At 67.5% G+C, this 173927-nt stretch carries 133 protein-coding genes, 5 tRNA genes, 3 rRNA genes, 2 pseudogenes and 1 riboswitch; of the genes and pseudogenes, 79 read left to right on the top strand and 64 right to left on the bottom strand.

Annotated features, from left to right (window positions below):
- Positions 1-27: 27 nt before the first annotated feature.
- From rrf to AR539_RS05835, 6 genes are all read right to left on the bottom strand, one after another.
- Positions 28-144, bottom strand: a 5S ribosomal RNA gene (rrf, locus tag AR539_RS05860).
- 221 nt (positions 145-365) lie between these two features.
- Positions 366-3501, bottom strand: a 23S ribosomal RNA gene (locus AR539_RS05855).
- Between the two features lie 509 nt (positions 3502-4010).
- A 16S ribosomal RNA gene (locus tag AR539_RS05850) occupies positions 4011-5535 on the bottom strand.
- Together the 16S, 23S and 5S rRNA genes form the textbook arrangement of a ribosomal RNA operon.
- Before the next feature lie 649 nt (positions 5536-6184).
- The gene (locus AR539_RS05845) at positions 6185-9898 is read right to left on the bottom strand and encodes a 1,4-alpha-glucan branching enzyme (RefSeq protein ID WP_066433529.1); all 3714 of its coding nucleotides are present in this window, start codon (positions 9896-9898) and stop codon (positions 6185-6187) included.
- Between the two features lies 1 nt (position 9899).
- Positions 9900-11696: a maltose alpha-D-glucosyltransferase gene (gene treS / locus AR539_RS05840; protein ID WP_066433527.1), complete on the bottom strand. Its 1797-nt coding sequence runs from the start codon at positions 11694-11696 to the stop codon at positions 9900-9902.
- A 5-nt stretch (positions 11697-11701) separates the two neighbouring features.
- Entirely contained in the window at positions 11702-13774 is a 2073-nt protein-coding gene (locus AR539_RS05835) for an alpha-1,4-glucan--maltose-1-phosphate maltosyltransferase (RefSeq protein ID WP_269433679.1), read from the bottom strand.
- A 142-nt stretch (positions 13775-13916) separates the two neighbouring features.
- On the opposite strand from AR539_RS05835, the gene glgP reads away from it, so the two are divergent.
- Positions 13917-16535: an alpha-glucan family phosphorylase gene (gene glgP, locus AR539_RS05830; protein WP_066433521.1), complete on the top strand. Its 2619-nt coding sequence runs from the start codon at positions 13917-13919 to the stop codon at positions 16533-16535.
- A 78-nt stretch (positions 16536-16613) separates the two neighbouring features.
- Here the strand turns inward: glgP and AR539_RS05825 are convergent, their stop codons facing one another.
- Both AR539_RS05825 and glgX read right to left on the bottom strand, forming a co-directional pair.
- Positions 16614-16970, bottom strand: a complete 357-nt coding sequence (locus AR539_RS05825; RefSeq protein ID WP_066433519.1) for a barstar family protein — start codon at positions 16968-16970, stop codon at positions 16614-16616.
- 49 nt (positions 16971-17019) lie between these two features.
- Positions 17020-19134: a glycogen debranching protein GlgX gene (gene glgX / locus AR539_RS05820; protein ID WP_066433517.1), complete on the bottom strand. Its 2115-nt coding sequence runs from the start codon at positions 19132-19134 to the stop codon at positions 17020-17022.
- Between the two features lie 114 nt (positions 19135-19248).
- Between glgX and AR539_RS05815 the strand changes: the two genes are divergently transcribed.
- Positions 19249-20052 carry a carbon-nitrogen hydrolase family protein gene (locus tag AR539_RS05815; RefSeq protein WP_066436138.1) on the top strand — a complete coding sequence of 268 codons (804 nt, stop codon included), beginning with the start codon at positions 19249-19251 and terminating at the stop codon, positions 20050-20052.
- 665 nt (positions 20053-20717) lie between these two features.
- Here the strand turns inward: AR539_RS05815 and rlmB are convergent.
- The 6 genes from rlmB to AR539_RS05785 all read right to left on the bottom strand — a co-directional run bounded on the left by rlmB (position 20718) and on the right by AR539_RS05785 (position 25692).
- Positions 20718-21704 (bottom strand): 23S rRNA (guanosine(2251)-2'-O)-methyltransferase RlmB, encoded by a 987-nt coding sequence (gene rlmB / locus AR539_RS05810; protein ID WP_066436135.1) that lies wholly within the window; start codon positions 21702-21704, stop codon positions 20718-20720.
- A 123-nt stretch (positions 21705-21827) separates the two neighbouring features.
- On the bottom strand, positions 21828-23294 hold the full coding sequence (cysS, locus tag AR539_RS05805; RefSeq protein ID WP_066433514.1) for a cysteine--tRNA ligase: 1467 nt from the start codon (positions 23292-23294) through the stop codon (positions 21828-21830).
- Between the two features lie 56 nt (positions 23295-23350).
- Positions 23351-23680 (bottom strand): hypothetical protein, encoded by a 330-nt coding sequence (locus AR539_RS05800; protein ID WP_066433506.1) that lies wholly within the window; start codon positions 23678-23680, stop codon positions 23351-23353.
- A gap of 43 nt (positions 23681-23723) precedes the next feature.
- Positions 23724-24260, bottom strand: coding sequence for a 2-C-methyl-D-erythritol 2,4-cyclodiphosphate synthase (gene ispF, locus AR539_RS05795; protein ID WP_066433501.1), 537 nt, complete (start codon positions 24258-24260; stop codon positions 23724-23726).
- Between the two features lie 2 nt (positions 24261-24262).
- Positions 24263-25090 (bottom strand): 2-C-methyl-D-erythritol 4-phosphate cytidylyltransferase, encoded by an 828-nt coding sequence (ispD, locus tag AR539_RS05790; RefSeq protein WP_066436132.1) that lies wholly within the window; start codon positions 25088-25090, stop codon positions 24263-24265.
- Positions 25091-25209: 119 nt separating this feature from the next.
- Positions 25210-25692 carry a CarD family transcriptional regulator gene (locus AR539_RS05785; RefSeq protein ID WP_024367191.1) on the bottom strand — a complete coding sequence of 161 codons (483 nt, stop codon included), beginning with the start codon at positions 25690-25692 and terminating at the stop codon, positions 25210-25212.
- Positions 25693-26008: 316 nt separating this feature from the next.
- Between AR539_RS05785 and AR539_RS05780 the strand changes: the two genes are divergently transcribed.
- Positions 26009-26551, top strand: coding sequence for a hypothetical protein (locus tag AR539_RS05780; RefSeq protein ID WP_066433498.1), 543 nt, complete (start codon positions 26009-26011; stop codon positions 26549-26551).
- A 70-nt stretch (positions 26552-26621) separates the two neighbouring features.
- Here the strand turns inward: AR539_RS05780 and AR539_RS05775 are convergent, their stop codons facing one another.
- Together AR539_RS05775 and AR539_RS05770 are read right to left on the bottom strand one after the other, a co-directional pair.
- Positions 26622-27302, bottom strand: a complete 681-nt coding sequence (locus AR539_RS05775; protein WP_066433497.1) for a response regulator transcription factor — start codon at positions 27300-27302, stop codon at positions 26622-26624.
- On the bottom strand, positions 27299-28501 hold the full coding sequence (locus AR539_RS05770) for a sensor histidine kinase (RefSeq protein ID WP_066433494.1): 1203 nt from the start codon (positions 28499-28501) through the stop codon (positions 27299-27301). The genes AR539_RS05775 and AR539_RS05770 overlap by 4 nt, the downstream gene beginning before the upstream one ends.
- Before the next feature lie 207 nt (positions 28502-28708).
- Between AR539_RS05770 and phoU the strand changes: the two genes are divergently transcribed.
- On the top strand, positions 28709-29371 hold the full coding sequence (phoU, locus tag AR539_RS05765; protein WP_066433491.1) for a phosphate signaling complex protein PhoU: 663 nt from the start codon (positions 28709-28711) through the stop codon (positions 29369-29371).
- Positions 29372-29452: 81 nt separating this feature from the next.
- Here the strand turns inward: phoU and AR539_RS05760 are convergent, their stop codons facing one another.
- Entirely contained in the window at positions 29453-30199 is a 747-nt protein-coding gene (locus AR539_RS05760; protein WP_066433489.1) for a phosphoglyceromutase, read from the bottom strand.
- Between the two features lie 144 nt (positions 30200-30343).
- Here AR539_RS05760 and AR539_RS05755 point away from each other — a divergent pair, with 144 nt between their 5' ends.
- Positions 30344-31249: a class I SAM-dependent methyltransferase gene (locus AR539_RS05755; RefSeq protein ID WP_442854401.1), complete on the top strand. Its 906-nt coding sequence runs from the start codon at positions 30344-30346 to the stop codon at positions 31247-31249.
- A 146-nt stretch (positions 31250-31395) separates the two neighbouring features.
- Here the strand turns inward: AR539_RS05755 and AR539_RS05750 are convergent, their stop codons facing one another.
- Together AR539_RS05750 and AR539_RS05745 are read right to left on the bottom strand one after the other, a co-directional pair.
- Complete coding sequence (locus AR539_RS05750) at positions 31396-31749, bottom strand: DUF2516 family protein (protein WP_066433487.1); 354 nt, start codon at positions 31747-31749, stop codon at positions 31396-31398.
- Between the two features lie 9 nt (positions 31750-31758).
- The gene (locus tag AR539_RS05745) at positions 31759-32970 is read right to left on the bottom strand and encodes a trans-sulfuration enzyme family protein (RefSeq protein WP_066433484.1); all 1212 of its coding nucleotides are present in this window, start codon (positions 32968-32970) and stop codon (positions 31759-31761) included.
- An 87-nt stretch (positions 32971-33057) separates the two neighbouring features.
- Between AR539_RS05745 and tmk the strand changes: the two genes are divergently transcribed.
- The 6 genes from tmk (at position 33058) to AR539_RS05720 (ending at position 43389) form a co-directional block, all read left to right on the top strand.
- Entirely contained in the window at positions 33058-33714 is a 657-nt protein-coding gene (gene tmk, locus AR539_RS05740) for a dTMP kinase (protein ID WP_066433481.1), read from the top strand.
- A complete protein-coding gene (locus AR539_RS05735) occupies positions 33711-34853 on the top strand; it encodes a DNA polymerase III subunit delta' (protein WP_066433480.1) in 1143 nt (380 codons plus the stop codon). Before tmk ends, AR539_RS05735 begins: the two co-directional genes overlap by 4 nt.
- 104 nt (positions 34854-34957) lie before the next feature.
- The gene (locus AR539_RS05730; RefSeq protein WP_066433479.1) at positions 34958-36526 is read left to right on the top strand and encodes an alpha/beta hydrolase; all 1569 of its coding nucleotides are present in this window, start codon (positions 34958-34960) and stop codon (positions 36524-36526) included.
- A 94-nt stretch (positions 36527-36620) separates the two neighbouring features.
- Positions 36621-36693 (top strand) — tRNA-Thr (locus AR539_RS05725).
- Between the two features lie 557 nt (positions 36694-37250).
- Positions 37251-40160 (top strand): type ISP restriction/modification enzyme, encoded by a 2910-nt coding sequence (locus AR539_RS19305; RefSeq protein ID WP_197410569.1) that lies wholly within the window; start codon positions 37251-37253, stop codon positions 40158-40160.
- Between the two features lie 316 nt (positions 40161-40476).
- A complete protein-coding gene (locus AR539_RS05720; RefSeq protein WP_197410568.1) occupies positions 40477-43389 on the top strand; it encodes an NACHT domain-containing protein in 2913 nt (970 codons plus the stop codon).
- A gap of 5 nt (positions 43390-43394) precedes the next feature.
- Here AR539_RS05720 and AR539_RS05715 read toward each other — a convergent pair whose 3' ends face one another.
- A complete protein-coding gene (locus AR539_RS05715; RefSeq protein ID WP_066436126.1) occupies positions 43395-44003 on the bottom strand; it encodes a recombinase family protein in 609 nt (202 codons plus the stop codon).
- 282 nt (positions 44004-44285) lie between these two features.
- On the opposite strand from AR539_RS05715, the gene AR539_RS05710 reads away from it, so the two are divergent.
- Positions 44286-44945, top strand: a complete 660-nt coding sequence (locus AR539_RS05710) for a hypothetical protein (protein WP_197410567.1) — start codon at positions 44286-44288, stop codon at positions 44943-44945.
- Between the two features lie 920 nt (positions 44946-45865).
- On the opposite strand, the gene AR539_RS18925 is transcribed toward AR539_RS05710, so the two are convergent.
- Complete coding sequence (locus tag AR539_RS18925; protein ID WP_082699210.1) at positions 45866-46441, bottom strand: HNH endonuclease signature motif containing protein; 576 nt, start codon at positions 46439-46441, stop codon at positions 45866-45868.
- Positions 46438-46665, bottom strand: coding sequence for a helix-turn-helix transcriptional regulator (locus AR539_RS19300; RefSeq protein ID WP_157360934.1), 228 nt, complete (start codon positions 46663-46665; stop codon positions 46438-46440). The genes AR539_RS18925 and AR539_RS19300 overlap by 4 nt, the downstream gene beginning before the upstream one ends.
- Positions 46666-46805: 140 nt before the next feature.
- Here AR539_RS19300 and AR539_RS19295 point away from each other — a divergent pair, with 140 nt between their 5' ends.
- The 3 genes from AR539_RS19295 to AR539_RS05705 all read left to right on the top strand — a co-directional run bounded on the left by AR539_RS19295 (position 46806) and on the right by AR539_RS05705 (position 50986).
- A complete protein-coding gene (locus AR539_RS19295) occupies positions 46806-47459 on the top strand; it encodes a hypothetical protein (protein ID WP_157360933.1) in 654 nt (217 codons plus the stop codon).
- Positions 47459-48604, top strand: a complete 1146-nt coding sequence (locus AR539_RS18920) for a tyrosine-type recombinase/integrase (RefSeq protein WP_157360932.1) — start codon at positions 47459-47461, stop codon at positions 48602-48604. The genes AR539_RS19295 and AR539_RS18920 overlap by 1 nt, the downstream gene beginning before the upstream one ends.
- Before the next feature lie 1095 nt (positions 48605-49699).
- Positions 49700-50986, top strand: coding sequence for an MFS transporter (locus tag AR539_RS05705; RefSeq protein WP_082699208.1), 1287 nt, complete (start codon positions 49700-49702; stop codon positions 50984-50986).
- Between the two features lie 9 nt (positions 50987-50995).
- On the opposite strand, the gene AR539_RS05700 is transcribed toward AR539_RS05705, so the two are convergent.
- Complete coding sequence (locus AR539_RS05700; RefSeq protein WP_066433471.1) at positions 50996-53830, bottom strand: cation-translocating P-type ATPase; 2835 nt, start codon at positions 53828-53830, stop codon at positions 50996-50998.
- 15 nt (positions 53831-53845) lie between these two features.
- A complete protein-coding gene (locus tag AR539_RS05695; protein WP_066433468.1) occupies positions 53846-54319 on the bottom strand; it encodes a hypothetical protein in 474 nt (157 codons plus the stop codon).
- A gap of 70 nt (positions 54320-54389) precedes the next feature.
- On the opposite strand from AR539_RS05695, the gene AR539_RS05690 reads away from it, so the two are divergent.
- Together AR539_RS05690 and AR539_RS05685 are read left to right on the top strand one after the other, a co-directional pair.
- Complete coding sequence (locus tag AR539_RS05690) at positions 54390-55406, top strand: hypothetical protein (protein WP_066433465.1); 1017 nt, start codon at positions 54390-54392, stop codon at positions 55404-55406.
- 36 nt (positions 55407-55442) lie between these two features.
- Positions 55443-55622 (top strand): hypothetical protein, encoded by a 180-nt coding sequence (locus AR539_RS05685; protein WP_066433464.1) that lies wholly within the window; start codon positions 55443-55445, stop codon positions 55620-55622.
- Positions 55623-55724: 102 nt separating this feature from the next.
- Here AR539_RS05685 and AR539_RS05680 read toward each other — a convergent pair whose 3' ends face one another.
- The 7 genes from AR539_RS05680 to AR539_RS05650 form a co-directional block, all read right to left on the bottom strand.
- The gene (locus AR539_RS05680; RefSeq protein ID WP_066433463.1) at positions 55725-56570 is read right to left on the bottom strand and encodes an aldo/keto reductase; all 846 of its coding nucleotides are present in this window, start codon (positions 56568-56570) and stop codon (positions 55725-55727) included.
- A gap of 115 nt (positions 56571-56685) precedes the next feature.
- The gene (locus AR539_RS05675) at positions 56686-57141 is read right to left on the bottom strand and encodes a hypothetical protein (protein WP_066433462.1); all 456 of its coding nucleotides are present in this window, start codon (positions 57139-57141) and stop codon (positions 56686-56688) included.
- 7 nt (positions 57142-57148) lie between these two features.
- Entirely contained in the window at positions 57149-57850 is a 702-nt protein-coding gene (locus AR539_RS05670; protein WP_066433459.1) for a bacterial proteasome activator family protein, read from the bottom strand.
- 144 nt (positions 57851-57994) lie between these two features.
- Positions 57995-58186 (bottom strand): YbdD/YjiX family protein, encoded by a 192-nt coding sequence (locus AR539_RS05665; protein ID WP_066433456.1) that lies wholly within the window; start codon positions 58184-58186, stop codon positions 57995-57997.
- Positions 58187-58199: 13 nt separating this feature from the next.
- Entirely contained in the window at positions 58200-60497 is a 2298-nt protein-coding gene (locus tag AR539_RS05660; protein ID WP_066433453.1) for a carbon starvation CstA family protein, read from the bottom strand.
- Between the two features lie 151 nt (positions 60498-60648).
- Positions 60649-61182, bottom strand: a complete 534-nt coding sequence (locus tag AR539_RS05655; RefSeq protein WP_066433448.1) for a PadR family transcriptional regulator — start codon at positions 61180-61182, stop codon at positions 60649-60651.
- A gap of 132 nt (positions 61183-61314) precedes the next feature.
- Entirely contained in the window at positions 61315-62298 is a 984-nt protein-coding gene (locus AR539_RS05650; RefSeq protein ID WP_066436121.1) for an NAD(P)H-quinone oxidoreductase, read from the bottom strand.
- Positions 62299-62468: 170 nt separating this feature from the next.
- On the opposite strand from AR539_RS05650, the gene AR539_RS05645 reads away from it, so the two are divergent.
- The 4 genes from AR539_RS05645 (at position 62469) to AR539_RS05630 (ending at position 69490) form a co-directional block, all read left to right on the top strand.
- A tRNA-Ser gene (locus tag AR539_RS05645) sits at positions 62469-62556 on the top strand.
- Positions 62557-62794: 238 nt separating this feature from the next.
- Entirely contained in the window at positions 62795-63586 is a 792-nt protein-coding gene (locus AR539_RS05640; protein ID WP_066433446.1) for an EAL domain-containing protein, read from the top strand.
- 125 nt (positions 63587-63711) lie between these two features.
- Entirely contained in the window at positions 63712-64521 is an 810-nt protein-coding gene (locus AR539_RS05635) for a VOC family protein (RefSeq protein ID WP_066433443.1), read from the top strand.
- A gap of 397 nt (positions 64522-64918) precedes the next feature.
- Positions 64919-69490, top strand: coding sequence for an ExeM/NucH family extracellular endonuclease (locus tag AR539_RS05630; protein ID WP_197410566.1), 4572 nt, complete (start codon positions 64919-64921; stop codon positions 69488-69490).
- 177 nt (positions 69491-69667) lie between these two features.
- On the opposite strand, the gene AR539_RS05625 is transcribed toward AR539_RS05630, so the two are convergent.
- A complete protein-coding gene (locus AR539_RS05625) occupies positions 69668-71623 on the bottom strand; it encodes an FAD/NAD(P)-binding protein (RefSeq protein WP_066433440.1) in 1956 nt (651 codons plus the stop codon).
- Between the two features lie 118 nt (positions 71624-71741).
- On the opposite strand from AR539_RS05625, the gene AR539_RS05620 reads away from it, so the two are divergent.
- The 4 genes from AR539_RS05620 to AR539_RS05605 all read left to right on the top strand — a co-directional run bounded on the left by AR539_RS05620 (position 71742) and on the right by AR539_RS05605 (position 77485).
- Positions 71742-74012, top strand: coding sequence for a prolyl oligopeptidase family serine peptidase (locus AR539_RS05620; protein WP_066433438.1), 2271 nt, complete (start codon positions 71742-71744; stop codon positions 74010-74012).
- Between the two features lie 74 nt (positions 74013-74086).
- A tRNA-Ser gene (locus AR539_RS05615) sits at positions 74087-74174 on the top strand.
- 123 nt (positions 74175-74297) lie between these two features.
- Positions 74298-75968 carry a phytoene desaturase family protein gene (locus AR539_RS05610; RefSeq protein WP_066433434.1) on the top strand — a complete coding sequence of 557 codons (1671 nt, stop codon included), beginning with the start codon at positions 74298-74300 and terminating at the stop codon, positions 75966-75968.
- A gap of 44 nt (positions 75969-76012) precedes the next feature.
- Positions 76013-77485: an MFS transporter gene (locus AR539_RS05605; protein ID WP_066433432.1), complete on the top strand. Its 1473-nt coding sequence runs from the start codon at positions 76013-76015 to the stop codon at positions 77483-77485.
- Here AR539_RS05605 and AR539_RS05600 read toward each other — a convergent pair.
- Positions 77430-79619 carry a RecQ family ATP-dependent DNA helicase gene (locus AR539_RS05600; protein WP_066433427.1) on the bottom strand — a complete coding sequence of 730 codons (2190 nt, stop codon included), beginning with the start codon at positions 79617-79619 and terminating at the stop codon, positions 77430-77432. The two genes, AR539_RS05605 and AR539_RS05600, sit on opposite strands and share 56 nt — an antisense overlap.
- A gap of 142 nt (positions 79620-79761) precedes the next feature.
- On the opposite strand from AR539_RS05600, the gene AR539_RS05595 reads away from it, so the two are divergent.
- The 4 genes from AR539_RS05595 to AR539_RS05580 all read left to right on the top strand — a co-directional run bounded on the left by AR539_RS05595 (position 79762) and on the right by AR539_RS05580 (position 83445).
- Positions 79762-81180 carry a phosphomannomutase/phosphoglucomutase gene (locus AR539_RS05595; RefSeq protein WP_066433421.1) on the top strand — a complete coding sequence of 473 codons (1419 nt, stop codon included), beginning with the start codon at positions 79762-79764 and terminating at the stop codon, positions 81178-81180.
- A gap of 4 nt (positions 81181-81184) precedes the next feature.
- Positions 81185-81670 (top strand): hypothetical protein, encoded by a 486-nt coding sequence (locus tag AR539_RS05590; protein ID WP_066433417.1) that lies wholly within the window; start codon positions 81185-81187, stop codon positions 81668-81670.
- Between the two features lie 20 nt (positions 81671-81690).
- Positions 81691-82140, top strand: a complete 450-nt coding sequence (locus AR539_RS05585; RefSeq protein ID WP_066433415.1) for an RrF2 family transcriptional regulator — start codon at positions 81691-81693, stop codon at positions 82138-82140.
- Positions 82141-82284: 144 nt separating this feature from the next.
- Positions 82285-83445, top strand: a complete 1161-nt coding sequence (locus AR539_RS05580) for a globin domain-containing protein (RefSeq protein ID WP_066433413.1) — start codon at positions 82285-82287, stop codon at positions 83443-83445.
- 94 nt (positions 83446-83539) lie between these two features.
- On the opposite strand, the gene AR539_RS05575 is transcribed toward AR539_RS05580, so the two are convergent.
- Positions 83540-84925, bottom strand: coding sequence for an FAD-binding oxidoreductase (locus AR539_RS05575; RefSeq protein WP_066433410.1), 1386 nt, complete (start codon positions 84923-84925; stop codon positions 83540-83542).
- A 235-nt stretch (positions 84926-85160) separates the two neighbouring features.
- Positions 85161-86993, bottom strand: a complete 1833-nt coding sequence (locus AR539_RS05570; protein ID WP_066433408.1) for a phosphoenolpyruvate carboxykinase (GTP) — start codon at positions 86991-86993, stop codon at positions 85161-85163.
- A gap of 275 nt (positions 86994-87268) precedes the next feature.
- On the opposite strand from AR539_RS05570, the gene AR539_RS05565 reads away from it, so the two are divergent.
- A tRNA-Arg gene (locus AR539_RS05565) sits at positions 87269-87345 on the top strand.
- Positions 87346-87398: 53 nt separating this feature from the next.
- On the opposite strand, the gene AR539_RS05560 is transcribed toward AR539_RS05565, so the two are convergent.
- Positions 87399-88202: an FCD domain-containing protein gene (locus tag AR539_RS05560; protein ID WP_197410565.1), complete on the bottom strand. Its 804-nt coding sequence runs from the start codon at positions 88200-88202 to the stop codon at positions 87399-87401.
- Between the two features lie 106 nt (positions 88203-88308).
- Here AR539_RS05560 and AR539_RS05555 point away from each other — a divergent pair, with 106 nt between their 5' ends.
- The 5 genes from AR539_RS05555 (at position 88309) to AR539_RS05535 (ending at position 94045) form a co-directional block, all read left to right on the top strand.
- Entirely contained in the window at positions 88309-89766 is a 1458-nt protein-coding gene (locus AR539_RS05555) for a dihydrolipoyl dehydrogenase family protein (protein WP_066433405.1), read from the top strand.
- Positions 89767-89847: 81 nt separating this feature from the next.
- Positions 89848-90615, top strand: coding sequence for an ABC transporter ATP-binding protein (locus AR539_RS05550; RefSeq protein ID WP_066433402.1), 768 nt, complete (start codon positions 89848-89850; stop codon positions 90613-90615).
- Positions 90612-92648, top strand: a complete 2037-nt coding sequence (locus tag AR539_RS05545; protein WP_066433400.1) for a YhgE/Pip domain-containing protein — start codon at positions 90612-90614, stop codon at positions 92646-92648. Before AR539_RS05550 ends, AR539_RS05545 begins: the two co-directional genes overlap by 4 nt.
- On the top strand, positions 92645-93286 hold the full coding sequence (locus AR539_RS05540) for a TetR/AcrR family transcriptional regulator (RefSeq protein ID WP_066433398.1): 642 nt from the start codon (positions 92645-92647) through the stop codon (positions 93284-93286). The genes AR539_RS05545 and AR539_RS05540 overlap by 4 nt, the downstream gene beginning before the upstream one ends.
- A gap of 33 nt (positions 93287-93319) precedes the next feature.
- Positions 93320-94045: a hypothetical protein gene (locus tag AR539_RS05535; protein WP_157360931.1), complete on the top strand. Its 726-nt coding sequence runs from the start codon at positions 93320-93322 to the stop codon at positions 94043-94045.
- Here AR539_RS05535 and AR539_RS05530 read toward each other — a convergent pair.
- The 5 genes from AR539_RS05530 to AR539_RS05510 form a co-directional block, all read right to left on the bottom strand.
- On the bottom strand, positions 94015-94956 hold the full coding sequence (locus AR539_RS05530; protein WP_082699207.1) for an EamA family transporter: 942 nt from the start codon (positions 94954-94956) through the stop codon (positions 94015-94017). The genes AR539_RS05535 and AR539_RS05530 overlap by 31 nt on opposite strands.
- An 81-nt stretch (positions 94957-95037) precedes the next feature.
- Positions 95038-95640 carry a hypothetical protein gene (locus AR539_RS05525; protein ID WP_066433390.1) on the bottom strand — a complete coding sequence of 201 codons (603 nt, stop codon included), beginning with the start codon at positions 95638-95640 and terminating at the stop codon, positions 95038-95040.
- Between the two features lie 120 nt (positions 95641-95760).
- Entirely contained in the window at positions 95761-96288 is a 528-nt protein-coding gene (locus tag AR539_RS05520; protein WP_066433387.1) for a SixA phosphatase family protein, read from the bottom strand.
- 55 nt (positions 96289-96343) lie between these two features.
- The gene (locus AR539_RS05515) at positions 96344-96547 is read right to left on the bottom strand and encodes a dodecin family protein (RefSeq protein WP_066433385.1); all 204 of its coding nucleotides are present in this window, start codon (positions 96545-96547) and stop codon (positions 96344-96346) included.
- Between the two features lie 158 nt (positions 96548-96705).
- Positions 96706-97569, bottom strand: a complete 864-nt coding sequence (locus tag AR539_RS05510; protein ID WP_066433382.1) for a winged helix-turn-helix domain-containing protein — start codon at positions 97567-97569, stop codon at positions 96706-96708.
- Between the two features lie 624 nt (positions 97570-98193).
- Between AR539_RS05510 and AR539_RS05505 the strand changes: the two genes are divergently transcribed.
- The 3 genes from AR539_RS05505 to AR539_RS05495 all read left to right on the top strand — a co-directional run bounded on the left by AR539_RS05505 (position 98194) and on the right by AR539_RS05495 (position 101652).
- Entirely contained in the window at positions 98194-98934 is a 741-nt protein-coding gene (locus tag AR539_RS05505; RefSeq protein WP_066433379.1) for a response regulator transcription factor, read from the top strand.
- 3 nt (positions 98935-98937) lie between these two features.
- On the top strand, positions 98938-100590 hold the full coding sequence (locus tag AR539_RS05500) for a sensor histidine kinase (protein ID WP_066433377.1): 1653 nt from the start codon (positions 98938-98940) through the stop codon (positions 100588-100590).
- 144 nt (positions 100591-100734) lie between these two features.
- Positions 100735-100895, top strand: a riboswitch (cyclic di-AMP (ydaO/yuaA leader).
- Positions 100894-101652, top strand: a complete 759-nt coding sequence (locus AR539_RS05495) for a hypothetical protein (protein WP_066433374.1) — start codon at positions 100894-100896, stop codon at positions 101650-101652. (Overlaps the previous riboswitch by 2 nt.)
- Before the next feature lie 102 nt (positions 101653-101754).
- On the opposite strand, the gene AR539_RS05490 is transcribed toward AR539_RS05495, so the two are convergent.
- The 3 genes from AR539_RS05490 to AR539_RS05480 form a co-directional block, all read right to left on the bottom strand.
- Complete coding sequence (locus tag AR539_RS05490) at positions 101755-102132, bottom strand: VOC family protein (RefSeq protein WP_066433372.1); 378 nt, start codon at positions 102130-102132, stop codon at positions 101755-101757.
- A gap of 95 nt (positions 102133-102227) precedes the next feature.
- Positions 102228-102863, bottom strand: coding sequence for a uracil phosphoribosyltransferase (gene upp, locus AR539_RS05485; RefSeq protein ID WP_066433371.1), 636 nt, complete (start codon positions 102861-102863; stop codon positions 102228-102230).
- A gap of 12 nt (positions 102864-102875) precedes the next feature.
- Entirely contained in the window at positions 102876-103793 is a 918-nt protein-coding gene (locus AR539_RS05480; RefSeq protein ID WP_231728502.1) for a phosphatase PAP2 family protein, read from the bottom strand.
- A 62-nt stretch (positions 103794-103855) separates the two neighbouring features.
- Here AR539_RS05480 and AR539_RS05475 point away from each other — a divergent pair, with 62 nt between their 5' ends.
- Positions 103856-104359: a nucleoside deaminase gene (locus tag AR539_RS05475; RefSeq protein WP_066433370.1), complete on the top strand. Its 504-nt coding sequence runs from the start codon at positions 103856-103858 to the stop codon at positions 104357-104359.
- A gap of 4 nt (positions 104360-104363) precedes the next feature.
- On the opposite strand, the gene AR539_RS05470 is transcribed toward AR539_RS05475, so the two are convergent.
- Genes AR539_RS05470 through AR539_RS05455 form a run of 4 tightly spaced genes read right to left on the bottom strand, consistent with a single transcriptional unit; the run spans position 104364 to position 108232 of the window.
- Positions 104364-105662 carry a DNA glycosylase AlkZ-like family protein gene (locus AR539_RS05470; RefSeq protein WP_331457473.1) on the bottom strand — a complete coding sequence of 433 codons (1299 nt, stop codon included), beginning with the start codon at positions 105660-105662 and terminating at the stop codon, positions 104364-104366.
- Positions 105619-106800 (bottom strand): glycosyltransferase, encoded by a 1182-nt coding sequence (locus AR539_RS05465; protein ID WP_082699205.1) that lies wholly within the window; start codon positions 106798-106800, stop codon positions 105619-105621. The genes AR539_RS05470 and AR539_RS05465 overlap by 44 nt, the downstream gene beginning before the upstream one ends.
- 6 nt (positions 106801-106806) lie before the next feature.
- Entirely contained in the window at positions 106807-107205 is a 399-nt protein-coding gene (locus AR539_RS05460; protein ID WP_066433367.1) for a 6-pyruvoyl trahydropterin synthase family protein, read from the bottom strand.
- Between the two features lie 4 nt (positions 107206-107209).
- Positions 107210-108232: a zinc-dependent alcohol dehydrogenase gene (locus AR539_RS05455; protein ID WP_066433365.1), complete on the bottom strand. Its 1023-nt coding sequence runs from the start codon at positions 108230-108232 to the stop codon at positions 107210-107212.
- A 1114-nt stretch (positions 108233-109346) separates the two neighbouring features.
- On the opposite strand from AR539_RS05455, the gene AR539_RS05450 reads away from it, so the two are divergent.
- The 9 genes from AR539_RS05450 to AR539_RS05405 all read left to right on the top strand — a co-directional run bounded on the left by AR539_RS05450 (position 109347) and on the right by AR539_RS05405 (position 122196).
- Positions 109347-109436: transfer RNA gene (locus tag AR539_RS05450), tRNA-Ser, on the top strand.
- A 178-nt stretch (positions 109437-109614) separates the two neighbouring features.
- Positions 109615-109941, top strand: coding sequence for a DUF1905 domain-containing protein (locus AR539_RS05445; RefSeq protein WP_066436102.1), 327 nt, complete (start codon positions 109615-109617; stop codon positions 109939-109941).
- Positions 109942-110254: 313 nt separating this feature from the next.
- A complete protein-coding gene (locus AR539_RS05440; protein WP_066433363.1) occupies positions 110255-111073 on the top strand; it encodes a pyruvate, water dikinase regulatory protein in 819 nt (272 codons plus the stop codon).
- Between the two features lie 150 nt (positions 111074-111223).
- A complete protein-coding gene (ppsA, locus tag AR539_RS05435; protein ID WP_066433359.1) occupies positions 111224-113617 on the top strand; it encodes a phosphoenolpyruvate synthase in 2394 nt (797 codons plus the stop codon).
- 212 nt (positions 113618-113829) lie between these two features.
- Positions 113830-114510, top strand: a complete 681-nt coding sequence (locus AR539_RS05430) for a hypothetical protein (protein WP_066433357.1) — start codon at positions 113830-113832, stop codon at positions 114508-114510.
- A 225-nt stretch (positions 114511-114735) separates the two neighbouring features.
- Positions 114736-115470, top strand: coding sequence for a YcnI family copper-binding membrane protein (locus AR539_RS05425; protein WP_082699305.1), 735 nt, complete (start codon positions 114736-114738; stop codon positions 115468-115470).
- A gap of 102 nt (positions 115471-115572) precedes the next feature.
- Positions 115573-116214: a DUF4232 domain-containing protein gene (locus AR539_RS18910; RefSeq protein ID WP_082699203.1), complete on the top strand. Its 642-nt coding sequence runs from the start codon at positions 115573-115575 to the stop codon at positions 116212-116214.
- A gap of 41 nt (positions 116215-116255) precedes the next feature.
- Positions 116256-121340, top strand: coding sequence for a DNA glycosylase AlkZ-like family protein (locus AR539_RS05410; protein WP_066433350.1), 5085 nt, complete (start codon positions 116256-116258; stop codon positions 121338-121340).
- Positions 121333-122196: a DNA-formamidopyrimidine glycosylase family protein gene (locus AR539_RS05405; RefSeq protein WP_066433347.1), complete on the top strand. Its 864-nt coding sequence runs from the start codon at positions 121333-121335 to the stop codon at positions 122194-122196. Before AR539_RS05410 ends, AR539_RS05405 begins: the two co-directional genes overlap by 8 nt.
- A gap of 1 nt (position 122197) precedes the next feature.
- On the opposite strand, the gene yczE is transcribed toward AR539_RS05405, so the two are convergent.
- On the bottom strand, positions 122198-122824 hold the full coding sequence (gene yczE / locus AR539_RS05400) for a membrane protein YczE (RefSeq protein ID WP_066433345.1): 627 nt from the start codon (positions 122822-122824) through the stop codon (positions 122198-122200).
- Between the two features lie 61 nt (positions 122825-122885).
- On the opposite strand from yczE, the gene yczR reads away from it, so the two are divergent.
- Positions 122886-124379: a MocR-like transcription factor YczR gene (gene yczR, locus AR539_RS05395; protein ID WP_066433344.1), complete on the top strand. Its 1494-nt coding sequence runs from the start codon at positions 122886-122888 to the stop codon at positions 124377-124379.
- A gap of 305 nt (positions 124380-124684) precedes the next feature.
- On the opposite strand, the gene AR539_RS05390 is transcribed toward yczR, so the two are convergent.
- Together AR539_RS05390 and AR539_RS05385 are read right to left on the bottom strand one after the other, a co-directional pair.
- Positions 124685-125377, bottom strand: coding sequence for an SRPBCC family protein (locus tag AR539_RS05390; RefSeq protein WP_066433343.1), 693 nt, complete (start codon positions 125375-125377; stop codon positions 124685-124687).
- Complete coding sequence (locus AR539_RS05385; RefSeq protein ID WP_066433342.1) at positions 125370-126008, bottom strand: winged helix-turn-helix domain-containing protein; 639 nt, start codon at positions 126006-126008, stop codon at positions 125370-125372. The genes AR539_RS05390 and AR539_RS05385 overlap by 8 nt, the downstream gene beginning before the upstream one ends.
- Positions 126009-126126: 118 nt before the next feature.
- On the opposite strand from AR539_RS05385, the gene AR539_RS05380 reads away from it, so the two are divergent.
- The gene (locus tag AR539_RS05380; protein ID WP_066433338.1) at positions 126127-127098 is read left to right on the top strand and encodes an RluA family pseudouridine synthase; all 972 of its coding nucleotides are present in this window, start codon (positions 126127-126129) and stop codon (positions 127096-127098) included.
- 81 nt (positions 127099-127179) lie between these two features.
- Positions 127180-127806, top strand: coding sequence for a DedA family protein (locus AR539_RS05375; protein WP_066433336.1), 627 nt, complete (start codon positions 127180-127182; stop codon positions 127804-127806).
- A 23-nt stretch (positions 127807-127829) separates the two neighbouring features.
- Here AR539_RS05375 and AR539_RS05370 read toward each other — a convergent pair whose 3' ends face one another.
- The 3 genes from AR539_RS05370 to AR539_RS05360 form a co-directional block, all read right to left on the bottom strand.
- Positions 127830-128135, bottom strand: coding sequence for a hypothetical protein (locus AR539_RS05370; RefSeq protein WP_066433335.1), 306 nt, complete (start codon positions 128133-128135; stop codon positions 127830-127832).
- A gap of 122 nt (positions 128136-128257) precedes the next feature.
- The gene (ppc, locus tag AR539_RS05365; RefSeq protein ID WP_066433334.1) at positions 128258-131074 is read right to left on the bottom strand and encodes a phosphoenolpyruvate carboxylase; all 2817 of its coding nucleotides are present in this window, start codon (positions 131072-131074) and stop codon (positions 128258-128260) included.
- A 159-nt stretch (positions 131075-131233) separates the two neighbouring features.
- Positions 131234-131914, bottom strand: a complete 681-nt coding sequence (locus AR539_RS05360; RefSeq protein ID WP_066433333.1) for an NADPH-dependent F420 reductase — start codon at positions 131912-131914, stop codon at positions 131234-131236.
- Between the two features lie 140 nt (positions 131915-132054).
- Here AR539_RS05360 and AR539_RS05355 point away from each other — a divergent pair, with 140 nt between their 5' ends.
- Both AR539_RS05355 and AR539_RS05350 read left to right on the top strand, forming a co-directional pair.
- Positions 132055-132672 carry a TetR/AcrR family transcriptional regulator gene (locus AR539_RS05355; RefSeq protein WP_066433331.1) on the top strand — a complete coding sequence of 206 codons (618 nt, stop codon included), beginning with the start codon at positions 132055-132057 and terminating at the stop codon, positions 132670-132672.
- A 19-nt stretch (positions 132673-132691) separates the two neighbouring features.
- A complete protein-coding gene (locus AR539_RS05350; RefSeq protein ID WP_066433329.1) occupies positions 132692-133534 on the top strand; it encodes a DUF1684 domain-containing protein in 843 nt (280 codons plus the stop codon).
- On the opposite strand, the gene AR539_RS05345 is transcribed toward AR539_RS05350, so the two are convergent.
- Both AR539_RS05345 and AR539_RS05340 read right to left on the bottom strand, forming a co-directional pair.
- Positions 133531-134760 (bottom strand): acyl-CoA dehydrogenase family protein, encoded by a 1230-nt coding sequence (locus AR539_RS05345; RefSeq protein WP_231728501.1) that lies wholly within the window; start codon positions 134758-134760, stop codon positions 133531-133533. The two genes, AR539_RS05350 and AR539_RS05345, sit on opposite strands and share 4 nt — an antisense overlap.
- Entirely contained in the window at positions 134760-135572 is an 813-nt protein-coding gene (locus AR539_RS05340; RefSeq protein WP_066433327.1) for an SDR family NAD(P)-dependent oxidoreductase, read from the bottom strand. The genes AR539_RS05345 and AR539_RS05340 overlap by 1 nt, the downstream gene beginning before the upstream one ends.
- Positions 135573-135741: 169 nt before the next feature.
- On the opposite strand from AR539_RS05340, the gene AR539_RS05335 reads away from it, so the two are divergent.
- From AR539_RS05335 to AR539_RS05320, 4 genes are all read left to right on the top strand, one after another.
- A complete protein-coding gene (locus tag AR539_RS05335) occupies positions 135742-136965 on the top strand; it encodes a glycoside hydrolase family 76 protein (protein WP_066433324.1) in 1224 nt (407 codons plus the stop codon).
- Between the two features lie 166 nt (positions 136966-137131).
- Positions 137132-138187 (top strand): iron ABC transporter substrate-binding protein, encoded by a 1056-nt coding sequence (locus AR539_RS05330; RefSeq protein ID WP_066433322.1) that lies wholly within the window; start codon positions 137132-137134, stop codon positions 138185-138187.
- 4 nt (positions 138188-138191) lie between these two features.
- A complete protein-coding gene (locus tag AR539_RS05325; protein WP_197410564.1) occupies positions 138192-139784 on the top strand; it encodes an ABC transporter permease in 1593 nt (530 codons plus the stop codon).
- Positions 139781-140956: an ABC transporter ATP-binding protein gene (locus AR539_RS05320; RefSeq protein WP_197410563.1), complete on the top strand. Its 1176-nt coding sequence runs from the start codon at positions 139781-139783 to the stop codon at positions 140954-140956. Before AR539_RS05325 ends, AR539_RS05320 begins: the two co-directional genes overlap by 4 nt.
- A 34-nt stretch (positions 140957-140990) precedes the next feature.
- On the opposite strand, the gene AR539_RS19485 is transcribed toward AR539_RS05320, so the two are convergent.
- Positions 140991-141251 (bottom strand): hypothetical protein, encoded by a 261-nt coding sequence (locus tag AR539_RS19485; protein ID WP_066433321.1) that lies wholly within the window; start codon positions 141249-141251, stop codon positions 140991-140993.
- Between the two features lie 272 nt (positions 141252-141523).
- Here AR539_RS19485 and AR539_RS05310 point away from each other — a divergent pair, with 272 nt between their 5' ends.
- Positions 141524-143446 (top strand): glycogen debranching N-terminal domain-containing protein, encoded by a 1923-nt coding sequence (locus AR539_RS05310; protein WP_066433320.1) that lies wholly within the window; start codon positions 141524-141526, stop codon positions 143444-143446.
- 31 nt (positions 143447-143477) lie between these two features.
- Here the strand turns inward: AR539_RS05310 and AR539_RS05305 are convergent, their stop codons facing one another.
- The gene (locus AR539_RS05305; RefSeq protein WP_066433319.1) at positions 143478-144077 is read right to left on the bottom strand and encodes a YdeI/OmpD-associated family protein; all 600 of its coding nucleotides are present in this window, start codon (positions 144075-144077) and stop codon (positions 143478-143480) included.
- Positions 144078-144167: 90 nt separating this feature from the next.
- On the opposite strand from AR539_RS05305, the gene AR539_RS05300 reads away from it, so the two are divergent.
- The 7 genes and pseudogenes from AR539_RS05300 (at position 144168) to AR539_RS05270 (ending at position 150657) form a co-directional block, all read left to right on the top strand.
- Positions 144168-144938, top strand: a complete 771-nt coding sequence (locus AR539_RS05300; RefSeq protein WP_066433317.1) for a hypothetical protein — start codon at positions 144168-144170, stop codon at positions 144936-144938.
- A 43-nt stretch (positions 144939-144981) separates the two neighbouring features.
- Positions 144982-145521 (top strand): NUDIX hydrolase family protein, encoded by a 540-nt coding sequence (locus AR539_RS05295; RefSeq protein WP_066433315.1) that lies wholly within the window; start codon positions 144982-144984, stop codon positions 145519-145521.
- Positions 145522-145592: 71 nt separating this feature from the next.
- Positions 145593-146627: a DUF6707 family protein gene (locus AR539_RS05290; RefSeq protein ID WP_066433314.1), complete on the top strand. Its 1035-nt coding sequence runs from the start codon at positions 145593-145595 to the stop codon at positions 146625-146627.
- 49 nt (positions 146628-146676) lie between these two features.
- Complete coding sequence (locus AR539_RS05285; RefSeq protein WP_066433313.1) at positions 146677-147402, top strand: hypothetical protein; 726 nt, start codon at positions 146677-146679, stop codon at positions 147400-147402.
- Between the two features lie 33 nt (positions 147403-147435).
- A complete protein-coding gene (gene tgt / locus AR539_RS05280; protein WP_066433312.1) occupies positions 147436-148734 on the top strand; it encodes a tRNA guanosine(34) transglycosylase Tgt in 1299 nt (432 codons plus the stop codon).
- Between the two features lie 215 nt (positions 148735-148949).
- On the top strand, positions 148950-149465 hold the full coding sequence (locus AR539_RS05275; RefSeq protein WP_066433310.1) for a GNAT family N-acetyltransferase: 516 nt from the start codon (positions 148950-148952) through the stop codon (positions 149463-149465).
- Positions 149466-149716: 251 nt separating this feature from the next.
- Positions 149717-150657 (top strand): annotated as a pseudogene (locus AR539_RS05270) (type IV toxin-antitoxin system AbiEi family antitoxin domain-containing protein).
- A 99-nt stretch (positions 150658-150756) separates the two neighbouring features.
- Here AR539_RS05270 and AR539_RS05265 read toward each other — a convergent pair.
- The gene (locus AR539_RS05265) at positions 150757-151452 is read right to left on the bottom strand and encodes a queuosine precursor transporter (RefSeq protein ID WP_066433308.1); all 696 of its coding nucleotides are present in this window, start codon (positions 151450-151452) and stop codon (positions 150757-150759) included.
- A gap of 207 nt (positions 151453-151659) precedes the next feature.
- Between AR539_RS05265 and AR539_RS05260 the strand changes: the two genes are divergently transcribed.
- Positions 151660-152529, top strand: a complete 870-nt coding sequence (locus AR539_RS05260; RefSeq protein ID WP_066433307.1) for a hypothetical protein — start codon at positions 151660-151662, stop codon at positions 152527-152529.
- Positions 152530-152634: 105 nt separating this feature from the next.
- On the opposite strand, the gene AR539_RS05255 is transcribed toward AR539_RS05260, so the two are convergent.
- Positions 152635-154041, bottom strand: a complete 1407-nt coding sequence (locus tag AR539_RS05255) for an MFS transporter (protein WP_066436089.1) — start codon at positions 154039-154041, stop codon at positions 152635-152637.
- 142 nt (positions 154042-154183) lie between these two features.
- On the opposite strand from AR539_RS05255, the gene AR539_RS05250 reads away from it, so the two are divergent.
- Complete coding sequence (locus AR539_RS05250) at positions 154184-155059, top strand: hydroxymethylpyrimidine/phosphomethylpyrimidine kinase (protein ID WP_066433306.1); 876 nt, start codon at positions 154184-154186, stop codon at positions 155057-155059.
- Between the two features lie 127 nt (positions 155060-155186).
- On the opposite strand, the gene AR539_RS05245 is transcribed toward AR539_RS05250, so the two are convergent.
- Positions 155187-156935 carry a pyruvate dehydrogenase gene (locus AR539_RS05245; protein ID WP_066433301.1) on the bottom strand — a complete coding sequence of 583 codons (1749 nt, stop codon included), beginning with the start codon at positions 156933-156935 and terminating at the stop codon, positions 155187-155189.
- A 214-nt stretch (positions 156936-157149) separates the two neighbouring features.
- Here AR539_RS05245 and AR539_RS19290 point away from each other — a divergent pair, with 214 nt between their 5' ends.
- Positions 157150-157593 (top strand): hypothetical protein, encoded by a 444-nt coding sequence (locus AR539_RS19290; RefSeq protein ID WP_157360929.1) that lies wholly within the window; start codon positions 157150-157152, stop codon positions 157591-157593.
- A gap of 36 nt (positions 157594-157629) precedes the next feature.
- Here AR539_RS19290 and AR539_RS05240 read toward each other — a convergent pair whose 3' ends face one another.
- A complete protein-coding gene (locus tag AR539_RS05240; protein ID WP_066433300.1) occupies positions 157630-159138 on the bottom strand; it encodes a helix-turn-helix transcriptional regulator in 1509 nt (502 codons plus the stop codon).
- 142 nt (positions 159139-159280) lie between these two features.
- On the opposite strand from AR539_RS05240, the gene aceA reads away from it, so the two are divergent.
- A complete protein-coding gene (gene aceA, locus AR539_RS05235) occupies positions 159281-160597 on the top strand; it encodes an isocitrate lyase (protein WP_066433298.1) in 1317 nt (438 codons plus the stop codon).
- A gap of 207 nt (positions 160598-160804) precedes the next feature.
- Positions 160805-162469 (top strand): malate synthase A, encoded by a 1665-nt coding sequence (gene aceB, locus AR539_RS05230; protein ID WP_066433296.1) that lies wholly within the window; start codon positions 160805-160807, stop codon positions 162467-162469.
- A gap of 169 nt (positions 162470-162638) precedes the next feature.
- Here aceB and AR539_RS05225 read toward each other — a convergent pair whose 3' ends face one another.
- Together AR539_RS05225 and AR539_RS05220 are read right to left on the bottom strand one after the other, a co-directional pair.
- On the bottom strand, positions 162639-163829 hold the full coding sequence (locus tag AR539_RS05225) for an MFS transporter (protein WP_066433294.1): 1191 nt from the start codon (positions 163827-163829) through the stop codon (positions 162639-162641).
- Between the two features lie 111 nt (positions 163830-163940).
- A complete protein-coding gene (locus tag AR539_RS05220; protein WP_066433292.1) occupies positions 163941-165152 on the bottom strand; it encodes an ROK family transcriptional regulator in 1212 nt (403 codons plus the stop codon).
- A gap of 179 nt (positions 165153-165331) precedes the next feature.
- Here AR539_RS05220 and AR539_RS05215 point away from each other — a divergent pair, with 179 nt between their 5' ends.
- The 9 genes and pseudogenes from AR539_RS05215 to AR539_RS05175 all read left to right on the top strand — a co-directional run.
- On the top strand, positions 165332-166399 hold the full coding sequence (locus AR539_RS05215) for a Gfo/Idh/MocA family protein (protein WP_066433290.1): 1068 nt from the start codon (positions 165332-165334) through the stop codon (positions 166397-166399).
- Complete coding sequence (locus tag AR539_RS05210) at positions 166396-167214, top strand: hypothetical protein (protein WP_066433288.1); 819 nt, start codon at positions 166396-166398, stop codon at positions 167212-167214. Before AR539_RS05215 ends, AR539_RS05210 begins: the two co-directional genes overlap by 4 nt.
- 85 nt (positions 167215-167299) lie before the next feature.
- Positions 167300-168613: an ABC transporter substrate-binding protein gene (locus AR539_RS05205; protein WP_066433283.1), complete on the top strand. Its 1314-nt coding sequence runs from the start codon at positions 167300-167302 to the stop codon at positions 168611-168613.
- Positions 168614-168624: 11 nt separating this feature from the next.
- Positions 168625-169590 (top strand): carbohydrate ABC transporter permease, encoded by a 966-nt coding sequence (locus tag AR539_RS05200; protein WP_231728500.1) that lies wholly within the window; start codon positions 168625-168627, stop codon positions 169588-169590.
- Positions 169590-170483: a carbohydrate ABC transporter permease gene (locus AR539_RS05195; protein ID WP_066433282.1), complete on the top strand. Its 894-nt coding sequence runs from the start codon at positions 169590-169592 to the stop codon at positions 170481-170483. The genes AR539_RS05200 and AR539_RS05195 overlap by 1 nt, the downstream gene beginning before the upstream one ends.
- A 79-nt stretch (positions 170484-170562) precedes the next feature.
- Positions 170563-171318 carry a sugar phosphate isomerase/epimerase family protein gene (locus AR539_RS05190; protein ID WP_066433281.1) on the top strand — a complete coding sequence of 252 codons (756 nt, stop codon included), beginning with the start codon at positions 170563-170565 and terminating at the stop codon, positions 171316-171318.
- On the top strand, positions 171315-172433 hold the full coding sequence (locus AR539_RS05185; protein WP_066433280.1) for a Gfo/Idh/MocA family protein: 1119 nt from the start codon (positions 171315-171317) through the stop codon (positions 172431-172433). The genes AR539_RS05190 and AR539_RS05185 overlap by 4 nt, the downstream gene beginning before the upstream one ends.
- Before the next feature lie 10 nt (positions 172434-172443).
- Positions 172444-173646 (top strand): Gfo/Idh/MocA family protein, encoded by a 1203-nt coding sequence (locus AR539_RS05180; RefSeq protein WP_066433279.1) that lies wholly within the window; start codon positions 172444-172446, stop codon positions 173644-173646.
- A gap of 1 nt (position 173647) precedes the next feature.
- A pseudogene (locus AR539_RS05175) lies at positions 173648-173927 on the top strand (sugar phosphate isomerase/epimerase); the annotation flags it as partial.

Below are 173927 nucleotides of genomic sequence, written 5' to 3'. Positions count from 1 at the left end.
TGTTCGGGGGTCCTCGACCTAATGATGTTCCGGCGGTGACCTACTCTCCCACACCCTCCCGGGTGCAGTACCATCGGCGCTGTGGGTCTTAGCTTCCGGGTTCGGAATGGGACCGGGCGTTTCCCCCACGCTATGACCGCCGTAACCCTGTTACCCGGCCCCCTGGTGAGAGGGGGTGGGAAATCTTTGGTTACAACTTCCTGCACCGGTGATGCTGGTGCAGGTGTGGTGTTGTATTCAGTTGTTTTGGTTCCTAGTCAACGGGTTTGTTGGTTGGGAACCACATAGTGGACGCAAGCAGTCTTGTTTCTTTGTCTTCGCTCCTGGTTGTGAACGTCTTTTGAATGCCGTTCACGGAGGAAGGTGTGGTGTAAGTTATCGGCCTATTAGTACCGGTCAGCTTCACGAGTCGTTAGTCCTCGCTTCCACATCCGGCCTATCAACCCAGTGGTCTGGCTGGGGGCCTCTCACACACAAGGTGTATGGAAATCTCATCTCGAAGCGAGCTTCCCGCTTAGATGCTTTCAGCGGTTATCCCATCCGAACGTAGCTAATCAGCGGTGCACTTGGCAGTACAACTGACACACCAGAGGTTCGTCCGTCCCGGTCCTCTCGTACTAAGGACAGCCCTTCTCAAATTTCCTGCGCGCGCAGCGGATAGGGACCGAACTGTCTCACGACGTTCTAAACCCAGCTCGCGTACCGCTTTAATGGGCGAACAGCCCAACCCTTGGGACCTACTCCAGCCCCAGGATGCGACGAGCCGACATCGAGGTGCCAAACCATGCCGTCGATATGGACTCTTGGGCAAGATCAGCCTGTTATCCCCGAGGTACCTTTTATCCGTTGAGCGACGGCCATTCCACAATGTACCGCCGGATCACTAGTCCCGACTTTCGTCCCTGCTCGAGATGTCTCTCTCACAGTCAAGCTCCCTTGTGCACTTACACTCGCCACCTGATTGCCAACCAGGCTGAGGGAACCTTTGGGCGCCTCCGTTACTTTTTAGGAGGCAACCGCCCCAGTTAAACTACCCATCAGGCACTGTCCCTGACCCGGATTACGGGCCGAAGTTAGATGTCCAAAGTGACCAGAGTGGTATTTCAACGATGACTCCACCCGAACTGGCGTCCGGGCTTCAACGTCTCCCACCTATCCTACACAAGCCACTCCGAACACCAATACCAAACTATAGTAAAGGTCTCGGGGTCTTTCCGTCCTGCTGCGCGTAACGAGCATCTTTACTCGTACTGCAATTTCGCCGAGTTTATGGTTGAGACAGCGGGGAAGTCGTTACTCCATTCGTGCAGGTCGGAACTTACCCGACAAGGAATTTCGCTACCTTAGGATGGTTATAGTTACCACCGCCGTTTACTGGGGCTTAAATTCTCAGCTTCGCCTTGCGGCTAACCGGTCCTCTTAACCTTCCAGCACCGGGCAGGAGTCAGTCCGTATACATCGTCTTGCGACTTCGCACGGACCTGTGTTTTTAGTAAACAGTCGCTTCCCCCTGGTCTCTGCGGCCCTGATCCCCTCCGGACAGCGTGTGTCCATCAAGGTTGGGGCCCCCCTTCTCCCGAAGTTACGGGGGCATTTTGCCGAGTTCCTTAACCATAATTCTCTCGATCGCCTTAGTATTCTCTACCTGATCACCTGTGTCGGTTTGGGGTACGGGCGGCTAAAACCTCGCGTCGATGCTTTTCTCGGCAGCATAGGATCACCAAATCCCCCCATACGGGGGTCCCATCGGGTCTCAGGCATCATGAACGGCGGATTTGCCTACCGTTCGCCCTACATCCTTAGACCGGGACAACCATCGCCCGGCTTGGCTACCTTCCTGCGTCACACCTGTTAATACGCTTGCCTCCCAGGATCAGGTCCCGCGCTCCACCAAAACCCTTCACCCACAAGGGGTGTCGGGCAGGTCTCGGGCGGTTAGTATCCCCTGTTCAGCATGGGCGGTTTTTCGCCGGTACGGGAATATCAACCCGTTGTCCATCGACTACGCCTGTCGGCCTCGCCTTAGGTCCCGACTTACCCAGGGCAGATTAGCTTGACCCTGGAACCCTTGATCATTCGGCGGACGGGTTTCTCACCCGTCTTTCGCTACTCATGCCTGCATTCTCACTCGTGTAGGCTCCACCGCTGGTTTACACCGCGACTTCACTGCCCACACGACGCTCCCCTACCACTCCAGACGCCTGAACCACAAGGGCTTGGCACATGTCTGAAATCCACAACTTCGGCGGTGTACTTGAGCCCCGCTACATTGTCGGCGCGGAATCACTTGACCAGTGAGCTATTACGCACTCTTTTAAGGATGGCTGCTTCTAAGCCAACCTCCTGGTTGTCTTCGCAACTCCACATCCTTTCCCACTTAGCACACGCTTAGGGGCCTTAGTTGGTGGTCTGGGCTGTTTCCCTCTCGACTATGAAGCTTATCCCCCACAGTCTCACTGCTGCGCTCTCACTTACCGGCATTCGGAGTTTGGCTGACGTCAGTAACCTTGTAGGGCCCATTAGCCATCCAGTAGCTCTACCTCCGGTAAGAAACACGCAACGCTGCACCTAAATGCATTTCGGGGAGAACCAGCTATCACGAAGTTTGATTGGCCTTTCACCCCTACCCACAGCTCATCCCCTCCATTTTCAACTGAAGTGGGTTCGGTCCTCCACGACGTCTTACCGTCGCTTCAACCTGGCCATGGGTAGATCACTTCGCTTCGGGTCTAGATCACGCCACTGCAACGCCCTGTTCAGACTCGCTTTCGCTACGGCTTCCCCACACGGGTTAACCTCGCGACGTAACACTAACTCGCAGGCTCATTCTTCAAAAGGCACGCCGTCACCACAACACAGCAAGCTGTGATGGCTCCGACGGATTGTAAGCACACGGTTTCAGGTACTGTTTCACTCCCCTCCCGGGGTACTTTTCACCTTTCCCTCACGGTACTGGTCCGCTATCGGTCATTAGGGAGTATTTAGGCTTATCAGGTGGTCCTGACAGATTCGCACGGGATTTCTCGGGCCCCGTGCTACTTGGGATACTTCACCAGGCGGTACACAACATTTCGGTTACGGGGCTCACACCCTCTCTGGCCGGCCTTTCAAGACCGTTCACCTATGCCTGTACTACTCACCTTCCCAGCCCGGCAGAGCTGGAGTGGGAAGTCCCACAACCCCGACCATGCAACGCCCGCCGGCTATCACACATGGAACGGTTTAGCCTGATCCGCGTTCGCTCGCCACTACTGACGGAATCACTATTGTTTTCTCTTCCTGCGGGTACTGAGATGTTTCACTTCCCCGCGTTCCCTCCACGCACCCTATGTGTTCAGATGCGGGTCACCAGGTAACTCGCGCCCCTGGCGGGGTTTCCCCATTCGGACACCCTGGGATCACAGTCCGGTTATCGACTCCCCCAGGCTTATCGCAGATTCCTACGTCCTTCTTCGGCTCCTAATGCCAAGGCATCCACCGTGTGCTCTTAAAAACTTGACCACAAAAGATCAAGGAGTAATTTCGAGAGAACCACAGAAACCACCCCCACACCCAAAAGGTGCAAGGACAGATCCAGGTTCATATTCTTGGAAATTGCTTCTTATAAAAGATGCTCGCGTCCACTATGTAGTTCTCAAACAACAACCCCGTACCACACACCCCACACACATACCGTGCATGCTCCGTGCAGCCAGGAAACCAGAAACAAAAAGTCCCGCACCCACAACCCCGCCCCGCGAAGGAACAAGCTCATGGACTACGGTCCTGTTGTCTCAGGACCCAACAGTGTGCCAAACACTAAACCACGCAAACCCTTCCCCGCACCGGTCCAAAGCCCCACCCGAAGGCGGAACCCGTACTGGGCACCAGGAAAAACCACGCGGCCGCTATTTGCTGATATTCCACCCGTGAGCACCCGCCGCAGAACAAACGTCTGCGCAACGGGCGTACTCCTGACAACACCACCACACCCGCATACACGGGGCAGGGTTGTTGTAGGTGCTCCTTAGAAAGGAGGTGATCCAGCCGCACCTTCCGGTACGGCTACCTTGTTACGACTTAGTCCCAATCGCCAGTCCCACCTTCGACAGCTCCCTCCCACAAGGGGTTAGGCCACCGGCTTCGGGTGTTACCAACTTTCGTGACTTGACGGGCGGTGTGTACAAGGCCCGGGAACGTATTCACCGCAGCGTTGCTGATCTGCGATTACTAGCGACTCCGACTTCATGGGGTCGAGTTGCAGACCCCAATCCGAACTGAGACCGGCTTTTTGGGATTAGCTCCACCTCACAGTATCGCAACCCTTTGTACCGGCCATTGTAGCATGCGTGAAGCCCAAGACATAAGGGGCATGATGATTTGACGTCGTCCCCACCTTCCTCCGAGTTGACCCCGGCAGTCTCCTATGAGTCCCCACCATCACGTGCTGGCAACATAGAACGAGGGTTGCGCTCGTTGCGGGACTTAACCCAACATCTCACGACACGAGCTGACGACAACCATGCACCACCTGTAAACCGACCGCAAGCGGGGCACCTGTTTCCAGGTATTACCGGTTCATGTCAAGCCTTGGTAAGGTTCTTCGCGTTGCATCGAATTAATCCGCATGCTCCGCCGCTTGTGCGGGCCCCCGTCAATTCCTTTGAGTTTTAGCCTTGCGGCCGTACTCCCCAGGCGGGGCACTTAATGCGTTAGCTACGGCGCGGAAAACGTGGAATGTCCCCCACACCTAGTGCCCAACGTTTACGGCATGGACTACCAGGGTATCTAATCCTGTTCGCTCCCCATGCTTTCGCTCCTCAGCGTCAGTTAATGCCCAGAGACCTGCCTTCGCCATCGGTGTTCCTCCTGATATCTGCGCATTTCACCGCTACACCAGGAATTCCAGTCTCCCCTACATCACTCTAGTCTGCCCGTACCCACCGCAGATCCGGAGTTGAGCCCCGGACTTTCACGGCAGACGCGACAAACCGCCTACGAGCTCTTTACGCCCAATAATTCCGGATAACGCTTGCGCCCTACGTATTACCGCGGCTGCTGGCACGTAGTTAGCCGGCGCTTCTTCTGCAGGTACCGTCACTTTCGCTTCTTCCCTACTGAAAGAGGTTTACAACCCGAAGGCCGTCATCCCTCACGCGGCGTCGCTGCATCAGGCTTTCGCCCATTGTGCAATATTCCCCACTGCTGCCTCCCGTAGGAGTCTGGGCCGTGTCTCAGTCCCAGTGTGGCCGGTCACCCTCTCAGGCCGGCTACCCGTCGTCGCCTTGGTGAGCCATTACCTCACCAACAAGCTGATAGGCCGCGAGTCCATCCAAAACCACAAAAAGCTTTCCACCCCCCACCATGCGATGAGGAGTCATATCCGGTATTAGACCCAGTTTCCCAGGCTTATCCCAGAGTTAAGGGCAGGTTACTCACGTGTTACTCACCCGTTCGCCACTAATCCCCGGTGCAAGCACCGGATCATCGTTCGACTTGCATGTGTTAAGCACGCCGCCAGCGTTCATCCTGAGCCAGGATCAAACTCTCCGTTGAAGTAAAACAGACACAACCAACACCCCCGGGAAAACGGAAGAAGAAGGCTGCACAAAATTTGAAACCAGCTGTAAAAACCATGCCATCCACGGGGTGGACAACACAGCCAAAACAACCAATCAATAAAACAATTGGTATCAACAAACTTGGCACACTATTGAGTTCTCAAACAACAGACACAAAATTTGAAACCAGCTGTAAAAACCATGCCATCCACGGGGTGGACAACACAGCCAAAACAACCAATCAATAAAACAATTGGTATCAACAAACTTGGCACACTATTGAGTTCTCAAACAACAGACACACCCGGCACCACCACAACCAAAACCATGGTCACGGATCGCTCCGGAGCAACTTTTCTAACTTACCGGGCCGCTTCACCCTTGTCAATTCGGCTTCCTGACTCCGTCTTGCCGTGAGGCTTGGGGTCTTGGTGGCCGATCAACTCCGGGGAGCAGCGCGGAAATAAACTCTACCACCACTTTGCCGTGGTGACAAAAGCGCCCCCGGGCGTCCTGCTGCAGGGCACCAAAAAGCCCGGAATCACGGGGATTCCAGGCTTTTCGGCGGAACTCGTCAGGCCTAACCAACCGGGCTAACCAACCGCGCTAACCAGGGGCAGCGGGCGGGAACACCCGGGCAGGGATCATCCGACCGGTTTGAAGTACGCCGCGCCCAGCGGAGGAAGCGTGACGGTGAGCGTTGCCGGCTGGCCGTCGGTGTCGACGTCCGTCGCCGTCAGCGGCCCGCCGTTCAGAACCCCGGACCCGCCATACGCATCGGCGTCGGTGTTCAGCACTTCCGCCCACTCCCCCGCGGCGGGGACGCCGAGGCGGAAGTCCGCGTGCGGCGCGCCGGAGAAGTTGAAGGCGCACACCAGGGGGTTGCCCTCGGCATCCCGGCGGATGAAGGTCAGGACGTTCCGGTCGGCGTCGCCGCCGTTGATCCACTGGAAACCGGCGGGATCGTTGTCCCGTTCGTACAGCGCCGGGGTGGAGCTGTACAGCTCGTTGAGGTCCTTGGTCAGGAGCTGCATTCCGCGGTGCGCCGGAATGTCGGCCAGCCACCAGTCCAGGCCGTGCTGCTCGGACCATTCGGCCTCCTGGCCGAATTCGGTGCCCATGAAGATCAGCTGCTTGCCCGGGTGCGCCCACTGGTACCCCAAGAAAGCACGGAGGTTGGCCAGCTGCTGCCAGCGGTCCCCGGGCATCTTGCGGAGCATGGAGCCCTTGCCGTGCACCACTTCGTCATGGCTGATGGGCAGCAGGAAGTTCTCCGTGTAGGCGTACACCATGGAGAAGGTGATGGTGCCGTGGTGCCAGCGGCGGTTGAACGGGTCCTCAGCGATGTACTTGAGCGAGTCGTGCATCCAGCCCATGTTCCACTTGATTCCGAAGCCCAGCCCGCCCTGGCTGGTGGGCGCCGTGACACCCGGGAACGCCGTCGATTCCTCGGCGATCATGACCGCTCCGGGGTGGGTCTTGTAGACGGTGGCGTTGACTTCCTGCAGGAAGGAGATGGCTTCCAGGTTCTCCCGGCCGCCGAAACGGTTCGGCTGCCACTGCCCCTCCTCACGGGAGTAGTCCAGATACAGCATCGAGGCGACGGCGTCCACACGCAGACCGTCGATGTGGAACTCGTCCAGCCAGTACAGCGCGTTGGCGACGAGGAAGTTGCGGACTTCGCTGCGGCCGAAGTCGAAGATGAGCGTTCCCCAGTCCGGGTGTTCGCCCAGGTTCGGGTCGGCGTGCTCGTAGAGGGGCTCGCCGTCGAAGCGGGCCAGCGCCCACTCATCCTTGGGGAAGTGCGCCGGCACCCAGTCCAGCAGGACGCCGATGCCAGCCTGGTGGAGTTCGTCCACAAGGTAGCGGAACTCGTCAGGATGGCCGAAGCGTGACGTCGGGGCGAAGTAGGAGGTGACCTGGTAGCCCCAGGACCCGCCGAACGGGTGCTCCGCGACGGGCATAAACTCCACGTGCGTGAAGCCGAGCCACTTGACGTAGTCCACCAACTCCTTGGCCAGTTCCCGGTAGCTGAGGCCCACCCGCCAGGAGCCCAGGTGCACCTCGTACACACTCATCGGCGCGTTGTGCGGGTCCCGCGCGGCGCGGGCTTCCATCCACTCCGCGTCCTTGAACGCATAGGAGGGTTCCACCACACGCGACGCCGTCAGCGGCGGAACCTCCGTGCCGAAGGCCAGCGGGTCGGCTTTTTCCACCCAATGGCCGTGCCGGGTGCGGATCTCGAACTTGTAGCACGCCCCTGCTACAACACCCGGAATGAAGAGTTCCCAGACCCCGGAGGACCCCAGTGAACGCATCGAGGACTGCCGGCCGTCCCAGCCGTTGAAGTCGCCCTTGACCCGGACTGCCTGGGCGTTCGGGGCCCAGACGGCGAAGGACACGCCGTCGACGTCGCCGAGGACGGACTTGTAGTGCTGCACGTGGGCGCCGAGGACGTCCCACAAACGCTCATGCCGGCCCTCCCCGATGAGGTGCAGGTCCAGTTCACCGATGGTGGGCAGGTAGCGGTAGGGGTCATCGGCCGGCTGCGGCGCCTGGCCCTCGTAGGTCACTTCCAGCCGGTAGTCCGGCACGTGGCCCTCCGTCTCGGGTTCCAGGACCGCCACCCAGACCCCGGCGGATTCGTGCGTCATCGGGTAAGTCCCGGCGGCGGTCACGACCGAGACAGCCTCGGCGAGGTGCTTGACCGTGCGGATGGTCACGTGTCCGTGGTCATCGAGGTGGGCGCCCAGGACGGAGTGCGGCGCGTGGTGTTCGCCGGCGCCGACCCTCGCCAGGGTGTCCGCGTCCACCGGCAGTGGACTTCCGGGTCGATCGATACGTGCTGAGCCTGTCATTTTGATACCTTCCGCTGCGGTTTCGGCGGGGGCGCCGGAACCTGTACTGCCGAGGAGACGACGTGATGCCTGGACCGGAATGGAGAGCCAGTCCGGCCTGTTCCGTAGTTCATAGATGACTTCATAAAGTGCCTTGTCGAGCCACAGCGCCACGAAGAGCGGCGCGTTCCGGTCGATGCTGCCGGGGATGACTTCCGCGTAGCCGGCGAGGAAGGCCTCGGCGCAGTCGTCGACCCAGGTTTCCGGGACGGCGGCATCCGGCTGCTCGCGGACGGCCGCGCCGGCGGCGTAGTCGAAGGACCGCAGCATGCCCACCACGTCGCGCAGCGGGACGTCCGGGAAGTTCCGCTCCGAGATCGGCCGCAGCGGCTCCCCCTCGAAATCAAGGATGGCCCAGCGGGGCGCCGTCCCGGGCCCGCCCGGAACCTGCAGGATCTGGCCCAGGTGCAGGTCTCCGTGGATCCGCTGCAGGGGGCCGGCGCTGCTGCCTTCGAGGCGGCCGAGGAGGCTGTCCAGGGCTTCGCCGTACGGCCCGACGGCGGCGCCGGCCTGAGCCCAGGACTGCCGGACACGCTGGGCGACTCCGGGCGCGATGTCTCCCCCCGGCTCGGATTCAGAGGTTACGCCGAGAGCCTGGGCGAGGCGGCGGTGCACGGTAGCCGTAGCGGCGCCGAGGGCGTGCGCCTCGGCGGTGAACGCCTGGCCCCGGCTTGCCGCGTCGACGGCCAGCCGCCAGGCGTCAAGGCCGCCGGCAAGGAACTCGTGCGCCACGGCAAGTTCACCGTGCGCGGGGCGGGCCTGCTGCTCCGTGTCCGGGGCCAGCCACTCCCCGGTGACCCAGCCAAGGGTGGCCGGCACCTCATGGGTGCGCCCGGCGGTCAGGGCGGCCCCGATTTCGACTTCCGGGTTCTGTCCGGCCGAAAGCACCCGGAAGAACTTCAGGATCGCGGCCGACCCGCCGTCGTCGACGATCACCGAACTGTTGGACTGTTCGCCGGAAAGGACCTTGACGACGCCGGTGGCCCGCGGCAGGACGTAGCCTGACTCGACGAGGTGCCCGGCAGCGTTCCCGGCCGGGGTGGTGCCGCCGCTGCGCATCAGTTCCAGCCACGCCGCGATGAACGCAGGGTCGTGGACGCCGTCGTAGATCCAGCGGGCGCCGGGCGCTCCGGCGGCGTCCGTTCCCGCGGTTGCGTCGGGGACGGGCACGGACAGCTGCCCGATCAGCGCCGCGTCCGCCCCGGCCCGCGGCGCGTGGCGGATGCAGAGGGGGACCTGCACGACGTCGGTCCGGGAGCCGTCCGGCGTCGGGTAGCTGACGGCCAGCAGCAGCACCTGGAAGTCGGCCGCCGCGGCTGCATCCCCGGAACCGCCAGCCAGGCTCAGGGCGCCGGCCGGTTCAAAGCTGAAAGCGGCGCTCTTGACCGGGAACCAGCGCTGGTGCGGGAGCCAGCCGCCCAGCAGTCCGCTCAGGGCAGGGGTAAGGGTTGGTCGGGTCATCTCAGCCTTCGATGGACAGGATCGGCATGGCCTGTGTGTGGGGCGACGCCGGGTTGGAGCCGGCCGAGCGGATCCGCAGCCAGAAGAAGTCGTGGCTGCCCAGGGTCAGCGTCAGGGTTCCGTCGTCGGAGATCGCCGGGAACGCCTGCCCGCCGAACACGTCGCGGAGCCCGCGGCCGGCGAACCGCGGCACCCGCAGCGTGGTGGCCACCGGGTGCTGCGACAGGTTGAAGGCGCACAGGATGGTTTCGCTGTCCTCCCCCGCGGAATTGCCTTCCTTGAGTTCGCGCAGGTAGGCCAGGACGACGTCGTGGTCGGCCTCGACGTGTTCGAAGCTGCCGAGGCCGAAGGCGGGGTGGTTCTTCCGGACGCTGAGGATCTGCCGGGTCCAGCGCAGCAGCGAACCCGAGTGGGCCGCTTCCGCCTCGACGTTGGCCATGCTGTAGTTGTAAACCAGCGACTGGATCACCGGAAGGTACAGCTTGCCGGGGTCCGCATTGGAGAACCCGGCGTTGCGGTCCGGGTTCCACTGCATCGGGGTGCGGACGGCGTCGCGGTCCTCGAGCCAGATGTTGTCGCCCATGCCGATCTCGTCGCCGTAGTACAGGAACGGGCTGCCGGGCAGGGAGAGCAGCAGGGCGTTGATGAGTTCGATCTCGGAACGGGAGTTGTCCAGCAGCGGCGCCAGCCGGCGCCGGATGCCGATGTTGGCGCGCATGCGCGGGTCCGGTGCGTACCAGCCGAGCATGGCGGCGCGCTCGTCCGCGGTGACCATTTCGAGGGTCAGCTCGTCGTGGTTGCGCAGGAAGGTGCCCCACTGGGCGCCGTCGGGAATGTCCGGTGTGTCCTTCATCGTCTCGATGATGGGCGCCGCCTTCTGGTCCCGCAGCGCGTAGTAGAGCCGCGGCATGATCGGGAAGTGGAACGCCATATGGCACTCCGGCTCCTCCTCGCTGCCGAAGTACTCCACCACCTCGGCCGGCGGCTGGTTGGCCTCGGCAATGATCACACGGCCCGGGTAGCTCTCGTCCACCATCCTGCGCAGCTTGCGCAGGAACTCGTGGGTCTGCGGCAGGTTCTCGCAGTTGGTGCCCTCTTCCTCGTACAGGTACGGGATGGCGTCCGCGCGGAAACCGTCAATGCCCTGGTCCAGCCAGAACCGCACGACGTCGAAGAGGGCGTCGATGACCTTGGGGTTCTCGAAGTTGAGATCCGGCTGGTGGCTGAAGAAGCGGTGCCAGAAGAACTGCCGCCGGATGGGGTCGAAGGTCCAGTTGGATTCCTCGGTGTCCACGAAGATGATGCGCGCGTCTTCGTATTTCTCGTCCGTGTCGCTCCAGACGTAGAAGTCCCCGAACGGGCCGTCCGGGTCCTTGCGCGATTCCTGGAACCAGGGGTGCTGGTCCGAGGTGTGGTTCAGCGGCAGGTCGATGATCACGCGCACGCCGCGGGCGTGCGCCTCCGCCACGAGCCGCTTGAAGTCGCTGATGGTGCCGAATTCGTCCAGCACCGAGTTGTAGTCGGAGATGTCGTAGCCGCCATCCCGCAGCGGGGACTGGAAGAACGGCGGGAGCCAGAGGCAGTCGACGCCGAGCCACTGCAGGTAGTCCAGCTTCTCGATCAGGCCGTGGAAGTCGCCGGAACCGTCACCGTTTCCGTCCGCGAACCCCCGGACCAGCACCTCGTAGAACACCGCCTTGCGGTACCAGTGGGGGTCGTGCTGGAGGCCTGGCGCGTTCAGTTCAAAGGTCCCTTTCGGGCTGAAGTGCTGGTTGGGGTTCGTGGGACTGAAACTCACTCGTTCTACCTCCGGATGCTAAGAATGTGTGCGGGTTCCACGTGGGCGTCCAGTCGAACGTAGTTGTATTCGCCCCACTCCCAGCTCTCGCCGGACAGCAGGTCATCCACCATGAACCGGCCGTTGTGCGTCACGTCCGCCGGATCCAGCTCCAGGGCCGCCAGGTCCAGGGTCACGGCGCTTTCCCGGATGCCGTGCGGATCCACGTTGACCACAATGATCAGGGTGTCCTTGGTGCCGTCCGGGAGGGTCTTGTGCTTGGAGTAGACCACGGTGGCGTTGTCCGTGCTCTGGTGCACCGTCAGGTTCTGCAGGTCGCCCAGGGCGGGGTGGGCGCGCCGGATTTCGTTGAGCCGGGTCAGGTACGGCGCCAGCGTCCGGCCCGATTCGTTCGCGGCGTCCCAGTCCCGGGCCTTGTACTCGAACTTCTCGTTGTCGATGTACTCCTCGGCCCCGGGACGGGCCACGTGCTCGTACAGTTCGAAGCCGGCGTAGACACCCCAGATGGGGCTGGCTGTGGCGGCCAGCGCGGCCCGGATCTTGAACGCGGCCGGGCCGCCATACTGCAGGAACTCGGTGAGGATATCCGGGGTGTTGACGAAGAAGTTCGGCCGGAAATAGGCCGGGGACTCGTGGCTGACCTCCTGGAAGTACTCCTCCAGCTCCTCCTTGGTGTTCCGCCAGGTGAAGTACGTGTAGGACTGCTGGAACCCGGCGCGGCCCAGCGCGTGCATCATGGCCGGGCGGGTGAACGCTTCGGCGAGGAAGACGACGTCGGGGTGCTTCTTGTTGACCTTGGCAATCAGCCACTCCCAGAACCACACCGGCTTGGTGTGCGGGTTGTCCACGCGGAAGATCTTCACCCCGTGGCTGACCCAGAGGAGGACAATGCGCAGGATCTCGTTGGACAGGCCGGCGGGATCATTGTCGAAGTTGAGCGGGAAGATGTCCTGGTACTTCTTCGGCGGGTTCTCGGCGTAGGCGATGCTGCCGTCGACCCGGGTGGTGAACCATTCGGGGTGCTGTTCAACCCAGGGGTGGTCCGGCGCGGCCTGCAGCGCCAGGTCGAGGGCTACTTCGAGCCCCAGCTCCCCTGCCCGCGCGACGAACGCGTCGAAGTCTTCAAAGGTGCCCAGGTCCGGGTGGATGGCGTCATGGCCGCCCTCCTTGGCGCCGATGGCCCAGGGGGAACCCGGATCGTGCGGGCCAGCCAGCAGGGTGTTGTTCGGGCCCTTGCGGTGCTGGACGCCGATCGGGTGGATCGGCGGCATGTAGATGATGTCGAAGCCCATGGCCGCGACGGCGTCGAGCCGCTTGGCTGCCGTGCGGAAGGTGCCCGACGTCCACTCGCCGGTGGCGGCGTCGCGGACGGCGCCCTCGGACCGGGGGAAGAATTCGTACCAGGAGCCGCGGCCTGCGAGCTCGCGCTCCACCAGCAGGGGGTACTTCTCCGAGACGGTGACCAGTTCGCGGATCGGCTGGCGGGCGACGACGGCGGCGACCTCCGGGCTGAATCCGGCGGCGAGGCGCTCCTCGACGGTTTTGCCGGCGTTGTTGAGCCCGACGACGGCCATCCGCAGCGTCCGGCGGTCGGCGGAGGGGCGGGACGGGTCCTCGGAGGCTTCGGTGAGCAGGGCCGCGCCCTCGGCCAGCATCAGTTCGACGTCGATGCCGGCTTCGACCTTGACCTCGGCGTTGTGGTGCCAGGTGCCGTAGCGGTCGTGCCATGCCTCGATGACGAAGGACCAGTTGCCCGTGGCGGTGGGGGTCAGCGTCCCCTCCCAGCGGTCTGTTCCCTTGCCGCGGTTGCCGCGGGGCGGGGCGAGGCGGACGCGCTGGCGTTCCTTGCCGCGGGGATCGAGCAGGACGGCGCTCACGCCGAGCTGGTCATGGCCTTCGCGGAAGGCCGTGGCGCCCACCACCAGGGTCTCGCCCACCACGGCTTTGGCGGGGAATTTACCGCCTTCGACCGCGGGCTGCACGGCGGTGATCGGAAAACGGCCAAAGCGAAGGCCCTCCGTGATCAGGGCCTTCGGCTTTTGCTTGGACACGGCACTGGTTCGCGAGTTAGTCGTCACAGGCTCGACGTTATCGACAATTCGGCCAGATTGCTAAGACTGCTCACCTTTTCGGGACGTTTCCTGAAACGCCGTCCGTCATTTATCCAAAAGAAACTTAAACCAGTTCCGGGCCCCACACTTGTCGGTTAGTGTTTCGCAGGTGAAGGCAATCCGCAGATTTACCGTCCGAACCGTTCTTCCCGAACCGATCCGGCCGCTCGCCCGGCTGGCCACCAATCTCCGGTGGTCGTGGCACCTGCCCACGCGGCAGCTTTTCGAGGGCCTGAACCCGAAAGTGTGGGCGGACAGCTCCCACGATCCGGTGCGGTTCCTCGGGCTGGTCAGCCGGGAGGAGCTGCAGCGCCTCGCCGCGGACCAGGACGTGGTGCGCCGGGTCCATGCCGCCGCCGACGACCTGGACCGGTACCTCGAGCAGCCCCGCTGGTACCAGAGCCTCGGGGACGGCGCCCCTGCCTGCATCGCCTACTTCTCCCCCGAGTTCGGCATCACCGAGGTGCTGCCGCAGTACTCCGGCGGCCTCGGCATCCTGGCCGGCGACCACCTGAAGGCGGCCTCGGACCTGGGTGTGCCCCTGATCGGCGTCGGACTGCTGTACCAGGCCGGCTACTTCAAGCAGTCGCTGTCCCGCGATGCCTGGCAGCAGGAGACGTACCCCGTCCTGGACCCGGACGGGCTGCCGCTGACCCTGCTGCGCGAGGCCTCGCCCCACGGCAACGGCAAACCCCTCCAGATATCGCTCCCGCTCCCCCACGGCCGCAAGCTGCTGGCACACATCTGGCGCGCCGACGTCGGGCGTGTTCCGCTGCTGCTGCTGGACTCCAACGTCCCGGGGAACGACGAGGCCGCGCGCGGCATCACCGACCGCCTGTACGGCGGCGGCGGCGACCACCGCCTCCAGCAGGAACTCCTGCTCGGCATGGGCGGCGTCAAGGCCCTGCGCGCGTTCACGGAGCTCACCGGCTGCCCCGCGCCGGAAGTCTTCCACACCAACGAAGGCCACGCCGGTTTCCTGGGCGTGGAGCGCATCCAGGAAATGATGTCCGCCGCGGACCCCTTGAGCTGGGAGGAAGCGCTGGCCGCCGGACGCGCCTCGACGGTGTTCACCACCCACACGCCGGTCCCGGCCGGCATCGACCGCTTCGAGGTCTCGCAGATCCAGCACTTCTTCGACGCCGGGCTGGCGCCCGCAGTGCCGGTGGGCAGGATCCTGGACCTCGGCCGCGAGGACTACACCGACGGGAACCCGTTTGTGTTCAACATGGCGGTGATGGGGCTGCGGTTGGCCCAGCGCGCCAACGGTGTGGCCAAGCTGCACGGTGTGGTGTCCCGCGGCATGTTCTCCGCCCTGTGGCCGGGATTCGACCACGCCGAAGTGCCCATCACCTCGGTCACCAACGGTGTGCACGTCCCCACCTGGGTGGACCCGCGCGTCTCCGCCCTGGCCCGCGACCAGTTCGGCGCCGACGCGGACGAGCAGGGCCGCTGGGACCTCGCCTACAACGTCACCGACGAGCAGATCTGGGCGCTCCGCCGCGAGATGCGCGTGACACTCGTGGACGATGTCCGGCGCCGCCTCCGTGCCGCGTGGAAAAAGCGCGGTGCCGCCGACGCCGAACTGGCCTGGACGGATTCCGTGCTGGACCCGGACATCCTGACCATCGGTTTCGCCCGCCGCGTGCCGACGTACAAGCGGCTCACCCTCATGCTGCGCGAGCCCGAGCGGCTGAAGGCGCTGCTGCTGCACAAGACCCACCCGATCCAGCTGGTCATCGCCGGCAAGTCGCACCCGGCCGACGACGCGGGCAAGAAGATGATCCAGGACCTGGTCCGGTTCACCGACGACCCGGCCGTGCGGCACCGCATCGCGTTCCTGCCCAACTACGACATCGCCATGGCCCGCACCCTCTTCCCGGGCTGCGACGTGTGGCTGAACAACCCGCTGCGCCCGCTCGAGGCGTGCGGCACGTCCGGCATGAAAGCCGCCCTGAACGGCTCGCTCAACCTCTCTGTCCTGGACGGCTGGTGGGACGAGATGTACGACGGCGAAAACGGCTGGGCGATTCCGACCGCCAACAACGGGGCCTCCCCGGAGGAACGCGACGACATTGAGGCGGCCGCGCTGTACGAGCTGCTGGAGACGCAGGTGGCCCCGCGCTTTTACGGCCTCACCGTCTCCGACGGCGCGGGAGCTGCCGGGCCCTCGGAGTCCGGGCGGCAGGCTGTGCCCACGCACTGGGTCTCGATGATCAAGCACACCATGTCCCACCTGGGCCCGGCGGTGTCCGCGGAGCGGATGCTCAAGGACTACGTCAACATCCTGTACCGCCCGGCCGCCGTCGCCGGCCGCCGGGCCATGGCCAGCAACTTCGCCGAGGCCAAGGACCTGGCGGCGTGGACGTCCCGGATCCGTGCCGCCTGGCCGCAGATCCAGGTGGAGCACGTGGATTCGGTGGGCGTCTCCGAGGACCCGCAGATCGGCGACATGCTCCAGGTGAACGCGTACGTGTCCCTGCGGGACCTCACGCCGGATGATGTGGCCGTGGAGGTGGCCTACGGCAAGGCGGAGGACAGCGACGAGCTGGCCGACGTCACGGTGGCGGAGCTGAAGGCGATTGAGGACCTGGGCCGGGGCCGGCATCTGTTCAGCGGCACCGTGGTGATCGACCGGTCCGGTTCCTTCGGCTACACGGTGCGGGTGCTCCCGAAGCACCCGGGCCTCGCGTCCAAGGCGGAACTGGGCCTGATCGTCAACGCCTAATCCCTGCCCCCGCCCGCTGAACGACAACAGCGCCGCACCCCGGAAGCCCGGGGTGCGGCGCTGTTGTTTGTGGCGGGCTTAGAGGCAGACGGCGGTGACGGCCAGGTTCTTTCCGGCGTAGCGTTCGGCGTCCTGCAGGATCTCGCAGACGACGCCGAAGGAACGGTCGGCCCGGAACGCGGCCGGGACTTCCCAGATGACCGTGGCCGGGCCCTGCCCGTCGTCGGCAACCGCGTCGGCGAAATCGTGCAGTGCGTCATTGAGCGCGTCGAGGTCCACCTCGTCGTCCTCCGGGAAGTCCAGGACCTCGGCGAAGGTCTCAAGGACGGCCCGCCTGGTGTCGGCGGCGGGGACCAGCACGGTGCGCCGGCCAGCGTCGGCCGCGAGGGCCTGCAGCTCCTCGAGGGTCCAGGTGTCTGCGGAATAAATTTTCATGGGTTCCTTGTGGTTGCCGTTCCGCCGTGCCCGGATGGGCCCCGCCGGACTACGTGCGGTAGATGTTGATGGAGTTGGCCTGCACCACGTCCCGCTCGCCCGCGGCGACCCGGATGCCCTGGCGCCGGTCGTGGAGCTCGGAGGTGGTCAGGCGCAGCTCGAAGAGCCGGTGGCCGGTGCCGTCCTCGTTGCTGAGCGGCGGCAGGGTGACCTTGACGTCCCGGGGGCTGCCGTTGACCACCACCAGCCCGTCCACGTGGCCGTCGTCGGACCCCAGGAGCAGCTGCACCAGCCGGTGGCCGGGATCGTGCCACCGGTCGCCTCCCATGGGCTCGCCGTTCTCGTCGAACCAGTGGAAGTAGGACTGCTTTTCACGTGTGGGGTAGTCGTGCGGCTGCCCGGCCAGGAACTCCTTGCGGAGCCGGATCACGCGCTTGGTGCTGCGCAGCATCGCGTGCGACGCGGGCGTGCTGGTCCAGTCAATCCAGGTGATGGGGTTGTCCTGGCAGTAGGCATTGTTGTTGCCCTGCTGCGTGCGGCCGATCTCGTCCCCGGCGGTGATCATGGGCACGCCCTGGGACACCATAAGCGAGGCCATGAGGTTGCGGCTGGACTGCGCCCGGCGGCCGAGGACGTCCTCGTCCTCCGTGGGGCCCTCGAAGCCGTGGTTGTAGCTGCGGTTGTCGCCGTGGCCGTCCCGGTTCTGCTCCCCGTTGGCCTCGTTGTGCTTGCGGTCGTAGGACACGAGGTCGGCGAGCGTGAACCCGTCGTGGGCGGTGACCAGGTTGACGGAGGCCAGCCGCGACCGGCCGGACGGTTCGAAGAGGCTCGCGGAGCCGGAGAGCGCATCCGCGAGGCGGGCCACCGAACCGCCCTGCCCGCCGGCGTCGATCGCTGCGCGGTCGGCGAGCCAGAAGCTGCGCACGGCGTCGCGGAAGTGGTCGTTCCAGTCCACCCAGCCGGGCGGGAACCGGCCGGTCTGCCAGCCACCGTAGCCGACGTCCCAGGGCTCGGCGATGAGCTTCGTCGCGGACAGCACCGGGTCGGCACCGATTGCGACGAGGAACGGGTGCCGGGGGTCGAATTCGTTCGCTGCGTTGCGGGCCAGCGTGACCGCGAGGTCGAAGCGGAACCCGTCGATGTGGAATTCGTTCACCCAGTAGCGCAGGGAATCCAGGACCAGCTGGACCACGCGGGGCTCGCCGAAGTTCAGGCTGTTGCCGCAGCCGGTGGTGTCCACGTACTTGCCGTGGCCGTCGTTGCGGTAGTACGTCATCTCGCCTAGGCCGCGGAAGCTGAGCGTGCGGCCGTCCTGGCCGCCCTCCGCCGTGTGGTTGTAGACGACGTCGAGCACCACCTCGAGGCCCGCCGCGTGCAGCAGCTTGACCATGCCCTTGAACTCGTCCTGGACGGCCTGCGCCCCCGCGGCCTGTGCCGCCTCGGTGGCGTAGCCGGGGTGCGGGGCGAAGAACGCGGCGGTGTTGTAGCCCCAGTAGTTCGTCATACCGAGGTTCTGCAGGTGCGGTTCGTCCACGTGGAAGTGCACCGGGAGGAGCTGGACGGTGGTGACCCCCAGCGAGATCAGGTGCTCGATCATGGCGGGGTGCGCCAGTCCGGCGTAGGTGCCCTGGAGGTCCTCGGGGACGTCCGGGTGCAGCTTGGTCTGGCCGCGGACGTGGGCCTCGTAGATGATGGTGTTCCGCCACGGCACCCGGGGGCTGCGGTCGGCGCCCCAGTCGAAGCCGCTGTCCATCCGGACGCTGGTGATGAGATTCTCGCGCTCGTCCACGGCCCGGCCGTAAGGGTCCAGCAGGAGCGGCTGCGCGCCGTCGGCGTCGAAGTCCGTGGCGGGCATGGAGAGCGGCAGCGCCTCATGCTCCGGGGACGCCCGGAAACCGTAGCGCGACCCGACCGGGATGCCCTCGACGATGCCGTGGTGGACGCCGTCGGTCACATTGGGCAGCGTTTTCAGCTGCCACGCCCCGCCGGGCGCCTGGTAGGCGATCTCCAAAGTGGTCACACCGGGCGCGAAAACCGCCACGTTCGCGAAGGCACCCCGAGGATCGTCCATTACCGGCGAACCGGTGGCCGGAACGCTGATTCCCAGCGGAAACGCACGGGAGGCGTCTACGGTGGAAGCTGTGTCTACGTAGGGCATGACCATTGCTTAAAGTTTAGCGGGGCCGAACAAACGGCCCGTTCCGGTTTAACTGACGATAGGCAGTGTACGTAACAGGGGCACTGCATACTGGAATCAACGCCGAAAATGGAGGTAACAGTGCGGATTGCACTCGCTCAGATCATCACCGGACGCGACCTTGCCGAGAATCTGGCCCTTGTGGCGGACTACGCGGCGCGGGCCAAGGCCGGCGGTGCGGAGCTGGTGGTCTTCCCGGAAGCCACCATGCGGGCCTTCGGCAACTCGCTGCTGGACATCGCGGAGCCGCTGGACGGGCCGTGGGCCTCCCGGGTGCGGGCCATCGCCGCGGACCAGGACATCGTGATCGTCGCGGGGATGTTTACCCCAGGCCAGGGGAACGACGGCGGCAAGGTGCGCAACACGCTGCTGGTCACCGGCCGGGGCCTTGAGGCCAGCTACGACAAGATCCACCTGTTTGACGCCTTCGGCTTCGCGGAATCCGACACAGTCGACGCCGGCACCGAACCGGTCACCTTCGACTACAACGGCGCCACCTTTGGCCTGGCCACCTGCTACGACATCCGTTTCCCGGCACTGTTCACCGAGAACGCCGACCGCGGCGCCGAGGTCAACATCGTGTGCGCCTCCTGGGGTTCCGGCCCCGGCAAGGCCGACCAGTGGAAACTCCTGGCCCGCGCCCGCGCCGCCGACTCCACCACCTTCGTCCTCGCCTGCGGCCAGGGCGACCCCGCCAGCGTTGGTCTCGAGCCCAAGGGCACGGCACCCACCGGCGTCGGGCACTCCGCCGTCGTCTCCCCCTTCGGCGAAGTCCTCGAAGAGCTCGACGGCGCCCCCGGCCTGCTGTTCGCCGACCTGGACCCCGCAGCCGTCAAGGAAGCCCGCACCAAGCTCCCGGTCCTCGCCAACCGCCACAAGTTCTAACGCAGCCGCGGGTTCGCCCGAGGTCACCTTCCCTTTGGTCACCGTCCCCGGACACCGGCGCCTTGCCGTCGCCTAGACACCTCCCGCCGCTCTCTCCGGCCGCGGACGGCCTCCGAGAGCTCTGGTCGGCGATGCGCTCCTTAGCAAGCCCCCGGCGCCCGCACGCAGTCAGCACACCCTGACATGAGGTGCTTCGGACAAACGACGCTCCCTCACCTTTGGCTGTTCTACCGGCAACCCTCCCTCACCTTTCGCCGTTAAACGGAAAACGCTCCCTCACTAAATGTGAGAAAGCGTTTCCTTGGTTCTCGCCAAAGGTGAGAGAGCGTCCGACATCCGGCCGCCAAAGGTGAGAGAGCGTCCGACATCCGGCCGCCAAAGGTGAGGGAGCGTTTGGTCAATTCCCGCCAAAGGTGAGGGAGCGTCTGAGCTGGTACCGGAGTTTTGCAAGGAGCGCATCGCCGACCAGAGCGGAGCGAGGCCACCCGCGGCCGAGCGGAGCGTCGGGAGGAAGGGAAGCCCCGCGGGCCCCGAACTGAGCTTGCGAAGTTTGGGAAGGGGCTGACCGCTAAGCGACGGCAAAGCTCCGGTGACGGCGAAACCCGGCGACGGGAAAGCTCCGGTTCCGGCGGACCCAACCGCCGCAACCGGAACGCAACCGAAGCTTACTTGGCGGCTCGCTGGCGGGAGATTTCGTAGAGGGAGATACCGACGGCCATGGAGGCGTTGAGGGATTCCATGGCGGAGTCGATCGGGATGGAGACGATCTGGTCGCAGTTTTCGCGGACCAGGCGGCTGAGGCCCTTGCCTTCGGAGCCGACCACGATGCAGACCGGTTCGGTGGCGAGGGTGAGGTCGGGCAGCGAGACGTCGCCGTCGCCGTCGAGGCCCAGGACATAGATGCCCATGTTCTTGAAGGCCTTCAGGGTGTTGTTCAGGTTGGCGGCGCGTGCCACGGGGACGCGGACGGCGGCACCGGCGCTGGTCTTCCAGGCGGAGGCGGTGACGCCGACGGAGCGGCGTTCCGGGACAATGACGCCGTGGCCGCTGAACGCGGAGACCGAGCGGATAATCGCGCCGAGGTTGCGCGGATCGGTGATGCCGTCGAGGGCGACGAAGAGGGGCGCGTTGGCGACGTGGCCCTTCTTCCAGGCCTCGATGGTTTCTTCCGCGAGCTCGTAGGCGTCCTGGTATTCGTACGGCGGGATCTGCAGCACCAGGCCCTGGTGGATGGCGTCGTCGGTCATCCGGTCCAGCTCAGGCTTGCCGGTTTCGAGCAGCGGGATGCCGCGCTCGGCCGCGAGCTTGAGGGACTCCTTGACGCGGTCATCCATTTCGATGCGGATGGCGACGTGCAGGGCCTTGGCCGGGATGCCGGCGCGCAGCGCCTCGACGACGGAGTTGCGGCCGGTGACCACTTCTTCCGTGGCGCGGCCCTTGGGGCCGGAGCGTGCGCCGGCGTTGCGGGGAGCGCCGGGGCGCTTCGCGGCCGAACGCTCGGCGAGCTGCTTGTTCTTGTGGGCCTTGTGGTACGGGCGGTCCTCCGCCTTGGGCGTCGGCCCCTTGCCCTCGAGAGCCTTGCGGCCGTGACCGCCGGTTCCGACGGTGGGGCCCTTCTTCAGTTTGACCGACCGGCGACCGTTGTTGGCCATGATTTCCACCCTTTTAAATACGCGATTCGTTGATAAGTCTGAACTCCAGTCTACTGACTCGAGTTAAATCCTCGACCGCTTGGGATGGCGGGGCCGCGGTCCCGCACCGGGAAGGGCCCTGAATCAGCCGCGCTTGAGGCTCCAGCTGGCGCCGTCCGGGCCGTCCTCGACGACGACGCCGGCCGCGGCGAGGGTGTCGCGGATGGCGTCGGAGGCGGCCCAGTCCTTGCCGGCGCGGGCTTGGGCCCGGGCGGTGAGCTGGGCCTCGATCAGCACACCGAGGGCTTCAGAGCTTTGCTGGTCCACCGCGGGCCCGGCGGCGTCGTTGAGCCCCAGGACACGCAGCATGTCGGTGACGCCGGCGAGTGCCTGCCGGGCGTCGTCGAGCTCCCCCGCGGTGAGCGCCGTATTGCCGGCGCGGACGGTGTCGTGCAGGACCGCCAGTGCCTGCGGGACGTTGAGGTCGTCGTCCATCGCGGCAGCGAAAGCGTCCGGCACGGTGCCGTCGCTGGCGAAGCCAATGGCGGGAGATCCGCCGTCGGCGCCGGCAAGGGTCCGCAGGGCGCGGCTGATGAAGCCGTCGATGCGTTCGACGGCGGCCGCGGCCTCCTGCAGGGACGTCGGCTGGTAGTCCAGCACCGAACGGTAGTGCGCCTGGCCGAGGTAGTACCGGACCACGCGGGCCGGCGCGAGTTCCAGCATTTCGGCGGGGCTGATGGTGTTGCCGATGGACTTGGACATCTTCTCGCCGGCGTAGGTGACCATGCCGTTGTGCATCCAGAAGTTGGCGAAGCCGTGGCCGGCGGCCTGGGACTGGGCCATCTCGTTTTCGTGGTGCGGGAACCGGAGGTCCAGCCCGCCGCCGTGGATGTCGAACTCGGTGCCGAGGTACTTGGTGACCATCGCGGAGCATTCGAGGTGCCAGCCCGGACGGCCGGTGCCCCACGGCGACGCCCAGGCCGCCGTCGCCGGCTCCCCCTCCTTGTGGCCCTTCCAGAGCGCGAAGTCGCGGGGGTCCCGCTTTCCGCGGGGATCGGCGTCGGGGGCGCCCTGCATGTCGTCGATCTTCTGCCGGGTCAGCGATCCGTAGTTGGCCCAGGAGCGCACGTCGAAGTACACGTCGCCGGAATCGTCGAGGGCGGGGTAGGCGTGGCCGCGGTCGATCAGCTGCTGGATGAGGGCGTGCATTTCCGGGATGTGGCCGGTGGCCCGGGGTTCGTAGGTGGGGCGGGAGACGCCCAGGGTGTCGTAGGCCTTGAGGAATTCCTGCTCGTACCGGTAGGCCAGCGCCCACCATTCCTCCTCGCGGACAGAGCCGGGCTCGTCCGCGAAGTCAGGGGCGAAGGAATCCGCCGACTTCGCGAGGATCTTGTCGTCGATGTCGGTGACGTTGCGGACCGAGGTGACGCGGAATCCGCGGTACTGCAGCCAGCGGGTGAGCTGGTCGAAGGCGATCGCGGAGCGGATGTGCCCGACGTGCGGCATGCCCTGCACCGTGGCGCCGCAGTAGTAGAGGCTCACTTTGCCCGGAACCAGGGGGACGAAGTCGCGGACTTCGGCGGATGCAGTGTCATAGAAGCGCAGGGTCACCGCTCCAGATTAGCCGATCGGTTCCGACGCCCGGGGTGCGGACGGCCCGCGGGCGCCTACTTGCAGTATTCGCCGATCTTGTTCATCTGGTCGGCGAGCTGCTTGGTCTGTTCCTCGCTCTTGGCGCCGAGCGAGGAACCGGCGACGTCCTTCATGACGTCCGCCATTTTCTGGATGGGCGCCGCCACCTCGGGGGCCACCTTGTCCGCGACTTCCTGGTAGTGCTTGGAAATCTGGTCCGCCTGCTGCTGCTGGTTTCCCGTGGGGACGAAGGTGTCCTGGTTGAGGAACGCGCAACTGTCCTGGACGCTCATCTTCGGCGTCGCGGCGCAGCCGGTCAGCAGCAGTCCAGCCACAAGGACGACGGCGGGCAGCAGCTTGGTCACGGGGAGTCTCCTGGTGTCTCGCGGAAGGGAATCTGCGTTAAGCCTAGGCGACGGACTCCGGGGACGCCGAGCGGACGGGGTACACCAGGGCTGTGGCCGTGGCCGAGATACCCTCGCCGCGGCCAGTGAAACCGAGCCCGTCGCTGGTGGTGGCCGAGACGCTGACGGGGGCGCCGGCGGCCTCGCTCAGGACCCGCTGGGATTCCTCCCGGCGGGGGCCGAACTTGGGCCGGTTGGCCACGAACTGCACGGCGATGTTCCCGATCTCGAAGCCTTCCGCGCGGACGATCCGCGCGGCTTCGGCCAGCAGGGTCACACCGGAGGCCCCGGCATACTCGGGGCGGTCGGTGCCGAAATGCGTCCCGAGGTCCCCCACGCCGCAGGCGGAGAACAGGGCGTCGGCGGCGGCGTGCGCGACGGGGTCGCCGTCGGAATGGCCGGAGAGCCCCCGTTCCCCGTCCCAGAACAGGCCGCCCAGCCAGAGCGGCTGGGGCGCGTCCTCCGGGGCGTAGGCGTGGACGTCGATGCCGATTCCGGTCCGGGGGATTACGGGCAGCGGGGTGCTGTGGTGGGAGGACATGCTCAGCCTTCCACCCACCGCGCGCCCAGCGGGCCTTCGAGGAGGCCCTCGGCGATGATCAGGTCCAGCGGGGTGGTGATCTTCAGCGACTGGCTTGCGCCGCGCACCGCGTGGACGGGGACGCCGAGGAGTTCCACGAGCATGGCGTCGTCGGTCACGGCAGCTGCCTGCGCGGCGTCGAGCGACGCCGCTGCGGCGTGGGCACTGCGGAGGGTGGCCAGCTGGAATCCCTGCGGCGTCTGGACCGCCCGCAGGGTCTCCCGGGCAGCGGTGCCGGTGACCAGCTCGGGGGCGGGCGCATCGGCCGCGGCAGGTTCCACGGTCTTGACGGTGTCGACCACGGGCATGACGGGGATGACGGCCTGGGCGCCGGCGGCGAGTGCGCGGGACACCCGGTGGAAGACGGCCTCCGGGGTCAGTGCGCGAGCAGCATCATGGACCAGGACCGCCTCGATCTCCGGCTGGAGCGCCTGCAGCGCTGCGCGGACCGAGTCGGCGCGGCTGGCGCCGCCGTCGACGACGGTCACCACGGGAAGCTGCCCGGCAGCCCCCGGAACGGGCGCCTGCGGGCCTTCCACCGCGAGCTCCCGCTCGAACGTTTCACAGAGGCCCCGGAGCTCCGGGTCCCCGGGCGGGATGGCGACGCAGATATGCTGTGCGACGCCTGCCGCGGCGACGCCCCGCAGGGCGTGGATGAGGATGCTGTCCCCGCCGAGGGGGACCTTGGCTTTGGGCATGCCGTAACCCAGGCGTTCGCCGGAGCCGGCGGCCACGACGATGACCGCGGTGAGGGGGCCGGCCGGTGGGGTGTTGGTCGGTGCAGAGTCCATGGCCACAAGACTACGTCCCGGCGTCCCGCTGCGGGCTACCTTGGGGTATCAGGACAAAAAAGAAACCCCGGCGGCCTTGTCGCCACCGGGGTTTAATTCTTGTCTGTTCGACTCGTTGCTTAGGAAGCCAGAACCTCGTCGAGAACGCTTGCGGCCTTCTCTTCATCAGTCTTCTCAGCCAGCGCCAGTTCTGAAATCAGAATCTGGCGGGCCTTGGCCAGCATGCGCTTCTCTCCTGCGGAGAGACCCCGATCGTGATCGCGGCGCCACAGGTCGCGGACGACCTCTGCCACCTTGATGACGTCACCGGAAGCAAGCTTCTCCAGGTTTGCCTTGTATCGACGCGACCAGTTGGTGGGCTCTTCAGTGAACTCGGCCCGCAGCACTTCAAACACGTGCTCCAGTCCTTCTTTGCCCACTACGTCACGAACCCCAACAAGGTCAACGTTTTCTGCTGGAACTTCAATGGTCAGATCACCCTGGGCCACCTTGAGCTTGAGATACATCTTCTCTTCGCCCTTGACAGTGCGCATCTTGATTTCTTCAATTTTTGCTGCACCGTGGTGAGGGTAAACTACTGTCTCGCCGACCTCAAAAACCATGTAAACATTCCCCTTTCCCGCAGACCAGTTTATCACGGATAAGGCATACGACTGGCATGGAACGGGCCGAAGAACCGCATGAATACGCGGAAAATGGGCCAAATCGGCCCTGCTGGACCCCTTGACGAAAGCGGATATTAGTGCATTGGCATGCCTTTGCCAAGAGTCCGCGGCAACCCCCAGCGGGCGCCCCGCCGGCCTCTGACCCGGGGCAATGTGTCCGCCCCGAATCATCGTTTGGCGCGGTTTGCCGATAGGCTATGGCTGAAGAATGTTCCAAGACTCTCAAGGAGTGCGTGACGTGGGTTTCACTGCGATGAACCGGGGCCAGCGCGGCAAGCTGGCAATGGCAACGGCTGCTCTGGGCATCGGCCTGCTGTCCGTGACCGGCTGCGGCTACATCAACCCCCAGCAGACCACCGCGTCGTATGCGGCGTCAGACGGAACGCAGGCCAACGTCGGCCCGCTCCAGCTGCGCAACATGCTGATCGTCTCCGGCGGCGAGGACAAGCCGGGCCGCGTGCTCGGCGCCGTCTACAACTCCTCCTCCGAGGACGTCACGCTGGTGATCGCCGGCGCCGGCGGGTCGCAGACGCAGATCCCGGTCAAGCAGAACTCCTACACACTGCTCAACGAATCCGCAGACGAGGCGATCCTCAGCACCACGGGCGGGGCCCCGGGATCCCTGGTCGAGGTCCGCATCTCCGAGGACGGCACCAACCAGAACACCACGTTCAAGGTTCCGGTCGTTGACGGCACCATCACCGACTACAAGCAGTACCTGCCGGCCGGCAGCGAGCCCACGGGCTCGGCCACGCCGACGTCCACCCCGTCGCCGACGGGCGGCGCAGACCACTAGCGTCCGCAGACGCAAAAGGAGGGGCACCCGTGCGGGTGCCCCTCCTTTTGTGTCTGACGGCCGGACCGGTTTAGGGGTCGAACTTGTATCCCAGGCCGCGGACGGTGATCAGGTGCCTGGGCGCCGAGGGGTCCGGTTCGACCTTGCTGCGCAGCCGCTTCACGTGGACGTCCAGGGTCTTCGTGTCCCCCACGTAATCCGATCCCCAGACCCTGTCGATCAGCTGCCCCCGGGTCAGCACCCGGCCGGAGTTCCGCAGCAGCATCTCCAGGAGCTCGAATTCCTTCAGCGGCAGCGAAACCTGCTCGCCGCTGACGGTGACCACGTGCCGTTCAATGTCCATCCGGACCGGGCCAGCCTGGACGGTGCTGGACACCAGCTCCTCCGGCTCGCCCTGGCGGCGCAGCACGGCCCGGACGCGGGCCACCAGCTCCCGGGACGAGTAGGGCTTGGTGACGTAGTCGTCGGCGCCCAGCTCCAGGCCCACCACCTTGTCGATTTCGGCGTCCTTTGCCGTCAGCATGATCACCGGCACCGACGAGCGCTGCCGCAGCTGCCGGCAGACTTCCGTGCCCGACTGTCCGGGCAGCTGCAGGTCCAGCAGCACCAGGTCGGCGCCGTTGCGGTCGAATTCGGTGATGGCGTCAATGCCGTTGTCCACCACCTCCACTTCGAATCCTTCCTTGCCCAACAGGTAGGACAGGGGGTCGCTGAAGGACTCCTCGTCCTCCACAACTAGAATCCTGCTCAAGCGGTAGCTCCTTGTTCATGGGCGCCTGCGGCGTCACTTCGGATCGGTTTGGGGTTCTGGGCGTCGGCGCCGTCAGGTTCCTGGCCTTCCAGTTCCGGAAGCCGGATGGTGAACGTGCAGCCCTGGCCCGGCTGTGACCACAGGGTCACTTCGCCGCCGTGGTTGGCGATGACGTGCTTGACGATGCTGAGGCCAAGGCCGGTTCCTCCGGTGTGGCGCGACCGTGCGGCGTCCACGCGGTAGAAGCGTTCAAAGACCCGTTCCTGGTCCTCGGGGCTGAGCCCCTCGCCCTGGTCCGTCACGGACACGGCCACGAGGCCGTCCTTGGACCGGATGCCGATCCCCACCCGGGTGTTCTCCGGGGAGTACCGGATGGCGTTGTCGATCAGGTTGCGCAGCGCCGTCACCAGTTGGTCCTGGTCGCCGTAGACCATCGAGTCGGTCCGGCCGCCGACCACAAGTTCGATGTTTTTGCTTTCGGCCGGCAGCTGGGACCGGTCCACGGCTTCGGCGACCACCGTGTTGATGTCCACGGCCCGTCCCTGCTGGGCGACGTTGGCGCCCTGCAGCCGGGACAATTCGATGATGTCCTGCACCAAGGCGGCCAGCCGGGCGGATTCCTTGTGCGTGCGTTTGGCGAAGCGGCGCACGGCCTCCGGATCGTCCGCCGAGGACTCCAGGGCCTCGGCCAGCAGCGAGATGGCTCCGACCGGCGTCTTCAGCTCATGGGAGACGTTGGCGACGAAGTCGTTCCGGACCTCCTCGGTGCGGGTGACCTCTGTCCGGTCGTCGGCGAGCAGCAGGATGTACTCTTCGGCGATCACGGCGGCCCGGACCTGGACCACGATGGTCCCCTGCCCCAGCGGGCCGCGCGGGAGTTCAAGGAGCCGTTCGAGGATGACCCCGTCGCGCCGCACCTTGGCGGTCATTTCCAGCAGCTGCTCGTGGACCAGGGTGTGGCCGCGCACCAGGCCGTAAGCGTAGGCGGCGGGGCTGGCACGGACAACGCCGTCGATCGCGTCGACCACCACAAAGGCGCGGCCGACGGCGGCCAGCACCTCGGCGGCGCCCTCAGGCAGCGAGGGGTCCTCGAACTCGACGTCCACCAGCTTCCGCTGCTGCTCGCTGACCCTGAACGCGAGCACGCCGAAGACGCCGAGCGACAGGCCGACCAGGCCGGCAATCACGCCGATGAGCATTGGATCCACGGCTCCAGCTTATGCTCTGCCCCGTGCCGGAAACTGAAATCTCCCCCTATTCCCGCCCCGGTTCAGCTAACGTTCACCTATTGGGGCGTAACAGTTCACCCGGCGCTGGAAGACTTGACCGTTGGAGCGCCGAGAGGTGAATCGAAATGGGCCGGCCACTCCTGGTGGCGGCATTGTTTCCGAAGAAAGGACGCACACGTGCGCAAGGTTTTTCAGGAAGAGCTCGTCCAAGTGGGGGAACAGCTCGTCGAAATCTCGAAGCTGGTCAGTGAGGCCATCGAGAAAGCCACGACTGCCTTTGACGGCGCCGACATTGATCTGGCCGAGGACGTCATCGCTGCCGATGCGCGGATCGACTTCCTGCAGAACAGCCTGGACGAGCGTGCCATCGACATCCTTGCCCTGCAGGGCCCGGTGGCCAGCGACCTGCGGATGATCGTGGGTTCCCTCCGGATGAGTGCCTCGCTGGAGCGCATGGGCGACCTGGCCCGCCACCTCGCCCAGCTGGCGCGCCTCCGCTACCCCTCGACCGTGATCCCCGAGCAGCTGCGCGGTACCTTCAAGAGCTTCGCTGAGCAGGACCTGTTCATCGCGGAGAAGCTGACCGTGCTGCTGGAAACCCGTGACCTGGAAGTGGCCCGGGACATCATGAAGGCGAACACCGTGGTGAACGACCTGCACCTGAGCGTCTTCAAGGCGATCGCCCGCAGCGACTGGCACGAGTCCCCCGCCACGACCGTCGACGTCGCGCTGGCCAGCCGCTACTTCGAGCGGTTCGCGGACCATGGCGTGTCCGTGGCGCAGAAGGTCACCTACCTGGTGACCGGCGCCTGGCAGCCGAACGGCATCGAACACATCTGATACTTCCAGCAATACGTACGACGCCGGCCGGTCACCTTGAGGGGTGACCGGCCGGCGTCGTTGGTGCGGTGGACCGAAAGGCTACTTCTTGCCCTGGTTCGCCACGGCCTGGATGGCTTCGGCGGCGGCCGCGGGATCGAGGTAGGTGCCGCCCGGGTTCAGCGGCTTGAAGTCATCGTCCAGGTCGTAGACCAGCGGGATGCCGGTGGGGATGTTCAGCCCGGCGATGGCTTCGTCGCTGATGCCGTCGAGGTGCTTGACGAGGGCGCGCAGGGAGTTTCCATGGGCCGTGACCAGCACGGTCTTGCCGGCCTTGAGGTCTGCCTTGATGTCCGACTCCCAGTAGGGCAGCAGGCGGACCAGGACGTCCTTGAGGCACTCGGTGCGGGGCAGCGCGTCGCCGAGGTCCGCGTAGCGGGGGTCGTGCGCCTGGGAGAACTCGGAGTTGTCATCGAGGGGCGGCGGCGGCGTGTCGTAGGACCGGCGCCAGGTCATGAACTGCTCTTCACCGTATTCGGCGAGGGTCTGGGCCTTGTCCTTGCCCTGGAGGGCGCCGTAGTGGCGCTCGTTGAGCCGCCAGTCGCGCTTCACGGGGATCCAGCCGCGGTCGGCCTTGTCGAGGGTGATGTTCGCCGTGTTGATGGCCCGCTTCAGCAGGGAGGTGTAGAGGACGTCCGGGAGGATGTTGTTCTCCACGAGAAGCTCGCCGCCGCGGACCGCCTCGGCCCGGCCCTGGTCGTTGAGGTCGACGTCCACCCAGCCGGTGAACAGGTTCTTGGCGTTCCATTCGCTGTGGCCGTGGCGCAGCAGAATCAGCTTGTAAGTCATGGTTTTCATCCTAGCGGAGCGGCTCCGGGCAGTGCCGCGCGTTACATCGGCCCCCGCAGGGCAGCGCGGGGTCAGTCCCTGCCCGTCCTGGGGCGCCGCATGGGCCGGGGCTGACCCCGCGTTGGAGGATAGGGTTGCTGTGTGGTGCAGAAGGCTGAGCGGGTGGTTTCCCCGCGTTCCCATCCCCTGGGGAAATCCGGCACGGGACAAACCGGCGGCGGCAAGTACGGGACGCCGGGCGGCGGAACCCGCGCGGGCCGGCCGGTGGGCAACATTACCCGCGGCACCACCAACCCCAACCGGATGCGGCGGGTGGACCGCTGGCTGACCGGACCGCAGGCGTGGCGGCTGCGCGCGGCCGCCGATCCCCTGGCCGTGGACCTGGGCTACGGAGCGTCCCCGGCCACCGCCGTCGAACTCTTTGAACGGCTGTCCGGTATCCGGCCGGACGTCCGTGTGGTGGGCGTCGAAATCGAGCCGGAGCGGGTCCGGCTCGCCAAGGAACTGGAACGGCCCGGCCTGAGCTTCCAGCTGGGCGGCTTCGAACTGCCGGTGCCCGGCAGGCCCGTCCTGGTGCGGGCGTTCAACGTGCTGCGGCAGTACGAAGAGGCCGACGTCGCGGCCATCTGGCGGCTGGTCCAGGACCGGCTGGCGCCGGACGGACTGTTCATTGACGGCACCTGCGACGAGATCGGCCGCCGGGCGACGTGGGTGGCGCTGGACGCGGAGCGGCCGCTGAGCCTGAGCCTGTCCGTGCGGTTCGGCAGTTTTGCGCTGCCCTCGGACGTGGCCGAGCGACTGCCGAAGGCCCTCATCCACCGGAACGTGCCGGGCGAGCGGATCCACGACTTCCTGCAGGCCATGGACCGGGCCTGGCTGGAGGCGGCACCGCTGGCCTCATTCGGCAACCGGCAGCGCTGGACCGCGATGTGCCGAGCACTGCGCGACGGCGGCTGGCCGGTGATGGACGGGCCGGCCAGGTGGCGGCTGGGCGAACTAACGGTCGGCTGGGAGGCTGTAGCGGGTGCCCACGCCGGCAGGGTTCCCTGAGCGAGCTTGCGAGCTAAGGGTGCCGGTGGCGGGGCACACGCCGGCAGGGTTCCCTGAGCGAGCTTGCGAGCTAAGGGTGCCGGTGGCGGGGCCCACGCCGGCAGGGTTCCCTGAGCGAGCTTGCGAGCTTAGGGTGCCGGTGGGGATTACCAGGGGCCGTAGGGGCCCATGTTGCGGCTGCCGCCGCGGCCGGCGTCTTTGACGGCCGGGCGGACATCGGCGAGGTACACGGATGCCGCGGTCACGGCGACGAGGCCGAACAGTCCCAGCGGGCCGAGGAGACCCCCGCCGCCGCCCAGCAGGGAGAGCAGGCCCACTGCCATGGCGCCGCCGGTGACGGCCAGCCAGAAGGTCTTGGTGCGCTTGGACACGGCCTCGAAGGCGTTCGCTTTGTGCCGCAGGCAGTCGAAGAACGCCCACACCTCAAGGGCGAGGGCTACCAGGGCCAGGAGAAAATAGATCCCTGTTTCGACATAGTAAATAAGCGCTCTTCCGTCCATCCCCCCAGCCTAGCCGCCCAGAGTGCCCAAGGCTTGCTCCAAATCGGCCCAAAGGTCTTCCACGTTTTCGATCCCGACGCTCAGCCGGACCAGGTTCTCCGGCACGCTCAACGGCTCGGCCGTATGCCGGCGCCGCCGCTCAATCAGGGACTCCACTCCGCCGAGCGAGGTGGCCGGCAGCCAAAGCTTCAGGGCACGGATCATCCGGTCCGCAGCTTCGGCGCCGCTCATGGCCCCGGTGCCGTTGCTGCTTCCGCTGCCGGCGACTGGGGCCATCTCGATGCAGAGGATGGAGCCGAACCCCTTCATCTGGCTCTTGGCCCGTTCGTGTCCGGGATCCGAGGCCAGCCCCGGGTAGCGGATGCTGCCGACCCGGGGGTGGGCGCTCAGCCGTTCAGCGAGCACCGCGGCCGAGGCCTGCGACCGCTCAACGCGCAGCGCCAGGGTGCGCAGGCCGCGCAAGGCCAGCCACGCCTCCATGGGACCGGCGATGGCGCCGTGGATGGTCCGATGGTGCAGGAGTGTGGAGCGGAGCCCGGCGTCGGACGTCACCAAGGCGCCCAGCACAACGTCGGAATGGCCGGACAGGTACTTGGTCACCGAGTGGAGGACGACGTCGGAACCCAGCGCCAGCGGCTGCTGCACGAGCGGGGTGGAGAAGGTGTTGTCCGTGACCACGATGGCGCCGGCTGCGTGCGCGGCGGCCGTCAGCTCCCGGATGTCCGCGACGCCGAGCATCGGGTTGGTGGGACTTTCCAGCCACAGCATGTCGGCGGGCCGCCCGTCCGCCGGGGCGAGCAGCGCCTTCACGGCGTCGGTGTCCGCGATGTCCACCGTGCGGAGCTCCAGGAACCCCTTCTCGGCAAGCTCCGTGGCCATCACCAGGGAACCGGCGTAGCTGTGCGAGGGCATCACCAGCACTCCCTGCGCCGGGACGAGGGACAGGGCCGAGCTGGCGGCGGCGAGGCCGGAGGCGTACAGAAGGCCGGGAAGCTCAGCGCCTTCCAGCTGGCCGAGGGCTTCCTCGAACGGGTCCCAGGTGGCGTTGGAGTAGCGGCCATAGCCCCGGTCGCCGTCGCCCAGCGGGCCCGTGCCGAAATAGGTCGAGGACAGCACCACCGGCGGGTTGACGGGCTGGTCGCGTTCCCGCGGCGGGCGGCCCGCCGCCACCACGACTGTTTCCGCGCTGAGCGCGGCTGCCTGTTCTTCGGAAAGACTCATGGTGACAGGGTACTTGGGCGTCCGGCAGGGCGCCGAAGGCGTTACGCCGGGGGCATTCGTGTCAGGGATTGTCGGTAGGCTAGAGAAGTGACCACCCAGAATTCCGGACTGTTCATCGCGTTCGAAGGCGGCGACGGTGCCGGCAAGTCAACCCAGGCGGCGGAGCTGGCCGCGGCCCTCGAGTCGCGAGGCTTTGCCGTGCTGCGGACCCGGGAACCCGGGGGCACCCCCATCGGGGAGAAACTGCGGTCCCTTGTGCTGGACCACGGCCACGGCCACATCGATGCCCACACCGAGGCCCTGATCTTCGCCGCCTCCCGCGCCGCCCACGCCAGCCAGGTCATCCGCCCCGCCCTCGAGCGCGGGGAGATCGTCCTTACCGACCGCTACATCGATTCCTCCGTCGCCTACCAGGGCGCCGGCCGCGACCTCGGCACCGACGCCGTCCGGGACATCAACCAGTGGGCCACCTCCGGCCTGCAGCCGGACCTGACCGTGCTGCTCGACGTCGAGCCGGAGGTCGGCCGCCGGCGCCGGACGGCGGGAGACGCGGCTGAGGACCGGCTGGAATCCGAGGCCGATGAATTCCACGCCAGGATCCGCACCGCCTTCCTCGACCTCGCTGCGGCCCGGCCGGAGCATTACCTGGTACTGCCCGCCCGCCTCCCTGTCGATGAGCTGGCCGCGAAGATCCTTGCCCGGGTCGAGTCCCTGCTGCCCCTTTCCCGGACGGTGGAGGCATGACCGTCTGGGACGACCTGCAGGGCCAGCCCGCCGTCGTGGACCAGCTGCGCCAGGCCGCCCAAGGCGATGGCCTGACCCATGCATGGTTGTTCACCGGCCCGCCGGGTTCCGGCCGGTCCAACGCGGCGAAGGCCTTTGCCGCCGCCCTGAACTGCGACCAGGACGACGTCGGCCAGCGCGGCTGCGGCGAGTGCGCGGCCTGCCAGACCATTCTGGGCGAGACGCACTCCGACGTCGCGTTTGTGCGCACCGAAAAGGTGACCATCACCATCGACGAAGCCCGCGACCTGGTGGCCACCGCCGGTAACCGGCCCTCCTCGGCACGCTGGCGCATCATTGTGGTGGAGGATGCGGACCGGATGGCCGAACGCACCACCAACGTGCTGCTCAAAGCCATCGAGGAACCCACTCCCCGCACCGTGTGGATGCTCTGCGCGCCCTCGCCCGCCGACGTCCTCGTCACCATCCGCTCGCGATGCCGCCCGGTCGCCTTGCGGCTCCCGCCCGCGGCCGACGTCGCGGCCCTGCTGGTCAAGCGCGACGGCATCGACCCGGCCGTCGCGCAACGCGCGGCGCGGGCGGCGCAAAGCCATGTCGGCATTGCCCGGCGCCTGGCACGGGACCCTGAAGCCCGCGAGCGGCGGCTCGCGACGGTGCGGTTTCCCCTGGGCCTCAGGGGTGTGACCGCCGCGGTGCTTATGGCCGAGAAACTGGTCAAGATCGCCACCGAGGAAGCCAACAGCTCGAACGAGGAGCGCGACGCCGCCGAAAAGGCCGCCCTGCTCGCCACCCTCGGAGCGCCCGAAAGCGGCACGCTGCCGCCCGCCATGCGGAGCCAGGTCAAACAGCTCGAGGATGACCAGAAGCGCCGCGCCAAGCGGTCGGTGACGGACTCCCTGGACCGCACCCTGACGGACCTGCTGTCCTTCTACCGGGATGTCCTGATCATCCAGATGGGGAACGCCGTCGAGCTGGTCAACGTTGAGCTTCAGAGTGAACTCGTTGAGTTCGCCCGCCACTCATCGCCCGAAACCACCCTTGCCCGCATGGACGCCATCAACAAGGCCCGCATACGGATCACCACTTCCAACGTGGCACCGCTGCTGGCCGTCGAGTCCATGGCCGCCAGCCTCATCTGAGGGATCATTAAGAGACCTCTTCCCGGTGAACCGACCGGCTGCCCTCCGCATCCGGCGGGAAGCAGCCGTCCGTCGCTCCGTTCCGATCCACCAAGGAGAACAGTATGAAGTCCGCACGAGCCGTGCCCGCCAGATCCCGGTCCCTAGCGATCGGCGTGCGGGCTGCCGGCGCCATGGCACTGGCCCTGGTGCTGTCCTCGTGCACGCTCTTCGGTGGCAACGGCGGGCAGAACAACAGCAGCAGCACGCCCAAGCCCGAAATCGCTGACGCCGCGCCTGCCGAGCTCCGCAGCTACTACACCCAGAAGGTCGACTGGGCCCCGTGCGAGTCCGACTTCCAGTGCGCCACCATCAAGGTCCCGCTGGATTACAGCAAGCCCGACGGCGACACCATCGGGATCGCAGCGCTCAAACTCCCCACGAAGAGCAACAACAAAAAGGGCAGCCTGCTGGTCAACCCGGGCGGCCCGGGCGGCTCCGGCTACGACTTCGTCCGGGACGCGGGCGCCACCAACATCTCGGAGAAAGTGCGCGCCAATTACGACATCGTGGGTTTTGACCCGCGCGGCGTGAAGCGCTCCGCCCCGGTCACCTGCCTCACCGACCAGGAGCGCGACGCCTCCCGGGAGAAGACCTACAAACTCGACACCGACGCCGGGCTGGCCGAGGCACTCGCCGACAACAAGGCCATCGCGGCCAAGTGTGCGGAGAAGACCGGCCCCGTCCTCGGCCACCTGGACACCGCAAGCGCTGCCAAGGACCTCGACATCCTGCGCGGGGTGCTCAACGACGAGAAGCTGAACTACCTCGGCTACTCCTACGGCACCTTCCTGGGCTCCACCTACGCTTCCCTCTTTCCGGACACGGTGGGCCGCATGGTCCTGGACGGGGCGATGGACCCCTCTCTGAGCTACGAGGAACTGACCAGCGGGCAGGCCAAGGCGTTCGAGAAGGCCATCCTGGCTTACGCGACGCACTGCCTCGAACAGAGCGGCTGCCCGCTCAGCGGCACCCCGGATGACGCCGTCGGGCAGATCCGGGACATCATCAACGCGGTGGAAGCGGATCCGCGGGCAGCGAAGGACGGCCGGATGGTCAACGCCTCCATGTTCGTCAGCGGATTCATCCTCCCGTTCTACAACGACGACAACTGGCCCCTGCTGACGCAGGCCCTGGGCAGCGCGATGAAGGGCGACGTGTCGCCGATGCTGCGGCTCGCCGACTTCGGCGCCGACCGCGAACCGGACGGCAGTTACTCCGCGAATTCGACCTTCGCCTTTACGGCCATCAACTGCCTGGACTACCCCATGGTGACGGACACGGAGGGGATGCGCGCGGACGAACAGCAGCTGCGCAAGGACTCCCCCACCCTCGGTTCCTACTTCGCGTACGGGGGCACCAGCTGCAAGGAGTGGCCGTACAAGAACGTCCGCACCCCGGCACCGGTTGACTACAAGGGCTCCACCGACATCCTCGTGATCGGCACCACCGGCGACCCGGCGACCCCGGTGGAGTGGGCCAGCGAGCTGCGCAAGCAGCTGGGCACCGCCTCCCTGCTGACGTGGGAGGGCGAGGGCCACACGGCCTACGGCCGCTCCAACGACTGCGTCGGCAACGCCGTGGACGGCTACCTCGTGGACGGCAAGACGCCCGCTGACAACACCGTCTGCTGAGCCGCACGGCCGCCATTTTGACCCGGGCCGGAGGACTCAACTACAGTTATCTCTGGCATGAAGCGCCCGGGCCTCCCGGACCATTCAGCCGGTTGCTTCCTTAGCTCAGTTGGTAGAGCGTCTCACTCGTAATGAGAAGGTCGCCAGTTCGATTCTGGCAGGAAGCTCAAGAAAAACCCCCGGAGATCAACGATTTCCGGGGGTTTTGGCTTGCTTGTGGACAAGCAGAGAATCTTATGCGTTCCTCGCTTTTTTGTCTGATTCCCAGCTCATTCGTCACTTTTTCGTCACCTACAGACAGGGCCACCGCACAGCCACAAGACCCTTTGAGGTAACACCCGACGCCACGATCAGCGCGGTCAAATGATGTGCTTCCACTTTGTGGCAGAGTGATTCCATGACTCTTGGGGAAGCCGCAGCAAAATACGTTCAGTCAATCGGATCCGCCGAATTGTCGGGGGTCGCCGCAGAGCCCGAAGCCCAGTTAACTGTGCCGGTCCATGACTTGCTAGTGTCAGTGGCGAGCAGTGGGGGTCTGGGCCGACTGGACCTGTTGCGGGAGGCCCAGTTAACCGGACTCCGTCCCGACTTCGCGGCCCTCTTGGATGGACGGGCATGCGGCTGGGTAGAGCTTAAGGCTCCGGGTCATTCCGTTGACGGCGAGCAATGGCGCGGCCGTGAGAAAAAGCAGTGGGCGCTGTTGGCGGAACTAGATTCGCTCATCGTGACGGATGGCGAGGCAGTCGCTCTCTACAACACCGGCGAAAAGGTCGCCGAGGCCTCCATGCCTGTCACCGCGGGGACTTGGGATCCGCAAGGCCTCATAGATCTTCTACGGCTATTTACCAGCGCTCGTCCACGAACAATAAAGAGGGTATCCGAGTTGTCGTCGCGCTTGGCGCCCCTCGCGAAGCTGCTTCGGGAACGCCTGCTGGCGGGTCTTCAGCCCGAAACGCTCGTTGCCCCAATCGAGGCAGCGAAGAAGGCATGGGCGACGAATGTTCACGAGGGCGTATCGGACAAGGATTTCGCTTCCGATCTGGCTCAAGTTGTTTCATACTCGTTGGCTATCGCGGCTCTGCGAGGCAAAGCCGACGCCAATAAGGACAATTTCTTGTCTTTGTCTGAAGCGCGAGATTTCCTTCGAGGACCCAACGGTGTGCTGGCGGCCGCTTTGGGGCCTGCTCTCGAAGTACCCGGTCTTTATCGTTCGTTGGCACCGGAAATCGGAGCGATCGAACGACTTGCGTCCGTCGTCGATGCCTCGGCGATAGCCAAATCAAAGGATTCCAGGGGCGAGCCTTGGCTTTGGTTTTATGAAGACTTTCTTGAGAAGTATGACGCTAAAGCACGAAAGGAAGCTGGGGTTTACTACACCCCAACCAAGATCGTTGAGTGCCAGGTTAGGCTCGTGGATTACATCCTGACAGAGGAGCTAGGCAAACCACTGAGCTTCGGCGACCAAGAAGTGGTGACCCTAGATCCCGCCACTGGTTCGGGCACGTATCCACTTGCAGTGCTGGATCAAGCTGCCGCTGTCGCAAAGCGAGAGCGCGGCGATGCTGGGCCTCAGCAGGTAGCCAAGTCGCTCGCTTCCAACGTGATGGCCTTCGAACTACTGCCTGGGCCGTACGCGGTTTCTCATCTGCGGATCGGACAGCGTCTTGCCGAGATGGCGGGGAGCCTAACCCCACCCGAAGAAGTTCGCGTCTACCTTACCGACACCCTCGAAGACCCCGTAGCTGCTCCCCCAACCCTGGGACTTTGGGGTGACGTTGCAGTGCTCGCCGAAGAACGGGCTAAGGCCGCAGACGTAAAGCGCCTTCAGCCGGTGACGGTAGTAATGGGAAATCCTCCATACAAACGCCGGACGGCCAGGTCCGGAGGCGGCTGGGTCGTTCATCCTGCGAGCGGACGTGCCTTGTTTGCCGATATCACCGAGTCTGCTCAGAGGCACGGCGTTATCTTCAGCGCCATGCGAAGCATCTACGACGACTACGTATATTTTTGGCGTTGGGCGGTTTGGAAGGCTTTCGAGCAGAACCCCAAAGCTCCGGCAGTAGTTTCCTTCATAACAAGTTCCTCATGGCTTCGTGGCCCGGCCTTCGTAGGGCTGAGGGAACTCGTCCGTTCCTTCGGAGACGAAGTCTGGGTAATCGACCTAGGTGGAGAGGGACGAGGAGCCCAGCGAGAAGAGAACGTTTTTTCAATTCAAACGGCGGTTTCGATCGTTACCATCTTCAGACGCGGTGAAACCAGCGAAGAGCCCGCACTCGTCAAATACCGTCGCGTCACAGGCACCGCGTCAAAGAAACTAACAGCCCTCGATTCGGTGCAAGCACCAGCAGTAGACCCGGACGGCTGGCTGACCCTGAGCATTGACGCAGGCGGAATAATGCTCCCCCCATCGGAAGATGACATTTGGGACGCCATGCCCGCCGTAACTGACGTGTTCCCCTGGCAGCAGCCGGGGGTCATCTTCGGGCGGTCTTGGGCTACTGCCCCGTCAGCTTCCGTGTTGAAGGAACGTTGGAAGTCCCTCTTGGCGCGAGTCGATGCCACGGAGCGGGCCGAGGCATTCGTGACGGCAACAACTGGTCGCAATATCCACACCACAGTGGCTGGATTACCACGCCTTTCCGACCTACCCAGCGATGCACCACACAAAGCAATTGTGAGGCTCGCCTACAGGAGCTTTGACGCCCAGTGGACCTTTCAGGATCCCCGAGTGGCGCTCCTCGAAAGGCCCTCACTTTGGGCAAGCGCTTCAGACAAGCAGGTATTCCTCTCCACGCTTGCTACGACGCCTCTAGGTAGCGGTCCGGCTTTAACGGCAAGCGTCCATGTTCCCGATTTCCATCACTTCAGTGGGCGCGGAGGGAAGGACGTAATACCTCTCTATCGAGATGCTGCAGGAGAACAACCAAATGTCACGTCGGGTCTTCTGGACTATGTGGGAAACCGACTAAATACGAAAATTTCTGCAGAGGATCTCGCAGCGTATACCTACGCAGTCATGGCACACCCGGCTTACGAGCGGATCTTCCACGAACAGCTATCACGTCCCGGTCCCCATCTTCCGCTTACGGCCAACCGAGATCTCTTCGACCAGGCTGTCAATTTGGGCCAGCAGCTCCTTTGGCTTCAGACCGGAGCGCAGCGCTTTCGTTCGCAGGAGAACAATCGGGGTAACCGAATCCCCAACATCGACGGCATCGGCTGGGACAAACCAGTCACTAAGCTGCCTGACTCGCGTCTCGACATTAGTTACGACGAAAACACGAACAGGCTTGAGATCGGAGATGGCTCCGTTACGGGGGTCCGCAAGGAGGTGTGGGAGTTTTCGGTTTCGGGCTTTCCCGTGGTGGAACGGTGGATTGGATCCCGTACAAGAAAAGGGGTGGGCCGTGCATCTAATCCCAAGCTCGCTACCCCGCTCGATCTCATCCGTCCCACCGAATGGGAGGACGCTTGGAACGGTGAACTCCTCGATTTGCTCCGGATGCTGACACACACGCTGGATCTATATCCCCTGCAGGAGGTCTTGCTCGAAAAAATTCTTGCGGATGGTCAGATCTCTGCAGAGGAACTGCCCAGTCCCTCACCTAATGAACGTGTTGCTCCCCGGGCATGAGACAGAGCGGACATGACGAAAATTTTGAGGGATGCGCAGCCAACCCTGGCTGGCGAGACAGGAAAGCGAGATGACGTTCGACCTCACCCCTGATCAGGTCTCGTTTATGGTTCAGTACGTCTCCTCCGTGGCGGCTAACCTAACGCAGACCGGCATGGGCCGGCTGTCGGCCTCCATGAGGAGAAGCCGAACCAATTCTGACCCTCGCTCTCCACAACGCGAGCGAAATCTGCGAGCCCAAGCCATCCTAGAGAATGCTGGAATAAGTACTTCGACAGCGGAAAAGGTCGGACAATTTCTCGTTCACAATGGGTCAGTGTCCTACCTCATGTACCTAGCTCACGTTGCACATAGTAATGAAGTGCAAACTGAAGGGTCATCAAGCGAGGTCAGCAGCTACGCCCAGGCCTTCGAGAAAGAGCTGCGCGCTCATCTGGCCCTTGAAGCGCGTATTCCAGACTCGGAGCTTGAACAGGTAACGACAGTACTAACAGAAGTACTTCGATTGTCCGCAAGCGCGCAAGCGCGGCAAGAGAACCGCTCTTCAATTCCGCGATCGGCGGACAAGCCCCCAGCGCTGTTTCTGTTCTCCGAGGCTGAGGCGCGTTCGGAGTTGTTCCGAGCGCTCGGCCAACCTAGTTTGGCTACCTACAGGGACTACTCCGAGAGGTATCGGCGAGCAATGTCGTCGAAATACGGATACGTGTCTCTTCAGCACCTCGGCCAGGATGCTCCGCCCCTCGAACTGTCCAGCATCTACGTGGAGCCGACGTTGACGGAAGCGCCTAATCCAGCAACTGGCATCCCCCGTCGCATACACGACGCGCCCGTGCAGGGCGGCGAGCTAACCGTTCGTGGCGCCTTCACTAAGTCTTCCCGCACAGTGATTCTTGGCCCGGCAGGCGTCGGCAAATCCACATTGGTTAAGCATGCTGTACAGATGATCACGACCGATGAATCGGCGGATCCCCCTATCCCCTTTGTTTTGGAGCTTAAGCATTATCAGTCTCGGACCGCAAGCGATTCAGGCCTGTTCAAGGAACATATCGTCCGAGGTATAACGCAAATGATGCAGCACCCTCCCCCCGATGGCTGGATCGACTACATGCTCTTGACCGGCAGAGCCACGATCTTTTTTGACGGCTACGACGAGGTTCTCAATAGCGCCGACCGCGCGCTTATCAGAGATGCGATCATCAATTTTGCGCGGTTGTATCCGGCCTCGGCAGTAGTCGTAACGACGCGCATCATCGGTTATGCAGCCATAGCCTTTACGCCTCAAGAGTTTCTGCACGTTGCCGTCAACGACTTCCAGCCGGATCAGGTCGACCGATACGCCCACAAATGGTTTGCAAGTCGGAATCTGGTGGACGGGGCGGTGGACGCAGAAACAACATCTTCGTTCTTATCCGAGACGGAGAAGTATGCCCCCGACTTACGGGCCAATCCGTTGATGCTTAGCCTGCTGTGCAGTGTCTTTTACCATCAGGGCGATATTCCTCGCACCCTGGCCGAACTGTATGAACGATGCGCCACTCTGATGTTCCAGCAGTGGAGTGTAATGCGTGGGCTGGAAGACCCTGGTGTCTGGCGGACTGACCTCCGGCCAGCCCTGTTTCACATCGCATCACTCATCCTCGACGACGCCGAATACCGACGCGAGGGAATGCCACAGGGCCGATTGATTCAGGAGCTGCAGGACTTCTTCCAGGAGCAAACAACTATTGCCGTCGACGTCGCTCGCGAACAAGCCCAGGTGCTAGTAAATGCCTGGTCTGGCCGCGCTTGGGTAATCACAGAAGTGGGTCGAGATCGTTCAAATCAGCCTCGCTTCGGGTTCGTCCACCAGTCTTTCTTGGAATACTTCTCCGCGGTTCACTTGGCTCGGTCCAGCGATAATACTGAGGAGCTCTTTTCGAAGGTTAGGGATCGCCTCATTCACATGAATGGGTGGTCAGTTGCGCAAATAGCCGTTTCTTTGTGGAACACGTACAGGGCCGGAGGAGCATCCAAGTTCGGCGAAGTACTTCTTGCCAACGTCTCGGTGAGCTCTCCACGCGATGCTCTGCATTTGCTTATGTTTTGCACCAGTCTCCGGGATTTCGTTGACTTCACAAGGACGGTCGACGCCCTATTCGCAGATGCGGCGATAGCTCTGTATACGGATAGCATCGTCGAAGCCTTCCCGGGGGTTAACCTGAGCGACCTTCACACCGAATCTCGTCATGTTTCCGACTTGATAGACGAGGAAGCCTACGAAGCCCTCGATATTGGAGACTTCTCGCGGCGGATGAGACTGCAAGATGCCGCAGCAATGGAGGCAGACGCGCAACCGCCACGGACGCAGCTAACCACGCTCCAAGCCGAAGGAGTGCTGAACGCCTTGGTCAATTTTTCCATTCGCAGTCAGGCGCAGTTTGAGCTTCTACTGCACCATGCAGCGACTGTGTCTACTTGGCCCTCGAAACCCGCAGAAACCTTTGTTGCCGTAGCGTTCCTCTGTCACCTAATTATGGAGCGTCTCGTCAGCACGCAGGAGTGGACCTCAGAAAGAGAAGACGCCGTTTACGACGTGTTGGAAAAGCTCTACCCGCGAGTCGGTGAAGCGCCAACTGACTGGCCCGCGCACGCCGCTGCCTTCGCCTCTGGCTTGATTTCTCGAGATGCCGCACTGGCACTAATCCCTTGGAACTCAGCTCTCACTAGGGAGTCTGTAGTTTTGTCCTATATCTCTGACTTCGACATGGATAGCGCAGTCACAGGGGATCTGGTCGAAGACTTCGTCTACGGTCGTTCAGAGAGCCGGGACACCACCCTCTCTGCAATAGGTGGTTCGTTCTTAGGAGACTTGGAGCGAGCTGACGACAATCACAAGCAGCCGTGGTCAGGTATACCCGTAACAGACGCAGAGACGATGCTGGGGTTGCGGGTCCCGCCGGGCGCGCCGGAGCGACTGAGGCCGATCTACGATCGCGACTGGGAATCAGAGCATGTGGCGGGCTTCTTTGTGCTGCTTGCCATCGCCGGGGAGCTGAATGGGTCCTTCAGGTCCAGCTACTTCGACAGAACTGGTCTTAGCCCAAGAGTCCAGGCGGTCCTATGGCTAGCTGACACCAACGCCGCCATGACCTCCTCGACGGAAGCAAAATACCTCTCGCACATTGATTACGAGCCCCTGAGGCGAGCCATCTCATGGTGGCGCAGGCGCGACATCTCGTTCACCGTGTGACGAGGCTACGGAACAAGGGCGGCAGTACCGGGTCGAGAAGCTAGGTCCCTTATTCGGCGGTACAGAGTGGCGCGGGACATCCCAAGGTCGCGTGCAACCTGCGCGGCTGGTTGTCCATCCTGGATGAGCTTCGCTGCATTGCGTACTTGGCGATCTGTGAACTTGGCTTTTCGACCCCCCAAGTCGAGCCCCGCAGCTCGCCTCTTGTTCACACTGTCGGCGATCCGCTCCCGTTTGATTTCGAGCTCCATCTGTCCGAGAGCGGCCATCACCGTAAAGACCATCGCTCCCATTGGGGTACCAGTGTCCACATCTCCCCCGCCCAAGTTGAGCACACGGAGCCCTGCCCCCTTGCCTCTAATCTCATCCGCCAACGTCAGCATGTTCACGGTGGATCGTCCCAAACGATCCAGCGTTGTGACTACCAAAGTGTCGCCTTCATGCAAGGCCCCCAGCGCCTTTTCCAAGTGCAGCCTGGATGCCTTAGCTCCGCTCACACCGTGATCCACGTAAAGGTCATCCCTCCGCACGCCGGCCGCCAGTAGATCAATCTCCTGCCTGTCAGTCTCCTGAGCCTTGGTTGATACCCGGGCGTATCCAATCAGCTTTGTCATGTCTTGCTCCTCAAGGTGTCTCATAACAGTGATTCACTACAGCAAAATTAACAGCAGCTTGTAAGACACGCAAGCGAGACACATTTGGAGGCGTTTTCGACATGGAACCTGTCTCGCAACCAAAGCGTCTTAGATCTCTTGGGTTACGAGACGACAGGTTGCGGCGTCAGGGTTGCGTAAGCTGTGGGCGGGATTTCATTGAACGAGGGGACACACGGCATGTGCGCGGCGACCGACTGGAGCCAAAGGTTTTGGGCGGACTATGAGGACCTACCGACGGACGTGATCGGCTACCATGTCCGGTCTTATCCCGTCACATCGCTCCTTCAGCCCAATGTTTCGCCAGTATCCGATACGGTCGGGAAATTCTTGGACGGCATCGGCTTGAAAAATTCCGAAGCGACAGTGGTTCCCATCGGTGCTGCTGCGGGTGGGCCAGGCCTGTTCGAGGCCATCGATCCCTTTATGAAGGTCGTCGGCTACTTATCAACCCTCGTCAAATTTCTTCTGGCGTGGCGTGCCCGGGTGACAACCTTGGCACGTAGGCGACTCCGCCCGGCCGTAACTGTGACGCTGCTCGCGGACCATGTGCCCCCGCGCCCCCAAACAGCCACCGCGTCCTATGACACGGCCTCCCTCATAGCCACGTTCCTCCCTGAGCTTCTGGGCAACTTGCAGGACACCTACCCCTCCTTCAACATCACGATCAACGTCCGGGCTCGGGCGCTGAGCATAGGTCAGGTGGACATACAGGTTGGCAACGGCCTGGACCTGACTGACCAGCACGTCATGAAGATCATCAAATGGCTCCAGGCAGACTTGAGCTCCATGACTATTCGGCACAGGGAGAACTGGTTGTCACTGCCGACGGTGAAGAAGATCAGGGGAATGGCGTTATCTGCCCGCTCCTTTTCTGGGCGGCCGATGGTGGGTGGGGGGTAGTCCCCCTTTCACGCATCGTTCGCCCCCGGTGGTCATAGCACCTCTCCATGCGTACGGGTTAGAAAGTCGTGAGACAGCCGGATTCCGCCCCAATGCTGGATCTATGATTTTCGACTGCAAACCATTTCATCGACTGGCATGAGAGCAAGGCTGGCCTCCGTCCGCGTGCGACGTCGTCCGCTACTCCAGGGTGGGGTTTTGCTCCGGAGTCTCCTTCCGAAGGTTTTCCAAGAACAAATCAGGCACTTCGAGGCGGGCGCCCGCGGCGGGCGCATCACTAGTGATGGTACGTTGGCGGCGCCCGTCGCCTAGGCAGGGAGAGCCCGCCTTGGGGCGGTCTCCGGTGAAGGGGCCATCAGAACTTGGGAAAGCCAAGCACCTATGGATACAGCTAGGTCAAGGAATCCACCCTCGGGCGCGGTCGCCCGAGGGTGTGGGCGACGTCAACAGGGTTCACAAGCCTGGCCGGCTATGGTTCACCCTTATTTAGAGTGCGGTTTTTTAGAATGGTGGTGGGCCGCCTGACCAAGGTGGCGCCACGGGCGCCGCAACATCCAATCTCTCCCACCATGCTAGTTCTTCAGGTGTCCAGACATGGCCCCGCAGGGGCGTTCCTAGCGCAAGTTCATCCACATGGGCATCATCAATGCCCGGGATGGTGAACTTGTGGATTGAAGTGGCGTTGAACCGCTGTTTGCTGACCAGCAGCCCCTGGGATCGTGCCTGACGCCAGTGTGCAGTAATGGTCGCCTCGCGACGTCCGCCTGTCAGCTGGAGAAGCGTCGCCCGATCAATAGTTGAGTACTGAGCTGCCGCATGCTCAACCATTGCATGCAAGGTGTTTCGAACTTTCGGTTTCAGGGCGGACGTCTCTACGGCATCGACGTAACGCCGGACCGTCCAAATCGATGGCTCGAAGCTCAGCTGCGGAAGCGTGGGTCACACCACCCTTCATCTACCTGATCCCAGCCGACGCTGACCAGCGGCGGCAGCCAGGCTGATATCTCCGCGGGCGAAGGGGAATCAGACTCATATAGAAGCAGATCGGCGAGATCGACGGCGAGTCCGTCGTTGAGCGCATCTCGCCGTCCGTAGGTTGAAGGCTTCCCTGCTCGAATGCGGGCCAGGGCGAGATTCTGCTGTTGTGTGACGAGTTGTAAATGACCAGGGTTAACGCAGCAGGGTTTTCTGCAGATGTGGTCTACCTGCATCCCATCAGGGATGCAGGCCTTGGTTCGCTCGTACGCGAACCGGTGCGCCGCTACCACCCTGTCTCCGAGGCGAAACTTCCCGTAGCCCATCGGCCCCTGAGATCCAGTCCAAACATGACATCCAAGGAAATCGACCCGCACAAAGTCGTCGAACCGGGGGTTGGCTGTCGCCAGATAGCTGACCTTCAGAGAACGGCCCAGCAGAACCAACTCCCGATCCTCGAGATTGCTAACCCCGGCCGACACCGCATCCACCGTCAAGCGCAGACGCTCGGTCGTGATCACAGCTTCACCCGCTGCTGGCGTGCCCACTGGTGGATGTCGTCAAGGTGGTAGCGGCAGTGGTTGCCGAATTTGTGGAAGTGCGGGCCGGACGTGCGGCCCGACTGCGCCAACCACTTTTCGGAGACGTTGAGATACGCCGCAGTTTGGCGTCGCGTCAAATACGGGGATGGGGAGGTGGCACCAGAGGGGTGATCGACATGGCCGACCTGTACTAACGTGCTCAAGGAGCTCCTAACTCAGTAGTGAAAAGCACGGTTTTATTGACAAGCAAACCGTGTAATCAGCACAGTAGTATAGTTTCCTTGCCAACGCAACCGTGCCAAGCCCTGTTGCCTTGCCAAGCTAACAGTGCTACTGTCGGCGCATGGACATTTCGCAGTTACCTACACTCCCCCCGGGCGTCGAGTACCTCGGGAAGCATGCTGAAGCCGAGGAAGAAGTCACTCTCGAAGGGGGACTAACGCTGCCCATCCTGAGGGCGCGCTACAGAGTCCACGGCCTGACGGTCGTGATCGGCTGGATTGTGGGACACCCGATGGGAGACTTTCGGGAGCCCAACTCTCTTCATATCGAGTTTGACGCCTTTGATTACGGTATGGGGTACGACGCGTCATCGGAACGTGCTGAGCGTCCCGCCTTCGAAGGGATCACAACTTCCGTTCTGCGATCCATCCCAATGGCACATGCAAAAGCCTTGATGCAGGAGCGCTACGAGCAGATGTCTATTGCGGACATCCAGGGCGCACTTTCCCCTATGCCATCCCGCGTAGAAACAGACAACGACTATGTTCACATTGCAGCCGCCTATGAAGCCCTGGCGGGCGTGTCCATCGAACCTGTAAAAAGACTCGGCGAATGGACCGGTGAGAGTGTGGAGACATGGTCAGCACGACTTCGACGCGCCCGAGCCAAAGGCATCTTGGAAGGCAAGGGGCGGGCATCACGCATAGCCCCGGCTTATAGGGGCGCTGCCAATGCTCTGTGGACGGAAATGCGGGCCAGAAAGGATTCACTGTAGTGGCCGTCAAGAAACTTACAACCGGAGTGAAGCGCTGGCAGGCCGATTGGACCACGGCGGATGGCGTACGCCAGCGAAAGCGGTTTGCCACGAAGCGCGAGGCCGAAGATTTTCTTCATACCACGGTCAAGGCAATACGCGGCGGCACGTTCATAGATCCCCGCGCCGCCACTAAAGTCACTGTTTCCCGGCTCTATATTGAATGGATAGAGCGCATTGCCAACGTCGGTGCCAATGGCCGGAAGCCCGCCAGCCCCAAGACCGTAGACAATTACCGCCGATGCTACGAGAACTATGTAGCGCCTAGATGGGCACACACGCCGGTCAGCAACGTCCGCTACGATGATGTCGCCGAGTGGGTCACGACCTTGAAAGGACAGGACGGCCGTCCCGCGGGCGTAACCACCCGACGTGAGGTCGGGCTGTATTTCGGGCGACTAATGGGACATGCCGTGAAGAAGCGCTTGCTTCCCAATAACCCCGCAAAAGATCCACTTGGCCAGACCGACTACATACCCGCCAAGGAAAAGCAGCGCGAGCACGTCTATCTCACCATGCCACAGCTAACATCTTTGGCTCGTGAGTGTGATGGCTTCGAGCTCTTCGTGATGCTTGCTGGGACGTGTGGCTTGCGCTGGGGCGAGATAACGGCCCTATCATTTGAAGACTTAGAGCTGGGTTCCACGCCATCAGTGGCCGTCCGACGAGCATTTTCTGAAGTGGGCGGAAGATTAATATTGGGGCCAACCAAGGGCGGGGAGAGCCGAGTCGTCCCGCTTCCCCGCCTCATTGCCCAGCGGCTTGAGCGGCTGAACAGTGAGAGCACCGGCAGCGACAGAATTTTTACCGGCGGACGGGGGTCCGTCCTCAGGAATAATACGTGGACGCGCCGTCATTACGCCCCCGCTATTGCCAAGGCTTCCAGCACAAATCCGGCATTCCCTCGGCCCACCTTCCACGACCTCCGCCACACGGCTGTCAGCCTCGCAATCAGCCACGGGGCGAATGTCAAAGTGGTGCAACGCATCGCAGGGCACGCCAGTGCGACGATGACCCTGGACACCTATGCGGGTCTTTTCGATCACGATCTACACGACAGTGCAGGCCGACTCAACAGTGCCCTTGCCCGGCTGGATTGGCACTAGCATGTCACTTTTTCGTCACCGAGCAGGGGTTTACACCTTGTCAGATAGGCCTATCCATTCTGACTCGTAATGAGAAGGTCGCCAGTTCGATTCTGGCAGGAAGCTCAGATCTCAAACTCACGGCCCCGGCGCTCTTGCCGGGGCCGTTTGTTTTCTCCGTTAGTGCCCCGCCTATCCAGAGCGTCGCGGCAGGACCATGGCGAGGCGCTGAACCACGGACTCGGGCGCCTCACGTTTCGCCCGGCGGCAGCGGTGCGGGGGCACTTTGACACGGAAACGCCGCGAATGCCCGGTCCGAGGGCTAAAATCGCGTCCAAAGTCGCCCCGGACCGTGGAGTGTCGCCTGGACCAAGAGGCAATCCACCGCGGCGGTTTTCGGGTGGTCTCCGGCCGATGTGCCGTCAACGCTCAACACCGAGGTCCCGCCCATCGCCCTCCGCGGCCCTACGATGGATCGGGTGAAGACGCGAAAACGGGCCAGCTACACCATCATGGCCGGACTGATGCTGGCATCCGCGCCCCTGATCCTCGCTGTGCCAGCCACCGGCGCCCCGTGCGACTCCGTCGGAGGAATCGTTCCGGCGCTGATCTGCCCGTCGTCCCCGGACCGTCCAAAACCCAAGGCAACCCCCGTCCCGACCACCACCGCAACCAGTGGCCCAGCTTCCCCTAAAACCCCGCCGGGAAGGGCCCCAACTCCGAGCCTCCCGGTGGTTCCTGCTCCGACAGGCACCCTGGCGCCAACACCGACCGCGGCCCCTGTCGCCCCGCCGCCGGCCGGGATACCGTCCACCAGCGAATCCCCCGCCGGTGGCAGCACGGCCACCGCGGCTCCGACGTCGACGGCCCCGTCAGCGCCGGCCCCGTCCGAGACTGCATTTCCCCTGGCCGCACAGCCACCAGCCTCGAGAGAGCTGGATGGCCCCAGCGTCGCGGGCGCACTCCTGCTGGCGCTCGGCGGCCTGCTGGTCGTCGCGTCAGTCTTCCTGAACCTCCGGGCTTCCGCCTGACGGCAGACTGCCGCACCTTTGTCCTGCCGCACCCTTGCCCTGCCGCACTCTTGTCCTGCCACGCTATGTCCGCGAACCTTGGGGAATGAACCCGCCCCGCCGAAGCGTCCCAGCCCGCGGGCGGACCGGGCGGCCTGCACCTGCAGGGGCGCAGCGGCGTGTGCTGTGGGGCCCGGTGATCGGTCTGGGGCTCGTCAGCCTGGCCGCCGATGTCGTCTCCGACGGCGCCCGGCCGTTGGCTGGCCCCCTGCTCGCGCAGCTGGGTGCCTCCGCGCTGCTGGTCGGCCTCGTGACAGGTGCCGCCGAGGCAGCGGCGCAAGGGCTCCGGCTGGTGTTTGGGCCCTGGGCAGACCGCACCCGCAAATACTGGACGTTCACGCTGGCCGGCTATGGGCTTACCGCCGTCTGCGTGCCGTTGCTCGCCGTCGCACCGCTGGCCGGCACGTCGGGCCTGGTTCTGGCTTCGGTGCTGATCATCGGGGACCGGATCGGAAAGGCCGTCCGCAGCCCGGCGAAGACGGTGCTGCTGGCCGCGGCCGCCAAGCCGGTCGGACGGGGCCGCGGCTTCGCGGTACATAAGTCCCTCGACCTTATCGGCGCCCTGCTCGGACCGGTCTTGGTCGCCGCCGTCCTCACCGCCACCGGAAACCTCTCGGCCGCCTTCGCGGTGCTGTCCGTCCCTGCGGCGGCGGCCATGTTCCTGTTGTTCTGGCTGCGCCGACGGATGCCCGGCCTCGGCCCCACCGAGCAGGCGGTTCCTGCCGGCCGGATCCGGGAAACCGCCGTCGGTCCGGCCGCCCCGCACGTGGACGGTGGTCCGGCGTCGCTGTTCACCAGGAGCTTTGTCCTGTTCGCCGCCGCGGCGTTCTGCTGGAGTGCCGGGCTGGTTGCCTTCGGTGTCATCTCGTTCCACCTCACGACGACGGCGGGCGTGCCGGTGTCCGTGGTCGCTCTTCTCTACGCGGCCGCAATGGCGGCGGCTGCCCTGGGTGCACTTGCCAGCGGCGCCCTCTACGACCGTTCCGGCGCTTGGGTGCTCCTCTCGATTCCCGTACTGACGGCCGCCGTGCCTGTGCTGGCTCTGTCCCCGGTGACCGGACTCGCGGTCGCCGGGGTGCTTATCTGGGGCATCGCACTGGGCATCCAGGACTCCACCGTCAAGGCGTTGCTCGCGGACCTGGTGCCCGAACAGCGCCAAGGCGCGGCGTACGGCGTCTTCGCCGCGTTTCAAGGAGCCGGTGCGCTGGCAGGCGGGATCCTGTATGGCGTCCTCTATGACACCCGTCCGCCGCTGATCGCTTCCGTGGCGGTGCTGCAGCTGCTGGCGTCTGTGGTGCTGGTTGCCGCCCTGCGCGGGACGCGCAGTAACTAGACGCAGCCATCACGCCGGGATCCGGCGCCGTTCGCCCTTGCGGAGGACAACCTTGCGGAGCTCCGCGAACCACAGCACGGCCGAGGCCATCACCACGCAGACGGCCCACTGCCCAAGCTCCAGCGACGCCGTCCCGAAAGCCCGCTGCAGGAAGGGCACCTCCACCACCGCCACCTGGAGTGCCGCGGCGAGCAGCACCGAGCCCCAGAGCCACTTGTTCACGAAGAGCCTGCGAAAGGCGGAGGACGCCTCCGACCGGGAGTTGAAGGCGTTGAACAGCTGCGCGAACACCAGGGTGGTGAAGCCGGCGGTCCGGGCGACATCCAGCGAATCGCTGCCGCCGGGCACCAGCCCGCCGGGCAGGAAAATGTCGATGGTCAGCAGGGTAGCAACCGCCATGACCAGCCCGATGCCCAGGATGCCGCGCCACATCCGGGCGCCGAGGATGCGGTCGCCCCGCCGCCGGGGCCGGCGCGCCATCACGTCGTCGGTCTCCGGGTCAATGCCCATCGCCAGAGCGGGGCCCGAATCGGTGACCAGGTTGATCCACAGGATCTGGGTCGCCAGCAGGGGCACGGCGATCTCGCCGGCACCCGCGCCGGCAAGACCCATGGCGCCGGCGAACACCACGCCCAGGAAGACCGTGAACACCTCGCCCATGTTCGAGGACAGCAGGTAGCGGAGGAACTTCTCGATGTTCTCGAAAATGACCCGGCCCTGGCGCACCGCGGAGACAATCGTGGCGAAGTTGTCGTCCCCGAGGATCATGTTCGAGGCTTCCTTGGTGACCTCGGTGCCGGCCACGCCCATGGCGATGCCGATGTCCGCGGTCTTCAGCGCCGGGGCGTCGTTGACCCCGTCCCCGGTCATGGCCACCACGTTGCCCTGGGCCTGCAGGGCCGAGACGATCTGCAGCTTGTTCTGCGGCGCCACCCGGGCGTACACCGAGGCCGTGTGGGCCAGCGCCTGCAGCCCGCCGGCGTCGAGCGCATCGAGTTCGGCTCCGGTGACGGCCCGCTCCCCCGGCTGCGCTATCCCCAGATCGGCTGCGATCCGCGCTGCGCTCAGCGGGTGGTCGCCGGTGATCATCACAACCCGGATGCCCGCCCGCCGCGCCTCGGCCACCGCCGCGGCGGCTTCGGCCCTCGGCGGGTCCAGGATGCCGACGACGCCGAGGTACACCAGCGTGGCCTCATCGGCCTCGTCGAGGACCTCGGTTTCGTGGAGATCCTCCTCCGTGTAAGTGCGGTAGGCCACCCCCAGCGTACGGAACGCCTGGCCGGACAGCTCCTCGACGTCGCGCTGTGCCTTCGCCCGGCGGGCCGGATCCATCGTCACCACCTCTCCGCCGACCTGCAGTCCCGTGCACCGGTCCAGCAGGACGTCCGGAGCGCCCTTCGTCACCAGGGACACCGTGCCCACCTCCCGGTGGTGGGCCAGGGCCGACATGAGCTTCCGCTCCGACGTGAAGGGAATCTCGCCCTTCCGGTCGAACTCCCCGACGCGGTCGGCCACCCCTTCAAGTTTTCGGGCGGCGACGAGGAAAGACGCCTCCGTAGGGTCGCCCTGGATCTCCCACCCGCCGTCGTGCTCGCGCAACTGCGCGTTGTTCGCGAAGGAGCCCCCGGCCAGCACCATGCGTGCCTCCTGCAGCAGGGCCGGGTCCTGCACCTGCCGGCCCTGGTGGAGCACGGCACCCTCCGGCCGGTAGCCGGCGCCGGTGAGCTCGACCTGGCCGGATGCGGTGGTGATGCGGCAGATGGTCATCTCGTTCCGGGTCAGCGTCCCGGTCTTGTCCGAGGCGATCACCGAGGCGGAGCCTAGGGTCTCCACCGAGTGCAGCTGTTTGACGACGGCCTTGCGTTTGGCCATGTTCTGGACGCCGATGGCGAGGACCACGGACAGGATGGCCGGCAGCCCCTCGGGCACGGCCGCCACCGCGAGCGAGACGCCGAGCAGCAGGACGGAGACCAGCCCGCCGAGGGTATTCACGCCGTTCACGATGATGACCGTCGCCATCACGACGGCGGCGATCGCGACCACCGCGATACCGAGCCATCTGCTGACCCCCGCGATTTCCTGCTGGAGCGGGGTGGGCGCGTCCTCGGCGGAGGCCAGCATTCCCGCAATGGCCCCGACCTCCGTGTCCATCGCGGTCCCGGTGACCACCGCGCGGCCGACGCCCCGCACGACGGCGGTTCCCTTGTAGACCATGTTGAGCCGGTCGCCGAGCGGTACGTCGCCGCTGAGGATGCGCGGGTCCTTGAAAACGGGTGCGCTCTCGCCGGTGAGCGACGACTCGGCGACGCCGAGCGAGTGCGCCGTGATCAGCCTGGCGTCGGCGCCGACGGAGTCCCCCTCGGCGAGGACCAGGATGTCGCCGGGGACCAGCGCGGCGGCCGGCACCGTTGTCAGTTCCCCGTTCCGCAGCACCGTCGAGTTCGCCGCCGTCATCAGCCTCAGCGCGGCGACAGCGCTCTCCGCCTTGTTCTCCTGTACAAAACCGAGGGCGCCGTTGAACAGCACCACGGCCCCGATCACAACGGCATCCACCGGAAGGCCCTCAGCCCCTTCCACCGCCCAGGCCACCACCGGAATGGCGATCGCCGCCAGCAGCAGGTAGATCAGCGGGTCCTGGAACTGCCGAAGGATTTTCCGCCACAGCGGCACGGGCGGCGCTGCGCGCAGTTCGTTGGGCCCGTAGCGCGCCAGGCGCAGCTGCGCTTCCGCCGGGTCTAGCCCGGCCCCGGGGTCGACGCCGAACGCGTGCAGCGCTTCCCCGGCACGGCGGAGGTGCCACGGGAGGGCACCGGTTCCACCGGCGGAGGCTGGGCTGGTCGGCACGGCCGGTGGACCGGGTCAGCCAGCCCAGACGGACGCGGCGCCGGAATGGCCGGTGATGACGCTCTGGTAGATGAAATAGGCACCGGCTGCGGCGGCGAGGACCAGCAGTGCCGTCCGGACTGCACGGTGTGTCCGCAGGCTGCCAAGGAACGCGAAGCGCCGGCCGATCGGCTCATGGCTTGTTACCAGGGACGCCGCGACCACCACGAAGAATGCGACAGAGACGGCTTTAAGCACGTCACCCTGTTCGGCGTGTTCCCGGATGAGGGCCGAGGCGGGGCGGGTCTCCTCCAACTGCTCCCCGGCTTCCGCCGTCAGCAGGGACAGCGGGACAAGGAACAGGGACAGCACTCCGAGCGGCCAGGCCAGGTAGGGGCGCCACCGCGGCACGGCGGCATACACGACGGCGGCCAGGCCTGCGATGGGTGCCAGCACGACGACGGCGTGGATGAGCAGAATGTGGGCGGGGAGCCCGGCGATTTCGATCACGAGTGCCCTCTTCCTGGAGAACTCTCCGGTGGCGGCCGCATTGTCAGGGCCGGGATTCTATGATTCTTGCATGAGTGAGCAGACACTGGCGGACATTGCTGCCCAGCTCTATGCGCTCCCGTTCGACGAGTTTGTCGCTGCCCGGACTGCCGCCGCCAAGGCCGCGGCCGCGGCAAAGGAGCAGCAGGGCCTCGCCGGAGAAGTACGCTCCCTGCCCAAGCCGTCCGTGGCGGCGTGGACCGTGAACATGCTCGCTGCCCGGCGGCCGGAGACACTCCGCGAACTTGCCGGTTTGGGGCAGTCGATGCGCGCCGCGCAGTCCTCCCTGGACGCTACCGAACTCCGCCGGCTGGGACAGGAACGCCGCCAAGTGCTGAGCGGCGCGGTCAAGGCAGCCCAGGCCGCAGCGGAACAGCAGGGCCGGAAGATCAGCGGCGCAATCGCGACGGAAGTGGAAGAGACGCTGCGCGCCGCGACAGCGGATGCGGGGGCCGCGGCCGCCGTGCAGTCCGGCCGCCTGCTCCGGGCCCTGTCCGCAGACGGCGTCGACGTCGTGGATCTGTCAGGGGCCGTGGCGCTCCCCGGCCTGCTTCCCGCCACGGCAGAGCCTGCTCCGGCGCCGGTTCGATCTGGAAAACCGGCCCGTGCCGGGGACGCCGCCGGGGCCGCGACCGGGGCCAAGGCCGCCATCGGGGCCGCGACCGCGAAAACAGCAGCCCAGCCCCGGCTCAGGGCGGTCCGGCCGGAACCGCGGCGGTCCACGCCGTCCGCTGTGGAACGCGCCAGGGCCCTGCTCGAGGAGGCGGAATCAGCAGCCGCCGCCGCTGCCCGGGAGGCCAGCGAGCGGGAGGAGGAACTGGCTGGCGCCACCACTCGGGCCACCGGGCTCGAGGACGCTGTCCGGGAGCTGCGCAAGGAGCTCGCGCAGCGCGAGCTGGAGCTGAAGGCCGCCCGGAAGCACCGGGAAGTGGCGGCCGCCCGCGCCCAGCAGGCCGCACGGTACGTGGCGAAGGCGCGGCGCAGCGAGGACCTGGCCCGGGAACGTGTGCTGCGCCTCGGCGATACGGGCAACACGCCGGACCGGTGACCGAATAGTGTCGGAGGCCCGCGCCACACTTAATGCATGGATACCAACCAGTACTTTGAAGTCACGTACCTGGACCCGGACTGCGGCCGCATCTGCACCGAAACCTTCGACGACATCGCGGACGCCGAACGCTTCGCGAGCCGTAAGGTGCTGGACGAGCACGGCTGGGCTGTCGTTGATGCCGTGCCGGTCCAGGCAGGCCGGCAAGCCGCTTAGCCCCGGCTCCGTGGGGCCCCGGACAGCAGCAGGGCCCCCACCCTGTCTGGGTGAAGGCCCTGCTGCGGACTGAACCGGCCGGTGTACCGGCGGCGGATCCGCTTAGGCGAAGTCGGAGACAGCCGGATCGGGTCCGATGCGGCCGGCGCCCTCGGCGGACTTGTCCAGGCCGTTGATGGCCTGCACATCGGTCTCGTCCAGGGTGACGTCCAGCGCTGCGAAGTTCTCGCGGATGCGGGACTCGGTCACCGACTTCGGGATGACCACGTTGCCGACGGCCAGGTGCCAGGCGATGACGACCTGCGCCGGAGTGGCGTTGTGCTTGGCCGCGATCTGGCCGACGACCGGGCTTTCCAGCAGCTCGCCGCCCTGGCCCAGCGGCGACCAGGCCTGGGTGAGGATGCCCTTGGAGGCGTGGAACTCACGCAGTGCGGCCTGGTTGAAGAACGGGTGAAGTTCAACCTGGTTGATGGCCGGCACGACGCCGGTCTCATCGATCAGGCGCTGCAGGCCCTCCTGGGTGAAGTTGGAGACGCCAATGGTCTTGACCCGTCCCTGCTTCTGCAGCTCGATGAGGGCCTTCCACGTGTCGACGTATTTGTCCTGCTTGGGCTGCATCCAGTGGATCAGGTACAGGTCCAGGGTCTCCAGGCCCAGGCGCTCCATGGATTCCTCGAAGGCCTTCAGCGTGGATTCGTAGCCCTGGTCCGCATTCCACAGCTTGGTGGTGATGAAGATTTCCTCGGGCGTGAGGCCGGACCGCTCGATCGCGCGGCCCACTCCTGCTTCATTGCCGTAAATCTTGGCGGTGTCGATGTGGCGGAAGCCGGCTTCGAAGGCCTGCACCACCACCTTCTCGGCGACGTCGTCTTCAACCTGCCACACTCCGTAGCCAAGCTGGGGAATCGTGTTGCCGTCATTGAAAGTCAGTACCGGTGAGATTGTCATCCAGCTATCCTGCCAACGCTTTCGCCCGCACCGCCAGCCTGGAGGGTCCGGCTAAGCTAGGCGCTTAACCGGGAATTTTGGCTGCACCGTGCGGCTGCGGGAGGGGGCCGCCGCGTCAGTCCGCGGCGCCAGCCTCGGCGAGCCGGCGTTCGGCGTCGGCCACTTGCTCCAGCACCGAGGCTGCGCGGCGCCGCACCGACTCGGCGCCCGCGGGGACCGGGCCCACGGCGAGGCGGAGCATCGCCGCCGCCTCGGCCGTCGTCGCGAGGGAGTTACCGGCCGAGGACAGGGCACGATGGACTCCCGCGAGGCTCCCCGGGATGTCGAGCCCTTCGCTCGGCGATCGGCGCTGGGCTTCCACGCAGACCCGCCGGACCCGCCCGGAGAGCGCGGACAGCTCATCGGCGACCTCAAGCAGCTCGGCATAGAGGGCCTCGTCGTCCACCCCTTCGAGGACCTGGTGGTAGCGGTCCAGGCCCCGGGTGAAGCGGTCGTGGGCCCGCCGCCAGAGGCCCTTGCCGAGCTCGGCGTCGTCTTTCCGCCCCTGCCGGGCGGCGCTGAAGAATCCCAAGGGTGCCTTAGAGGTACTGGCCGGGGCCGTGGTCCGGGTCGGCGGGTTCGCGCGGCTGCGACGGATCTGCTCCGGGCCTGGGCGCGGCCGCCCGTTGCGGCTCCCCGTTCTCCCCGATGACGACACCGGGCGCGATCATGGTGCCGGGCGGCAGCTGGCGGAGCTGGGCCTGCGCGGCCGCGTGCTCGCGGGCGGCGTGCTGGGCGGCAAGGGCGGCCTGGATGCCGTGGAAGAGTCCTTCCAGCCAGCCCACCAGCTGGGCCTGCGCGATCCTGAGCTCGGCGTCCGAGGGTGTGCCGTCCGCGGGGAACGGCAGGCTGATCCGTTCCAGTTCGTCGACGAGTTCCGGCGCGAGGCCGTCTTCCAGTTCCTTGATGGAGCGCTCATGGATGCCGGCCAGGCGGACCCGGGCGGCGTCGTCGAGCGGGGCGGACTTCACTTCGTCGAGGAGCTGCTTCATCATGGTGCCGATCCGCATCACCTTGGCCGGCTGGTCCACCAGGTCCTGGAGCTGGCTGGGCCTGGGCCGTCCGTCCCCCTCGGGCGCCGCTGGCTGCGGCGGCTGCTCCGTAGCTGCCGGGCCGCCGCGGCGGTCCTGCGGCGGCGCCTGTCCTTCGCCGCCGGCTGGCTGGGCGGGAAGTGCGGCGCCCTCCAGCGGGTCGCCGTCGGGGACATCGCTGGCCGGCTGAGTATCGTGCGGATCGCTCATGGCTTCATACTCTCACGTGCCCGCAGCCAGGACGGGCGGCAGGCAGTCACGGGAGGCAACGCCCCGGACGCCGGAGGGCGCCGCCGGGTACTGGTGTACCCGGCGGCGCCCTCCGCGGCTGCCACTCCGCTCAGCCCGTGAAGCTCAGCAGCACCGGCCCTGCGGGTTGGCGTCCTGGCGGTCTGTCTGGTCCCGCCAGAACTCCCGTTCGGTCATCGGCGGGGAGCTGTGACCGGCTTCGGCATGATGGGCCAGATACTTCGCGTACGCGTCCGCCCCCATCACACCTCCCAGGTACCGGGCGAATCCCCGGAATCCTGCAACCACCGCATTCATTGTTGGCTCCGCATCAGTGGTGGGCGGCCTGTGTCCGCTTGTCCGCCGGCAGCTGGTTCCACTCGTTCATGAGCTCACGCTCGGAAGCAGTGGGCACCGGACCGGCCGGGGCGAACACGCGGGACGGCAGCGCCGGATCCTCGTTGTCCGCATTGGGCAGGCCGGCCTTGGAGTTGCGGAACGCCTTGTAGGTGGCCAGCAGCGCCGTCGTGATGACGATGATGCTGAGCACCACGAAGATGACCGAGAGCCAGCCCTGGATCGCGGTGTTGCGGATGACCGCTTCCATGGCCTGCACGGTCTTGGCCGAACCGAAGGAGGTCTGGCCATCCGCGAGTGCCTTGGAGAACGCCGCGTTGTTGGCGAAGTAGCCGACGGCCGGCGTCGAAGAGAAGATCTTCTGGTAGCTGGCCGTGATGGTGACGACGGCGGCGAAGGCCATCGGGATCGCCACGATCCAGAGGTACTTGAAGGATCCCTTCTTCGCCGCGATGGCGAGGCAGACGGACAGGGCGATGGCGGCCAGGAGCTGGTTGGCGATGCCGAACAGCGGGAACAGCGTGTTGATGCCGCCCAGGGGGTCGGTGACGCCCATCAGCAGCACAGCGCCCCAGGCACCGACCATAATGGCGGTGCAGAGCCAGGCACCGGGGCGCCAGGAGTGCTCCTTGAACTTCGGGACGAAGTTGCCGATCGAGTCCTGCAGCATAAAGCGGGCAACGCGCGTGCCGGCGTCGACGGCGGTCAGGATGAACAGGGCCTCGAACATGATGGCGAAGTGGTACCAGAAGCTCATCATGGCGGTGCCGCCGATGAACTGCTGCATGATGTGGGCCAGGCCCACGGCGAGGGTCGGGGCGCCGCCGGTGCGGGAGACGATGCTGGTCTCGCCGACGTTGGCGGCCGTCTCGGCCAGCATGTCCGGGCTGACGTTCACGCCGGACAGTCCCAGGCTGTTGACCCAGGCCGCCGCGGTTTCCACGGTGCCACCGGTGAGGGCTGCGGGGGCGTTCATCGCGAAGTAGAGACCGCGGTCGATGGAGATTGCCGCAACGAGGGCCATGATGGCCACGAAGGACTCCATGAGCATGCCGCCGTAGCCGATGTAACGGGTCTGGCGCTCCTTCTCGATCAGCTTCGGGGTGGTTCCGGAGGAGATGAGGGCGTGGAATCCGGAGAGGGCGCCACACGCGATGGTGACGAACAGGAACGGGAACAGCGCGCCCGGGAAGACGGGTCCGTTGTCGCGGCTGGCGAATTCGCTGAAGGCCGGGACGGAGATTTCCGGGCGGACCACAATGACGGCCAGGGCCAGCATCACGATCACGCCGATCTTCATGAAGGTGGAGAGGTAGTCGCGCGGCGCCAGGAGGAGCCAGACCGGCAGGATCGCGGCGATGAAGCCGTAGATGATGATGGCCCAGGCGAGGGTGACCTTGTCCAGGGTGAAGAGCGCGTCGCCCCACTCGGTCGCAGCGACCACGCCGCCGCCGATGATGGCCGCCATCAGCAGCACAAAACCGATCAGGGAGACTTCCATGATCTTGCCGGGGCGGATGAAGCGCAGGTAGACACCCATAAAGAGGGCGATCGGGATGGTCATGCCGACGGAGAACACACCCCACGGGCTTTCGGCGAGGGCGTTGACGACGACCAGGGCCAGGATGGCGACGATGATCACCATGATGAGCAGCGTGGCGATCAAGGCGGCGGTGCCGCCGATGACGCCGAGTTCCTCGCGGGCCATCTGGCCGAGGGAGCGTCCGCCGCGGCGCATGGAGAAGAACATCACGACGTAGTCCTGGACGGCGCCGGCGAACACGACACCGATAATGATCCAGATGGTGCCCGGCAGGTAGCCCATCTGGGCTGCGAGGATGGGGCCCACCAGGGGACCTGCGCCGGCGATCGCGGCGAAGTGGTGGCCGAAGAGGACGTTGCGGTCCGTGCGGACGTAGTCCTTGCCGTCTGCCTTGTACTCCGCGGGGGTGGCCCGGCGGTCGTTCGGCTTGAGCAGGTAGCGCTCAATGACCTTGGAGTAGAAGCGGTAGCCGATCAGGTAGGTGCTCACCGCGGCGAAGACGAACCAGATGGCGTTGACGGTTTCTCCGCGGACAATCGCCAGCATGAACCATGCCACGGCACCCAGCAGGGAAATTGCCACCCAGATCGCGATCTTGGTGGGCGTCCATTTGCGCTCTTCGGCCTCGCGCACGGACTCGTCCACGGCTGTGGGCGGCAGGGCCGGGTCCGGCGTGATGCCGTCGTCGACCAGTATGTTCTTTGGCGTGCCATCCGGCATTGTGCCCATGTCTCCTCCTTGAGAAACCTGACCGGGGCAGCCCAACTCGACAGACGTGCCCCAAGGCACCCTACCAACGGCGGCGAGTCATGGGTATGGCTTTGCGCCAGGCGGCCGGGGCCGGGCGACGAACGGTCGGACGGGAGGCCGGCCGCTGGGGTTACTGCGGGCCGGTCAGCTGCATCAGGCGGGCCTCGCAGAGGTCCAGCCAGCGCACCTCCGCCTCCGTCTGGAAGATGAGCGAATCGAGGACCAGCAGCCGGGCAGTATCTGTCGGCCGGTGCTGTGAGGCCGTCTCCCGGCGTGCTTTGGTGTAGTCCTGCAGGGCCCTGATGGACACCGCGCGCTGGGCGTGGATGGCGGCGCCGACGTCGACGCCGGGAAGCGTCAGTCCCAGCGCGAGCTTGATGGCCAGCTCGTTCCGCGGAGGGCTGGCGCGCGGGACGGGGGTGGTGAACCAGTCGCGGACCTCGGCGCGGCCCTCGGGGGTGATGCTGTAGATGACGTGGCCCTCGCCGTCGGCGCCGTCCTTGCGGACCAGGCCGTCGCGCTCAAGGCGGTCGAGAGTGGTGTAGACCTGCCCGATGTTGAGGGGCCAGGACGCTCCGGTGCGGTCCTCGAACTCGATCCTGAGCTGGTACCCGTAGCGCGGCCGGTCCTGCAGAAGGGCAAGGAGGCTGTGACGGATGGACATGTTGCTCCCGGAGGGTAGCGGAGGACGACAGCATACACGCGCCCCAAGACGCGTGTATACCGCGTATGGAATTACATTACAGTGATTCGCTGGGCGGGAGCAATTCCGGATATGTCGTATGTGGCATACGTCCTACATGACCAGCAGGATCTTTCCGACGTGGTCGCCGCTGTCGAAATACCGGTGCGCCTCCCGGACCTGCTCCAGCGGGAAGGTCTTGGCCACGAGGGGCCGGATCCGGCCGTCGGCCAGCAGCGGCCACACCGCGTCGCGGACAGCGTCCATGATCACGGACTTCTCCTCCACGGGGCGGGGGCGGAGGGCTGTGGCGATGATGGCGGCCCGCTTGGTCAGCAGTTTGCCAAGGTCCAGCTCGCCCTTGGTTCCGCCCTGCAGCCCGATCACCACCAGCCGGCCGTAGTCAGCCAGCGCATCCACGTTCTGCCCCAGGTACTTGGCCCCGACGACGTCGAGGATCACATCCGCGCCCTTGCCGCCGTTCTGCGCCCGGAGGCTCTCCGGGAAGCTTTCCTCGGCATAGTTGATGGCGATGTCCGCGCCCAGGAATGCCTTGGCGGTGCCGACTTTCTCCGCAGTGCCCGCGGTGGTGGCCACCACCGCGCCCAAGGCCTTGGCCAGCTGGATGGCCATGGTGCCGATCCCGCCGGTTGCGCCGTGGATCAGCACGGTCTCGCCCGGCTGCAGCTGCGCGGTCATCACCAGGTTGGAGTAGACCGTGGCCGCGACTTCAGGGAGGGAGGCAGCGGTCACCAGGTCCACGCCGTCGGGAATCCTCACCACCTGACCCGCCGGCACCGCCACCTGCTGGGCGTAGCCGCCCCCGGCCAGCAGCGCCACCACCTTGTCGCCCACGGAGAACGGCTTGGTCACCCCGGGCCCGAAGCCGGAGATCCGCCCCGAAACCTCCAGGCCGGGAATCTCGGACGCACCGGGCGGGGGCGGGTAGAAGCCCTTGCGCTGCTGCACGTCCGCGCGGTTCAGCCCGGCGGCGACGACGTCGATCAGCACCTCGCCCGTCCCGGGGACCGGCGCCGGAACCTCGCGGACCTCAAGGGCCTCGGGTCCGCCCGGCTCCGAGATATAGACAGCCTTCATGGACAACTCCCGATTTCTTCCAGACTCTTGCAGCCTTCTTCACCTTGATGCGCCTCCGGCACACCCCGGCCGAAGCGCTTCCTCCAGAGTAGGCGCAGGAGCTGCCCCCTGTCCGCGAGCGCAGCAGGGTTTTTGTGGCTGCCGACCGGCTATGAAACACTACTCGGTGAGGAAGGTTGTCCGAGCGGCCGATGGAGCTGGTCTTGAAAACCAGTGTGCGGTAACCCCGTACCAAGAGTTCGAATCTCTTACCTTCCGCGAATGCGCGGAGTTAGCGCTATGCAGAGGCCGGTTGAGGCAGTCGAAGGACTGCTGCAGCCGGCCTTTTGCTGTCTTCGCGCCCGTTCCCGCTCTCCAGCGTCGCCGCCCATGCACGGTCAAGGCATCCCATGCTGCGTTCATACTGGCCTGCGACTCGGATATTTCAATCCGGGGTGGTCAAGAAGACGGCGCCCGCTGTGGCTTACGGTGTACCTGACCTGAGAAAGGACCCCCTATGGCATGCGACGGCTGCTCCACATCTTCAAAACTCGACTTCGATTTCAGCATGGCCTTCCAACCGATCTATGACGCAGTCGACAGGCGAGTGTGGGGCTACGAGGCCTTGGTCAGAGGCCTCTCGGGCGAGGGTGCTTACGCGGTCTTGTCCAAGGTTGCCCCGGAGCAGAAGTACCGCTTCGACCAGGACTGCCGCGTCAAGGCAATCGAACTCGCTTCCCGGCTGTTTCCTGCCGGCGAGGATCTGATGCTGTCGATCAATTTCATGCCCAACGCGGTCTACGAACCGGCGGCATGCCTGCGCGCGACACTCCAGGCAGCTCGGCGATGCGAATTCCCGACGTCGGCGGTCATGTTCGAATTCACAGAAAACGAGGAGGTCTCGGACACCTCCCACCTGACGAACATCATCACCGAATACCGCAAGCACGGTTTCACCACCGCCATCGACGACTTTGGGGCGGGTCATGCCGGGCTGGGGCTGCTTGTTGATTTCCAGCCGGACCTGATCAAGATCGACATGAAGCTCATTCGAGGGATCGATTCCAGTCCCGCCCGCCAGGCCGTCGTTGCCGGAACCGTGGGCATTGCCAAGGAACTGGGTATCACGGTGCTCGCAGAAGGCATCGAGACTGAGGAGGAGTTCCTGGTACTGGAGAACGCCGGTATCCGGCTGTTCCAGGGATACTGGTTCGCGAAACCAGCCTTTGAGGAACTTCCTCAGGTTCGTGTGCTGAGCGGCCGGAGCCTGGTTTCCGCAGGTGCACCGGCTCCCGCCTCATCGAGGTGACCGAAGCCCCGGCATGATTGAAACCCTCCACGGCCAGCAGTAGTCTCACTGTGTCTTCGTCCACCACAGGTATCCGCCGGCCCTGCCGCACCGCACCAGGGCCGCAGAAAAGAGCAGGAGCCACCATGCCCACACCGGACCACAGCAACGGCGCCCCGTGCTGGATCGACCTGATGACGTCCGACACCGGAAAAGCCAAGGCGTTTTACGGCGAGCTCTTTGGCTGGACCTTTGAGACGGGCGACCAGGAGAAGTACGGCGGCTACATCATGGCCGCCAAGAACGGGAAGCCCGTTGCCGGGATGATGCAAAAGGACCTGACCATGGCCGGCATGCCGGACCTGTGGAGCACCTACCTGCGCTCGGACAACGCGGCGACCACCGTGCAGGCCGCCGCCGATCACGGCGGCCAGGTCTATCTGGCGCCGATGGACGTTCCGGACCAGGGCCGCATGGCCATGGTGGCCGATACCACCGGGGCTTCGATCGGCGTGTGGGAGCCCGGCGCCATGAAGGGGTACGGGCTCGCCGCCGAACCGGGCACCCCCGCCTGGCACGAGCTCCACACCAAGGACTACGGCGCCGCGGTGAAGTTCTACGAGGACGTTTTCGGCTGGAACACCGACGTTATGAGTGACACGCCTGATTTCCGCTACACCACCCTGGGAGCCGGCGATGCCGCGAAGGCGGGGATTATGGACGCCTCCGGCTACCTTCCCGCCGAGGTCCCGTCCAACTGGCAGGTGTACTTCGCGGTCGCGGACACGGACGCCGCGATCGGCACGGCGGTCGCCATGGGAGCCCGCGTGGTCGACGGGCCCGACGACACCCCGTTCGGGCGCGTGGCCACCCTCGCGGACCCCACCGGCGCCATGTTCAAGATCGTGGCGGAAACCGCGCCGGCCGGCGGGGGCGCCGCCGCGGACGGCTTGTGAGCCCCGCGCGAAACCTGCGGAAAAGCTGAGGAAAAACTTCGGAAAACCCTTCCGCAAAATTGCCGCAGGAATACCGGCCAGCCGCCTTTCGGGCGATTACTGGCCGGTATTCTTTGTGCCATGCCCGCCGGCTGCGCCGGGCAGGGCCGTCTGGCACCGGCCAGAAGCCGCACTGAATCCCGTCGCTGGGCGCACCGCTGGTGGCCCCGTGCCGGCTGTGACGCGTTCCGCTGGGGGACGTCTCGCCGAATGCACATGCAATACATGCCGTGTTCATTCACCCCTGTTTTGATGTGCCGGAAACTGCTTGACCAGGAGCAGCGACCGGCGGTCCGAGGCATCGCCCGGACACCTTCCACCCCGCCCGCACCCGGGCACCTAATGAGAGTTAGAGCGGATGAAACACATACCTTGGAAGACCGCGCTGGGCACAGCGCTGTCAGTGGGGCTCATCGCAGCCCCGCTGGCTGCTGTGCCGGCGTTTGCCGTGGAGGTCTCCCCGGCAGCGGCTGGCACCTCGCCAGTCATCATCAACGAGGCTTACCTCAGCGGCGGCAGCACCGGCGCCGCCTTCAAGGACAAGTTCGTCGAGCTGTACAACACCTCCGACGCCCCGGTGTCGCTGGACGGCTGGTCCATCCAGTACCGCTCCGCCACAGGGACCGGCGCTCCCGGGAACACCGTCCCACTGGCGGGCAGCATCGCTGCCAAGGGTTTCTACCTGATCAAGGCGACCGGCAACAATCCCACGACGTCGACGGCGCCGCCACTGCCGGCCGCCGACCTGGACGCAGGCAGCAAGTTCGCTCCCAGCGGCACCAACGGCACCATCCTGCTCGCAAAGCAGCCTACGGCCGTCACCCCGCTGGCCACCGGCTCCGTCATCGAGCCCGCCAACGTCGCCGACCTGCTCGGTTACGGGACCTCCAACACCTACGAAGCCCAGGCAGCCACCGCGCCGACGAGCAACACCGACGTCAAGAGCCTCAACCGCAGCAACGGCGTGGACAGCAACAACAACTCCGCTGACTTCAGCCTCAACGCCACCATCACCCCCAAGGCCGCCAACGGTGCGGCCGCCCCGGTGGATCCCCCAACCGATCCCGGCCCGGTCACCCCGCCGGCTGCCAAGACCATCGCGGAGATCCAGGGCGACGGCGCCGCCAGCCCGCTGGCCGGCACATCCGTCACCACCCGCGGCAAGGTCACGGCCACGTTCCCCACCGGCGGGTTCTCCGGCTACTACATCCAGACCCCCGGCACCGGCGGCGATCTGACCCCGGCCAACCACACGACGTCGGACGCCATCTTCGTCTTCTCCGCCGCCACGGCCGGCTCGGTCCAGCCCGGCGACTACGTCGAGGTCACCGGCGCGGTCAGCGAGTACTTCGGCATGACGCAGGTGACGGTCTCCGCGGCGGCCGACATGAAGAAGCTCACCGAGGCCGCCCCGGAGGTCAAGGCCACCGGCTTCGCCCTCCCGGCCGAGGAAGCCTTCCGCGAATCCCTCGAGGGCATGCTGCTGGCGCCGCAGGGTCCCATGACCGTCAGCGACAACTACTCGCTGAACCAGTACGGCGAAATCGGCCTGGCCGGTGGCACCACCCCGCTGGAACAGCCCACCGCCGTCGCTGAGTACGGTTCCGCCACGTACACCGCCACTGTCGCCGCCAACGCCGCCCGCGGCATCAAGCTCGACGACGGCGCCACCACCAACTTCCTCAAGGACGCCGCCACCAAGGCCGAGGTGCTCCCGTATCTGACCACGGCGGACCCCGTCCGCGTCGGCACGCCGGCGACCTTTGAGACCAACGTGGTGCTCAACTACTCGAACAACTCCTGGAAGTTCCAGCCGCTGACCCATCTCACCGCGGCCAACGCGGAGGCAGTCCAGCCCGTACGCTTCGGCGCCACCACCCGCACGGAGGCCCCGGCCGCCGTCGGAGGCAACCTCAAAATTGCCTCGTTCAACGTGCTCAACTACTTCCCCACCACCGGCGACCAGCTCACCGGGTGCACGTACTACACGGACCGCGCCGGGAACCCGATCACCGTCCGCGGCGGCTGCGACGCCCGCGGCGCGGCCAACGCCGAGAACCTCCAGCGCCAGCAGGACAAGATCGTCTCCGCCATCTCGAAGTCCGGCGCCGACGTCGTTTCCCTCATGGAAATTGAGAACTCGGCACAGTTCGGCAAGAACCGCGACGCGGCCCTGGCCACGCTGGTGGATGCCCTGAACATCCCCACGCCGGGAATCTGGGACTACGTCCGCACGCCCGCCAACGCACCGCCGCTGGCCGACGAGGACATGATCCGCACCGCGTTCATCTTCAAGAAGGCCGCCGCGGAGCCGGTGGGCGAGTCCGTCATCCACAACGACACCGTGGCGTTCGCCAATGCCCGCAAGCCGCTGGCACAGGTCTTCAAGCCAGCGGGCGCGGGCGATGACAAGAAGTTCATCGCGATCGCCAACCACTTCAAGTCCAAGGGCTCCGCCGCCACCCCGGAGGACACCGACAAGGGCCAGGGCGCCTCCAACCTCGCGCGCGTCGCGCAGGCCAAGTCGCTCCTGGCGTTCTCCAACGAACTGCAGACCGCCAAGGGCACCGACAAGGTGTTCCTGATCGGCGACTTCAACGCCTACGCCAAGGAAGACCCGATCAACGTCTTCACGGCCGCGGGCTACGTCAACCAGGACGAAAAGGCCCGGAACGCCGACGGCTCCGCCAAGCACTCCTACCTCTTCGGCGGCCTGGTGGGTTCCCTGGACCACATCCTCGCCTCCCCGGCGGCCGACGCCGTCGTCACCGGCGCCGACATCTGGAACATCAACTCCGTGGAGTCCGTGGCGCTCGAGTACAGCCGCTACAACAACAACGTCACCGACTACTACGCTCCGGACCAGTTCCGGGCGAGCGACCACGACCCGGTGGTGGTGGGGCTGGATCTGCCGGCGACCCCCGCCAGCGTTGACCTGAACTTCCTCGGGATCAACGATTTCCACGGCCGCATCGATTCGAACACCGTGTTCTTCGCGGGGACCATCGAGAAGCTGCGCGCCGCGGCCGCCCCGGGCGCCACTGCGTTCCTCTCCGCCGGAGACAACGTCGGGGCCTCGCTGTTCGCCTCGGCCCTGGCCAAGGATCAGCCCACCATCGATGTGCTGAACGCCCTGGAGCTGCGGACCTCCGCAGTGGGCAACCACGAGTTCGACGGCGGCTGGTCCGACCTGAACGACCGCATCATCGCCGGCGGCACCAACGCGAAGTTCCCGTACCTGGGCGCCAACGTCTACCGCAAGGGCACCACCGAGCCCGTCCTGCCGGAGTACACCGTGCTGGACATGAACGGCATCAAGGTCGCCGTGATCGGCACCGTCACGCAGGAAACGCCGTCGCTGGTCACCCCCGCGGGCATCGCCGACCTGGAGTTCGGGGATCCCGTCGACGCCATCAACCGCGTCGCCGCCACGATCAAGGCGGAGAACCTCGCCGACGTGATCATCGTGGAGAACCACGACGGCGCCGGTTCCGGAGCGCCCGAGGGTTCCACGCTGGAGCAGGAAGTCGCCGCCGGCGGCCCCTTCGCCAAGATGGTCACCGAGGTCACCCCGGACGTGGCCGCCATCTTCAATGGCCACACCCACAAGCAGTACTCCTGGGACGCCCCGGTACCCGGCGTGGAGGGCAAGACCCGCCCCATCGTCCAGACCGGCAACTACGGCGAGTACATCGGCCAGATCCAGCTCACCATCGACACGAAGACCATGGAGGTCACCGGTTACAAGGCCGGCAACGTCAAGCGGACCACCTCCGCTGACCAGCCCGCCGACGCCCTGGTCCGCGACTACCCCCGGGTCGCCGCCGTCAAGACCATCGTGGACAAGGCCCTGGCCGACGCCGCTGCGGTGGGCAACCAGCCCGTGGGCGCGGTGACCGCGGACATCACCACCGCGTTCACTCCTGCCACCGCCACCACGCCGGCGGCACGCGATGACCGCGGCAGCGAGTCCACCCTGGGCAACCTGGTGGCGGATTCCCTGGTGGATTCGCTGAAGGCACCGGAACTCGGCGGGGCCGAAATCGGCGTCGTCAACCCGGGCGGCCTGCGCAACGAGCTGTACTACGCCCCGGACGGCACCATCACGTACGCCGAGGCCAACGCGGTGCTGCCGTTCGTGAACAACCTGTGGACCACGTCCCTGACCGGCGAGCAGTTCAAGACGCTCCTGGAGCAGCAGTGGCAGACCAACGCGGACGGCACGGTTCCCAGCCGCGCGTACCAGCAGTTGGGCCTGTCCAAGAACGTCAACTACACCTACGACGCCGCCCGCGCGGCCGGTGACCGGATCACGTCGATCCGGGTCAACGGCGAACTGGTGGACCCGGCGAAGTCCTACCGGATCGGAACGTTCAGCTTCCTGGCAACAGGCGGCGACAACTTCCGGATCTTCACCTCCGGCACCGACACCCGGGACTCCGGTCTGGTGGACCGCGACGCGTGGATCAAGTACCTGCAGGCACACAACCCCGTGGCGCCGGACTTCGCCCGCCGCTCCGTGGCCGTGGTCAACACCACGCCGGCCGAGGTCAAGGGCGGGGAGGCCATCTCCCTGGCCGTCTCCAAGCTGGACCTCACCTCGCTGGGCAGCCCGGTCAACACCTCGCTGCGCGCGGAGTTCACGGACGCCAACGGTGCTGTCACTGCCCTCGGGTCCGTGCCGGTTTCCGGCGGCGCCGCCACCGTCCAGGTGACGGTTCCCGCCAGTGCTGCGGCGGGCACGGGCACCCTGGTGCTCACCGCCGTCGAATCCGGCACCGTGGTGAAAACGGCCGTCCTGGTCGCGGCCAGCACGCCGGTCCCGCCGGCCTGCACCGCGCCGGTCAAGCCGAAGCGGCCCGCGGACCTCGTGGGCCAGAGCAACTACGGCCAGGCGATGGCAGCCTACCGCCACTGCCTCAAGGGCTAGTTTCGTAGCCCCGCCCCACTGAGCATGCCCTCCCCCGGGCTGCAGCGATGGACATAGTGCCTATATGTCCACCGCTCAGCCTGGACGGAGGGCATGCTCATTGGTGGGACGCGGGAACGGAGGGCATGCTCATTTTTCAGCCCGGACGGAGGGCATGCTCCCGTGGGTGGCGGGCTGTCAGGCGCCGAGGATGGCCCGGGCGATCTCGTCGGCGTCCCGCAGGGTGCGCTGGCCGCTGCTGTACACCGGCCCGCTCTTCTGCCGGGCCTCGGCCGCGATGGCCGTACCCCACTGCACGGCGGACAACTGGAGGCCCAGCACGAACAGCCCCTCGGTCACCGAACCGTTCGCACCCAGCGGCCGGTAGGGGTGCGGGGCCACGTCCAGTCCGGACGTCGGCACGGGCGTCCCTTCCACCGTCATCATGAGCCGCGGGCGGACCAGGCCCTCGGCGAGCAGCTGCTCCAGCAGCGGCGACTCGTTGACCGCCACCCTGTTGGCCGGCGCCAGCGCCTCCACCATGGCCACGGCGTGCACCACTTCCCCGGCGACGGCGTCCTCGGTGTTCCCCACCCAGGGCGACGCCGCCGTGAACGTCCGCGCTTTGCGGTCCACCCCGAACTTCGGGTCCGGGCCCACAAAGCGGACGACGCCGGCCCGCACCAGGGCGGCGAGCTGTTCGGCGCGCAGCGCCGGCGGCCCGCTGGCCAGCCCCTCCACAAACGCTTCAAACCAGCCGCGCAGCCCGGCCACCCACGATTCGTCGGTGATGCCGCCGTCGGCCACCGCCGTTTTCAGGACCGCCCGGCCGTGGTGCAGGGCGCCGATGGTCATCTTCACCGGGTCGTCCTCCCCCAGCGCGGAGCGCCGGGCATCGTCCATCAGGTAGTCGACGACGGCGGCGTCCAGCTCCGCGCGGGAGTCGAACGACTTCCCGGCCAGGGGCGCCGCGAGCCCCAGCAGGTTGAGCCGGTGGTCCGCTTTCACGTGCACCGCCAGGACGGAGTCCACCAGGGCTTCCCATTTCGCGGCGGAGTGCGCGTGCGGCTGCAGGGCCTCCTCCAGCGCCGCCAGGAATTCCTTCGGTTCGGTCAGGACCGCCTCCGGCTGCGAGCGCGCCAGCGTGGAGTAGTAGGCCCACAGCGCGTCCCGGTGCAGGAGGGGCCAGAGGTCGTGGTCGAAGGCCGGCCGGATGCCGGTCTCCGCGAATTTCGCCAGCGCGTCCTCGGTGCAGTACCGCAGGGTCACGGCGCCCGGGTAGTAGCCGGAGAGGGTCGCCTTGGCCCGGTACGGGGTGCCGCGGCGGGAGGCTGCGATGATCAGCGGTTCGCGGCCGGAGGGGAGGTAGCGGAGGCCGCCGTCGCCGGGCAGGAACTGGCCGCCGCGGCCCTCGGTGAGCTGGCCCATGGCGTCAAAAAAGTTCAGCCCCATGCCGCGCACCAGCACCGGTTGGACGGCGGGCACCAGGGACCAGTCGACGTCGGCAGGCGCCGCCGGGGGCAGGTACAGGAGCCCGAATTCTTCCGCGGCCGCCTGGAGCTCACGCTGTTCGGGGTTGAGCCGCGACTCCAGGTGGCCCAGGGCCAGCACCACGGAATCAACGGTCAGGACCCCGCCGCCGGCCAGTCCGACGTCGAACCCCGCCCCGCCGGAAGCGTGCCGGACGGAGGTCGCCGTTGTGTTGTGGAACTCGACTGTGACGCCGTCGGGCAGGCAGGACAGCAGGTCCTCCAGGGTGGAGCGGAGGTAGCGGCCGTACAGTGCCCGGCTGGGGAAGTCGGTTGCGGCCAGCCCCGTGAGTTCGGCGCGTTCCTCGGCGGTGAGGCCGGGGTGGGGCTGCTCGCGCTGCAGTTCGCGCCAGCGGTCGAAGGTGTGGCCGGCCAGCGGCCGCGCGAGGTCCGGGTCCTCGGGGATGACCGTGGGGTAGAACGACTGCGTGTTCATCAAGTAGAGCCGCGACTGGCCGGGCTGCCAGACGTGCCCCGGCCCGGCCGGGTAGGGGTCAACGACGTCGATGTGCAGCGTGGCGTCCGGACCGGCGGGCGCCCAGTTGGCCAGGAGCCGCTCCAGCACACTCGTGCCCCGGGGGCCGGCGCCGATCACTGCCGTCCGGATGCTTCGCGATATTCCCACGGCATCCAGCGTATCCGCAACGGGCCCGCCGCCCCGACCCGGCCGCAGCCGCCCCGGTGCGCTCCGCGCGCGCCGGCTTGACTTGCACCCGGCGCGCCGGGGTTGCTTGGATGGAAAAATGACCACCGCTGAAGCTGCTCCCCTGCCCGCGTCCGGCCGTCCGGCAACCGCCCCTGAACCCGTCGACGAGAACATCTGGCTTGAGGAGATCTACGGCGAGGAACAGTTGGCCTGGGTCCGGGAGCAGAACGCCCGCACCGAGGAGCTGCTGGAGGACGCGGAGTACACCGCGCTGGAGTCCAGCATCCTTGAGGTGCTGGACTCCACCGACCGGATCGCGATGGTGGGCAAGCACGGCCGGTTCTACTACAACTTCTGGAAGGACCGGCAGAACCCGAAGGGCCTGTGGCGACGGACCACGTGGGACAGCTACCGCGGCGGGGACCCGGAATGGGAAGTCCTGCTGGATGTGGACGCGCTGGCCGCAGCCGAAGGCGAGGAATGGGTCTTCCACGGCGCCAGCTTCCTGCGCCCGGCCGAGGGCGAGCCGCACCGCCGGGCGCTCCTGGCCCTCTCCCCCGACGGCGGCGACGCCAACCGCTACCGCGAGTTCGACGTCGAATCCCGCACCTTCGTGGACCCGGCCGACGGCGGGTTCGACCTGCCGACGGCGAAAGGCAACGCCTCCTGGCTGGACGCCGACACCCTGCTGGTCGCCTCCACAGCGGAAGGCCTGCCCAGCACCACGTCCTCCTACGCGCGGACCGGCGTCAAGCTGCGCCGCGGCGGGTCCCTGGCCGCGGCGGAGCGGGTGTTCGAGGTCCCCGAGGACCACATGATGGCGCTCGTGGCCCATGACTCCACCCCGGGCTTCGAGCGGACGTTCGCCGTGGACTGGATCAGCTTCTTCGAAAAGACCACCTCCGTGCTGCGGGACGGGCAGTGGGTGCAGCTGGATGTTCCGGTGGACGTCAACGTCAGCGCGCACCGGGAATGGCTGCTGTTCCGGCCGCAGAAAGACTGGACAGTGGGCGGCGCAACCCACCCGGCTGGCTCCCTGCTCGCCGCACGCTTCGAGGACTTCCTGGCCGGCGGCCGGGACCTGTCCGTGCTGTTCACCCCGGACGAGCACACCTCCCTGCAGTCGTGGAGCTGGACGCGGGACTTCCTGCTGCTCAATCTGCTCCGCGACGTCTCCTCGGAGATCCGGGTCCTCGACCCGCAGCGGCCGGGAACGGACAGCGCCTGGGCCTCGACCCTGCTGGACGCCTGCCCGCCGCTCCACGACGTCAACGCCTACGCGGTCGACGACGAGGACGCCGCCGGCTCCGACGACGATACGGTCGACGACGGCACCGACGGCGCGGCGCCCGTCGCCGAAACCGAGGCCCCCGGCGCGGGAAACGACTTCTGGCTCATCGCCACCGGCTTCACAACGCCCAGCACCCTCACCCGCGGCACCCTGAAGCGTGCGGCATCGGGCGGAGTGGATAGCACCCACGAGGTGGTCCGGTCCTCGCCGTCGTTCTTCAACGAGTCGGCCTACGAGGTGCAGCAGCACTTCGCCGTCTCCCGGGACGGCACCCGGGTGCCGTACTTCCAGGTGGCCGCCAAGGACCTCGTCCTGGACGGCCAGAACCCGACGCAGCTCTCCGGCTACGGCGGCTTCGAGATCTCCCGCACCCCCGCCTACAGCGGGGCGATCGGCCGGGCCTGGCTGGAACGCCGCACAAAGGAATCCGCCGGGCACGACGGCGGGGCCCCGCACACCCGCGGCGGCGTCTACGTGGTGGCCAACATCCGCGGCGGCGGCGAATACGGCCCGTCCTGGCACCGCGCGGCCCTGCAGGACAAGCGGCACCGGGCCTACGAGGATTTCGCCGCGGTGGCGGCGGACCTGATCTCCCGCGGCGTCACGTCCCGGAACCGGCTCGGCTGCGTGGGCGGGTCCAACGGCGGCCTGCTGGTGGGTAACATGCTCACCCAGTACCCGGAACTCTTCGGCGCCGTCTCCTGCGGGGTGCCGCTGCTGGACATGCGCCGGTACACCAAGCTGTCCGCCGGCTACTCGTGGATTGCCGAATACGGCGATCCTGACGTGCCGGAACAGTGGGAGTTCATCAAGACGTTCTCGCCGTACCACCTGCTCCGGGACGGGGTGGACTACCCCGAGGCGTTCATCTGGACCGCAACCTCCGATGACCGGGTGGGCCCGGTCCAAGCCCGCAAGATGGCCGCCCGGATGCAGGCGATGGGCATCCCCAACGTCTGGTTCCACGAGGCCCTGGAAGGCGGCCACGCCGGAGCCTCGGACAACCGCCAGGCTGCGGCCCTGCAGAGCCGCAGCCAGCACTTCCTGTGGCGGGCGCTGGCAGGCCGGAGCGCCTGAGCCGCACCGGCACCGGCCGTTTTGCACTGCATGGCTCCTTCTGCGTATCCTTGGTTGGCTAGTTAATAGCAATTGGAGACGTGCCAGAGCGGCCGAATGGGCTTCACTGCTAATGAAGTGTGGGGCACAACTCCACCGGGGGTTCAAATCCCCCCGTCTCCGCGTTTGGCCCCGGTCCTCGGACCGGGGCCTTTTGCGTACCCGGGTCTTCTGCCTACCCGGGACCCGCGTCCGGAGGCCGGACACCTGACGCCGTCCCGGCGGACGGGATGGCAGGATTGGCCCATGTCGAGCAACCCCCTGTTGAGCACCGCCCCTTCCAGCAGCAAAGCGTATGACGCGATCATCGTCGGCGGCGGCCACAACGGCCTGGCCGCGGCCGCGTACCTGTCCAAAGCCGGCCGGAGGGTCCTGCTGCTGGAGAAGCTTGAGCAGCCTGGCGGTGCTGCCGTGTCAGCCCGGGCGTTCGACGGCGTCGACGCGCGCCTCTCGCGGTACTCCTACCTCGTCAGCCTCCTGCCGCAGCAGATCATCGACGACCTGGGACTCTGCATCCGGCTCGCGCGGCGCCGGTACTCGTCCTACACCCCGGACCCCGGCGGCGCCGGCCGCGCCCTGCTGGTCGACAACGGGGACGCCACGGCCACCGCCGCGTCCTTCGCCGCCGTCGGGGCCCCCGAGCACGAATTCCAGGCCTTCACCGAGTTCTACGCCGGCTGCCGCCGGCTCACCGAGGCCCTCTGGCCGACCATGACCGCGCCGCTGCCGACGCGCTCCGAGGCGAGGGCCCTCGCCGCAGGGGCCGGCGCGGAGGACACGTGGGACGCCGTGACCGGGCGGCCCATCGGGGACGCGATTGCGTCGGCGCTCCAGCACGACCTGGTCCGCGGCGTGGTGCTGACGGACGCCCTGATCGGCACCTTCGCGCGGGCCGGTGACGAAGACCTGCAGCAGAACATCTGCTTCCTGTACCACCTGATCGGCGGCGGAACCGGGGACTGGGACGTGCCGGTGGGCGGCATGGGTGCGGTGTCCGGGGAACTGGAACGCGCGGCCCGCGAGGCGGGGGCCACCATCCTGACATCCGCGGACGTCACCGCCATCGGCCCGGGAGGCGTGGTCAGCTACCGGCACGCCGGGGCGGAGCACACCGCCACCGCCCCGTGGGTCCTCGCCAACGTGGCCCCGGTGGTGCTGGACCGGCTCAGGAACGCCGGCCGGGAGGGCGGCGCCGCAGCCCCGGCCACCCGGAACCCGAACCACCTCCGGGAGGGCGCCCAGGTCAAAGTGAACCTGCTGCTGAAGCGGCTCCCCCGGCTGCTGGATGACCGCGTCGCCCCGGAAGCGGCGTTCGGCGGGACATTCCACATCAATGAGACGTGGTCCCAGCTCGACGCCGCCTACCTCGCCGCCGAGGCCGGGGCCATCCCCCACCCGCTGCCCTGCGAGATCTACTGCCATTCCCTGACAGACCCGAGCATCCTGTCCCCGGAACTGCAGGCAGCCGGCGCGCAGACCCTCACCGTGTTCGGCCTGCACGTCCCGGACCGCCTGATCACGGCGGACAACAACGACCAGCGCCGGGCCGAACTCCAGGCCGCCGTCCTGGCCTCCCTGAACTCCGTCCTCGCCGAGCCCATCGAGGACCTGCTCCTCACCGGCCCGGACGGGAACCCCTGCATCGAAACCAAGACCACCCTCGACATCGAACGTGCCGTCGGCATGCCGCGCGGCAACATCTTCCACGGCGGCCTGGACTGGCCCTTCGTCGAGGACAACACACCCCTGGACACGCCGGCGCAGCGCTGGGGCGTCGCGACGGATGACCCGCAGATCCTGCTCTGCGGCTCCGGAGCGCGCCGCGGCGGTGCCGTCAGCGCCATCGGCGGGCACAACGCGGCCATGGCCGTGCTGGAGTCCGGGACGCCGGCGGCGCACCCCGGATCCCTGGGCTGAGCCCGGGCTGGGTACGGGCCGGGTACGGAACCGTGGAAAACCGCATGAGTGACTCCCCGCCGCAGCCCGGCGCGTCCACGGCCGACTGGAGCCCCCGCCTGGCGCTGCTCGTGGCGGCGACGTTTTTTATGGAGTTCCTGGACGGCACCGTCCTGACCACCGCGATCCCCAGCATCGCCGTGGACTTCTCGGTCCCGTCGGCGGACGTCAACATCACCATGACCGCCTACCTGACGACGGTGGCGATGGGGATCCCGCTCAGCGGCTGGCTGGCCGAACGCGTCGGGGCGCGGCGGGTGTTCTGCCTGGCCATTGCGGTGTTTACGGTGGCGTCGCTGCTGTGCGCGCTCAGCCAGGACCTCACCACACTGACCCTGAGCAGGGTGCTGCAGGGCGCCGGCGGCGCCATGATGGTCCCCGTGGGCACCCTGGTGGTGCTCCGCGGAACAGCCAAGAAGGACCTGCTCCGCGCCACGGCCTACCTGGTATGGCCGGGCCTGCTGGCACCTGTCCTCGCCCCGCTGGTGGGAGGTGCCCTCACGGAGTTCCTCTCCTGGCACTGGATCTTCCTGATCAACCTCCCGCTGGGACTCGCGGCGTTCGTCGCGGCGCTGCGGCTGGTCCCGCGCACCCCGGGCGACCGCACCCGGCGCCTGGACTGGGCGGGACTGGCCCTCACCACCCTCGGCGTGGGGTCGGTGGTGGTTGGCCTGGAACTGGCGGGCGGCCGCGACGCCGGACTCCTATCGGCCCTCGGCATCTCCGCGGGGGTGGTGTTCCTCAGCACCGCGGCCTGGTGGATGCGGCGGGCGCGTACCCCGCTCTTCGACCTGGGCGTCTTCACCGCCCGGACCTTCCGGGCGACAGCGACCGGCGGCTTCATCTACCGGCTCACCATCAGCGCCGTGCCCTTCCTGCTGCCCCTGATGTTCCAGAACGGCTTCGGCTGGGATCCGCTGCGCGCCGGGGTCCTCGTCGCGGCCGTGTTCGTCGGCAACATCGGCATCAAACCGGCCACGACCCCGCTGATCCGGCGCTTCGGATTCAAGCCGGTGCTGGTGTTCGCGTCCCTGGCGTCCGCGGTCACCTTCGCGCTGTGCGCGCTGCTGGACGCCGGCACCCCGGAGCCGCTGATCTTTGCACTGCTCGTGGCCAGCGGGGCGTTCCGTTCCATTGGCTTCTCGGCGTACGCCTCAGTGCAGTACGCCGACGTCGTCCCCGCCCAGCTGCCGTCCGCGAACGCCGTTTCCGCCACGCTGGTGCAGCTGGCGACGGCGGCCGGCATCGCGGTCGGGGCGCTCCTGATCCGGGTCTTCGAGACGCCGGGCCCGCTGCTGGGCGACGCCGGTGCCGGTGCGGACCCGGCCGCGGCCTACCGGGCGGCGTTCCTGGCGATTGCGGTCATCATGCTGCTGAGCACCCTGGACAGCCTGGCACTGCCCCGCCACGCCGGGGCCGAGGTCAGCCGGCCTGGCCAAGTACCAGCGGCAGCACCGCCCCGGCGCCCGCGAGCCTGAGCGCCCGGCCGGCAACGGTCACGGTCCAGCGGCTGTCCACGAGGTCATCGATCAGCATGACGCTCTGGCCCTGGATTCCGGCCAGGGCCGCTTCCAGCTCCGGCCCCACCACGAGGCGGTCCCAGACACCGGCCAGCCGGTAGGCACTGTTGCCTCCGCGGCCGCCGGTGGGTCCGCCGTGTTCCAGCTGCAGCTGCCCCAGGTACGGGATCCGGCCGATCTCCGAGATGCCCCGGGCCAGCGAGTCCACCAGGGCAGGCTTGCCGCGGGACGGGACACTGACGATCGCGGCGGGCCGGCCGGCCCCGCTCCAGCCGGGGGCCCGGCTGTCGCCGGTGCCCCACTCGCGGAGCACCTGGACGCAGGCCTGCAGCATGCCCGGGTCCACGGTCCGGTCCGGGGCTCCGGCGGCGAAGGCTTCCCGCAGGGCCCCGCCCCAGCCCAGGTCCGTGAGCCGCGCCAGTGCCCGGCCGGGGGCGACGCTCTCCTCGGGCTTGATCTTGCCCTTCACGGGCACACCCAGCCGGTCCATTCCGCTGGGCCACTGCAGCCGGGGCTCCAGCGGAATGCCGGCGCGGCTCAGCGTCTGGCCCGCCGCTTCCGAGGCCGAGGCGGCAATGTCCGCGGGGAACCAGCGGCCGGCGCAGTTGTCGCAGCGGCCGCAGGCGCTGGCGGTCTCGTCGTCGAGGACCGAGGTGATGTATTCCATCCGGCAGCCTGCGGTGTCCTGGTAGATCACCATGGAGTCCTGTTCGTCCACCCGGGCCTCCGCGATCCGGCTGTACCGCTCCGCGTCGTAGGTCCAGGGCCGGCCGGTGGAACGCCAGCCCCCGCCCACCCGCTCGACGGCGCCGTCCACCGCGAGGACCTTCAGGAGCAGTTCCAGCGGTGTCCGGCGCAGGTCCACGCGCGCTTCCAGGGCCACCGTGGACACGGCTGTCCCCGCCTCCGCGAGCGCCGTGAGGACCGCTCCGGCCTTTTCCTCCGAGGGCATGGACGCGGTGGCAAAGTACTGCCAGATGTCGCGGTCCTCCGCCCCGGGCAGCAGGAGCACATCGGCGTTGGCGGCGCCACGGCCGGCGCGGCCCACCTGCTGGTAATACGCCACGGGCGAGGACGGCGCCCCGAGGTGCACCACGAACCCGAGGTCCGGCTTGTCGAAGCCCATGCCCAGCGCGGACGTGGCCACAAGCGCTTTGACCTGGTTGTCCTTGAGGAGCTGTTCGGCGCGTTCCCGGTCAGCGGGGTCGGTGCGGCCGGTGTAGGCGAGCACCTCGTGGCCGGCCTCGGCCAGCAGCCGCGCGGTGTCCTCGGCCGCGGAAACCGTCAGCGTGTAGATGATCCCGCTGCCGGACAGGTCCTGCAGGTGCGTGAGCAGCCAGCCGAGGCGGTCGCGGGAGTCCGGCAGGCTCAGCACACCCAGCCGGAGGGATTCACGGCCCAGGGCGCCGCGGATGGTCAGCACCCCGGCGCCGAGCTGCTCCTCGATGTCGTGCACCACCCGGGAGTTGGCGGTTGCCGTGGTGGCCAGGACCGGGACGGTGTCCGGCAGCTGCGTGATGAGGTCGGCAATGCGCCGGTAGTCGGGCCGGAAGTCGTGGCCCCAGTCAGAGATGCAGTGCGCCTCATCGATCACCAGCAGCCCGGTGCGGCGGATCAGCTCAGGCAGCTGGTTCTCTCGGAACGAGGGGTTGGTGAGCCGCTCCGGGGACACCAGCAGGACATCAACCTCGTCCGCGGCGAGCTGCTCGCGGACGGTGTCCCAGTCCAGCTGGTTGGCGGAGTTGATGGCAACCGCCCGGACCCCGGCCCGCGCCGCGGCGGCCACCTGGTCCCGCATCAGGGCCAGCAGCGGGGAGACGATGAGGGTGGGGCCGGCCCCGCGGCGCCGCAGCAGCAGGGACGAGACGAAATAGACGGCCGACTTTCCCCAGCCCGTCCGCTGCACCACGAGGGCGCGGCGGCCGCCGTCGACCAGGGCTTCAATCGCCTCGAACTGGCCGTCGTGGAACTCCGCCTCCGGGTGCCCCACCAGCTCGCGCAGCACCTCCTGGGCCTGCGCCCGCGTCCCCGACGCGCCGGAGGGGGCAGCGGTGGAAGCGGACAGGACTGCAGCGTTCTGGTTATTGGCCATTGCTTCAGTATCCCAGCCACCGCCGACAGCCACGAAGCCGCGGAGGCTGTTATGTGGACAATCACAGCACGGATCGGGCAGCCGGTGGAACGCGGCAGTGTCCCTCCCCGGCCCGCCAACGCTTCGCCGTAAGATAAGACGCGTGACTATGGACCAGACCAAGACTTTTGACCTCTCCGCCTCCTTCAAGGCCTACGACGTGCGCGGCATTGTCGGCGAAACAATCACCGCCGAAATCGTCGAGGCGGTGGGTGCGGCGTTCGTCGACGTCCTGCAGCTGGAGGGCCAGACAGTGCTGGTCGGCGGCGACATGCGCCCCTCGTCCCCCGAATTCAGCAAGGCGTTCGCCGCCGGCGCCGCACGGCGCGGAGCCAACGTCCAGCTGCTCGACCTGATCTCCACGGATGAGCTCTACTACGCCTGCGGAGCACTCAACGCCGCGGGCGCCACCTTCACCGCCAGCCACAACCCCGCCGAGTACAACGGCATCAAGATGGCCAAGGCCGGCGCCGAGCCGATCTCCTCGGAATCCGGGCTCAAGGAAATCCAGGCCCGCGCCGAGGAATACCTCAACTCCGGGTCCATTCCGGCAGCCCCCACCCGCGGCCTCATCGGCGTGCACGATGTCCTGAAGGGCTACTCGGAGTACCTCCGCAGCCTGGTGGACCTGCGCGGCTCCCGCCCGCTCAAGGTGGTAGTGGACGCCGGCAACGGCATGGCCGGGCTCACGACGCCGGCGGTGCTGGGCGATGCCCTGCTCCCCAAGCTTCCGCTCGAGATCGTGCCCATGTACTTCGAGCTGGACGGGTCCTTCCCGAACCACCCCGCCAACCCGCTGGAACCGGAGAACCTGCGCGACCTGCAGGCCGCCGTCGTCGAGCACGGCGCGGACATCGGGCTGGCGTTCGACGGCGACGCCGACCGCTGCTTCGTCATCGACGAGAAGGGCGACCCCGTCTCCCCGTCCGCGATCACCGGCATGGTGGCGCGCCGCGAGATCGCCCGCGCCCAGGGCCTCGGTGAGGCGAACCCCACCGTCATCCACAACCTCCTGACCTCCCGCGCCGTCCCCGAACTGGTGGAACGCCACGGCGGCCGGGCGGTGCGCACCCGCGTGGGCCACTCCTTCATCAAGGCCGTGATGGCCGCGGAAGGCGCCATCTTCGGCGGTGAGCACTCTGCCCACTTCTACTTCCGCGACTTCTGGAACGCGGACACGGGCATGCTCGCCGCGATGCACGTCCTGGCAGCCCTCGGCGAACAGGACGGCCCGCTGTCCGAGCTCGGCCGCGAATACGAGCCCTACGTCTCCTCCGGGGAAATCAACTCCGAAATCGAGGACAAGGCCGCGGCCGTGGAGCGCGTCCGGCACGATTTCCACACCGAGGACGTGGAGGTGGACTACCTGGACGGCAGCACCTTCATCGCCACGGACGGCAGCTACTGGTTCAACCTGCGCCCCTCCAACACGGAACCGTTCCTTCGCCTGAACGTGGAGGCGACGGACCGCGACACCATGGTCCGCGTCCGCGACCGCGTCCTCGCCCTGGTCCGGGGCTAGGGCCGTGGCGGAAGTGCCCGCGGAATCGTCTCCGGCAGGCTCTTGGCGCAGCACCGTTCCCGAGGCCAGCGCCACGGATCTGGAGAACCTGCTCGGCACCGGCGTCGGTGCCGCCCAGGAACAGCTGGAACGCAACGGCGGGTTCCTGCCGTTTGCCCTCGTGGTCCAGAACGACGGCGAGGTCCGGCTGGTGGCCGTCACCCCGGCCGACGCGGCCGAGGGATCGGACGCCGACTTCGACGCCGACGGGATGATCAGGGACCTCACCGAGCTCCTGCGCCAGCACCGCGACGAGTTCCGCGCCGCCGCCGTCGTCTGTGACATCACCCTGCTCGAAGAAGCCTCGGACGCCATCCACGTGGCCGCGGAGCACCGGGACGGATCGCTGTTCGCCGCGGTCCTGCCGTACGCCGCCAACCCGGCGACGCGGGAGCTGGAATTCGGGGAGCTCTCCGCGGATACGAACGAGCCCGGCGTGTGGGTGGACTAGACCGCCCGTAAGCTGGTGTTATGAAGATCAACGCCTTCGCGGATGTCAGCCTGCGCGCCATGATGGTGCTCGCGGCCGCTCCCGACGGCGGACTCCTCACCACCCAGAGCATCGCCGACGCCGTCGGGACGCCGTACAACCACGTCAGCAAAGCGATGGCCAAGCTGCGGGAGCTGGGCATGGTCGACGTCGAGCGCGGCCGGAACGGCGGCTCCCGGCTCAGCAGCGCCGGGCGCTCCGCCACAGTGGGCCAGCTGCTGCGCCTGCTGGACACGCGTGCGGACCCCGCGGACTGCGTCGCAGCCGGCGGGACCTGCCCCCTCATCGCCGAGTGCCGCCTGCGCGGGGCACTGGCCCGCGCCCGCGAGGCCTTCTACCGCGAACTGGACGACCTGGTGGTCGCTTCCCTCCCCACGTCCCGGCAGATGGCGCCGGTATTCCAGGCCATCGGCCTGCGCCCCGGACTCTAAACGCCCCCGTTACGCCCGGGGCTCCCCTCAATTTGAACTTGTTTTCTACGTCATGTAGAACTGAGGAATAAATACTTGCATTTCATATATGGGTATTTGAACCGGTCCGGTCGCAGACCCCGGGCCACTATCTCAGGAGTCAACATGCTCTCGGACAAGTCCTTCCCCGTCATCGAGGCCACCCTCCCGCTGGTCGGTTCCCGGATCGGTGAGATCACCCCCAAGTTCTACGCCCGCCTCTTCGCGGCGCACCCGGAACTCCTCGACGGGCTCTTCAGCCGCTCCAACCAGCGCAACGGCAACCAGCAACAGGCCCTGGCCGGAAGCATCGCCGCTTTCGCCACCCACCTGGTCAACAACCCCGGGACCCTGCCGGAGACCGTCCTGGCCCGCATCGCCCACCGCCACGCCTCCCTCGGCATCACCGAACCCCAGTACCAGGTGGTCTACGAGCACCTCTTCGCCGCCATCGCCGAGGACCTCGCCGAGGTCATCACCCCGGAGATCGCCGAGGCCTGGACCGAGGTCTACTGGCTCATGGCCGACGCGCTGATCAAGCTTGAAAAAGGCCTCTACGCAGCGCAGGCCAACGGCAAAATGTGGACCCCGTGGCGCGTCGCTGCCAAGACCCCCGCCGGCACCGGCTCCATGACCTTCACCCTGGAGCCCGCCGACGACACCCCCATCACCCCCGCCCTGCCCGGACAGTACGTCAGCGTCAAGGTCACCCTTCCGGACGGGCTGCGCCAGGTCCGCCAGTACTCCCTCTCCGGCGACGCCGGCACCAGCCGCAGCTTCACCACCAAGAAGGACGACGGCGGCGAGGTCTCCCCCGTGCTCCACAACAACGTCCAGGTGGGCGACATCCTCGAGATCTCCAACCCCTACGGTGAGATCACGCTCAAGGACGGCGACGGCCCCGTGGTGCTGGCCTCGGCCGGCATCGGCTGCACACCCACCGCTTCGATCCTGCGCTCCCTCGCCGACGCCGGCTCCGACCGCCAGGTCCTGGTCCTGCACGCCGAAAGCACGCTGGACTCCTGGGCGCTGCGCTCCCAGATGACGGACGACGTCGAACGCCTGGACGGTGCCGACCTCCAGCTCTGGCTTGAGCAGCCGGTCGACGGTACCCGGGAAGGTTTTATGTCCCTGCGCGAGGTGGACCTGCCGGCCAACGCGTCCCTGTACCTCTGCGGCCCGCTGCCGTTTATGAAGAACATCCGCAACGAGGCCATCAACGCCGGCATTCCGGCCACCAGGATCCACTACGAGGTCTTCGGCCCCGACATCTGGCTCGCCAGCTAAGGCACCGCCCGAAGGAACGAACAGCGGCCCCGCACCTTGCGCAAGGTGCGGGGCCGCCGCCGTGCAGGGCTGTTCCGAGGCCAAAAGAGCGGGGTTACGTCCCGGCCGGCACTCCGGTGATCGCATGGCCGAAGCGCAGGAGGTTGCCGGGGTCGTAGGCCGACTTCGCGGCCCTCATCCGCTCGTAGACATCCGGCGGCCAGGCTCTGGCCCGGTCCGCTTCGTCCCCCGGCGCGCCGTGGAAGTTGACCAGCGTGTACCCGGTGGAGTGCGGGGCCAGCGCGGCCAGGACCCCGCGGATGGATACGGCCACGGCCTCGGCCAGCGGGGGCATGTTGAACCCGAGGAGGAAGACCAGGAAGGCCGCGTCCCGCCCCGCGACAGCGTCCGGCACATCCCCGGCGCGGGCCAGCGCCCCGCCCAGCGGCCGGATCTCGACGAGGAGCAGCGGGCAGTCCGACCCGGCGCCGGTGAGTTCCAGCAGGTCCGCAGCGGTGCCCTCATCGAGGTCTTTCAGGAGCGCTCCCCCGGCTGTGAAGGGAAGCGGGTCCGCCGGGTCCATGTGGATCTGGTCCACGTCGAGGTAGTTCATGGGCCCGGCCGTGTCCATCAGCGGACTCGACACCGCACGCATCGGGGCAAGCAGCCTGTCGCCCTCCTCGCGTGACCCCGCCAGGGCAAAGCGCAGGTGCACCACAAACTGGCCCCGCAGCGGTGCGGGCACAAAGTCCATGTCCGGAAGCCGCAGCAGGGAAATGGACGGGGAAGCGTGCTCCGGCAGCGTGGGCAGCCACTCCCGGAAGGCCGTCAGGATGGATGCCGCGTCCGCCCCGGGGTACATGATCCCGCCGCCGTAAAAGTCGCCCAGCGGAAAGAGGCGGAACTCGAGTTCCGTCACGATGCCGAAATTGCCCTTGCCCCCGCGCATCAGCGCGAACAGCTCGGCGTCGGCCCCGGCGTCGATCCGGCGCAGCGCACCGTCCGCGGTGACCACCTCCATGCTGCGGACGTGGTCCGCCGCGAATCCGTGGGCGCGGCCGAGCAGGGGAAGCCCGCCGCCGAGCGTGTAGCCCACGACGCCGACGTCGGTACTGGAGCCGTGCAGCCCCACCAGGCCCAGCGGGACACTGGCTTCCAGGACGCTGCGCCATTTGACGCCGGCGCCCACGCGGGCCGTGCGTTCGACCGCGTCGATCTGCAGCTCCTGCAGGCGGCTGGTGTTGATGAGCAGTCCGCCCTCCACCGCCGAGTCGGCGCCGTGCCCGGTGGACTGGACCGCCACCGGGAGCCGGTGCTCCGCCGCCCATTTCACCCCGGCGGCGACGTCCCGGGCGTTTTCGGCCCCGAGGACGACGTCGGGGCGGTGGACGGTTCCGGCGTTGAACGCGAGCGTCTCCGCCGCGAAGTCCGGGCTGTCCGGCAAGACCACCGGGCCGTTGACCGCTGTGGCCAGGGCCTGGATGTCGCTGGTGACTAACATGTTGGGCTCCTCCCGCGTGCTGCGAGCAGGTTCGGGGCACGGCGGCGCGCGCGTGGATTGCCCCAGCATTCCCTCCAGTGGGCGGACGGCCCGGCTGATGATGCGTCGAGCCTAGGATTGCCGCCCGCCGCGGGCTAGGGGCCTAAGTCCCGCGCAGCTGGCAGCACGACGGCGGCCCCGCACCTTGGGCAAGGTGCGGGGCCGTCGATATGCCCACCAGGGGGTGCGTTGGCTGCTAGTGGTCCGCCATGCGTTCCTTCAGGCTTTCGAGCTCTGCGCGCAGGGCGTCGGGGAGGGAATCACCAAACTTGGCGTACCACTCCTCGATCGAGGCGAGCTCGGCGTCCCACTCTTCGCGGTCCACGCGGACGGCGTCCTCCACGTGGGCGTGCGTCAGGTCCAGGCCGGTGACGTCCAGCGAGTGGCCCGCCGGCACAAAGCCGATGGGGGTCTCGACGGCGTCCGCCTTGCCTTCGATGCGCTCGATGGCCCACTTGAGGACGCGGGCGTTGTCGCCGAAGCCCGGCCAGGCGAAGTCGCCGTCGGCCGTGCGGCGGAACCAGTTGACCAGGAAGATGTGCGGGAGGCGTTCCGGGTTCGCCTTGCCGGAGACACTGATCCAGTGCTTCAGGTAGTCGCCTGCGTCGTAGCCGATGAACGGCAGCATGGCCATCGGGTCGCGGCGCAGTACGCCCACCTGGCCGGCCGCGGCAGCTGTTGTCTCGGAGGAGAGGGTGGAGCCCATAAAGATGCCGTTGGTCCAGCTGCGGGCCTGGGTGACCAGCGGAACCGTGGTCTTGCGGCGGCCGCCGAACAGGATCGCGGAGAGCTCGACGCCTTCCGGGTTGAAGTACTCCTCGGCGAGCATGTCGATCTGGGAGATCGGCGTGCAGAAGCGCGAGTTCGGGTGGGCTGCGGGCTTGTCCGAATCGGGCGTCCAGGAGTTGCCCTGCCAGTCGGTGAGGTGTGCGGGCGTTTCGTCGGTCATGCCCTCCCACCACACGCCGCCGTCGTCCGTGAGGGCGACGTTGGTGAAGATGCTGTGGCCCTTGGCGATGGCGCGCATGGCGTTGGGGTTGGTGCCCCAGCCGGTGCCGGGGGCAACACCGAACAGGCCTGCCTCCGGGTTGGTGGCGCGCAGTTCGCCTTCCTTGCCGATCCGCATCCAGGTGATGTCGTCACCGAGGGTCTCGACTTTCCAGCCCTCGATGGTCGGATCCAGCAGGGCAAGGTTGGTCTTGCCGCAGGCGGAGGGGAAGGCCGCAGAGACGTAGTAATTCTTCTTTTCCGGGGAGGTCAGCTTGAGGATCAGCATGTGCTCGGCCAGCCAGCCTTCATCGCGGGCCATGACGGAGGCGATGCGCAGGGCGTAGCACTTCTTGCCCAGCAGGGCGTTGCCGCCGTAGCCGGAGCCGAAGGACCAGATGGAGCGTTCTTCCGGGAAGTGCACAATCCACTTGTCCGGGTTGCAGGGCCACGCGACGTCCTCCTGGCCGGGGGCCAGGGGTGCCCCGAGGGAGTGCAGGGCGGGGACGAAGAAGGCATTCGTGGCGGTGATCTTGTCCAGGACCTCGGTGCCGATGGTTGCCATGATGCGCATGGAGGCCACCACGTAGGCGCTGTCGGTGATCTCCACGCCGAACTTGGGGTCCTCGGCGTCGAGGTGGCCCATCACGAAGGGGATGACGTACATGGTGCGGCCGCGCATGGAGCCACTGAACAGGCCGCGCAGCTTCTCCTTCATTTCTGCCGGAGCCATCCAGTTGTTGGTAAAGCCTGCGTCGCGTTCGTTTTCAGAGCAGATGTAGGTCTGCTCTTCCACGCGGGCCACGTCGGCGGGATCGGAGAATGCCGCGAAGGATTTAGGGAACAGCTTCTCGTTCAGGCGGGTCAACGTCCCAGCCTCGACGAGCTCGTCCGTGAGCCGGGTGTTCTCCTCCTCGGAGCCGTCTACCCAGTGGATCCGGTCCGGCTGGGTAAGCTCAGCTACCTCTTCAACCCATGCCAGCAGCCCGGCATGTGTGGTGGGTGCCTTTTCAAGCAACGGCAGTCGCGCCAGATCTCCCATAACGGTTCCCTTCCTCGGGTTCAGTGGTGTTTCCTAAATGTAGGGCTAGATCACCTCCCAGAATCCGGGCCAAATGTCAGACGTCTGGGCGGCTGGAAATCAAAAACCCCGGAAAATCAAGGAACCGACCTGCCATAAAGCCGGTATTTTGTGATCAAGGTCACGTAGACCGGTCTAGTCGGGCAGATTACACCGGTTTCGATTTGGCAGTACGGGCCCACCTCGCGTAAAGTAATTCGAGGTTCGGGGAGCGAGAAGTTCCAAGAACTGAAAATGCGCCCATAGCTCAGCTGGATAGAGCGTCTGTCTACGGAACAGAAGGTCAGGGGTTCGAATCCCTTTGGGCGCACCATACAGAAAGATCCGCACCGGCCCGCCGGTGCGGATCTTTTGTTTAACCCGGGCCTACTCCCCCATGAACCCCGTAATCCGGCGTCGCATCCCGTCAAAGTGGCTGCCCAGCCGCCGGGCCGCGAGCTCCTTGTCGCCCGCAGCCACCGCTTCATAGACCGCCCGGTGCTGGACTGCCGTTTCCCCGGGGCCGGCAATGTCGGCCGTCACCGCCCCCAGCTCCAGGTCGAGCCGCCGGTACACCTTTGAAAAGGCGTCCAGGAGACCTGCCAGCATCTGGTTGTTGAGCGGTTCGAACAGCCGGCGGTGGAATTCCGCGTCGGCCTCTGCGGTGCTTTCCCCGGCGCCGGCCAGGGACTCCACCCGGAGCACGGAGGCCTCGATGGCCGCGAGCTGCTCCGGTGTCATCCGGTCCATGGCGCCGGCGATCAGCCCGGCCTCGAGCGCCTGGCGCGCATCCACGAGCTGGAGGGCTTCCTGCCCGTGGTGCCGCAGCGACAGCCGGCCCCGGAAGACTAGCCCGTCGGCCAGCGCGTCAAAATTGTTCGTGGCCACAAACATGCCGAAGCCGTGGCGGATGTCCACCACCCCGAGGGCCTGCAGGACCTTGAGGGATTCCCGCAGCGTGTTGCGGCCGACGCCCAGCACCGCGGAGAGCTCCGTCTCGGTGGGAAGCGGGTCGCCGGGCTCCAGCTCACGGTCCAGGATCAGGTCCATGATCTCCGCCTGCAGGGCCCGCAGCCGGGACTGCGCGCTGAACCTGGGCGGCGGCACCGTCCTCGCGGAGGCCACAGCGCCGCTGCCGGCACCGGGGGCGCCGGTGCCCGCGCCGCCCGCTGTCACCTTGTCTGCCGCCATCGCCTGCCTCCCCCCGAAGTGTGAACCTCACAGTAGCGGTGGTCCCACGTCCTGCAAAGGGCCGCCGCCGGCGTTCCGGGCGCAGCTCCGGGCGTAGGCTTTTGCCATGACGGCACAGGTTGAACGGGAATTCGATGTCATTGTTATCGGCGCGGGCGCCGTGGGCGAGAACGTGGCGGACCGTGCAGTGCGCGGCGGATTGACCGCCGTCCTCATCGAGGCGGAACTGGTGGGCGGCGAATGCTCCTACTGGGCCTGCATGCCGTCCAAGGCCCTGCTGCGCCCCGGCACCGCCCTCCACGGCGCCCAGACAGTCCCCGGCGCCGCAGAGGCCGTCACCCGGACCCTGGACGCGGCGGCCGTCCTGAAGCGCCGCGACTACTTCACCTCCAACTGGCAGGACGACAGCCAGGTTAAATGGGTTGACGACGCCGGAATTGAGCTCATCCGCGGCCACGGCTGGATCACGGGCATCCGGAAAGTCGAGGTCGCGGGACTCGACGGCAACAGCTACCAGCTCACCGCACGGCACGCCGTGGTGGTGGCCACCGGCTCCGCCCCCACCGTGCCGCCCGTTGCCGGGCTGTCCGACGTAGACTACTGGACCACACGGGATGCGACGTCCGCGCGTGAGGTACCGGACAGCCTGGTGGTCCTGGGCGGCGGCGTGGCGGGCACCGAGCTCGCCCAGGCCTTCGGCCGGCTGGGCTCCTCGGTGACGCTCGTGGCGCGCGGCGCTCTGCTGGGCGCCTTTCCGGAGGAAGCCGCCGCCCTGGTGGCAGCCGGGCTGCGCGCGGACGGCGTCGACCTGCACCTCCACACCGGAACCAAGGGTGTCCGCGGAAACGACGACGGCTCGTACACCGTCGAACTGGAGGACGGCGCAGAGGTGACGGCGGACAGGCTCCTGGTGACCACCGGCCGACATCCGGCTTTGGAAGGAACCGGGCTGGAGAGCGTGGGCCTGGGCGCCGAGGACGGCACGGAACTGCGGCTCACCACCGACGCCACCGGGCTGGTGACGGGAGGGGAAGGGAACGACGTCGACCCCTGGCTTTATGCCGCCGGCGACGCGGCCGGGGAGGCCATGCTGACCCATCAAGGCAAGTACGGTGCACGCGCCACGGGCGACGCCATTGCCGCCCGCGCCAAAGGCGAACTCAGCGGCGCCGCGGCCCCGTGGAGCCGCTACGCCCAGACCGCCAACCAGCACGCGGTGCCCAACGTGGTGTTCACGGACCCGGAACTGGCGAGTGTGGGCCGGACCGTGCGGCAGGCGGAGCAGGACGGCTACAACGTCTCCTCCGTCGACCTGCCCATCCAGGTGGCCGGATCGTCGCTGCACGCCGAGCGGTACGAGGGCTGGGCACAGCTGGTGGTGGACGAGGACCGCAAGGTGCTGCTGGGCGCCACATTCGCCGGCCCGGATGTGGCCGAACTGCTGCACGCCGCCACCATCGCGGTGGTGGGCGAAGTGCCGCTTGACCGGCTGTGGCACGCCGTCCCCGCCTACCCCACCATCAGCGAGGTCTGGCTGAAACTGCTCGAGGAGTACGGACTCTGAGTCGCTGAGGTGCAGCTCTATTTGAACTGACCGGTCAGTTTAGTTAGCCTTGAAGGAGACATCTCCTTCGAAAGGCTTCCCTTGCTCCGCGTACAACAGCTTCATGTGAAGGGCCGTCGGGACGACTTGCTCCCGCCCACCTCGCTGCAGGTACGTCCCGGCGAGCTGCTCCTGGTCGAAGGCGACGGCCAGGACCAGCGAACAGCCCTTGCCCTCACTATCAGCGGCCGGATGAAGCCCTCTGCGGGCGTGCTGGACTGGGACGGCAGTTCCAGGATCAAGCGCCTGCGCCTTGCCAGCGCACTGGTGGACTCCCCCGGCGTCAACGAGCCCGAACAGCACCTCAGCGTCAAAGACCTCGTCACCGAGGACCTCGCGCTTATCCCCCGCCGCTACCGTGGCGCCCTGCTGAGCAAACCCTGGCTCAAGGTGAACCGCTTCGAGGACATTTCCGCCCTCTGGATCGACCAGGTTCCGGCCCGGCGGCGCGTCGAACTACTCACCGCCCTTGCCCTGGCCAACCCCGCGACGGATTTGCTGGTGGTCGATTCGCCGGACCGGCACAGCGCGGATCCTGCGGACTGGCTTCCCCGGCTGGAGGAACTGGCGTACGACGCCGGGCGGCCGCTCGCCGTCGTCGCCACGGTCGCGGCACTGCCGGACGGCTGGACCGGTCCGGCATCAACAATCGGGGACGCCGCAGAGGTTGCCCCGGCGCCGGCGGCCCCTGACGGGGAACCGGCGGACCCCGCCGGCCCTGACGGCGCGTCAGGACCGGAGGCGGAGCACCATGCCGCCAGCCACCGGCACACTGCCCCCATCCTGTTCGAATTCGAGGACTCAAAGTGACTGTTCTGCGGCTGGCCCGCTCCGAGCTCAAGCGCATGACCGGCGGGCTCCTGCCCAAGCTGACCATCCTGGCCCTGACCATGGTGCCCCTGCTGTACGGCGCGGTGTACCTCTACGCCAACTGGGACCCGTACGGCAATCTCGACCAGATCGACGCCGCCCTGGTGGTGGAGGACACCGGCGCGACCGCCAGCAACGGGAGCAGGCTCGAGGCCGGAACCAAGGTGGCCGACAGCCTCGTGGACGAGCATGTCTTCAACTGGCAGGAAGTCGCCACCTCCGAGGAGGCGGACCAGGGCGTCAGCAGCGGCAAGTACGCGTTCGCGCTCAAGATCCCCCAGGACTTCTCGGCCAACCTGGTGTCCCCGGGCAGTTTCGACGCGGCGAACCAGGCCATGCTGAACGTCACCACCAACGATGCCAACAACTACGTCCTCAGCAACATCGTGGACAAACTGACCACCGCCGTGCACTCGACGGTGGCCAAGGAGGTGGGCGAGGAGACAGCGAACCAGCTGCTGACGGGCTTCGGCACCATCCACACGCAGATCGTCCAGGCCGCGGACGGGGCCGGGAAACTTTCGGACGGCATCGCCAGGCTCCGTGACGGGGCCGTCAGCCTGCACTCCGGCACGGGCCAGCTGAACAGCGGAGCCGCAGAACTTGCCGCCGGCCAGGTGAAACTGCGAGACGGCGCCAACCAGCTCAATGCCGGCGCCGGCCAGCTCAGCTCCGGCCTGGCGCAGCTGGAGGACAAAACGGCCACGCTGCCGGCTGACTCCAGGAAACTTGCGGACGGCGCCGCCCAGGTCGCGGCGGGCAACGCCGCGCTGAACACCAAAGTCCAGGACGTCGTCGGGCAACTCAACGCAGCTGACCAGGGGCTCCGGGACCGCGTGGTGCAATCCAACAACCGTCTGCTCGCTGCCGGAGTCATCACCCCCGACCAGGCCGGCAAGATCCTGGCCGACTTCGATTCCACTGCCGCCTCCAGTCCCGTGGCGGACGCCAAGTCCAAACTCCAGACCGATGCAGCCCAGATCCAGCGGCTTGCCGACGGCTCCGCCGCGGTCAGTGCCGGGGCTGCCCGGCTGGCGGGCGCGACGCCGGCGCTGACCGATGCCATTTCGAAGGCCTCGGCGGGTGCAGACCAGCTCTCCACCGGCACAGCCGCGCTGGCCGCGGGCGAGCAGAGCGCCGTCGACGGTACGGCCCGGCTCGCGGAGGGGGCCCGGCAGCTCGACGGCGGCGCGGCCCAGCTGGAGGACGGCGCGCGCACGGCCTCGGACGGTGCTGCCGAGCTGGCCTCCGGCCTGGCGGCGGGCGCCGGGAACATCCCCAACCCGGATGACGCGCAGAAGAACAACCTGTCCAAGGTGATCGCGGACCCCGTTGCCGTCAGCGACGTCTCGCAGGCGAAAGCCGCGTCCTACGGCGCCGGCCTGGCACCGTTCTTCCTGACCCTCGCCCTGTGGATCGGCGTCTTCATGCTGATCCAGGCCATGCGGCCCATCACGCAGCGTGCGCTGGCGTCCAACGCCCCGGCCTGGAAGATCGCCGTCGGCGGCTGGCTGCCCTTCCTCGCGGTATCGGTCGTCCAGGCCAGCCTCCTGACCCTCGTGGTGGATGTGGGGCTCGGCCTGGAACCCGCCCACCCGGTGCTGATGTGGCTGTTCATGCTGGCAGCCGCCATGGCCTTCAGTGCCATCATCCAGGGCGTCGTGGCCCTGCTGGGAACCCCCGGAAAGTTCGTGGTGCTCATCCTGCTGGTCCTGCAGCTGGTCTCCTCCGGCGGAACCTTCCCGTGGCAGACCACCCCGCAGCCGCTGCACTTTGTCCATGAGGTGCTGCCGATGGGCTACGTGGTCTCCGGCATGCGGCACCTGATCTACGGCGCGGACCTTTCGCTGATTGTGCCGACGGTTGCAGGGCTCATGGGGTATACCTTGCTGGGGGCGGCCCTTTCCACGCTGGCCGTCCGCAAGCACAAGTTCTGGACCCTCAAGACCCTGAAACCGGAGATCGCCGTATGACCACCAGCCCCAGCGGCGGCCCGGCAGGCGCCGGGGATCCGGAGAAGAAACTCCGTCCCGGCCGCACCAACGCCACCAAACAGAAACTGTTCGAGGCGTCCATGGAATTGATCGGAGAGCGCGGCGCGGCCGGCGTGACCGTGGACGAGATCGCCGCCGCCGCCGGCGTCTCCAAAGGCACGGTGTACTACAACTTCGGCAGCAAGTCGGACCTGATCGCCCAGCTGCTGCGGCACGGCGTGGACATCCTGCTGGCGCGGCTGCTGAGCGTCAAGGACGAATCGGCGGACCCGCTCACGGCCATGGAGGAGATGATCGGGCAGGCCATGGACTTCATGGACGATTACCCCTCCTTTGCCCGGCTGTGGGTCAGCGAGAACTGGCGGACGCCCAGCGAGTGGCAGGACACCTTCACCGAGCTCCGCGGACGGCTGCTGGCCGTGATCGGCGCGGCGATCGATGCGGTGGCCGCCGCCTACCCGGTGGATGAGGCCGTATCCCGCGGCAGCCTGGAGACGGCTGTCTTCGGGGCCTGCTTCGTGGTGGGCCTGGACCGGCAGACCTACCACCCGGAGCGGACCCGCCAGCAAAGTGTCGCCGCAATCATGGCGTCCATGCGCGGCTACATCGTGAAGTAGCCGCCATCGGGGATGATTATTCACATGGGCCACATGGGTAACAGCGGAAAGATCGCCATCGGTGCGTTCCTCTCCGCATTGGCGCTCCTGGCCCTGACCGGCATCACACTCCATGAGACGGTATTCCTCTGGTTCCTGACGGCCTGCGCGGCTGCCTACGTGGCCTGCGTCTCGGAAGTGGTCATCCGGCGCCGGCACCGGACCCTGGCGGCCAGCGGAATCGGGAGCATCCTGTTCATTGCCTTTGGCATCGCGTTCCTTCGGCAGTGGGGCCTGGCTTTCAACGCCGATCCGGACGCGATATCCGCCCCGGTGGATTCCGAGCATCCGGACCTCTTCTTCTATCTTGCCGCCGGCTTCGGCGCAGCCACGCTGCTACTGCTGGTTGCCGGCACCGTCCTGCCGGCCAGGGGCAGGCGCCCCCGCGGCGCGGGCGCGTCCCCGCGCCGCAAGCCGGCAACGGGGGCCCGGCGGCCTGCGTCCAGGCCGGGAACCGGAAGGCCGGCTGCCCCCAGGCCCGCCGCATCCCGGGCTGCTGTGCCCCGGACGGCGGCGCCGCGGACGGCCGCACCCCGGACGGCGGCACGCCCCGCGGCCAGGTCCGCCGGCGGCAAGCCAGCCACCACCAAGGCTGGGACGAGCAAGGCGGGCACCGCCAAACCGGCCGGCACCGCGGCACGGTCCCAGCCGGAACGGTCCCAGCCGGCACGGCCCCGGCCCGCCACTACTCAGTCGGCCCGGACAGGCACCCGCCGCTGATCCCGTGGCGGCCGGTCCCGCCGTCGGACGGCCCGAGCCCGCGGATCCCAGGGCCGCAGCACCGCGATGGCAACCCCGGCGAGCAGCAGGGCGCCGCCGGTGATTTCCGCGGGAGTGGGCACTTCGCCCAGGACCAGCCACGCCGTGGTCATCCCCACCACCGGCACCAGCAGAGTGAACGGAACGACGGCGGAGGACGGGTACAGTCCCAGCAGCCGGTTCCAGATTCCGTAGCCCACAAGGGAGCCGAAGATGGCCGTGTAGAGCGCGCTCAACAAAGTGACGGGCTGGACGCCGGCCAGGGCCTGCGCCACCGCGGGCGGGCCGTCGACCAGCAGGGACAGGCCCAGCAGCGGCACCGGCACCACGGCCCCGGACCAGACCACCAGTCCCAGCCCCGACGCCGCCTTCGCCTTGCGGGCAACGATGTTGCCGGCGGCCCAGGACAGCGCGGCGGCCAGCACGATCATAAGCGGCAGCACAGGGGCCACGAGGCTGCGCCCGACGGCAACCACCGCGAGCCCGGCGACGCCCAGCACCACCCCGGCGAACTGCCGCCGGCTCGGACGCTCACCCAGGAAGCCGGCGGCCAGGAGCACGGTCAGCAGCACCTGCGCCTGCAGCACCAGCGATGCCAGGCCGGCCGGCATGCCCAGGGCCATGGCCAGGTACAGCAGCCCGAACTGTCCGGCGCTCATAAACAGCCCGACGCCGATGATGGCCTTCCAGCCGACGTCGGGCTTCCGGATGAAGAAGATGCACGGGACAACCACCAGGATGAACCGCATCGCCACGAACAACAGCGGCGGCATCTCCGCTCCGGGCGGGTGCAGGCCGAGGTCAATCGCGACAAAGTTGACGCCCCAAAGCACTGCGACGAGCAGGGCCAGGGCGGAATGGCGAGGGTTCACCCTGCCACTATGCCCGTTCCGGCCCTGCTCCGCCGCTGTTCGGGGGCTGCGCGCCGGAATTCCGCCGGCGCGGGTGCACGCTCAGAGGGTGCGGGGATAGTCGCCGCGGGGCTCATCGGTGTGCACCGTTTCCCGGGGCGCGGACCCCGGCGGCACCTGGGTTCCGGGCGTCTGGGTTCCGGGCGTCTGGGTTCCGGGCGTCTGGGTCTCCGGCACATGAGTTCCGGGCGCATGGGTTCCCGGCATCTGGCTCCCGGGCGTGGCGGCGGGCTGCTCGCCCGTGGCCGGGGTGCGGCCGCTGCGGTCCCGGCGGAGTTCCTCCGTGCCGGTGTGCGTCGCATCGCGTTCGGTGGTGACGACGTCGGGGTCCAGCTCATCAGCCTTTCGCAGCTGTTCCTGCGCACTGGCGCGGACCTTCTCCGCTTCCTGCTGACGCGCGGCGGCTTCCTCGCGGAGCCGCTCGGCTTCCACTTCGGCCTGCTTGGCGTCGGCCTCCGCCCTGGCGGCCTGCGCCTCACGTTCCCTGGCGGCGATTTGTTCGGTTTTGGCCTGTTCCCGCATTTCGACTGCCTTATTGCGGTCCGCCTCGACCTTGCGCTTGCGGCTGACCATGGTGGCCACCACCACGATCGCGATCACTACAACAATGCCGATGATGAGCCCGATGAGCTGTCCTGAATCCACGGTAAATCCGCCTTTTCTCCCGATCGCCATAAGTCCACGAGTAAACAGCATCAGTAAACCGCAGAATCGCCGGCATGACTATGCATCCGGCGCTCGGGCAAGGGCCGCCGCCCCGGCGCGCTACTTGGCCCGTGGAACCTTGAACTGCTTGAGCTTCGCGTCCTGGCCGTCCAGTTCCGCCCAGGATTTCTCCGTCTCCAGGACCGTCAGCGCGCTGGTGGGGTACCGCGTGGCGGCGTCCATGTAGGCGTCGTGGTTGGAGTCGCGTGACGCGAGGTGCATGGCGAGGTCCTGCACGCCGGGCATGTGCGAGATCACCAAAAGGGTGGTCACGGTGTCCGGGACGTGGTTGATGACTGCCAGCATCCGCGACGCCGAGGCGGCGTAGAGGCCGTCCTCGAGTTTCGGCGTCGGAGCCTTGTCGCCCAGCTCGCTGCAGACCCATGTGCAGGTCTGCCGGGTGCGCAGGGCGCTGGAGCAGAGGATGAAATCGGGGATTACGCCGTGCTTGACCAGCCATTTGCCGGCCTGCGGGGCGTCCCGGTGGCCGCGCTCTTCGAGCGGCCGGTCATGGTCCGCCACGCCGCCGGGCCAGTCAGCCTTGGCGTGGCGCATAATCACCAGCCGTTTGATGTGATGCGCGCTCATGGACCAATCCTAGTGCGGCAGTTGGCCCGCGGGCGCGCATCCCATCGGCGGCCGCTCAGTCCTCAAGGACGAAGGTCACTTCCAGCACAACGTGCCAGGCCACGATTGCGCCGTCGTTGATTTCGACCTTCTGTTCCTTTACCCATGCACCCGTGACGTTGCGCAGGGTTTTGTTTGCCCGGTCCACGCCTTCCGTGATGGCAGCCTCAAACGAGGTTTTGGAGTTCGCGCTGAGGGTAGTAATCCGTGCAACTGACATGTCTTCCTCCCAATAGTCGGCCCAACGCTCCGAGACTACGCCGGACCCACCCAACGCAACAGACTCAACTCAGAAGGGTCCGGCGGCGGCCCGCAGCCGCCAACGCAAAGCGCCCGCACCCCGGTGGGGGTACGGGCGCTGTCGCGCGGGGGTGAAGGCTAGATGGAGTATTCCGGAGCGGCCCAGACCACAACTTCGGGGTGCTCGTAGAAGCGGTAGCCCTGGCCGCGGACCGTGCGCACGGTGTTGGCCAGCCGGCCCAGCTTGGAGCGCAGGCGGCGGATGTGGACGTCGATGGTGCGCTCGTTGGGTACCTCTTCGGCGTTCCGCCAGAGTCCTTCCAGCAGCTCGTCGCGGCCCACGGTGCGGGTGCCGTTCTCGACGAGGTAGTTGAGGAGCTCGAACTCCTTGAACGTCAGGTTCAGGGATTCGCCGTCGAGCGCCACCTCGCGGCGGGCGAGGTCGATCAGCACGCCGGAAGGACGCGGGTCCTGCGGCTGCTGGAGGCGGGCGGACTCGGAGCGCTGGCGGGCTCCCACCGTGGGGTCACCGAAGGTGGAGCGGACGACGTCGAGCGCGGAACCCGGGGCGCTGGCCGGCGCAACGGCGACGGCGGCGTAGCTCTCGGCACCGGACACGAGGGACTGGGCGTACGCCCGGATTTCCTGGGCAAGCTTGGCAATGGAGGTGCCGGCAGCGGCCGCGGTTTCCTCATCGATCCCCATGTAGAGCACAAAACCGCGGGCCACGTTGTCGCTGGCGACGGGACGCACGGGGCTGCCTTCGCCGGGGGCAATCACGGGGGTAGGTGCCGTGACCGGGGCCGGCGGGACGGCGCGGAGCTGTCCGTAGGAGTTGGGGTTGTAGCCCTGCGGCGCGTAGCCGGGAGCGGGGAAACCGGCGCCGGATCCGGCGGGGGCAAAGGAGCCCCGGCCGCTGAAGCCCTGGCGGATGCCGGAGGCCTGGCCGGCCTTGCTGGCATTACGGACGGAGATGTGGACGTATCCGGATGCAACTGTCATGGATTGCTTACCTCAATGTGAATGGCCGTCATCGCGGCTCGAATGCTTTTTCCCCGCAATGAAAACTGGGGAGGGGCGCCCGACGCTGGGCTGGGGGCGAATGCCTAGAAACTCCTGGGGTGTAAAAGTTAGGCGTGCATTCGACAACAGCGCTTTTCAGTACCAGCGGGTGCGCTGATCCAAAAAACTGCGGCTGCAGGAGCTGTTGAGTTCTTGTTCACAATTGAAGTGTGCAACGTAACAATGAAAACTTGCAAGTAACAATGGACCGAAAAGTCCACTATGCGAGACGAAAGCGCCAAGTGTCGCATAGATCACAATTCTGCGCCACGGATAAAATAACAACTGTTCTGCTTTGCGGGGGCGCCAAAGCGGCCAAAGCCGAACATCATTCGCCAAAGTGCGCATATTTCGGGCCGTCATTCAGAAACTGCCCAAACCGCCAAACCCTTCGCATGTTTACCTCTGGGCCCGCTCCGTCCCACATCGTGGTCACTTCCTGCGCCGCGAAATTCCGCCCCGCGCCCCGAGGTTCCGGGGCGCCCAGCTCGCTAGGCTGGGATTCACAGGTGCCGCACAGGATCCCCAAAGCAGCACCTCAACGGCAGATCGGAGAGTAGTCCCATGGCCACCCCGCACTCCATGACCAACAACCTCCCCCAGCTCACGCATCCGGACGGTTCGCCCATCCGCGCCCTGGTTGTGGACGACGAACCAAGCCTCTCCGAACTGATGAGCATGGGCCTGCGGATGGCCGGGTGGTCCGTTGCCGTCGCCGCCGACGGCCCCGAAGCGGTGAAGCTTGCCAAGGAATTCCGCCCCGACGTGCTAGTGCTCGACGTGATGCTTCCCGGGTTCGACGGCGTCGAGCTGCTGGGCAGGATTCGCGCCTTCGCGCCGGAGGTGCCCGCGCTGTTCCTGACGGCGAAGGACGCCGTCCAGGACCGCATCACCGGACTGGCCGCGGGCGGGGACGACTACGTGACCAAACCGTTCAGCATGGAGGAGGTGCTGCTGCGGCTGCACCGGCTGGTCCAGCGCTCCGGCGTGGCCGCGATGGACACCGCCGAGCTGGTGGTGGGTGACCTCGTCCTGAACATCGATACACGCGAAGTGCGGCGCGCGGGCGAAGAACTGCACCTCACGGCCACCCAGTTCGAACTGCTGCGCTACCTGATGGAGAACCCGAAACGGGTGGTCAGCAAGGCCCAGATCCTGGACCGGGTCTGGGACTACGACTTCGGCGGCCAGGCCAACATCGTCGAGCTGTACATCTCCTACCTCCGCAAAAAGGTCGATGCCGTCCACCCGCCCATGATACACACCGTGCGGGGCGCCGGCTATGTCCTGAAACCGGCGGACTGATCCGTGCCCCCGCACCCCGGCGCCGTCCGGCCACCCGGGCCCAACTGGCGCAATCCGTCCACGTGGCACCTGCGCACCCGGCTGGTCCTCGTGGCCATGGCCCTGCTCGTGGCGATCTGTGGTGCAGTCGGGATTGTCAGCTACGCCTCCATGGACTACTTCCTGACCCGGCAGCTCGACGACCAGCTGGTGCAGGCGGCGGCCCGGGCGCGCGACTTTGGCCGTTCGGGCGGCCGCGCCGACCCGGCCGAGGCACGCATCGGCACGCTTAACGCGAGGATCGACGATGATTCTGTCCGCAGCGCCGGATTCCTGGCTGAGGACGGCACCCGCGAACCCCTCACCGACGAGGATGACGAAGCGCTCCTGGACCTCAGCCCGCGGAGCGAACCGGTCAACCGGACGTTGTCCGCCGGCGCCTTCCGGCTGGTGGCGGCGGAAGCGCCCGACGGCGACGTGCTCATCACCGGGCTCCCCCTCGAGGACAAGAAGAACACGCTGGCCTCCCTGGTGTGGACCATGGTGATCGTCTCCGCCGGGGGCCTGCTGGTGATCGGCCTGGCCGGGACGGCACTGATCCGCCGGACCATGAAGCCGCTGGATCAGCTTTCCGAGGTGGCAACGCAGGTCTCGCGCCTGCCGCTGGACGCCGGCGAGGTGGCTCTTGCCGTCCGGGTGCCGGAGTCGGCTGCGCATCCGGGCACGGAGGTGGGCAGCGTGGGCCATGCCCTGAACCTGATGCTGGACAACGTCTCCAATGCCCTCCAGGCGCGGCAGGAGAGCGAGATGAAGGTCCGCCAGTTCGTGGCGGACGCCTCGCATGAGCTGCGCACGCCCCTGACCGCCATCCGCGGCTACACCGAGCTGATGCGGATGACCGAGCACTTCACCCCCGACGGCCAGAAGTCGCTGGCCCGCGTGCAGAGCCAATCCGAACGGATGACCACCCTGGTGGAGGACCTGCTCCTGCTCGCCCGGCTGGATGAGGGGCAGCCGCTCAAACTCAGCGACGTGGACCTCACCCAGCTGGCGGTTGAGACAGTCACTGACGAGAAGGTGATGGCGCCGGACCGCATCTGGCACCTTGAGCTCCCCGACGAGCCGGTGGTGGTCCGCGGCGACGCGACGCAGCTCCACCAGGTGCTGGCCAACCTGCTCTCCAACGCCCGCAAGCACACCGGCCCGGGAACCACGGTGGTGACGGGTGTGCAGCGCGCCCCGGACGGCAGCGCCGTGGTGACCGTGACGGACAGCGGTCCCGGGATCGCCCCCGAGTTTGTGGGGCGGGTGTTTGCCCGCTTCACCCGGGCGGACGCTTCCCGGAAGAATCCCGTGGCGGTCACGACTCCGGCACCAAACCGGCAGCCTGTGGCGCACCTGCCGCTGCGCCCGCCGCGGCTGCCCGCCGCCGCTGCATCGCCGGGATCACCCGCCGCAGCCCCGGCAGCGCCGGCGACGGCTCCTGTCGCGACGGCCCCTGTCCCGTCGGCCCCTGCTGCGCCGGTCCCTGTTGCGTCGGCGGAAGGAACCAGTGGGCTGGGGCTCTCCATCGTGCAGTCCATTGTGGAGGCGCACGGCGGCACCGTCAGCGTGACGTCCGTTCCCGGCCGGACCCAATTCACGGTGCGGCTGCCCGTCGCCAAGCCGGCGACCTGATCCGCGCCCGGCGGCGCAAGGCGAAACGCCGCCGTCGTGATCCCCGTTACCAAAATGTGACTTGAGCGGCGGGGTCCTGTACCGTTTTTAGAGTGCGGCCATCGCTAGGGCCGCATATCCGGATGTACGCCAAACTCTGCCGCCTCCCGGATTCCGCTGGACCAGGCAGAGGCGGGGGACCCAGAGTTCCCGGGCATTTCTGCATCTTGCACCCTTGGGGTGAAGCCGACACGTGAGATTCCGTGCGGCCGGATGACCTCATCCGAACCCGACAGCTAACTCCGCAGGCGTTGAGAGGCGATCATGACTGACTTCAAGGCACATTCGCGCCCTGACGGGGCTGCACGCAAAACCCATACCGAGCGTTCACGGCACCGCGCCGAACCTTCTGCACCCGCGTCAACCCGGACGCGTTCAAACTCGAGGTGGGTCAGGAACTTCGGGGCTACGGGCCGCCGGGCCGCCGTGGTTGCCGCCGCCTGCGCAGTGCTGGTGGGGGTCGGCGCGGCCGGACAGGCGTCCGAGACGGCCGCCCGCAACACTGCCGCCGGCAGTTCTGCCGTCACGACGGCGGATCCCCTGACGCAGCTGGACTTTGAGCGCGTCCGGGTCGACAACCAGGTCCCCGCCCTCCCGGCAGCCCCGGCCGCCGAGGTGAAGCCCGCCGAGGCTCCCGCCGCGCCGGCAGCCCCCGCACCCGCCGCTCCCGCGCCCGCAGCGGCGCCGGCACCGGCTCCTGAACCGGTTGCCGTCAACGATCCCGCCGGCGCGCAGGCCTACGCGGCCAGCCAGCTGGGCGCTTACGGCTGGGCTCCGAGCCAGATGCAGTGCCTGATGAAGCTCTGGACGAAGGAATCGGACTGGGAGACCACCGCGACGAATCCCACCAGCGGCGCCTACGGCGTGGTGCAGTCCCTGCCGGCCGAGAAGATGGCCAGCGCCGGTGCCGACTACCGGACCAACTACCGGACCCAGATCAACTGGGGCCTGGAGTACGTCAAGGACCGCTACGGTTCCCCGTGCGGCGCACTGAACTTCCACTACGCCAACAACTGGTACTAAACACCGTTGCGGCAGCGCAGGGCCCCGGATCCGCTGGATCCGGGGCCCTGCGCGTCTCTGCGGATCCTTGGGTCTGTTCCCGGGGCCTGTTCCCCGGGCCGCTTAGCCGTTGGGGCGGTTGGGGATGTACTGCACACCCCATTTGTTGCCGTCGGGATCGGCGAAGTAGACGAAGTGGCCCCAGTCCTGGACGTCGATGTCGCTGACGTCCACCCCGTTGTCCTTGAGCTGGCGGTGCGCGGCCTGGATGTCGCTGACCACCAGCTGCAGGCCGGGCGCAGTGCCGGGCGGGGCGTCGTTGAGGCCCTCGCCGATCGCAATGGAGCAGCCGGAGCCCGGCGGGGTCAGCTGGACGAAGCGGATGCCGTCCGCGGGCCGCTCGTCGTAGTCGGGGTTGAACCCGACCTTGTTGACGTAGAAGTCCTTGGCGCGGTCGACGTCGGACACCGGGACAAAGACGAGTTCAAGTTTCCAGTCCATGGGGCACAGGCTAGTCCCGTGCAGGGGTTTCCGGTAGGGCAGCGACTAACCCGCGGATACAGCGGCCGGGGCGGACTCCGCGGTCGGGCAGCTGGTTAGCCGGCCACTCCGTAGAGGCGGTCGCCGGCGTCGCCCAGGCCCGGAACGATGTAGGACTTTTCGTTCAGTTTCTCGTCAATGGAGGCCAGGACGATCGTCACGTTGGCGTCGGCCAGCTCTTCCTCGAGCTTGGCCAGGCCCTCGGGGGCGGCCAGGAGGCAGATGCAGGTGACGTCGGAGGCGCCGCGCTTGAAGAGGAACTTGATGGCTTCACGCAGGGTGCCGCCGGTGGCAAGCATGGGGTCCAGGACGAAGATCTGCCGGTCGGTGAGGTCCTCGGGGAGGCGCTCGGCGTAGGTGATGATGTCCAGGGTCTCTTCGTCGCGGGCCATGCCCAGGAAGCCGACCTCGGCGGTGGGAACCAGCTTGGTCATGCCTTCCAGCATGCCGAGGCCTGCGCGCAGGATAGGGACCACCAGCGGGGTGGGCTTGGTGAACGCGGTGCCCACGGTGGTGCTGACCGGGGTTTCGATGGTGACGGGTTCGGTGCGGACTTCGCGGGTGGCCTCGTACGCCAGGAGCGTTACGAGTTCCTCGGTGAGCTGGCGGAAGACCGGGGACGGGGTGTTCTTGTCCCGCAGAACGGTGAGCTTATGGGCGACCAGCGGGTGGTCCACAACGAAAGTGCGCATGGGTCAAAACTATCACCCGGCGGGCGGCGGCCCGCCCCTGGAACCCCGGGCGCCGACGTCGCGCGCAGTGGTGCCGGCGTCCGGCGTGGTGGCGCCGCGGGCGGTGCCGTCTCCCCCTGCGTCGCTGGCGGCGCTGCCCCCAGCGGCGCGGGCTTCGGGCCCGGCATCCTTGTGGTCGGCGCGGCCGTCACGCAGGTGCGCCGGGTGGTCGAACGTGGGGGCGGGGCCTGCATGTTCCCGGTGCCGGAGCACGTGGAAGAGCCGGTGGGCCAGGATCACGATGCCCAGCCACGCAAGGCCCAGCAGCCAGGCGGCGATCACATCGGTCATCCAGTGGTGCCCGAGGAACACCCGGCTCAGGCCCATGGCCAGCACGAAGACGAGGCCCCCGGCGATGACGGCGATGCGCGCCAAGGTCTTTTTGAGCTGCAGGCAGGTCAGGTAGACCAGGACGCCGATCACCACGGTGGAGTTGAGGGCGTGGCCGCTGGGGAAGGACGGGGAGGTCTCGTACGGCGGGACAGCGTTGATGAAGTCCGGCCGCGTGCGGCCCACGAGGTTCTTGCTGAAGGTCGTGGCGAGAATGGACACGGTCGCTGCGCCGCCCACCAGGATGATGGGCCGCCACGTGCGGTTCACCCAGGTGAGCCAGGCGGTGAGGATGCTCGCCAGGATGGGCATTCCAATGCTTCCGCCGATGTTCGTGAAGCCGGTCACGGCGGCGTTGAGCGTCGGGGTCCGCAGGTCCTCGGCGAGGGCAAGGGCCGGTTTGTCCAGGTTCGCCAGCCCGGCTTCGTCAACGACGCTGTCGTAGACTTCAGCACCGAGGAGGGCCAGGATGACCACGATGGTCCCGCCAACGAGCATGGTGATCCACAAGGCCGCATAGGGGACAACCCATTTGCCCCAGCGATCGGTAAAGGCACTCACTGCTGTCTCCCGACTTTAAACTGCTTCCCAGCTTGCTTAGTATTCGAAACTATCATTGACCAATGACTTCCCCCGAGCCCCTGCATGCCGAATGGATGGGCCTTGCCCTGGCGGAGGCGCGGGCTGCGCTGACGACGGCGGACGTTCCGATCGGCGCCGTCGTCATAGGCCCCGACGGCGCCGTGCTCGGCCGCGGGCGCAACGAGCGCGAGGCGCTGGGGGATCCGACGGCGCACGCGGAGATGGTGGCCATACGCCAGGCCGCGGCCCGGCTGCAGGAGCTCAGCGCCCAGGGCGGCAGGGCTGCTGACGGGTGGCGGCTGGAGGACTGCACCCTGGTGGTGACGCTGGAACCGTGCGCCATGTGCGCGGGGGCGGTGGTGCTGGCCCGGATCCCGCGGGTGGTGTTCGGGGCCTGGGATGAGAAGGCCGGGGCCGCGGGCTCCGTCTTTGACATCCTCCGCGAGCGCCGGCTGAACCACTGGGTGGAGGTGTACGGCGGGGTCCGCGAGCAGGAGTGCGCAACGCTCCTGCGGGATTTCTTTGCCGGGCACCGGGGCGCCTGAGCCGTTATTTGCCCGGGCCTGCTGCGGCTGCTGCGAGGCCGTCGATCCGCTTTTGCCGGGTGGCCGGTGAGTCGAGGCTGAAGGCCCGGAAGTCGCCCAGGTCCTCGCGGATCCACTCCTCGACGTCGGCGATCCTCTGCCTCACAGCGGCGGTGGCGCCGTGGAACACCCAGGGCACGATCCGTTCCGCGCCGGGATCGTACTGCCACAGCCCGATGATGCGGCCCCGGTCCACGATGGGGTGGTCCGGCAGGTCGGCCTGCAGGGCGAGTGAGTCCAGGGCGTTGGTGTGCAGGTCTTCCTCATCCAGCAGGTCGGCCGCGTTGCGCCGCAGCAGGGTGAGGGCATCCGTTCCCGCGAGCAGCTGGATCTGCTCGTCCGCCGGTTCCTTGAAGTCCGCCAGCTGTTCGACGTCGTCGGGCAGCATCCACAGCGTCTCCCCCGCCGCGGTGGGAACCTCCACGGCGGCGGCCGAGGCCAGCGCCGCTTTGGTCTGGGCCACCGTGAACGCGGTGAACCACTGGGACTGCTGGAACGTGGCACCGCCGGTCCAGCCCAGATAGCGGCGGACCAGCTCTGCGCGGGCCTCGTCGTCGTCGAGGGGGCTGGGCGGCAGGTTCCACAGTTCGTAGGCGTAGCGCTGCTGGTCGAGGCGGCCGGTGGCCGGGACCCTGCGGATCCGGCCCTGGGACTGCAGCACGCCGAGGGCCGTGGGCAGCGTGGTGGTGGCGCCCTTCTTCTTGCCCTCCTCGCCCAGGTTGCGCACCGATTCGCCCAGTTCCTCCTTGAGCTGCCGCGGGTCCAGCGGGACGGCGGCCTCGGCAAGGACGTGCAGCACCTGCTCCTCGAGCAGGGTGATTTCGCCGCGGTCCACGCCGAGCCTGCCCACCACTTTGACGGCGGATTCTGCGGCGTCCCGGCCCAGCTGCAGCGCCCAGGCGAAGTCGTCCTGGCCCAGCACGTAGGTGCAGCCGCGCGCCGTCGGGAGTTCCAGGATGCGGCGTTCCAGGACATCGGCGTCCACCTGTGCGCGGCGGATGCCGGCGCGGGCGAACAGCGTGAGGTAGGGGTTGGCACCGCCCACGGAGCGCGCCCAGCCGGCCCGGGCGAACACCTGCTCCGCGGTGCAGCCGGCCAGCGAGCCGTCCAGGCCCTGCCGGTGCCAGGACCAGGCGCGGAGCCGCTCCCGGGTGAGGGCCCTTGCCGGCGGCGCGTTCACTGCCAGCGACTGCGTGGGAGAAGGCTGCGGCGTCATGGGGTCATTGTCCACCAGCAGGTGCGGCAGGGGAATCGCCTGCGGCACCCTTTTCCTCGGGCGTTGCCAGCGGCTGCACTGCCGGGTGGTGCGGGTCCAGGGCCGCCAGGACGGCCCGGGCGGTGGCGTCCCAGCCGGGCAGCCGGCCCCGGGCCTCCAGCGCCGCGGCCCGCCAGCCGGAACGGACGCCGGGGTCCGACAGCCAGCGCCGCAGCACCTGCGCGAGGGGTGCAGGGTCCGCGTCCAGCGCGACGGCGGTGCCCGGCAGGGGTGATCCCGCACCTTCTGCGACGGCGGGGGCGCCGGCGGCGAGCGCCTCGACCGCGCCGGTCCCGGCCCGGACCACCACGGGCACACCCCGGGCGATGGACTCCGTCACCACCAGCCCGTAGGTCTCGGCCCGTGAGATGAGGAGGCTGAGGCCGGCAGCGTCCCATTCGGCCGCGAGCGCCGCTCCGCGCAGCTCCCCGGGGATCCGGATGCGGTCCTGCAGCCCCAGCCGCTGCACGGTGCCGCGCAGGTGCGCGGCGTAGGCCGGGTCCGCGGTGTCGGCGCCGATCAGGGACGCGGTCCACGGCAGGTCGGCCAGCGCCTGCAGGGCGGCGAGGAGCAGGGCCTGGTCTTTGTTCGGCAGCAGGGCGGCCACGGCCACCAGGTGCGGCGGCCCGGATCCTTCAGAGAGCGCGCCGGCGGACAGCGGGGCGCGGTCCGTCCCCGGCAGGGCGACCAGGATCCCGTCCAGCCCGTGCCGGGCCCGGGTCCGGGCTGCTGCCGAGGTGCTGGTGCAGATCACCCCGGCAGCCGCCTGAAGCGACTGCCGTTCGAGCTCGGCTTCACCATGCCCGGTGTCGTCGAGCGGCATGTGCAGCAGGATCCACGCGGGCAGGCCGGCGGCACGGGCTGCTGCCAGCGCCTCGGGCGCCCCGCAGGCGAGGAGCCCGTCGACGACCGTGACGGTGCTGCCGGCGGCGGCACCGTCAGTGCCGGCCGCCGCACCGCCGTCGTCGCACAACGCAGCGGCCAGCCGCTGCCGGTCCTCCGCGCTGCCCACCGGCCAGCCGCCGTCGAGCATGCAGGTCTGCACCTCCACGCCCAGGGCCGCGAGCTCCCGGGCCAGGGCGGCGTTGTAGACGTTGCCGCCGGAGTTGTGGCGCACGTTGCCGGGCACCACCAAGCGGATACGCATTGGGGCCTAGCTGGCCTCGAAGTCGAGCGAGTAGCTGGCCCAGGCGTCCGGGGTTTCGCGGAGGGTGACTTCAAGCCCCGCGAGTTCTCGGCCGTCGGCGCCGGGGCGGATCTTTGCGGCCACAGCGTCGGCCACGTACTGGGCCAGCGCTTCGGTGGTGCTGAGCCGGCCGGCGAAGTCCGGGTGCTCGTCCAGGTTCTTGTAGTTCAGGCCCTCCAGGATGCCGTCCAGCACGTCGCCGGCCTCGCCGATGTCCAGGACGATCGAGTCCTCATTGAGACTCCGGCGGCGGAAGGTCACTTCCGTGACGAAGGTGGCGCCGTGCATGCCCTGGGCCGGGCCGAAGGCGGGGCGGGGCAGGCTGTGGGCGATCATGAAGTTGCGGCGGACGGTCAGGCTGAACACGGATTTACCTCGTGGCTTCTGTGGTGGCGGGGTATTCGATGACATGGCAAAGGGCGTCGAGTGTGCCGTCGGAGAGCTGCTGGACGACGCCGGGCAGGTCCTTGAGGGAGGACGCTCCGGTGAGGAAGGCGTCGAAGCCGGAGTCGCGCAGCAGGGAGACGGCGAGTTCGAGCCGGTCGGCGTTGGTGCGGCGGTGCCGGCGCGCGCGGGCCACGACGCCCACCTGGCTGGCGCGGATGGAGAGCCTGCGGGCGTGGAAGTCCTCCCCCAGCGGCACGGTGACGTTGCGGTCGGCGTACCAGGACATTTCGATGACGTCGCCGTCGTCGCCGGCGAGCTGCAGGGCGCGTGCAAGGCCTTCCTGCGAGGCGGAGCAGTGGATCACGATGTCGCAGTCCGGCAGGGCGTCGTCGGGGTGGCTGAACTCGACGCCGAGGGTCTCGGCGAACGCCCGCTTGGCGGGGTCGACGTCCACCAGCTGCAGCCGGGACAGCGGGAACGTGCTGAGGAGCTTGGCCACCATGCCGCCGACGAGGCCGGCGCCGATCACGGCGACCCGGTCGCCAAGGCGGGGGCCGGCCTCCCAGATCCCGTTGATGGCGGTCTCCACCGTGCCGGTGAGCACGGCGCGGCGGGCGGGAACGTCTTCCGGGACATCGGTGAGTGATTCCGTGGGGACGATGTAGCGGTCCTGGTGCGGGTAAAGGCAGAAGACGGTCTTGCCGAGCCAGTCCGCCGGGCCGTCCTCGACGACGCCGACGGAGAGGTAGCCGAACTTCACCGGGGACGGGAACGAGCCCTCCTGGTTCGGGGCCGCCATCTCCTCGGCCACGCACTCCGGCACCCGGGCGTTATGGACCACCAGTTCGGTGCCCTTGCTGATGCCCGAGAACAGGGTTCGGACCAGCGCCTCGCCGGGGCCAGGGCCGGGCAGGTCCTCGCGCCGGAGCTCCCCCTTTTCCGGGCCGACGGTCCAGTATGCGGTGGCGGTGCTGTGCTGTGGTGGTTGTGCGGCTGAGTTAGTCATCTTGCTGTCGAATCTAGTCCCCTGCCCAGTTGCGGGAAAGTCATGCCCAATTAGTTCGACCGGATTACCGGAGGAGCGGACGGGCGCTTTCCTCACCCTGTGCGAGTCGGCACTGGGGTCTGCGAGCCCAGCGAGGTCCCGACAGCGGCCGTTGCTTGGAGCGATCTCATCATCGCTTGGATTTGGGCATGCTCGCCAGATGATGTGTATGCCTTTGCCTCCGCCATGGTTCCAAAATCGCGGTGGGCAGAGAAAACTATTGGCCGTAGAGAATCGCTTGTTGACCCCGTCTGAATACCAGCTCCGATGGTGAAATGAACAGGGTCCTCAGCGGGGGTCGTGCCCGGGACGCCCGCGACTCCAATGAGCAATCGAACGTTGTTCTCCCACCCGTTGGCCTCCTGCAGGTCCCCGCGAGATGTGAGATCCATGGCCTTGGTCTGGATGGAATATGACCTGCCAGCGAGTGTTCCCTGCCCGGGGACTTCTCCAAGGTAGGAGACTGAGGCATCGGCGCACACGGCACTGCAGGGACCAACCTCCAAGTACGGCAGCACCGTGAATGAAGCAACGCCGGTCCCCGCCTCATTGGTGATGACGAAGGAGTCACCACCGTTCTGGATTGACGGATCAGATTTTGTAACGGTCCACGTAGCGGGGTAGGCAAATGAAAAAGCTACATCGTTTTCGACGCCGCTGAAGGTTGCGCTGGATGCGGTTGGGCCTGGTGGAGAACTTGCATCCGGAGTCGCGGGCGACTCCGTCCGGGTCGACTCTGCTGTTCCTGCCGAAGAACCTTCCGAGGGCCCAGGGGCCGGCTCGAATGAGCAGGCTGTCAGAAGCGAAGATAGGGCGAAACAGAAGACCATGACATTCAGAATGTCGGCCCCTCTCGCACGTCGACTACTAGACATAGCGCCCCTTCCGGAACCTGGATCGATTAGGAGTTGGTCGTCATCTGCTCACCCTAGACTTTCCGACCTGTTATGAGCACGCTCACAGGCATTCGCCACGCGTGCTTTGACCTCCGGACGGTCCGGCAAGCACTAGGAGTCAGGCCGCACTAGGCGCCGTTTTGGGGTTGAGCGCCTTGCTCCGGTACCCTATTCAGGTTGGTGACGTGTCCGAGCGGCCGAAGGTGCAACACTCGAAATGTTGTTTGGTGTAAAAGCCAACGTGGGTTCAAATCCCACCGTCACCGCCACGTAGCGAGGCCCCTGCTTCCCTTTGTTTACAAGGGAAGCAGGGGCCTTTCTCATACCAGCCGTCAGGGCGTGAGGGCCGCCGGCTTTCCCGCGGGACGCGCACGGTCCGGCCGGCCGGAAGGCCCGAGCCCGCGGACTGCTTGATGGAGCAGCACCCGGACACTACCGTTGCGTTCCGTGGACACCACCTTCAGTGCGGAAATGTTCGAATGGCGCGGGCCGGCCCCGTATTACTGGCTGGCGTTGCCCGCTGACGCGTGTGGCTACGTCCGGGTCCAGGCGGCGGTGGCCAGCTACGGGTGGGGAGCCATCCCGGTGCGGGTGCGGATCGGGGACACCGAATGGGAGACCTCGCTGTTGCCGCGCGACGGCGGGTACGTCCTGCCGGTGCGGAAGAACGTCCGCTTGCAGGAGCGGCTGGCCGACGGCGACAGGGTGGCGGTCGGCATGAGCGTGGCACCCCGCGGCGGCCGGGCCGCCAACGGCACCGGCCCCACCATGTGAGGCGCTCCCTGCCCTGCGTATGAGGGGTGTCCGGGCCTCGATGATTCCCGCAGCTGGCTCCATCGTTTTGAGACCATGGAGCCAGCCTTTGCGGAATCGGGCTCGATCGGAACACCGAATTGGTCTCTCCCCAGAAAGATGCCCGGGCCAGATCCCAACGTAAGGGTAGGCGCCCTGACCGGGACGGGCAATAGCCTTCCGTGTGACTTGAAAAGGCCGGTTTTCTGTGGTTGAGCTGGGGAAATGCTGTCCGCGGGCAGCGCCGAAGAGTCACGAAACAACCCCGCCGCCTGTCCTGGGGCAGAATGCGTTCATGACCAATGACGCTCCCCGCCCGGTCTACTTCCTTTCGGACAGCACGGGCATCACCGCGGAAACGCTCGGCAACACCCTGCTGACGCAGTTTCCCGCGAACGAATACGACCGCATCACGGTCCCCTTCATCACCACGGTGGACCAGGCCCGGGCCGTGGTCCGGGTGATCGACAACCTGGCCGACACCGGGCTGCAGCCCATCGTCTTCTCCACCGCCGTGGGCGCCGACATCCGCCAGACCCTGGGCACCTGCAAGGGGATCATCGTGGACCTCATCGGGACGCACGTCGGGCAGCTGGAACTGGCCCTGGGCACCCAGGCCAGCGGGGAACCGGGCCGGGCCCACGGCCTGGGCAACGCCGCCCGCTACCAGTCCCGGATGGCTGCCGTCGAATATGCCATGGAGCACGACGACGGCCAGAGCCTGCGCGCGCTCGAAAAGGCGCAGGTGATCCTGGTGGCCCCGTCCCGCTGCGGCAAGACCCCCACCACCATGTACCTGGCGCTGCAGCACGGCATCTTCGCCGCGAACTTCCCGCTGGTGGACGAGGACTTCGAACGGGAGGGCCTCCCCCGTCCGCTGCGCCCGTTCGTTTCCAAATGTTTCGGCCTCACCACCAACCCCCTGCGCCTGAGCCAGGTGCGCACCGAACGCCGCCGCGGCTCGCCCTATGCGTCGCTGCGGCAATGCGGGTTTGAGCTGCGCAGCGCCGAGCGCCTGTACGTCTCGCACGGGATCCCCTACCTCAATTCGGCCAGCGTCTCCGTGGAGGAAATGGCCGCCACCATCCTCCAGAAAATGAACCTCAAGCACTAGGACCGCGTTTCACGAATGTTGCGTGGAACACATCAAGTGGAAACACCGGCGTGGACCTGTCACTGTGGACAGGAATTGCGCCCCACAACGGCGCGCGCCCCATGCGGGGCGGCGATACCGCATGCCATCATCTGCAAAGGAGCAGTAAACGTGACGACAGACATCCTGTGGTTCTCAGAACTTGGCCTCAAGGACCTGGACCGGGTGGGCGGCAAAAACGCCTCACTCGGCGAAATGGTGCAGAACCTCACCTCTGCCGGAGTCCAGGTGCCCGACGGCTTCGCCACGACGGCCGACGCCTACCGCAGCTTCCTCGCCGATTCCGGCCTGGACCAGAGGATCGCCGACCGGCTGGTGGGCCTGGACACCGACGACGTCACCGCGCTGGCCGCTGCCGGGCAGGAAATCCGCACCCTGATCCGCGAGACGCCCTTCCTGCCGGACTTCGAGGCGCAGATCCGCGCCGCCTACCAGAAGCTGGTGGAAAAGCACGGCAGCTCCGAGGACCTCTCCTGGGCCGTCCGCTCCAGCGCGACGGCGGAAGACCTCCCCGACGCCTCCTTCGCGGGCCAGCAGGAAACCTTCCTGAACGTCCGCGGCATCGAGAACATCCTGCAGGCCATCAAGGACGTCTTCGCGTCGCTCTACAACGACCGTGCCATCGCCTACCGGGTGCACCACCAGTTCGAGCACGCCGAGGTGGCACTCTCCGCCGGCGTCCAGCGCATGGTCCGCTCCGACGTCGGCGCCTCCGGCGTGATGTTCACCATGGACACCGAATCCGGGTTCCAGGACGCCGTGTTCGTCACCTCCTCCTACGGCCTCGGCGAAGCCGTGGTCCAGGGCGCCGTCAACCCAGACGAGTTCTACGTCTACAAGCCGGCCCTGGAGGCCGGCCGCCCCGCCATCCTCAAGCGCGGCCTGGGCGAAAAGGCCCTCCAGATGACCTACACCAGCAACCGCGAAGTGGGCCACACCATCGACTTCGTGCCGGTGGAGGCCTCCCAGCGGAACCGCTTCAGCCTCACCGACGACGACGTCGAGCAGCTGGCCCGCCACGCCGTCGCCATTGAAAACCACTACGGGCGCCCCATGGACATCGAATGGGGCAAGGACGGGGTGGACGGCGGCCTGTACATCCTGCAGGCCCGTCCCGAAACCGTGCAGTCCCGCCGGGCCTCCGGCAGCCTCAGCCGCTTCCGCCTCAACGGGACCGGCCGTGCCCTGGTCGAGGGCCGCGCGATCGGCCAGCGCATCGGCGCCGGCACCGTCCGCATCCTCACCGCGATCGACCAGATGGCCGCCTTCAAGACCGGCGACGTCCTGGTCGCCGACATGACCGACCCGGACTGGGAACCGATCATGAAGCGCGCCTCCGCGATCGTGACCAACCGCGGCGGACGCACCTGCCACGCCGCCATCATCGCCCGCGAACTGGGGATTCCCGCCGTCGTCGGCACCGGCTCCGCCACGGACGTCCTCAGCGACGGGCTCGAGGTGACCGTCTCCTGCGCCGACGGCGAGACCGGCGTCATCTACGAGGGCCTCCTGGACTTCAGCGTCGAGGAAACCGAAATCACCCAGCTGCCCGAGGCCCCGGTCAAGGTCATGATGAACGTCGGCACCCCCGAACAGGCCTTTACGTTCGCGCAGCTGCCCAACCACGGCGTGGGCCTGGCCCGGCTGGAATTCATCATCAACCGCCAGATCGGCATCCACCCCAAGGCGCTGCTGAACCTGGACGAGCAGCCGGCGGACGTCATCGCGGAGATCCGGGACCGCATCGCCGCCTACGACAGCCCGCGCGACTACTACATCAAGCGCCTGGCCGAGGGTGTGGCCACCATCGCCGCGGCGTTCGCGCCGGAGCCGGTGATTGTGCGGATGTCCGACTTCAAGTCCAACGAGTACGCCAACCTCATCGGCGGCCCCGCCTACGAGCCGCACGAAGAGAACCCGATGATCGGCTTCCGCGGCGCCTCCCGCTACCTGGAGCCGTCCTTCCGGGACTGCTTCGACCTGGAGTGCGAGGCCCTGTCCTTCGTCCGCAACGAGATGGGCCTCACCAACGTCAAGCTGATGATCCCGTTTGTGCGCACCGTGGATGAGGCGTCCGGCGTCATCGACCTGCTCGCCGAGAACGGCCTGCGCCGCGGCGAGAACGGCCTCGAGGTGATCATGATGTGCGAGCTGCCGTCCAACGCGCTGCTGGCCGACGAGTTCCTTGACTACTTCGACGGTTTCTCCATCGGCTCCAACGACATGACCCAGCTGACCCTGGGCCTGGACCGTGACTCCGCGATCGTCGCCGGCGGCTTCGACGAGCGGGACCCCGCCGTCAAGAAGCTCCTCAGCATGGCCATCGCAGCGTGCAAGGCGCGTGGCAAGTACGTGGGCATCTGCGGCCAGGGCCCCTCCGACCACGCGGACTTCGCCGAGTGGCTGGTCGCCGAAGGCATCGACTCCGTCTCGCTGAACCCCGACACCGTGGTGGACACATGGCTCCGGCTCGCCGGCGCGGCCTCCCCCGCCCCGGTCAGCTGACACTGACACCTGAGACAGTGACCTGAACCCGCTGCACCCCGGTCCCTAGACCGGGGTGCAGCTGTTTCGCGAGGCACCCGGCCGCCCCTCTCCGGGGCTCTTGTCCGCCGGAGGTTTTTCCCAGTCCGGCCGGTAGAATCGGGGGGACAGCCCGACGGCGGCATCCGCCGTCCGGGATCCACGTTGGCCGCCGCTGGTGAAGGGAGTGTTCCGTGCGCACAGCCGCCAGAACCCCGTTCCATGCCCTGCGATCGGCCATGGTGGCCTTCACCGTCCTGTCCCTCGCCGCCGGCGCGCACACCCTGGCCGGCGGACACCTGCCCTCCCCCGGCATCCTGCTGGCCCTGCTGGCCCTGACCGGGCTGGCCACCACCGCAGCCACCCGGCTGAAGCTGAACTTCGCGGCCCTTGCCGGGATGCTCGGCGCCGGCCAGTTCGTGCTGCACGGGGCCTTCAGCGCCTTCAGCGCGGCTCCCCTCAACGGATCGGCCCTCAACGCATCGGCCCCGGGTGCTTCGGCCTTCCCCGGCCCGGCCTCCGGAACCGCGCACCACCTCGGCGCGGTGCCCCTTCCGCCCGGGACCGGCGGAACCCTCGACGCGCACGCACTGGACACAACCCTGGCACTGGACTCCTCACTGTCCCTGCTGATGCTTGCCGGCCACGCGCTGGCAACCCTGCTCTGCGCCCTCCTCCTCGCCCGGGGCGAAGCCGCCCTGTGGTCCCTCGCCGCCTGGCTCCGCCCGCTGCTGCAGCTTCCGGCGCCCGTGGTGCTTCACGCGCCTGCAGTCCCGGCCGCCGCCTTCTGGCCGGCGGAGTCCGTGCCGCTGCCGTGGCGGAACCTCCGGCGCGATTGCCGCCGCGGGCCGCCGCCCGCCGTCGTACTTCCCTGACATTCCCGGCCGCGGCCGCACCTGCGCACGAAGACCATCAGCGTCCCCTCCGCTGCGCCAGCACATCAGTAACCATCAACACCGCCGCCGCGCCATCCTCCCCATTTTTGTGCCTGCCTCGGAGCAGCGCACGCCTGAAAGGCAACCCACGTGAAGATCTCCTCCACCCCTGCCCTCCGCCGTACCCTGGCCGCAGCTGCCGCTGCCGGCGGAACCGCCGCCCTGATGCTCGCCGGCGCCGCGGGCGCGTCCGCGCACGTCGGCGTCACCCCGGACAAGACCACGGCGAACTCCTACGCCCTGCTGACCTTTGGAATCCCGCACGGCTGCGAGGAGTCCGGCACCACCAAGGTGACCATCACCCTGCCCGCCGAACTCAACGATGCCCAGCCCACGGTCAACCCGAACTGGACCGCCGAGAAGGTCACGGAGCAGCTGGCCGAACCGAAGAAACTCGCGGACGGCAGCTCCATCACCAAGCGCACCAGCCGGATCGTCTACACCGCCAAGGCCCCGCTGGAGCCGGAACTCCGGGACGCCCTGGTGCTGTCCGTGAAGCTGCCCGACACCGCGGGCAAGACCCTCTATTTCCCGACGCTGCAGAACTGTGAGGTGGGCCAGACCGACTGGTCCGAGTTGCCCGCCGACGGGCAGGACCCGCACTCGCTCAAGGCGCCTGCCCCCTCCGTGACGGTCACGGCCGCGGCGGCCTCCGCTGACGGCCACGGCGCCCACGCCGCCAGCGCCACGGAGACAACACCGGAAACCGCGGCTGAGACCACCCAGGCCGCCGCGGTGACCGACAGCGGCGCCGAGGCCCGCAGCTGGGCCGGCCTGGTGGCCGGTGCCGGGGGCCTCGCCCTCGGCGGACTGGCCCTGGCCCGCAGCCGGGGCGCCAAGCCCGCTCCGGTGCGCGTCCCAGCGTCCGGTTCCACCCCCGGCTCAGCGCCGAAGGAGTAGCTGACCTCGGTTGATGCCCGGAAATCACAATCCGGGCATCAATCGGGCGCCGCCGTCGTGGCATCGTTGACTCAGGCCACCACTGGCACGAAGGTTGGTGCCATGACGGCTCAGCGAATTCCGAAAAGACTGGTAACCACGACGGCGGCAGCCGCGGCAGTGTTTGTCCTTGCCGGCTGCGGAGCGGGAACACCGCAGTCCCAGACGTCGTCGACGCCGGCGTCCTCCCCTGCCAGCTCGGCGAGCCAGCCTGCCGGCTCCGGAGCGGCCACCGCACCCGCCACGCCGCCCACCGCGTCGTCGGCAGCACCCGCCCCTGCCGGCCCCGCCTTGTGCAAGGCCGACGGCCTGACGGCAGCCCTCGATTCCGCCGGCGGTGCCGCGGCCGGAAGCCTCTACATGCAGCTGATCCTGACCAACTCGGGCACCGAGCCGTGTGTGCTCAGGGGATTCGCCGGCGTCTCCCTGACCGCCGACGCCAACGGCGCACCGATCGGCGCCGCCGCGGTCCGCGACCAGTCCGGACCCGCCGCCGACGTCCTCCTGGCACCGGGCCAGGCCGGCGCGGCGACCCTGCGGTACACCCAGGCCGCCAACCACGCGGGCTGCAAAATCACGCCGGCCGCCGGCTACCGCATTTACCCGCCCGAAGACACCGCTTCGCTGTTCATTGCCCAGCCCACAGATGCCTGCAGCGACGCCGCAACCCAGCTCCTCACCATCGGTGTGTTCCAGTCCCAGTAGCCGCGGCATTTCCTGTCGGTGCCGTAAGGGATGATGGAGGAATGAAGGGGCAGGAGCGCGCCGGCACACTCGCGGCCGAAGCCATGGACCGGTTCAGCCGGCCGACCCGGGACTGGTTCCTGGGCGCATTCACCGCGCCCACCCCGGCCCAGGAGGGCGCCTGGAACGCGATCTCCTCCGGCGCCCACGCCCTCGTGGTCGCCCCCACCGGGTCCGGCAAAACCCTCGCCGCGTTCCTCTGGGCGCTGGACCGCCTGCTCGTCGCGGCGCCCGCCGAGCCCGAGGAGCTGCCCGGGCTCGACGCCGCGGCCGCCAAACCAGCCCGCCGGAAGGCGCCCAAACGCAAAACCCGGGTGCTGTACATCTCGCCGCTCAAGGCGCTGGGCGTCGACGTCGAACGCAACCTCCGTGCCCCGCTGATCGGCATCACGCAGACCGCCAAACGTCTCGGCCTGCCCGCGCCGCTGATCACTGTGGGCGTCCGTTCCGGCGACACCCCGGCCGCGGACCGCCGGGCGCTGCTGAGCAACCCGCCGGACATCCTCATCACCACCCCCGAATCGCTCTTCCTGATGCTGACCTCCAAGGCGCGGGAGACGCTGAGCGAGGTGGACACCATCATCGTTGACGAGGTCCACGCCGTCGCCGGCACCAAACGCGGCGCCCACCTGGCGGTGTCGCTGGAACGCCTCGACGCGCTGCTGCCGAAGCCCGCCCAGCGGATCGGGCTCTCCGCCACCGTGGAACCGAAGGAACTGGTGGCGCAGTTCCTCGCGGGGTCGGCCCCGGCGGAAATCGTGGCCCCGCCCTCCAAGAAGAACTGGGACCTGACCGTCTCGGTGCCGGTGGAGGACATGTCCGATCTCCAGGGTGCCGCCGGCGCGTTCGACTCCGGCCCGGCCTCGGGACTGCAGCCGCAGGCGTCCATCTGGCCGCATGTGGAGGAGAAGATCGTGGACCTGGTCCTGGCGAACCAGTCCACCATCGTGTTCGCCAACTCGCGCCGGCTGGCCGAACGCCTGACAGCCCGGCTCAACGAGATCTACGCCGAGCGCCAGCTCATGAACGCCGGAGGCGGCTGGGCCGAGCTTGCCGCCGGCGCGCCGGAGCTGGAGGCAGTCCCGGCGGGCGCACCCGCACGGCCGGACAGCGGGGCGGTTCCGGCGTCGACGGCAACGCCCGCCCACATGATGGCCCAGGCCGGCAGCACCGCCGGGGCCGATCCCGTCCTGGCCCGCGCGCACCACGGATCGGTCTCCAAGGACCAGCGGGCCCTGATCGAGGACGACCTGAAATCCGGCCGGCTCCGCTGTGTGGTGGCTACGTCCTCGCTGGAACTCGGGATCGACATGGGTGCCGTGGACCTGGTGGTGCAGGTGGAATCCCCGCCGTCCGTGGCCAGCGGCTTACAGCGGGTGGGCCGCGCCGGCCACCAGGTGGGCGAGGTCTCCCAAGGCGTGCTGTTCCCCAAGCACCGGGCGGACCTGGTGCACACCACCATCACCGTGGAGCGGATGCTCGCCGGCAAGATCGAACGCCTTTACGTCCCCGCGAACCCGCTGGACATCCTGGCCCAGCAGACCGTCGCCGCCACGGCCTTGGGCGCCATCGACGTCGAGGAATGGTTCTCCACCGTGCGGCGCTCGGCTCCCTTCGCCTCGCTCCCCCGCTCGGCCTTCGAGGCCACCCTCGACCTGCTCGCGGGCCGCTACCCCTCGGACGAGTTCGCGGAACTGCGGCCGCGCATCATCTGGGACCGGAACGCCGGAACCATCGAAGGCCGGCCCGGCGCCCAGCGGCTGGCCGTCACCTCCGGCGGCACCATCCCGGACCGCGGGCTCTTCGGCGTCTACATCATCGGCACCGAGACCGAAGGCTCAGCCAGCCCCGGCACGGCCAGCGGCGACGGCAGGGCATCCAGTCCGTCCGCGGCCGCCGCGAAGGGCGGCCGCCGGGTGGGCGAGCTCGATGAGGAAATGGTCTACGAATCCCGGGTGGGCGACGTTTTCGCCCTGGGCGCCACCAGCTGGAAGATCGAGGACATCACCCACGACCGGGTCCTGGTCTCCCCCGCCTTCGGCCAGCCCGGAAAACTGCCGTTCTGGAAGGGTGACTCCCTCGGCCGGCCCGTGGACCTGGGCCGCGCCCTGGGCGCGTTCGTGCGCGAACTGTCCGCGACCGACGTCGGGCCCGCCACCGAACGCTGCAAGGCCAGCGGCCTGGACGATTTCGCCGCCAACAACCTGATCCAGTACCTCGGCGAGCAAAAGGCGGCCACCGAGGTGGTCCCCAGCGACACCACGCTCGTGGTGGAACGCTTCCACGACGAGCTGGGCGACTGGCGCGTGGTGCTGCACAGCCCGTTCGGCATGCCGGTGCACGCGCCGTGGGCCCTCGCCGTCGGGCAGCGGCTGCATCAGCGCTACGGCATGGACGGGTCCGCCATGGCCGCCGACGACGGCATCGTGCTCCGGGTGCCCATGATGGAGGACGAGCCCCCGGGGGCGGATCTGTTCCTCTTCGACCCGGAGGAACTCGAACAGATCGTGACGGCGGAGGTCGGCGGCAGCGCGCTCTTCGCCTCCCGTTTCCGCGAGTGCGCCGCCCGCGCCCTGCTGCTGCCCCGGCAGAACCCGGGCAAACGGCAGCCTCTCTGGCAACAGCGCCAGCGCTCCGCCCAGCTGCTGGACGTCGCCCGGAAGTACCCCACATTCCCGATCGTCCTCGAAACCGTCCGCGAGTGCCTGCAGGATGTCTACGATCTGCCGGCGCTGAAGGACATCGCGGCGTCCATCGAACGCCGTGAACTGAGGATCCTGCAGACCACCACGCAGCAGCCCTCCCCCTTCGCCAAGTCGCTGCTGTTCGGCTACGTGGCGCAGTTCCTCTACGAGGGCGATTCCCCGCTGGCCGAGCGCCGCGCCGCCGCCCTGGCGCTGGACTCGACCCTGCTCAACGAGCTCCTGGGCCGGGTGGAGCTGCGCGAACTGCTCGATGCCAAGGTCATCGACGCCACCGAGCGGGAGCTGCAGCGACTCGCCCCGGACCGGAAGGTCCGCGGGCTCGAAGGGGTGGCGGACCTGCTCCGGCTGCTGGGCCCGCTGACCGCCGAGGAAGTCGCGGCGCGGCTGGAGCCGGCCGAGGGAGCGGCCGCTGCCGCCGCGCCGGTCCCGGAAACCGAGCCTAATGTTGGCTCCGGGCCGGAGGAGGCCCTGATAGCCGCTCCGGAGACGGTTCCCGAGGCCGCGGCCTCTGTTGAGGACGCCGCCGAGCATCTGGTCGCGCTCCACCGCGCCAACCGCGCCATCAAGGTCAACGTCGGCGGCGCCGAGCGTTTCGCTGCCGTCGAGGACGCGGCCCGCCTCCGCGACGCCCTCGGCGTCCCGTTGCCCATGGGTGTGCCGCTGGCCTTCATCGAACCGGTCGCCGACCCGCTGGGCGACCTCGTCTCCCGCTATGCCCGCACCCACGGGCCGTTCACGTCCGCGGAAGCCGCCGCCCGGCTGGGACTCGGGGTCGCCGTCGTCGGCACGGCCCTGAAGCGGCTCGCCGCGGACGGGCGCGTGGTGGAAGGCGAGTTCCGCCCGCACGCGTCGCCGCCGTCCGCGCCGGAAGCCGACGGCGGGGAGGGCTCCGCCGAGGCTGACACGACTGCTGCGCCGGCCGCCCCGTCGCTGGCCGGAGTCAGCGAGTGGTGCGACGCCGAAGTCCTGCGGAAGCTCCGCCGCCGCTCGCTCGCCGCGCTGCGCGCCGAGGTGGAGCCCGTGGATGCCGCCGCGTACGGCCGCTTCCTGCCGGCCTGGCAGAACGTCCGGGTCCCCGGCAAACGCGGACAGTCGGCGCTGCGCGGACTGGACGGGATCATCACGGCCGTGGACCAGCTCTCCGGGGTCCCCATTCCTGCGTCCGCCTGGGAACCGCTGGTCCTCGCCAGCCGGGTGTCCGACTACCAGCCCGCCATGCTCGATGAACTCATGGCTGCCGGCGAAGTGCTGTGGTCCGGCGCGGGCGCGCTCCCCGGCAACGACGGCTGGGTCAGCCTGCACCTGGCCGATTCGGCCGAGCTGACCCTGAACCCGGCGCTGGACTTTGAACCGGGAGACGCGCAGCAGCGGCTGCTGGACCATCTGCGCAACAACGGCGGCGGGTACTTCTTCCGGCAGCTGACCGAGGTCGCAGGCGGCATGGACGCGGTGCTCAGCGACCAGGACGTGGTCACTGCGCTCTGGGACCTGGCGTGGGCGGGCCGGATCACCGGCGACACGTTCGCTCCCGTCCGGGCCATGATTGCCGGCGGCCACACCGCGCACCGGCAGGTGGCGCGCGCCCCGCGGGCCCGGGCCCCCCGGCTGAGCCGGCTGGGACGCGCGCACGGCACCGGGCTGCTCGGTTCCCCCGGGCTCACCGGCGGCAGGTACGGCTCAACCACCGGCGCGGCACCCACACCGCCGCTCGCCGCAGGCCGCTGGTCCGCGCTGCCCGCCCCCGAACTCGATGCCACCATCCACGCCCGCGCCACCGCGGAACTCCTGCTGGACCGGTACGGGGTGCTCACCCGCGGCTCGGTCATGGCCGAGAACATCCTGGGCGGCTTCGGGCTGATGTACAAAGTCCTGGCCCGGCTGGAGGAAGCGGGCCGGTGCCGGCGCGGCTACTTCATCGAGCACCTGGGTGCGGCGCAGTTCGCCGTGCCCGCGACCGTGGACCGGCTGCGGTCCTATGCCGAGGACACCCAGCTCCAAAAGCCCGAGCCGGTGGCGCTCGCCCTCGCCGCGACGGACCCCGCCAACCCGTACGGCGCTGCCCTGCCCTGGCCCGCCCTCAACGTCGACGCCGGGACCGGCCACCGCCCGGGCCGGAAGGCCGGGGCGCTGGTGGTGCTGGTGGACGGCGCCCTGGTGCTCTACGTGGAACGCGGCGGCAAGACCCTCCTGGCCTTCAGCGAGGACACCGACGTGCTGGCCGCCGCCGGCGCCGCCCTGGTCAGCGTGGTCACCCGCGGCGCGGTGGACAAACTGATCATGGAAAAGGTCAACGGCCACGGCATCCTCGACACACCCATCGCCGCCGCCCTGGCCCACGCCGGCGCCTACTCCACCCCCAAGGGGCTGAGGATCCGTGCCTGAGGGCGATTCCGTATTCCGCGCGGCCGCGCAGCTGCACGCTGCGCTGGCCGGCCAGAAACTCATCTCCTCCGACTTCCGGGTGCCGCGGTTCGCCACCCTCAAACTGGCCGGCTGGACCGTGACCGAGGTGGTCCCGCGCGGCAAGCACCTGCTCATGCGGCTCGAGGGACCCGCACGGGAGGGTGCAACCGGCCCCGCGGAGCCGGACCGGCTGACCATCCACTCCCACCTCAAGATGGAGGGGACCTGGCAGGTCTATCCGCCCGGGGGCCGCTGGCGGAAACCCGGGTTCACGGCGCGCTGCGTGCTGCGCACCGCGACGGCAGACGCCGTCGGGTTCTCCCTGGGGATCCTCGAAGTGGTCCGCACGTCCGAGGAGGATGCCGTGGTGGGCCACCTCGGCCCGGACCTGCTGGGCCCCGACTGGGACGTCGACGAGGCGGAGCGGCGGATCCTTGCCAGCCCGGACGTCCCGATCGGCGTCGCGCTGCTGGACCAGCGGAACCTCGCCGGGATCGGCAACATCTACCGCTGCGAGGCCTGCTTCCTCTCCGGCGTCCACCCCGCGGCGCCTGTCTCCGCGGTGCCCGACCTGAAGGCCATGATCACCGACGCGAAGGTGCTGCTGGAGGCAAATCTGGGCCCCGGGCGCCGCACCACTGTCCTGAACCGGCGCGGCGCCGTTGTGGGCCGGAGCTCCGGGCTGCCCGGCTACTGGGTCTACCGGCGCGAACACCAGGCGTGCCTGAAGTGCCGCACACCGGTGCGGCACGGTGTCCTGGCGAAGGGCACAGGCACGGAGGAACGGGACATCTACTTCTGCCCCGTGTGCCAGCCGATGCCGGACCCGGCGTAGCTCAGGCGGCTCTGACCGCGGGATCCGCAGCCGCCGGCGCGGGACGCTGTAGCTCGGGCACAGTGAACCGCGGCAGCAGAAGCTGCACCAGCGGGCCGATCGCCAGGGCGTAGAGCACTGTGCCGACGCCGACGGAGCCGCCCAGCAGCCAGCCGGCGCCCAGCACCACCACTTCGATGCCGGTGCGGCACACCCGGACCGGCCAGCCCGTCCGCCGGGCGAGCCCTGTCATGAGCCCGTCCCGCGCACCCGGGCCCAGCCGGGCGCCGATGTAGCAGGCGGAGGCCACGCCATTGAGCAGCACCGCACCGATGAGCAGGCCGGCCTGGCCGCCCAGATGCGAAAACGCCGGAATGAAGGCCAGCCCGATATCCGCGAAGACGCCCACCAGCACCGCATTGAACAGCGTGCCGATGCCCGGCCACTGCCGGAGCGGGATCCAGAGCAGCAGCACCAGGAAGCTGACAATGACCACCACCGTGCCCAGGCTGAGGCCCGTCTTGGTGGCCAGGCCCTGGTGCAGGACGTCCCACGGCGCCGTGCCGAGGCTGGCGCGGATGAACATGGCCAGGGAGATGCCGTACATGGCAAGGCCGATAAGGAGCTGGAGGAACCTGCGGGTCATCATGGCTCCCATCCTTCCCGAAAACTGGCCTTGTATTCCATAGCCAGTTTGAAATACTGGCCTTATGTCCGGATCCCTCAACCCCAGCTCCCTGGCGCGCCTGCTCGGCGAATGGAACGCAGGCGCGGCCCCCGCATACCGGGAGCTGGCCGACGTCGTCCGCCTCCTGGTCCTCGACGGCCGCGTGCCGCTGGGGGTGGCGCTGCCCAGCGAACGGTCTTTGGCCGCGACGCTGGGCATCAGCCGGACCACCGTCACCGCCGCCTACTCCCTGCTCCGTGAACAGGGGTTCCTCAGCAGCGGGCAGGGCAGCCGCGGCCGGACGTGCATCCCGCAGTCCGGCACGCCGGGCGACGGCCAGGGCGCGGCGTTGAGCGGAGCTCCCGGCCTTGTGGTTCCGGACGGCATCCTCGATCTGGCCTACGCCTCGCTCCCGGCCAGCGGCGAGGTGGTGCACCGGGCCTTCGCCGCCGCGCTGACCGAGCTGCCGGCGCTGCTGCCGGGCTTCGGCTACGACGCCCTCGGCGTCCTCCCCCTCAGGGACGCCATCGCGCGGCACTATTCGGCGGCCGGCGTGCCCACCACTCCGCAGCAGATCCTGGTGACGTCCGGTGCGCAGCATGCCCTGAACATCGTGCTCCGCACCCTGGCCGGCCGGGCTGACAAGGTGCTGGTGGAGCATCCCAGCTATCCCAACGCGATCGATGCCATCCGGGCGGCGGGCTGCCGTCTGGTGCCGGTGCCCATGCCTGCCGCAGCCCCGTCCGGCGCTGATCCCGCCGCACGCCCAGGCTGGGACCTGGCGGCCTTCGAGTCGGCGCTGAAGCAGCGTCCCGCCATGGCCTACGTGGTCCCGGATTTCCACAATCCCACCGGGCGGCTGATGCCCGATTCCCAGCGGCGCAGGCTGGTCCGCGCGGCGGCCGCCGCAGGCACGGTGCTGGTGGTGGACGAAACACTGCGGGAGCTGAACCTGGACGGCATGGACTCCACCCCCATGGCAGCGTTCAGCCCGGCGTTGGTGTCGCTCGGATCCCTGAGCAAGTCGCACTGGGCGGGGCTGCGCACCGGCTGGATCCGGGCTGAGGAATCCCTCATCCAGCGCTTCGCCGCCGCCCGCACCACGCTGGACCTCGGCGGCCCGGTGGTGGAACAGCTCGCCGCGGCGCACCTGGTCAACGCCCTCGCGGAGCCGCTTCCGGCCCGGCTGGCCACCTTGCGGGACAACCGGGACGGGCTGCTGGAGCTGCTGCGCGGGCACCTGCCGGACTGGGAAACGGAACGGCCCGACGGCGGCCTGTCCGTCTGGTGCCGCCTCCCGGCACCGATCAGCACCGCCCTCGCGGTGGTGGCGCCCGACGTCGGCATCCGCCTCGCGGCCGGGCCCCGCTTCGGCACGGGCGGCGCCTTCGAGCAGTACCTCCGGGTGCCGTTCACCCTGCCCCTGGAGCAGCTGGAAACCGCCGTGCTGGCCCTGCGGTCGGCCCAGGACCGGCTGTCAGCCTCCCCGCAGCTGAGGCGCACCCGGTCGGCCCCGCCCGCCGCCGCGATCGCCTGAGCCGCCCGCGGTGCCACCTGAGGCCCGGGACCGGGCGACGCGCTACCGGCCCTGCGCTGCGCAAAAATCCCCACGCCGCGGTACTCCCGCGTCGCCAGGACTCTGCCGCGTCGCCCGGCAGGTGGCGCGTCGCCGGGCGTCGCCGCGGCCCGACGACGCGCTACCGGTCCCGCGCTGCGCAAAATTCCCCACGCCGCGGTGCTCCCGCGTCGCCAGGACTCTTGCGTGTCGGCCGGCAGGTGCGGTGTCGGCCGGCAGGTGCCGCGTCGCCCGGACTTTGCCGCGTCCGGGCGCGGGAGCAGGTGCTAGGCGTAGACCTTCTCGAAGAACCCGCTCCAGGCCTTCGCCGTGGTTTCGGAGTCCCCGCTCCCGCTGAAGTCGTGGACCGTCATGCCCACCGGAGCGCCGAACGCATTGCGGCCGAAGAACCGGTACAGCGTGTCCGCCGTGCGCAGGCCCAGGAAGTTGTCGTTGGTGAAGTCCACCTCGCCGGACAGCCGCCCGACGCCGTCGAGCTCCAGGTCCACGTGATCCCCCTGGGCCGCACCGTCCACACCCATTGCGGCCTTAAGCCGGCTGAAGCCGTCCGGGGTCTGCGAGGCGGCCGGTGCCTGGATGTCCGTGAAGACCACGGGCTTGCCGTCGAAATACTTCAGGTACTGGCCGAGGGTGTGCAGGTAGAACACCGTGTGCTTGCTGGCGCCGTCGTACTGCCCGTCCCAGTCGCCCTGGAAGATGCCGCTGTGGACGTAGTGCAGTCGGGCCCGGCCGCCGTCGAGCGGTTCCAGGACGTGCTCCAGCTGGTTGAACCAGCCGTCCGGGCCGTCCATCCGTGACACCAGGTGGGTGGGGTATTCATCGACCGTCCGCACGGCCGGCCACTCATCCGTGGGGAACATCCAGGCCGGGGTGCCGGCGGTGACGGCCTCCCAGACCCGCTCGGGCGTGCCGGGCAGTTCCGTGTCCGCGATGATTTCGAAGTTCCGCTTGTCAGTCATTGTCCTGCTCCTTAGCTGATGGGGTTGTGGGTGTTTTAAGTGAGGGGTGAAGTGCGACGACGAGGCGGTGCTTGCGCCCGCCGCCGGGCCCGGGCGTCGGGGCCGTCGGTCCGCCGTCGTGGTACTTGTCCACGAGCCGGGTCACGGCGACGCCGAGCTCTTCCGCGAAGGCGGCCCGGTCCGCCGCCGACCGGAAGGTGATCTCGCCGTCGATGGCGAAGGTGGCGAGCGGCTGTTTGGCTGCGGCGGCACCCGCAATCAGCCGCCCTGTTTCCTGGACCATGCGGCTGGCGAGGGCCAGCAGCCAGAAGGCCGAGAAGCGGTCCGAGAACCGGTGCGGATCCGGCGCCACGGACGCCAGCGCGGCCGGCGAAATCAGGTAGGAGGCCGCGCTGGCCCGCAGGATGCGCTCCGTGACGTTGCCCTTCCGGCGCTCCTCTACCAGTTCCACCAGCCCGTGCCGCTCCAGGGCCTTGAGGTGGTAATTCACCTTCTGCCGCGGCAGGCCCACCCTGGCCGCGAGCTGCGTGGCCGAGCCGGGCTCCGCGAGTTCCATCAGGATGCGGGTCCGGATGGGGTCCAGCGATACCCCCGCCGCGGCCGGGTCCTCGATCACTTCGATGTCTAACATGCCACCAGTCTCGCTACCGACAGTTTTATTTGTCAAGAACTTTTTTATCGTCGGATGGGGGTGGGGCTCGCCGCCTCCGGGGCGGCGCCCGCGCCCGCCGCCGTAGAATGGACCGGTGATGCAATCCCCCCTTCCCGTGCGCGACGGCGTCAACGCCACCCGTCTGCGCCTGCCGGACGAGGGCCCGTGGGAAACCGCGATGGACTACATGATGCACCGCTGGGGCCATATCGACCCGCAGGGCATCGAGGAGCGTTTCGACGCCGGCGAGATCGTGGGCGAGGGCGGCATCCCCCTGGACCGGCGCACCAGGCTCGAGGACCACACCTTCATCTGGTACTACCGCACCCTTCCCCCGGAAACCCGGATCCCCGTGGAGCTGGGCATCCTGCACCAGGACGAGCACCTCCTTGTGGTGGACAAGCCGCACTTCCTGCCCACCACCCCCGGCGGCACCTACATCCAGGAGTCGGCCCTGGTGCGGCTCCGGAACCAGCTGGGCCTGCCGGACCTGATCCCCATGCACCGGCTGGACCGGATGACCGCCGGGATCCTCCTGCTCTCCACCAACCCCGAAACCCGCGGCCGCTACCAGGTGCTCTTCGAAAAGCGCCAGGTGCAGAAGGAGTACGAGTGCGTGTCCGCGGCGGAGCCCGCGCCCGGGCATCCCGCCGTCGACTTTCCCGTGGTGGTCCGGAACCGGATGACCAAGTCCCGCAGCTACCTGCTCGCCGAAGTGGTGGACGGCGAGCCCAACGCGGAAACCCGCATCGAGCGGCTGCGCACCTTCGCCGGCCCCGGCGCTCCCGCCCAGGGCAGGGAAACCAGCGGCACGCCCGACGGCGGCCAGCGGCGCGCGCTGTACCGGCTCGAGCCGCACTCGGGCAAGACCCACCAGCTCCGCGTGCATATGGCGTCCCTGGGCCTGGGGATCGTCAACGACGCCTTCTATCCGGACCTGCTGGACAAGGCCCCGGATGACTACACCAAGCCGCTCCAGCTCCTGGCCCGCGGCATCCGGTTCGTGGACCCCATCTCCGGAAAACCCGTCGAATACCGCAGCGGCCTGGAGCTCAGCGAAGCGCGCTGAGCCCGCGCGGCGGCAGCCGCACACCGCAGCCTCATCCCAGCCCGTAGGTCCGACCGGACGCAAGTGCGGTAATTTGTGCCCATGGACTTCGGCAGCGCGGACGGCTGGCGGGACGCGATCTACTTCTGGATCGTCCCGATTGTCATGGGCGATGCCATTTTTCCGCCGGTCCCGTCCGAGATGGTGGTCATCACCGGCGGCGCCCTGTCCGCCGCCGGCCGCGCCAACGCGTTCCTGGTGGTGTTCCTCGCGGCGGCCGCGTCGTGGCTGGGCGACATGCTAGTGTTCCAGCTCTTCAAGCGCCGCCTGAGCCATGTCCTGGACCGGTGGCGGTGGGGCCGTGTCTTCCACCAGTCCGTGCACACGGCGATCGGGAAGGCGGGCCGGTCCACCACCTACGGGGCCATCATCGGCATCCGGTTCATCCCTGGCGGCCGGCTGGCCACTACCGCCGCGGCCGGCATCGCCAACGTCTCCACCCGCGGATTCAGTCTCTGCGCGGCCCTCGGCGGCCTCCTGTGGGCGGCGTGGTCCGTCGGCCTCGGCTACGCCACGGGCGCGGCCACGGGCCTGCCGTTCTGGGCGAGCTCGCTGATCGGCGTCGGCGTCGGGATCCTGATCGGCGTCATAGTGGGCGTGGTGGTCACGCGGAGGCGCGGCAACAGCTCTCCCGTGGTGGACGGGCCCGACGACGAACTGGACTTCTGACCCGCACCCGTCCCGCGCAGCATCTACACGGGCGCCCAGCGGCCCCTGTTGCGGCGGAGCACCATCAGGTTCCCGGTCACGGCAACGCGTTCGACGGCGTCGCGCATCATCGCGGCCGACTCCAGCGCCTGGCTGTTCTCACCGCTGTAGGACGTCGGCTCCACGAGGAAGCGCAGGTGCAGCTGCGGCACGCCGCCGGCCAGTTCGAGCTGGTTCGCCTCGACGTGGTGCCTGGTCTCCAGCGCTTCGACGGCCGCGGCCATCACGGCCTCGGGCGGATTTCCCGGCTTCAGGCCGGTGATCTTCAGTCTGGTCTGGAAGGACGGCATGGAATCAACCCTAGCCGCCCCTCGACCCTCCCGCAGATCCGGCCGGATCTAGGCGGACCCTCCCGCAGGCACTGAGGGAGGGTCCGGAAAAAACCCGCCACACCTGAGGGAGGGTCTGAGGGTCAGCCGGTGTTGCGCAGGCCGGCCGCCACACCGTTCACCGTGATCAGCATGGCGCGCTGCAGGCGCTCGTCGATCTCGCCGTTGGACATGCTCTCTCCGGCCCCCTCGGACCGCACCCGGCGCAGCAATTCCACCTGCAGGTAGCTGATCGGGTCGAGGTACTGGTCCCGGATCTCCAGCGAGCGCTTCAGCGTGGGCTGGGCGTCGAGGAGCAGGTCCTCGCCGGTGAGGTTCTGGATCTCCGCGACGGTGAGCTCGTATTCGGCCCGGATGGCGCGGAAGAGGTGGTGCAGTTCCTCCGGCACCAGCGTGGAGACGTAGTAGCCGGCGATGTCCATGTCCGTTTTGGCCAGCGTCATTTCCACGTTGGACAGCACGGACCGGAAGAAGTGCCAGCCGTCCATCATCTCCACCAGTTGGGCCGAGTGCCCGGCCTCGCGGGCGGCCTTGAGCCCGGAGCCGACGCCGAACCAGCCCGGGACGATCTGCCGCGACTGGGTCCAGCCGAACACCCACGGGATGGCCCGCAGGCCCTCGAGTCCCGCGCCGGAATCGGGCCGCTTGGACGGCCGCGAGCCGATGTTGAGGGACCCCAGCTGCTCCACCGGGGTGGACGCCATGAAGTACGCGGGCAGGTCAGGGTCATCGATCAGCGTCCGGTACCGGGCGAACGCGGCGTCGGAAACGGTCTCCATGACGTGGCCGTAGCGTTCGCGCTGGTCCTCGGAGGTGCGCGGGGTGCGGTGCAGCGCCGAGCCCTGCAGGACGGCCGCGAGCGAGAGCTCCAGGTTCTCCCGGGCGAGCTCGGGCAGCGAGTACTTGTCCGAGATGACCTCACCCTGCTCGGTGAACTTGATCTCGCCTTCCAGCACACCGTTCGGCTGGGCCATGATGGCGTCGTAGGTGGGCCCGCCGCCGCGGCCCACCGAGCCGCCGCGGCCGTGGAAGAGGCGCACCCGGACGCCGTGCTTCGCGGCGACATCCCGGAGCTTGCGCTGGGTCTTGTGGATCTCCCACTGGCTGGTCATCACCCCGGATTCCTTGTTGGAGTCCGAGTAGCCGAGCATGATTTCCTGCACGTCGCCGCGGAGCCGGACCAGCTCGCGGTACGACGGGTCGGACAGCAGCTGGTCCACGATCTCGGCCGAGGCACGCAGCTCCTCCACCGTCTCCAGGAGCGGTGCGAAGCCGATCCGGGCGTAGGGTGCCTCGCCGAAGAGGCTGACCAGCCCGGCTTCGCGGGCCAGCACCGCCGCGGCCAGGACGTCGTCCGCACCCCGTGTCATGGAGATGATGTACGTCTCGATCACGTCCGGGCCGTAGGTGCGCAGGGCACGGCGGATCTCACGGAAGACGTCGTACGTACCGTCGGCGACGCCGTCGAGCTTGATCGGGTGGCCGGACAGCGGGCGGCGCGAGGCCAGTTCCGAGCCCAGCACCTCCAGCCGTTCGGGCCGGCTGAGTTCCGCGTAGCGGACCCCGGGCCCGCCCAGGCGGTCCATCAGCTGCCCGACGGCGTCGTGGTGGTGGTCCGCGTGCTCTCGGATGTCGAGGGTGGCCAGGTGCAGGCCGAAGGAGGCGATGGCGCGGCGGACCCGGGCCAGGGCCCCGTCGGCGGCGAGGGCGGCGTGATGGTTGCGGAGCGAACGCTCCAGCAGGCCCAGCTCGGCGATCAGCTCGGCGGTGGCGGTGTAGTCGCGGCCCGGCTCGTGCGCCGACCCGGCCGAGACGCGCCGGGCGGTGTTCAGCAGCTTGGCCTTGATGCAGGTGAGCTTGAGCCGGTACGGCTCCTGGGCGTTCAGTTCGAGGACGCGGCGGTCCAGCCCGGGCAGGTTCTTGAGGTCGACGTCGATCGACTCCAGCAGCTCGCTGTCCGCCCCGGCGAGCGCCGTCGAGTTCGACAGGATGGAGATCAGCCCGTCGATGAGGCCGATGCTGATCCGGACGGCGTGCTGGTTCTGGATCTGCAGAATCTCGCGGGTGACGGCTGCGGTGACGTTGGGGTTGCCGTCCCGGTCACCGCCGATCCAGGACCCGAAGCGGATGGGTGCCTTCTCCGCGGGGAGGCTGACGCCGTGCTCGGCGAGCAGTTCGGAGAGGTCCGAGAGCATCTCCGGCATGGCGTCGCCCAGAATGCCGGTGAGGTAGTAGATCGCGTTCCGGGCCTCGTCCACGGGGGTGGGCCGGACCTGGCGGAGTTCGTCCGTCTGCCACATCTGGTCGATCACCTCGGCCAGCTGCCGGTCCTGGCGGCGCCGCGCGGATGTTCCCTCCGCGGTGGTCTCCGCGAGGATGTCGGAGAGCCGGCGCACCTTGTCCAGCACGGACCGGCGGGAGGCCTCGGTGGGGTGCGCGGTGAAGATGGGGCGGACATCGAGTTCGTTCACCACGTCCTGCAGCACCGTGGGGCCGGCCTGCCCGGCGACGTCGGCGACAGCCTTGGCCAGCCAGCCGTCCTTTTCCTGCCGCGTGCGCAGCCCGCGGACCCGGTGGACCTGCTCGGCGGCGTTGGCCAGGTGGAAGTAGAACGCGAAGGCACGGACAAGGTCCGTCGCCTGCTCCAGGGGCAGGGAGCCGAGCAGCTCGCGGACCTGGGCGACGACGTCGTACGAGCTCCACGGCCCGGTGGCATCGGCACCGCCGCGGGCAGCCTCCTTGGACTCCTTCGTCAGCAGGCGCACCTGCTCCACGAGGTCCAGGAGTTCCGGGCCGTGCTGGCGGACCAGCGATTCGCCGAGGAGGGTGGACACCCGGCGGACGTCGGCCCGGAGCTCGGCGGCAAGATCGGTGTCAGAATGCATTGCAGTGTCAGCCATGGAATCAATCTCTCAAGAGGACTTGGCTCGTACACTGCGCTGGATACTGTGAGCCGGGTTACTTTCTTCCTCAAAGATGCTACCTGCAGCCGCCGCGTGCCGGGAATCCGTCTCAGATAGTGTCGGGCCGGGCGCGCACAGGCCCCGCCGCCGGCCGGCCTAGCGGGCGATCTTGAAGTTGAACGCTCCGGTTCCCAGCGCGCCCCAGACCCGCAGCCAGATCGGCAGCACCATTTCGGCGCCGCGGGCGGTGGTGATGTCGCCCAGGTCGATGATGTCGCGGTGGCCCAGGTCCCTGAGCAGCCCGCTCACAACTTCCTTGGCATCGACATCGTTTCCGGAGACAAATACCGAGTGGTCTCCCCCGGCAACGCTCGCCGGGTCCACCATCACGCCCGCGTTCATCGTGTTGAGGGTCTTGACCACGCGCGCCTCCGGGAAGGTCCGCTGGATCTGCTCGCCCAGGCTGTCCGTGTTCACGGGGTTCAGCGACGGCGGGAAGCCGTGGGAGAAGTCCAGCGGATTGGCGACGTCGATCAGCACCTTGCCGGCGAGGTTTTCCGCCCCTGCCGCGCCCAGGGCGGCCAGGGAGCCGGTGCCGTTGGTTGCGTTGACCACGACGTCGGCGCCGGCGGCGGCGTCCGCGTACGTGGCGACGCCGACCCGACTGTGCGCCGCGTGCCATTCGGCGAAGGGCGGGCCTCCCGTCGCGCCGGGTTCGGTGCGGACCAGCGTCGCTTCCGGGTCGCGGGTGCCGATGACGACGTGGTGCCCCAGGCCGGACAGCGCCCCGGCGATTGCGGGGCCGACGGTCCCGGTTCCCAATACGGCGATCTTCATGGCGTCCTCGAATTTCTGGATGGGTATCGGCGGGCTCAACGGTAGACAGGGCTGTCTGCTGTTTTGGAGGCTACCAGACAGACCTGTCTGCGGCAATGACGCACAGACTGGTCTGTCCACCCCGGAGGTAGCATGGACCCATGACGCCGCCAGCAGCCACGGGAAAGCAGGCAGCCCGCACCCCGGCCGGGCAGGCCAGGGACAAGATCCTCGCCACCGCCTTCCGTCTCTTCTACGCCCAGGGGCTCCGGGCCGCCGGCATCGACACGATCATCGCCGAGTCCGGCGTCGCGAAGGCCACGTTCTACAAGTACTTCCCCGCCAAGGATGACCTCATCCTGGCCTATCTGGAAAAGGTGGACGGCGTGTGGACCGGGCAGCTCCACGCCGCCGCGGAAGCCTCTGGGCCGGAGCCCGCTGACCAGCTCGTTGGCCTGTTCGACGCCCTGACCACCGCCTGCCGCCGCGACGGCTACCGCGGTTGCGCCTTCATCAACGCCGCCGCCGAGTCCGCGTCCGGCACCCGGGTGCACGAACGGACGGTGGCCCACAAACAGCAGGTCCGCGCCTGGATCCGGGACCTGGCCGGCCGCGCCGGCGCCCCGGATCCGGACCAGCTGGCCCGCAGCCTGACCCTGGTCCTGGACGGCGGCCTCGCCAGCGGTGTGCTTGACGCCGATCCGTCCGCGGCCGCCGCGGCCAAGGCAACGGCAGCCCACCTGGTTGCAGCCAGCCTCGGCACACACCACCCCAACTGACCCGCAGCAGGAGGAACCCGTGACCACCACCAACCCCGGCACCGACGCCCAGCTGGCCCGCTGGCAGCGCTTCCGGAACAACCGCAACACGGCCCTGGCCAGCGACTACGGCTGGCTGACCCTGACATCCTTCCAATGGCTGGAGGACAAGCCGGCCGCCGTCGACCTCGCCCCCGGGCTCTGGTCCACGGACGGCACGACGGCGTTCCTCACCGCCGCGGCGGCTGACGGGATCACCCTCGTGGAGACCGGCGCCCCGGTGGACGGCACCATCAGCGCGGCGCTTTCCGATGAGGAGTCGCTGTTCTGGGTCCAGTACGGCGGCGGTGACGGGCGGCAGGTGCAGGTGGAACTCGCCATGCGCGGCGGCAGGTACGCGGTGCGCACCAGGGATTCCACGTCGCCCGTGTTCACCGGGTTCGACGGTGTCCCCACCTTCGACTACCGGCCCGACCTGGTGGTCGAGGCGCGCTTCCACCCCTATCCGGAGCCCGTCGACGTCCCGATCGGCACCGCCAACCCGCTGGTGGACGGGGTGCACCGGTCCGTCGGCGAACTGGGGTTCCGGCTCCCCGGCAAGGACCACGAGTTCCGGCTGCAGGCCGAGGAGGAGAAGCTCGGCGCGCTGACCGTCACGTTCCACGACGAGACGAACGGCGAAAGTACCGACGAGTGGCGGAAGGTCTCCACGGCCCGGCCCCGCACCGATGCCCAGGGGAACCAGACGGTGATCCTGGACTTCAACCGGGCCATCAACTACCCCAGCGCCTTCACCCCTTACGGCACCTGCCCCATGCCGGTGAAAAACAACAGCCTGGACTACCGGATCGAAGCCGGGGAGAAGGAGCCCGGCCTGCTCTAGACGATCGCGGACACCCCTGTCACGGCCCGTCCCACGATGAGGGTGTTGATCTCGAACGATCCCTCGTAGGTGTAGATGGCCTCCGCGTCGGCGAAGATCTTGGCCATCGCAAAGTCGGTGACAATCCCGTTGCCGCCCAGCAGGGACCGGCCCATGGCCACGGTTTCCCGCATGCGGGCACTGACGTAGGACTTCGCCAGCGCCACCTGGGGCATGTCCGCGGCACCCTGCTCCTGCAGCTGGGCGATGCGGACCATCATGCCCATGCTCGCGACGGCGTTGCCCAGCATGGTCACCAGCTGCTGCTGGACCAGCTGGAATTTCGCCAGCGGCCGTCCAAACTGCTGGCGTTCGACGGCGTACTGCCGGGCGACGTCGAAGGCGGCCAGCTGCTGGCCCACACCCTGCCAGGCGACCATGATCCGGGAGCCGCGCAGCAGCTCGTTGGTGTCCTCGAAGCTGCTGATCCCGGCGAAGCGGTCCGCCTCCGCCACCTGGACGTCCTTGAAGGTGATGTCCGCGTTCTGCACGGTGCGCAGCGCGATCTTGTTCTCGATCCGGCTCCGGGTCACGCCCGGGAGGGTGGCGTCGACGATGAAGCCGCGGATGCCGCCGTCGGCCTCGTCCCGCGCCCAGACCAGCATGTAGTCGCAGAATGTCCCGTTGCCGATCCAGCGCTTGGCGCCGTTGAGCACCCAGGTGTCCCCGCCGTCGGGCGCCCCGCCGGCGACACGGCGGGCGGTGGTCTCCATCCCGCCGGCCACGTCGGAGCCGTGGTCCGGTTCGGTGAGCGCGAACGCGCCGGTGGTCCGCAGGTTGGCGGCGTCGTCCAGCAGGCGCGCCTTCTGTTCCTCCGAGCCGAAGCCGTAGAGGGACTCGACGAAGAGGTCGTGGTGGACCAGGAAGAACGTTGCGAGCGAGGTGTCCACCCGCGTGATCTCGGCGATGACCAGCCCGGCGAACAGGTGGCTGTAGCCGCGCTGGGCGGGCGCGCTGAGCTCCAGGGCCGCCAGCTGGGGCAGGATGTGGGCGGGGAACTCCGCCTTGTTCCACCACTCGCCGGCATAGGGCGCCACCTCACGGGCCAGGAACTCCCGCAGTTCAGCGAGTTTGGCCTGCTCCGCGGCGTTGAGCATCGCCTCGAAGTCGAAAAAATCAGCGGTGGGCAGGTCCCGCCCGGCGCCGGCGGCCGCGCCGGCTTCGGCGCGCATCACGTCGGCGCTCATTACTTCGGTCCCATCCGGATGGCGCCGTCGAGGCGGATGGTTTCGCCGTTGAGCATGGCGTTGTCGACAATGTGGGCGGCAAGGTTGGCGTACTCGGCGGGGCGGCCCAGCCGGGACGGGTGCGGCACCTGCTGCCCGAGGGAATCCTGGGCCTCCTGCGGCAGTCCGGCCATCATCGGGGTCTCGAAGATGCCCGGCGCAATGGTGACCACCCGGATGAGCGACCGCGCGAGTTCGCGGGCGATCGGCAGCGTCATGGCGTGCACCGCGCCCTTGGAGGCCGAGTAGGCGGGCTGGCCGATCTGGCCGTCGAACGCCGCCACCGAGGCGGTGTTGATGATGACGCCGCGCTCCGGGCCGCCGAGCTCGGTCACGGCCGGTTCCGTGGCGGCCATCGCGGCCGCCGCGAGCCGGATGACGTTGAAGGTCCCCACGAGGTTGATCTGGATGACCCGGCTGAAGGTCTCCAGCGGCAGCACGCCGTCGCGGCCCAGGACCTTCCCGGGGGTGGCGATGCCGGCGCAGTTGACCACGATCCGCAGCGGGCCAAGGGCGACGGCGGCGTCCACGGCCGCCTGCACCTCGCTTTCGCTGGTGACATCGGCGGGAACGAACACCGCCCGGTTCCCCGCCTGGCCCCGTGCCGGGGCTTCGGCCCGGGTATTCAGTTCGGCGGCGAAGGCGTCGCCGGCAGAGCCCGGCAGGTCCACCAGAACCACCGAGGCGCCGGCGTCGAACAAGCGCCGGGCGGTGGCCGCGCCCAGTCCCGAGGCCCCGCCCGTAATCAGCGCAACCGTACCTTTGATGTCCATGCATCCTCCTTGATGTGGAACCGGAACCCGCCGCGGCACCGTGCCGGTCGCCACGGATCTGCAGGAGCTTAGTTAGTTCAGGTTAACTGGAATGCGGGCATTCCGCACCTTCACCCGCGGGGCATGTCCGCTCCGGCCCTGCACCCGTCCCCGCCGCTAGGCTGGAGCCATGACCCACGCAGAGACGTCCGCCGCCCCCGACTGGCCGCTCCGGGCCGACGAGGCGGCCCGTTCGGTGACCCGGATGTTCGGGCAGCGGCTCCTGTTCCTGCCGGGGACGCACATCGCCGCCATCGTGCGGCCGTCGGGCGGACTCAAGAACCTGGCCCGGCCCTGGCACTACTGGTGGCAGGCGCACTATGTGGACTGCCTCGTGGATACCGGCCGCCGGGAACTGGGGCGTGCTGGCAGGCCCGCCACCCGCTTCGACGGCGATGACCGGCCCAGCGCCGGCCGGCTGGCCTCCCGCCTGGTCACAGGGATCCGGCTGCGCAACTTCCTGACCTTCGTCAACAACTACTACGACGACATGGCCTGGCTGGCGCTGTCCACGCTGCGGCTGGAAAAACTTGCGGAGGACAGCCGCAAGGCGGCTGGCCGCCGCCGCAATGCCAGGGCCCTCCAGCGCCTCACCCTGCAGTTCGACTCCGCATCCACAGACGACCTCGGCGGCGGCACGTTCTGGAGCAAGAAGCGGGACTTCAAAAACACCCCGGCCACGGCCCCGGTGGCCCTCTACTACGCCCGCACCGGCAAGCAGGCCAGAGCGCAGGCCCTGCTGGACTGGCTGGAGGCCCGGCTGTTCGACCCGGCACAGGGCCTGTACCAGGACGGGCTGCGCATCGCTCCGGACGGGGACGTGGTGCTGGAAAGCGCCATTTACACGTACAACCAGGGTCCGGTCCTGGGCGCCCTGCTGGAACTCGGCGGCGACGCCAACCTGGGCCGCGCGTCCGCACTGGTGGCCGCCGTCGCCCGCAACCTCACCCTCCCGGCCACGCCGGCCGGGGGCAGCGCCGCGGTGCTGCGCTGTGAGGGCACCGGCGACGGCGGGCTGTTCACCGGCATCCTGGTCCGGTACCTGGCCCTGGCCGCCTCCGACCCGCGGCTTCCGGTCGCTACCCGGAGCACGGCCGCGGCGTTGGTGACCGGCACCGCCGAGGCCTTCTGGCAGGGCCGCCGCATCGTGCCGGCCGGGGATCCGCTGGCCCGCAAGGGCGGCCGGGTCCTGTTCTCGGCCCGCCCCGAGCGGCCGGCGCACGCCACCTATCCGGAGGGCGCCGCCGTCGAACTTTCCACCCAGCTGCAGGCCTGGATGGTGTTGGAGGCCGCCGCGTCAATTGCGGGCCCCGCCGGACTCCCGGGACCCGGAAACATCACACCTTCGAATTAAGTCACGCAATAGTTTCGTAATTACTGTGATCCTGATCACTTAAGGCGCCTTCAGCTTGGTTGCTTAGGTTTGGCTAACCTACAGTTTTTCGTAGTGAGCACGCCCTAACTTCCCCCCGCTCACAGGGGGCTAGGGACCCTAAGACCTTCCTTACGAAAGCAGCCCCATGAAGATCCGCACCAACGCGCTGGCAGGTATTGCACTTGCCGCCACCGCCGCGCTCGGCCTGTCCGCCTGTGGCTCCGGCGCCTCGACGTCCCCCAACAGCAGCGCCGCCGCTGGCTCCGGAATCTCCGGCGAGATCACCGTCTACAACGCCCAGCATGAGTCCCTGACGAAGGAATGGGTGGACGCGTTCACCGCAGAAACCGGCGTCAAGGTGACCATGCGCCAGGGCTCCGACACGGAGATGTCCAACCAGATCATCCAGGAAGGCAAGGCCTCCCCGGCCGACGTCTTCCTCACGGAGAACTCCCCGGCCATGGCCCAGGTGGAAAACGCCGGGCTCTTCGCCGACGTCGACCAGGCCACCATTGACCAGGTGCCGGCCGAATTCCGCCCCTCCACCAACAAGTGGACCGGCATCGCGGCCCGCTCCACCGTGCTGGTCTATGACAAGGCCAAGCTCACCGAGGACCAGCTGCCCAAGTCCATGCTGGACCTGGCCAAGCCGGAATGGCAGGGCAAGTGGGCGGCATCGCCGTCCGGTGCCGACTTCCAGGCCATCGTCTCCGCACTGCTCGAGCTCAAGGGCGAAGCCGCCACGGAGGAATGGCTGCAGGGCATGAAGGAGAACTTCAAGGCCTACAAGGGCAACAGCACGGCCATGAAGGCGGTCAACGCCGGCGAGGTCGACGCCGCCCTGATCTACCACTACTACTACTACGGCGACCAGGCCAAGACCGGCGAGAACTCCAAGAACGTCACCCCGTACTACTTCAAGAACCAGGACCCGGGCGCGTTTGTGTCCGTCTCCGGCGGCGGCGTGCTGCAGTCCTCGAAGAACGCGGCGGCCGCCCAGGCCTTCGTCAAGTTCATCACCGGCAAGAAGGGCCAGGAGGTCCTGCAGAAGGGCACGTCCTTCGAATACGCCATCGCGTCCGACGTCCCGGCCAACGAAAAGCTGGTCCCGCTGGCGGAGCTGCAGGCTCCCACGGTGGACCCGGCCAAGCTCAACTCCGAGAAGGTCACCGAGATGATGACCAAGGCAGGACTGCTGTAACCACGTGACCACCAAGCTGGCGGCACCCGGAACTCCCGGGGGCACGACGACGGCGGGCCGGGGCAAACGCCCCCGCCCGCCTTTCGGCGTTTCCGCGGTGTCAATCCTTGCCGTACTCATTGCCCTGTTTTCGCTGATCCCGCTGGGGTACGTCATTGTGATGACGGTCGCCACGGGGTGGGAGACCGCCTCGGCCCTGATCTTCCGCGAGCGGGTGGGCGAGCTGCTGCTCAACACTGTGCTGCTGATGGCGGTCACCGTGCCGCTCTGCCTGGCGCTCGGCGTGGGCGGGGCCTGGCTGGTGGAGCGGACCACACTCCGCGGGCGGAAGGTGTGGGCCGTGCTGCTCGCGGCGCCGCTGGCCATCCCGGCGTTCGTCAACAGCTACGCCTGGGTCTCCGCGGTGCCGTCCCTGGAGGGGCTGTGGTCCGGCGTGCTGATTGCCACGCTGTCCTATTTCCCGCTGGTCTACATCCCGGCCGCCGCCGCGCTCGGCCGGCTGGACCCCGCCATCGAACAGTCCGCGGCGGCCCTGGGCCTGGGCGCCTGGCGCACTTTCTTCCGGGTGGTGCTGCCGCAGCTGCGCATTGCCATGACCGGCGGGGCGCTGCTGGTGTCCCTGCACCTGCTGGCCGAATACGGCGCGTTCGCGATGATCCGCTTCGACACCTTCACCACCGCCATCATGGTGCAGTACCAGTCCACGTTCAACGGGACCGCCGGGAACATGCTGGCCAGCGTCCTGGTCTTCTTTTGCCTGATCCTGCTGCTGGTGGAGGTCCGCAGCCGCGGCAGCGCACGCTACGCCAGGATCGGTTCCGGCGCCCAGGCCGGCGCCCTCCGCCTGCCCCTGCACGTCTACCAGGTCCCGGCCCAGCTGTTCCTGGCCGCGCTCACCGCGCTGGCCTTCGGCCTGCCGCTGACCTTTGTGCTGCGCTGGATCATCGCCGGCGGCCCGGAGATCTGGGCCGCGGACGAATTCCTTCCGGCCCTCCTGCAAACCCTGACGTACGGCCTTGCGGGCGCCCTCGCCACCACGGTCGTCGCCTTCCCCATGGCGTACTTGGCCGTGCGGCACCCCAGCTGGTTCAGCAAGGCCCTGGAGCTGTCCAATTACATCACCAGCTCCCTCCCCGGGATTGTGGTGGGCCTGGCCTTCGTGACCGTCAGCATCAAGGCCGCACCGGATCTCTACCAGACCTCGGCCCTGCTGGTAGCGGCGTACGTGCTGCTGTTCCTGCCGCGCGCCCTGGTCAACATCCGCTCCGGCCTGGCCCAGGCGCCGAAGGAACTCGATGAGGCCGCCCAAGCGCTCGGCAAGCCGCCGCTGCTGGCCTTCCTCCGGGTCACACTGCGGCTCACCGCCCCGGCAGCCGCCGGGGGCGCCGCCCTGGTGTTCCTCGGGATCGTGAACGAACTCACGGCCACCCTGCTGCTCTCCCCCAACGGCACCCGGACGCTCGCCACCGAGTTCTGGAGCAAGAGCAGCGAGATCGACTACGCCGGCGCCGCGCCATACGCCCTGCTGATGATCCTGATCTCGGCGCCGATGACCTACCTCCTTTTCCAACAGTCCAAGAAAGCAGCGGGACAGTGACCCAGTACAGCCCTTCGCGCCTTCCGGAACCGCGGATCGCCCCCTCCGTGGCCCCCAGCACCAACAGCCACCTGGAAATCGAGTCCGTCACCAAGAACTTCGGCTCCCAGGCCGTCCTCCAGGGCGTCAACCTCGCGGTGGCCAAAGGCGGGACAACGGCGATTGTGGGCCCGTCAGGCTCCGGCAAGACCACCCTGCTGCGGCTCATCGCAGGGTTTGAGCACCCGGACACCGGCAGCATCTCGCTCAACGGCGCCAAGGTGGCCGGCGACGGCGTCTGGGTTCCCGCGCACAAACGGCATGTGGGTTACGTGGCGCAGGACGGGGCGCTCTTCCCGCACCTGAGCGTCGGCCAGAACATCTCCTTCGGCCTGGACTCCGCCAAGCTATCCGGCGGACACCGCGGTGTGAAGGCGCGGGTGGGCGAGCTGCTGGAGATGGTCTCGCTGGACCCCGCCATGGCCAAGCGCCGCCCGCACCAGCTCTCCGGCGGGCAGCAGCAGCGGGTGGCCCTCGCCCGTGCGCTGGCCAGGGAGCCGGAACTCATGCTGCTGGACGAACCGTTCTCCGCCCTCGACGCCGGGCTGCGGGTGGCCACGCGCCGCGCCGTGGGAAAGGTCCTCCACGACGCCGGCGTCACCACCATCCTGGTCACCCATGACCAGGGCGAGGCGCTGTCCTTCGCGGACCAGGTGGCGGTGATGCGCGGCGGACGGCTGGCGCAGATCGGCAACCCGTTCATTGTCTACACGCGGCCCGCGGACCGTGCCACCGCCGAGTTCCTGGGCGACGCCGTCATCCTCGACGCCTGGATGGAAGGCTCCCTGGCCACGTGCTCCCTGGGCGGCATCCCCGTGCGCCGGCCGCCGGCGCAGGGCCGCGTCCAGCTGATGCTGCGCCCGGAGCAGATCCGGATCGCCGAGGACGGACCCATCCGCGGAACGGTGGTGGACACCGATTACTTCGGACCGGAGACCACGGTGCGGCTCAAGCTCGCGGTCCCGCCCGTCCTCGCGGAGGGTGCCTTGGCGGACCACCGCTACCCGGGCGGCGGCGAGATCATTACCATCCGGCACTGGAACGCCTCCATCGCCCGCCCGGGCACCGAGCTGTGCCTCCGGGTCGTGGGCGAGGCCGTGGCCTTCCCCATGGACGACCTGCCGCAGGCGTAGCCGTACCCGCGCGGGCGGGAGCTACGCGAGCGAGTTACGGCCCCGTGTGGAGGACCGTGCCGCCCAGGTGTTTCTGGAGGCGGTCCAGGTCTTCACTGACCACGGTCCAGTTCTTTCCGACATTGATAGCCCTCTGCCCGGCCGTCCCCACAAAATCGAGCTGCGACTGCAGATACGTGTCGCTGCTGTATGTGGCCAGGAACAGGAACTCGCCGCAGCTTCCCGAGGAGGCGGCGAACTTGGCGGGCGGGGTGTCCAGGACCAGCTCCGGGCACCGCAGGCCGGCGTTTTCCACCGCCTGCCTTAAATCTTCAATCGACTGGTACGTTCCCCCGTCCGCCGGCGGCGGCGGTACCTCCGAGGCAGCACACGCTGCCAGGGAGCAAGCGGCCACGGCTGCCGCAGCGCCCAAAGTCCATCGGTTCATTTCCGGTTCCCCCATCTGAAAACGTGTCCGTCCCTCCAGCCTACGGCCCGGCTACGGCCCGGCCACGGCACCAGGAATCCGGCCGGCGGGCCCCGCGGGGTTCGTTGAGCAGGTCCGGCTCCCGGCATAGGGTGGGGCGCATGACTGTTCAGCCAGCGCTCCACCGCCAGCACTGCTCCGTTGCCGCGCCCACCCAGCTCTGGCTCGACGCCGACGGGCGGCTGGCCGGCGCTGCCGGTTCCTCCGGCTCTGCTGTTTCCTCCGGCTCTGCTGCCGCAGGAGGGGGCTGGTTCACGGGTCTGCTGCACGGCGACACCCGGATGCTGTGCCGGGCGGAGGTCCGGGTGAACGGCATGGAGCCGGAACCGGCCACCGTGGAGGCGGAGACCGGCGGTGTGCTGCGCGTGCGCGGGCTGGTCCGCGGCATCCCGGGGCCCACGGAGGATCCCGCCGTCGAACTGGTCCAGACCTGGACGGTCACGCCCGGCGTCGTCCGCCATTCCCTGCACCTTGCCACGTCCCTTGAGTCGCTGGAGGTGGAAATCGAAGTCCGGCTGGCCGCGGACTTCACCGACATGGCCGCCATCCGCCTCAGCCGCTTCCGGGATCCCGCCGAGCCGTTCGCGGCGGACGATTCCACGCTGCGCTGGCGCGACGGCGGGCGGACCCTGACCGTCGCGGCCCCCGGCAGCGTCGCCGCCGGGGAGAGGCTCGTCTGGCGCGGCACGGCAGGACGCGGGCGCCCGTTCGACGCCGAATGGCAGGCTGTGCTCGCCGACAGCGACGACGCCGTGGTGGCGGCCCCGCCGGCCGCCTCGCGCAGCGTCCGCGCGCAACCGTCCGGTGCCCTGGGGCAGCTGCTGGACAACTCCCTCGACGAGCTCGCCGGCCTCCGGCTGGCCACGCGGCGGGTGCCCGACGCGCCGTTCCTCGCCGCCGGGGCGCCGTGGTATTTCACCTTGTTCGGGCGTGACTCGCTCTGGGCGGCCCGGATGCTCCTGCCGCTCGACGCCGGGCTCGCCGCCGGAACGCTGCGCACACTGGCCGCCTTCCAGGGCACCGGGAGCGATCCCGCCGCCGCCGAAGAGCCCGGCAAGATCCTGCACGAACTCCGCGCCAAGGAGCTGGTGCTTGAGAGCCAGGGGCTGCGCCTCCCGCCAGTCTACTACGGCGCCGTCGACTCTACCCCGCTGTGGCTGTGCCTGCTGGCGGAACTCGGCCAGTCCGGGCTGGACGACGCCGCGGTCCGCTCCCTCCTGCCCAACGCGGTGCGGGCGGCGGACTGGCTGCTGGCTGCCGGCGGCGCGCCCGGCAGCCCCAATAGCGGGTTCCTCAGCTATCAGGACGCCACCGGCCACGGCCTCAGCAACCAGGGCTGGAAGGATTCCGGGGACGCCATGCAGTTCCGCGACGGCCGGCAGGCGGACGGGCCCATCGCCCTCTCCGAGGTGCAGGGCTACGCCTACCAGGCCGCCGTCCACACCGCTGATCTGTTTGACGCCTATGGCGAGCCCGGCAGCCAGGCGCTGCGGGACTTTGCCGAGGCCCTGCAGCAGAATTTCCGGGCGCGCTTCTGGGTCGAGGACGACGGCGGGGCCTTCCCTGCCATGGCCCTCGACGGGCACGGCGATCCCCTGGACATCCCGGGGTCCAACATGGGCCACCTGCTGGGCACCGGCATCCTGGACGCTTCCGAGGCCCGGCTCGTGGCGGACCGGCTGCTGGGCCCTGACCTGTTCTCCGGCTACGGCGTGCACACCATGTCCCGGCGGGCCGCCGGCTTCTGGCCGTTCAGCTACCACTGCGGGTCCGTCTGGAGCCACGACACCGCGATTGCGGCCCGGGGACTGCTCGCGGAGGGGTTCCTCGCCGAGGCCCGAACCATCGCCGAAGGCCTCCTGGCCGCGTCCGGGGCGTTCGGGCACCGCCTGCCGGAACTTTTCGCCGGCATCCCCGCCGGGGAGGCGGGGCACGCGGTGCCGTACCCGGCGTCGTGCCATCCGCAGGCCTGGTCCTCGGCGTCGGCCGTGGTGATTGCCCAGGCCATGGGCGTCCGCTTCTAGGGACCGCGGCCGCCAGCCGGTCGGAGGCCGGTCAGGTCGCCGTCGGGCGTCGTTTCTGCGGGTACGGCGTTTCATGCCTGGCCAGCATCTCGACGAACCCTTCGATTTTCTTCTGCCGGGTGGCGGCCTGCTTGACGCCGTTGGTCCGGTAGATCAGGGCGAACCGGTTCACCGAGGTCAGCACCTCGAACATCGCCTGCGCCCGCGGCTCCGCTGCGATGGCCGCGGCAAGATCCTCCGGCACCTCCGCCGTCGCCGCGCCGGAGTAGGCGGCTTCCCAGCGCCCGTCCGCCTTGGCACTGTCGACGGCGGCGCGTCCCGCAGCAGCCATCCTCCCCTCCGCCTCCAGACGCCCGATCCGCTCCACATTCCGGGCGGACCACACACTTTTCGGCCCCCTCCGGGTCATCCGCTGGAAGGAACTGTCTTCGTCGCGGCGCCGCCCCTGCCCGTCGATCCAGCCGAAACAGAGCGCTTCCTGCAGGGCGGCCTCGTAGTCCAGCTCCGTCACCGAGCCGCCTTTTTTGTGCAGCACCAGCCACACCCCCGGGCTGTCCGCGTGGTGTTCCTCCAGCCAGGCGCGCCACTGGGCCGCATCCTTCACCAGGAGTTCCTCAAGTTCACGAGCCATTGCACCATTGTGCTCCCGCCCCGCCCCCTGCGGCCGCTTTGGTGGGACGATATTCCTGAGACCCCTTCCACCACTACCTGAGGAGCAACGATGCTGCGAGTCCGCCCGATCCACTTCACCTCCCGGCTTGACCCGTGGGAGCGGCTGCTGACCGGCCTCGGCCTGGTCAAGACGGTTGACGAGCCCACGTGGCGGGAGTTCGACGCCGGTTCCGGCCGTCTGGCCCTGCACTTCGTCGAGGAAGGGTCGCCCCAGGACGGCACCACGTCCCTAGGCGTCGAAGTGGGGGACCTCAAGGAATTCGCCCGGCGGACCAAGGAGTCCGGCGCGGCCGGGAGCACCACCGCCGGCGGCACCACGGCGGAACTCATCGAGGCGGACCACGGCCCGTCCTGCCGCATCACCGCCGCCGGCGGTTTCAGCTTCCTGGCCGACCCGGCAACCCGCGCCGGCGACGGTAGCTGGGGCGGGTCGGCCGAGGCCGACCCGGACATCGCCGTCGTCGGTGTCTGGTTCTCCGAGGACGCGGTCGCGGCGGCGCAGACGCTGCGCGATATCGGCGCCCAGCCCCGCCCTGTCCCGGGCGACGCAGGCACGGACACCGCCGAATCGGAGGCGTTCACGGCGAAAAACGGCGGGATCCTGATGCTCGGAGCCGGTACCGGCACCGGCAGCGCGGGTCTGGGCTTCGAGTACGCCGGCGACTTTGACGCCCTGCGCCACCGCCTCGGGGAGGCCGGTCACGAGGCCGCGGTCCTCGAGGAAGCCCTGATCCCCACCCTCCACGTGGCCAACCCCGATGCCGACGGAACCGCCGCGCATCCGCCGCTCTGGATCTCCGCGGCACCGGCCTCCGGGTGAGCATGACCCCAACTCAGCGGCAGGGATGGGGTAGAACTTAACCATGAACGTTCGCACCCCTGACCCGAACCCTGGCTGGCTTTCCGAAGAAGATCTGTTTGAGGCACGCGGCCGGCTGCCCATGGTCTATGTCGAGGCCGTCCCGGTCCGGCTGGACCCGCTGGGGTTCGTGAACGAGGTGGGCACTCTCCTGCAGGCCGACGAGGACGGCAACATGATCCGCTCGCTGGTCTCCGGCCGGGTGCTGTACCGGGAGACCATCCGGGCCGCCCTGCTGCGCCACATGGAGAAGGACCTGGGCCCGCTGGCGTTCCCGCAGCTGCCCATCAGCCCGGTGCCGTTCACGGTGGCCGAATACTTCCCGTCCCCGTCGCACACCGGGTTCACGGACGACCGCCAGCACGCAGTCGCACTGGCGTACGTCATTCCGGTTACCGGAGAATGTTCCCCGCGCCAGGACGCGCTGGAACTGACCTGGATGACGCCGCAGGAAGTGATGAGCTCGGATGTCCAGCTGGAATTCAGCGGCGGACGCGGCGCCCTGATCCGGCAGGCACTGGCCTTCGCCGGCGTCGGGAACTGACCGCGGACGGCTGCCCACCCTCGCCTTTGTAGACTGATGGGCGGACCAAAAAAGAAATTTAAGGATTCCAGATGACCCACCCCCCGGCCGCCCCGAACTACGTCGAACAGCAGGCGGGAGCTCTGCAGAGCGGCGATCATCTGCTCCTGCCTGACGGCAACCGCTCCGCCGAAATCCAGCGCGTCGACGTCGAAACCGACGATTTCGGCACTCCCGCCATGGTCCTGGCGACCCTCACCGGTGGCGGCGGGCTGCGGATCGCGGCGGCCTCCACCGTCCTGGTCCTGGAGGAGGGCGCGGGGGTTGACGACGGCCCGTCCGGCGAGGCGGCCGCCCCGTTGCAGCTCGTCGAACCGGCCGCGGACACCCAGGCCCGGAGCGATGCCGCCGGGCAGGAAAGCAGCCCCGCGGAGGGCGCCGGAACCGTCGTCGTGCCTCCCCTGCCGCCTGTCCCGCCGGTGCCGCCCGTGGTGAGCGGGCCCAGCGAAGAGGACCTGGCGCTGATCCCGGCGGTCAACGGGACGCCCGAGTCGGTGGTTAAAGCGGCGGCCGGTGCGCACCCGAAGTCGGTGGGCGTGCTGCTGCTCGGCGAGCGGCTGGCCAAGGGCATCAACACCAAGTCCGGGAGCTGCCTCAAAGACCTCAGCGACCTGGCGCAGGAGCTGTTCATCATCCTCAAGGACGCCGAGAACGCCCTCGCCGTGGCCGACCTGCTGAACGTGCTTCCTTTCGACGGCAACCGCGGGCGCTGGGCTTCGGTGGAAGCCTCACTGGCCCTGTCCAGCTACATCTGCCGCCAGCTCGGCCAGGAGGAGCGGGCCGCCGTCTACGAGAAGTTCCTCCGCGCCCCCGACGCGATGGAAACGGACCCGTTCAAGGCCAGGATCAACGCCAAGGTGCGCCAGCGCTCCCTCAACGAGCCGAACCTGTACGACAAGGAAATTTTCCGCGCGATGGACAACTCGAATCCGGACGCGGAGCGCGAGTGGCGGCTCCTGCGGCTGGAGGCGCTGCTGTTCCTGCGTGCCCACGGCGGGTCGGAAACTATCGGTGCGCCGGAGCTGGACCGCCGGATCGGCAACGAACTCGAGTCCGTCCGCTCCTGAGGCGTTAGGCCCCTACCCGCTGGACGCCGGGCGCTGTAGATTTCACCCCATGACGAACAATCTGAGCGTTGTGATCAACTCTGACGCGCAGCAGGTTTGGACGATGCTGCGCGAGCCCGCGTTGGTTGCCCAGTGGCACGGCTGGCAGGCCGACGACCAGGCGGCCGAAATCAACGAGATCTACTTCAGCCCCAATGTCATCGAGAGCGCCGACCACACGTCCCTGGTGGTCGACGGCGGGGACGTGTTTACGCTGAAACCCGTCCCCACCGGCACGGAACTCAGCGTCACCCGCGCCGCGGTGGACCACAATTCAGAATGGGCCGCCTGGGATGAGGACATCACCCAGGGCTGGCTGACCTTCATCCAGCAGCTCCGGTTCGCCCTCGAACACCACCCGCACGGCAAGCGGCGGACGTTTTTCTTCTCCGTCCCCGGGAATGAGGGGTCCGCGATCGAAAAGCTGGGCCTGTCCGACGTCCCCAAGCCCGGCGAACCGTACTCGCTGACCCTGGCCACGGGCGAGGAGGTCTCCGGGAAGGTCTGGTTCCGCAGCAACCACCAGTTAGGGCTCACCGTCCACCACTACGCCGAGCACGGCGACGGTCTTGTGATCGTGGCGGACCAGCCGGTCATCAAGGACATCAGGCCCGAGGGCGGATCCCTGGTGATTGTCTCCACCTACGACCTCGGAGCGCACCAGCTCGAGTCGATCCGCCACTACTGGGACACCTGGCGGGCTGAGAACTACCCCACATCCGATCCGCTGCACTAAGGGTTGCAGGCTGTTAGCTGGCACACTTGAACGGTGCCAGCGAATCCTGAATCACCCGTGCCGCCGCTCCTGCCGGCCCAGCAGTCCGAGTTTTCCTTCCGCGTGGGCAAACGCCTGAGCGAAAGCTGCCCGCCGTCGCCCGCGCAGGTCGCCGAAAACGGCGGGGAGTTTTTGGGCCGCACCGGAACCATCACCACCCCGCACGGGGAGATCCAGACCCCCGCGTTCATCGCCGTGGGCACCAAGGCCACGGTGAAGTCGGTGCTGCCGGAGTCCGTCGCCGAGCTCGGCGCGCAGGCCGTCCTGGCCAACGCCTACCACCTGTATCTGCAGCCGGGCGCGGACATCCTGGACGAGGCCGGCGGGCTGGGCGCGTTTATGAACTGGCGCGGGCCCACGTTCACGGATTCCGGCGGCTTCCAGGTGATGAGCCTGGGGTCGGGGTTCAAGAAGGTCATCGACATGAAGTCGGTGGACAGTTCGGGGCCCGATGACGCCGTCGCCCCCGGCAAGGAACGCCTGGCCCATGTGGACGAGGACGGCGTGTGGTTCAAGAGCCACCTCAACGGCGACCGGCACCGTTTCAGCCCCGAAATCTCCATGAACGTCCAGCACCAGATCGGCGCGGACATCATGTTCGCGTTCGACGAGCTGACCACGCTGCAGAACTCCCGCGGCTACCAGGAGGAGTCGCTGGAACGCACCCGCCGGTGGGCCGAGCGCTGCATCACGGAGCACTTCCGGCTCACGGAGGAGCGCGCGGGCAAGCCCTACCAGGCCCTGTTTGGGGTCATCCAGGGCGCCCAGTACGAGGACCTGCGCCGCAAGGCCTGCCAGGACCTCGGCGCCATGAACTTCGACGGATTCGGGATCGGCGGTGCCCTGGAGAAGGAAAACCTCGGCACCATTGTGCGCTGGTGCAACGAGGAGCTGCCGGAGAACAAGCCCCGGCACCTGCTGGGCATTTCGGAGCCGGACGACATCTTCACCGCCATCGAGAACGGCGCGGACACGTTCGACTGCGTCTCCCCCACCCGGGTGGCCCGGAATTCGGCGTTCTACCACCCCACCGGCCGGTACAACCTCTCCGGTGCCATGTACAAGCGTGACTTCGGCCCGCTGCAGGAAGGCTGCGACTGCTACGCCTGCCTGAACTATTCGCGGGCCTACATCCACCACCTGTTCAAGGCCAAGGAGATGGTCTCGGCGACCTTGATCTCGATCCATAACGAGCGCTTCGTGGTGAAGATGGTCGACGACGCGCGCCTGGCCATCGAGGCGGGCAACTTCTTCGAGTTCAAGGCCGAGACCCTGGCGAACTACTACTCCTAGCCCGCGCCCGGCCCGGCGCGCCCGGCTGCGTTGTCGAATTCGCCGGAATCGTGCGGGTTCGCCGGAACGTTCCGGCGAACTGGCACGCTTCCGGCGATTTCGCGCTTCGCAGCGGGTCAGCGGGCGGGGTGCGACGCCGAGTAGACCCGCTGGCGGAACCCTCGTCATCCATGCCTCGCGCCCCACAGCATCGTGCTGGTCGGTATCGTGTCGGCATGAACATCGAATTGCGCACAATCTCTGCCGACGGCTGGCGGGTTTGGCGGTCCGTGCGGCTCACGGCGTTGAGTGATGCCCCGGATGCTTTTGGCTCCCGCCTGCTGGACTGGGCAGACGCGCCGGAAGTCCGGTGGCGTGAGCGCCTGTCCATCCCCGGAGCGATCGATCTGCTGGCGTTCGATTCCGACGGGAATGTTCCGGTCGGCATGGTCACTGGCACCCCGGTTAAGGACAATGCCAGCCGCGCCGAGCTCATCTCGATGTGGGTCGCCCCTGCCGTTCGCGGCCGTGGTGTCGCAACTGCGCTCATCACGGCGGTGGCGCGGTGGGCGGCGGTCACTGGTGCGGCCACACTCGCTCTGTCCGTGATGCCGGACAACGTCGCAGCCCGACGCACCTATGAGAGAAACGGATTCGCCGTGTGCCACGAATCCGGCGATCTGCTGCCGGACGGCCGGCGCGAGCTCGTTATGCTCCGCGACCTCGGCTCCGAGCGGACCGTCGGCGACTAGCAACGCTCCGCAGGACGAAACCGCCGCCACAAACGAGTTACCAACGATCAGCGCAGAGTCGGCATGTCCCCGGCTGCGATCTCAACGCCCGCCGTGGCCGCCCACCGTCGCCGGTATGTCTCGAATTCGCCGGAACCGTGCAGGGTCGCCGGAAAATTCCGGCGACCCTGCACGGTTCCGGCGATCTCGGGTTTTCCACATAGCCAATCCGGGAGCTGCCGCCCGAACCAGCTGCGGCCGAAGCTGGTGGAATGAGCAAATCGCACACCGGTGAACTGCCGCCGACCGGCAACCTTTGGCGCACCGAAGAGCTACTGGAACTCGGCTATGGTCCCCGTGCCATCCGCTGGCACCTTGAGGCGGGGAGCCTCGTCCGGCTCCGGTACGGCTGCTACGTCCGGGCCAGCGTGTGGCGTGCCCTGTCGCCGGCAGCCCGGAGCCGGCAGCGAATCTACGCCCATGACCACGGAACGCGAACGACGTCGGCCGGTCGGTTCCTCTACAGCCACACCTCCGCAGCGCGCCTCCGCCGCCTGCAGCTGTGGGATGTGGGCGATGAGATCCACATCCTTCAGCAAACGCGGCCATCGACCGAGAGCCACGGCAGGGACGTCCGCTGCCACACACGCCCCGTCACCGATCGCGACGTCACCGTGGTCAACGGGCTGCAGGTTACGTCCTTGGAACGCACCGTCACCGACTGCGCCATGATGCTGAACTACAGGCAGGCGTTGATCGTCACCGACCATGCGCTGCGGCTCGGCGCGGACCCGTCCGCTCTTCAAAGCATGGCGGATGATCTCGATGGCCGCAGCGGGATCCGGACATTCCGCCGCGTCCTGGCGACAGCCGATCCACGGTCCGAATCTGCCGGGGAAACGTTGACCCGTGAGCTGCTGCTGCGACTGCGGATCAGGCCTCCTGAGACCCAGGTCGAGGTTGCAACCCGGCTGGGGCGCCATCGTCTGGACTTCGCTTGGAAGGAGGAGAAGGTCGCCCTCGATTCGACGGTAAGTCCAAGTACTTCGACTACCGGCCCACCCCCGAGGTGCTTTATGAGGAACGTCGCCGGGAGAAGGCCCTGACTGAAGATGGCTGGGTGTTTGTCCGTGTTGAGTGGAAGGACCTATTCCGGGAGCGGGAATTCAAGGAACGCGTCCTTCGGGCCCTGGCCGGCCGCTCCCGCCGCTGACACCCGGACGCCGGTCCGCCGGAGACGCCCGAGGTCGCCGGAAGATTCCGGCGACCTCGACTGGTTCCAGCAACTCCGGCGCAGGCGCCGCTCCCGGCCCTACGCGCCGTAGCTCGGTTCGCGCTTCTTGATCCAGCCGATGGCGCCGGCGGTGACCGGGACGAAGAGGAACTCCACCAGGGTCTTGTAGAGGAAGCCCACAGCGACGTAGTTCACGAACGTGCCGACGTCGGTAATACCGATCACGGACGCCGCGATGCTGCAGAAGATCAGGGTGTCCACGAACTCGCCGGCCACCGAGGAACCCATGATGCGGGCCCAGAGGGACTTCTCCCCCGTCCGCGCCTTCAGCTTCACGAGGATCCAGGCGTTGAGCGTCTGCCCGGCCAGGAAGGCGAGCAGGGAGGCGAGAACGATCTGCGGGACGGGCCCCAGCGCACCTTCCAGCGCTGCCTGCTTGGCCGCGCCGAAGTCGTCGTCGAAACCCGGCAGGACGATGATGACCCAGTAGCAAAGGGAGGCGAAGATGGAGAGGGCGAAGGTGGTGAAGATGGCTTTGCGCGCCACTTTGAACCCGTAGACCTCGCTGATGACGTCACCCAGGATGTAGGCCAGCGGGAAGAGGAAGAAGCCGCCGTCGGTGATGATCGGGCCGATGGCGACACCCTTGGATGCCCCGATGTTGGACAGGATCAGCACCACGGACATCACCGCCAGCAGGATGCCGAAGTAAGGTGAGCCGATCGAGGCGAATTTTGGCGGGGCAGTGGCCGGGGAAATCTGGGCGGAAGTCATGGGTGTTCCATTCATAGTGGTTCGCTCGGCCCGGCCCCTTGGCGGAGGCCCTGAACAGCCGGCTGTATTAGCACTGGATGGCCCGGGCGGGCGGACCGCCGGAACCGCCTTCCATTCTCTCACCCCGCCGCCAGTTCCGGCGCTGGCGGCGTGGCCACGGGCGCCTGCCTCCCCGGCGCAGGCACGCTGCCCGGCTAGGATGTCGGCATGGCCTCCGATTCCTTCAGGGACAGCGGTTTTGCCCGAGGCGACGGTCCGACAAGGACCGCCGTCTCCGACGGCAGCGCCGAGGGGCCTGCGGCCCAGGTGGGGGCGGCGCCGTGGCGAAGAATCAGCCTGTGGCGCTCGTTCGCGTATCTGCTGATTCCGGTCGCCGTCCTGAGCCTGATCAGCGGCTCGCTGGCGTTAGCGACGCAATGGGCGCCGCCGGAACACGTGGAAACCGCCAGATTCTGGTTTTACTTTTTCGACGTGGGCCGCGAAATCAACGTGCCCACCTGGTTCAGCGCCGGCCTGTGGATCACCGCAGGACTCCTGGCCGGATACTTTGCCCGCCGCGCGTCCCGGCACCGCCGCTCCTGGGCGCTGTTTGCTGTTGTCTGCATCGTCTTTTCCATCGACGAGACCCTGGAACTGCACGAGCGGCTCGATGTGATCGGGAACGAGCTGGCCAGGTACCTTCCCGTGCAACTGGGCTTCACGTGGGTCCTGCCCGGGGTCCTGATTGCCGGCCTGATTGTTCTCTCGCTGCTGAGAATGGTGCTGGCGCTGCCGGCGGCGCCCCGTGCGGCGCTGCTGACGGCAGGGGTGGTTTTTGTGGGCGGAGGCGTCGGCGTCGAAACGCTGTCCGGACTTTTCATCGAGGGCGAGGCCCTGCCCTGGCAGTACTTCCTGCTCACCCTGATTGAGGAATCGCTCGAGATGGCCGGCACCGCCCTGGCTGTCGCCGCGCTGGCGCACCTCGTGGCGTACCGGCATTTAGCCGACCGCTCCACCTCTTTCCTGGTCGCCGACGGCGCGCTGCCGGATGCACTACCGGACGCCGGGCCGGGTTCGGAGCCGGGCTCCGGCCGGTAAACGACGACGGCGGGCCGCCGGCTGCCGAACCGAAGTCCGGGTGCCGGCAACCCGCCGTCGTGGGCACCGCCGTCGTGAGTGCCGCAAAGTCAGCGGCCCGCCTTCCTAGCGGCGGGAGGCGTCGACGAGGTCCTTGTCGTCATCCCTGAGGCCGGCCACGGCAGCGTCAACTGCTGCCGGCTCCCAGGCGTGACCCTGTTCGTGGTCCAGGTGCGTGGACTTCTTGTTCTTCAACGCGAAGATGTAGACCAGCAGCGAGATGCCGATGCCCACGGTGATGTAGGTGAAGAAGAGTTCCACCTGGCCGGCTTTCTGGAACGCCGCCCCCACCAGCGGAGTGGTGCCGCCGAAGAGTGAGTTGGCGATCGCGTAGCCCAGGCCGACGCCCAGTGCCCGAATGGAGGCGGGAAACAGTTCGGCCTTCACCAGGGCGTTGATCGAGGTGTAGCCGCCGACAATCAGCAGGCCGCCCATCATCAGCAGGAACGCAGTGAACGGGTCCTTGGTTCCGGCCAGTGCGGACAGCAGCGGCCAGGTCAGCAGCACGCCGCTGATTCCAAACCAGAGCAGAAGCGGCCTGCGGCCTACGCGGTCTGAAATCATGCCGTATACCGGCTGCAGGAGCATAAAGATGAACAGCGCCCAGAAGCTGATGACGGACGTGCTCTCCTTGGGGATGCCGCTGGTGTTCTGCATGAAGGACAACGTGAAGTTGGTGTACGTGTAGAACGCCATCGTGCCGCCCAAGGTGACGCCGATGCAGATGAGCAGGGACTTCCAGTGCTTTGTGAACAGCAGCTTCAAGGTCCCCGGCTGGGCTCCACCGGCCTCGCCGGCCTTGGCTGCGGCAGTCTGCTCCTCAGAGATTGTTTCCTCCATGGAACGGCGGATCCAGAAGACCACGAGCGCCGCGACGCCGCCGATGGCGAACGGAATCCGCCAGCCCCATTCACCCAAAGCGTCCTTGCCAAGGGTTTGTTCCAGGACAACAAGGACCAGCAGCGCCAGCATCTGGCCGCCGATGAGGGTGACGTACTGGAAGCTGGAGAAGAAGCCGCGGCGCCTGGCAGTGGCGGCTTCTGACATGTACGTGGCGCTTGTGCCGTACTCGCCGCCCACTGAGAAGCCCTGCAGCAGCCGGATGAGTACGAGAAGCACCAGCGCCCAGATGCCGATGACCTCTTTGGTGGGGAGCAGCGCGATGGCGAAGGAGCCCGCGGACATCATGGTCACGCTCAGGGTCAGCGCGGCCTTCCGGCCGTTACGGTCCGCGTAGCGGCCAAAGAACCAGGCGCCGATCGGGCGCATCAGGAACGTAACAGCGAAGACGGCCATCGCCTCCAGATTGCTCTGCAGCGGGTCCTTGGAGCTGAAGAAGTGGACGGCAAAATATGCAGAGAATGCGGTGTAGATATAGACGTCAAACCACTCAACGAGGTTGCCGGCAGAGCCTTTAAGAATGTTGCTTACGGCTCGTCGCGTCTGCGCCGATTCGGACAGCTGGGTGCTCATCAATGAACCTTCCTGGATCCGGCGCCGCAAGAAAGCAACGCCGTCCGCCACCTTATGCGCGGTGATCCGGAACACTCCCGTTGTGGTCATATTGGTCATGCGCACAATGCGGGCGGTTTTCCGGGAGTGGCAGGATGGGACCATGACCTCCACCGCCTTTGACTCCGCCGCCCTGGCGGCCTCCGTTCCCGCCGGCGACGCTCCCGCCGTCGCCCTCACCATCGCCGGCTCCGAAGCGACCGGCGGCGCCGGCGCCCAGGCCGACCTGAAGACCTTCCAGGAACTGGGTGTGTTCGGCATTGCCAACCTGACCTGCATCGTGTCCTTCGATCCGAAGGACAACTGGAACCACCGCTTTGTCCCGGTCGACCAGGAGGTCATCGCGCACCAGCTGGAGGCGACGACGGCGGCCTACGGTGCCGAGTCCGGCGCGCCGTCCGTCCTGGACACCGTGAAGATCGGCATGCTGGGCAGCCCCGCGACCATTTCGACGGTGGCGTCGGCCCTTTCTGCATCTGCCTTCAAGAACGTGGTGCTGGATCCGGTGCTGATCTGCAAGGGCCAGGAACCGGGCCATGCCCTGGATACGGACCAGGCTCTCAAGGCGCAGATCCTGCCGCTGGCCACGTTTGTCACGCCGAACCACTTCGAGGCCGAGTCCCTCTCCGGGCTGGAGATTGCCGACCTTGAGTCGCTGAAGGCCGCTGCCGTCCGGATCCACGAGCTCAGCGGCGCCGCGGTGCTCGCCAAGGGCGGCGTGCGCCTGGCCGGGCCGGACGCCGTCGACGTTTACTACGACGGCGAGACGCTGGAAGTCCTGTCCGCCCCGAAGGTGGGCGACGTGGCGGTGTCGGGCGCCGGTTGCTCGCTGGCCGCGGCCGTGACGGCCGAGCTGGCCAAGGGTGCAACCCCGCTGGAGGCTGCACGGACGGCCAAGTCGTTCGTCACCGCGGGCATCAGGAACCGCGTGGCCTCGGGGGCGCCGTTCGACGCACTGTGGCAGGGCGGCCCGCGCTAACCCTCCCCCACCCCGACGCTCCCTCACGTCTGGCCGAAAAATCAGAGACGCTCCCTCACATCGTGAGGGAGCGTCTTCGATTTAGCGGCCCCAGCTGAGGGGGCGTCCCGGCGGGACGGGCCGCTCCCTAGCGCCGCGGGATGTTCCGCAGGTTGCTCCGGGCCATGCTCACGGCCTCGCCGGCGCCCCGGTTGAGGACCACTTTGGACATGGCCGTCGCAAAGCCCAGAACCTGCGCGCCTTTGATCTTCGGCGGCAAAGACAGCGCCTTGGGGTCGGTGATGAGCTCCACGAGCGACGGTCCGGGGTGGGCGAACGCTTCCCGGTACGCGGCCTCGATGCGGGAGGGGTCGGTGACGCGGACGGCGTGGAACCCCAGGGCCCGCGCCACCGCGGCGTAGTTGGCGTCGGGCACGTCCACGCCGAAGTCGGGCAGCCCGTCCACCAGCATCTCCAGCTTGACCATGCCCAGCGTCGAGTTGTTGAACACCACCACGTTGACCGGCAGCCGGTGCGCCGCGACCGTGATCAGCTCTCCCAGAAGCATCGACAGGCCGCCGTCGCCCGATACCGACACCACCTGTCGCCCCGGGTAGGCCAGCTGGGCGCCGATCGCGTGGGGCAGAGCATTGGCCATGGACCCATGCAGGTACGAGCCGATCAGCCGTCGGGTGCCCAGCGGGTTGATGTAGCGTGCGGTCCAGACGTTGCACATGCCCGTGTCCGCGGTGAAGACCGCGTCCTTGGCCGCCACCTGGTCCAGCAGGGACGCGGCATACTCCGGGTGGATCGGCTCCTTGGTTTCCACCTTCCGCGTGTAGGCGCCGACGGCCTTGTTCATCAGCCGGTCGTGCTTCTTGAGCATCGCATCGAGGAAGCGGCGGCTCTTCTTCGGCCGGATCAAGGGCATCAGTGCTGCAAGGGTGGGCAGCACGTCGCCGTGGACCGCGACGTCGACGTCGGTCCGCCGGCCCAGGTTCTGCGCCGCCCGGTCCACCTGCGCCGTGCGGGTTCCGGGCAGGAACTGGTCATAGGGGAAGTCTGTGCCCAGCAGGATCAGCAGGTCCGCGTCCTCGATTCCCTCGGCCGCGGCGCCGTATCCCAGCAGCCCCGTCATGCCGATGTCGTAGGGGTTGTCGTACTGCATAAAGTCCTTGCCGCGGAGGGAATGCCCGATCGGGGCGTTCACGGCTTCCGCCAGGGCGATCACCTCGTCGTGGGCGCCCTCGACGCCGGCGCCGGCAAAGATCGCCACTTTTTCCGCAGCATTGATGGCGTCCGCCAGTTCCTGAACGCTGGCGGGGTCCGGCACCAGTGCCGCCGGGCGGAACGCCGCGGCGGCGGGGGTTGGTGCTGCCGCTTCGAGGTCGGCGATGTCACCGGGGAGGGTCACGACGGCGACGCCCCGCAGGCCGACGGCGTGCTGGATGGCGCTGTGCATGACCCTCGGGGCCTGTTCTGCGGTGCTGATCAGCTCGGAGTACACCGAGCACTCATTGAACAGGCGGTCCGGGTGGGTTTCCTGGAAGAAGCTGCTGCCGATTTGTTTGCTGGGAATGTGCGAGGCGATAGCCAGCACCGGCGCGCCGGAGCGGTTGGCGTCGTACAGGCCGTTGATCAGGTGGAGGTTGCCGGGCCCGCAGGATCCGGCACAGACTGCGAGACGGCCGGTCAGCTGGGCTTCCGCGGCGGCCGCGAACGCGGCAGCTTCCTCGTGCCGGACGTGGATCCAGTCGATGCCGCCCTTCGCCGCGCCGCCGGTCTTCCGGACGGCGTCGACGATCGGGTTCAGGCTGTCGCCCACAATCCCGTAGATCCGCTGCACACCGGCAGCCTGGAGTTGTTCGATGAGCTGGGTTGCAAGTTCCTTGGCCATGGGTGCACGCTCCCGCGAGGTGGATCGATGAGCTGACACTGGCCAATATAGTCCGCCCACCTTGGCGGCAGTTCCAGCTTGCGGGGCTGCGGCGCTGCGGGTGGCAAGATGGGCCCGTTTTCCACATACGGCTGGCCCACGGTTGGGGCCTCGTGTTCCCACTCGTAGCTTTTTTGGTAGGCAGTCCGCCGCACTTCCACCGTAAGGATCGATCTTGGCTAAGAAATCCCGCCGTCGGCCGGCAAGGCGAAGCTCAAGCAGCACGCGACGGGCCGGGAAACCCTCCGGCAGGGCCGCTTCCCTCTCGGCGCACCAAGACCAGGCGCTGGGTTCGCTTATCGCTTTTGTGGGTTGGCATCGCGAACACGGGATCTTGCCAGAACTCGCCGTGCTGGAGCAACTGAACGCTTTCTTACCGGTTTACGCCGAAATCTCTGGTGGCGCCCCTGTGACGGCAATGGACCCCAGACTCATAGCTGAATGGGTCAAGGTTCTCAATGAGCGTGATGCAGACTTAGCAGCCTTCGTCTGCTTCTGCCTTTTTGAATACATGCATTTCCTACGACACACTGGCCGTTGGACCGGCAGCGAGGAACGGCACCGGGTTTTGCACAGCGTCCTGTATCGGGGGGCGCTTGGGGAAAATGATCCGCCGTAGAGCAGTGAGCCTGCAACGGATGGGCAGCGAGTCGGGTCAGCTGCCGGAGTGTGCCTGCAGGAAGGAGTAGACCTCGGTCTCGTCCACGCCGGGGAACGCGCCCGGCGGCATCGCGGCGAGCAGGTGGGAGTGCGCCCGGGCCGAGGGCCAGGCGTTTCCGGCCCACTCGGATGTCAGGGCGGCCGGTGGCCTGCGGCAGCAGTTCTCGTCGGGGCAGGTGGATTTGGACCGCTCCGTGGTGTCGCGGCCGCGGAACCACTTCACCTGCGCATAGGGCACACCGACGGAGAGCGAGAACTCGCCGTTCGCGGACCGTTCGGTGCGGGCAGTGCACCAGTAGGTGCCCGCCGGCGTGTCCGTGTACTGGTTGTAGGCGCTGAACTTGTCCGGCACGTCGAACACCACGCGGGAAGTCCAGTTCTTGCACGACGGCTGGCCCTCGATGGCGCCGGTGTGGTCCTGCGGGAACGTCACGCCGTCGTTCTCGTAGGCCTTGTAGATGATTCCGCTCTTGTGCGTCTTCTGGAAGTGCGTGCGCAGATCCAGGTGCTGGGTGGCGAGGTTGGTGAAGCGGTGGGCTGCGGTCTCGTAGGACACCGCGAACGCGTCCCGGATGTCCTCCACGGCGATTTCCTTCGCCTGCTTGGCCTTCTGCAGGAAGTCCACGGTCGCCTGTTCCGGGAGAAGGAGTGCGGCAGCGAAGTAGTTCGTCGCCACGCGCTGCATCAGGAAGTCCCCGTAGTTCGTGGGGGTCTGGTGGCCCAGGACGTAGTGGCCCAGGGCCTGCAGCAGCACCGACCGGGGGTCGTGGTCACTGCGCGCATTCTGCGTGAGGTAAATCCGGCGGTTCTTCAGGTCCGTCACCGAACGGGTGGAATGCGGCAGGTCGCCCACGTGGTGGAGGCTGAACCCGAGGTGCTCGGCGATATCCGCGATGACGTGATGGGACAGCGGGCCCGACGTGTGCCCCACGGAGGCGAGAACCTTCTGCGCTTCCGCCTCGTACTCCGGGAAGTAGTTGTTCCGCTCGCGCATCATGGCGCGCAGCTCCCCGTTGGCGCGGCGGGCCTCTTCCGGCGTCGCAACCTGCTCGTTCAGCCGGCGTTCCAGCTCGTGCTGCAGCCCCACCATGGACTCGAGCACGTCCATCGGCAGGCGCGAGCTGATGCGGATCTTGGGCAGGTTGAGGGACTCGTAAAGGGGGCTGCGCTGGTAGCGTTCCAGCTCGATTTCAAGGGCTGCCCTGCGGTTGGGCGGCTCCGGCCCAAGCAGCTCGTCAATGCTGACGCCCAGCGCCGCCGCGAGCTGCTGAAGCAGGCCGAGCTTCGGCTCGCGCTTTCCGTTCTCGATCAGGCTCAGCTGGCTGGGGGCCGTGCCCACCGTGGCGCTCAGGTCATCAAGTGTGAGCCCGGCGGCCTTGCGGAGGTGGCGGACGCGGCGGCCCATGCTGATGACGTCCACCTCAGGCGCGGCTGTGGAGGGCGAGGACACGGGGCGGTTCCAGCTGGCGGGATGCATTTTTTGAGAATACGCGAAGAAGTGCATTTCTTTCCAGACTTTTGGTCTAGAAAGCCCCTTGAAAGTACAGAAAAGTAGATCTCACGGAAAAGTTACACAGCTCCGGATCATCCGGTGGACCCGCAGAGAAGCGGCCCCGCCGGCCCGGACCCCCACCAAGGAGACAGAGATGACTGCAGCATTTGAGCCCACCCAGCAGACGCCCGAAGAGCAGGCCGCCGCCCTGGAGCTCGAGTGGGCCGCCAACCCGCGCTGGGAAGGTGTCACCCGCGACTACAAGGCGTCCGACGTCGTCCGCCTCCGCGGCCGTGTCTCCGAGGAGCACACCCTGGCCCGCCGCGGGTCCGAGAAGCTGTGGAAGCAGCTCACCCAGGAGCACCAGGAAGGCAAGTACACCAACGCGCTGGGCGCCCTGACCGGCAACCAGGCCGTGCAGCAGGTCAAGGCCGGCCTCCGCGCCATCTACCTTTCCGGCTGGCAGGTCGCCGCCGACGCTAACAACTCCGGCCACACCTACCCGGACCAGTCCCTGTACCCGGCCAACTCGGTGCCCACCGTGGTCCGCCGCATCAACAACGCCCTGCTCCGCGCCGACCAGATCGAGTTCTCCGAGGGCGTGCAGACCGTGGAGGACTGGATGGTCCCGATCGTCGCTGACGCCGAGGCCGGCTTCGGCGGCCCGCTGAACGCCTACGAACTGATGAAGTCCATGATCCAGGCCGGCGCCTCGGGCGTGCACTGGGAGGACCAGCTCGCTTCGGAAAAGAAGTGCGGCCACCTCGGCGGCAAGGTCCTCATCCCCACCCAGCAGCACATCCGCACTCTGAACGCCGCCCGGCTGGCAGCGGACGTCGCCGGCACGCCGTCCGTCATCATCGCCCGCACCGACGCCGAGGCAGCCACCCTGATCACGTCCGACGTCGATGAGCGGGACCAGGAGTTCATCACCGGCGAGCGCACGGCGGAGGGCTTCTATAAGGTCCGCAACGGGATCGAACCCTGCATCGCCCGCGCCAAGGCCTACGCCCCCTACTCCGACCTCATCTGGATGGAAACGGGCACCCCGGACCTGGAACTGGCCCGCAAGTTCGCCGAATCCGTCAAGGCCGACTTCCCGGACCAGATGCTCTCCTACAACTGCTCCCCCTCGTTCAACTGGAAGAAGCACCTCGACGACGCCACGATCGCCAAGTTCCAGCGCGAACTCGGCGCCATGGGCTTCACCTTCCAGTTCATCACCCTGGCCGGCTTCCACGCCCTGAACTACTCGATGTTCGACCTCGCCCACGGTTACGCCCGTGAAGGCATGAGTGCTTACGTCGAGCTCCAGGAGAAGGAATTCGCCTCCGAGTCCCGCGGCTACACCGCAACCAAGCACCAGCGCGAAGTCGGCACCGGCTACTTCGACGACATCGCCACCGCGCTCAACCCGAACGCATCCACCCTGGCCCTGGTGGGATCCACCGAAGAAGGCCAGTTCCACTAACTCACGACGGCGGCGTTGCGTCCGGCCTTCGGTCCGGCCTTGCTCTGCCTGCTATTCCCCGTGGCCGGCTTCTTACCTCGCTGAGCGAGGACGGACCCGGCCACAGGGCCCCTTTTACGCAGGCTGCCGCAACACCGGCACTTTCGGCCTCGCGGTTACGTCACCATTCGCCGTCGAACTTGCTTCTTCTCTAAGGAGAGATTTGAAATGAACAGCTTCACCGACAACTTCACCATCAACGGGATTACGTTGACCGCACAGCCGATCTGCCGGCAGGGCGAGGTTCTTACGCCGGACGCGCTGGCGTTTGTTGCCAAGCTGCACAAGGCGACGGCGGGACGCCGGCTGGAGCTGCTGCAGGCCCGCCGGGACCGCCGCCAGCAGATCGGCAAGGGCCAGGACCCGCGGTTCCTCCGCGAGACCGAGTCCGTCCGGAACGATCCCAACTGGCGGGTTGCTCCCCCGGCCCCGGGCCTGGAGAACCGCCGCGTGGAGATCACCGGCCCGGTGGACAAGAAGATGACCATCAACGCGCTGAACTCCGGCGCCAAGGTGTGGCTCGCGGACATGGAGGACTCCTCCACCCCGTCGTGGCGCAACGTCATCCAGGGCCAGCTCAACCTGACCGACGCGCTGGAGCGCCGGATCGACTTCACGTCGCCGGAGGGCAAGGAGTACAAGCTCCGCGCCGCCGAGGAACTGCCCACGATCGTGGTCCGTCCACGCGGCTGGCACCTGCCGGAAAAGCACATGCTCATTGACGGCACCCCGATCGCCGGCGGCATCGTGGACTTCGGTCTGTACTTCTTCCACAACGCCCGCCGCCTGATCGCCCAGGGCAAGGGCCCGTACTTCTACCTGCCGAAGATCGAGAACCACCTCGAAGCCCGGCTGTGGAACGACATCTTCATCCTGGCCCAGGACCTGCTGGGCATCCCGCAGGGCACCATCCGCGCCACGGTCCTGATCGAGACCATCACCGCCGCGTTCGAGATGGAGGAGATCCTCTACGAGCTGCGGGACCACGCCGCGGGCCTGAACGCCGGCCGGTGGGACTACATCTTCTCGCTCATCAAGAACTTCCGCACCCGCGGGCCCCGCTTCGTGCTGCCGGACCGCAGCCAGGTCACCATGACGCAGCCGTTCATGCGCGCCTACACCGAACAGCTGGTCCGCGCCTGCCACAAGCGTGGCGCGATGGCAATCGGCGGCATGGCCGCAGCCGTCCCCAACCGCAAGGACGCTGAGGCCAACGCCATCGCCATCGAGAAGGTCCGCGCGGACAAGACCCGCGAGGCGAACGACGGCTTCGACGGCTCCTGGGTGGCCCACCCGGACCTGGTGCCGGTGTGCCGCGAGGTGTTCGACGGCGTCCTCGGCGACCGCCCGAACCAGCTGGACCGCCTCCGCGACGATGTCACCCCGGATGACCGTGCCCTGATCGACATTGCCGCCACCACCGGCACCATCACCGAACAGGGCATCCGGAACAACATCGAGGTCGGCATCCGCTACATCGAGTCCTGGCTCCGCGGCAACGGCGCCGTCGCCATCCACAACCTCATGGAGGACGCCGCCACCGCGGAAATCTCTCGCTCGCAGCTGTGGCAGTGGATCTTCTCCCGGGCCATCACGGACCAGGGTGACGTCGTCACCCGCGAGTGGGTGGAGGACATGCTGGACGAGGAGTTCGCCAGGCTGGAACGCTTCGAAGGCGACCGCTTCGCCGACGCGCGGGACATCTTCGAGGAAGTGACGCTGACGGCGGCGTTCCCGGCGTTCCTGACGCTTCCGGCCTACGACCGGTTCCTGCACGAGGCCCGCGACGGCGCGGACGCCCCCAGCGAGGACCCTGCGCTGGTCCCGGCCTAAGGGCCGGCGCACAGAATTCCGTTGGCTGGGCTGCCGGGCCCTTCGCAACAGGCACCCCGAGATCCGGGGCGGCGGCCCAGCGACGGAAGACCTGACAAAGACGTCGAGGTGACAGTTAATGCCCATGTTCACGACGAACATGGGCATTAACTGTCACCTCGACGGCGTTTCAGTGCGGTTTGGGGACGTGCCGCAGCGAGAAGGCGGTGCCCAGGATGAACAGGGCCACCGAGCCGAGCACCATCAGCAGCGGGCCGGTCCAGGATCCGGTGGCACCATTCGCGTATCCCAGCAGGGTCGGGGCCACCGCACCCACGGAGTAGCCCACCCCCTGCACGACGGCGGACATCCGCCCCGCCGACGCCTGGTCCCGGGCCAGCCGGATGATGGCGATGAAGATCAGGGTGATGCCGCCGCCCTGGGCGACACCGCCGAACGAGGACCACAGCCACCACAGCTCCGGTGCCAGCAGCAGGCCCAGCGGAACGGTCACCCACAGCAGCCCCAGGGTGAGCCCCACCGCTGTCGTGCTGGCGAAGCGCGCCGCGAGCGGGACACCCAGTCCGCCCACGATCGCGAGGATCTGGAACAGCGACGATCCGGCCCCGGCCTGCGCGGCGGTCATGCCGAGTTCGTCCGCGAGGATGCTGGGCAGCCACGCCGTCACCCCGTAATAGGAGAACGCCTGGCCGGCGAAGCCCGCGGTCAGCCCCACCGTGATCCACCGCGACGCCGGCTTGGTGCCGGCGCGGGCCGGCTCCGGGCCCGGGACAGGTTCGGGACGGAAGGCACGGGAGCCGAAGGCCAGCACCCACACCACCAGGGCCGCGACGGCGAAGAGCCCGCAGGCGGCCAGGGCGAGCCGCCAGCCGAACGCCTCCGCCAGCGGCGCCATGACCATCGCCGTGACAAAGGATCCGATGTTCAGGGCGGCCGTGTAGATGCCCATCGCCGTTCCCTGCCGCGCCGGGGCAAAGTCCCGCCGGATGATCAGCGGCACGGCGATGTTGCCGATGGTGATGGCCACGCCCAGGATCACGGTGCCCAGCATGACGACGGCGCCGTTGCCCGCCGAGCGGACGATCACGCCCAGCAGCACGCCCAGCAGGGTGAGGGTGATGGCGACTTCCGCGCCGAGCTTGCGGCCGGCCAACGAGGCCAGCGGCGAAGCCAGGGCAAAGCACAGCACCGGGATGCCGGTGAGGAAGCCCAGTTCCACCGGGGAGAAGCCCAGTTCCTGCTGCATCAGGCCGACCACCGGCGCCACGGCCACGAACGGGCCGCGCATGTTCAGTGCAATGAGTCCGATCGCGGCCAGCAGGATCCAGCTGCGGGGCACCTTCGCCAGGATGGTGTTCATGGGCGCCGCGGCCCGGACAGGCAGAAGTATGCTTTCATCAGTCCCATTGCTATCACGCGCCTCCGCCGGAGCCGCCGATTGTGACACCGGCCGGGCGCGGCCGCTGAGGTGTCAGCCCGTCGCCTGCAGTGTCGCCTCGATCACCGCGGGCGAGAGCACGTACTGGGTGACCATCTGGCTGGCGCCCAGGATGGCCGCCCGGTCCCCCGCCATGGACAAGCCGATCCGCAGGTGGGTGGTGGCCAGCGGCACCGACCGCCGGTACACCACTTCGCGGGCACCCGCCATGAGGTGCTCGCCGGCCTGGCCCAGGCTTCCGCCGATCACGATGACGGACGGATTGAGCAGGTTCACCACGGTGGCCAGCACATCGCCCAGGTCCCGTCCGGCCTGCCGCAGGGCCTGGATGGCCTGCAGGTTCCCGGCCGCGACGAGCCGCAGCACGTCGCCGCCGTCGTCCGCCGCCAGGCCCTGCAGCGTCAGGGAATGCGCGACGGCGGGGCCGGAGGCCAGCGCTTCGAGGCAGCCGTAGTTGCCGCAGCGGCAGAGCACATCGTCGCCGCGCGGCACGCGGACGTGGCCGAGGTCCCCGGCCGTGCCGTTGGCGCCGCGCTGGAGCTGTCCGCTGCTGATGATGCCGGCGCCGATGCCGGTGGCCACCTTGATGAAGAGGAAGTTGTCGTGTTCGGGCCAGTAGGAGGCCTGCTCGCCGAGGGCCATGATGTTGACGTCGTTGTCCACCAGCACGGGGACAGGCAGCGAGCGCCGGACATGCCGGACGACGTCGAACCCGTCCCAGCCCGGCATGATCGGCGGCTTTACCGGTTTCCCGGTGGCGTGTTCCACGGGACCGGGCAGGCCGATGCCGATCCCGGCGAGGCGGTCCGTGCCGTGGCCGGTCTGGCTGAGCAGCTTGGCCCCTTCCGCCACCACCCGGTCCAGCACGGCGTCCGGGCCGTCGGCGACGTCCTGGCCCAGCCGGCGCTCCGCCAGCACTGTCCCGTTCAGGTCCGTGACGGCGACGATCACGTGGGTGGCGCCGACGTCGACGGCGAGGACCACGCGGGCGGCCGGGTTGAAGGCAAAGCGCGACGGCGGGCGTCCGCCGCTGGAGCTGGCCTCCCCCGCCGGCCCCACCAGCCCGGACTGCATGAGCGCGTCGATCCGGGACGCCACGGTGGAGCGGGCCAGGCCCGTGGTGAGGGCCAGTTCCGCACGGGTCCGGGCTTTGCCGTCGCGCAGGAGCTGGAACAGGTCCCCGGCACGGGACAGGCTGCCGGCAGCCTCGGTGGCGGCGGTGTCTGCGCCGGTGGTGGGACTCATGAGTTAGTGATAGCACGAAGTTCTTCTGCGTGTCACTTATCGAAAAGACTGAAGCTTTATTTGCAACTTTTGCTTGACCGTCGGCAAAAGTAGTCCTAGCTTGGGGTGTGAGGCAGCTCACCACGCACTGGGTCCTCGCGATGAAAGCATCGATTCGGCGAATACGAAGGGGCATCCAGTTGTCGAGCCAGCCACAAACCGCTCTGCCTCCGCTGGGCGTCGGGATCTTGGGAGCGGGGCCTGTCACGCAGGCGATCCACCTCCCCTCCCTCGCCCGGCTCCGGGGCACCCTTGAAGTACGCCACGTGATGGATGTCGATCCGCAGGTCGCAGAATCCGTGGCGGCGCGGGTAGGGGCTCGCTTCAGCACCACGGTCGAGGACCTGCTGGCGGACCCGGCGGTAGACATCGTGGCAGTGTGCAGCCCGCACCAGTTCCACGCCGCACAGGTCATTGCGGCCTGCCGGGCCGGCAAGAAGGCCGTCCTGTGCGAGAAGCCCTTTGCCATGAACGGGGAAGAAGCAGCGGCCATCTCCGCGGTCTCCGCTGAAACCGGCGTGCCCATCGTGGTGGGCGCCATGCATACCTTCGATCCGGCGTGGCTGGCCGCCGAGGCCGCCTGGGGCGACCTGCCCGGGCAGGTCCACACTGTCAGGTCCTCCATCGTCCTCCCGCCGAACCCGCGCTTCGAGGACTTCGCGACCGAGATCGTGGGCCGCGTTCCCCTGCCGTCCCGCGACTCGACCGGCCCGGAAGCCATCGGGGCCATGCTCACGGGCGGTGTCATGGGGCTGGCCATCCACGACCTGCCGCTGGTCCGCAGGTTTGCGCCGGACTTCGCCTCCGTGGAGGTGCTGCACGCTGACACCGTGCGTCCCTTCGGCTACCTGATTTCTTTGCGCGCGGGATCCGTGACCATTGAACTCCGGGCCGCGATGAACAGCACTTGGGAGCCTGCCTGGACCTTCGAGGCCATCGGCAACGACGCCAGCCTCTGCCTCGACTTCACCCCTTCGTACGTGCATGCCGGATCCGCCACCGCCCGGATCCGCCGGGCTGGCACGACGACGGTACTCGGCCCGTTCGGACATAACGGCTACGAGGGCGAATGGCGCGAAATCGCCGCAATCGCCCGTGGCACCGGCTCCGCTCCGAGCGCGGACACACTGCTCCATGACCTTGAATTCGCCCTCGCCATTGCCGGCGGCGAAGCGCCCGCACCCGCACGTGAGGAGTCCCTGGCATGAGCACCGCACTCTCCGTCCACGCGGCCACCGAATCCGAAGGCCCCGTCGCCGCTGTCATCGCGTCGCTTCCCGTGTCCTTCGCCCCGCACCCGGCAACTCCAGCCTCCGCGGCGCCCGACGTCACCGCCGTCGCCGGCCACGCCGGCTGGACCCGCCGCGCGGCCGAGGCAATCCTGGCCGGTTCCCGCGCAGTGGTGGTTACGGCCCCGGCCGCCGAGGACCCTCAGGCGCTGGCCGTTGTTGCGGAAGAAAACGGCGCCGCGGTGGTTCTGGACCAGCGGTGGGCGGGCAGCCCGGCCCTGGCACCCTCGCACGATGCCGCCCGGGCAGTGGTCACCGAGGCCCTGGAGGATGCCGTCCTGCTCGACTCCGTCGCCATTTGCGCTCCAGGGGAAGACCCCCTGACGCTGATGGCCGACCACCTCGCGGCCGTACTGCAGTCCGGCGTCGACCTTGACGGGCTCAAGGTGGTCCAGCGCAGCAGCAGCGGCTACACACTGGCCGGAAAACTGCCCAACGGAGCGCCCGCTGCCCTGCAGGGCATCGCTACTGCTTCCGTCCCGGCGGCCGCCACAATCTCCATCCTCACGTCCACCGGCCGCACGGACATCACCTTGCCCGATCCCTCGGCGGCATGGCCCGCTGAAGTCCGCTCGGTGACCGCGTCGGGGAGCACCACACTTCCCACCATCTACGAATCCGCCCACCGGCGAAGCTGGCGGCGGGTCCGGAGACTGCTCTCAACCGGCAGGCCCTCCACGGACCTGCAGCATTTTGCCGCGCTCTTCTCGCTTCTCACCCGACTCAACAGCTAGCCCGCATCACCCGCAGCACCAGATTCCGCATCAACTCAATGTCGAGATGGACCCGCCGACGGCCGGTCCCTGAAAGGAAATAATCGTGACCACTAAGTCCTCCGCATCATCCTCCTTCTCCCGCCGGGGTTTCCTGGGATTCGCCGCCGCGGCGGCTTCCGCGCCATTGCTCGCCGCCTGCGGCGGCGGCTCCGCTTCCCAGGGCGGCGGAAGCGGCGTCGTGAAGTTCTGGGACATGCCGTGGGCCACCCCCGCCTACAACGACGCCGCCAAGGGTCTTGCGGAAGGCTTCTCCGGATCGGGCAGCAAGGCCAGCTACCAGATCATCCAGTGGAACAACTTCTACCAGACCTTCTCCTCGGCCATCGCTTCCAAGACCGGCCCTGCAGTGTCCACCGGCGGCGGCTTCCAGGCCTTCCAGTTTGAGCAGCAGGGCCAGATCGCGTACGCGGACAAAGTCATCGACAAGATGAAGGAAACCGGCCAGTTCGACGATTTCCTGCCCGGTGTCCTGGACCCGTTCAAGTCCGACAAAGGCTACGTGGCCGTACCGTGGCAGCTGGACATGCGCGTCTTCTGGTACCGCAAGTCACTCTTTGAACAGGCGGGCGTAGGCCTGCCCACGGACTGGCCCTCCCTCCTTGAAGCCGGCAAAGCGCTCAAGAAGGTCGGCGCCTTCGGCTTCACCACCGGCGCGGGCGCCGGCAACAACTACGGGAACCACTCCATGATCATGATGATGGTCAACAACGGTGGCGGCGTCTTCACCAAGGACGGCGAACTCGACCTGCTGAACGACCGCAATGTGGAAGCCATCGAGTTCATCCTCGAACTGGTGTCCAACGGAATCGTCGACCCCGCAGCGGTCAGCTACACCACCGACAACATGTCTGCACAGTGGAAGGACAAAAAGGCCGGGTTCGGCCTGTTCCAGGTCAACGTTCCGCAGCGCGTCGGCGACACGTCCGGGGACCTGCTGGTGGCGGACCCCATCACCGGCCCGCACGGAGACAAGGCAACCATCGTGTTCCCGAACAACATCATGATGTACAAGAACACCCCGTCGCAGGAGGCATCCGAGGCTTTCCTGGTCTACTACCTGGGCCAGCTCAAGGAACTGTGGCGCAAGAAGCTGATGTCGGCCCTGCCCGTCTTCAAGTCGATCACGGAAATCCCGGAGTTTGCCGACGATCCCAACAACGTCAAGATCGTCAAGGACTGGCAGCCCATCGCCAAAACCTTCGCGTCCCAGGGCAACACCCTCAACGCCAACCTCGCGGCCCTGGACGGCGGCCAGGCCCTGAACCAGTTCACCCAGACCATCCTGACCGGCCAGTCTGACGCCAAGTCCGCGCTGCAGACCTTCCAGGCCGGTCTCGAATCCGTCATTAAGAAGTAAGCGGCCGTCCCATGGCATTGACCACAACTACTGTTGAGTCCGGCCTCAGCCGGGCCCGCCGGGGGGTCGCCCCCGGCGGGCCGGCCGGATCCGCGAACCGCAAGAGCAAACTCAGCGCGCAGACCAGCCGGACCTTCTTCTGGCTCCTGCTGCCCTCCGTTGTTTTGCTGGTCCTCATCCACGGCTACCCGCTCATCCACGCCGGGGTGCAGGCCACGCACGACGGCTCCCTGATCGAGACCGGAAACTTCGTCGGAGCAGAGAACTTCGCTGCTGTCCTGTCCTCACCGGCCTTCTGGAAAGCGGCACAGTTCACGCTGCTCTTCACCATTGTGGGTGTGTTCGGTTCATGGCTGGTCGGCCTGGGCCTGGCCCTGCTGCTGCGCACCAAGATCCCGGCCGGCGGCACCTTCAAGGTACTGCTGCTCCTGCCGTGGGTGGTCCCGATTGTCGTGTCGTCCACGGCATGGAACTGGCTGGTGGCCACCCCGGACAGCCTGATCCCGGCCATTTTCCGGAACCTCGGCCTGGGCACCCCGCTGTTCCTCGCCGACCCGACGCTGGCCGCCGTGACGGTGATGGTATTCAAGGTCTGGGTCAGCTTTCCCTTCATGATGATGATGACCTCCGCCGCGCTGGCATCCGTGGACACCACCGTCTACGAGGCCGCCAGCATGGACGGCGCCACCCGCTGGCAGCAGTTCAGCCAGATCACCCTCCCGCTGATCGCCCGCTCCACGTACATCAGTTGGATCCTGATGACCATCTTCTGCGTCAATGACTTCCCCACCATCTACCTGCTCACCGGCGGCGGACCCGTCAGCGCCACAACCTCGCTGGTGGTCCTGGCTTACCGCACGGTCTTCCAGGACTTCGCTACCGGCCCCGGCGTGGCCATCGCCTTCCTGATGACCATGACCCTGGTGGTCATTTCCGTCCTCCTGTACCGCCAGATCCGAAAGTCGAGCGTCGAATAATGAGCGCAGCAGTCCACGCCCATCCCCAGTCCGGCCCCGTCCTCGGCGTTGGCGGCCCGACCAAAAACCGCCGCGTCCTCTCCGAGGCCGGCCACCGCGGCCAGTGGTGGCGCTTCACCGCCATGCTGATCATCACCGCCGTCGTCCTCGTCCCGATCATGGTCACGGTGGTCCTTGCCTTCACGCCGGGACCCACCAGCACCGCCACGGGCCTGACGTTCGAGAACCTCGCAAACGTGTTCTCCGGAACGCTTGCTGCCACGTGGCTGCAAAACAGCCTTATCACCACCCTCGCCACAGTGGTGGTCTCCGTGGCCGTAGCCGCGCCTGCCGGCTACGTCCTCTCCCGCGGCCGCAGCAAGGCAGTCTCCGGCTACTCCCTGCTGCTGTTCGTGATGCAGTCCCTGCCCATCATTACCTCTGTGGTGCCGCTGTTCATCCTGTTCGCCGGCATGGGTCTGGTGGACAACCTGCTGGGCATCACCATCATCTACGTCGGCTCCACCATGACGGTGGCCACCTGGATGATGGCAGCGTACTTCGACTCGATTCCCATCAGCCTCGAAGAAGCGTCCTGGATCGACGGCTGCTCGGTGTTCGGTTCATTCACCAAGGTGGTGCTCCGCAACAGCCTGCCCGGTATCCTCTCCACAGCCATCTTCGCTTTCCTCCTGGCTTGGAACGACTACCTCGTGGCCATCGTCTTCCTTCGCTCCAATGAAATCTTCACCCTGCCCATGGGCGTCCAGTCGTTCTTCCAGCAGAACGCCACCGACTGGACCTCGGTTATGGCCCTCGCCGTCGTGATGATGCTTCCGCCGGTCATCGTCTTCGCCACCCTGAACAAATACTTCAGCGTCGGCGGCATCGGCGGATCCCTCGCCGGCCGCTAGGCTCCCTTCTCCCGGGCCGCTTCGGCCGGGGAGCACCCCCGCACATTTGAGAACAACCCACTCCGCACAAAGGAACAGCATGTCCTACTCACTTCAGCTCTACACTCTCCGCGACGCCATCGCAGAGGACCTGCCCGGCACCATCAGACGAGTCGCCGACATCGGCTTCACCCAGGTTGAGCCGTACAACTTCGTCGCCACCGCCACGGAGCTCGGCGCGGCACTGAAGGAAAACGGCCTGACCGCGCCCTCCGGCCACGCTCCCCTGCTCAGCCAGGACCAAGACGAAATCTTCGCAGCTGCCAAGGCCCTGGGCATCAGCACCGTGATCGACCCGTTCCTGCCGGCTGAACACTGGCAGTCCGCCGAGGACATCCAGGCCACGGCGGAGAAATTGAACGCCGCCGCCAGGAAGGGTGCCGAATACGGCATCCGTGTGGGCTACCACAACCACGCCTGGGAGCTGGAGTCCATGATCGAAGGCCAGACGGCGCTCGAATACTTCGCCGGCCTGCTCGATCCCGCCCTTGTCCTCGAAGTCGATACGTACTGGGTGGCCGTGGGCGGCCAGGACCCCGTCGACATCCTGGCCAAGCTCGGTGACAAGGTGAAGTTCATCCATATCAAGGACGGCCCGCTCAACACCGACAAAAAGGCGCAGCAGCCCGCAGGCCAGGGCAAGATCCCCGTCTGGGACGTCATCAATGCGGCACAGTCCCTGGAAGTCGGCGTCGTCGAGTTTGACGATTACTCGGGCGACATCTTCGAAGGCATCGCCGAGAGCCTCGCCTTCCTGCAGAGCGGTTCCACCAGCCAGCAGGGCGTGAACGCATGAGCGCCGCCACCACCCGCCGCGGCCCGGTGGGGGTCGCCGTCATCGGCGCCGGCAACATCAGCAAGCAGTACCTGGACAACCTGACCGCTTTCCCTGACCTTAAGGTCCACGTCATCGCCGACCTGTTCGAGGACGCTGCGGCCGCGCGGGCGAAGGAATACGGCATCGCCGAATCCGGCGGCGTGGACGCCGCGCTGAACCACCCCGACGTCGAAATCATCGTCAACCTGACCATCCCCGCCGCGCACGTCGAGGTGGCCACAGCCGCCGTGAACGCGGGCAAGCACGTCTGGACCGAAAAGCCGTTCTCCTTGGACCGGGAATCCGGGCTGGGGCTGCTGAAAGCGGCAGATGCCGCCGGGATCCGGCTCGGCACAGCACCGGACACGTTCCTCGGCGCCGGCCTCCAGACCGCCCGCCGGCTAATCGAACGCGGCGACATCGGCACCCCGCTGACGGCCATGACCACATTCCAGACCCCCGGCCCGGAGTCCTGGCACCCCAACCCCGCCTTCCTGTTCCAGTACGGCGCCGGGCCACTGTTCGACATGGGCCCCTACTATCTGACCGCCCTGGTGCAGACCTTCGGCTCCATCCGCAAGGTGGCCGCCGTCGGCTCCAAGTCCAAGGACGTCCGGGTCATCGGGTCCGGCCCGAAGGCCGGCGAAGAGTTCACGGTGGAGGTGCCCACCCACGTCAGCGCCATGGCACAGTTCGAGAACGGGCAGTCCTCCCACAGCGTCTTCAGCTTCGAATCCCCGCGGAAGCGGATGGGCTTTGTCGAAATCACCGGCACCGAGGCCACCCTCTCCCTGCCGGATCCCAACTACTTCGACGGAGAGGTGCGCCTCTGGCGGGCCGGTGCCGAGGAGTGGACGGCGGTCCCGGCCGCGGGCCCGAGCCAGGGCCGCGGCATGGGGGTCCTGGACATGGCCCGGTCCCTCCGCGCCAATGTCCCGCACCGCGCCACAGGTGACCTGGCCTACCACGTCCTCGACACCATGGTCTCGATCTCCGAGTCCGTGGAATCCGGACAGTTCATCGACGTCGAAAGCTCAGCCCCCGTGTCCGCAGCCCTCCCCGAGGACTGGGACCCCACCGCTTCCACCCTCTAGGACAGCAGTCATGACTCCCCAAGGCTCCACGGACCACACCGCCCCGCCCGGCACCCCTGCCGGACCACCGCTGGGCGTTGCCATGATCGGCTACGCGTTTATGGGCAAGGCCCACTCGAACGCGTGGCGGAACGTCGCGGCCCACTTCGACGTGCCCGCCTTCGAGCAGAAAGTGCTCGTGGGCCGGGACGCCGCCCAGGCCGCGGCGTCCGCCGCGAAATACGGCTGGGCGGAGACGGCCACCGACTGGCGCTCGGTCCTGGACCGGGACGACATCCACGTCGTGGACATCTGCGCCCCGGGCTGGATGCACGCAGAGATCGCCGTCGCCGCGCTCCGGGCCGGCAAGCACGTCCTGGTGGAAAAGCCGCTGGCCAACACCCTGGCCGAGGCCGAAGCCATGGCGGCTGCCGCCCGGTCCGCCCGGGACCACGGCGTGCAGTCCATGATCGGCTTCAACTACCGCCGCGTCCCCGCGCTGGCCCTGGCCAGGGAACTGATCGCCGACGGCCGGCTGGGGACCGTGCGGCACGTCCGGGCGGCGTACCTGCAGGACTGGCTGGTGGACGCCGATTCGCCCATGACCTGGCGGCTGAACAAGGAAACCGCCGGGTCCGGCGCGCTGGGCGACATCGCGTCGCACGCGATCGACCAGGTCATGTTCCTGCTCGGCGGCACGGTGACCGAGGTGTCGGGCCGGCTGCACACCTTTGTGACCAGCCGCCCGGGTGCGGACGGGCCGGAAGAGGTGACGGTCGACGACGCCGCGTGGGCCACGCTGACCATGGACTCCGGGGCCATCGCCTCCGTGGAGGTCTCGCGCATGGCCACCGGGCAGAAGAACTCGCTCAAACTTGAGGTCTACGGCGACAAAGGCTCCCTGCTGTTCGACCTGGAAGCCATCAACGAACTCGGCTTCCTGGACGCCACGGTCCCGGTCCGGGAGCAGGGGTTCCGGCGCATCCTGGTCAACGAACCCGAGCACCCGTACATGGCCGCCTGGTGGCCGCAGGGCCACGTGATCGGCTGGGAACACACCTTCACGCACGAGATCCACGACTTCCTCACCGCGATCGGCGGCGGCACTGCGCCGTCGCCGTCGTTCGAGGACGGACTGGCCGTGCAGCGGGTTCTCGCCGCTGTCGAGGAATCCGCCAACGCCAAATCCTCCCTCATCCAGCTCACCACCTCTCCCGTCACCGAAGGAGCCTGACATGGCCCGTCCGTACACCCTGTTCACCGGCCAGTGGGCCGACCTGCCCTTCGAGGAAGTCGCGAGGCTGGCGTCCGGCTGGGGCTACGACGGCCTCGAAATCGCCGTCTCCGGAGACCACCTGGATGCCTGGCGCTGGGACGAGCCCGGCTACGTCGACTCCAAACTCGCCGTGCTGGAGAAGTACAACCTCAAGGTCTGGGCCATCTCCAACCACCTCAAGGGCCAGGCCGTGTGCGATGACCCCATCGACTTCCGGCACGAAGCGATTGTCGGCGCCA

The sequence above is a fragment of the Arthrobacter sp. EPSL27 genome (genome assembly GCF_001512305.1).
In the GTDB taxonomy this organism is placed as follows: domain Bacteria; phylum Actinomycetota; class Actinomycetes; order Actinomycetales; family Micrococcaceae; genus Arthrobacter.
This window is presented reverse-complemented; position numbering and strand designations above follow the sequence as displayed.

Bases quoted from the DNA above. Each gene is read 5' to 3' on its own strand.
- AR539_RS05195 (WP_066433282.1), top strand. From the start codon at position 169,590: ATGAGCGCAGCAGTCCACGCCCATCCCCAGTCCGGCCCCGTCCTCGGC.
- AR539_RS05330 (WP_066433322.1), top strand. From the start codon at position 137,132: ATGAAGATCCGCACCAACGCGCTGGCAGGTATTGCACTTGCCGCCACC.
- AR539_RS05440 (WP_066433363.1), top strand. From the start codon at position 110,255: ATGACCAATGACGCTCCCCGCCCGGTCTACTTCCTTTCGGACAGCACG.
- AR539_RS18910 (WP_082699203.1), top strand. From the start codon at position 115,573: ATGACGGCTCAGCGAATTCCGAAAAGACTGGTAACCACGACGGCGGCA.
- AR539_RS05190 (WP_066433281.1), top strand. From the start codon at position 170,563: ATGTCCTACTCACTTCAGCTCTACACTCTCCGCGACGCCATCGCAGAG.
- AR539_RS05785 (WP_024367191.1), bottom strand. From the start codon at position 25,692: ATGGTTTTTGAGGTCGGCGAGACAGTAGTTTACCCTCACCACGGTGCA.
- AR539_RS05635 (WP_066433443.1), top strand. From the start codon at position 63,712: ATGCCCACACCGGACCACAGCAACGGCGCCCCGTGCTGGATCGACCTG.
- AR539_RS05385 (WP_066433342.1), bottom strand. From the start codon at position 126,008: ATGTTAGACATCGAAGTGATCGAGGACCCGGCCGCGGCGGGGGTATCG.
- AR539_RS05540 (WP_066433398.1), top strand. From the start codon at position 92,645: ATGACCACCAGCCCCAGCGGCGGCCCGGCAGGCGCCGGGGATCCGGAG.
- AR539_RS05640 (WP_066433446.1), top strand. From the start codon at position 62,795: ATGGCATGCGACGGCTGCTCCACATCTTCAAAACTCGACTTCGATTTC.
- AR539_RS05185 (WP_066433280.1), top strand. From the start codon at position 171,315: ATGAGCGCCGCCACCACCCGCCGCGGCCCGGTGGGGGTCGCCGTCATC.
- AR539_RS05490 (WP_066433372.1), bottom strand. From the start codon at position 102,132: ATGGACTGGAAACTTGAACTCGTCTTTGTCCCGGTGTCCGACGTCGAC.
- AR539_RS05845 (WP_066433529.1), bottom strand. From the start codon at position 9,898: ATGACCCGACCAACCCTTACCCCTGCCCTGAGCGGACTGCTGGGCGGC.
- AR539_RS05650 (WP_066436121.1), bottom strand. From the start codon at position 62,298: ATGAAGGCTGTCTATATCTCGGAGCCGGGCGGACCCGAGGCCCTTGAG.
- AR539_RS05515 (WP_066433385.1), bottom strand. From the start codon at position 96,547: ATGTCAGTTGCACGGATTACTACCCTCAGCGCGAACTCCAAAACCTCG.
- rlmB (WP_066436135.1), bottom strand. From the start codon at position 21,704: ATGGCCAACAACGGTCGCCGGTCGGTCAAACTGAAGAAGGGCCCCACC.
- AR539_RS05300 (WP_066433317.1), top strand. From the start codon at position 144,168: ATGCTGCGAGTCCGCCCGATCCACTTCACCTCCCGGCTTGACCCGTGG.
- AR539_RS05335 (WP_066433324.1), top strand. From the start codon at position 135,742: ATGACCCACGCAGAGACGTCCGCCGCCCCCGACTGGCCGCTCCGGGCC.
- AR539_RS05275 (WP_066433310.1), top strand. From the start codon at position 148,950: ATGAACATCGAATTGCGCACAATCTCTGCCGACGGCTGGCGGGTTTGG.
- AR539_RS05520 (WP_066433387.1), bottom strand. From the start codon at position 96,288: ATGAGCGCGCATCACATCAAACGGCTGGTGATTATGCGCCACGCCAAG.
- AR539_RS05305 (WP_066433319.1), bottom strand. From the start codon at position 144,077: ATGGCTCGTGAACTTGAGGAACTCCTGGTGAAGGATGCGGCCCAGTGG.
- AR539_RS05355 (WP_066433331.1), top strand. From the start codon at position 132,055: ATGACGCCGCCAGCAGCCACGGGAAAGCAGGCAGCCCGCACCCCGGCC.
- AR539_RS05660 (WP_066433453.1), bottom strand. From the start codon at position 60,497: ATGGGCACAATGCCGGATGGCACGCCAAAGAACATACTGGTCGACGAC.
- AR539_RS05425 (WP_082699305.1), top strand. From the start codon at position 114,736: ATGCTCGCCGGCGCCGCGGGCGCGTCCGCGCACGTCGGCGTCACCCCG.
- AR539_RS05260 (WP_066433307.1), top strand. From the start codon at position 151,660: ATGGCCTCCGATTCCTTCAGGGACAGCGGTTTTGCCCGAGGCGACGGT.
- AR539_RS05225 (WP_066433294.1), bottom strand. From the start codon at position 163,829: ATGAACACCATCCTGGCGAAGGTGCCCCGCAGCTGGATCCTGCTGGCC.
- AR539_RS05370 (WP_066433335.1), bottom strand. From the start codon at position 128,135: ATGCCGTCCTTCCAGACCAGACTGAAGATCACCGGCCTGAAGCCGGGA.
- AR539_RS05575 (WP_066433410.1), bottom strand. From the start codon at position 84,925: ATGTTAGTCACCAGCGACATCCAGGCCCTGGCCACAGCGGTCAACGGC.
- AR539_RS05705 (WP_082699208.1), top strand. From the start codon at position 49,700: ATGAACCCGCCCCGCCGAAGCGTCCCAGCCCGCGGGCGGACCGGGCGG.
- AR539_RS05680 (WP_066433463.1), bottom strand. From the start codon at position 56,570: ATGACAATCTCACCGGTACTGACTTTCAATGACGGCAACACGATTCCC.
- AR539_RS05510 (WP_066433382.1), bottom strand. From the start codon at position 97,569: ATGACAGTTGCATCCGGATACGTCCACATCTCCGTCCGTAATGCCAGC.
- AR539_RS05690 (WP_066433465.1), top strand. From the start codon at position 54,390: ATGAGTGAGCAGACACTGGCGGACATTGCTGCCCAGCTCTATGCGCTC.
- AR539_RS05455 (WP_066433365.1), bottom strand. From the start codon at position 108,232: ATGACTAACTCAGCCGCACAACCACCACAGCACAGCACCGCCACCGCA.
- AR539_RS05605 (WP_066433432.1), top strand. From the start codon at position 76,013: ATGAGTGACTCCCCGCCGCAGCCCGGCGCGTCCACGGCCGACTGGAGC.
- AR539_RS05580 (WP_066433413.1), top strand. From the start codon at position 82,285: ATGCTCTCGGACAAGTCCTTCCCCGTCATCGAGGCCACCCTCCCGCTG.
- AR539_RS05760 (WP_066433489.1), bottom strand. From the start codon at position 30,199: ATGACTTACAAGCTGATTCTGCTGCGCCACGGCCACAGCGAATGGAAC.
- glgX (WP_066433517.1), bottom strand. From the start codon at position 19,134: ATGGTCATGCCCTACGTAGACACAGCTTCCACCGTAGACGCCTCCCGT.
- AR539_RS05685 (WP_066433464.1), top strand. From the start codon at position 55,443: ATGGATACCAACCAGTACTTTGAAGTCACGTACCTGGACCCGGACTGC.
- AR539_RS05340 (WP_066433327.1), bottom strand. From the start codon at position 135,572: ATGGACATCAAAGGTACGGTTGCGCTGATTACGGGCGGGGCCTCGGGA.
- AR539_RS05750 (WP_066433487.1), bottom strand. From the start codon at position 31,749: ATGGACGGAAGAGCGCTTATTTACTATGTCGAAACAGGGATCTATTTT.
- upp (WP_066433371.1), bottom strand. From the start codon at position 102,863: ATGCGCACTTTCGTTGTGGACCACCCGCTGGTCGCCCATAAGCTCACC.
- yczR (WP_066433344.1), top strand. From the start codon at position 122,886: ATGTCCGGATCCCTCAACCCCAGCTCCCTGGCGCGCCTGCTCGGCGAA.
- ispF (WP_066433501.1), bottom strand. From the start codon at position 24,260: ATGTCCTCCCACCACAGCACCCCGCTGCCCGTAATCCCCCGGACCGGA.
- yczE (WP_066433345.1), bottom strand. From the start codon at position 122,824: ATGATGACCCGCAGGTTCCTCCAGCTCCTTATCGGCCTTGCCATGTAC.
- AR539_RS05465 (WP_082699205.1), bottom strand. From the start codon at position 106,800: ATGCGTATCCGCTTGGTGGTGCCCGGCAACGTGCGCCACAACTCCGGC.
- AR539_RS05655 (WP_066433448.1), bottom strand. From the start codon at position 61,182: ATGTCCATCCGTCACAGCCTCCTTGCCCTTCTGCAGGACCGGCCGCGC.
- AR539_RS05730 (WP_066433479.1), top strand. From the start codon at position 34,958: ATGAAGTCCGCACGAGCCGTGCCCGCCAGATCCCGGTCCCTAGCGATC.
- AR539_RS05555 (WP_066433405.1), top strand. From the start codon at position 88,309: ATGACGGCACAGGTTGAACGGGAATTCGATGTCATTGTTATCGGCGCG.
- AR539_RS05180 (WP_066433279.1), top strand. From the start codon at position 172,444: ATGACTCCCCAAGGCTCCACGGACCACACCGCCCCGCCCGGCACCCCT.
- AR539_RS05250 (WP_066433306.1), top strand. From the start codon at position 154,184: ATGACCTCCACCGCCTTTGACTCCGCCGCCCTGGCGGCCTCCGTTCCC.
- AR539_RS05210 (WP_066433288.1), top strand. From the start codon at position 166,396: ATGAGCACCGCACTCTCCGTCCACGCGGCCACCGAATCCGAAGGCCCC.
- AR539_RS05585 (WP_066433415.1), top strand. From the start codon at position 81,691: ATGAAGATCAACGCCTTCGCGGATGTCAGCCTGCGCGCCATGATGGTG.
- AR539_RS05220 (WP_066433292.1), bottom strand. From the start codon at position 165,152: ATGAGTCCCACCACCGGCGCAGACACCGCCGCCACCGAGGCTGCCGGC.
- AR539_RS05375 (WP_066433336.1), top strand. From the start codon at position 127,180: ATGGACTTCGGCAGCGCGGACGGCTGGCGGGACGCGATCTACTTCTGG.
- AR539_RS05255 (WP_066436089.1), bottom strand. From the start codon at position 154,041: ATGAGCACCCAGCTGTCCGAATCGGCGCAGACGCGACGAGCCGTAAGC.
- AR539_RS05245 (WP_066433301.1), bottom strand. From the start codon at position 156,935: ATGGCCAAGGAACTTGCAACCCAGCTCATCGAACAACTCCAGGCTGCC.
- AR539_RS05310 (WP_066433320.1), top strand. From the start codon at position 141,524: ATGACTGTTCAGCCAGCGCTCCACCGCCAGCACTGCTCCGTTGCCGCG.
- AR539_RS05735 (WP_066433480.1), top strand. From the start codon at position 33,711: ATGACCGTCTGGGACGACCTGCAGGGCCAGCCCGCCGTCGTGGACCAG.
- AR539_RS05360 (WP_066433333.1), bottom strand. From the start codon at position 131,914: ATGAAGATCGCCGTATTGGGAACCGGGACCGTCGGCCCCGCAATCGCC.
- AR539_RS05495 (WP_066433374.1), top strand. From the start codon at position 100,894: ATGACTGACTTCAAGGCACATTCGCGCCCTGACGGGGCTGCACGCAAA.
- AR539_RS05630 (WP_197410566.1), top strand. From the start codon at position 64,919: ATGAAACACATACCTTGGAAGACCGCGCTGGGCACAGCGCTGTCAGTG.
- AR539_RS05620 (WP_066433438.1), top strand. From the start codon at position 71,742: ATGACCACCGCTGAAGCTGCTCCCCTGCCCGCGTCCGGCCGTCCGGCA.
- AR539_RS05715 (WP_066436126.1), bottom strand. From the start codon at position 44,003: ATGACAAAGCTGATTGGATACGCCCGGGTATCAACCAAGGCTCAGGAG.
- AR539_RS05200 (WP_231728500.1), top strand. From the start codon at position 168,625: ATGGCATTGACCACAACTACTGTTGAGTCCGGCCTCAGCCGGGCCCGC.
- AR539_RS05265 (WP_066433308.1), bottom strand. From the start codon at position 151,452: ATGACTTCCGCCCAGATTTCCCCGGCCACTGCCCCGCCAAAATTCGCC.
- AR539_RS05410 (WP_066433350.1), top strand. From the start codon at position 116,256: ATGAAGGGGCAGGAGCGCGCCGGCACACTCGCGGCCGAAGCCATGGAC.
- AR539_RS05745 (WP_066433484.1), bottom strand. From the start codon at position 32,970: ATGAGTCTTTCCGAAGAACAGGCAGCCGCGCTCAGCGCGGAAACAGTC.
- AR539_RS05560 (WP_197410565.1), bottom strand. From the start codon at position 88,202: ATGGCGGCAGACAAGGTGACAGCGGGCGGCGCGGGCACCGGCGCCCCC.
- ppc (WP_066433334.1), bottom strand. From the start codon at position 131,074: ATGGCTGACACTGCAATGCATTCTGACACCGATCTTGCCGCCGAGCTC.
- AR539_RS19295 (WP_157360933.1), top strand. From the start codon at position 46,806: ATGGACATTTCGCAGTTACCTACACTCCCCCCGGGCGTCGAGTACCTC.
- aceA (WP_066433298.1), top strand. From the start codon at position 159,281: ATGACTGCAGCATTTGAGCCCACCCAGCAGACGCCCGAAGAGCAGGCC.
- AR539_RS05475 (WP_066433370.1), top strand. From the start codon at position 103,856: ATGACTTCCCCCGAGCCCCTGCATGCCGAATGGATGGGCCTTGCCCTG.
- AR539_RS05295 (WP_066433315.1), top strand. From the start codon at position 144,982: ATGAACGTTCGCACCCCTGACCCGAACCCTGGCTGGCTTTCCGAAGAA.
- AR539_RS05240 (WP_066433300.1), bottom strand. From the start codon at position 159,138: ATGCACTTCTTCGCGTATTCTCAAAAAATGCATCCCGCCAGCTGGAAC.
- AR539_RS05570 (WP_066433408.1), bottom strand. From the start codon at position 86,993: ATGGGAGATCTGGCGCGACTGCCGTTGCTTGAAAAGGCACCCACCACA.
- AR539_RS05290 (WP_066433314.1), top strand. From the start codon at position 145,593: ATGACCCACCCCCCGGCCGCCCCGAACTACGTCGAACAGCAGGCGGGA.
- AR539_RS05770 (WP_066433494.1), bottom strand. From the start codon at position 28,501: ATGCTCATCGGCGTGATTGCCGGCCTGGTCGGCCTGTCGCTCGGCGTC.
- aceB (WP_066433296.1), top strand. From the start codon at position 160,805: ATGAACAGCTTCACCGACAACTTCACCATCAACGGGATTACGTTGACC.
- ispD (WP_066436132.1), bottom strand. From the start codon at position 25,090: ATGGACTCTGCACCGACCAACACCCCACCGGCCGGCCCCCTCACCGCG.
- AR539_RS05390 (WP_066433343.1), bottom strand. From the start codon at position 125,377: ATGACTGACAAGCGGAACTTCGAAATCATCGCGGACACGGAACTGCCC.
- AR539_RS05670 (WP_066433459.1), bottom strand. From the start codon at position 57,850: ATGAGCGATCCGCACGATACTCAGCCGGCCAGCGATGTCCCCGACGGC.
- AR539_RS05665 (WP_066433456.1), bottom strand. From the start codon at position 58,186: ATGAATGCGGTGGTTGCAGGATTCCGGGGATTCGCCCGGTACCTGGGA.
- AR539_RS05380 (WP_066433338.1), top strand. From the start codon at position 126,127: ATGCAATCCCCCCTTCCCGTGCGCGACGGCGTCAACGCCACCCGTCTG.
- AR539_RS05610 (WP_066433434.1), top strand. From the start codon at position 74,298: ATGTCGAGCAACCCCCTGTTGAGCACCGCCCCTTCCAGCAGCAAAGCG.
- AR539_RS05285 (WP_066433313.1), top strand. From the start codon at position 146,677: ATGACGAACAATCTGAGCGTTGTGATCAACTCTGACGCGCAGCAGGTT.
- AR539_RS05780 (WP_066433498.1), top strand. From the start codon at position 26,009: ATGAACCGGGGCCAGCGCGGCAAGCTGGCAATGGCAACGGCTGCTCTG.
- AR539_RS05345 (WP_231728501.1), bottom strand. From the start codon at position 134,760: ATGAGCGCCGACGTGATGCGCGCCGAAGCCGGCGCGGCCGCCGGCGCC.
- AR539_RS05535 (WP_157360931.1), top strand. From the start codon at position 93,320: ATGGGTAACAGCGGAAAGATCGCCATCGGTGCGTTCCTCTCCGCATTG.
- AR539_RS05600 (WP_066433427.1), bottom strand. From the start codon at position 79,619: ATGGCCAATAACCAGAACGCTGCAGTCCTGTCCGCTTCCACCGCTGCC.
- AR539_RS05505 (WP_066433379.1), top strand. From the start codon at position 98,194: ATGGCCACCCCGCACTCCATGACCAACAACCTCCCCCAGCTCACGCAT.
- AR539_RS05825 (WP_066433519.1), bottom strand. From the start codon at position 16,970: ATGAAAATTTATTCCGCAGACACCTGGACCCTCGAGGAGCTGCAGGCC.